This is a genomic window from Streptomyces sp. S186 (assembly GCF_051603415.1).
GTDB lineage: Bacteria > Actinomycetota > Actinomycetes > Streptomycetales > Streptomycetaceae > Streptomyces.
This window is the reverse complement of sequence record NZ_CP193932.1, coordinates 341385-566384: the sequence shown is the minus strand read 5'-3', so window position 1 is coordinate 566384 and position 225000 is coordinate 341385. Positions and strand designations below refer to the sequence as shown.

General features: G+C 72.3%; 204 protein-coding genes, 1 tRNA gene and 3 pseudogenes (1 of these 208 cut by a window edge). 100 read left to right on the top strand and 108 right to left on the bottom strand.

Annotation, left to right across the window (positions count from 1 at the left end; genetic code table 11):
- Positions 1 to 107 precede the first annotated feature (107 nt).
- The gene (gene efeB, locus ACRAS8_RS02510; protein ID WP_438484085.1) at positions 108 to 1382 is read left to right on the top strand and encodes an iron uptake transporter deferrochelatase/peroxidase subunit; all 1275 of its coding nucleotides are present in this window, start codon (positions 108 to 110) and stop codon (positions 1380 to 1382) included.
- Positions 1383 to 1425: 43 nt separating this feature from the next.
- On the opposite strand, the gene ACRAS8_RS02505 is transcribed toward efeB, so the two are convergent.
- On the bottom strand, positions 1426 to 2706 hold the full coding sequence (locus tag ACRAS8_RS02505; RefSeq protein WP_438484084.1) for an acyl-CoA dehydrogenase: 1281 nt from the start codon (positions 2704 to 2706) through the stop codon (positions 1426 to 1428).
- A 260-nt stretch (positions 2707 to 2966) separates the two neighbouring features.
- Positions 2967 to 3425, bottom strand: a complete 459-nt coding sequence (locus ACRAS8_RS02500; protein ID WP_438484083.1) for an RrF2 family transcriptional regulator — start codon at positions 3423 to 3425, stop codon at positions 2967 to 2969.
- A gap of 155 nt (positions 3426 to 3580) precedes the next feature.
- Here ACRAS8_RS02500 and ACRAS8_RS02495 point away from each other — a divergent pair, with 155 nt between their 5' ends.
- Together ACRAS8_RS02495 and ACRAS8_RS02490 are read left to right on the top strand one after the other, a co-directional pair.
- Entirely contained in the window at positions 3581 to 3691 is a 111-nt protein-coding gene (locus ACRAS8_RS02495) for a putative leader peptide (protein ID WP_438484082.1), read from the top strand.
- 237 nt (positions 3692 to 3928) lie between these two features.
- Complete coding sequence (locus ACRAS8_RS02490) at positions 3929 to 4828, top strand: glutathione S-transferase C-terminal domain-containing protein (protein ID WP_438484081.1); 900 nt, start codon at positions 3929 to 3931, stop codon at positions 4826 to 4828.
- Positions 4829 to 4861: 33 nt separating this feature from the next.
- Here the strand turns inward: ACRAS8_RS02490 and ACRAS8_RS02485 are convergent, their stop codons facing one another.
- Genes ACRAS8_RS02485 through ACRAS8_RS02475 form a run of 3 tightly spaced genes read right to left on the bottom strand, consistent with a single transcriptional unit; the run spans position 4862 to position 8189 of the window.
- The gene (locus tag ACRAS8_RS02485) at positions 4862 to 6148 is read right to left on the bottom strand and encodes a cytochrome P450 (protein WP_438484080.1); all 1287 of its coding nucleotides are present in this window, start codon (positions 6146 to 6148) and stop codon (positions 4862 to 4864) included.
- 23 nt (positions 6149 to 6171) lie between these two features.
- Positions 6172 to 6912 (bottom strand): response regulator, encoded by a 741-nt coding sequence (locus ACRAS8_RS02480; RefSeq protein ID WP_438484079.1) that lies wholly within the window; start codon positions 6910 to 6912, stop codon positions 6172 to 6174.
- Positions 6909 to 8189 carry a sensor histidine kinase gene (locus ACRAS8_RS02475; RefSeq protein WP_438484078.1) on the bottom strand — a complete coding sequence of 427 codons (1281 nt, stop codon included), beginning with the start codon at positions 8187 to 8189 and terminating at the stop codon, positions 6909 to 6911. The genes ACRAS8_RS02480 and ACRAS8_RS02475 overlap by 4 nt, the downstream gene beginning before the upstream one ends.
- Before the next feature lie 205 nt (positions 8190 to 8394).
- Between ACRAS8_RS02475 and ACRAS8_RS02470 the strand changes: the two genes are divergently transcribed.
- On the top strand, positions 8395 to 9954 hold the full coding sequence (locus ACRAS8_RS02470; protein ID WP_438484077.1) for a nitrilase-related carbon-nitrogen hydrolase: 1560 nt from the start codon (positions 8395 to 8397) through the stop codon (positions 9952 to 9954).
- Between the two features lie 31 nt (positions 9955 to 9985).
- Here the strand turns inward: ACRAS8_RS02470 and grpE are convergent, their stop codons facing one another.
- Together grpE and dnaK are read right to left on the bottom strand one after the other, a co-directional pair.
- Complete coding sequence (gene grpE / locus ACRAS8_RS02465) at positions 9986 to 10675, bottom strand: nucleotide exchange factor GrpE (RefSeq protein ID WP_438484076.1); 690 nt, start codon at positions 10673 to 10675, stop codon at positions 9986 to 9988.
- Positions 10672 to 12564, bottom strand: coding sequence for a molecular chaperone DnaK (gene dnaK / locus ACRAS8_RS02460; protein ID WP_438484075.1), 1893 nt, complete (start codon positions 12562 to 12564; stop codon positions 10672 to 10674). Before dnaK ends, grpE begins: the two co-directional genes overlap by 4 nt.
- A 310-nt stretch (positions 12565 to 12874) precedes the next feature.
- Between dnaK and ACRAS8_RS02455 the strand changes: the two genes are divergently transcribed.
- Positions 12875 to 13645: a DUF72 domain-containing protein gene (locus tag ACRAS8_RS02455; RefSeq protein ID WP_438484074.1), complete on the top strand. Its 771-nt coding sequence runs from the start codon at positions 12875 to 12877 to the stop codon at positions 13643 to 13645.
- Between the two features lie 72 nt (positions 13646 to 13717).
- On the opposite strand, the gene ACRAS8_RS02450 is transcribed toward ACRAS8_RS02455, so the two are convergent.
- Positions 13718 to 14041 carry a putative quinol monooxygenase gene (locus tag ACRAS8_RS02450; RefSeq protein ID WP_438484073.1) on the bottom strand — a complete coding sequence of 108 codons (324 nt, stop codon included), beginning with the start codon at positions 14039 to 14041 and terminating at the stop codon, positions 13718 to 13720.
- 201 nt (positions 14042 to 14242) lie between these two features.
- Between ACRAS8_RS02450 and ACRAS8_RS02445 the strand changes: the two genes are divergently transcribed.
- The 9 genes from ACRAS8_RS02445 (at position 14243) to ACRAS8_RS02405 (ending at position 22291) form a co-directional block, all read left to right on the top strand.
- A complete protein-coding gene (locus tag ACRAS8_RS02445; protein WP_438484072.1) occupies positions 14243 to 15928 on the top strand; it encodes a CocE/NonD family hydrolase in 1686 nt (561 codons plus the stop codon).
- Between the two features lie 151 nt (positions 15929 to 16079).
- Complete coding sequence (locus ACRAS8_RS02440) at positions 16080 to 17012, top strand: universal stress protein (protein WP_438484071.1); 933 nt, start codon at positions 16080 to 16082, stop codon at positions 17010 to 17012.
- Positions 17013 to 17237: 225 nt separating this feature from the next.
- Positions 17238 to 17894, top strand: a complete 657-nt coding sequence (locus tag ACRAS8_RS02435; protein ID WP_438484070.1) for a CBS domain-containing protein — start codon at positions 17238 to 17240, stop codon at positions 17892 to 17894.
- Between the two features lie 149 nt (positions 17895 to 18043).
- Complete coding sequence (locus tag ACRAS8_RS02430; RefSeq protein WP_438484069.1) at positions 18044 to 19534, top strand: AAA family ATPase; 1491 nt, start codon at positions 18044 to 18046, stop codon at positions 19532 to 19534.
- 122 nt (positions 19535 to 19656) lie between these two features.
- Positions 19657 to 20130 (top strand): Hsp20/alpha crystallin family protein, encoded by a 474-nt coding sequence (locus tag ACRAS8_RS02425; RefSeq protein WP_438484068.1) that lies wholly within the window; start codon positions 19657 to 19659, stop codon positions 20128 to 20130.
- A gap of 150 nt (positions 20131 to 20280) precedes the next feature.
- Entirely contained in the window at positions 20281 to 20508 is a 228-nt protein-coding gene (locus tag ACRAS8_RS02420; RefSeq protein WP_438484067.1) for a DUF1918 domain-containing protein, read from the top strand.
- Positions 20509 to 20513: 5 nt separating this feature from the next.
- Positions 20514 to 20732: a hypothetical protein gene (locus ACRAS8_RS02415; protein WP_438484066.1), complete on the top strand. Its 219-nt coding sequence runs from the start codon at positions 20514 to 20516 to the stop codon at positions 20730 to 20732.
- Positions 20733 to 20873: 141 nt separating this feature from the next.
- Positions 20874 to 21350, top strand: a complete 477-nt coding sequence (locus tag ACRAS8_RS02410; RefSeq protein ID WP_438484065.1) for an Hsp20/alpha crystallin family protein — start codon at positions 20874 to 20876, stop codon at positions 21348 to 21350.
- 101 nt (positions 21351 to 21451) lie between these two features.
- Complete coding sequence (locus ACRAS8_RS02405; RefSeq protein WP_438484064.1) at positions 21452 to 22291, top strand: ArsR/SmtB family transcription factor; 840 nt, start codon at positions 21452 to 21454, stop codon at positions 22289 to 22291.
- Here ACRAS8_RS02405 and thiI read toward each other — a convergent pair.
- The 4 genes from thiI to ACRAS8_RS02385 all read right to left on the bottom strand — a co-directional run bounded on the left by thiI (position 22266) and on the right by ACRAS8_RS02385 (position 27808).
- Positions 22266 to 23561: a tRNA uracil 4-sulfurtransferase ThiI gene (thiI, locus tag ACRAS8_RS02400; protein WP_438484063.1), complete on the bottom strand. Its 1296-nt coding sequence runs from the start codon at positions 23559 to 23561 to the stop codon at positions 22266 to 22268. The two genes, ACRAS8_RS02405 and thiI, sit on opposite strands and share 26 nt — an antisense overlap.
- A 112-nt stretch (positions 23562 to 23673) precedes the next feature.
- Positions 23674 to 24576, bottom strand: a complete 903-nt coding sequence (locus tag ACRAS8_RS02395; RefSeq protein WP_438484062.1) for a glycosyltransferase family 2 protein — start codon at positions 24574 to 24576, stop codon at positions 23674 to 23676.
- Between the two features lie 377 nt (positions 24577 to 24953).
- The gene (locus ACRAS8_RS02390; RefSeq protein ID WP_438484061.1) at positions 24954 to 26573 is read right to left on the bottom strand and encodes an ABC-F family ATP-binding cassette domain-containing protein; all 1620 of its coding nucleotides are present in this window, start codon (positions 26571 to 26573) and stop codon (positions 24954 to 24956) included.
- A 212-nt stretch (positions 26574 to 26785) separates the two neighbouring features.
- A complete protein-coding gene (locus tag ACRAS8_RS02385) occupies positions 26786 to 27808 on the bottom strand; it encodes a DUF1259 domain-containing protein (protein ID WP_438484060.1) in 1023 nt (340 codons plus the stop codon).
- A gap of 272 nt (positions 27809 to 28080) precedes the next feature.
- On the opposite strand from ACRAS8_RS02385, the gene ACRAS8_RS02380 reads away from it, so the two are divergent.
- From ACRAS8_RS02380 to fdh, 3 genes are all read left to right on the top strand, one after another.
- Positions 28081 to 28995 carry a 4Fe-4S dicluster domain-containing protein gene (locus tag ACRAS8_RS02380; RefSeq protein ID WP_438484059.1) on the top strand — a complete coding sequence of 305 codons (915 nt, stop codon included), beginning with the start codon at positions 28081 to 28083 and terminating at the stop codon, positions 28993 to 28995.
- Positions 28992 to 29951, top strand: a complete 960-nt coding sequence (nrfD, locus tag ACRAS8_RS02375; protein WP_438484058.1) for an NrfD/PsrC family molybdoenzyme membrane anchor subunit — start codon at positions 28992 to 28994, stop codon at positions 29949 to 29951. The genes ACRAS8_RS02380 and nrfD overlap by 4 nt, the downstream gene beginning before the upstream one ends.
- A gap of 160 nt (positions 29952 to 30111) precedes the next feature.
- Complete coding sequence (fdh, locus tag ACRAS8_RS02370) at positions 30112 to 33309, top strand: formate dehydrogenase (protein WP_438490328.1); 3198 nt, start codon at positions 30112 to 30114, stop codon at positions 33307 to 33309.
- A gap of 24 nt (positions 33310 to 33333) precedes the next feature.
- Here the strand turns inward: fdh and selD are convergent, their stop codons facing one another.
- Positions 33334 to 34419, bottom strand: coding sequence for a selenide, water dikinase SelD (selD, locus tag ACRAS8_RS02365; protein WP_438484057.1), 1086 nt, complete (start codon positions 34417 to 34419; stop codon positions 33334 to 33336).
- Between the two features lie 101 nt (positions 34420 to 34520).
- On the opposite strand from selD, the gene ACRAS8_RS02360 reads away from it, so the two are divergent.
- A tRNA-Sec gene (locus ACRAS8_RS02360) sits at positions 34521 to 34613 on the top strand.
- A gap of 186 nt (positions 34614 to 34799) precedes the next feature.
- Entirely contained in the window at positions 34800 to 35021 is a 222-nt protein-coding gene (locus tag ACRAS8_RS02355; RefSeq protein WP_438484056.1) for a hypothetical protein, read from the top strand.
- A gap of 180 nt (positions 35022 to 35201) precedes the next feature.
- On the opposite strand, the pseudogene ACRAS8_RS02350 reads toward ACRAS8_RS02355, so the two are convergent.
- From ACRAS8_RS02350 to ACRAS8_RS02315, 8 genes and pseudogenes are all read right to left on the bottom strand, one after another.
- A pseudogene (locus tag ACRAS8_RS02350) lies at positions 35202 to 35337 on the bottom strand (GNAT family N-acetyltransferase); the annotation flags it as partial.
- 343 nt (positions 35338 to 35680) lie between these two features.
- Positions 35681 to 37504, bottom strand: coding sequence for a SelB domain-containing protein (locus ACRAS8_RS02345; protein ID WP_438490327.1), 1824 nt, complete (start codon positions 37502 to 37504; stop codon positions 35681 to 35683).
- A 55-nt stretch (positions 37505 to 37559) separates the two neighbouring features.
- The gene (gene selA / locus ACRAS8_RS02340) at positions 37560 to 38966 is read right to left on the bottom strand and encodes an L-seryl-tRNA(Sec) selenium transferase (protein ID WP_438484055.1); all 1407 of its coding nucleotides are present in this window, start codon (positions 38964 to 38966) and stop codon (positions 37560 to 37562) included.
- 203 nt (positions 38967 to 39169) lie between these two features.
- Positions 39170 to 39598 (bottom strand): MarR family winged helix-turn-helix transcriptional regulator, encoded by a 429-nt coding sequence (locus ACRAS8_RS02335; RefSeq protein WP_438484054.1) that lies wholly within the window; start codon positions 39596 to 39598, stop codon positions 39170 to 39172.
- Between the two features lie 65 nt (positions 39599 to 39663).
- Complete coding sequence (gene asnB, locus ACRAS8_RS02330) at positions 39664 to 41508, bottom strand: asparagine synthase (glutamine-hydrolyzing) (RefSeq protein WP_438484053.1); 1845 nt, start codon at positions 41506 to 41508, stop codon at positions 39664 to 39666.
- Between the two features lie 295 nt (positions 41509 to 41803).
- Positions 41804 to 43981 (bottom strand): FUSC family protein, encoded by a 2178-nt coding sequence (locus tag ACRAS8_RS02325; protein ID WP_438490326.1) that lies wholly within the window; start codon positions 43979 to 43981, stop codon positions 41804 to 41806.
- Between the two features lie 181 nt (positions 43982 to 44162).
- The gene (locus tag ACRAS8_RS02320; protein ID WP_438484052.1) at positions 44163 to 45110 is read right to left on the bottom strand and encodes an ornithine cyclodeaminase family protein; all 948 of its coding nucleotides are present in this window, start codon (positions 45108 to 45110) and stop codon (positions 44163 to 44165) included.
- A gap of 111 nt (positions 45111 to 45221) precedes the next feature.
- Entirely contained in the window at positions 45222 to 46481 is a 1260-nt protein-coding gene (locus ACRAS8_RS02315; protein ID WP_438484051.1) for a chitinase, read from the bottom strand.
- A gap of 219 nt (positions 46482 to 46700) precedes the next feature.
- Between ACRAS8_RS02315 and ACRAS8_RS02310 the strand changes: the two genes are divergently transcribed.
- The 3 genes from ACRAS8_RS02310 to ACRAS8_RS02300 all read left to right on the top strand — a co-directional run bounded on the left by ACRAS8_RS02310 (position 46701) and on the right by ACRAS8_RS02300 (position 49972).
- The gene (locus ACRAS8_RS02310; protein ID WP_018537611.1) at positions 46701 to 47321 is read left to right on the top strand and encodes an L-threonylcarbamoyladenylate synthase; all 621 of its coding nucleotides are present in this window, start codon (positions 46701 to 46703) and stop codon (positions 47319 to 47321) included.
- A gap of 14 nt (positions 47322 to 47335) precedes the next feature.
- Positions 47336 to 47905, top strand: coding sequence for a hypothetical protein (locus tag ACRAS8_RS02305; RefSeq protein WP_438484050.1), 570 nt, complete (start codon positions 47336 to 47338; stop codon positions 47903 to 47905).
- Between the two features lie 237 nt (positions 47906 to 48142).
- The gene (locus ACRAS8_RS02300; RefSeq protein WP_438484049.1) at positions 48143 to 49972 is read left to right on the top strand and encodes a coagulation factor 5/8 type domain-containing protein; all 1830 of its coding nucleotides are present in this window, start codon (positions 48143 to 48145) and stop codon (positions 49970 to 49972) included.
- 28 nt (positions 49973 to 50000) lie between these two features.
- Here the strand turns inward: ACRAS8_RS02300 and ACRAS8_RS02295 are convergent, their stop codons facing one another.
- The 7 genes from ACRAS8_RS02295 to ACRAS8_RS02265 form a co-directional block, all read right to left on the bottom strand.
- Positions 50001 to 51812, bottom strand: a complete 1812-nt coding sequence (locus ACRAS8_RS02295; RefSeq protein WP_438484048.1) for a complex I subunit 5 family protein — start codon at positions 51810 to 51812, stop codon at positions 50001 to 50003.
- Complete coding sequence (locus tag ACRAS8_RS02290; protein WP_438484047.1) at positions 51809 to 52165, bottom strand: sodium:proton antiporter; 357 nt, start codon at positions 52163 to 52165, stop codon at positions 51809 to 51811. The genes ACRAS8_RS02295 and ACRAS8_RS02290 overlap by 4 nt, the downstream gene beginning before the upstream one ends.
- Positions 52166 to 52178: 13 nt before the next feature.
- Complete coding sequence (locus ACRAS8_RS02285) at positions 52179 to 52961, bottom strand: MnhB domain-containing protein (RefSeq protein WP_438484046.1); 783 nt, start codon at positions 52959 to 52961, stop codon at positions 52179 to 52181.
- Entirely contained in the window at positions 52958 to 53248 is a 291-nt protein-coding gene (locus ACRAS8_RS02280) for a hydrogenase subunit MbhD domain-containing protein (protein ID WP_438484045.1), read from the bottom strand. Before ACRAS8_RS02280 ends, ACRAS8_RS02285 begins: the two co-directional genes overlap by 4 nt.
- A 7-nt stretch (positions 53249 to 53255) precedes the next feature.
- The gene (locus ACRAS8_RS02275) at positions 53256 to 53744 is read right to left on the bottom strand and encodes a monovalent cation/H+ antiporter complex subunit F (protein WP_438484044.1); all 489 of its coding nucleotides are present in this window, start codon (positions 53742 to 53744) and stop codon (positions 53256 to 53258) included.
- The gene (locus tag ACRAS8_RS02270; protein ID WP_438484043.1) at positions 53741 to 53932 is read right to left on the bottom strand and encodes a hypothetical protein; all 192 of its coding nucleotides are present in this window, start codon (positions 53930 to 53932) and stop codon (positions 53741 to 53743) included. The genes ACRAS8_RS02275 and ACRAS8_RS02270 overlap by 4 nt, the downstream gene beginning before the upstream one ends.
- A gap of 136 nt (positions 53933 to 54068) precedes the next feature.
- Entirely contained in the window at positions 54069 to 54482 is a 414-nt protein-coding gene (locus ACRAS8_RS02265; protein ID WP_438484042.1) for a DUF3224 domain-containing protein, read from the bottom strand.
- 106 nt (positions 54483 to 54588) lie between these two features.
- On the opposite strand from ACRAS8_RS02265, the gene ACRAS8_RS02260 reads away from it, so the two are divergent.
- Positions 54589 to 55572 carry a helix-turn-helix transcriptional regulator gene (locus tag ACRAS8_RS02260; RefSeq protein ID WP_438484041.1) on the top strand — a complete coding sequence of 328 codons (984 nt, stop codon included), beginning with the start codon at positions 54589 to 54591 and terminating at the stop codon, positions 55570 to 55572.
- 5 nt (positions 55573 to 55577) lie between these two features.
- Here the strand turns inward: ACRAS8_RS02260 and xylB are convergent, their stop codons facing one another.
- From xylB to ACRAS8_RS02245, 3 genes are all read right to left on the bottom strand, one after another.
- The gene (gene xylB / locus ACRAS8_RS02255) at positions 55578 to 56978 is read right to left on the bottom strand and encodes a xylulokinase (RefSeq protein WP_438484040.1); all 1401 of its coding nucleotides are present in this window, start codon (positions 56976 to 56978) and stop codon (positions 55578 to 55580) included.
- 43 nt (positions 56979 to 57021) lie between these two features.
- Complete coding sequence (locus ACRAS8_RS02250) at positions 57022 to 58020, bottom strand: zinc-dependent alcohol dehydrogenase family protein (protein WP_438484039.1); 999 nt, start codon at positions 58018 to 58020, stop codon at positions 57022 to 57024.
- A gap of 66 nt (positions 58021 to 58086) precedes the next feature.
- A complete protein-coding gene (locus ACRAS8_RS02245) occupies positions 58087 to 58881 on the bottom strand; it encodes a DeoR/GlpR family DNA-binding transcription regulator (RefSeq protein WP_438484038.1) in 795 nt (264 codons plus the stop codon).
- A gap of 158 nt (positions 58882 to 59039) precedes the next feature.
- Between ACRAS8_RS02245 and ACRAS8_RS02240 the strand changes: the two genes are divergently transcribed.
- Complete coding sequence (locus ACRAS8_RS02240) at positions 59040 to 60356, top strand: MFS transporter (RefSeq protein WP_438484037.1); 1317 nt, start codon at positions 59040 to 59042, stop codon at positions 60354 to 60356.
- A 48-nt stretch (positions 60357 to 60404) separates the two neighbouring features.
- On the opposite strand, the gene ACRAS8_RS02235 is transcribed toward ACRAS8_RS02240, so the two are convergent.
- Positions 60405 to 61274, bottom strand: a complete 870-nt coding sequence (locus ACRAS8_RS02235; protein ID WP_438490325.1) for an RNA polymerase sigma factor SigF — start codon at positions 61272 to 61274, stop codon at positions 60405 to 60407.
- Positions 61275 to 61595: 321 nt separating this feature from the next.
- On the opposite strand from ACRAS8_RS02235, the gene ACRAS8_RS02230 reads away from it, so the two are divergent.
- On the top strand, positions 61596 to 63680 hold the full coding sequence (locus ACRAS8_RS02230) for an ArnT family glycosyltransferase (RefSeq protein WP_438484036.1): 2085 nt from the start codon (positions 61596 to 61598) through the stop codon (positions 63678 to 63680).
- A gap of 213 nt (positions 63681 to 63893) precedes the next feature.
- Positions 63894 to 66446 (top strand): ATP-binding protein, encoded by a 2553-nt coding sequence (locus ACRAS8_RS02225; RefSeq protein WP_438484035.1) that lies wholly within the window; start codon positions 63894 to 63896, stop codon positions 66444 to 66446.
- 42 nt (positions 66447 to 66488) lie between these two features.
- Here the strand turns inward: ACRAS8_RS02225 and ACRAS8_RS02220 are convergent, their stop codons facing one another.
- From ACRAS8_RS02220 to ACRAS8_RS02210, 3 genes and pseudogenes are all read right to left on the bottom strand, one after another.
- Complete coding sequence (locus tag ACRAS8_RS02220; protein WP_438484034.1) at positions 66489 to 67535, bottom strand: methyltransferase; 1047 nt, start codon at positions 67533 to 67535, stop codon at positions 66489 to 66491.
- Positions 67536 to 67839: 304 nt separating this feature from the next.
- A complete protein-coding gene (locus tag ACRAS8_RS02215; RefSeq protein ID WP_438490324.1) occupies positions 67840 to 68463 on the bottom strand; it encodes an RraA family protein in 624 nt (207 codons plus the stop codon).
- A 303-nt stretch (positions 68464 to 68766) separates the two neighbouring features.
- Positions 68767 to 68946, bottom strand: a pseudogene (locus ACRAS8_RS02210) (MerR family transcriptional regulator); the annotation flags it as partial.
- Positions 68947 to 69074: 128 nt separating this feature from the next.
- Between ACRAS8_RS02210 and ACRAS8_RS02205 the strand changes: the two are divergent.
- Positions 69075 to 70667: an FAD-dependent monooxygenase gene (locus ACRAS8_RS02205; protein WP_438484033.1), complete on the top strand. Its 1593-nt coding sequence runs from the start codon at positions 69075 to 69077 to the stop codon at positions 70665 to 70667.
- A gap of 16 nt (positions 70668 to 70683) precedes the next feature.
- Here ACRAS8_RS02205 and ACRAS8_RS02200 read toward each other — a convergent pair whose 3' ends face one another.
- The 3 genes from ACRAS8_RS02200 to ACRAS8_RS02190 all read right to left on the bottom strand — a co-directional run bounded on the left by ACRAS8_RS02200 (position 70684) and on the right by ACRAS8_RS02190 (position 73589).
- On the bottom strand, positions 70684 to 72351 hold the full coding sequence (locus ACRAS8_RS02200) for a multicopper oxidase family protein (RefSeq protein WP_438484032.1): 1668 nt from the start codon (positions 72349 to 72351) through the stop codon (positions 70684 to 70686).
- A gap of 78 nt (positions 72352 to 72429) precedes the next feature.
- Entirely contained in the window at positions 72430 to 72918 is a 489-nt protein-coding gene (locus ACRAS8_RS02195; RefSeq protein WP_438484031.1) for a hypothetical protein, read from the bottom strand.
- Positions 72919 to 73037: 119 nt separating this feature from the next.
- On the bottom strand, positions 73038 to 73589 hold the full coding sequence (locus tag ACRAS8_RS02190) for a HEAT repeat domain-containing protein (protein WP_438484030.1): 552 nt from the start codon (positions 73587 to 73589) through the stop codon (positions 73038 to 73040).
- Between the two features lie 118 nt (positions 73590 to 73707).
- Between ACRAS8_RS02190 and ACRAS8_RS02185 the strand changes: the two genes are divergently transcribed.
- Both ACRAS8_RS02185 and ACRAS8_RS02180 read left to right on the top strand, forming a co-directional pair.
- Positions 73708 to 74376 carry a maleylpyruvate isomerase N-terminal domain-containing protein gene (locus tag ACRAS8_RS02185; protein ID WP_438484029.1) on the top strand — a complete coding sequence of 223 codons (669 nt, stop codon included), beginning with the start codon at positions 73708 to 73710 and terminating at the stop codon, positions 74374 to 74376.
- Positions 74377 to 74503: 127 nt separating this feature from the next.
- The gene (locus tag ACRAS8_RS02180) at positions 74504 to 75634 is read left to right on the top strand and encodes a hypothetical protein (protein WP_438484028.1); all 1131 of its coding nucleotides are present in this window, start codon (positions 74504 to 74506) and stop codon (positions 75632 to 75634) included.
- An 18-nt stretch (positions 75635 to 75652) separates the two neighbouring features.
- On the opposite strand, the gene ACRAS8_RS02175 is transcribed toward ACRAS8_RS02180, so the two are convergent.
- A complete protein-coding gene (locus ACRAS8_RS02175; RefSeq protein WP_438484027.1) occupies positions 75653 to 76408 on the bottom strand; it encodes a GNAT family N-acetyltransferase in 756 nt (251 codons plus the stop codon).
- Positions 76405 to 77277 carry a class I SAM-dependent methyltransferase gene (locus tag ACRAS8_RS02170; RefSeq protein WP_438484026.1) on the bottom strand — a complete coding sequence of 291 codons (873 nt, stop codon included), beginning with the start codon at positions 77275 to 77277 and terminating at the stop codon, positions 76405 to 76407. The genes ACRAS8_RS02175 and ACRAS8_RS02170 overlap by 4 nt, the downstream gene beginning before the upstream one ends.
- An 82-nt stretch (positions 77278 to 77359) precedes the next feature.
- On the opposite strand from ACRAS8_RS02170, the gene ACRAS8_RS02165 reads away from it, so the two are divergent.
- Positions 77360 to 78838 carry a N,N-dimethylformamidase beta subunit family domain-containing protein gene (locus ACRAS8_RS02165; RefSeq protein ID WP_438490323.1) on the top strand — a complete coding sequence of 493 codons (1479 nt, stop codon included), beginning with the start codon at positions 77360 to 77362 and terminating at the stop codon, positions 78836 to 78838.
- On the opposite strand, the gene ACRAS8_RS02160 is transcribed toward ACRAS8_RS02165, so the two are convergent.
- Positions 78822 to 79556: an HAD family hydrolase gene (locus tag ACRAS8_RS02160; RefSeq protein WP_438484025.1), complete on the bottom strand. Its 735-nt coding sequence runs from the start codon at positions 79554 to 79556 to the stop codon at positions 78822 to 78824. The genes ACRAS8_RS02165 and ACRAS8_RS02160 overlap by 17 nt on opposite strands.
- A 5-nt stretch (positions 79557 to 79561) precedes the next feature.
- Complete coding sequence (locus tag ACRAS8_RS02155) at positions 79562 to 80725, bottom strand: serine/threonine protein kinase (RefSeq protein ID WP_438484024.1); 1164 nt, start codon at positions 80723 to 80725, stop codon at positions 79562 to 79564.
- A gap of 296 nt (positions 80726 to 81021) precedes the next feature.
- Between ACRAS8_RS02155 and ACRAS8_RS02150 the strand changes: the two genes are divergently transcribed.
- From ACRAS8_RS02150 to ACRAS8_RS02135, 4 genes are all read left to right on the top strand, one after another.
- The gene (locus ACRAS8_RS02150; RefSeq protein WP_438484023.1) at positions 81022 to 82317 is read left to right on the top strand and encodes an extracellular solute-binding protein; all 1296 of its coding nucleotides are present in this window, start codon (positions 81022 to 81024) and stop codon (positions 82315 to 82317) included.
- Positions 82318 to 82322: 5 nt separating this feature from the next.
- A complete protein-coding gene (locus ACRAS8_RS02145) occupies positions 82323 to 83303 on the top strand; it encodes a carbohydrate ABC transporter permease (protein ID WP_438484022.1) in 981 nt (326 codons plus the stop codon).
- On the top strand, positions 83300 to 84157 hold the full coding sequence (locus ACRAS8_RS02140; protein ID WP_438484021.1) for a carbohydrate ABC transporter permease: 858 nt from the start codon (positions 83300 to 83302) through the stop codon (positions 84155 to 84157). Before ACRAS8_RS02145 ends, ACRAS8_RS02140 begins: the two co-directional genes overlap by 4 nt.
- Before the next feature lie 64 nt (positions 84158 to 84221).
- Positions 84222 to 85334, top strand: a complete 1113-nt coding sequence (locus ACRAS8_RS02135) for a radical SAM protein (RefSeq protein WP_438484020.1) — start codon at positions 84222 to 84224, stop codon at positions 85332 to 85334.
- Positions 85335 to 85399: 65 nt separating this feature from the next.
- Here ACRAS8_RS02135 and ACRAS8_RS02130 read toward each other — a convergent pair whose 3' ends face one another.
- Genes ACRAS8_RS02130 through ACRAS8_RS02120 form a run of 3 tightly spaced genes read right to left on the bottom strand, consistent with a single transcriptional unit; the run spans position 85400 to position 88031 of the window.
- Positions 85400 to 86458: a mevalonate kinase family protein gene (locus ACRAS8_RS02130; RefSeq protein ID WP_438484019.1), complete on the bottom strand. Its 1059-nt coding sequence runs from the start codon at positions 86456 to 86458 to the stop codon at positions 85400 to 85402.
- Positions 86455 to 86949, bottom strand: coding sequence for an NUDIX domain-containing protein (locus tag ACRAS8_RS02125; RefSeq protein ID WP_438484018.1), 495 nt, complete (start codon positions 86947 to 86949; stop codon positions 86455 to 86457). Before ACRAS8_RS02125 ends, ACRAS8_RS02130 begins: the two co-directional genes overlap by 4 nt.
- Positions 86950 to 86999: 50 nt before the next feature.
- The gene (locus tag ACRAS8_RS02120) at positions 87000 to 88031 is read right to left on the bottom strand and encodes an NAD-dependent epimerase/dehydratase family protein (RefSeq protein ID WP_438484017.1); all 1032 of its coding nucleotides are present in this window, start codon (positions 88029 to 88031) and stop codon (positions 87000 to 87002) included.
- 383 nt (positions 88032 to 88414) lie between these two features.
- Here ACRAS8_RS02120 and ACRAS8_RS02115 point away from each other — a divergent pair, with 383 nt between their 5' ends.
- Positions 88415 to 90241, top strand: a complete 1827-nt coding sequence (locus tag ACRAS8_RS02115; RefSeq protein ID WP_438484016.1) for a hypothetical protein — start codon at positions 88415 to 88417, stop codon at positions 90239 to 90241.
- Between the two features lie 75 nt (positions 90242 to 90316).
- Here the strand turns inward: ACRAS8_RS02115 and ACRAS8_RS02110 are convergent, their stop codons facing one another.
- From ACRAS8_RS02110 to ACRAS8_RS02090, 5 genes are all read right to left on the bottom strand, one after another.
- Positions 90317 to 91597 (bottom strand): MFS transporter, encoded by a 1281-nt coding sequence (locus ACRAS8_RS02110; RefSeq protein WP_438484015.1) that lies wholly within the window; start codon positions 91595 to 91597, stop codon positions 90317 to 90319.
- A 5-nt stretch (positions 91598 to 91602) separates the two neighbouring features.
- The gene (locus ACRAS8_RS02105; protein ID WP_438484014.1) at positions 91603 to 92031 is read right to left on the bottom strand and encodes a MarR family winged helix-turn-helix transcriptional regulator; all 429 of its coding nucleotides are present in this window, start codon (positions 92029 to 92031) and stop codon (positions 91603 to 91605) included.
- A 216-nt stretch (positions 92032 to 92247) separates the two neighbouring features.
- Positions 92248 to 92598 (bottom strand): Ig domain-containing protein, encoded by a 351-nt coding sequence (locus ACRAS8_RS02100; RefSeq protein ID WP_438484013.1) that lies wholly within the window; start codon positions 92596 to 92598, stop codon positions 92248 to 92250.
- Between the two features lie 56 nt (positions 92599 to 92654).
- Positions 92655 to 92810, bottom strand: a complete 156-nt coding sequence (locus tag ACRAS8_RS02095) for a DUF6131 family protein (RefSeq protein ID WP_438484012.1) — start codon at positions 92808 to 92810, stop codon at positions 92655 to 92657.
- Positions 92811 to 92956: 146 nt separating this feature from the next.
- Positions 92957 to 94267, bottom strand: coding sequence for an NAD(P)/FAD-dependent oxidoreductase (locus ACRAS8_RS02090; RefSeq protein ID WP_438490322.1), 1311 nt, complete (start codon positions 94265 to 94267; stop codon positions 92957 to 92959).
- Between the two features lie 356 nt (positions 94268 to 94623).
- On the opposite strand from ACRAS8_RS02090, the gene ACRAS8_RS02085 reads away from it, so the two are divergent.
- From ACRAS8_RS02085 to ACRAS8_RS02075, 3 genes are all read left to right on the top strand, one after another.
- Positions 94624 to 95352, top strand: coding sequence for a DNA polymerase ligase N-terminal domain-containing protein (locus tag ACRAS8_RS02085; protein WP_438484011.1), 729 nt, complete (start codon positions 94624 to 94626; stop codon positions 95350 to 95352).
- A 19-nt stretch (positions 95353 to 95371) separates the two neighbouring features.
- Positions 95372 to 96403 (top strand): non-homologous end-joining DNA ligase, encoded by a 1032-nt coding sequence (gene ligD / locus ACRAS8_RS02080; protein WP_438484010.1) that lies wholly within the window; start codon positions 95372 to 95374, stop codon positions 96401 to 96403.
- A gap of 280 nt (positions 96404 to 96683) precedes the next feature.
- Complete coding sequence (locus tag ACRAS8_RS02075) at positions 96684 to 97703, top strand: AI-2E family transporter (protein ID WP_438484009.1); 1020 nt, start codon at positions 96684 to 96686, stop codon at positions 97701 to 97703.
- 140 nt (positions 97704 to 97843) lie between these two features.
- Here ACRAS8_RS02075 and ACRAS8_RS02070 read toward each other — a convergent pair whose 3' ends face one another.
- The 4 genes from ACRAS8_RS02070 to ACRAS8_RS02055 form a co-directional block, all read right to left on the bottom strand.
- On the bottom strand, positions 97844 to 98698 hold the full coding sequence (locus ACRAS8_RS02070) for a hypothetical protein (protein ID WP_438484008.1): 855 nt from the start codon (positions 98696 to 98698) through the stop codon (positions 97844 to 97846).
- 77 nt (positions 98699 to 98775) lie between these two features.
- On the bottom strand, positions 98776 to 100014 hold the full coding sequence (locus ACRAS8_RS02065; protein ID WP_438484007.1) for a DUF2306 domain-containing protein: 1239 nt from the start codon (positions 100012 to 100014) through the stop codon (positions 98776 to 98778).
- A gap of 188 nt (positions 100015 to 100202) precedes the next feature.
- Positions 100203 to 100751: a helix-turn-helix transcriptional regulator gene (locus ACRAS8_RS02060; RefSeq protein ID WP_438484006.1), complete on the bottom strand. Its 549-nt coding sequence runs from the start codon at positions 100749 to 100751 to the stop codon at positions 100203 to 100205.
- A 110-nt stretch (positions 100752 to 100861) separates the two neighbouring features.
- Complete coding sequence (locus ACRAS8_RS02055; RefSeq protein WP_438484005.1) at positions 100862 to 101890, bottom strand: DMT family transporter; 1029 nt, start codon at positions 101888 to 101890, stop codon at positions 100862 to 100864.
- A 74-nt stretch (positions 101891 to 101964) separates the two neighbouring features.
- Between ACRAS8_RS02055 and ACRAS8_RS02050 the strand changes: the two genes are divergently transcribed.
- A complete protein-coding gene (locus tag ACRAS8_RS02050) occupies positions 101965 to 102921 on the top strand; it encodes a LysR family transcriptional regulator (protein ID WP_438484004.1) in 957 nt (318 codons plus the stop codon).
- Between the two features lie 40 nt (positions 102922 to 102961).
- Here ACRAS8_RS02050 and ACRAS8_RS02045 read toward each other — a convergent pair whose 3' ends face one another.
- Entirely contained in the window at positions 102962 to 104191 is a 1230-nt protein-coding gene (locus ACRAS8_RS02045) for an FAD-dependent monooxygenase (protein ID WP_438484003.1), read from the bottom strand.
- 147 nt (positions 104192 to 104338) lie between these two features.
- On the opposite strand from ACRAS8_RS02045, the gene ACRAS8_RS02040 reads away from it, so the two are divergent.
- Both ACRAS8_RS02040 and ACRAS8_RS02035 read left to right on the top strand, forming a co-directional pair.
- Positions 104339 to 104947, top strand: a complete 609-nt coding sequence (locus tag ACRAS8_RS02040; protein WP_438484002.1) for a PadR family transcriptional regulator — start codon at positions 104339 to 104341, stop codon at positions 104945 to 104947.
- A gap of 111 nt (positions 104948 to 105058) precedes the next feature.
- The gene (locus ACRAS8_RS02035) at positions 105059 to 105568 is read left to right on the top strand and encodes a hypothetical protein (RefSeq protein WP_438484001.1); all 510 of its coding nucleotides are present in this window, start codon (positions 105059 to 105061) and stop codon (positions 105566 to 105568) included.
- Positions 105569 to 105592: 24 nt separating this feature from the next.
- Here the strand turns inward: ACRAS8_RS02035 and ACRAS8_RS02030 are convergent, their stop codons facing one another.
- Positions 105593 to 106156, bottom strand: a complete 564-nt coding sequence (locus ACRAS8_RS02030; protein WP_438490321.1) for an N-acetylmuramoyl-L-alanine amidase — start codon at positions 106154 to 106156, stop codon at positions 105593 to 105595.
- Positions 106157 to 106462: 306 nt separating this feature from the next.
- On the opposite strand from ACRAS8_RS02030, the gene ACRAS8_RS02025 reads away from it, so the two are divergent.
- Positions 106463 to 107059: a dihydrofolate reductase family protein gene (locus ACRAS8_RS02025; protein WP_438484000.1), complete on the top strand. Its 597-nt coding sequence runs from the start codon at positions 106463 to 106465 to the stop codon at positions 107057 to 107059.
- A gap of 68 nt (positions 107060 to 107127) precedes the next feature.
- On the opposite strand, the gene ACRAS8_RS02020 is transcribed toward ACRAS8_RS02025, so the two are convergent.
- Positions 107128 to 108357: a sensor histidine kinase gene (locus ACRAS8_RS02020; RefSeq protein WP_438490320.1), complete on the bottom strand. Its 1230-nt coding sequence runs from the start codon at positions 108355 to 108357 to the stop codon at positions 107128 to 107130.
- A gap of 330 nt (positions 108358 to 108687) precedes the next feature.
- On the opposite strand from ACRAS8_RS02020, the gene ACRAS8_RS02015 reads away from it, so the two are divergent.
- The gene (locus ACRAS8_RS02015) at positions 108688 to 109599 is read left to right on the top strand and encodes a hypothetical protein (RefSeq protein ID WP_438483999.1); all 912 of its coding nucleotides are present in this window, start codon (positions 108688 to 108690) and stop codon (positions 109597 to 109599) included.
- A gap of 152 nt (positions 109600 to 109751) precedes the next feature.
- Positions 109752 to 111110: an alkaline phosphatase gene (locus tag ACRAS8_RS02010; protein WP_438483998.1), complete on the top strand. Its 1359-nt coding sequence runs from the start codon at positions 109752 to 109754 to the stop codon at positions 111108 to 111110.
- Positions 111111 to 111123: 13 nt separating this feature from the next.
- Here ACRAS8_RS02010 and ACRAS8_RS02005 read toward each other — a convergent pair whose 3' ends face one another.
- Positions 111124 to 111981 (bottom strand): DUF2127 domain-containing protein, encoded by an 858-nt coding sequence (locus ACRAS8_RS02005; protein WP_438483997.1) that lies wholly within the window; start codon positions 111979 to 111981, stop codon positions 111124 to 111126.
- Between the two features lie 185 nt (positions 111982 to 112166).
- On the opposite strand from ACRAS8_RS02005, the gene ACRAS8_RS02000 reads away from it, so the two are divergent.
- Positions 112167 to 112352 (top strand): hypothetical protein, encoded by a 186-nt coding sequence (locus tag ACRAS8_RS02000; RefSeq protein ID WP_438483996.1) that lies wholly within the window; start codon positions 112167 to 112169, stop codon positions 112350 to 112352.
- Positions 112353 to 112474: 122 nt separating this feature from the next.
- Here ACRAS8_RS02000 and ACRAS8_RS01995 read toward each other — a convergent pair whose 3' ends face one another.
- Together ACRAS8_RS01995 and ACRAS8_RS01990 are read right to left on the bottom strand one after the other, a co-directional pair.
- Positions 112475 to 113173, bottom strand: coding sequence for a hypothetical protein (locus tag ACRAS8_RS01995; protein ID WP_438483995.1), 699 nt, complete (start codon positions 113171 to 113173; stop codon positions 112475 to 112477).
- 9 nt (positions 113174 to 113182) lie between these two features.
- Complete coding sequence (locus ACRAS8_RS01990; RefSeq protein ID WP_438483994.1) at positions 113183 to 113593, bottom strand: hypothetical protein; 411 nt, start codon at positions 113591 to 113593, stop codon at positions 113183 to 113185.
- Between the two features lie 162 nt (positions 113594 to 113755).
- Here ACRAS8_RS01990 and ACRAS8_RS01985 point away from each other — a divergent pair, with 162 nt between their 5' ends.
- Positions 113756 to 114739: an LAETG motif-containing sortase-dependent surface protein gene (locus ACRAS8_RS01985; RefSeq protein WP_438483993.1), complete on the top strand. Its 984-nt coding sequence runs from the start codon at positions 113756 to 113758 to the stop codon at positions 114737 to 114739.
- Positions 114740 to 114829: 90 nt separating this feature from the next.
- Here ACRAS8_RS01985 and ACRAS8_RS01980 read toward each other — a convergent pair whose 3' ends face one another.
- The 3 genes from ACRAS8_RS01980 to ACRAS8_RS01970 all read right to left on the bottom strand — a co-directional run bounded on the left by ACRAS8_RS01980 (position 114830) and on the right by ACRAS8_RS01970 (position 119776).
- Entirely contained in the window at positions 114830 to 117052 is a 2223-nt protein-coding gene (locus ACRAS8_RS01980) for a HelD family protein (protein WP_438490319.1), read from the bottom strand.
- Positions 117053 to 117280: 228 nt separating this feature from the next.
- Complete coding sequence (locus ACRAS8_RS01975; RefSeq protein WP_438483992.1) at positions 117281 to 119260, bottom strand: GTP-binding protein; 1980 nt, start codon at positions 119258 to 119260, stop codon at positions 117281 to 117283.
- A 246-nt stretch (positions 119261 to 119506) separates the two neighbouring features.
- The gene (locus tag ACRAS8_RS01970) at positions 119507 to 119776 is read right to left on the bottom strand and encodes a GlsB/YeaQ/YmgE family stress response membrane protein (RefSeq protein WP_438483991.1); all 270 of its coding nucleotides are present in this window, start codon (positions 119774 to 119776) and stop codon (positions 119507 to 119509) included.
- 208 nt (positions 119777 to 119984) lie between these two features.
- Between ACRAS8_RS01970 and ACRAS8_RS01965 the strand changes: the two genes are divergently transcribed.
- Positions 119985 to 120422: a MarR family winged helix-turn-helix transcriptional regulator gene (locus ACRAS8_RS01965; protein WP_438483990.1), complete on the top strand. Its 438-nt coding sequence runs from the start codon at positions 119985 to 119987 to the stop codon at positions 120420 to 120422.
- Positions 120423 to 120509: 87 nt separating this feature from the next.
- On the opposite strand, the gene ACRAS8_RS01960 is transcribed toward ACRAS8_RS01965, so the two are convergent.
- Positions 120510 to 121109, bottom strand: a complete 600-nt coding sequence (locus tag ACRAS8_RS01960; RefSeq protein WP_438483989.1) for a TetR/AcrR family transcriptional regulator — start codon at positions 121107 to 121109, stop codon at positions 120510 to 120512.
- A 134-nt stretch (positions 121110 to 121243) separates the two neighbouring features.
- On the opposite strand from ACRAS8_RS01960, the gene ACRAS8_RS01955 reads away from it, so the two are divergent.
- From ACRAS8_RS01955 to ACRAS8_RS01945, 3 genes are all read left to right on the top strand, one after another.
- Positions 121244 to 122164 carry an NAD(P)-dependent oxidoreductase gene (locus ACRAS8_RS01955; protein WP_438490318.1) on the top strand — a complete coding sequence of 307 codons (921 nt, stop codon included), beginning with the start codon at positions 121244 to 121246 and terminating at the stop codon, positions 122162 to 122164.
- A gap of 177 nt (positions 122165 to 122341) precedes the next feature.
- Positions 122342 to 123046 (top strand): VC0807 family protein, encoded by a 705-nt coding sequence (locus ACRAS8_RS01950; protein ID WP_438483988.1) that lies wholly within the window; start codon positions 122342 to 122344, stop codon positions 123044 to 123046.
- 214 nt (positions 123047 to 123260) lie between these two features.
- Entirely contained in the window at positions 123261 to 123608 is a 348-nt protein-coding gene (locus tag ACRAS8_RS01945; protein ID WP_438483987.1) for a hypothetical protein, read from the top strand.
- A gap of 152 nt (positions 123609 to 123760) precedes the next feature.
- Here ACRAS8_RS01945 and ACRAS8_RS01940 read toward each other — a convergent pair whose 3' ends face one another.
- Together ACRAS8_RS01940 and ACRAS8_RS01935 are read right to left on the bottom strand one after the other, a co-directional pair.
- Entirely contained in the window at positions 123761 to 124612 is an 852-nt protein-coding gene (locus tag ACRAS8_RS01940) for a DUF6424 family protein (protein WP_438483986.1), read from the bottom strand.
- A 369-nt stretch (positions 124613 to 124981) separates the two neighbouring features.
- Positions 124982 to 125536, bottom strand: a complete 555-nt coding sequence (locus ACRAS8_RS01935) for a PadR family transcriptional regulator (RefSeq protein WP_438483985.1) — start codon at positions 125534 to 125536, stop codon at positions 124982 to 124984.
- 208 nt (positions 125537 to 125744) lie between these two features.
- On the opposite strand from ACRAS8_RS01935, the gene ACRAS8_RS01930 reads away from it, so the two are divergent.
- From ACRAS8_RS01930 to ACRAS8_RS01920, 3 genes are all read left to right on the top strand, one after another.
- On the top strand, positions 125745 to 126800 hold the full coding sequence (locus ACRAS8_RS01930; RefSeq protein ID WP_438483984.1) for an alpha/beta hydrolase: 1056 nt from the start codon (positions 125745 to 125747) through the stop codon (positions 126798 to 126800).
- Positions 126801 to 126996: 196 nt separating this feature from the next.
- Entirely contained in the window at positions 126997 to 128289 is a 1293-nt protein-coding gene (locus tag ACRAS8_RS01925) for an aminotransferase class I/II-fold pyridoxal phosphate-dependent enzyme (RefSeq protein ID WP_438483983.1), read from the top strand.
- Between the two features lie 331 nt (positions 128290 to 128620).
- Positions 128621 to 129067: a hypothetical protein gene (locus tag ACRAS8_RS01920; protein WP_438483982.1), complete on the top strand. Its 447-nt coding sequence runs from the start codon at positions 128621 to 128623 to the stop codon at positions 129065 to 129067.
- Positions 129068 to 129200: 133 nt separating this feature from the next.
- On the opposite strand, the gene ACRAS8_RS01915 is transcribed toward ACRAS8_RS01920, so the two are convergent.
- The 5 genes from ACRAS8_RS01915 to ACRAS8_RS01895 all read right to left on the bottom strand — a co-directional run bounded on the left by ACRAS8_RS01915 (position 129201) and on the right by ACRAS8_RS01895 (position 134980).
- A complete protein-coding gene (locus tag ACRAS8_RS01915; RefSeq protein WP_438483981.1) occupies positions 129201 to 129971 on the bottom strand; it encodes a dienelactone hydrolase family protein in 771 nt (256 codons plus the stop codon).
- A 455-nt stretch (positions 129972 to 130426) separates the two neighbouring features.
- Positions 130427 to 131191: an NUDIX hydrolase gene (locus tag ACRAS8_RS01910; protein ID WP_438483980.1), complete on the bottom strand. Its 765-nt coding sequence runs from the start codon at positions 131189 to 131191 to the stop codon at positions 130427 to 130429.
- Between the two features lie 474 nt (positions 131192 to 131665).
- Entirely contained in the window at positions 131666 to 132361 is a 696-nt protein-coding gene (locus ACRAS8_RS01905; protein ID WP_438483979.1) for a hypothetical protein, read from the bottom strand.
- A gap of 353 nt (positions 132362 to 132714) precedes the next feature.
- Positions 132715 to 133965 carry a TrmH family RNA methyltransferase gene (locus tag ACRAS8_RS01900; RefSeq protein WP_438483978.1) on the bottom strand — a complete coding sequence of 417 codons (1251 nt, stop codon included), beginning with the start codon at positions 133963 to 133965 and terminating at the stop codon, positions 132715 to 132717.
- Positions 133966 to 134080: 115 nt separating this feature from the next.
- Positions 134081 to 134980 (bottom strand): LysR family transcriptional regulator, encoded by a 900-nt coding sequence (locus ACRAS8_RS01895; RefSeq protein WP_438483977.1) that lies wholly within the window; start codon positions 134978 to 134980, stop codon positions 134081 to 134083.
- Between the two features lie 94 nt (positions 134981 to 135074).
- On the opposite strand from ACRAS8_RS01895, the gene ACRAS8_RS01890 reads away from it, so the two are divergent.
- Both ACRAS8_RS01890 and ACRAS8_RS01885 read left to right on the top strand, forming a co-directional pair.
- Positions 135075 to 135818: a CTP synthase C-terminal region-related (seleno)protein gene (locus ACRAS8_RS01890; RefSeq protein WP_438483976.1), complete on the top strand. Its 744-nt coding sequence runs from the start codon at positions 135075 to 135077 to the stop codon at positions 135816 to 135818.
- Positions 135815 to 136009 carry a hypothetical protein gene (locus ACRAS8_RS01885; RefSeq protein ID WP_438483975.1) on the top strand — a complete coding sequence of 65 codons (195 nt, stop codon included), beginning with the start codon at positions 135815 to 135817 and terminating at the stop codon, positions 136007 to 136009. The genes ACRAS8_RS01890 and ACRAS8_RS01885 overlap by 4 nt, the downstream gene beginning before the upstream one ends.
- Before the next feature lie 123 nt (positions 136010 to 136132).
- Here the strand turns inward: ACRAS8_RS01885 and ACRAS8_RS01880 are convergent, their stop codons facing one another.
- Positions 136133 to 136495: a 5-carboxymethyl-2-hydroxymuconate Delta-isomerase gene (locus tag ACRAS8_RS01880; protein WP_438483974.1), complete on the bottom strand. Its 363-nt coding sequence runs from the start codon at positions 136493 to 136495 to the stop codon at positions 136133 to 136135.
- 97 nt (positions 136496 to 136592) lie between these two features.
- Positions 136593 to 137300 carry an alpha/beta fold hydrolase gene (locus tag ACRAS8_RS01875; protein ID WP_438483973.1) on the bottom strand — a complete coding sequence of 236 codons (708 nt, stop codon included), beginning with the start codon at positions 137298 to 137300 and terminating at the stop codon, positions 136593 to 136595.
- A gap of 180 nt (positions 137301 to 137480) precedes the next feature.
- Here ACRAS8_RS01875 and ACRAS8_RS01870 point away from each other — a divergent pair, with 180 nt between their 5' ends.
- From ACRAS8_RS01870 to ACRAS8_RS01850, 5 genes and pseudogenes are all read left to right on the top strand, one after another.
- Positions 137481 to 138095 (top strand): short chain dehydrogenase, encoded by a 615-nt coding sequence (locus tag ACRAS8_RS01870; RefSeq protein WP_438483972.1) that lies wholly within the window; start codon positions 137481 to 137483, stop codon positions 138093 to 138095.
- A 96-nt stretch (positions 138096 to 138191) separates the two neighbouring features.
- Positions 138192 to 139787: a hypothetical protein gene (locus ACRAS8_RS01865; RefSeq protein WP_438483971.1), complete on the top strand. Its 1596-nt coding sequence runs from the start codon at positions 138192 to 138194 to the stop codon at positions 139785 to 139787.
- Between the two features lie 226 nt (positions 139788 to 140013).
- Positions 140014 to 140862, top strand: a pseudogene (locus ACRAS8_RS01860) (alpha/beta hydrolase fold domain-containing protein); the annotation flags it as partial.
- Positions 140863 to 140895: 33 nt separating this feature from the next.
- On the top strand, positions 140896 to 141795 hold the full coding sequence (locus ACRAS8_RS01855) for a Vgb family protein (protein ID WP_438490317.1): 900 nt from the start codon (positions 140896 to 140898) through the stop codon (positions 141793 to 141795).
- Between the two features lie 293 nt (positions 141796 to 142088).
- Entirely contained in the window at positions 142089 to 142460 is a 372-nt protein-coding gene (locus tag ACRAS8_RS01850; protein WP_438490316.1) for a peptidase inhibitor family I36 protein, read from the top strand.
- A 261-nt stretch (positions 142461 to 142721) separates the two neighbouring features.
- Here ACRAS8_RS01850 and ACRAS8_RS01845 read toward each other — a convergent pair whose 3' ends face one another.
- Complete coding sequence (locus tag ACRAS8_RS01845) at positions 142722 to 144893, bottom strand: TerD family protein (protein ID WP_438483970.1); 2172 nt, start codon at positions 144891 to 144893, stop codon at positions 142722 to 142724.
- A 215-nt stretch (positions 144894 to 145108) separates the two neighbouring features.
- Between ACRAS8_RS01845 and lspA the strand changes: the two genes are divergently transcribed.
- Both lspA and ACRAS8_RS01835 read left to right on the top strand, forming a co-directional pair.
- A complete protein-coding gene (gene lspA, locus ACRAS8_RS01840) occupies positions 145109 to 145672 on the top strand; it encodes a signal peptidase II (protein WP_438483969.1) in 564 nt (187 codons plus the stop codon).
- A gap of 121 nt (positions 145673 to 145793) precedes the next feature.
- A complete protein-coding gene (locus ACRAS8_RS01835) occupies positions 145794 to 146651 on the top strand; it encodes a dienelactone hydrolase family protein (protein ID WP_438483968.1) in 858 nt (285 codons plus the stop codon).
- 28 nt (positions 146652 to 146679) lie between these two features.
- On the opposite strand, the gene ACRAS8_RS01830 is transcribed toward ACRAS8_RS01835, so the two are convergent.
- The 3 genes from ACRAS8_RS01830 to ACRAS8_RS01820 all read right to left on the bottom strand — a co-directional run bounded on the left by ACRAS8_RS01830 (position 146680) and on the right by ACRAS8_RS01820 (position 150250).
- Entirely contained in the window at positions 146680 to 148368 is a 1689-nt protein-coding gene (locus ACRAS8_RS01830; RefSeq protein WP_438483967.1) for a purple acid phosphatase family protein, read from the bottom strand.
- Between the two features lie 394 nt (positions 148369 to 148762).
- Positions 148763 to 149029, bottom strand: coding sequence for a DUF6207 family protein (locus ACRAS8_RS01825; protein ID WP_438483966.1), 267 nt, complete (start codon positions 149027 to 149029; stop codon positions 148763 to 148765).
- A 156-nt stretch (positions 149030 to 149185) separates the two neighbouring features.
- Complete coding sequence (locus ACRAS8_RS01820) at positions 149186 to 150250, bottom strand: Lrp/AsnC family transcriptional regulator (protein ID WP_438483965.1); 1065 nt, start codon at positions 150248 to 150250, stop codon at positions 149186 to 149188.
- A gap of 123 nt (positions 150251 to 150373) precedes the next feature.
- On the opposite strand from ACRAS8_RS01820, the gene ACRAS8_RS01815 reads away from it, so the two are divergent.
- Together ACRAS8_RS01815 and ACRAS8_RS01810 are read left to right on the top strand one after the other, a co-directional pair.
- The gene (locus ACRAS8_RS01815) at positions 150374 to 151600 is read left to right on the top strand and encodes a M20 metallopeptidase family protein (protein WP_438483964.1); all 1227 of its coding nucleotides are present in this window, start codon (positions 150374 to 150376) and stop codon (positions 151598 to 151600) included.
- Between the two features lie 163 nt (positions 151601 to 151763).
- Positions 151764 to 152765 (top strand): aminoglycoside phosphotransferase family protein, encoded by a 1002-nt coding sequence (locus ACRAS8_RS01810; RefSeq protein ID WP_438490315.1) that lies wholly within the window; start codon positions 151764 to 151766, stop codon positions 152763 to 152765.
- Between the two features lie 81 nt (positions 152766 to 152846).
- Here the strand turns inward: ACRAS8_RS01810 and ACRAS8_RS01805 are convergent, their stop codons facing one another.
- The 3 genes from ACRAS8_RS01805 to def form a co-directional block, all read right to left on the bottom strand.
- Positions 152847 to 153500, bottom strand: coding sequence for a DUF4360 domain-containing protein (locus tag ACRAS8_RS01805; RefSeq protein WP_438483963.1), 654 nt, complete (start codon positions 153498 to 153500; stop codon positions 152847 to 152849).
- Between the two features lie 176 nt (positions 153501 to 153676).
- Entirely contained in the window at positions 153677 to 154543 is an 867-nt protein-coding gene (locus ACRAS8_RS01800; protein WP_438483962.1) for an NAD(P)H-binding protein, read from the bottom strand.
- 129 nt (positions 154544 to 154672) lie between these two features.
- Positions 154673 to 155374, bottom strand: a complete 702-nt coding sequence (gene def / locus ACRAS8_RS01795; protein WP_438490314.1) for a peptide deformylase — start codon at positions 155372 to 155374, stop codon at positions 154673 to 154675.
- 71 nt (positions 155375 to 155445) lie between these two features.
- Here def and ACRAS8_RS01790 point away from each other — a divergent pair, with 71 nt between their 5' ends.
- Both ACRAS8_RS01790 and ACRAS8_RS01785 read left to right on the top strand, forming a co-directional pair.
- Positions 155446 to 156000, top strand: coding sequence for an ArsR/SmtB family transcription factor (locus ACRAS8_RS01790; protein ID WP_438483961.1), 555 nt, complete (start codon positions 155446 to 155448; stop codon positions 155998 to 156000).
- 169 nt (positions 156001 to 156169) lie between these two features.
- Positions 156170 to 157798, top strand: coding sequence for a peptide-N4-asparagine amidase (locus tag ACRAS8_RS01785; RefSeq protein ID WP_438483960.1), 1629 nt, complete (start codon positions 156170 to 156172; stop codon positions 157796 to 157798).
- Here ACRAS8_RS01785 and ACRAS8_RS01780 read toward each other — a convergent pair.
- Positions 157782 to 158525 carry a TioE family transcriptional regulator gene (locus ACRAS8_RS01780; RefSeq protein WP_438483959.1) on the bottom strand — a complete coding sequence of 248 codons (744 nt, stop codon included), beginning with the start codon at positions 158523 to 158525 and terminating at the stop codon, positions 157782 to 157784. The two genes, ACRAS8_RS01785 and ACRAS8_RS01780, sit on opposite strands and share 17 nt — an antisense overlap.
- A gap of 68 nt (positions 158526 to 158593) precedes the next feature.
- Here ACRAS8_RS01780 and ACRAS8_RS01775 point away from each other — a divergent pair, with 68 nt between their 5' ends.
- From ACRAS8_RS01775 to ACRAS8_RS01765, 3 genes are all read left to right on the top strand, one after another.
- Positions 158594 to 162151: a right-handed parallel beta-helix repeat-containing protein gene (locus ACRAS8_RS01775; protein ID WP_438483958.1), complete on the top strand. Its 3558-nt coding sequence runs from the start codon at positions 158594 to 158596 to the stop codon at positions 162149 to 162151.
- Positions 162148 to 166992, top strand: a complete 4845-nt coding sequence (locus tag ACRAS8_RS01770) for a CHAT domain-containing protein (RefSeq protein WP_438483957.1) — start codon at positions 162148 to 162150, stop codon at positions 166990 to 166992. The genes ACRAS8_RS01775 and ACRAS8_RS01770 overlap by 4 nt, the downstream gene beginning before the upstream one ends.
- A 94-nt stretch (positions 166993 to 167086) precedes the next feature.
- Positions 167087 to 167707, top strand: coding sequence for a GNAT family N-acetyltransferase (locus ACRAS8_RS01765; protein WP_438483956.1), 621 nt, complete (start codon positions 167087 to 167089; stop codon positions 167705 to 167707).
- Between the two features lie 64 nt (positions 167708 to 167771).
- On the opposite strand, the gene ACRAS8_RS01760 is transcribed toward ACRAS8_RS01765, so the two are convergent.
- Complete coding sequence (locus ACRAS8_RS01760; protein WP_438483955.1) at positions 167772 to 168560, bottom strand: DUF6338 family protein; 789 nt, start codon at positions 168558 to 168560, stop codon at positions 167772 to 167774.
- 155 nt (positions 168561 to 168715) lie between these two features.
- Here ACRAS8_RS01760 and ACRAS8_RS01755 point away from each other — a divergent pair, with 155 nt between their 5' ends.
- Positions 168716 to 168898 (top strand): hypothetical protein, encoded by a 183-nt coding sequence (locus ACRAS8_RS01755; RefSeq protein ID WP_438483954.1) that lies wholly within the window; start codon positions 168716 to 168718, stop codon positions 168896 to 168898.
- 263 nt (positions 168899 to 169161) lie between these two features.
- Here the strand turns inward: ACRAS8_RS01755 and ACRAS8_RS01750 are convergent, their stop codons facing one another.
- Both ACRAS8_RS01750 and ACRAS8_RS01745 read right to left on the bottom strand, forming a co-directional pair.
- On the bottom strand, positions 169162 to 170352 hold the full coding sequence (locus ACRAS8_RS01750) for an acyltransferase family protein (RefSeq protein WP_438483953.1): 1191 nt from the start codon (positions 170350 to 170352) through the stop codon (positions 169162 to 169164).
- A gap of 36 nt (positions 170353 to 170388) precedes the next feature.
- Positions 170389 to 171057, bottom strand: a complete 669-nt coding sequence (locus tag ACRAS8_RS01745) for a TetR/AcrR family transcriptional regulator (RefSeq protein WP_438483952.1) — start codon at positions 171055 to 171057, stop codon at positions 170389 to 170391.
- A 262-nt stretch (positions 171058 to 171319) separates the two neighbouring features.
- On the opposite strand from ACRAS8_RS01745, the gene ACRAS8_RS01740 reads away from it, so the two are divergent.
- The gene (locus tag ACRAS8_RS01740; RefSeq protein ID WP_438483951.1) at positions 171320 to 171862 is read left to right on the top strand and encodes a GNAT family N-acetyltransferase; all 543 of its coding nucleotides are present in this window, start codon (positions 171320 to 171322) and stop codon (positions 171860 to 171862) included.
- 46 nt (positions 171863 to 171908) lie between these two features.
- Here the strand turns inward: ACRAS8_RS01740 and ACRAS8_RS01735 are convergent, their stop codons facing one another.
- Positions 171909 to 173009, bottom strand: a complete 1101-nt coding sequence (locus ACRAS8_RS01735) for a M20 family metallopeptidase (RefSeq protein WP_438483950.1) — start codon at positions 173007 to 173009, stop codon at positions 171909 to 171911.
- Between the two features lie 450 nt (positions 173010 to 173459).
- On the opposite strand from ACRAS8_RS01735, the gene ACRAS8_RS01730 reads away from it, so the two are divergent.
- Genes ACRAS8_RS01730 through ACRAS8_RS01710 form a run of 5 tightly spaced genes read left to right on the top strand, consistent with a single transcriptional unit; the run spans position 173460 to position 181177 of the window.
- The gene (locus ACRAS8_RS01730; RefSeq protein ID WP_438483949.1) at positions 173460 to 174785 is read left to right on the top strand and encodes a phenylacetate--CoA ligase family protein; all 1326 of its coding nucleotides are present in this window, start codon (positions 173460 to 173462) and stop codon (positions 174783 to 174785) included.
- Positions 174782 to 176128 carry an MFS transporter gene (locus ACRAS8_RS01725; protein WP_438483948.1) on the top strand — a complete coding sequence of 449 codons (1347 nt, stop codon included), beginning with the start codon at positions 174782 to 174784 and terminating at the stop codon, positions 176126 to 176128. The genes ACRAS8_RS01730 and ACRAS8_RS01725 overlap by 4 nt, the downstream gene beginning before the upstream one ends.
- Positions 176125 to 177387 carry a GNAT family N-acetyltransferase gene (locus ACRAS8_RS01720; RefSeq protein WP_438483947.1) on the top strand — a complete coding sequence of 421 codons (1263 nt, stop codon included), beginning with the start codon at positions 176125 to 176127 and terminating at the stop codon, positions 177385 to 177387. The genes ACRAS8_RS01725 and ACRAS8_RS01720 overlap by 4 nt, the downstream gene beginning before the upstream one ends.
- On the top strand, positions 177384 to 178550 hold the full coding sequence (locus ACRAS8_RS01715; RefSeq protein WP_438483946.1) for an acyl-protein synthase: 1167 nt from the start codon (positions 177384 to 177386) through the stop codon (positions 178548 to 178550). The genes ACRAS8_RS01720 and ACRAS8_RS01715 overlap by 4 nt, the downstream gene beginning before the upstream one ends.
- Entirely contained in the window at positions 178547 to 181177 is a 2631-nt protein-coding gene (locus ACRAS8_RS01710; RefSeq protein WP_438483945.1) for an acyl-CoA reductase, read from the top strand. The genes ACRAS8_RS01715 and ACRAS8_RS01710 overlap by 4 nt, the downstream gene beginning before the upstream one ends.
- Positions 181178 to 181261: 84 nt before the next feature.
- On the opposite strand, the gene ACRAS8_RS01705 is transcribed toward ACRAS8_RS01710, so the two are convergent.
- Positions 181262 to 182170: a S1 family peptidase gene (locus ACRAS8_RS01705; protein ID WP_438483944.1), complete on the bottom strand. Its 909-nt coding sequence runs from the start codon at positions 182168 to 182170 to the stop codon at positions 181262 to 181264.
- Between the two features lie 229 nt (positions 182171 to 182399).
- Between ACRAS8_RS01705 and ACRAS8_RS01700 the strand changes: the two genes are divergently transcribed.
- Positions 182400 to 183011, top strand: a complete 612-nt coding sequence (locus tag ACRAS8_RS01700) for a TetR/AcrR family transcriptional regulator (protein WP_438483943.1) — start codon at positions 182400 to 182402, stop codon at positions 183009 to 183011.
- A gap of 4 nt (positions 183012 to 183015) precedes the next feature.
- On the top strand, positions 183016 to 184209 hold the full coding sequence (locus ACRAS8_RS01695; RefSeq protein ID WP_438483942.1) for a GDSL-type esterase/lipase family protein: 1194 nt from the start codon (positions 183016 to 183018) through the stop codon (positions 184207 to 184209).
- Positions 184210 to 184256: 47 nt separating this feature from the next.
- Here the strand turns inward: ACRAS8_RS01695 and ACRAS8_RS01690 are convergent, their stop codons facing one another.
- Positions 184257 to 185165, bottom strand: coding sequence for an aminoglycoside phosphotransferase family protein (locus tag ACRAS8_RS01690; RefSeq protein WP_438483941.1), 909 nt, complete (start codon positions 185163 to 185165; stop codon positions 184257 to 184259).
- Positions 185166 to 185328: 163 nt separating this feature from the next.
- Between ACRAS8_RS01690 and ACRAS8_RS01685 the strand changes: the two genes are divergently transcribed.
- Positions 185329 to 185676, top strand: a complete 348-nt coding sequence (locus ACRAS8_RS01685) for a DUF1330 domain-containing protein (protein WP_438483940.1) — start codon at positions 185329 to 185331, stop codon at positions 185674 to 185676.
- A gap of 133 nt (positions 185677 to 185809) precedes the next feature.
- Here the strand turns inward: ACRAS8_RS01685 and ACRAS8_RS01680 are convergent, their stop codons facing one another.
- Entirely contained in the window at positions 185810 to 186130 is a 321-nt protein-coding gene (locus tag ACRAS8_RS01680; RefSeq protein WP_438483939.1) for a hypothetical protein, read from the bottom strand.
- A 151-nt stretch (positions 186131 to 186281) separates the two neighbouring features.
- Positions 186282 to 187238 carry a GlxA family transcriptional regulator gene (locus ACRAS8_RS01675; RefSeq protein WP_438483938.1) on the bottom strand — a complete coding sequence of 319 codons (957 nt, stop codon included), beginning with the start codon at positions 187236 to 187238 and terminating at the stop codon, positions 186282 to 186284.
- 69 nt (positions 187239 to 187307) lie between these two features.
- Here ACRAS8_RS01675 and ACRAS8_RS01670 point away from each other — a divergent pair, with 69 nt between their 5' ends.
- Entirely contained in the window at positions 187308 to 188303 is a 996-nt protein-coding gene (locus tag ACRAS8_RS01670) for an NADP-dependent oxidoreductase (protein WP_438483937.1), read from the top strand.
- A gap of 52 nt (positions 188304 to 188355) precedes the next feature.
- On the opposite strand, the gene ACRAS8_RS01665 is transcribed toward ACRAS8_RS01670, so the two are convergent.
- Positions 188356 to 189864 (bottom strand): cellulase family glycosylhydrolase, encoded by a 1509-nt coding sequence (locus ACRAS8_RS01665; protein ID WP_438483936.1) that lies wholly within the window; start codon positions 189862 to 189864, stop codon positions 188356 to 188358.
- 285 nt (positions 189865 to 190149) lie between these two features.
- Here ACRAS8_RS01665 and ACRAS8_RS01660 point away from each other — a divergent pair, with 285 nt between their 5' ends.
- Together ACRAS8_RS01660 and ACRAS8_RS01655 are read left to right on the top strand one after the other, a co-directional pair.
- The gene (locus tag ACRAS8_RS01660) at positions 190150 to 190338 is read left to right on the top strand and encodes a hypothetical protein (protein ID WP_438483935.1); all 189 of its coding nucleotides are present in this window, start codon (positions 190150 to 190152) and stop codon (positions 190336 to 190338) included.
- A 19-nt stretch (positions 190339 to 190357) separates the two neighbouring features.
- The gene (locus ACRAS8_RS01655) at positions 190358 to 190669 is read left to right on the top strand and encodes a MoaD/ThiS family protein (protein ID WP_438483934.1); all 312 of its coding nucleotides are present in this window, start codon (positions 190358 to 190360) and stop codon (positions 190667 to 190669) included.
- Between the two features lie 70 nt (positions 190670 to 190739).
- On the opposite strand, the gene ACRAS8_RS01650 is transcribed toward ACRAS8_RS01655, so the two are convergent.
- Both ACRAS8_RS01650 and ACRAS8_RS01645 read right to left on the bottom strand, forming a co-directional pair.
- On the bottom strand, positions 190740 to 191531 hold the full coding sequence (locus ACRAS8_RS01650) for an IclR family transcriptional regulator (RefSeq protein ID WP_438483933.1): 792 nt from the start codon (positions 191529 to 191531) through the stop codon (positions 190740 to 190742).
- Positions 191532 to 192260: 729 nt separating this feature from the next.
- Positions 192261 to 192677, bottom strand: a complete 417-nt coding sequence (locus ACRAS8_RS01645; RefSeq protein WP_438483932.1) for a TetR/AcrR family transcriptional regulator C-terminal domain-containing protein — start codon at positions 192675 to 192677, stop codon at positions 192261 to 192263.
- Here ACRAS8_RS01645 and ACRAS8_RS01640 point away from each other — a divergent pair.
- On the top strand, positions 192663 to 192842 hold the full coding sequence (locus ACRAS8_RS01640; protein ID WP_438483931.1) for a hypothetical protein: 180 nt from the start codon (positions 192663 to 192665) through the stop codon (positions 192840 to 192842). The two genes, ACRAS8_RS01645 and ACRAS8_RS01640, sit on opposite strands and share 15 nt — an antisense overlap.
- An 84-nt stretch (positions 192843 to 192926) precedes the next feature.
- Here the strand turns inward: ACRAS8_RS01640 and ACRAS8_RS01635 are convergent, their stop codons facing one another.
- Positions 192927 to 193325 (bottom strand): alpha/beta fold hydrolase, encoded by a 399-nt coding sequence (locus tag ACRAS8_RS01635; protein WP_438483930.1) that lies wholly within the window; start codon positions 193323 to 193325, stop codon positions 192927 to 192929.
- 471 nt (positions 193326 to 193796) lie between these two features.
- On the opposite strand from ACRAS8_RS01635, the gene ACRAS8_RS01630 reads away from it, so the two are divergent.
- Complete coding sequence (locus ACRAS8_RS01630) at positions 193797 to 194555, top strand: class I SAM-dependent methyltransferase (RefSeq protein ID WP_438483929.1); 759 nt, start codon at positions 193797 to 193799, stop codon at positions 194553 to 194555.
- A gap of 137 nt (positions 194556 to 194692) precedes the next feature.
- Positions 194693 to 195160: a hypothetical protein gene (locus ACRAS8_RS01625; RefSeq protein WP_438483928.1), complete on the top strand. Its 468-nt coding sequence runs from the start codon at positions 194693 to 194695 to the stop codon at positions 195158 to 195160.
- 7 nt (positions 195161 to 195167) lie between these two features.
- On the opposite strand, the gene ACRAS8_RS01620 is transcribed toward ACRAS8_RS01625, so the two are convergent.
- Positions 195168 to 196343, bottom strand: a complete 1176-nt coding sequence (locus tag ACRAS8_RS01620) for an FAD-dependent oxidoreductase (protein WP_438483927.1) — start codon at positions 196341 to 196343, stop codon at positions 195168 to 195170.
- Positions 196344 to 196516: 173 nt separating this feature from the next.
- On the opposite strand from ACRAS8_RS01620, the gene ACRAS8_RS01615 reads away from it, so the two are divergent.
- Positions 196517 to 196738: a superinfection immunity protein gene (locus ACRAS8_RS01615; protein ID WP_438483926.1), complete on the top strand. Its 222-nt coding sequence runs from the start codon at positions 196517 to 196519 to the stop codon at positions 196736 to 196738.
- 15 nt (positions 196739 to 196753) lie between these two features.
- Here ACRAS8_RS01615 and ACRAS8_RS01610 read toward each other — a convergent pair whose 3' ends face one another.
- Positions 196754 to 198601 (bottom strand): sugar-binding protein, encoded by a 1848-nt coding sequence (locus ACRAS8_RS01610; protein WP_438483925.1) that lies wholly within the window; start codon positions 198599 to 198601, stop codon positions 196754 to 196756.
- A 266-nt stretch (positions 198602 to 198867) separates the two neighbouring features.
- Positions 198868 to 200004 carry a DUF4185 domain-containing protein gene (locus ACRAS8_RS01605; protein WP_438483924.1) on the bottom strand — a complete coding sequence of 379 codons (1137 nt, stop codon included), beginning with the start codon at positions 200002 to 200004 and terminating at the stop codon, positions 198868 to 198870.
- A gap of 271 nt (positions 200005 to 200275) precedes the next feature.
- Here ACRAS8_RS01605 and ACRAS8_RS01600 point away from each other — a divergent pair, with 271 nt between their 5' ends.
- The 3 genes from ACRAS8_RS01600 (at position 200276) to ACRAS8_RS01590 (ending at position 203185) form a co-directional block, all read left to right on the top strand.
- Complete coding sequence (locus tag ACRAS8_RS01600; protein ID WP_438483923.1) at positions 200276 to 200701, top strand: pyridoxamine 5'-phosphate oxidase family protein; 426 nt, start codon at positions 200276 to 200278, stop codon at positions 200699 to 200701.
- Positions 200702 to 200922: 221 nt separating this feature from the next.
- Positions 200923 to 202143, top strand: coding sequence for a hypothetical protein (locus tag ACRAS8_RS01595; protein ID WP_438483922.1), 1221 nt, complete (start codon positions 200923 to 200925; stop codon positions 202141 to 202143).
- 172 nt (positions 202144 to 202315) lie between these two features.
- Complete coding sequence (locus tag ACRAS8_RS01590) at positions 202316 to 203185, top strand: alpha/beta hydrolase (protein ID WP_438490313.1); 870 nt, start codon at positions 202316 to 202318, stop codon at positions 203183 to 203185.
- Between the two features lie 249 nt (positions 203186 to 203434).
- Here the strand turns inward: ACRAS8_RS01590 and ACRAS8_RS01585 are convergent, their stop codons facing one another.
- Positions 203435 to 203959: a type 1 glutamine amidotransferase gene (locus ACRAS8_RS01585; protein WP_438490312.1), complete on the bottom strand. Its 525-nt coding sequence runs from the start codon at positions 203957 to 203959 to the stop codon at positions 203435 to 203437.
- Here ACRAS8_RS01585 and ACRAS8_RS01580 point away from each other — a divergent pair.
- Entirely contained in the window at positions 203958 to 204125 is a 168-nt protein-coding gene (locus ACRAS8_RS01580; protein WP_438483921.1) for a hypothetical protein, read from the top strand. The two genes, ACRAS8_RS01585 and ACRAS8_RS01580, sit on opposite strands and share 2 nt — an antisense overlap.
- 113 nt (positions 204126 to 204238) lie before the next feature.
- On the opposite strand, the gene ACRAS8_RS01575 is transcribed toward ACRAS8_RS01580, so the two are convergent.
- Positions 204239 to 205687, bottom strand: coding sequence for an MFS transporter (locus ACRAS8_RS01575; protein ID WP_438483920.1), 1449 nt, complete (start codon positions 205685 to 205687; stop codon positions 204239 to 204241).
- A gap of 243 nt (positions 205688 to 205930) precedes the next feature.
- On the opposite strand from ACRAS8_RS01575, the gene ACRAS8_RS01570 reads away from it, so the two are divergent.
- The gene (locus ACRAS8_RS01570) at positions 205931 to 206881 is read left to right on the top strand and encodes a LysR family transcriptional regulator (RefSeq protein ID WP_438490311.1); all 951 of its coding nucleotides are present in this window, start codon (positions 205931 to 205933) and stop codon (positions 206879 to 206881) included.
- 177 nt (positions 206882 to 207058) lie between these two features.
- The gene (locus ACRAS8_RS01565) at positions 207059 to 207364 is read left to right on the top strand and encodes a hypothetical protein (RefSeq protein WP_438483919.1); all 306 of its coding nucleotides are present in this window, start codon (positions 207059 to 207061) and stop codon (positions 207362 to 207364) included.
- 127 nt (positions 207365 to 207491) lie between these two features.
- Here the strand turns inward: ACRAS8_RS01565 and ACRAS8_RS01560 are convergent, their stop codons facing one another.
- Positions 207492 to 208958 carry an MFS transporter gene (locus ACRAS8_RS01560; protein WP_438483918.1) on the bottom strand — a complete coding sequence of 489 codons (1467 nt, stop codon included), beginning with the start codon at positions 208956 to 208958 and terminating at the stop codon, positions 207492 to 207494.
- A 259-nt stretch (positions 208959 to 209217) separates the two neighbouring features.
- Here ACRAS8_RS01560 and ACRAS8_RS01555 point away from each other — a divergent pair, with 259 nt between their 5' ends.
- Positions 209218 to 210441: an NAD(P)/FAD-dependent oxidoreductase gene (locus tag ACRAS8_RS01555; protein ID WP_438483917.1), complete on the top strand. Its 1224-nt coding sequence runs from the start codon at positions 209218 to 209220 to the stop codon at positions 210439 to 210441.
- A 38-nt stretch (positions 210442 to 210479) separates the two neighbouring features.
- Entirely contained in the window at positions 210480 to 210953 is a 474-nt protein-coding gene (locus ACRAS8_RS01550) for a flavodoxin family protein (protein WP_438483916.1), read from the top strand.
- Positions 210954 to 211006: 53 nt separating this feature from the next.
- Here ACRAS8_RS01550 and ACRAS8_RS01545 read toward each other — a convergent pair whose 3' ends face one another.
- Positions 211007 to 211351 (bottom strand): helix-turn-helix domain-containing protein, encoded by a 345-nt coding sequence (locus tag ACRAS8_RS01545; protein ID WP_438483915.1) that lies wholly within the window; start codon positions 211349 to 211351, stop codon positions 211007 to 211009.
- 58 nt (positions 211352 to 211409) lie between these two features.
- Here ACRAS8_RS01545 and ACRAS8_RS01540 point away from each other — a divergent pair, with 58 nt between their 5' ends.
- Positions 211410 to 212174, top strand: a complete 765-nt coding sequence (locus ACRAS8_RS01540; RefSeq protein ID WP_438483914.1) for an SGNH/GDSL hydrolase family protein — start codon at positions 211410 to 211412, stop codon at positions 212172 to 212174.
- 80 nt (positions 212175 to 212254) lie between these two features.
- Here the strand turns inward: ACRAS8_RS01540 and ACRAS8_RS01535 are convergent, their stop codons facing one another.
- Together ACRAS8_RS01535 and ACRAS8_RS01530 are read right to left on the bottom strand one after the other, a co-directional pair.
- Positions 212255 to 213298 (bottom strand): alpha/beta hydrolase, encoded by a 1044-nt coding sequence (locus tag ACRAS8_RS01535; protein ID WP_438483913.1) that lies wholly within the window; start codon positions 213296 to 213298, stop codon positions 212255 to 212257.
- 149 nt (positions 213299 to 213447) lie between these two features.
- A complete protein-coding gene (locus tag ACRAS8_RS01530) occupies positions 213448 to 213834 on the bottom strand; it encodes a winged helix-turn-helix transcriptional regulator (RefSeq protein WP_438483912.1) in 387 nt (128 codons plus the stop codon).
- 163 nt (positions 213835 to 213997) lie between these two features.
- Between ACRAS8_RS01530 and ACRAS8_RS01525 the strand changes: the two genes are divergently transcribed.
- A complete protein-coding gene (locus ACRAS8_RS01525; RefSeq protein ID WP_438483911.1) occupies positions 213998 to 214813 on the top strand; it encodes an SDR family NAD(P)-dependent oxidoreductase in 816 nt (271 codons plus the stop codon).
- A gap of 27 nt (positions 214814 to 214840) precedes the next feature.
- On the opposite strand, the gene ACRAS8_RS01520 is transcribed toward ACRAS8_RS01525, so the two are convergent.
- A complete protein-coding gene (locus ACRAS8_RS01520) occupies positions 214841 to 215968 on the bottom strand; it encodes a PP2C family protein-serine/threonine phosphatase (protein WP_438483910.1) in 1128 nt (375 codons plus the stop codon).
- A 488-nt stretch (positions 215969 to 216456) separates the two neighbouring features.
- Between ACRAS8_RS01520 and ACRAS8_RS01515 the strand changes: the two genes are divergently transcribed.
- From ACRAS8_RS01515 to ACRAS8_RS01505, 3 genes are all read left to right on the top strand, one after another.
- Positions 216457 to 216636 carry a hypothetical protein gene (locus ACRAS8_RS01515; RefSeq protein WP_438483909.1) on the top strand — a complete coding sequence of 60 codons (180 nt, stop codon included), beginning with the start codon at positions 216457 to 216459 and terminating at the stop codon, positions 216634 to 216636.
- Positions 216629 to 217729 carry a response regulator gene (locus tag ACRAS8_RS01510; RefSeq protein ID WP_438483908.1) on the top strand — a complete coding sequence of 367 codons (1101 nt, stop codon included), beginning with the start codon at positions 216629 to 216631 and terminating at the stop codon, positions 217727 to 217729. Before ACRAS8_RS01515 ends, ACRAS8_RS01510 begins: the two co-directional genes overlap by 8 nt.
- Positions 217730 to 217884: 155 nt before the next feature.
- On the top strand, positions 217885 to 218352 hold the full coding sequence (locus tag ACRAS8_RS01505; RefSeq protein WP_438483907.1) for a hypothetical protein: 468 nt from the start codon (positions 217885 to 217887) through the stop codon (positions 218350 to 218352).
- 101 nt (positions 218353 to 218453) lie between these two features.
- Here ACRAS8_RS01505 and ACRAS8_RS01500 read toward each other — a convergent pair whose 3' ends face one another.
- Positions 218454 to 218681: a DUF6458 family protein gene (locus ACRAS8_RS01500; protein ID WP_438483906.1), complete on the bottom strand. Its 228-nt coding sequence runs from the start codon at positions 218679 to 218681 to the stop codon at positions 218454 to 218456.
- 322 nt (positions 218682 to 219003) lie between these two features.
- On the opposite strand from ACRAS8_RS01500, the gene ACRAS8_RS01495 reads away from it, so the two are divergent.
- Positions 219004 to 220761 (top strand): protein kinase domain-containing protein, encoded by a 1758-nt coding sequence (locus ACRAS8_RS01495; protein ID WP_438483905.1) that lies wholly within the window; start codon positions 219004 to 219006, stop codon positions 220759 to 220761.
- 24 nt (positions 220762 to 220785) lie between these two features.
- Here ACRAS8_RS01495 and ACRAS8_RS01490 read toward each other — a convergent pair whose 3' ends face one another.
- From ACRAS8_RS01490 to ACRAS8_RS01475, 4 genes are all read right to left on the bottom strand, one after another.
- The gene (locus ACRAS8_RS01490) at positions 220786 to 222399 is read right to left on the bottom strand and encodes a DEAD/DEAH box helicase (protein WP_438483904.1); all 1614 of its coding nucleotides are present in this window, start codon (positions 222397 to 222399) and stop codon (positions 220786 to 220788) included.
- A gap of 129 nt (positions 222400 to 222528) precedes the next feature.
- Positions 222529 to 222732 (bottom strand): cold-shock protein, encoded by a 204-nt coding sequence (locus ACRAS8_RS01485; RefSeq protein ID WP_438483903.1) that lies wholly within the window; start codon positions 222730 to 222732, stop codon positions 222529 to 222531.
- 592 nt (positions 222733 to 223324) lie between these two features.
- Complete coding sequence (locus ACRAS8_RS01480) at positions 223325 to 224086, bottom strand: SOS response-associated peptidase (protein ID WP_438483902.1); 762 nt, start codon at positions 224084 to 224086, stop codon at positions 223325 to 223327.
- A 126-nt stretch (positions 224087 to 224212) separates the two neighbouring features.
- Positions 224213 to 225000: the 3' portion of a haloacid dehalogenase-like hydrolase gene (locus ACRAS8_RS01475; protein WP_438483901.1), read on the bottom strand. The gene runs 340 nt beyond the window's last position; only the last 788 of its 1128 coding nucleotides appear in the window; the start codon falls outside the window, past its right edge; its stop codon occupies positions 224213 to 224215.

The window sequence follows — 225000 nt, the reverse complement described above, 5'->3', positions numbered from 1 at the left end:
CACACACCGCCGGACGCACCGGGCGCCCGCCCGACGGCCCCGTACCACCCGCCCCGTCCACGTCGACCACGCGCACCACCCACGCACGCTCCGAAGGGAACCACGAGATGTCCGCCGAAACGCCCGGTCCGCAGGGCCGCTGTCCCGCCGACCGGCGCTCGTTCGTGAAGACCGCGCTGGGCGCCGGCGCGGCCGGTGCGGTGCTGGCCGGCGGCGGCTTCGCGCTGAGCCAGGGCACCGCCGACCCGGCCCGGGCCGACGACACCGCCGACGCCGGGAAGGTGCCGTTCCACGGCGCGCACCAGGCGGGCATCCTCACCCCGCAGCCCACCGCCGCCGCCTTCGTCTCGCTCAACGTCATAGCGGAGAACCGCAGGGAACTCACCGACCTGCTGCGGACGATCACCGAGCGCGCCCGCTTCCTGACCGCCGGCGGCGCCCCGCAGGACCTCGGCGTCGGCGCCCTGCCGTCCGACAACGGCATCCTCGGGCCGGTGGTCCCGGCCGACGCGCTGACCGTCACCGTCGGCGTGGGCGCCTCGCTCTTCGACGACCGCTACGGGCTCGCCAAGGCCAAGCCGCGCAAGCTCGGCCCGATGCGGACCTTCCCCAACGACAACCTCCAGGCCGCCGAGTGCCATGGCGACCTCTCGCTGCAGATCTGCGCCGAGCGCCAGGACACCGTGCTGCACGCGCTGCGCGACATCGCCCGGCACACCCGCGGCGGGATGCAGATCAAGTGGCGCGTCGACGGTTTCCAGAACGCGCCCCGGCCCAGCGGCACCCAGCGCAACCTGCTCGGCTTCAAGGACGGGATAGCCAACCCCGACGTGAAGTCCGGGCGGGAGATGGACCGGCTGGTGTGGATCGGCGACGGCCACGGCGAGCCCGCCTGGGCCACCGGCGGCAGCTACCAGGTCATCCGGATCATCCGGATGCTGGTGGAGTTCTGGGACCGGGTGTCGCTGGCCGAGCAGGAGAAGATGTTCGGCCGTCGCAAGGACACCGGCGCCCCGCTGGACGGCGCGGGCGAGTTCGACGCGCCCGCCTACCACAAGGACCCGCACGGCACCGCGATCCCGCTCGACTCCCACATCCGGCTCGCCAACCCGCGGACCGCCAAGACCGACGACAGTCGCATCCTGCGCCGCGGCTACAACTACGACCGGGGCGTCGACAACGTCGGCAACCTGGACATGGGGCTGGTCTTCTGCTGCTACCAGCAGGACGTCCTGCGCCAGTTCGAGGCCACCCAGGAGCGGCTGATCGACGAGCCGCTGGTGGACTACATATCGCCGACCGGCGGCGGGTACTTCTTCGCGCTGCCGGGTGTGCGGGACGCCTCGGACTGGCTCGGCCGGAGCATGCTGGCCGCCGCCTGAGACCGCTCCCCGCCCGGTATCCGCCGCTGTCCCCGCCCGCGCCTCAGATCCGCAGGGTCAGCGGCGGATGCGCACCGTTGAGGTAGTGGTCGCCGATGGCCCGGAGGCTGTGCGCGGACGAGCGCTGCGCGGTCAGGACGCGGGCGTTGCGCCAGAACCGGTCGAAGCCCGGGTCGCCGCCGGTGGTCTCGGCGCCGGCCGTCAGCTCCAGGATGCGGGTGGTGATCTGCAGCGCGGACTGGCCGGTGACCGCCTCGGCCGCGGCCACCAGCACCGCGATGTCGGCACACGCGTCGACGCCCAGCCCCTGGCCCATCAGCAGGCCCCGGGCCAGCGCCTCGGTGGCCGGCTCCACGACGGCCGCGGCGGTGTGCGCGGCGGCGACCAGTTCGCCGTACGCCAGCAGCAGATAGGGATCGCCGCCCGGCAGCTCCGGGTACGGGGCGGCGGCGGTGTCCGCGGGCTCCCAGGTGCGCGAGGCGGCGCGGTTGAGGTCGCGGGCCTCGGCGAGCGCGCCCTCGGCGATGCCCAGCGCCACCTGGACGAGCGCCAGCCGCAGCGTCAGCGGGTCCAGGGTGGCGTACGGGGTGAGGTGCTGCTCGTCGTGGGAGACGGTGCCGAGGATCTGCTCGGACGGCACCGGCACGGCGTCGAAGGCGACCGTGCCGGCGCCGGTCAGGCGCTGGCCCAGGCGGTCGTGGGCCGGGTCGGTGGTGACACCGGGGTGCGCCGGATCGACCAGCGCGATCAGCCGGTCGCCGGTCGCGGTGCAGGCGGCACCGACGATCAGGCGGTCGGCGACGGTCACCCCGGCCGCGAAGGACCGGCGGCCGTGCAGGAGATACCCGGAACCGTCCGGGGTGAGGGTGAGGTCGCGGCCGGCGCCCGGGGCGGCCGGTTCGGTGCCGGCCGTCGGATGCCCGGTGTCGCCGGCCAGCAGCCACTGCTCCTCGGCCACGTGGCGTTCCAGCGCGTCCGCCTGCTGCGGGGTGCCGAAGAACCGGGTGCTCCAGGACAGCGCGTAGTGGCGGGCGAGGAGTTCGCCGATGGAGCCGTCGGCCGCCGCTATCTCGCGGATGACGGCGCCGGCGGTGCGGCAGTCGCTGCCGCCGCGGAGCGGTCCCGGCGGGGTCAGCAGCGCCGGCAGACCGGCCTCGCGCAGCCGTGCCAGTTCGTCGAAGGGCGGTTTGCCGGCCCGGTCGCGGCTGAGCGCGTCGACGGCGAGATCGTCGGCGAGTTCACGGGTGACGCGGTGCCAGATCTCGTGGTCCGCCGGGGGCTCGGCCTGCGGGGCGGCGGGGCGTGCTGCGGACCTCTTCGGCATGGCGCCGTTCACCGTCCTCGTCGGCTGGAACCGGGCTGCGGAGCCTGGCGGGGGAACCGGGGAGCGAGGGCTGCCCGGGCTGCTTCCCTACTTTTCCCACTGGATTGGTAGGGAAAGCGATGAGGGCATGATGATGCGTTCCGAACTCGGCTCCGGGCAAGGGGTGTTCGAGGGGTGGACGGATCGGGGTCGGATTCCGGACGCCGGGTCGTCCACCGCAGGTCGGGCGGGTGTCCGAGGGATGGACGGGAGGGTGCCCGCTACGGATTCGTCCAGGAGGCCGGGTCCTCGGTCAGCGCGGACACCCGGCGGGGGAGCGCGGCCGAGGCCACATCGGCCAGCGAGACACCGTCGAGGATCTGGCGGACGTTGGCCCGCAGCGCCACCCACAGCGGCAGCAGGGACTCCGCGGGGCCGGTGTACGACAACTCCGGCGGCCGCACGCCCCGTACGGACACCAGCGGACCGTCCACCACCCGGATCACATCGGCGATGCTGATCTCCTCGGCGGCCTTGGCCAGGCGGTAACCGCCGTTCCCGCCGCGCTGGCTGAGCACCAGACCGCCCCGCCGCATATCGCCCAGGATGCCTTCGAGGAACTTGTGCGGAATGTCCTGGGCGTCGGCGATCGCCTCGGCCTTGAGCGGACCCCCGCCCGGGGCGTACGCGAGTTGCAGCGCGGCGCGCACCGCGTAATCCGCTCTGGCTGAAATCCGCATACCGGCATTATCCCCGAGCAGTTGGCGCGGGCCGCGCCGCACCGGGTACGCGCCATGCGTTCACCACCGGAACCGCGCCGGCGCACCACCCTTGACGCCGCCCGGTGCCGCCCCGACACTCAAGGACGGGAACCCTAGCGAACAGGTGGGCATCGATGGGGCACACGGAGCGGGACGGCGACCGCGCGGGACGCGCGGACCGGCCGCTGCCCCTCCTCACCTCCCGCCGCCACATCGATCTGCTGCGCGTCTGCAGCGCCGCGTAGTCCGCCGGCCCGCCGCGGCTCTCGTGCGGCGCGGCGGACGGTTCTCCTGACGCCGTGCCCCGTTCGCGGCCCCGGGCCGCCCCACGCGCCGCCGCGCTGACGGCCGTTCACCTCTGTTCACGCCCGTTCACCTCCATTCCGTTCACATCCATCCGCGTCCCGTGCACACCCGTAGGCGACCGCCGCCAGGCGCCCGCCCGTACGCCCGGACACCGGACCTCGCACCCAGGGACTCCTATGACCTCCGCATCCATGACCTCCCCGTCCGCCGCACCCGCCGCGCCGGCCTTCCGGGGCCGCATCGGCTCCGACATGCGCAGCGGCCACTACCCCGTCCCGCACCGCTACCGCCTCTTCCTGTCCCCGTCCTGTCCGCACTGTCTGGGCCTCGCCATCACCCACAGCCTGCTCGACCTCGGCGACACCCTCCCCGTGACCCTGCTGCCCGCCGTCCCCGACACCCCCGACGGCGGCTACGCGGCGCTGCGCCCCCGCTACGAGGCCGGCGCGCACCAGTACCGAGGCCCGGCCGCCGCCCCGGTGCTCGCCGACGACTGGACCGGACGGATCGTCAGCAACCATGCCCCGGACATCCTGCGCGACCTGGCCGAGCGCTTCGGCGCCCGCGGCCCCGCCCTCTACCCGGCCCACGCCAGGGACGCGATCGATGCACTGGACCGCCGCTGCGAAGGGGACCTCACCGAGGCCGCCCAGCGCGCCGGCGGCCTCGGCAGCGACCATCCCGGCTACGAGGCCGCCCTCGACACCCTGCTCGGCACGCTCGCCGAACTGGAACGCCGGCTGGCCGGCCACCCTTATCTGCTCGGCGACGAACTCACCCTCGCCGACGTCCAGTTGTGGGTGAACCTGGTCCAGCTCGACACCGTCCACCGCTGGCACCTCGACGCCGCGGCCGTGCAGCGCATCGCCGGCCACCGATGCCTGTGGGCCTACGCCCGCCGCCTGGCCGCCCGGCCCGCCTTCGGCCGCCACCTCGACCTGGACGCCATCGCCCGCCGCCACCACGCCCGCTGCCGGGGCCGGGAGGCCGCCGGCGCGGCCGTGCAGATCGTCGACTGGACGACGGCCCACGCCCCGGACACCCCGGACCGCACCATCACACAGACCAGGTGCTGACCGGCCGCACCGCCCGGCCTCCCTGCCCCTGCCTCACGCCGCCACCCGCAACGGCAGCGCCTTCAGCCCGTGGATGAAGTTCGACACCAGCCGCCGCGGTGGTCCGGCGACCGCCACGGTGGGCAGCAGCGCGCAGAACTCCTCGTAGAACACCCGTAGTTGGAGCCGGGCCAGGTGCGCGCCCAGGCAGACGTGCGGACCGTCGCCGAACGAGACATGGGGGTTCGGGGCGCGGGCGAGATCCAGCCGGCCGGGCCGGTCGAAGACCCGCTCGTCGTAGTTGGCCGAGCCGTGGAAGACCACGACCTTGTCGCCGGCGCGGATCCGGCGGCCGGCCAGCTCGGTGTCGACCGCGGCGGTCCGGCGGAAGCTCAGCACCGGCGGATGCCAGCGCAGCAGTTCCTCCACGGCCGGACCCACCGCGATCGCGCCGGTGCGGAGCGCGGCGTAGGCGCCGGGGTGCCGGGCCAGTGCCAGCAGCCCGCCGGGAGCGGCGCTGCGGACGGTGTCGTTGCCCGCGACGGTCAGCAGGAAGAAGAACATCTCCAGCTCGGGCACGGCCAGTTCGGGGTCGGCGGCGAGCACCGTCAGTACGTCGTCGCCCGGGTGCCGCCGCTTGTGCGCGGCCAGTTCGCGGGCGTACGCGAACATGTCCTGGAGCAGCGCGGGGGAGCGGGGATCGACGGCCCGGCCGTCCGCCCCGGTCGCCGCCGGGCCGGCCTCGTCCGGGTCCTGGTAGCCGATGACCCGTCGGGTCCAGTGCAGCATCAGCCCGCGGTCGCCGGGCGGCACGCCCAGCAGATCGGCGAGGTTGAGCAGCGCGTAGTCGTCGGTGACCGTGCCGACCACGTCGCACACCCCGTCGCCGGACCGGGCGGCGCGCACTGCCGCGGTCAGCAGCGCGCGGGCCCGCTCCCGTACGGCGGTCTCGAAGCGGTCCACCCGGCGCGGGGTGAAGGCGCGGCTGACCAGGCGGCGCAGCCGGCCGTGGTCCGGGGGGTCCTGATTGAGCATCATCCGCCGGATGAACGGCAGGTCGGCGGGGTCGGGATCGCGGATCTGGGTGGCGCCCAGATGGGAGGAGAAGGTCCGGGCGTCCTTCAGCACCCGTACGACGTCCTGGTGCCGGGTCACCGCCCAGAAGCCGGGACCGGCCGGCCAGCCGAGCACCTCCGGTTCGTCCTGCCAGGCCACCGGGTGGTGGTCGCGCAGCAGCCGGTAGGCGTCGTGCGGCAGCCCGTCGGCGTAGCGGCGGGGGTCGAAGACGTCGGGGATACCGGGCACACCGGGCACGTCGGGGGCGCCGCGGAAGGAAGCCACGCGCTCTCCACCTCCTGTTCGGGTCAGTGCGGTCGGGCCGGGCCGGAGGGGCCGGGGCCGCCGGCCGGGTCCGGGCCGGGCCCAAGGAGCCCCGCCTCGTGGGCGAGGAGGGCGGCCTGGACGCGGTTGTCCAGACAGAGCCGGTTCAGGATGCGGTTGACGCGGCTCTTCACGGTGGGCTGGGACAGTCCGAGGTCCTCGCCGATCTGGAGGTTGGAGCGGCCCCGGGCGACGAGGACGAGCACCTCCAGTTCGCGGGCGGTGAGCGTGTCGAGCAGCCGGGCGGCCGTGTCGCGCCGGGGCGGGGCGCCGGGCAGCAGGCCCGCGGGCAGTGCCGTGAAGGCGCCGATCAGCCGGTGGGTGACGCTGGGGGCCAGCATCGCCTCGCCCTCGGCCACCACCCGCAGGGCGTGCGCGAGTTGGTCCGGCGGGCTGTTCTTGAGCAGGAATCCACCGGCCCCGGCGCGCAGCGCGGCGTGCACGTACTCGTCCAGGTCGAAGGTGGTCAGGACCAGGACGCGGGGCGGCGGGCCGGGGTGCGGCCAGTCGGCGCGCAGCCGGCGGGTGGCCTCGACGCCGTTCATACCGGGCATCCGGACGTCCATCACCACCACGTCCGGGCGCAGTTCGGTGGCGAGCGCGACCGCCTCCGCGCCGTCGGCGGCGGCTCCGACGACCTCGAAGTCCGGGCGGCGGTCGATGACCGCCCGCAGCGCGTCCCGGACCATCTCCTGATCGTCGGCGAGCAGCACACGGATCGTCATGCCGGGGTCTCCAGGTGAAGGGTGGCGGACAGCTGCCAGCCGGCGCCGTGCGGGAGCGGGCCGGTGTGCACCGTGCCGCCGAACGCCGTGACGCGTTCCCGGATTCCGAGCAGTCCCCGGCCGGAGCCGGGCGGCGGCCGGTGCCCGGTGGCGGGCGGCCCGTTCTCGACGGCGACGGTCAGCGTCGTCCCGTCGCGGTGCAACGCGACCCGTACGTCCGTGGGGCCGGCGTGCTTGAGGACGTTGGTGAGCGCTTCCTGGACGATGCGGTAGGCCGAGATCTGGAGCGCGGGCGGCAGCTCGCCGAGGGCCTCGTGCAGCTTCGCGGTGACCCGGCAGCCGGCCGCCTCGGCGGCGGCTATGAGCCGGTCGAGGTGGCGCAGGGACGGTTCCGGTGCCGGCCCGGCGTCGCCGTCCCGTTCGTCGCCCACCGTCAGCAGGCCCAGGATGCGGCGCATCTCGACCAGGGCGGTGTCGGCGGTGTCCGCGATCCGGGTCAGGCCCCGCCGGGCGCCCGGCGGGTCGTCCGCCACCACCTCCTCGGTGGCGCGTGCCTGGAGAGCGATGGCGCTCACATGGTGGGCGACCACGTCATGGAGGTCGCGGGCGATCCGGGCCCGCTCGGCGACCACGGCCTGGCGGGCGTTGATCTCCCGCTCCGCACGCAGCCGCTCGTTGGCCTCCCGCAGCCGGGCGTTGACGTCCCGCAACTGCCCGTTGGCGTCCCCGAGCCGCAGGTTGAGGTCGCGCAGCCGGTCCGCCTGGCGCACGATCCGCCGCCGCCCGTACCCCACGAGCCAGGCGGCGCCGTAGAAGACGACGAAGGTGGTGGCGGTGATCGGCTCCAGTGAGCCGGGCTGCGGGGGCCCGGTCCGGCCGGTCAGCAGATCGGTCGTCACCGCCGTCAGCAGCGACAGCACCGTCCAGGGCAGACCGGCCGCCGGCGGGGTGTGCCGGGCCACCGCGTAGACGGCGAAGACCAACAGGAACGGGCCGGGGAGCTTGCCCGGCACCGGATCGATCACCTCGAAGGCGACGAAGGCGGCGGTCATGGCGCAGAGCACGGCGCGCGGCCGGCGGCGGCGCCACGGCAGCGGGACCGTCTGGAGGCCCCAGAGCAGCACACCGCCCGGCCGCGGCGCCGGCTCGCGGCCCAGCAGCGTCAGCACGTCGAACGCGGTCAGCCCGCCGCCGAGCGCGAGATCGGTGAGCCAGGGCCGCCGGTCGGCGAGCCGGCGCCAGGCGCCGCGCGGGGCGGCGAGGGGAGGTGTGTCCATGACGGTGGCAAGGCTAACCACCCGCCTCCGCCGAGGCGATCGTGCCCGGGGAGGGCATCGGCGGGGCGTCGGCGCAACCCTGGTTGCGCGGGCCCGCGACGGATCGGCATCCAGGACGACGCCGTGCCCGCCCCTGCCTTCCTAGCGTCGTGACCTGACCGGACTGCGCCGCCCGTGGCGCCTCCCGAAGGGACCGACGAACCACGTGATCACCACGAGCACCCCGAGCACCGCCGGGCCGACGGCCCGCGCCGGCACCCGTGCCCCGGCGGCCCGCGCCCGCTGGGCCTGGCTGGCGCTGGGCACCGCGGCCCATCTCCTCGCCGTCGGCGGCCGCTGGGACATCGCCGCCGCTGCCTGGCTCTTCCCCGTCCTGCTGCTGCGCTTCGCCCGCACCGGCCGGGCCTGGTCCGGCGCCCTGTGGCTGTGGGCGGCCAACACCGCCGCGGCGGTCTGCTGGCTCGTCGAGTCGGCGATGCTCAGCCCGTTCGCCCTGGCCGGGGCGGCCGCGCTCGCCGCGCTGCTGACCCTGCCGTTCCTCCTCGACCGGCTGCTGAGGGGCCGGCTGCGGCCCTGGGCGGCGCTGCTGGTGTTCCCCGCGGCGGTGGCCGGGACGGAGTTCCTGATCACCCTGCTCTCCCCGTTCGGCACCGCCTACGGCTCGCTGGCGGTCACCCAGGACGGCCTGCTGCCGCTCCTCCAGGTCGTCTCGGTCACCGGCTCCTACGGGATCGGCTTCCTCATCGCCTGGTGCGCCGCGGTCGCCAACCTCGCCTGGGAGACGGCCTCCTGGCGCTCCGCCCGGCGCGCCGTGCTCACCTGCGCCGCGGTACTGCTGGCCGTCGTCCTCGCCGGCGGCGCCCGCCTCGCCTTCCTCCCGCCGGACGGGCCGACGGTACGGATCGCCGGGGTCACCGCCGACGCGGCCGCGCTGCGCGCCCAGAAGGCGGCCTACGCCCAGGCCGACGGCGGCCGCGCGGCGCTCGCCACCGCCCCGCCGGCGAGCCTCCGCCCGGCGCAGCGCGGGGTGCTCGACAGCCTGCTGGCCGCCACCCGCCGCGAGGCCGCGGCCGGCGCCAGGATCGTGGTCTGGCCCGAGCAGGGGGCGCGGGTGCCGGCCTCCGACGAGCCCGCGGCCATCGCGGCGGCCCGGGAGGAGGCCCGCCGCTCCCGGATCTACCTGGAGATCGGCATCGGCGTCCACATCGACCGGGCACCGGCCTACGGGCGCAACGAGACGCTGCTCATCGACCCCCGCGGCACCGTGCTTTGGACCTACCAGAAGGCCCACCCCATCCCCGGCTCGGAGACCTTCACCCCCGGCGACGGCCAGGTCCCGGTCGTCGCCACCCCGTACGGCCGACTGGCCAACGTCATCTGCTACGACGCCGACTTCCCCGACATGATGCGAGTCCCCGCCGACCTCATGCTCGTGCCCTCCCACGACTGGCGGGAATACGGGAGCGCGCACACCCGCAAGGCAGCCCTCCGGGCCGTCGAGGCCGGCTACGCGCTGTTCCGCCAGGACGCCGAGGGCGTGACGACCGCCTACGACAACCAGGGCCATGTCCTGGCCACCACGGACTACTTCGGCACCGGCCGGCAGGCCACCGTGGCCTATGTCCCGGTGCACGGCACCACCACGGTCTACGACCGGATCGGCGACACCTTCGCCTGGCTGTGCCTGGCGGCCGTCGGGACCCTGGTGGTGGCCGGCGCGGTGACCGGACGACGGACGGCGACGCGCGGCAAGGCGGCCCGGTGAGCAGCGGTGGGCCGCGCAACTACCGCTGACGTCACGCCAGTTGGCCGCCCTCCGGACCCGGCGGCCGGCCGGTCACGGTCACCTCGGCCGGGCGCAGCAGCCGGTCGCCGACCCGGAAGCCCCGGCGGACGATCTCGGCGCACACCGCACGTTCGCCCGCGGCGCCGCGGCCGGCCGGGCCGGTGCGCTCGGGCGGGGTATAGGCCACCGCCTCATGAACGTTCGGGTCGAACGGCTCGCCCGCGGTGCCGAAGGAGATGAGGCCCAGGGACGCCAGCTCCGTCTCCAGGAGGTCGGCGACGCGCCGGAAGCCGCCGGTCAGCTCGCCCTGCGCGCCGGCCTCGGCGAGCGCGTCGAGTACCGGAAGCAGCCGTTCCAGCACATTGCCCACGGCGATCTGGCCGACCGCCAGCCGGTCGCGGTGCACCCGGCGCCGGTAATTATCGAACTCGGCCTTGAGCCGCTGGAGATCGGCCGTGCGCTCCCGCAGCTGCGCGGCGAGCCGTCCGGCGTCGGACTCCCCGGCGGACGTACGGGCGGCACCGGAGGACGCGCCGCGGCGCCGCGCCGGGTGCGACGACGCGCGGGCGGACTCCCGGTCCGGCCGCACCGGGTCCGGCTCCGGCCGTGGCGGCGGGGCCGGCCCCCGCTCCGGCCCGGTGCGGCCGACGAGCGCCAGCGGCGGGCGGGACAGCCGACCGGCATCGGTCGGACGGTTCATCGTCCGCCTCCTTCCCGCTTGTCGTCGTCGACGATCTCGGCGTCGACGACGTCGTCCTCGGCCTTGGCCTGCTGGCCGCCGGCGGCACCCGCGGCACCGGCGGCACCGGCCGTGCCCTGGGCGGCCTGGGCGTCGGCGTACATGGCCTGGCCGAGCTTCTGTGAGACGGCCGCGACCTTCTCCGACGCGGTGCGGATCTCGGCGGTGTTGTCGCCGTCGGCGGACTCGCCCTTGAGCTTCTCCTTCAGCTCGCCGACGGCGGTCTCGACCTCGGTCTTCACCTCGGCGGGCACCTTGTCCTCGTTGTCCTTGAGGAACTTCTCGGTCTGGTAGACCAGTTGCTCGCCCTGGTTGCGGGTCTCGGCGGCCTCCCGCTTGCGGCGGTCCTCCTCGGCGTACTGCTCGGCGTCCCGCACCATCCGGTCGATGTCGTCCTTCGGCAGCGAGGAGCCGCCGGTGACGGTCATCTTCTGCTCCTTGCCCGTGCCCAGGTCCTTGGCGGTCACGTGCATGATGCCGTTGGCGTCGATGTCGAAGGAGACCTCGATCTGCGGGACGCCGCGCGGGGCCGGCGGCAGACCGGTCAACTGGAACATCCCGAGCTTCTTGTTGTACGCCGCGATCTCCCGTTCGCCCTGGAAGACCTGGATCTGCACGGACGGCTGGTTGTCCTCGGCCGTGGTGAAGATCTCCGAGCGCCTGGTCGGGATCGTGGTGTTGCGCTCGATCAGCTTGGTCATGATGCCGCCCTTGGTCTCGATGCCGAGGGACAGCGGCGTGACGTCCAGCAGCAGGATGTCCTTGACCTCGCCCTTGAGGACACCGGCCTGGAGAGCGGCCCCGATGGCGACGACCTCGTCAGGGTTGACGCCCTTGTGCGGGTCCTTGCCGGTCAGCTGCTTGACCAGCTCGGTCACCGCGGGCATCCGCGTCGAACCGCCCACCAGGATCACGTGGTTGATGTCGGCGACCTTGATGCCGGCGTCGTCGATCGCGTTGTGGAACGGTGCCTTGCAGCGGTCGAGGAGATCCGCGGTCATCTGCTCGAACTGGGCGCGGGTGAGCTTCTCGTCCAGGTGCAGCGGCCCCTCGGGCGAGGCGCTCAGATACGGCAGGTTGACCGTGGTCTCGCTGGCCGCCGACAGCTCGATCTTGGCCTTCTCCGCGGCCTCGCGCAGCCGCTGGGTGGCCATCTTGTCCTGCGCCAGATCGATGCCGTACGCGTTCTTGAACTGCTTGGTCAGATGGTCGACGATCCGCTGGTCCCAGTCGTCGCCGCCCAGGTGCGTGTCGCCGTTGGTGGCCTTCACCTCGACGACGCCCTCGCCGATCTCCAGCAGGGAGACGTCGAAGGTGCCGCCGCCGAGGTCGAAGACCAGGATCGTCTGGTCGTTCTCCTTGTCCAGGCCGTAGGCCAGCGCGGCGGCGGTCGGCTCGTTGACGATCCGCAGCACCTTCAGGCCCGCGATCTCCCCGGCCTCCTTCGTGGCGGTGCGCTGTGAGTCGTTGAAGTACGCGGGCACGGTGACGACCGCGTCGGTGACCTCCTCGCCCAGGTAGTTCTCGGCGTCCCGCTTCAGCTTCTGGAGTACCCGCGCGGAGATCTCCTGGGCCGTGTAGCGCTTGCCGTCGATGTCGCCGCTCTCGGGGAAGTGCCACTGGGCGTCGCCCATGTGCCGCTTGACCGAGCGGCAGGTGCGCTCGACGTTGGTCACGGCCTGGCGCTTGGCGATCTCGCCGACCAGGACGTCCCCTCCCTTGGCGAAGGCGACCACCGAGGGGGTGGTCCGCGCGCCCTCGGCGTTGGCGATGACCGTCGGCTCACCGCCCTCCAGCACGCTGACCACCGAATTCGTCGTCCCGAGGTCGATACCGACTGCTCGTGCCATGTTTCCTCCTGGTCTCGCGGCGATCCGGGGGCGACGGCGCGCACCAGGGCCGCCCCGGCCGGGACGGTGCCCGGCCGCGCCTTTCGCAACGCCTCTCACCTGCTGATATGGCGCCCGAGTCGGCTACACCCTCTGCATAGAACGTGCCCCGACAGCTGTCAAGATGCACCTTTTGTCGCCAATGTTCCCCGTCCTGGCTGCGGACCACGGCCGGACCTGCGGAAACCGGGGCGCCCGCCGGCCGGGGCCACACCCTCCCGGCTTCCCTCCGCCTGATACGCCACACGCCCCGCCGGGGACCCATCCCCCCATGACCATCCACCTCGGCACCTCCGGCTGGCAGTACCGGGACTGGCGCGGCGTCCTCTACCCGCCCGACGTCCCGCAGCGGCGCTGGCTGGAGGAGTACGCCCGGCACTTCGCCACCGTCGAGAGCAACGCCGCCTTCTACCGCCTGCCCGAGGCCAGGACGTTCGCCGACTGGCGGGACCGGACGCCGGACGGCTTCGTCATGGCCGTCAAGGCCAGCCGCTACCTCACCCACATCAAACGCCTCCGCGACCCCGAGGAGCCGGTCCGCCGGCTGATGGACCGCGCCGCGCACCTCCGCCCCCGGCTCGGTCCCGTGCTGCTCCAACTGCCGCCCACCCTGCGCGCCGACGCCGGGCTCCTGGACGCCTGCCTGGGCTGCTTCCCCGCCGGCATCCGGGTCGCCGTCGAACCCCGCCACGACTCCTGGTGGACCGATGCCGTCCGCGCCGTACTGGAGCGCCGCGGCGCCGCACTGTGCTGGGCCGACCGCGGGTCCCGCCCCGTGACGCCGCTGTGGCGGACCGCCGGCTGGGGATACCTCCGCTTCCACGAGGGCCGCGCCGAGCCCTGGCCGCGCTACGGGCGGCAGGCCCTGCACGCCTGGCTGCGACGGATCGCCGACACCTGGCCCGACCGCGCCGACGTCTACGCCTACTTCAACAACGACCCCGGCGGAGCCGCCGTCCGCGACGCCGCCCACTTCGCCCACGCGGCGATCGCCGCGGGCCGCACGGTGACCCGTGCACCGGCCCGTACGGCGTCCCTGTAGGGGTAGCAGCGAGGCGGCGGGCCGCCCCAGGGGTGGCCCGCCGCCTCGTCGTCCCGCGGTCTCGCGTGGGTGTCAGCCGATCTGGAGCTCGCCCATCGCGCTCCAGCCGTCCGCGTCCTTGATCGTCGTGCTGACGATGTCGGGGGTGCGGCGCAGCAGCGGGCGCATGGCCTCCAGGCCGGCGCGGAAGTGGTCGGAGTTCACATGGGCCTCGCCCGCGTCGTCCTGGAACGCCTCGACCAGGACGTAGGTGTTCGGGTCCTCCAGGCTGCGCGACCACTCGAACCAGAGGTTGCCCGGCTCCTCGCGGGTGGCGCGGGTGAACGCGGCGACCTTCTCGGGCCACTCCTCGGCGCATTCGGGCTTCACGGGAAACTTCACAACGATAAAGATCATCCATGCACCCTAAATCATTTGCCCGATCTCTCGCATTTCGTCCCTCGGGTGCGGTCAAGTAGCTGCTGCGGGCGGCGTGTTACCAGTGGGTAATTTGGCTGATCATGATCTCGTCCGGGCTGGTCGCGCCGTTTTACGCTCCCGATCACCGCACCGGACGGACGCCACCGAGGCGCCGCGGTCAGACCCCCTGGAGCAGCGATGGCGCGATCCCGCCGTACCTCAGGCCACCTCGTCGGGCGACGACGAAGGGCCTCAGTTTCCTTGAGTGCGGGGGTGGTTGCCGCCGCGCTGGCAGTGGCCGTGCCCGGCGGTACCGCGGTGGCCGCCGCTCCGGCCGCCGCCCATGCGTCCGCCGCCCCCTCGTTCCGGCTGGTCGAGATCCCGTTGAAGGACGGCACCGTCCTCAAGGCCGATGTGTTCACCCCGGCCGCCGGGACCCCGGGCGCCGACCGGAACGGCCACCACCCGCTGGTCGTCCAGCCGGCCAGCTGGGGCCAGAACGACCTGGAGTACGCGGCCCAGGGCCGGCAGCTCGCCGCCGCCGGCTATGTCGCGGTGACGTACACGGTGCGCGGCTTCTGGGGCTCGGGCGGACAGGTCGATGTCGCGGGGCCCAAGGACGTGGGCGACATCTCCGCGGTCATCGACTGGGCCCTGGCCCACACGCCGGCCGACCGCAGTCGCGTCGGCATGGTGGGACTCTCCCTGGGCGGCGGCCTGACGCTGATGGGCGCGGCCTTCGACCCGCGGGTCAAGGCGGTGGCCTCGCTCAGCGGCTGGGCGGACCTGACCGACGCGCTCTACAGCGGGCAGACCCGGCACCTCCAGGCCGCCAGGCTGCTGGCCGCCGTCCAGACGCCGACCGGCCGCCGCAGCCCCGAGTTCGCCCGGACGCTGTCGGACCTCTACGCCGACCGCGAGATGCCCCGCGTCATCCAGTGGGCGCACACCCGGTCCCCGGCCGCCTACGTGGACCGCATCAACGCCCACGGCACCGCCGTCTTCCTCGCCAACGCCTGGGGCGACAGCATCTTCAACCCCGGCCAGATGACGTCCTTCTACCAGCGGCTGACCGTGCCCAAGCGGCTGGAACTGCGGCCCGGGGACCACGCCACCCAGGAGCTGACCAGTCTGCTCGGGCTGCCGAACGCCACCTGGACGAGCGCCCGGCAGTGGCTCGACCGCTATCTGAAGGGCGCCGGCGCCGGCTCCGGCGGGGCGCGCCAGGGGGTGGAACTGGAGGTCCGCTCGGGCGGCGAGCACGAGAACTACCAGAACTGGCGGACCGTCAGTTCCCGGGCCGAGCGGCTGCGGCTGGGCCGTCCCGACTCCGGTGGCGTCGGAACGCTTGCCGCGGCGGGTGGCGCGGCGGGCCACGCGGGCTGGTGGCGGCGGGTGGCCGGCGGCACCGACTCCGGCGCCGACGGCGGCATCGCCGAACTGTCCGGAACCCTCGACCAGGTGATCGGCCTGCCGCCCACGGTCTTCGTCCCGCTGCTCTCGCGCAGCTCCGCCGCGATCTGGCAGTCGGCGCCGTACGCGAAGGGTCTCCAACTCCGCGGTGCCGCGCGGCTGCACACGGCCGTCACCGCGTCCACGCCGAAGGGCAGCGCCTTCGCCTATCTCTACGACGTGAACGCGCTGGGCGTGGGCAAGCTGATCTCGCACGCCCCGCAGAGCTGGTCCGGGCGGCAGCCGGGGCACGCCTTCCCGCTCGACGTCACGCTCTTCCCCACCGCGTACGACCTGCCGGCCGGGCACCGGCTCGCGCTGGTGCTGGACACCGCGGACCCGCTGTACGGCGGCAGCACCCCGCGGGGGAGCAGTGTGTCGTTCGGCTCGCCGGCGGACGGCCCGGCCGAGCTGGCGCTGCCGGTGCGGTGAGCGCCGCGGCCCGGGCCGTTCGTCCGCGGCGGTCCGGGCCGTCCGGCCCCCGTGCGGTGCCCGCCGGCCCACTGGCCGCGCGCCGCGCGGGCGCGCAGGCTCGATAGCGCGGGGCGAGCGTCCCGCGGATCGCCTGCGTTGAGGAAGAGTCATGGAGCCGGAGATCGTCACCGTCGGGCTCGACGGCTCGGCGGAGGCCCTGGCGGCGGCACACTGGGCCGCCGACGAGGCGCACCGGCGGGGCGCCGTGCTGCGGCTGCTGCACGCCTGGATCATGCTGGCCGCCCAGGCACCGGACACCGCGCCCGACCGGGACCAGAACGTCTGCGCCCGGCAGGTCGTCCGCGCGGCCACGGAGGCGGTGCGGGCCCGCCATCCGCAGCTGCGGATCATCGAGGACCTGGTGGGCGACGAGCCGGAGCCGGCGCTGCTGCGGGCCTCGGCGGAGTCCCGGCTGCTCGTGCTGGGGTCGCGGGCCCTGTCGGCGTGGCAGAGCTTCGTCCTCGGTGACGTCAGTCTGAGCGTGGTCGCCCGGGCCGCGGGCCCGGTGGTGCTGGTGCGGGCCGGTGAGCCGGGGCGGGCGGCGGCCGGTGGCCCGGGGCGGGCGGAACACGCCGGGGGTGCCGAGCCGGCGGAGCCGGCCGCGCCGGGGGCCGCCGGGCCGCGGGTCGTGGTCGGCGTCGGGCTCGGTGGGCCGGCCGAGCGGCTGCTGGAGTTCGCCTTCGACGCGGCGGCCACCCGCGGGGTCCTGCTCCAGGTGGTGCACGGCCGCCCGTTCCCCGTCCAGGTCTACACGCCGTGGGGCGTGGACCTGGACGCGGCGGGTGAGGTGACCGCGGTGGCCGAGCGCGAGCTGGCCGAGGCGCTGCGCCCGTGGTGCGCGCGGTTCCCCGGGGTCCTGGTGCAGCGGACCGTGCTGTCGGACAGCCCGGCCCGGGCGGTCGTCGAGGCCGCCTCGGGGGCCGGCCTCCTGGTGGTCGGCCGCCGCCACCCCCGCCGGCTGCCGGCGCCCCGGATCGGCGCGGTCGCCCATGCCGCCATCCACCATGTGACCTGCCCCGTTGCCGTGGTGCCGGCCGACTAGATGAGTGAGTCCGAAGTCCCGTCGTCCGCCCGAAGGGCGGGCCCCGCGGCGTCTGGCACGGCACCTAGCGACGTTCCGGGGCGGGGCCGCGGCGGCACCGCGTCGTCGTGCTCCGCCGCGGGCGTACGCCGTTCGGGGGCGCGACGCGGGATCATGAAGTCGGGACTCCGGCCGAAAACCGGCCGGGGCCGGCACAACGAGCACATCCGGAGGTAGTGGCCCATCATGAGGCACCGCAGAGTGGCCGATCTGATGACCCCCAACGCCGTCACCGTCCAGCGGGGCACCCAGTTCCGGGAGATCGCGCGGCTGCTCGACGAGTACGACATCACCGCCGTTCCGGTCGTCGACGACGACGGGCGGCCGGTGGGGGTGGTGTCCGAAGCCGATCTGCTGCGCCGGCAGCTCTCCAAGGCCGGCGCGGCCAACGCCGAGGCGATCATGAGCAGTCCGGCCGTGGTGGCGCGGCCGGAGTGGAGCGTGGTCGAGGCGGCCCGGACGATGGAACAGCGCCGGGTCAAGCGGCTGCCGGTGGTCGACGAAGGCGGCCGGCTCATCGGGGTGATCAGCCGCAGCGACCTGGTCCAGCTGTTCCTGCGGCGCGACCGGGCGATCCAGGAGGAGATCCTGGAGGAGGTGCTGACCCGCACGCTCGGGGTCGCGCCGTCCGCGGTCACCGTCGCCGTCGCCGATGGCACCGTGACGCTCACCGGCACGCTGGAGCGCCGGAGCCTGGTGCCGATCGCGGTCCGGCTCTGCGAGAGCGTGGACGGGGTGATCGAGGTGATCGACCGGCTCACCTACGAGCGGGACGACGCCGGCGGCGACGCGCCGGGCGGTGCCGCCGCCTTCCGCGGGCAGCCCGCGCCCGGACCGGGCTGACGGAGGCGGCCGCCGCGGTGCCCCGGACGGCCCACCGGACCGGGCGCCCACCGGATGCCGGAGGTGTACTTGACACACAGCGCACCGTACGGACAGCGAGGTCGGCCGCCGGTCGCCGCCGGCGGCCCGTGAACGAGGGGAGCGGGCCCGTGTCGTCATCGGATGCCACTGCCCTTCCGGCCCGGCCCGACCGGATCTTCGACCGTGTCGACGAGTGGGCGGACCTCGTGGGCTTCGCCCGCGATCCCCGTCCGGGCGCCACCCTCGCGCTGGTCTCCGGGCAGCGCCGCCAGGGCAAGACGTTTCTGCTGGAGGCGGTGAGCCAGGCCACCGACGGGTTCTACTTCGACGGGCAGGCGGCGGCCGAGGCGGAGTCCCTGCGGCGGCTGGCCGAACGGCTGGCCGCCCACACCGGGGCGGAGCGGCCGCCGCACTGGCACCGCTGGGACGACGCGGTGGAGGCGCTGCTCGCGCTGGGCGACGAGCGGCCGGCGCCGGTGATCGTCGACGACTTCCCCGAGCTGGTCGGGCACAGCCCCGCCCTGCCCTCCGTGCTGCACTGCGCGTTCCTGCGCATGCACGAGCAGCGCCCGCACAACCGCACCCGGCTGATCCTCAGCGGCGCCAGCCCCGCCGTCATCCGCCGGCTCTTCGCCGGCCCGTCGTCGCTGCACGGCCTGGCCTCCCTGGAGCTGGTCGTGCGGCCGTTCGGCTTCCGGAAGGCGGCCCGCTTCTGGGGCATCCGCTCGCCCCGGCTCGCGGTGCAGGTGCACGCCGTCGTCGGCGGCACCCCCGCCTACCGCGGCGACCTGGTCTGCGACGACGTGCCGGCCGGCCCGGACGACTTCGACGCCTGGGTGTGCCGGACGGTGCTCAACCCGCGGGTGCCGCTGTTCTGGGAGGCCCGCCATCTGCTGGAGCAGGAGGGCGACTGCGCCGACCGCGCGCTGTGCCACTCGGTGCTGGTCGCGATCGCCGGCGGCCGCTCCACCCCCGGCGGGATCGCCGACCGCCTGGGGGCCTCGCTGCACGACGTCTCGCACGTCCTGGCCGTGATGCGCAACCACGGGCTGCTGCACGGCGAAGCCGACGCGTTCCGGCCGGGCCTGACCCGCTACCGCATCGCCGAACCGCTACTGGCCTTCGAGCACGCCGTCGCCTGGCCGCAGCGGGCCGCCCTGGAGCAGGAGGACGCGGCCGCCGTCTGGCGCCGGGTCCGCCCGGACTTCGACGCCTCGGTGGCCGCGCCGCACTTCGCCCAGCTCTGCCGGGACTGGGCCACCCGGTACGCCGCCTGGGACACCTTCGGCGGGGAGGCCGCGACGGCGGTCCGCGGCACCGTCCTCGACCCCGAGGAGAACGGCCGGCTCGACGCGGAAGTGGTCGTCCGCGGCACGGCCGACGGGCGCCCGGGAGTGCTGCTGTCGGTCGGGGTGGCCTGCTGGAACGAGGTCATGGACGCCCCGCACCTGGCCCGGCTGCGCCGTATCCTCGCCCTCCTCGCCGGGGCCGGCGAGGACACCGGCCAGATCGTGCCGGCCTGCTACAGCGGTGTCGGCTTCGGCCCGGAGCTGCGGGCCGCGGAGGCCAAGGGCGAGGTGCTGCTGATCGGCATCGACCGGCTCTACCACGGCGAATGACCGGCCCTGTCTGACGCCCCGTCAGCAGGATGCGGCCCGTCCGACTCGCGCCGCCGCGCCGGGCGTGGCCAGCATGGAGGGAGCGGAGGCGTTCCGCTGCCCGTACGGGGAGGTGACCCGTGATGAATCTGCCGATGCGCCACCGGTCCGGCGGCCCGTGGGAGCACGGGATGGGCCGGCCGATGGCCGAGGTCCAGGAACTCTTCGACCGGATGAGCCACCTGCTGGAGTCCGCCGCGTTCCCCGCCTTCCCCTCGTCGCTGGCCGAGACGATGCCCTTCACCCCGCCCGCCGATCTGCACGAGACCGACGACGCGTATGTGGTCGAGTGCGAACTGCCCGGAATCACCCGCCAGGACATCGACGTCGAGGTCGGCGAGCACGAGGTGAGCATCTCCGGCGAGTTCCGGGCGTCCGGGCGGGAGGGCGCGCTGCACCACGGCGGGCGTCCCACCGGGGCGTTCGAGTACCGGGCGCTGCTGCCGGTGGACGTCAAGGCCGACGAGGTGACCGCCGGGCTCTCGGACGGTGTCCTCACGGTGACGATCCCCAAGGCGCAGGCCGCCAGGCCGCGCCACATCGAGATCCAGGGCTGAACGGCCAGGACGGCACGGGGCCTTGCGGCGGTCGGCACCGGCTCCTCGTGCGGACGGCGGCCGCGCACGCACACTGGAAGCAGGCGGGGCGCGCGGCCTCCGGAGGGTGTGCGCGCAGAGTCACGGCAGTGCAGGGAAGGGTGAGCGGCGATGAAAGCGCACAAGGGAGACGTACTGCGCTTCACCGGGCGCACGGTGGGCAGCCCGGAGCACCGGGCCACGGTCGTCAAGGTGCTCGGACGCGACGGCGAACCCCCGTACCGGGTGCGCTACGAGGACGGCCACGAGACGGAGATCTTCCCCGGACCGGGCTGTGTCACCGAAGCCGCCGCCGGGGCGCGCCCGGCGCGGACCGACGCACCCCGGCACAGGGCGTAGTCCTCATGGGACGCAAAGCGGCGGCTCGCCGGCGCCGCGCGACGCCCGCCGGAACGGGACAGGGCGGCCGCGCCGGCCAGGCGGGCCGCGCCCAGAAGCCCCGGGGTCCGGCCGACGGCCCGCCGCGGGCCGACGAACTCCCCGGCGGCCGGCTGCCGCCGCACCAGGAGCCGAAGCCGAAGCGCCCGGTCCGGACGATCCGGGTGCCCCGCCTGTTCGGCTGACTCCCGCCGCCCGGCCGCGAAGTCGCCGGGCCGGAGCGCGACGCGCAGCATGGAACCGGGCCCCGGAAGCAGACCCTACGGGGCCGGAAACGCATCGGCCGAACGCCATGCGCACACCATCGAGGCGCGGAGGTGACCGCGATGAACATGCCCGTACGACACCGGCCCGGCAGCTTCCTGGAACAGGTCCTGCCGGCCTGGGGTGAGCCGATCGCCTCGGAGTTCGACGACCTCTACGAGCGGATGGGCCGCCTGCTCGAAGCCGCCGGCGGCGGCACCGCGCTCGCCGGGCGGACCCAGTGGGCGCCGCTGACGGACCTGCACGAGACCGACGACGCCTACATCGTCGAAGCCGAACTGCCCGGCGTGAAACGCGACGACGTCGACGTCGAGCTCGGCAACCGGGAACTGCGCATCACCGGCGAGTACAAGGAGTGCGGGCACGAGGGCGTACTGCGCCGCACCACCCGCCGCACCGGCCGCTTCACGTTCCGTTCGGCGCTGCCCGTCGACGTCCGGACCGACGAGGTCAAGGCGAACCTGACCGACGGCGTGCTGACCGTGACCATCCCCAAGGCGGAGCCCACCACGCCCCGGCACATCGAGATCACCGACTGACCCACGACGGCCCGCGGCGATTGACATGCAGCTGAGTGGCTGCCTATCGTTTTCATGCAGCCACACGGCTGCATGACGGCGGCGGAAAGGGCAAGGCGGGCGTGGACGAGGTCTTCAAGGCACTGGCCGACCCGGGGCGCCGGCGGCTGCTGGACAGTCTCAACGCCCGCAACGGACAGACCCTGCGGGAGCTGTGCGCGGAGCTGGACATGGCGCGGCAGTCGGTCAGCAAGCACCTGGCCGTCCTGGAGGCAGCCAACCTGATCACCACTCTCCGCCGGGGGCGGGAGAAGCTGCACTACCTCAACGCCGAGCCCATCAACGCCCTCGCCGACCGCTGGATCAGCCACTACGACCGCGACCGGGCACGGGCCCTCGCCGACCTCAAACACGCACTGGAGACACCCCCCATGGACAGCGACGCGTTCGTCTACACCACCTACATCCGGACCACACCGGAGCGGCTCTGGCAGGCCCTCACCGACCCGTCGTTCACCCGCCGCTACTGGGGTGCGGAGTTCACCACGGACTGGCGGACCGGCTCGACCATGGTCTGGACCGAGCGCGGGGCCACCGTCACCGACCCCGGACAGGTCGTCCTGGAGTCCACCCCGCACCGGCGGCTGTCGTACACCTGGCACACCTTCACCCCCGAGTGGGCCGAGAGCGTCGGCATCGCCGAGGACGTGCGGGCCAGGCTCGCGGCCGAGCCGCGCTCGAAGGTGACGTTCGAGATCGAGCCGCTCGGCGAGATGGTGAAGCTCACCGTCGTGCACGACGGCTTCGCGCCCGGCTCCACCGCCCGCGGCATGATCCAGCACGGCTGGCCCGCGCTGCTGTCCAACCTCAAGACTCTGCTGGAGACGGGCGAACTGCTTCCGGAGCCGGAGCCGGAGCCGGAGCCGGCGTCCCGGATCACGTCCGGGACGGGGCGGGCGTAGCCGCCGCGGCCCCGGCTTCCTCCGTGTCCTCTTCCGTGTCCCCCGCCGCCTCGTCCCCGCCCGGCCACAGGACCTGCGCGCCGGCCAGCAGCTCCGCGATCACCTCGTCGAGGTCCAACCGCCGCTCCACCGCGTGCAGTTGGGGCAGCGCGGCCCGGGTGCTCACCCGGGGCGGGGCGAGCAGCCGGCAGCAGTCCTCGTCCGGCAGTACGGAGACGTCCGCCGTGCCGATGGCCCGCGCCTCGTCGATGATCTCCTGCTTCTCCCAGCCGACCAGCGGCCGGACGACGGGCAGCGCGGCGGCCTCGTCCACCGCGGCGAGGTTCGCCAGCGTCTGGCTGGCCACCTGCCCCAGGCTGTCCCCGGTCACCAGCGCCTGTGCCCGGATCCGGCCGGCCAGCACCGAGGCGGCCCGGACCATCAGCCGCCGCTGGGCCACCACCTGCAGCCGGCCCGCCCCGGCCACCGCCAGCTGCCGCTGCGCCCGCCCCAGAGCGATGACGTACAGCCGGCCCGGCGGCTGGTAGCGGTTGAGCTCCCGGGCGAGCGCGTATGCCTTGTACGCCGAGGACGCGTTGGTGTACGGGGCACCCGTGAAGTGGACGAAGTCGCAGGCCAGGCCGCGGCGCATGGCACGGTAGGCGGCCACCGGCGAGTCGAAGCCGCCGGACAGCAGCACCAGGGCGCGGCCGCTCGCCCCGACCGGCAGCCCGCCCTGCCCCGGATAGCGGGCCCAGGACAGATACGTCTCCCGGTGGTCGATCTCGATCGCCAGCCGGACACCCGGGTGCGAGAGATCGACCGGCAGCCCGTCCAGTGCCTCCTGGACCCGTGCCCCGACATACGCCTCCAGCTGCGTCGACGTCTTCGGGAACGTCTTGTCCCGGCGCCGGACCCGGACCGCGAAACTCGCCGCCGGCCGCTCCGACACCACCGCGCCCAGCGTCCGCACCGCCGCCGCGGTGATCGCGTCCACGGTGCTGGGCACCCGGATCGCCGGCTCGACGGAGTTGAAACCGATGACCCGGCGGGCCCGTTCGACCAGGATCTCCTGCGGCACCTGCCCGCCCAGCACGGTGACGTTCTGCGCGGTCTTGATCCACGTCGAGCCGCCGACGCCGCGCAGCGCGAGCCGGAGGTTGTCGTGCAGCCGCTCGGTGAACAGCCGGCGGTTGCGCCCCTTGAGGAAGATCTCGCCGTGCTTGAGCAGCACGCAGGAGCGGTACGGGCCGGGCGTCCCGGTGGGGGGATTGCGTGGTGCGCCGGACACAACTCTCCTTCGTGCGTCGTGGTGCGGCCCGGGGCCCGGCCCACCGGCTCCCCACCCGGCGGACCTGCCGCATCTCCAGGGTAGACACGCGGGCTTCCCGGGCGTCGCCGGCTCAGCCCACCGGAGCGGCACGGTGGCGGCCGGCGAGCACCCGGGCGGCGAGCTCGAAGCGGAGGGCGCACTCGTGCCGCCCCGGACCCGGCCCGGCCGGGGCGATGGCCGGCTCGAACGCCCGCTGCAGGGCGACCACCAGATCGTCGTGCTTGCCGGCGAAGTAGGCGAGATTGCGCCGCCACTCGCGGTGCCGCACCGTGGAGACCGGCTCCCGGTGCAGGTGATAGGCGCCCGCCTCGGGCGCGTAGCGCGGCCGCAGACCGCGCCGGGTGAGCCGGTAGCCCAGCTCGGAGTCCTCCAACCCCCAGCCGACGAACGCCTCGTCGAAGCCGCCGGCGGCCACCAGATGGCGCCGCCGCACCGACGCGTTGCACGCCCACAGGTAGTGCCAGGCGGTCTCCAGGTCGGCCAGCTCGCAGCCGAACGCCTCCAGCACCGGCTCCCGTTCGTCGCCCCGTACCACCGGCGGCAGCGCCTCGAAGCTGAACTCGTAGCGCAGCCGCTCCCGGTCCACCGGCCCGTCCGCCAACTGGAACCGCCGGCCGACGACCACCGCCCCGTCGTCCCCGGCATGGGCCCGGGCGTGCTCGGCGAGGAACGTCGGCGCCACCACCTGGTCCGCGTCGAGCAGCACCACAAGGTCGCCGGCCGCCCGCGCCAGCCCGAGGTTGCGGGCCCGGGCGCGACCGGACGCGGGGGAGCGCGGCGCGTACACATAGCTCAGGTCCAGGCCGGACGGGAGGCCCGCGACCATCCGGTCCGTGCCGTCGGCCGAGCCGTCGTCGACCACTATCACCTCGGACGAGTGCGGCGCTTCGAGCGACTGACGGGCCAGGGACAGCAGACACAGCTCCAGCACGTCCCGGGCGCGGTACGCGGGGATGACGACACTGATCCTCATGCTCCGACGGGCCTCCCGGGACGGCGTGCTGCGGGGTGAGGGGCGGTGGGGTGACGCGGGACGGCCCGGAAGTCAACCACCGCGTCAAGGAAAGGGTCAACGGCACCCTTTCGTACCGGAATTGACCACCTTGACGCGTCCCGCTCGCTGCGGTAGCCGCCGTTTGCCGGCACCAGTGGGGGCGCTGGGGCGGGGACGGAGTACTGAGGCGGGCGCGCGCGGCGCCGGCCGCCCGGCGCGGACGTCCCTCCGGACCCGGCATCGTGCGGCCCCGGCCGTCCGCAGCCCGAACGGCCCAGCGGAATCCGGCCCGAACACGGCCGAGATGATGCCGCCCACGGGTGGGACGGACCGCGACACCGGTGCCGCCGCCCGGGCTACCGGCGGCGCTCCACCCTCCGCTCGTCCCACACCGCTTCCGGCGTCTCCCGGACCCTGCCGTCCTGCCCGAAGACCAGATACCGGTCGAAGGAGCGGGCGAACCAGCGGTCGTGGGTGACCACCAGCGCCGTGCCCTCGTACGCCTCCAGGCCCTTCTGCAGCGCCTCGGCCGACTCCAGGTCGAGGTTGTCCGTCGGCTCGTCCAGCAGCAGCGCGGTCGCCCCGCCGATCTCCAACAGCAGGATCTGGAACCGCGCCTGCTGCCCGCCGGACAGCTTCTCGAAGGGCTGGTCCCCCTGCCGGTCGAGCTCGTACCGGCGCAGCGCGCTCATCGCCGGCCCCCGGCTGTGCGCATGCTCGGTCCACAGGATCTCGACGAGCGTGCGCCGCATCAGCTCCGGCCGGGCGTGGGTCTGCGCGAAGTGCCCCGGCACCACCCGGGCGCCCAGTTTCCACTGCCCGCCGTGCGCGACGTCCTCCCCCGCCAGCAGCCGCAGGAAGTGCGACTTCCCCGAGCCGTTGGACCCCAGGACCGCGACCCGCTCGCCGTAGAAGACCTCCAGGTCGAACGGTTTCATCAGCCCCGTCAGCTCCAACTGCCGGCAGGTCACCGCCCGGACGCCGGTGCGGCCGCCCGTCAGCCGCATGGTGATCCGCTGCGGGCGCGGCGGCTCGGGCGGCGGGCCGATCTCCTCGAACTTCCGCAGCCGGGTCTGCGCCGCGTGGTACCGCGAGGCCATCTCGTCGCTGCGCGAGGCGTACTGCCGCAGGTCGGCCACCAGCCGCTTGAGCTGGGCGTGCTTCTCGTCCCAGCGCCGCCGCAGCTCCTCGAACCGCTCGAACCGCTCGGCCCGCGCCGCGTGATACGTCGCGAAGCCGCCGCCGTGCACCCACACCTCGCTGCCCGCCGCACCGGGCTCCACGCTCACGATCCGCTGCGCCGCCCGCGCCAGCAGTTCCCGGTCGTGGGAGACGAACAGCACCGTCTTACGGGTCTCCCGCAGCTGCTCCTCCAGCCACTGCTTGCCGGGCACGTCGAGGTAGTTGTCCGGCTCGTCGAGCAGCAGCACCTCGTCCGGGCCGCGCAGCAGCGCCTCCAGCACCAGCCGCTTCTGCTCGCCGCCGGAGAGCGTGCGCACCGCCCGCCACTGCGCCTTCTCGTACGGGACCCCCAGCGCGGACATCGTGCACATGTCCCACACCGTCTCGGCCTCGTACCCGCGGGCCTCCGCCCAGTCGCTCAGGGCCTGGGCGTACTGCATCTGCGCGGCCTCGTCATCCCGCTCCATGATGGCCGTCTCGGCGTCGTCGACGGCGTGCGCCGCGTGCCGGATCCGCTCCGGCGCCACCGCCACCAGCAGATCCCGGACCGTCCGCTCGTCCCGCACCGAGCCGACGAACTGGGGCATCAGTCCCAGCCCGCCGCTGATCGTCACCGACCCGCCGTGCGGTCTCAACTCGCCCGAGATCAGCCGCAACAGCGTGGTCTTGCCCGCGCCGTTGGCCCCGACGAGCGCGGCCACCGCCCCCTCGCCCACCCGGAAGGAGGCGTCGTCGAGCAGCACCCGCCCGTCCGGAAGGTAGTACTCCACGTGCGCGACTTCTACATGCCCCATAAAGCGACCCAAACCGACATCGAGAAAACGGAGAAAACCGAGAACATTCGATGCCGTGGACCGGCACACCGTGGCGCGCCGGCGGCAGCGCGATCCGCCCCGTCCCGCTGCCCGGAGTACCCGTCCGCACCGACATCGACCATGCCCGGACCGTACTGCGCGGGGCCCCCGGCCCGCCCGGCATTTTCGCGCGGGCCGTCCGGGCCGCGGGGTCAGCTGCCGGCCGCGACGACGTCGGTGGCGTCCACCGCGCGGCGCAGGGCGCGGGCGAGCCGGACGGCGTCGCCGACCGCCCACAGATGGACGAAGAACAGCCGGGGTTCGTCCGTCAGACCGTGGTTGTGCAGCTCGACGAGCTTGGCGTCGGCCTTCCGCAGCGCCCGCAGGACGTCCTGGACCTCGTCGGCGACCATGCAGCAGTCCGCGCTGACCGCGGCCCGGCCGTCGCCCAGCGGCTGGAAGTTGAAGGCGCTGGTCGAGCCCAGGCCCGGCGGCAGCACCAGCCTGCCGTCGGTGATCTTCTCCCGGCGGACGAAGATGCACTTGTAGATGCCGTCGTCCACGGACCCCTTGGCGCGCATCGCGTCGTCGATCCCGTCGGTGTCCAGATCGACGTCGTCGTCCTCGTCGGACTCCTTCGCGAGCGGGGTGCCGGTGCCGTCGAACGCCTTGCGGATACCGCGCGCCAGGACCACCGGGTCGTCGCCGTGCCCGTGCACATGGACCCACCAGATGTCGGGCCGCTGGGAGAGCAGGTGCTTGTGCAGGGCGGTCACGGCGAGGTCGTGCTTCTGCAACGTGTCGACGAAACCCTGGAGTTCGTCCTCGGTCACCACCACGTCGCCCATCAGCAGCGTGCTGTCGTCGGCGTAGCGGACGAAGGAGACGTGCGAGCCCAGTGCGAGGGCCGGTTTGACGTGGACGCGATGGGAGGCCACCTTGAGGTCCCGGCGGGGGAGGCCGGTGTGGTACATCACCTTGCGTTTCATGTCGCCGGTCCGGCCCATCGTGCCGGCCACCGACTTCCAGTGGGAGAGGGCGGTCTGGACCGGTTCGATCAGCTTCCGCGGCGCCGGCGCGAGCGCCCCGGCCGACCCGCCCGGCAGGGCGGCCGGACGGGCCCGCGCCGGGGTGGGCGCCGCGGCCAGCAGCGGGGCGAAGGCCGCCGCGGCCAGTACGCGCCGCCGAGGAGAACCCGCGCGCGGGTCGGGGGTCTGCTGTCGGTCTCCAGCCATGACGTGAATACCTCCACCGTGACCTCCCTCAGGAGGAGTTGCATGCATCCCCGAACTGATGGCGGGTCTCCCCGTGGTTGCGGGCCAGCTGGGCTAAGCGGTCATCGTGATGGGTGAGGGAGCGCGGCCGGACGGCCGGTCCCGCTGACGGCTCCGGCGTCCCGGGCCCCTCCGGGCGCCCGCGCGGCCGGCTCCCCCGATTGCCCGGCGGCCGGTGCCGGGGCCGGCGGCAGCGCCGAGACTGAGCGGAGCGCAGGGAGGAGGAACCGCCCATGACCGACCACGACCGGGCCGCCGGCCACGGCGACTCGCCGCCGCGCATGGGCTTCTTCACCGACACCTCGGTCTGCATCGGCTGCAAGGCATGCGAGGTGGCCTGCAAGGAATGGAACGCCCTCCCCGAGGACGGCCTGGAACTGACCGGCATGTCCTACGACAACTCCCAGCGGCTGAGCGCCGACACCTGGCGCCATGTGGCCTTCGTCGAGCAGCGCCGCACCCCCGCGGACGACCACGCGGACGTCGATGTCTTCCGGGCCGCCGCACGGCTGGGCACGGCCCCGGACGGCCCGCCACCCGGGCCCGGGCCCGCCGGTCCGCCCGCCCCCGACGGCCGCACCGAACTGCGCTGGCTGATGTCCTCCGACGTGTGCAAGCACTGCACCCGCGCCGCCTGCCTCGACGTCTGCCCCACCGGATCGCTGTTCCGCACCGAGTTCGGGACCGTGGTGGTCCAGGAGGACATCTGCAACGGATGCGGCTACTGCGTGCCCGCCTGCCCCTACGGCGTCATCGACCAGCGGCCCGGCGACGGCCGGGCGTGGAAGTGCACCCTGTGCTACGACCGGCTGGACGCCGGCGCCGAACCGGCCTGCGCCAAGGCGTGCCCCACCGACTCCATCCAGTTCGGACCGCTGGAGGAACTGCGGGAGCGGGCCGCGGTCCGGGTCGCCCGGCTGCACGCCGCCGGCGTCGCCGAGGCCCGCCTCTACGGGGAGAGCCCGCACGACGGCGTCGGCGGGGACGGCGCGTTCTTCCTGCTGCTGGACGAGCCGGAGGTCTACGGGCTGCCGCCGGACCCCGTCGTCACCACCCGGGACCTGCCGGCCATGTGGCGCTACGCGGCCGCGGCCGCCGCGACCCTGGCCGCCGGAGTCGCCGTCAGTTTCCTCAGGAGGGACCGTTGACGCAGTCCAGGACCAGCGGCCGGCGCGACCGCGGCGGGAAGGGCGAGCGGCCCGTCGTCCCCCGGGCGGACTTCGCCTCCTACTACGGCCGCCCGGTGCTCAACAAGCCGACCTGGCAGCCCCTCGACATCGCCGGCTACGTCTTCCTCGGCGGACTGGCGGGCAGCTCCTCCCTGCTCGCCGCCGGCGCCCACCGCACCGGCCGCCTCCGGCTCGCCCGCGCCGCCAAGACGGGGGCGTCGACGGCGATCACCCTCTCGCTGGGCGCCCTCGTACACGACCTCGGCCGGCCGGCCCGCTTCCTGCACATGCTGCGGGTCCTGAAGCCCACCTCGCCGATGAACCTCGGCTCCTGGCTGCTCGCGGGCTATGCGCCGCTGGCGGTCGGCGCCGCCCTGAGCGAGCTGACCGGCCGCGGCCGGCGGGCCGGCGCGGCCGCGACCGCCGCCGCGGCGGCCCTGGGACCGGCCGTCACCACCTACACCGCCGTCCTCCTCAGTGACACCGCCGTACCGTCCTGGCACGAGGGGTACCGGCAGCTGCCGTTCGCCTTCGCCGGCTCGGGAGCCGCCGCCGCGGCCGGCCTCGGCCTGCTGGCCGCTCCGGTGCGAGAGGCCGGCCCGGCGCGCCGGCTCGCGGTCCTCGGCGCCGCCCTGGAGGCGGGTGCGACCCACCTGCTGACCCGGCGGACCGGGCTCGCCGCGGAGCCGTACCGCACCGGCCGTGCCGGGGTCCTGATGCGAGCCGCGCAGGCGCTGACCGCGGGCGGCGCGCTGCTGGCCGCCGGCCCCGGACGGCGCGGCCGCCGGACCGCCGCGCTGGCCGGCGCCGCCCTGCTCGCCGGCTCCGCCGCGCTCCGCTTCGGGGTCTTCCACGCCGGCGTCGCCTCCGCCGAGGACCCCCGGTACACCGTTGTGCCGCAACGGGAGCGGCTGCGCGCCCGCGGGCTGAGGTGAGCCGCCGACGCCCCGCCGGGCCCGGACGCGCTCCGGTTGCGGGGCGTCCGGTCACCGTCGGATCGTGGCAGGAACCATCGGATCGTGGCAGGACATGGCCGGCCCGGGCGGGCGCGGCCCCGAGGGCCGCCGGACCGGAGCGGGAGAGGAGCCGATCGCCATGGGCGTGCGCACGTGGATCGAGGGCTGGCCGGTCTACCGGCAGCTGACCGGCGACGACCCGACCGGACGGGGAGCCGCGGCCAAGAGCGCCGCCACCGCGCGCCGCACCGCACGCACCCGCACCGCCGACAAGGTCGTCCCCTCCGTCTGCCCGTACTGCGCGGTGGGCTGCGGCCAGAGCGTCTACGTCCAGGACGGCCGGGTCACCCAGATCGAGGGCGACCCCGACTCGCCCGTCTCACGCGGCCGGCTGTGCCCCAAGGGCGCGGCCAGCCTCCAGCTGACCACCGGCCCGGCCCGGGAGCACCACGCGCTCTACCGCCGCCCGTACGGCAGCCGCTGGGAGCGGATCGACCTGGTCACGGCGATGGACATGATCGCCGACCGGGTCGTCGAGGCCCGCCGCAAGGGCTGGCAGTGGGAGGCCGGCGGGCTCCGCACCCGCCGCACGCTGGGCATCGCCAGTCTGGGCGGCGCCACCTTGGACAACGAGGAGAACTACCTCATCAAGAAGCTGTTCACGGCCCTGGGCGCGGTGCAGATCGAGAACCAGGCACGTATTTGACACTCCGCCACCGTTCCCGGTCTGGGAACCTCGTTCGGCCGCGGCGGCGCGACCACCTTCCAGCAGGACCTGCAGAACTCCGACTGCGTCGTCATCCAGGGCTCGAACATGGCCGAGTGCCATCCGGTCGGGTTCCAGTGGGTGATGGAGGCCAAGGCCCGCGGCGCGAAGATCGTCCACGTCGACCCGCGCTTCACCCGCACCAGCGCCCTGGCGGACCTGCACGTCCCGCTGCGCGCCGGCAGCGACATCGCCTTCCTCGGCGGCCTGATCAACCATGTCCTGCGCACCGAGGCGTACTTCCGTGAGTACGTGGTCGCGTACACCAACGCACCGGTCGTCCTCGGCGCGGACTTCCGCGACACCGAGGACCTGGCCGGCGTCTTCTCCGGCCTGGACCGGGACGGCCGCGTCTACGACACCACCAGCTGGCAGTACGAGGACGCCGAGATGCGGGCGGCCGCCGGCGAACGGGACCCGCAGCACCCCCTGCGCACCGACGGCCACGGCGAGCCCCGCCGCGACGAGACCCTCACTCACCCCCGGTGCGTCTTCCAGGTGCTGCGGCGGCACTACGCCCGGTACACCCCCGAGCTGGTCGAGGAGGTCTGCGGGGTACCGCGTGAGCTGTTCCGGCAGGTGTGCGACCTGCTCACGGAGAACTCCGGCCGGGACCGCACCACCGCGTTCGCCTACTCGGTCGGCTGGACCCAGCACACCGTCGGCGTCCAGTACATCCGGGCCGCCGCCATCCTGCAGACCCTCCTGGGCAACGTCGGCCGCCCCGGCGGCGGCATCCTGGCACTGCGCGGCCACGCCTCCATCCAGGGCTCCACCGACATCCCCACCCTCTTCGACCTGCTGCCCGGCTACCTCCCCATGCGCCACGCCCACCAGGGACAGGATCTGGCCGCGTTCGTGGCCGCCGGAGCGCCGCGCAAGGGCTACTGGGGCGACCTGCGCGCGTACCTGGTCAGCCTGCTCAAGGCGTACTGGGGCGACGCGGCCACCGAGGAGAACGACTTCTGCTTCGACTACCTGCCCCGCCTGACCGGCACGCACAGCACCTACGAGACCGTCCACGCCCAGCTCGACGGCGTCTGCAAGGGCTACTTCCTGATGGGCGAGAACCCGGCCGTCGGCTCCGCCAACGCCAAGCTGCAACGGCTCGGCATGGCCGCCCTGGACTGGCTGGTGGTCCGCGACTTCTCGCTGATCGAATCGGCCACCTGGTGGCAGGACGGCCCCGAGATCGCCACCGGAGAACTGCGCACCGAGGACATCGGCACCGAGGTCTTCTTCCTGCCCGCCGCCGCACACACCGAGAAGGACGGCAGCTTCACCAACACCCAGCGGATGCTGCAATGGCACCACCAGGCGGTGGAACCGCCCGGCGACGCCCGCAGCGACCTGTGGTTCACCTACCACCTCGGCCGCCTCATCAAGGCGAGACTGGCCGCCTCGAACGACCCGATGGACCACCCCGTCCGCGACCTGACCTGGGACTACCCGACCCACGGCGCGCACGCCGAACCGGACGCCGAGGCGGTGCTCGCCGAGATCAACGGCCGCGACGCCGACGGCCGTCCGCTGTCCTCCTACACACAGCTCGCCGCGGACGGCTCGACCGCCTGCGGCTGCTGGATCTACTGCGGCGTCCGCGCCGACGGGGTCAACCAGGCGGCCCGCCGCAAGCCCGGCCGGGACCAGAACTGGGTGGCAGCCGACTGGGGTTGGGCCTGGCCCGCCAACCGGCGCATCCTCTACAACCGGGCCTCCGCCGACCCCGACGGCAGACCCTGGAGCGCCCGCAAGGCCCTGGTGTGGTGGGACCCGGACCGGGCCGCCTGGACCGGCCACGACGTCCCCGACTTCCGCGCCACCACCCCGCCCGACCACCGCCCGCCGCCCGACGCCACCGGCGCCGACGCGCTCTCCGGCACCGACGCCTTCGTCATGCAGGCCGACGGCAAGGCATGGCTGTACGCCCCGGCCGGCCTCGTCGACGGCCCCCTGCCCACCCACTACGAACCGCAGGAGTCGCCGTTCACCAACCCGCTCCACCCCCAACAGCACAACCCCGTACGGCATTTGCTGCGGCCACACCCCGCCGACCGCTTCCACCCCGCCGGCGCCGCACCCGGCGCGGACGTCTTCCCGTACGTCGTGACCACCTACCGCCTCACCGAGCACCACACCGCCGGCGGCATGTCCCGCTGGCTGCCCTACCTGGCCGAGCTCCAGCCGGAGTTCTTCTGCGAGGTGTCACCGGAACTGGCCGCCGAACGGGGACTGGCCCACACCGGCTGGGCCACGATCGTCACCGCCCGCGGCGTCATCGAGGCCCGGGTGCTGGTCACCGACCGGATGCTGCCACTGACCGTCCAGGGCCGCCGGGTCCACCAGATCGGCCTGCCCTACCACTGGGGACCCAACGGCTACAGCACCGGCGACGCCGCCAACGAACTCCTCCACCTGTCCCTCGACCCCAACACCCACATCCAGGAAGCCAAGGCGCTGACCTGCGACATCCGCCCGGGACGGCGGCCGCGCGGCCCGGCGGCCGCGACCCTGGTCGCGGCCTACCGCCGGCGCGCCGGCATCACCGAGGACACCGGCCGGGAACCCTGACGGCGGCGGCCCCGCCGCGCCCGCTCAGCGGACGACCAGCGTGCGCTCCGCCCGCGCCACCAGCTCGCCGACGACCGGGGCGCCCGGCACCTCGCCGGCCACCAGCAGCCCACCGGAGGTCTGCGCGTCCGCCAGCAGCAGCCGCGTCGCCTCGTCCGCGGAGCCGAAGTCGGTGTGCGGCGCGACCCACTCCAGATTCCGCCGGGTGCCGCCGCTGACGTATCCGTCCCGCACCGCCTCCCGGGCGCCGTCCAGCAACGGCACCGCCGCCGCGTCCAGCACCGCGGTCACCCCGGAGGCCCGCGCCAGCTTGAACAGATGGCCCAGCAGCCCGAACCCGGTGACGTCGGTCGCACACCGGGCACCCGCCGCCACCGCGGCCCGTGCCGCGTCCCGATTGAGCGCCGCCATCGTCGCCACCGCCTCCTCGAACCGCTCCCCGGTCACCTTGTGACGGTTGTTCAACACCCCGACGCCGAGCGGTTTGGTCAGCGACAGCGGCGTCCCCGGCACCCCGGCGTCGTTGCGCAGCAACCGCTCCGGATCGGCGATCCCGGTCACCGCCATCCCGTACTTCGGCTCCGGATCGTCGATGCTGTGACCGCCGCCCACATGGCAGCCCGCCGCCGACGCGACGTCCAGCCCGCCGCGCAGCACCTCCCGCGCGAGATCGGCCGGCAACACCTCCCGCGGCCAGGCCAGCAGATTCACCGCCAGCACCGGCTCCCCGCCCATCGCATACACATCCGACAGCGCGTTCGCCGCCGCGATCCGGCCCCAGTCGTACGCATCGTCCACCACCGGCGTGAAGAAGTCCGCCGTCGAAACCACCGCCACCCCGCCGCCCGTCCCCTCTCCGGGCCTGCCCCCGCCCGCGCCCAACCGCACCACCGCCGCGTCATCACCGGTTTCGAGCCCCACCACCAACTCCAGCCCCCCGGCGACACCCCCACCCCCACCCCGGCCCAACCCGGCCACCACCGCCTCCAGCTCCCCCGGCGGAATCTTGCAGGCACAACCCCCACCCCGCGCATACTGCGTCAGCCGCACGGCCGCCACACCCGACACCTCCTCCACAACCACCACCGTCCCGTCTCCGCTGTCCGCCATGCCGTGCCGTCCCGGTTCCGCGGCACCTCCCGGCCGGCCCGGTACCTTGGGCCGGGTCCGTCGACGCGCTGCGGCCGCGGCCGCCCGCCGGCGCCGGACGGGGAGGTGTGAGGGTGCCTGGTGGCCCTCCCGGTCTTCAAAACCGAGGTGTCCGAGGATCTCGGACAGGCGGGTTCGATTCCCGTCCGCCTCCGTCCCGGTGATTGCAGCGCGCCCGAGCCGGCACAGGGGCGCGCGCACATCTCAGCGCCGCGCTGACGCACGTGGTCGCCATGGTCCGAATTCTACGGCCGCCCCCGGCCGCAGATGGCCTGTAGTGCCGGCGCACGTTGGAGTGACATGGCCGTTTGCCGGAGGGGGTTCGGGTGGTGGCGGGAAAGATGGCGATGATCCTGCCGATAAGTCGCCTTGACGAATGGAGGTCCCTGATGAAGCGCCTGACTGTTCTCGCCACAGCAGTAACGGCCTCAGTACTGATCGTCCTTGGAGCCGGTACCGCCCATGCGGACGGGCCCAATAACGGAACTGCCCGGATCGGAACCGCGCCGATCACCGAAGGTCTGCAAAGAGTGGTGAGCGGCGCTTTTCTTCTGAACGACTGAACTCCCCTCAGGGGCAGATCCTTGAATACGGTGCGACGCCTCCGTTCATGCTCATTCGAGGGTGAGAGCGGGGGCGCTGCTGTGTGCGGTGCCGCGGCGATTCGAGATATCGGCAGGCGGTTTTCCAGCGTTGCCGGCGGGGTTCGCGCCACATGGTCCACAGCGTTGGGCTGTGGCCCTGGGTGGCCCGGTCGCCGATGATGCTTTCGAGTTCCTGGAGGGTCTCCGCGTCGGGAACGGCCTTGTCCTGTGCCTCCGATGGCACCCAGAACGCGGCGGCCGACCCGGTGCGTTCGCACACGCCGTGGCGGACGTACGGCGGTGGTTTCGGGGCGTGGGGCGGGGGTCGGTTGGTGCGGCGGGCGAACGGACAGCGCCTCGGCCCCGCGTGGGCGGGTCGAGGCGCTGTGGTGGTCAGTTCGTGGGCCGGCGGGTGTGTATCGCGTCGGTCCAAGCGGCGAGCAGTTGCTCGTACTCGGCTTGCTCTTCGGGCCATAGTGGCCGACCGACACGGGCGGCCATGAACGCGCGTATACGTTCGTTGGCCTCGGCGGTGGCGTCTGGGACGCATGTGGGCGCCATGCCGAAGATGATATTCCGCTGGATGGTCTGAGGCTATTACCGCGTTTGGGTGACGCTGGCAAGCTCTGCCCTTGATGTCACGGAGGCGGCAGCGGCGGGCCGCCCGCGGTGGCGGTGCGGCAGCGGCGGTGGGTGGTGTTGAGGCGTTGGGTGTGGCCCTGTCGGTCCAGGTGTTCCAGGAGGGGGACGGTGACCCGGCGGGTGGTGTCGAGGGCGCGGCGGGCCTCGCTGAGGGTGAAGGGCTGGGGGAGGGCGGCGAGGAGGGCGGCGGCCCGGGTGTCGGCGCCGGGGCGCAGAACGATGCCGTCGGTGAGGCGCCACAGCATGCCCGCGGCCTCGGCCGCCGCCAACTCGCGGGCGGTGAGGCCGAGTTCGGCGAGGCGGGCGGCGTCCGGGGCGCGGAACGGTGCGGTGGCGAGGTCGCGGAGGACCGTGTCGACCGCTGTGCGTACGCGGGGTGGGAGGGACGGGTGTGCGGTGGTGTCGTGGATCCGGCCGTCGCGGTGGTGGAGGGGTGGGGTGCCGGGTGTCGTCAGGAGCGCGTGGACGAGGGCGCGGTCCGGGAGGCCGAGCAGCCGGCGGGCGGCCTCGGTGGGGAGGCCGGGGGCGAGGGGGTGGTCCGTGGCGTGTGCGGTGACGGCGGCGGCGAGGCGGGCGCGGAGCCGGGTCCAGTGGGACGGGTCGGCCAGCCATCCGGGGGCGACCTCCGTCCCGGTGGCCGGTACGCCCATCGCGAGCAGGTCCTGACGCCGGATCAGGCCGCGGCGGCGGAGTTCGGCGGTGGCGTCCGGGGTGCCGGTCAGCGTGGCGAGCACCGCCGCGCGGGAGGCCGCGTCGCCGCGCCGGGCCAGCCGGGGCGGTCGGACGTCGAGCACCGTGATGCCGCCCGGGACCCGGTGCCGGCCCGGGTCGCGGAGCAGGGCGCGGTCGCCGACCCGTAGGGGGAGCGGGCGGCGGAGGGTGAGCCGGGCGGTGTCCGGGCCGAGGGGGCGGACCGTGACCGGGACCGCGGCCGTGCCGGCGTGCAGCATCAGGTGGCGGGGGAGCGCGGTGGTGTCGTCCCCGCGCAGCCGTACGTCGATCAGGCCGGTGCCGGTCCATCGGCCGGGGGTGAGCAGGGCGCCGCCTCGCCGGACGCGCGCCTCGCCCGGGCCGTGCACGTTGACCGCCACCCGCGCCACCGCCGTCACCTCCGTACGCTCCTGCCGGAGGCACTGCAGGCCCCGCACCCGGACCTCCGCGCCCGCGCCCGGGACCCCGTCGCCGTCCGCGACGACGAGCCGGTCGCCGGTGCGCAGGGTGCCGCCGCCGAGCGTGCCGGTGACCACCGTGCCCCGGCCGCGGACGGAGAAGACCCGGTCCGCCCACAGCCGGACGTCGGCGTCGTGGTCCGGGGCGGGGAGGCTGCCCGTCAACCGGGCGAGAGCCACCCGGAGTTCGGCGAGGCCGGTGCCGGTGGTGGCGCTGACCGGTACGGATGCGACGCGGCCCAGGGAGGTGGCGGCGATCCGCGTCAGCGCGTCCCGGCGCACCGGCTCCGGGTCGGCGAGGTCGCTGCGGGTGACCGCCAGCAGTCCGTACCGCACCCCGAGCGCGTCCAGGACGGCGAGGTGTTCTGCCGATTGCGGCTGCCAGCCCTGGTCGGCGGCGACCACCAGAAGGACCGCCGGGACCGGGCCGACCCCGGCGAGCATGGTGCCCACCAGCCGTTCGTGGCCCGGGACGTCGACGAAGGCGAGGGACGGGCCGGTGGGGCCGAGCCGCGTCCAGACGAACCCCAGATCGAGGGTGAGGCCACGGCGGCGCTCCTCCTCCCAGCGGTCGGGCTCCATCCCTGTCAGCGCCTTGACCAGCGTGGACTTGCCGTGATCGACATGACCGGCGGTGGCCAGCACATGCATCCGGTCGGGCGCCCGCGCATCTCCGTCGTCGTTGCCCGCCACGCGGTTCACCGGGTCACCGGTGCGCGGCGGCGCGGACCGCCTCCGCCAGCTCGGTGTCCTCCTCCGCGGGCACCGCCCGCAGATCCAGCAGACACCGCCCGCCCGCGACGCGTCCCAGTACGGCGGGCGTACCGGTGCGCAGCCGCGCCGCGAACGGCTCCGGCAGCGACAGTGCCGCGCTGGGGAGGACGACGCCCGGGGCACCGCCGCCGCCCACCGTCGCCTCGGAGGCCACCGCGTACGCGTCCACGCCGGCGGCGCGCAGGCGTTCGGCCAGTCGCTTGGCGCGCGACCGGAGTTGCCGGACATCGGTGTGCAGGGCCCGGTGGGTGGGGGTGGCCGGTCCGCGGACGGTCGCGGTCAGCGCGGCGAGCGTCAGCTTGTCGGTGCGCAGGGCGCGTGCCAACGGGTGCCGTGCCATCCGGCGTACCGGCTCGGCGCGTCCCAGTACCAGTCCGCACTGCGGGCCGCCGAGCAGCTTGTCGCCGCTGGCCGTGACGACGGACGCGCCGGCCCGCAGCCAGCTCTCCGCGTCCGGCTCGTCCGGCAGCAGCGGGTCGGGCGCCAGCAGTCCGGAGCCGATGTCGGCGACGACAGGGACGCCGAGGCGGGACAGCTCCGCGACGGTCGCGGCCCGGGTGAAGCCGGTGATCCGGAAGTTGGCGGGGTGGATCTTGAGGACACAGCCGGTGTCCGGGCCCAGCGCGGCCCGGTAGTCGTCGGCGGTGGTGCGGTTGGTGGTGCCCACCTCCCGCAGGCGGGCGCCGGTGGACACCAGCAGCTCAGGCAACCGGAAGCCGTCGCCGATCTCCACCAACTCGCCGCGGCTGACGACGATCTCGCGGCCGGCGGCCAGCGCGGTCGCGGCCAGGACGAGGGCGGCGGCGCCGTTGTTGACCACGTGCGCCGCCTCGGCTGCCGGGACGGCGCGCAGCAGGGCATCGAGGGCGGCGGCGCCGCGCCGGGCACGCCGGCCGGTGCCCAGGTCCAGCTCCACATCGGTGCAGCCGCAGGCGTCGGCCACCGCCGCGCGGGCCGCCGCCGACAGCGCGGCCCGCCCGAGGTTGGTGTGCAGCAGTACCCCGGTCGCGTTCAGTACCGGGCGCAGCCCGCCGGCGTTCCGGGGCAGGGCTCGCAGGACCGTCTCGGTGATCTCGGAGGCGGACAACTCGCCGTTGCGCGCCTGCTGTTGGGCCGCCGTCACCAGTGGTTTGACGACGCCGGGGCCGAGTCGGCACAGGGCCGCGGCCAGCCGTGGGTCGGCCAGTACGGCGTCGGTGCGGGGCACCTGCCGCCTGGGGTCATCATCCGTCCCGGGCGCCGCGCGCACCGCGTCCTCGGCCCGCACCGCTTCGTCGGCCCGCACCGCTTCGTCGGCCCGCACCGCTTCCGCGACCCGCACCGCTGTCTCGTCCCGCATCGTCCGCCCTTCCTCGCGTGGGCCGCCCTGCCGCACCGTCCGGTCGCCAGCCAGCCAGCCAGTCGGCCGGCGGTGCGCCATGGGCAGCCCTTCCCGGCCGAGTGGGGCGGTAGCGCCGTTACGGACGCAATTGATCCGGATGCCGGTGCCGGGGGCGGGCGAGGGAAAGTGGAGGCCGAGGGCAGGGCCGGAGCGGCCGCCGGTCAGTCGCCCGCCTCGGCGAGGCGGCGGAGCAGCGGCTCGACCTCGGTCAGCTTGCGGATCTCCTCCGGACGGAGCGCGGCGAGGCGACGGGTGAGCACCTGTGCCTCACCGCGGGCGAGGTCCGCCAGCGCCGCGGCGCCGCGTTCGGTGAGCAGGATCCGGCTGGCGCGCCGGTCCTTGGGGTCGGCCTCGCGGCGCACCAGGCCGGCCGACTCCAGGCCGAGGACCGCCGCGGTGGCGGTCGGCTGGGAGCAGGGCACCCACTGCGCGATCTCCCCGATCCGGGACGGGCCGCGCTGGTTGAGCAGCGCCAGCACGGCGACATGGGTCAGCTGGATGCTGCCCGCCGTGGCGGACCTGCGCAGGCTCCGGGTGAGCCGGTGCAGGGAGACCACCAGTTGGAGCGCCGCGTCGTCGCCGATTGTCATCGCTCACCCATCCCTACGTACCGCACCGGGCCGCCGTGGACCCCCTGCTCAGGGCTCGCCGTGGATCAAGTGAGCGTAAGGGCGGGGGAGTACATCTCCAACCACAGGGCCAGATCCAGTGTCCGCTCCAGGCCGCGTCGTGCCGCCCGGGTGATCCGCGGTGCCTCACGGTGCGCCGTGCGGCGCAGCCGGTCGCGGTCGACGAGGTCGAAGACCTGGTGCGAGGGGCGCGCCAGCAGGTCCTTGGCGTGCTGCTGGAGCGCGACGACGTACTGCGGGTCCTGGGTGGTCGGGTACGGGCTCTTCACCCGGTCGTACACCGACCTGGGCAGCAGATCGGCGGTGGCCTCGCGCAGGATGCTCTTCTCCCGGCCGTCGAAGGACTTCAGGGACCAGGGGGCGTTGTAGACGTACTCGACCAGGCGGTGGTCGCAGAACGGGACCCGGACCTCCAGTCCGACGGCCATGCTCGCCCGGTCCTTGCGGTCCAGCAGGATCCGGACGAACCGCGTCAGGTGCAGATAGCAGATCTCCCGCATCCGGAACTCGAAGTCGCTCTCCCCGTCGAGCCGTTCGACGTCCTTGACGGCGCGGTCGTAGCCGTCCTGGACGTAGGAGCGCAGGTCGAGGGCGCCGGCGACATCGGAGGTCAGGATGGTCCCGTCGTCGCCGATGTGCTGGGTCTGGCGGACGAGCCAGGGGAAGGTGGCGGCCTTGCGGGCGTCCTCGTCGAAGAACTGCTTGTACCCGCCGAAGACCTCGTCGGCCGACTCGCCGGACAGCGCCACCGTCGAGTGCTCGCGGATCGCCTTGAACAGCAGGTAGAGGGAGGCGTCCAGGTCGCCCAGGCCCATCGGCAGGTCGCGGGCCCGCAGCATCCTGGCGCGGATGTCGAGGTCGGCCAGGGCGGCGGAGTCCAGCACGATGTCCTGGTGGTCGGTGCCGGCGACCCGGGCCACGTCGTGCACGAAGGGGGTGTCGGGGGTGGCGCGCAGGTCGTCGGCGACGAAGTTCTCGGTCTGGCCGACGAAGTCGACGGCGAAGCTGCGCACCGTCTCGCCCGTCTCGGCCAGTTGACGGGCCGCCAGGGCGGTCATCGCCGAGGAGTCCAGGCCGCCGGAGAGCAGGGTGCAGCGCGGGACGTCGGAGACCAGCTGGCGGCGGACGATGTCGTCGAGCAGGGTCCGGACGTGACCGATCGTGGTCTCCCGGTCGTCGTGGTGCGCGCGGGTGCGCAGCGACCAGTAGACGTGCCGGCGCACTCCGTCGGCGTCGACGGCGACGACGCTGCCCGGCTCGACCTCGTACATGCCGTCCCACACGGCGTGTCCGGGCGTCCTGACGAAGGAGAACAGCTCGCGCAGGCCGTCCAGTCCCACCCGCCGCCCGGCGAGCGGGTTGGCGAGGATCGCCTTGGGCTCGGAGCCGAACAGCACGCCGTCGGCGGTGGGGTAGTAGTAGAGCGGCTTGATGCCCATCCGGTCGCGGACCATCACCAGCCGCCGGCGCTGCTCGTCCCAGACGGCGAACGCGAACATCCCGTTGAGGTGTTCGGCGACCGCTTCGCCCCACTCCAGGTAGCCGTGCAGGACGACCTCGGTGTCGGAGTCGGTGGTGAAGTGGTGGCCGCGGTCCGCCAGTTCGCGGCGCAGCTCGCCGAAGTTGTAGGTCTCGCCGGAGTAGACGAGGACGACCTCGGTGCCGTCGGGCCGCTGGGCGGTCATGGGCTGGCGTCCGCCGGGCAGGTCGATGATGGCGAGCCGGCGATGGCCGAGCGCGGCCGGGCCGCGTACCCAGGTGCCGCGGTCGTCGGGGCCGCGGCAGGACATCGTCGCGGTCATCGCGTCCACGGTCTTCTGCTCGGAAGGCAGATCGCGGTCGAAGGAAATCCAGCCGGTGATGCCGCACATGCCGTGTCCTCCCGCTCCGAACCACCAGAGGTGGTTGTATCGAGCACCTATGTAATGAGGGTGTGCCGGGATGCCGGTCGCGTCAACCGGGCGCAGCGCGCGGGAGGGGCGCGCGGGGATGCGCCGCGGTGGTCGGCGCTCACGACGGCGGCCGGCCTGAGCTGCGGATTCTCCGCGGGGGAGGGGAGTGGGCGGCCGGGGCGGGGGCCGGGCCGCGCCATGCGAACGAGGGAAAGGTTTTACCCGGCGGTGACGGGGGCGGGCCGTGCGCCGCACCCCCGTCCGTCCACCCGGGTCAAACGTTCTTCCGCCCGGCCCGGCCGGTCACCGGCACGTCCAGGGCACGGGCGATACCCACCACACCCTCGTCGAGCCGCTGCAGATGCCGCAGCACACGGAAGGTGACGGTGTGCGAGGGCGGCACCGGGGAGTCGCCGGCGTCCAGCAGCGAGGCGATGCTGGCGCCCGCCTCCACCTCGCCGTCCGCGGGCTGGTCCTGCACCCGTGCGGAGATCAGCTCGATGTTGCTCGCGATGCGCCGGCCGACGCGGCCCAGCCGCGGATCGGCCGCCACCGAGCGGCTGGCGGGCAGCAGCTCGGCGGTCGCCGCCAGCGACCGGGCGTGGTAGGCGCAGGTCTCCAGCAGCGCCACCAGATAGCGCGCGGTCTGCCGGCGGACCCGCAGCGGGGTGATCGGGTGCACCAGCGGCTGGGTGGAGTCGCGCAGGTCGTTCAGCGCGGTGTCCAGGTCGCGGGCGAGGGTCAGCAGGTCCACCGCGGGACCGCCGGACAGCTGGGCCACCGCCGCCGAGACCGCCTCGCGCAGCCGGTCCAGCACCGCGGCCAGGTGCTCGTCGGTGCGCCGGTCGGTGTGCACCGGCAGGACCACCGCCGCGGCGATGATCCCGCACGCCGCGCCCAGCGCCGTCTCCTCGATCCGCAGCACCAGCGTCGCGACGCTGTAGGTGTTGAGGAGGGTGTAGAGCAGGCCCAGCATCGCGGTGACGAAGAAGGACATCAGCGCGTACGACAGCGGCGCGGTGAAGAAACCCCCGAAGACGCAGAGCAGCACCAGGACGAACGCCGTCCAGGTGTGGTTGCCCACCAGCCCGGCCAGCGCCACACCGGCGGCCACGCCGAGCACCGTGCCCACCAGCCGGCGGTAGCCCTTGACCAGGACCTCGCCGGTGGACGCGGTGTTGAGGAACACCACCCAGCAGGTCAGCACCGCCCAGTACCAGCGCTGGGTGGACAGGAACTCGCCGCCGACGATGGCCAGCGCGGAACCGACCGCGACCTGGAACGCCGCGCGCGTGGTGGGCCGTTGGAGCCCGGTGCGCTCGTCCTCCTCGTCCTCCTCCGCGCCGAAGATCGCCAGGTCCTCGGCGTCGAACTCCTCCCGCGAGCGGGTGGTGGCCGAGGTGTCGTCGGACTCGTCCTGCGGCCCGTCCAGCGCCAGCCGCAGACCGAGCACCGCGCGGGCGGCCTCACCGAGCGCACGGAAGGCGTCCTGGACGGCGCCCGAGCCGCGCGGCAGGTTGTCCTCGTCGCGGTAGCCCAGCAGGCGGTTGCGGACGTGCGCCACGGCGGTGCCGCGGTCGCCGGGTGCCCGGGCCACCAGCAGGGCCAGCGCGTCCAGGTCCCGGCGGAGGGTCGCCACCGCGTCGCCCTCCGACCGCATGCGGTTGGCGGTGGCCGGGACCGGGGCGTGCGGCAGGTGCAGGGTGAGGGTGTCGGTGCGCTCCGCGCTGCGCGCGTTGAGCAGCGTCATACCCAGGCGTTCGGCGGCGATCTCGGCGTCCGCGACGCGGCGTTGGAGCAGCGCCGCGGTGGCCGCGTCGCGGGTGCCCTCCTCCAGCCGGCCCTGGATCATCAGCGCCGTCTCGTGCAGCCGCGCGGTGTGCCGCCGCAGGTCGTCGAGGACGCCGTCGATCTCCTCGGGCCCGGCGTCCACCACCTCCCGGTGGGTCGCCACCAGCTGCGCCATCCGGGCCCGGAACGCCTCCCGCAGCCGGGCCAGGGTGCGTTCGGGAGTGTCGGGGAAGACGGCGAACCGCACCACCGCGCTGCAGCCGAACGCGACCGCCAGGGTCAGGAACAGCTCCGGCAGCGTCGCCACGGTGGCGTGCACGAACAGCGAGACGAAGTAGACCTGGAAGCCGATCAGCCCCAGCGCCGTCCCGCGGTCGCCGAACCGGCGGGCGTAGGCCGCACCGAAGATCAGGGCGATGAAGAACAGGTCACCGGCGATGATCCGGCTGTTCAGCAGCGACCCCAGCGCCACCGCGGCCAGCGCGACCGGCAGGCCCAGGGCGAGGGTGACCGCCTGGCCGCGCACTTCCTTCTCGCGGATGGCGAAGGTCGCGACCATCGCCGTCATGGCGCCCGCGACCAGCAGCGTCACGCCCGTGCCGAGCAGCGCCAGGACGACGAGCGTCAGCACGATCGCCCCCACCGTCCGCAGCCCGGCCATCAGTCGCAGCAGTCCCGGGTCGGAGGCCGCGAAGCGGTTCCAGGTGCCCGTAACGGTCCGTCGTATAGCTGCCTTCACCGTGCCGTACGCTCCCCAATCTCGGCATCGGCCGAGGTCACGCGCCTCGGCCGGGCGCTTTAGCATCGCACGGCGGCCGCCGGGACGGCCGGTGAGTGTGCCGTCAGGCGGCGCCTTCGTATGCGGCGCCCGCGACCGCGAGGTCCTCCCAGGCCATCCCGACGCTCTTGAAGAGGCGGGGACGTTCCGGGTCCGCGGCGGCCGCGCCGGTGGCCAGGCCGGCGAGCGTCACCAGTGCCTCCCGGTCGAGCCGGCCGCTCTCCAGCTCCGGGATGAGGTCGCCGGCCTCGCGGGCCGCGGCGGACCGGGACTCGACCACGACGGTGCTGCGCAGGACGGTGGTGGTGTCCACCTCGCGGCTGCCGCGTTCATGGGAGCCGACCGCGGTCACCGTGGCGTGCGGCGGGAGCAGGGCGCCGTCGAACAGCGGGGTGCGGGCGGTGGTGCAGCAGGCGACGAGGTCGGCGCCGGCGACGGCGGACGGCCCGCCGGACTCCACGGTGAGCCCGGTGTCGCGGCGGGCCTCGGCGACGAAGCGTGCGACGTTCGCCGGCGTGCGTCCCACCACCGTGACATGGGTGAGCGGCCGCACCGCGCGCAGCGCGTCCAGGTGGCCGCGGGCCTGCGGCCCGGTGCCGAACACCACCAGCCGGCCGGCCTCGGGGACGGCGAGCAGGTCGGCGGCGAGCGCGGAGAGGGCGGAGGTGCGCACGGTGGTCAGCGCGATGCCGTCCAGCAGCGCGAGCGGGGAGAGGGTGGCGGCGTCGAAGAGGAGGTACTGCCCCTGGACGCGGGGGAGTCCGGCGTCGGGGTTGCCCGGGGCGACGGTGGCGACCTTGACGCCCGCGTACCGGCTGCGGTGTGCGGGCATCAGCAGCAGCTGGCCGTGCTCGACGGGCACGATGGTGCGCGGTGGGTCGGCTTCGGGGTCGGGGCCGTCGCGCAGCGCGGCGCGGAGGGCGTCGACGGCGGCGGCCATCGGGAGGGCGCGCAGCAGGGCGGTCTCGTCGATGGTCCGGGGCAGGTGGGGGACCGGGGGCGGGGCGCTCATACCGCCGAGTCTGCCCCGGCCGGCCGCCGGGATGTGTGATCTTGGGCGCATCGGACGTGCGGGGCGGGCGGGGGAGGAACGATCCGCCGGAGCGCCCCTCCCCACGGGGGGTCAGCAGGCGCCCACGTCCTGCCAGACACCCGAGCCGCCGGTGGACGGCGCCTCGCCCTGGGTCCACCAGCGGGCCTTCCAGGTGTGGCCCTGGTAGGAGACGGTGTCGCCGCCCACGTAGACCGTCCCGGCCGCGTAGGGACTGGCCGCACAACTGCCGCCCGGGGGCGTGGTGGGCGGCGTCGTCGGAGGTGTGGTGGGCGGTGTGGCACCGGCGAACCGCACCGAGAACTTGGTGAAGTCCCAGGCACCCTGCGGGACGCTGCTGCAGGTCCCGGAGGTGCGGCCGTTGTTGTCGGGCGGAGTGCACTGGCGGTCGCGGTTGACGGACCAGTTGGTGAGGCGGGCCATGTGGTGGGAGGTGGCGAAGTCCAGGACGGTCTGGAAGTCGGCCTGGGTGAAGAACTCCCCGGAGTCGCTGCGGCCGTTCATCTGCGAGATGCCCTCGTGGGCGTAGGCGGTGGCCTCGTCCCAGCCGAAGGTGGACCGCAGGACGGCGTTGAAGTGGGTCAGTGCGGAGGTCTGGGCGGCGGCGCCGTTGAAGCCGCCGTCGAACGGCATGATGGAGAAGTTGTCCGGAGTGAAGGACTGGGACTTGGCCTCGTTGAGCATCTGCTTGCCGAACCAGCCGGTGCCGTCGGCCGTCCCGGCGGTGGTGACGGAGAGATAGAGACCGGGGTTCTTCTGCTGGAGGATCTTGGCGGCACCGATCTCGTTGTGGATCGCCGCGGAGTTCTCGTACTCCGGCTCCTCCAGGTCGAAGTCGAGTGCCTTCAGGCCGTACTTGTCGATGACCTGCTGGTAGGCGGCGGCGGTCGCCTCCGGGGTGCCGCACGCCTGCCCGAGCTTGGTGCCGTTGTAGCCGCCGACGGACGCGGAGACGTCGCCGCCCTTCGCGCGGATCGCGGAGATCACCCCGGCCACCGCGGTGTCCGACGCCACCGGGTGGAGACCGTCCCAGGCCGGCGAGCAGCCGCCGCCGTCGGTCGCGAGGATGAAGGCGAGTTGGAACGCTTTGAGGCCGGTGGCGTCCATGACCGCGCCGGCGTCCGGCGGGTCGTTGTCGAGCGGCATGAGGTAGGGCGCCGCCGCGTACCAGTTGCTGGCCAGGGCCTTCGGGGCCGGGGCCGGGGCCGGGGCAGCGGTGGCGGACCGCGGGGCGGCGCGGTCGCCGGTGGCGAGCGCCGTGCCGGCGACGCCGAGCGCGAGAGCGGCCGCCGCGACACCGGCGGCGAGGGTTCTGAGGTGACGGGGTGGCACTTGACGAGGTGGCACTTGACCTCCACGAGCCGACGAGAAAGAGGGGGTGGTCCAGACCAATCGATCGACCACAGCGTGAACCTTCGCCGTGGGCACGTCAACACTTTGGACTGGGCCGGCGCACGAAGTACCGCCGCCGCGCCTGCCGGGAGACCACCGGGCCACAGCCTCGCCCGCGCCGAAGGGCTGTCGGCCGGACGATCACCTAGACTCGCGAAAATGGCCAAGTACTTCGACGTCCACCCGGACAACCCCCAGCGCCGCACCGTCACCACCGTCGCCGACGCCGTCCGCTCCGGCGCGCTCATCGCCTACCCGACCGACTCCTGCTTCGCCCTGGGCTGCCAGCTGGGCAGCCGCGACGGCATCGACCGCATCCGGTCGATCCGCAACCTCGACGACCGCCACCACTTCACCCTGGTGTGCCAGAACTTCGCGCAGCTGGGCCAGTTCGTGCACATCGACAACGACGTCTTCCGTGCGATCAAGGCCGCGACGCCCGGCCGCTACACCTTCATCCTCCCGGCGACGAAGGAGGTCCCGCGCCAGCTCCTCCACCCGAAGAAGAAGACCGTCGGCGTCCGGATCCCGGACCACACCGTCGCCCAGGCACTCCTCGCCGAGCTGGGCGAACCGCTGCTCTCCAGCACCCTGCTGCTGCCCGACGAGGACGAGCCGCTGACCCAGGGCTGGGAGATCAAGGAGCGCCTCGACCACGTCGTGGACGCGGTGGTCGACTCCGGTGACTGCGGCACCGAGCCCACCACCGTCGTCGACTTCTCGGGCGACGGCATGGAGATCGTACGGCGGGGCGCCGGCGACCCGGCGCGGTTCGAGTGACGGGCGGCGGAACGATGACGACCGGAACACGGAACGGCGTGATAGCCACGCTCGCCGCCGCGCTGGCCCTTCAGGCAGGCGTGGCCGCGGCGGCCCCGGCCCAGGCAGCTCCGATCCAGGCGGCCCCGGCGGTGGCGAGCGCCCCCGCCGCGGCCCAGGCCGCCACGCTCAGGATCACCGAGGGCCAGGTCGGCGAGGTCGGGCCCGGCGGCACGCTGGTCTACCCCGCGGTGACCAGCTGTCTGACGATCACCGTCCGCCTGGCCGACGGTGGAAAGATCGGCGCGCACGCCAGTCTGTTCCAGGTGCCCGGTGAATACCGGTCCGACCGGATCCTCGGCGCCGTCCGGCAGCGGATCGGGACGCGGGCGGTCCGCGCGGTGGAGGTCCGGGGCGCGGTCGGTGCCTGGTATCCCGGCTACTTCACCAAGGCGATCGAGAGCTACCCGGCGGGCGCGCAGATCCCGGTGCCCACCGCGCCCGACTCCGACGGCCTGGCTCGCGCGGTGGCGGACGGGCTCGGCCGGCCGCACACCAAGGTCACCGTCCAGGACCTCCCCGACGGGGACCAGACGGTGGAGTGAAGCGCCGAAGCGAACACTTCTTGAATACGGCAGGAAACGAGACGTCCTGCTGGGGCGGCGGCGCGCAACGGGCATCAACTGGCCCTATACATACGTAACTTGACGGCGACTCAGTCGGTGGCGGGGCGCACTCCGGTCCGGCCTCTTGACGCACCCTTCAGGAAGCTGAAGCATGCGACGGCGGGAGCGCGCTCCCCACCCCCCACGTCTTCACTTCCTGAATCAGGAGGGTCACCCATGAACCCTGCCTCCAAGGAACCCGCCGGCCCCGAACGCCCCGCCTCCGGACGCCCCACCTCCCCACGCCCCGCCGTCGGCCGCCGGGCCGTTCTCGGGGCCGCGGCCGCCTCGGCATCCGCCGTGCTCGGCCTGTCCCGTACCGCCTGTGCCGCTCCGCCGCGCCGGGCCCCGCGTGGTGACGTGCGCGGCGGCGGCGACCTCGGCCCCAACGTCCTGATCTTCGACCCGTCCACCCCGGACATCCAGGCCAGACTGGACGAGGTGTTCAAGCGCCAGGAGAAGGCCCAGTTCGGCACCGGGCGCTACGCCCTGCTGTTCAAACCGGGCACCTACCACGGCCTCAACGCCCAGCTCGGCTTCTACACCTCCATCGCCGGCCTGGGGCTGTCGCCCGACGACACCACCATCAACGGCGATGTCACCGTCGACGCCGGCTGGTTCAACGGCAACGCCACGCAGAACTTCTGGCGCTCCGCCGAGAACCTCGCCCTCGTCCCGGTCAGCGGCACCAACCGCTGGGCCGTCGCCCAGGCCGCGCCGTTCCGCCGGATGCACGTCCGCGGCGGCCTCGATCTCGCGCCCGCCGGCGACGGCTGGGCCAGCGGCGGCTACCTCGCCGACTGCCGGATCGACGGGACGGTGGAGCCGCGCTCCCAACAGCAGTGGTACGCCCGGGACAGCGCGGTCGGCGGCTGGTCCAACGGCGTGTGGAACATGGTCTTCTCGGGTGTCGAGGGCGCCCCCGGGCAGACCTTCCCCCACCCGCCCTACACCGTCCTCGACACCACCCCCGTCTCCCGCGAGAAGCCCTTCCTCTACCTCGAAGGCAGCGAACTCCGGGTATTCCTGCCGGAGTTGAGAACCGGGGCCCGTGGCGTCACCTGGGGCAACGGCACCCCGCGCGGCACCTCGCTGCCGCTGTCGAGCTGCTACGTCGCCCAGCCCGGCGTCTCCGCCGCCACCCTCAACCAGGCACTTGCCCAGGGCCTCCACCTGCTGCTCACGCCCGGCGTCTACCACCTCGACCAGCCGATCCGGGTGACCGCGCCGCACACCGTCGTCCTCGGCCTCGGCTACGCCACCCTCGTCCCCGACCACGGTGTCACCGCCCTGAAGACCGCCGACGTCGACGGCATCCGACTGGCCGGCCTGCTCATCGACGCCGGACCGGTCAACTCCGCCACCCTCCTCGAAATCGGCCCGGCCGGCGCCTCCGCGGACCACTCCGCCGATCCGACCACCGTCCAGGACGTCTTCCTGCGCATCGGCGGCGCGGGCCCCGGCAAGGCCACCACCGGCATCGTCGTCAACAGCCGGCACACCCTCGTCGACCACACCTGGGTCTGGCGCGCCGACCACGGCGACGGCGTCGGCTGGGAGACCAACCGCGCCGACTACGGCATCCGCGTCAACGGCGACGACGTGCTGGCCACCGGCCTGTTCGTGGAGCACTTCAACAAGTACGACGTGCAGTGGTACGGGCAGCGCGGCCGCACCGTCTTCCTGCAGAACGAGAAGGCGTACGACGCCCCGAACCAGGCAGCCGTCCAGGACGGCGACACCAAGGGCTACGCCGCCTACAAGGTCGCCGACTCGGTCACCACCCACGAGGCATGGGGCCTGGGCAGCTACTGTTACTACAACGTGGATCCCGGCATCGTCCAGCACCACGGCTTCGCCGCCCCGGACGCGCCCGGGGTGAAGTTCCACGACCTGCTGGTCGTCTCGCTCGGCGGCAAGGGCCGGTTCGAACATGTCATCAACGAGACCGGCGCCCCGACCTCCGGCAGCGCGACCGTCCCCTCCACCGTCGTGTCGTATCCCTGAGCCCCTCCGGGGCCCCGCGTGGACCAGTTCAGAGCACCAGCGCCGCCAGCACCGTCAGCCCGGCCAGGAACCACGCGACATAGTCGCCGGGGTGGCCGGAGTGCAGGCGGCGCAGCGGCACCGTCCAGCGGGCCGGTTCCCGGCGGACCGGCCGCCGCACGGCCAGCGCGGCACCGGCGGCGGCCAGTGCGGTGGCCACGAGGCTCCACAGCACCCCGGCCGCCGACCAGTGCGGCACACCGTCCGCCGCGGGCGGCGGGGCCGGGGCGCCGCGCAGCACCGAAGCGGTGTAGCCCGCGTGGTCGGTGAAGGCGCCGGCGGCCCGGCCGACCGCCGCGTGCAGCCCGGGGGCCAGGCCGGCCGCCAGTGCGCCGGCCAGCAGCACCGCGGGCACCACGAGCATGGTGTCGGGGATCCGGGACAGCAGCCCGCCCCGGGTCTCCGGCTCCTCGCCCGCACCGGTCGTCTCCTCGGACGCGTCGGTCGGGTGCCGCTGCCCCAGGCCCAGGAACACCCGGGCGGCGGCCCGCAGCACCGCGCCGCCGGTCGCCGCCGAGACCAGTACGCCCAGCGCCGTCGCCCAGCCGCCGGCCGCCTCCTCGACGGCCGCCTTGCCGAGCGCGGTGCCGAACGGCGGCAGCCCCGCCAGCGCCAGACCGCCCACCGCGAACAGCACACCCACCCGCGGCAACTCCCGCCCCTGACCGTGCAGTTCGTGTTCGTCGACGCTGCCGTAACGGTCCAGCAGGATGCCCACGCAGGCGAACAGGGCGGCCTTGACGCCCGCGTGCGCCAGGACGTACAGCGCGACCCCGCCGGTGCTCCGCGGGGTGAGCACCGCCAGACCGACCAGGAACAGCCCGATGTGCGCGATCGTGGAATAGGCCAGCAGCCGCTTCAGATGGCGCTGCAGCCAGCACATCACCGCCCCCAGCAGCGCCGTCACGACGCCCGGCGCCAGCAGCGCCCGGTGCACTCCGGCGGCCGGCAGCCCGCCCGGGCCGGCGAACACGGTCCAGTACACCCGGAGGGCGCCGTACAGGCCCAGCTCCACCATGACCCCGGACAGCAGCATGCACACCGGCGTCGGGGCCACCGCATGCGCGTCCGCCAGCCAGAAGTGGAACGGCACCGCCGCCGCCTTGACCAGCAGCCCGGCGACGATCAGGACGAACGCCGCCAGGACCAGGGCGCCGGCCCGGCCGGGATGGGCGTCCAGCCGGCTGCCGATCTGCGCCATGCCCAGCTCGCCGGTGCGCCCGTACAGCAGCCCGACGCCGAGCAGCGCGGCATATCCGCCCAGGGAGTTGACCAGCGCGAAGACCAGGGCACCCTGGACCGGGCGGGCCTCCTCGACGCGGTAGCCGGTCAGCGCGTACGCGACCGCGCCCATCAGCTCGAAGAAGACGAAGGCGTTGAACAGGTCGCCGGTGAGCGCGAATCCGCACATGCCCGCCTGGAAGAGCAGCATCAGGCCCGGGAAGGAGCCGGCGTGCCGGCGCGGCGGCTCGTCGAAGTACCGCCAGGCGTACGCCAGGGAGCCCAGGACCAGCACGGACACCAGCGCCGCGAGACCGAGGCCGACCGGGTCGCCGACCAGCACGATGCCCACTCCCGCACCGTGGTGCGGCCGCCACCCGCCCACCCACTCGGCCGGCCGGGGCGCGGCCGCGGGGGTGGCGGCCAGCGCCCCCAGCGCCAACGCTGCTGTCCCGGCCGAGAACAGACACCCCATCAGCTCCGCTGCGAAACGGGGCAGCCGCCGGCCCGCCCCCACCAGCAGCGCCGCGCCCAGCAGCGGTACGGCCACGAGCAGCGGAAGAAGCCGTGCGACGCTCACCCGCGCAACTCCCGGAGCTCGTCCGGGTCCACCGTGCGGTGCCGCTTGGCGATCTGGACGATCAGGCAGAGCAGCAGCGCGGTGACCGTGGCGCCGATGACGACGTCGGTGAGCACCAGTGCCTGGACCACCGGGTCGACCACCGGCCGGGAACCGGGCGTCACGTCCGAGAAGACCGGGGCGGTGGCGCCCTTCCGGTAGCCGACGGCGAGCAGCAGCACATACGTCGCCGACTGGCAGACCGCCAGGCAGCCCACCGCCTGGATCAGGTTGCGGCTGGTCGCCAGCCCATAGCACCCCGCCAGGAACAGCCATCCGGCCACCGCGTACGGCAGCACGTCCAGCCCGCTCATCCGCTCACCCCGCTCATGGTCGTTCCGGCCCGCCTCGTGCCGCGCCCCCGCCCCCGTTCCCGTCCCCGCCCGGGTCCTCGATCTCCACCGCCTGGTCCAGGAAACGGGCCAGCAGCACCACCACCCCGCAGGCCACCTCCACCCCGATCGCGGCGTTCAGCAGCGGGACGGTGCCGCCGGAGGAGAGCGTGTCGAACGTGCCGTAGGGCAGGACGTTGGTCAGGAAGGCGGCGCCCGCCACCAGCGCACCCGCGCCCACCAGCAGGTACGCGGCCTCGCCCGCGGCGTCCGCGACCTCGTACAGCCCCACCGGCCGGATGCGCTCCAGCGCCCGGTAGTCGACGGCGATGTAGAGCAGGTGCAGCGCCGTGGCGACGACCACCCCGCCCTGGAAGCCGCCGCCGGGGCTGAGTTGGCCGTGTGCCACGACGTAGACGCCGATCAGCAGCGTGACGGGCAGGGCGAGCAGCGCGTAGCGGCGGACCGGCGGGGAGACGGGCGCCGGCGCGGGCGGCCGGCGGTGCTCGTCCCGGGTCTGGCGGAGCAGTACCACGGCGCCCAGCACGGCGCCGAAGAGGATGGACTCCTCGCCGAGGGTGTCGAACGCCCGCTGGTCGAAGTTGACCGCCGAGACGACGTTGGCGGTGTGCCTGGCCAGCGCGGCCCGCACCGCCCGGTCGCCGTACGGGTGCCAGGAGCCGCCGAACTCCGGCAGCCCGGTGACCGCCGCGGCGAAGAGCAGCGCGAAGCCCAGACCGCCGAGGGCGAGCACCCACGCCCGCAGGCGCCGGCTCACTCCCGTTCCTCCCGCAGCTCGTCGCGGGCCCGGCGGCGGACCTTGCGGACGGCCAGCAGCACCATCAGCGGCGTCAGTGCCGAGCCGACCGCCAGCTGGGACAGGGCCACGTCCGGTGCCTGGAGCAGCAGGAACAGCAGCGCGAGGGCCAGGCCGAGCAGGGAGAGCAGAAACGACTGCCGGACGGGGTCGCGGACCAGCACCGTGGCGGTCCCGCTGAGCGCCACGAGGAGCAGTCCCAGCACCAGCGGCAGTTCGGACACGGGAGGTCTCCTCTCGTCACTCATGGGCTCGTCACTCATGGGCGGTGGTCCGGTGGGCCGCCGGCCCGTGCCCCGCTTCCCCGGCGGCCGCCACCGCCCGGCCCGCCACCGCGCTCCCCAGCGCCAACAGCCCACCGATGACCAGCAGTTTCACCATGGCCCGCCCGGGTCCGGCGGTCACGGCAAGCGGCACCACCACGGCCACCACTGCGACGTAGTTGAGGCCGGTCACCGCGCGCAGCGCATGCGACGGCGGCGGGCCGGCCGCCAGCCGTTCCGCGAGCAGTCGCGCGTACAGCAGCGTCCCGGCCGGGCCCAGCACCGCGAGCACCAGCGCCGGGTCCTGGTACGCGGGCCGGGCGAACCCCTGGGCCAGCAGCAGGACGACCAGGGCGAGCGCGGTGGTGGTGGCGTTCTGGGCGATCACCCGCCGCCCCACCGGACCGGTGGCGGTGCCCCAGCCCGCCGGAGCGACCCCGCACAGCAGCAGGGCCGTGGCCGCGGTGGTCCAGGCGTTCACCGGCCGCCGGACGCCCGTCGCGCGGCACCGGCGGCGACCGCGGCGAGCAGCGCGGCCGGCCCGCCCACCACCCACTCCAGGGCGTGGACCGTCGAGATCAACACCATCCACAACCCGGTCAACGCCGCCCACCAGGCGAGGAGTTCGCCGCCCTGCGCGAGCATCGACACCGCTCTCCGGCGCACCATCCGTACACCTCCCGCCGGCCTGTCCGGCTCCGCCGCCGGCCCCAGGCTCACACGGGTACCGGAGGCCGCCCGGTCACCGCGCCGGACGTTACTCCGACGGGGTGCGGCACGCCACGCCTGCCCGCCCGGTGGCCCTTCAGCCCACCTGGTACCCGAAGTCGTACGGGAAGGACGGCTCGCCGGCACGGCAGCGGTAGCCGCCCGACCCGCTCAGCCCGGCCAGCTCGCCGGTCGCCGATCCGGGCACCACCTCGAAGGTGCCGTGCACCGTGCCGTCGGCCTCGAAGCCGCCGCGTTCCTCGACGACGAAGGTGCCCTCCCGCCCGTCCAGCCGCCCGGTCAGCAGCTGCAGGCCGGCGAACGTCCCGGTCTTGTCCGAGGTGTAGACGATGGTGTACTCGCAGCTCGTACGGGCGGCCTCGATGCCGCCGGAGAAGGTGTTGACGACGGAGGCGCGGGCCAGGCGCGGGCCGGCAGCGTCCGAACCGACCGGGTGCTCCTCCCAATTGGCGTAGCTGATCCGGCCGGTGGTCCGCGTGGGCGTGGGCATGGGGGTGTCCTCTCGGTCCGCCGCACGGCTGGTGCGGCTGCGATGTGACCCCATCCTGATCGCCGTACCTGACATCTTCTGTCAGGTACGGCGGGACAATCGCGCCATGCGTGCCGACCGTCTTCTCGCCCTGCTCCTGCTGCTCCAGAACCGCGGCCGGATGACCGCCGCCGAACTCGCCGCGGAACTGGAGGTGTCAATCCGCACGGTCTACCGCGACATCGAGGCGCTCGGCGCGTCCGGCGTCCCGGTCCGCACCGACCGCGGGCCCGACGGCGGCTACCGCCTGATGGACGGGTACCGCACCCGGCTGACCGGGCTCACCGACGCCGAGGCCGGCGCGCTCTTCCTCGCCGGAGCCCCCGGCCCGGCCCGCGACCTGGGGCTGGGCGCGGTGCTGACGACCGCGCAGCTGAAGGTGCAGGCGGCGCTGCCGGCCGAACTGGCCGAGCGGACCCGGCGGATCCAGGACCGCTTCCACCTCGACGCCCCGGCCTGGTTCCGGGACGCCGACCCGGTCGCCCACCTGGCGCCGGTCGCCCGGGCGGTGTGGGAGCAGCGGGTGCTGCGCACCCACTACCTGCGCTGGCGCGGCGAGGTCCACCGTGAGCTGCGTCCGCTCGGCATCGTCCTCAAGGGCGGCATCTGGTACCTGGTGGCGCAGGTCGACGAGGCGGTGCGGACGTACCGGATCGCACGGTTCCTGGCCGTGGACCTCACGGACGAGACGTTCGCCCGCCCGGCCGGCTTCGATCTGGCGGCCTACTGGGCGGAGTCCGCCCGGCGGCTGGAGGCCACGCTGCACCAGGACACGGCGCGGCTGCGGATCTCCCCGCGGGCCCGCAAACTCCTGCCGATGTTCTACGGCGCCGCGGGCCGGCGGGCCTTGGCGGAGGCCGGGGAGCCGGACGCCGACGGCTGGACGGAGGTCGAGCTGCCGGTCGAGGGCCCGGCCGTGGCCGTCGGCGATCTGCTCCGGCTGGGCGCGGAGGCGGAGGTGCTCGGACCGCCGCCGCTGCGCCGGGCCGTCGAGGAGGCGGTGGCCGCCCTCGCCGGCCGGTACGGGGCGACGGCCGTTGGAGGGGAGTGACCGGTTCAGTGCACCGTGGCGCGGGCCGCGGCGTACGCCGCGCGGACCCGCCGGCCGGGCGCGGGGTCGGCCGGGGCGGGGATCTCGCGGGCCGCGGGGTGCGGCCAGGGCGGCGGTTCGGGAGTGCCGGACAGCGCCCAGGCGGCCTGGCGGGCGGCGCCGAGGGCCACATACTCCTCGGGTGCGGGCACGGTGACCGGTACGCCGAAGATCTCGGCGGCGATCTCGCCGACCACCGGCGCCCGGGCCGCCCCGCCGATGACCAGCACCCGGCGGGCCTCGACGTCCTGGTCGCGCAGCCGGTCCAGGGCGTCGGCCATGTTGCACAGCATGCCCTCGACGGCCGCGCGGGCGAGGTGCGGCGGGTGCATGTTGGTGTGGCGCATGCCCAGCAGACTGCCGGCGGCGTCGGGGAGGTTGGGAGTGCGCTCGCCGCCGAGGTAGGGGAGGAGCACCAGCCCGCCGGCTCCGGACGGGGCCGTACGGGCCAGGCGGTCGAGGTCGTCGAGGCCGACGCCGAGCATCCGGGCGGTGGAGCTGAGGACCCGGGCGGCGTTGAGGGTGCACACCAGGGGCAGGAAGCGGCCGGTGGCGTCGGCGAATCCGGCGACGGCGCCGGTGGGATCGCCGATCGGGTGTGCGGCGACGGCGAAGGCGGTGCCGCTGGTGCCGAGAGAGATCACCACATCGCCCGGCTCGATGCCCAGCCCCAGCGCGGCCCCCATGTTGTCGCCGGTCCCCGCCGCCACCAGGACGCCCTCCGGTGTGTGCCCTGCCGCTTCCAACGGGCCCAGCACGCGGGGGAGTTGGGGCGTACGGCCGCCGAAGGCGAGGGACAGCAGGTCATGGCGGTAGGTGCCGTGCGCCGGGGACCAGTAGCCGGTGCCCGAGGCGTCGCCGCGGTCGGTGACCGGTTCGGCGCGCGTCCCCGGCCCGCCGCACAGCCGCCAGGTCAGCCAGTCGTGCGGCAGCAGCACCCGCGCGGTGCGGTCCGCGTGCTCCGGCTCGTGCTCGGCCAGCCAGCGCAGTTTGGCGACGGTGAGGGCGGCGACCGGCACCGTGCCGACCGCCTCGGCCCACTTCTCCGGCCCGCCCACCTCCTCGACGAGGTCCGCGGCCGCGCGCGCCGAACGGGTGTCGTTCCACAGCAGGGCGTCGCGCACCGGCCGGCCGGCCGCGTCCAGCGCCACCAGCCCGTGCTGCTGTCCCGCCACGGCGACGGCGTCCACGTCCGCCAGCAGCCCGTCGCCGGCTTCGCGCAGCGCCCGCCACCAGGCCGCGGGCGCGACCTCGGTGCCGTCGGGGTGGGCGGCGCGGCCCCGGCGGAGGATCTCCCCGGTGTCGGCGTCGCAGACGACGACCTTGCAGGACTGGGTGGAGGAGTCCACCCCGGCAACGGTGGGCATGACGGTGTCGCTTCCGGTCAACTGGACGAAAAGAGAAGGGAGTTCAGCTCTGCGGGTGGATCTGGATCTTGCGGCCGGAGCCCTCCCGGAAGGTCTGCAGGGCGGCGCCGAAGTCGTCCAGCGGATAGCGGTGGGTGATCATGGTGTCGGCGTCGATGACGCCCTTCGCCATCAGGTCCACCGCGCGCCCGAAGCTGTGCAGCACGGCCATCGACCCGACGATGGTGATCTCGTCGTTGTAGACCCGGAACGGCGAGAAGGACGCCGTGGCGGCGGACGGCGCGACGCCGAACTGCTGGAAGGTGCCCCCGCGGCGGACCCGGCCGAGGCCGTCCTCGATGACCGGGATCACACCGGTGCAGTCGATGACGGTCTCCCAGCCCTGCGGGCGGTCCAGCTCCGCGGCGCTCACCGCGGTGGCGTCCGCGCCGAGCCGTTCGGCGATCCGCAGCCGGTCGGTGTTGAGGTCGACGACGGACACGGAGGCCGCGCCCGCGGTCCGGGCGAGCTGAAGCATCATCAGGCCCATGGTGCCGGCGCCGTAGATGAGGTAGTGGTCGCCGAGGCGGCGCGGCAGCACGTCGAAGCCGTGCACCGCACACGACAGCGGCTCTATCAGCGTGCCCTGAGCCACGTCGACGCTCTCCGGCAGCCGGTAACAGTTGGCGGCCGGCACCTTGACGTACTCGGCCATCGCACCGTCCACGGTGTCACCGATCGCGCCCCAGTTCTCGCACAGGTTGCCCCGGCCGTTCGCGCAGTAGTGGCAGGCCCCGCAGAACAGCGACGGATCGACGGCGACCTGTTCGCCGGTGCGCAGCCCGGTCACCCCGGCCCCCAGCGCGACGATCTCGCCGGTGAACTCGTGGCCGGGGATGATCGGATACGGGGTGGGCGCGAACTCCCCCTCGACGATGTGCACATCGGTGCCGCAGATGCCCACCGCGGCGGGGGCGACGACGACCTCGCCCGGGCCCGGAGTCGGGTCGCCGACGGTGGTGACCTCGTACTGACCGGGGGTGTGGATGACGACGGCGCGCATGGCAAGGGCCTTTCTCGGAGGGGGAGGGGAGGGAGCGGGGGGCGTGGAGCCGGGGTGGGGTGCGGCTCAGGCGTGGGGGTGGTCGACGGTGCGGACCTCGACGCCGAGGTCCCGCACGGCCCGGAGTTCGTCCTCCGGCGCCGCGGTGTCGGTGACCAGCAGGTCGTAGCCGCCCACGTCGCCGTACGAGTGGGTCGCGGTGCGGCCGAACTTGCTGTGGTCGACGGCGAGGACGGCGCGGTCGGCGGCCTGGAGGTAGGCGTGCTTGGACTCGGCGTAGGCGCGGACCGGGTGGAACAGCCGGCCGTTGCGGATCGAGGTCGCGGTGACGAAGGCGACGGTGGCGTGGAGGTCCTGGAGCTGACGCCGGGCCTGCGGGCCGGCGCAGGACTCGAAGTCCTCGTAGTAGCGGTCGCCGAGCAGCGTCACCTCGGCCGGGGAGCCGGCCAGGAGGGCGGTTATCCGCAGGGAGTTGGTGATCACGCGGAGTCCGTCGACGGCGGTGAGCCGGCGGGCCAGCGGGAAGAGCGTGGAGCCGCAGTCGATCAGCACCGTGTCGCCCGGCGAGACCTCCGCCACCAGGGCGTCCGCGAGCGCCTCCTTCAACTCGGCGTTGGCCTGCTCCCGGAAGCGCAGCGCGCTCTCCATGGTGACGTCGGGGAAGGCCGTCGCCACGCCGCGGCCCTTGCGCAGCAGCTGCCGCTGGTGGAGGTTGTCGAGGTCGCGGTGCATGGTCATCACGCTGACCCGCATCCGCTCGGCCAGCGTCGCGATACGGATCTCACCGCGCCGCGCGACCAGGCGCAGTACCGCCTGCCGGCGCTCCTCCACCTCGGCCTCGGAGCCACGACTCGGTCTCATCGCGGGCATTCCCCTTCGTCTCGCGCCCGGCGGCGGTCGCCGAGCGCGCTCACTCTAGAACATCACACATTTTGTGTGAAGCTCTTGAAATTCTCTGTTTCATTGTTCAACCTGAGGGCCACATCCGGCCGTATGCCCGGCCCTCAGGAGGTCCCGCCGTGTTGCGCACATCACAACGCGCCCTGTCGTCGTCCCGTACCACCGTCCTTGGGCTCCCCAAAGTCCTCATATGGGGATATATCGGACTTCTGCTCTTCATGATCGGCGACGGTGTGGAGACCAGTTACCTGCCCGCCTACTTCAAGGGCGAGCTCGGCTTCGCCGAGTCGAGCGTCGGCATCATCTTCACCGCGTACGGCGTCACCGCCGCGGTGGGCGCCTTCCTGGCCGGCGGGCTCTCCGACCTGTGGGGGCCGCGCCGCGTGATGATGCTGGGCGCCATGTGCTGGGCGGTCTGCCACGCACTCCTGCTCGCGGTCGCCATCCCGCTCCACTCCTACTGGCTGATCCTCGGCACCTACGGCCTGCGCGGATTCGGCTATCCGCTCTTCGCCTACGGATTCATGGTCTGGATCATGGCCAGCGCCCCGGAGCGCCAACTCGGCAAGGCCCTCGGCTGGTTCTGGTTCTGCTTCACCATGGGCTACCCGGTTCTCGGTTCCACACTGGTCTCGCTTCTCAAGCCCTCGATCGGCTTCTACCACTCCCTGTGGATCTCCCTCGCGATGATCACCGCGGGCGCCCTCGTGGTGCTCTTCCTGGTACGCGACCGCACCGGATTCCAGGGGCTGGCCAGGGGCGCCGAACGGGTCGGCCTGGCGCGTACGTTCCTGGGCTGTTTCACCGTCATGTTCGCCGAGCCGCGCGTCGGCATGGGAGCCGTGGTCCGGCTCGTCAACACCACCTCGCAGTTCGGCGTGTGGGTCTTCGTCCCGCTCTTCCTCGTCGACCGGGTCGGCTTCAGCGGGCAGGAGTGGGCCTCGCTGCTCATCGTCATGATGGTCAGCAACCTCGCCTGCGTCGTGCTGTTCGGGGCGCTCGGCGACAAGTGGAGCCGACGCAAGACCGTCGCCTGGCTCGGCGGTGTGGTCTCGGCGCTCGCCTGCCTGGCGCTGTACTACGTGCCCACCGCCGCGGGCCACGACTACCCGCTCGTCGCGGTCGCCGTCGGCGCGCTGGGTGTCGGCATGGCCGGCTACGTCCCCCTGCCGCCCCTCATGACCGCGCAGGCTCCGGAACGCAAGGGGCAGGTCATGTCGGCGTACACGCTGGGCGCCGGCGCCAGCATGGCGTTCGGCCCGCTGATCGGCACGGTCTTCATCGGATCGCTCGGCATCGGTGGGGTTCTGGGGATCTACGCCGCCCTGCACCTGCTCAGCGCGGTCCTCGTGCTCTGCATGAAGGCTCCCGAGCGGTCCGGGGAGGTTGCCGTCGTGCGCGACGGTGAGGCCGTCGCCGCGGCGCGGGCGCAGTGACCGATCCGGCGGCCCGGCCCCGCGAAGAGCGCCGTGAAGTCCGTCAGTTCAGGAGTGGCCGAGCAGTCCCGTCCGCAGCCGGCCCAGGATGCGGGTGAGCAGCCGCGAGACGTGCATCTGCGAGACGCCGAGCTCCTCGCCGATCTCGGACTGCGTCTTCTCGTGGACGAACCGCAGGGTGAGGATCCGGCGGTCGCGCCGGTCCAGCTTCCGTACCAGGGGCGTCAACGCGTGGAGGTCCTCGGCGAGCTGGAGCCGGGGGTCCTCGTCGCCGAGGGCGTCGGCGAGGCTGCGGGCCGCATCGTCCTCGGCCGGATCGGTGGGCTGGTCCAGCGAACCGGCGGTGTAGCCGTTGCCGGCGATCAGGCCGTCGATCACCTCGTGCTCGCCCAGTCCGAGGTGTTCGGCGAGCTCGGCCACGGTCGGCTCCCGGTCGAGGCGGGCGAACAGGCGCTCCTTGGCCTGGGCGATCTCGATTCGCAACTCCTGTAACCGGCGCGGCACATGCACCGCCCAGGTGGCGTCCCGGAAGAAGCGCTTGATCTCGCCCACGATGTACGGCACCGCGAAGGTCGTGAACTCGACCTCCCGAGCCAGGTCGAACCGGTCGATCGCCTTGATCAGCCCGATGGTGCCGACCTGGACGATGTCCTCCATCTCCGTCGGGTCGCCGCCGCGGTTGCGGAACCGGGCGGCGGCGTAGCGGACGAGGGAGAGGTTCATCTCGACCAGGGTGTTGCGCACGTACTGGTACGCGTGGGTGCCTTCCTCCAGCTCCGCGAGTCGCTCGAAGAACGGCCGGGACAGGACCTTGGCGTCCTTCGGCGCGACCCTGGACGCGTTCGCGAGGTACGGCAGCCCGCCGGTGGCGGAGCTCACGGTCCGGTGGTTCCGGCCGTGCCGCGTCCCGGTGTGCATGGATGCTGCCGTCGTCATGACTGCCCTCCCATTTTGGATCATGGTCCGGTAAGGCGCGTCTGCCCTTGCTTCCGGTGGCGAAACATCCACCCCACCTTTTTTGCCATACCGGATCTTGACGGACGGTCAGGGCCTGTGATGCGGCGGCGCGGCGCGCTCCCGGAGGGCCGCCGGCTGCCGGGCGGGGCCCCGATGCAGTGGTCGAGCCGCCCCGGCCGCGGCAGCTGAACGTTGGCTGAACAATCGGCGGCCCGCGGATCCCCGTCGCGCGTCCGGCCATCTGGCACACCGACCGGTGAGTTCCACCAGGGAGGATCGTCCATGGCCAGCACCACCTCAGCGGGGAACGCGCCCTCGGCGGAGGAGGCGTTCCCCGCGGGGAACGCGTCCCCGGTGGCGGACGGGTCCGCGGCGTCGAGCCGGGCACCGGAGGGGCGCACGGGCGGCGGGCGGCGGTTCGGCCGGATCGTTGCGGCGCGGCGGGGCCCGTCGGCACGGCCGGCGTACGCCGGACCCGTGCTGTGGGCGATCCTCGTCGTGGCGGCCGTGCTGTTCGCCTGGGACATCCAGCACAGCGCGTTCCACGCGTTCTACGCGGAGACCGCGCGCAGCATGGCGGAGAGCTGGCACGGCTTCCTCTTCGGCGCCTTCGACCCCGGCGGTTCGATCACCATCGACAAGCTGCCGGGCTTCCTCTGGCCACAGGCGCTCTCCGCGCGGATCTTCGGCTTCCACCCGTGGGCGCTGACCCTGCCCCAGGTCATCGAGGGCGTGCTCAGCGTCGCCGTCCTGTACCGCGCGGTGCGTCGCTGGGCGGGAGAGAGCGCGGCGCTGCTGGCGGCGGGCGCGTTCGCCCTCACGCCGGCGATCGCCGGGCTGTTCCGCACCTCGGTCGAGGACCCGGCGTTCACCCTGTGCGTCCTGCTGGCCGCCGACGCCACGCTGCGCGCGGCCCGCGGGGCGCGGCTGCGTCCACTGCTGGCCGCCGGTGCCTGGGTGGGACTGGGCTTCCAGGCCAAGATGCTGGAGTCCTGGGCGGTCCTCCCGGCGCTCGGCCTGCTGTATCTGCTCGCCGCGCCGACGGGGCTCCGGCGGCGGCTGGCGCAGCTGTCGGCGGCGGGCGCGATATGCCTGGCGGTGTCGGCGTCCTGGGTGCTGCTGGTGACGTTCACTCCCGCCGCGGACCGGCCCTACATCGACGGGACGACCGACAACTCGGCGGTCAGCCAGGTCGTCGGCTACAACTTCCTCAACCGCTTCTCCGACCTCCGCATCGACGCCAAGGACACCGGAAGCGTCGCCGTGTCGACCATGGCCGGTACCGCGGCGGCGCCGCCGACCGGACACTCCCGGCCCGGCCTCACCCAGTGGGCCAAGATGTTCGCCCCGTCACTGGTCTCGCAGATCGGCTGGCTGTACCCGGCCGCGGCGCTGTCGGCGGTGTGCGGGGTGGTGTGGCGGCGCGGCCGGCCGCGCACGGATCCGCTGCGGGCCGGCTTCGTGTTGTGGGGCGTATGGCTGGCCACGTACTTCCTGGTGTTCAGCGGCGGGGCGATCGGCGGCCACACGTACTACATGGGGGTGGTGGCCATCCCGTTGGCGGCGCTGTTCGGTGGCGGGACGGTGCAGTTCTGGCGGGCCTGGCTGGGCGGCGGCCGGGCCCGGGCGTGGGCGTTGCCGACGGTCGTGGGCGGCACGGTCGCCTGGTCGGCGGCGGTCGCGGAGCTGTTCCCCGACTACCTGCCGTGGCTGGCGCCGGCCGCGGTCGCCCTGGGCGCGGGCGCGCTGGCGCTGCTGGCCCGCGCCCGCCGGGGAGCGCCGGCCCGCCGGGGCGGCACCGACCGTCCGACCCGCACCGACGCCCCACCCGCCCGGCGGCGGACGGCCGTGCTGGGCCTTGCCACCGCCCTGGCGGCGATGCTCCTGCCGTCCGCCGCCTGGGCCTCATCGGTCCTCGACCCGACGTACGGGCACTCCGGCATGGGCTCGACCGGCCCGGTGGCCATCCGGCGCCACAGCGCGCCCCACGGACACGCCCCCCACCCGGCCGACGACACCTCGCTGACCCCCGCCCAGCGCCAACTCCTCGCCTACACCCGGGCCCACCGGGACGGCGCCGCCTATCTCTTCGCCACCACCAGCTGGCGCACCGCCTCCCCCTACATCCTGTACACCGGTGCCGCGGTGCTCCCGATGGGCGGCTTCACCGGTACCGCGCCCACACCGACGACGGCCGGATTCCGCCACCTCGTCGCCACCGGGCAGCTGCGCTACGTCGTACTCGGCGGCCCACGGACCGGCCCCGGCCGCGCCCTCGCCCCCTGGGTACGCGCCCACTGCGACCGGGTGCCGGGCCAGGCACACCGGCTCTACCACTGCGCACCGCGATCCGCCGCGGACCACTGACCCGAGGGCGGGCACCGGTAGCGCCCGGCCACGGGTCAGGGTTGCGTCAACGTCGGCGCACGGCCGCACAGTTTGCGGTGGTGTGCGGTGACGATGCTCGCAGGACCAGGGCGCTTCGGACGGAGAAGAGCGCGCGCCGGCCGGTGACAGACCGCGGGAGAGGTTCCGTGCGGTGCCGGCCGGCGTGGTCGTGTTGCAGAAGGGAAGTACGTGATGGGGTGGGGGAGCGAGGGGCCCGCGGTGGGCAGGCCGCCGCGGGCCGGCAGCCTCAAGGTCTTTCTCGGGGCCGCACCCGGTGTGGGCAAGACCTACCGGATGCTCGACGAGGCCCGCCGCCGCACCGCGCGCGGCACGGACGTGGTGGTGGCGTTCGCCGAGTGCCACGGCCGCCCGGCCACCGAGGCGATGCTCGACGGGCTGACCGTGCTGCCGAGCGCCGTCCGCAGCCCGCACGGCACGGAGTTCGCCGAACTCGACCTGGACCAGGTGCTGGAACGCCGCCCCGAGGTGGTGCTCGTCGACGAACTCGCCCACACCAACGCCCCGGGCTGTCGGCACACCAAGCGCTGGCAGGACGTCGAGGAGCTGCTCGGCGCCGGCATCGACGTGGTCGCCACGCTCAACATCCAGCACCTGGAGTCCCTCACCGACGTCGTCGAGAAGATCACCGGGGTGCCGCAGGACGAGACCGTGCCCGACGAAGTGGTCCGCCGTGCCGACCAGATCGAGCTGGTCGACCTGCCGGCCGAGGGCCTGCGGCGCCGCCTGGCGCACGGCAACATCCACCCGCCGGAGAAGGTCGACGCCGCGCTCTCGCACTACTTCCGGCCCGGCAACCTCAGCGCACTGCGCGAGCTGGCGCTGCTGTGGGTCGCCGGCCGGGTGGACGAGGCGCTGCGCAAGTACCGGCACGAGCACCACATCGGCCCGGTGTGGGAGACCCGCGAGCGAGTGGTGGTGGCCCTCACCGGCGGCCCGGAGGGCACCACGCTGATCCGCCGCGCCGCCCGGATCGTCCGCTCCTCGGCCGGCGACCTCCTGGCCGTGCACATCACCCGCAGCGACGGCCTGGCCGGCTCCTCGCCCGCCGCCCTGGCCGACCAGCGGCGGCTCACCGAGAGCCTCGGCGGCACCTACCACGCGGTGGTCGGCGACGACGTCCCCGCCGCCCTGCTGGACTTCGCCCGCGCCCAGAACGCCACCCAGCTCGTCGTCGGCGCCAGCCGCCGCGGCCGACTGCGGCGGCTGCTGACCCCGCGCGGCGTGGGAGAGACCGTCGTCGAACTCTCCGGAGACATCGACGTCCACACGGTCGGCCACGAATACGCCGGCCAGGGCCGCACCTGGGTCGCCCCCGGCAGCGGCCTGCCGCGCACCCGCCGGGCCGCCGGGCCGATCGCCGGCCTGGTGCTGCCCCTGCTGCTCACCCTCGTCCTGCGCGGCGTCTCCGCCCCGCTGTCGCTCAACCTCACCAGCGAGACGCTGCTCCTCCTGCTGACCGTACTGGGCGTGGCCTGCCTCGGCGGCGTGGTCTCCGCACTGCTCGCCTCGATCACCACGTCGCTGCTGCTCAACTACTACTTCATCCCGCCCGTCGGCCAGTTCACCTTCGCCGAGGCCAACATCGTCGTCGCCCAGGCCGCGTTCACCACCGTCGCGGTCACCGTCGCCGCCATCGTGGACCGCTCGCTGCGCCTGGGCCGGCGCGCCGCCCGGGCCACCGCGGAGGCCGAGACGCTGTCCTCACTGGCCGCCGGCATCCTGCGCGGGGACCGGGCGGTGCCGGACCTGCTGGAACGCACCCGTGAGACCTTCGGCATGGACCACATCGAGCTGCGGGCGCGCGGGGACGCGCCGGAGCCGTGGCCGGGCGCCGACCACCGGACCGAGGTCGCGATAGGGGACGACAGCGTGCTGGTGCTGACCGGGCGGCGCCTGCCCGCCTCCGAGCACCGGGTGCTCACCGCCTTCGCCGCGCATCTGACCGCGGCCGTCGAACGCGCCCGGCTCGCCGAGGCCGCCGCCGAGGTCGAACCGGTCAAGGCCGCCAACCGGATGCGGACCGCACTCCTGGCCGCGGTGGGCCACGACCTGCGCACCCCGCTGGCCGGCAGCTGGGCCGCCATCAGCTCCCTGCGCAGCCGCGAGGTGGACTTCTCGCCCGAGGACCGCGAGGAACTCCTCGCCACCGCGGAGGAATCCCTGGCCAAGCTCAGCCGCCTGGTCGACAACCTCCTGGACATGAGCAGGCTCCAGGCCGGCGCGCTGACCCTGCACCTGGAGCCCGTCGCCCTCACCGACGTGCTCCCCGCCGCCCTGGACACCCTCCCCGGCTCGCCCCCGCAGACACCCGGACGCGTCCTCGCCCAGGGGCTGGACGCCGCCCCCGACGTACTCGCCGACCCGCCGCTGCTGGAACGCGTCCTCGCCAACCTGGTGTCCAACGCGGTACGCCACTCGCCCGCCGCCCACCCGGTCACGATCGGCGCCAGCGCTCTCGCCGGCCGCGTCGAAGTGCGGATCACCGACCGCGGCCCGGGAATCCAACTCCCCGACCGGGAGCGGGCGTTCGAGCCGTTCCAGCGACTCGGCGACACCGACAACACCACCGGCCTCGGCCTCGGCCTGGCACTGTCCCGCGGCCTGACGGAGGCGATGGGCGGCACGCTCACCCCGGAGGAGACCCCCGGCGGCGGCCTCACCATGGTCGTCTCCCTGCCCGCCGCCCCGTCCGCCCCGCACGCCCTCGCCGGCGTGCGGGGGTGAGGCCCTGCCTTTCTGCGCGGCCATCGTCTCTGGGGCTGCCGTCTACGCCTCCACCGCTTCGACGATGGAGGCGAAGGTGGGCGTGGGCAGGATCCGGGTGCGGCGCAGACCAGCCTGGGAGAACAGCTCGTCCAGTTCCCTCGGGCCGCGTTCCTTGCCGGTCACCAGCGTCATCATCGCCACGTCCAGCGCCTTGCCCGGGTGGGCGCCGTTGCCCGGCTCGGGCACGGAGTCGACGACCAGGACCCTGCCGCCCGGGGCCAGACCGCGCCGGCAGGCACTCAGGATGCGGACGGCGGCCTCGTCCTCCCAGTCGTGCAGGACGTGCTTGAGCACATAGACGTCGCCGCCGTCCGGTACGGAGGCGAAGAAGTCGCCCGGTTCGGCGCGCCACCGGCCGGCCAGCCCGGGCGCGTCCAGGACATGGTCTTCCAGGGCGGGCGCCTGGTCGAACAGCACCCCTGACAGGCCCGGATGACGCAGCAGGACCTGGCGCAGCAACCCGCCCCGCCCGCCGCCGACATCGACTACCGTGCCCTGCTCCGGGAACGGGTAGGCACCGGCCACCAGGTCGTCCATCGGCTCGGAGAACGCCGCCATGCCCGCGTCGAAGAGCTCCCGGCTTCTGCGGTCGCCCTTGAGGTACTCGAAGAACGGTGCGCCGAAGACCTGGGGGAAGCCCGGTGTGCCGGTGCGTATCGTGTCGTCCAGCGCCCCCGAGGAGCGTACGAAGAGGTCGTCGGTGAGCAGCAGCACCGCGTCGCGCAGCGAACCTGGCACCTTGGTGCGCAGGAACTGCGCGGCCGGCGTCAGGTGGAAGGCGCCGTGGTCGTCCTCTCTGAAGACCTCGCGGGAGGCGAGATAGCGCAGGCAGCGCCGCAGGAAGACGGGGTCGGTGCCGGTGAGCCGGGCGAGTTCGGCGGCGGTGCGGGGGCCGCCGGCCAGGTGGTCGGCGATGTGGTGCAGGGCGGCGGTCCGTAACGCCGCGGAATACAGATGACCCAGCGACTGCTCGATCAGATGCGCCGCCCCCGCGTGCGCCGCGGCGTCGGTCAGGTCCGGGTGGTCGGTCGGATTGGGGGTGTTCACCGTCAGCCTCCGGGCAGATGGTCGGCGAGTCGGGCGGATGCCCCTCACTCTTGCCGCGTCCTCCCGTTCCCGGCACCGCCCAAGTGTGGATCTCCGTCTCGGCCTTCCGGCCTAGGGCTTCCCGACGTGCCGGCCCGGGAGGGAAGTCGAGGCACACCGGTGGTCACTCGGCGGCGTCAGGAACGGCAGAACCGCCCCCGTCAGCAACGGGGATTCGAGAATGGCGCAGCGCGGGGCACCCGGCAAGACGGCCGGTCGCGCCGCGGCTGACGGGACCGCCCCACGCCCCGTCAGCCCGGTCGCCTCAGCCGGTGAAGCCCCCGTCCCGCAGGATCGTGTCGATACGGGTGCGGTGTGCCCGCTCCCAGGCGTCGAGGGTCTCGCCGTCCTCCTCGGCCTCCATGGCCGGCTTGGCCCGGGCGGCCCGGAGGACCTCCTCCTGCCGGTCGCCGGGCACGACCACGACACCCTCCTCGTCCGCGACGACGATGTCCCCGGCGGAGACGTCCACACCGCCGCACCGCACCACGACGTTGAGCGGTTCCACGGCCTGCTTGCTCCCCGCAATCGGGATCACCCCGCGGGCGAAGACGGGGAAACCCAGTGCCCGCACCTCGGCGAGGTCGCGGATCAGCCCGTCGGCCACGAACGCCGCGACGCCCCGGCGTTGGGCCACGGCACAGACCCTGCCGCCGGCGAGCGCGTGGTCCGGATCGCCGGACTCGACGACGATGACCGCGCCCGGTTCCGCGCGGTGGATGGCCGCATGCAGCATGAGGTTGTCGCCGGGCCGGCAACGCACGGTGAACGCCGGCCCGGCGACCCGCGGCACCGCGGGCCACAGCGGCCGGATGCCGAAGTCCATGACCTGCCCGCGGCCCAGCACGTCCGCGAGGGTGGTCGGCGAGATCTCCCGGAAAGGCGATATTTCCCGGGAGGCGGACGTCGCGGGGGTGAGGGTGCCGGGGGCCAGCCCGCTCGCGGCCTTGGCCAACGCTTCCTCGACCGCCGCGTCGAGTTCCGCGCGCAGCGGTGTGCACTCGCGGACCGGATCGGGCTTCGGGCAGGTCAGCAGGTGTTCGAGGAGGCGCCGGGCGGCCTGCAGATGGGCGGTCCGGTTCCTGATCGCCGCGATGCAGGCGGTCAGCACCTCGCGGCCGGAGCGGCGGTCGTCGGCCGGACCGGCACCGAGCAGCGTGGCGGTGTCGGCCAGGCTGACCAGGCCGCGGTGGTGCAGCCGTTGGATGAGGGCGAGCCGGCGCAGCTCGGCGTGACCGTAATACCGCACGTTCCCACGGCGCCCGGCCGCCGGGAGCAGCCCCAGGTCGTCGTAGTAACGCAGCGTCGACACCGGCAGATTGAAGCCGCGGGCGGCCTGACTGATCGAGTAACGCGCGTCGTCGTCTCCCATGTCTGCATCTCCCATGCCTTCATCTTGCGCTCAAGTCGACTTGAGCGGGGAGGGTGGAGAGCACCGATCACCGATTGCTGATGAGCGAGACGCGTCGCGCTGCGACGGCGTCGTGAAAGGAGCGTGCCATGAGTGCGAGGCGGGATGTGGGGCCGGTGGACGTGCCGGTGCTGGTGGTGGGGGCCGGGCCCGTGGGGCTCTCGACGGGGATGTTCCTCGCGCACTGGGGCGTCCGCCCGCTGGTCGTCGACAAGCGGCCGGACGCGATGGCGGCGGTGCCACGGGCGAGTACCAGTCTGCGCACCCTGGAGCTGTTCCGGTCGGTGGGCCTGGAGTCCGCACTGGAACGGGAGGGCTGGGAGGGCGGTATGCCGATGCGCACCGTGTTCAAGGAGAGCGGACTGGGCGCGACGCTGCACCGCGGGGGCCTGCCGCCGCGGTACGCCGCGCTGCTGGAGAACGGCAGTCCGGTGCCTCCGCGACGCGTCCTGACGCATGATCAGGTACAGCGGGTGGCCTGGGCGGAGCTGCGCCGGCTGGGTGGTGAAGTCCGGTTCGGCACAAGGCTGGTGGGGCTCACGGTCGGCGACGACCACGTGCGCGCACGCCTCGTCGACGTCGACACCGGCGAGGAGCGGGGGATCACGGCCCGATGTCTCATCGGAGCGGACGGGGCGAACAGCGAGGTCCGCAGCCGACTGGGCATCACCATGCCCGACCGCACCGCCATCGGACATCTCCACACCGCCTTCTACCGGGCCGATCTCGGCCCCGTGCAGCAGGACTGGGGGACGCATGTCTGTTTCGTCCGCAACGACGCGGTGTACGCCACTCTGATGTCGAAGAACGGCCGCGACCAGTGGGCCTCGCACATCCTGGACCATCCGGGCAAGCCGCAGGACGGCCCGTCCGAGCTGTCCGAGGACGCGACGCTGGCACTGCTGCGAGCCGCCATCGGCGACGCCACGATCCCGATCGAGCTCCAAGCCGTCAACGCCTGGGAGGCCGCCATCGGCATGGCCTCCGCCTTCCGCCGCGGCCGGGTCTTCCTGGCCGGTGACGCCGCCCATGTGCAGACTTCGGCCGGCGGCCTCGGCATGAACACCGGCATCCAGGACGGCCACAACCTCGCCTGGAAACTCGCCGCCGTGCTGTCCGCCCGATGCGCGCCAACCCTCCTGGACACCTACGAACCCGAACGCCGGGCCGCCGCCCGGGCATCCCTGGCCCTCTCCCGCAATCTGCTCCAGGGCTACCAGTCACTGGACGGCGACCCCAACGCCCTCTACGAGAAGCTCGCCGTCGACTACCTGCGGGGCATGATGTGCTACGGCTATCCGCAGTGCGGTGCCGAAGGCACCGGCGGCGGCGAGGCGGTCGGCGTCGACGCGGCCTGGCCCGACCCGCTGGCCGATGTCGTCCACCTCGGCCACCGATTCCCCCACCGCTGGCTCAACTCCCGTTCGGGCAACCGGATTTCGACCCTGGACCTGATCGGCTCGCACTGGACGCTGTTCGTGGCCGGGGACCTCCCGCGCTGGCGGGCGGCGGCCGCCGCCTCCCTCCGCACGACCCGCCACGCCGTCCACGAACTCGACGCACCACAGGCGGCCGAACTCGCCATGGGCGACGACGCCGTACTCGTACGACCCGACGGGTTCGTGGCCTGGCGCGGCACCACGGAGGAGTCCCTCCGGGCCGTGCTGCGGGGGTGGAGGTAGCCGCCGCCCCCGCACGTCACGCGCGGTAGCCGAGCAGCCCCATCATGCCGCTCTCGCCGTGGTAGGCGTTGTGACAGTGCATCAGCCACTGACCCGGGTTGTCCGCGTCGAAGTCGCAGGCGACCGTCGCGCCCGGCAGGACGATCACGGTGTCCTTGCGGGGGCCGCTCCTGCCGAGTTGGAAGGTGTGCCCGTGGAGATGCATGGGGTGCCACATCTCGGTGGTGTTGCGGAACTCCAGGCGCACCCGCTGGCCACTGCGCACGGTGTAGGGATGGGCGTCCGCGTCGTTCATGTCGAACCGCCTGCCGTCGAGCCCCCAGTCGTACTTGGCCATACCGCCGGTCAGCGCGATGCGGTGGGTGACGTCGGGCTGACGGGACTTCAGCCGGACGTCGTCGGCGGGCCGCAGGGCGGTCGCGGTCGGAATCCGGCCGTTGAGTTCCCCGGGACGGACGGTCTCGGACGGGGCGCTGCCGGAGCCGGTGCGCACCAGTGCCAGGCCGGCCGCCCCCTTGCCCTCGGCCAGGGCGACCAGCGGGAAGACGCCGTCGCCCAGCGTGACCAGGGCGTCGTACCGCTCGCCGGGGCCGATCAGCAGGGCGTCGGCCGGCTCATGGGCGATGGGGTAGCCGTCGGTGTGGGTGACGGTCATCCGGTGGCCGCCGAGGGCGACCCGGAAGGCGGTGTCCCCGCCGGCGTTGATGATCCGTAGCCGCAGTCGCCGGCCGGGCTTGCCCCGGTAGGTGTCCGGCGCGTCCGGGACACGGCCGTTGACGAGGAAGTGCGGGTACTCCACATCACCGGCGTCACCGCCCAGGAGACGACTGGACGCCCCCATCAACATGAACGGGTCGTCCATGCCCGTGCCCGTGCCTGGCGTTCCTTCCGTCCCCGGTGTCCCCGCGGTCCCGTCCATGCCCGGCATGGTCTCCATGCCCTGCATGCCGCCCATGCCCTGCATACCGTCCTGGCCGCCGTGTGCGTTTCCCTTCCCACCGTGGGACGGGGAGTCGTGATCCATGCCCTGTTGCAGGGCGGCGAATGCCTGGTCCGGGGTGCCGGTGACGCCGTCGAGCCAGTCGTCGAGCACGACGACCCACTCGTCGTCGTACCGCAGCGGCTCATGCGGGTCCTCGACGATCAGCGGGCCGTACAGGCCGCGGTCCAGCTGGACGCCGACGTGCGGATGGAACCAGTAGGTCCCGGGATTCTCGGCGACGAAGCGGTATGCGAAGGAGCCGCCGGCCGCCACCGCACGCTGGGTGACGGGCGGTACGCCGTCCATGTCGTTGCGCAGGGCCATTCCGTGCCAGTGGACGGAGGTGCTCTGGGGCAGGTGGTTGGCGAGGTCGGCGACGAGCGTGTCGCCCGCGGTGAGGCGGATCTCCTTGCCCGGCAGCCGTCCGTCGAAGCTCCAGGTCCGCACCGTCTTGCCGGCTCCCAGGTCGAGGGGGCCGGCGGTCGCGGTGAGCTTGACCCGGTGCTCCCGGCCGGAGCGGTGCCGCTGCTGCTCGGCGGCTGCCACGGCCGGGTCGGACGGGCTGAGCAGGCCGGACCCGGTGGTCTGGTGGGGCTTGCTGCCCGGGGAGCCCGCGGTGTCGCCGGAACAGGCCGAGAGCAGGCCGGCGCCGGCCGCGCCCAGACCCGCCAGCAGGACGGAGCGTCGGTGGATCGTGTTCATGGAGTTGTGTCCTTACGCAGGGGGGATCGGCGCTCTTGCGCCGTGGGGAAAGGCCGAGGGAGGGGTCGGGTGGTCGGCCTAAATGCGAAGGACGGACAGGGATGCCGGATCGGGTGGGGAGGGCCCGGGCGCCGGGACGTGGCCAGGCACGGGCGGGGCCGTGTGGTGGGGCGCGCGGGTATGTCCCAGCAGTGCCGGCGGCGGGACCAGCTGCTCGGACCGCACGTCGTACGACGAGCAGCAAGCGGCCCCGCCGTCGTGAGCGTGCCCGGACTGGGCGTGGCCGGACTGGGGGTGGCCGGACTGGATGTGGCTGGTGTGAGCCGCATCGGGCCGGGCGCTGGACTGGTCCGCAGCCTCATGGACGGTCATCGTCCGTGGCATCGAGGCCATCGACATGGACATCGACATAGGCATGGACATCGACATGGACATCGATGGTGATGTCGATGTCCGCACGGCGTCACCGGCCAGGCTGCTGTGATGGCCGACCACCGAAATGATCAGCCAGAGGAAGGCGAGCAGCGCCACCGGCCGTCGGACGCCCCGTACAGCAGGGTGCGGCACTGTCGTTCCCTCCCTTCGCCACAGACAGCGGGGTCACCTCACGCGCGGGCCACCGCACGCGTGGCCCTGCCGCCCGACGATACCCCCTGGGGCTATGGGTGGAACGACCGCGTCCCCCGTCAGACCCTCGGTGCCGTCCGTTCGTAGATGGCTCCGCCCGGAGCGAACCACCCCGCCTTCTTCCGTACGGCCGGGCTCGGGTCGCCGGCCTGGGACGTCTGCAAGGCGGCCGTCGCGCGGGCGTCGGTGTGGGTGAACTTGCCGACGAGCTCGGCGGCCATGGCCCGCACATGCGGGTCCGGATCCGAGGTCAGGTGGTCCAGCGCGGGGGCGAGAACCCGGTCGGCGCCCGGTGCGCAGCTGTCGCCCTTGCACCGGTCGCACGCCAGGGCGTGGAAGGCGGCGATCCGGACCCGGGCGTCGGGGTCGTCGGCCATGGCGATGAGCTCACCCATGGACTCGGTGTCGACCAGGTGGTCGAGGAGGCGGCAGCAGCCCTCACGGACGGCCGGATCGGCGTCCCGGAGTCCGGCGCGGATCGCGCTCAGCGCGGGCCGCCCGCGTCGTAGCAGCGCACGGTAGGCCGCGACGGTGCGCTGCGGGTCGCCCAGGCATGAGACGAGGGCCGCGTCGTCGGCCCCGGCGAATCCAAGCATGACGTCTGCAAGCATGCCGCCAGTCTCCGCTCGCGCGCCGCGCTCCGGCAACGCGTTTTCCAGTGGGGAAAACGGTCGGATCCAAGGGCGGAAATCGGCTGAACGGCCGGGCCCCCGCTGTTAGTTTGCGTCCGTGGATCTCTTCTCGCGCTCATGGACGGCGCTGCGCATGGCGGTCGCCGAGCTTCCGGACGAGGACTTCGCGCGGCCGTCGGGTTGCGCCGGCTGGCTGGTGCGGGACCTGGTGTGCCACCTGATCATCGACGCCCAGGACGTCCTGATCACCCTCGTGACGCCCACCGAAGGCGAACCGACGCGCAACGCGGTCACGTACTGGAACCTCGCCGAAGCGCCGCCGACCGGCGAGGACCCGCTCGACGCGCTGGTCGTCCGGCTGGCCGCCGCGTACGAGGACCCGCGGCTGCTGAAGTTCCACCTCGACGATGTCGGCTCCGCCGCCGGCCGCGCCGCCGAACTCGCCGACCCCGGCCTCAGGGTCAGCACCCAGGACATGGTCCTCACCGCGGGCGACTACCTCTCCGCGTACGTCCTGGAGTGGACGCTGCACCACCTCGACCTGATCGCGTATCTCCCGGGCGCGGCGGAACCACCCGCCGAGTGCCTGGCCCGGTCACGCGCGATGCTGGAGAAGATCGCCGAGGCGACGTTCCCCGCGTCGTGGTCCGACCAGGACGCCCTGCTGGTCGGCACCGGACGCCGCGCCCCGACCGGCGTGGAGCAGACCGAGCTGGCCGAAGCGGACGGACGACTGGCCGCCCGACTCCCCCTCATCCTCGGTTGAACGACGGCCTGTTGGTGGCCCCAGCACACAAATCCGGATCCGGCCACTCTCCCTCGGGGCGGCCGACGGCGCGCCGGGATCTGCCACCATGAGGCCGCCCGATCGCGATGGTGAGAGGAGTGGCCCGGTGAGCACAGCTTTTCTCAGTTCGGCCGTGATGACCCACCCGGTGCGCGAGGAGCAGGCCGCGGCGCTTGCCGCTCGACTGGGGCTCGGGGGACTGGCGCTCGATCCGGACCCGGACGGGCCGCCGTCCGCGCTGCGGACCGCGCTGGTGGCCTGGGCGGCGCGGGCGGAGGGCGCCAGTCACCACCTCGTCGTCCAGGACGACGTGGCCGCGCCGTCGGAGCTGCTGGAGTTGGTGGCCGGATCGGTGGCGCGGTTTCCGGACGAGGCGTTGATCTTCTACACCAACTGGCACGCCCGCAACGGTGCCGCGGCACGGCTGGCGGCGCTGGCGGGGGCGGGGTGGGTGCGCGCGGTGCCGGAGGAGTTCGCGCCGACCCTGGCCATCTGTCTGCCGGTGCGCACGGCGGACGCGTTCCGGTCGTTCGCCGCGGAGACCGCCGAGCGGCATGACGACGAGGTGATGGCGGCGTTCCTGCGTGCCGAGGGCAGGCCGGGGCTGCTGGCGGTGCCGAGCGTGGTCGAGCACATCGGGACCAGCAGCATCAACGGGCATGCCGCACAGGGGATCCGGCTGGCGGTGTGCCCCGTGGGGGCGGTGGAGGCGCGTCCGCTGCTGGAGCGCGGCTGGGTGCTGGAGGAGCTGGACTGGCTGCCGTACATGCGGTACGGCGAGGGGTATCTGCGGCCGGTGGGGCACGAGCACGACGCCGATCCCCGGCGGCATCTTCGGTGGGCCGAGGCGCTGCCGGCCACCGGGCTGACGGAGGGTCAGGTGTGGGATGTGGTGCGGCGGCACCGGCCCGAAGAGGCCGCGGCGGCGGTGGGGCGGTTGTTCGGTGCGGCGTTCGCGGACGAACTGTGGGTCCACTGCCTGCTGTTGGGGCGGCAGGCCGAGGACGCCGCGCGCCGGCACGCGGCACAGCGGGCGGCGGCCGGGCCGACGGGGCCGGTGGGGGCCCGGGTCCGGGCCGCCGCGCTGTCGACGGTCGGCCCGGCCGGGTTGCCGCCCGAGCGGCGGCCCGAGGTGATCCCGGACCACGCCGCGCTGCTGGCGGCGTACGCGGCGGGCGCGGTGGCGTGCGGCGGGCTGCTGCTGGATCCGGTGGCGGGGGCCGGGCGGAACCGCTGACGGCCCACTGGCCGAACGCTATGCGGTGCCGCGTACGTCGTGGGTGATCCAGACGCAGGGTTCCCAGTAGGCGCCGCGGTCGTGGGTGTGGTCGATGTCGAGGAGGGCGAGGCCGCCGGGGAAGACATAGCGGCCGTCGTCGGGGAAAGCCATCCTGGTCCAGGCTTCCCATTCGGCGACGGTCCCGGTGATCCGGGACGACTCCGCCACCGCCGCGGCGATGGTGCCGCCCTGGCGGACCTGGGTGCGGATCCAGGGGTCGAACGGGGCGCCGTCGGCGCGGGTCCAGGCCGCGTAGCGGTCGATGGGGACGAGGGGGTAGCGGTCCTTCCAGGTGGGGCGGACCGGGACGACGACATGGGAGAGGCCGGCGGCGCGGGCCATCGCGGCCATGTGTGCCAGGAGGCGGGCGGAGTGTCCCCTGCCCTGGTGGGCGGGGGCGATCTCGATGCCCAGGGCGCACAGGGCGTTCGGTGCGGCCCCGGTGTCGTGGTCGTGGAAGGCCGCCTCGATGGAGGCGTCGAGACCGGTGCCGAGGCCCTCGGGGGTGCCGTCCCAGGTGCGGGGGAGGGTGCGGCCGGCACCGAGGACGGTGTCCGTTGCGGTGTCGTACAGGAGGAACTGGTGGTCCGGGAAGTCGCTGAACAGGCGGTTCCAGAAACCGGCGTTGATGTCACCGTGGAGGTTGTATTCCGGGACCACTCCGGCGAATTCCGCGGTGAGCCGGTCCCACAGTTCCGGACGTCGGGTGTGGTGGATGAACTGGAGGGTCATACGGACTTCCCCCGGGAGTGTGCGGCGGGCTTCTCCGCGGTCCAGACGATGACCAGCGGGATTCCGTCCCAGGCGGCCCGGGCGGCGTCCGCGATCGCCTCCTCGTATCCTCCGGGTGCCAGCCGGCCGTTGAAGACCGGTTCGTGGCATTCCCGTACGGTCAGTCCGGCGGCGTGGAACGCGGCGAGATAGCGGCCGGGCAGATGGACGTGGTTGCGGACGAAGGCGAGTTGGTCCGTTTCGCGCACGAAGACGCACTGGCCCTGGAGGGAGATGACGAACGGGTGCAGGTCGGAGAGGATGATCCGGCCACCGGGGCGGAGCACCCGGGCCAGTTCCGCGATTCCGGTGGACACGTCCGGGAGATGGGTCATGGCCAGGGAGCAGACGGCGAGATCGACGCTCTCGTTGTCGAGCGGCAGGTTTTCCAGGCGCCCCTGCCGGAATTCCGCGTCGGGCACTTTGCGGCGGGCCTGCGCCAGCATTTCCGGTGACTGGTCGACGCCGATGGTGCGGTATCCGCGGGCGGCCAGCGCGGCCGTCTGACGGCCGGTGCCACAGGCCGCGTCCAGCGCGGTGCCCACCGGGCCGCGATCCATCAGCGCATGCACCACTGGCTCCTCGACCTCGATGAACGAGCTGGGCAACGAGTCGTAGCGAGCCGCCCAGGAGGCGTAGCCGGCCGCCGCGTCCAGCTCGTCGATCGCCGCCCCGCCGTCCGGCAGCGGGCGGCCCGAGTCCGTCACGAAGGTGCGGATCTCCTCCAACCGGGCCTTGAGGAAATCCTCGTCGGCGTCCATGGCGTGGCGCAGCAGCGCCAGCCCTTCGATGCCCAGCATGAGTTCGCGGACCCGGAATTCCCTGTCCATGGCTTGTGGCCTCCGTTGGCTGGAAGTTCTGTTGTCGGTCTGTCGGCCGCGCTTCTATCGTGGCGCGGTGATCGAGGGATATATGGAACGTGAGAGCGTGACGGTCGGCCGGCGTCTCGGATTTCATGTCTCGACCGATGCCGGGGAATTCCGGGTCCGTTTCTACCGCTTGGGGAAGGAGCTTTCCTTTGTAGCGGAAACCGGGCCCTATCCGGGCGTGTTGGCCGCCCCGCCACCGCACCCGGACGGCGTCCCGGAGCATGCCTCGCCGGCCGTGGACTGGCATTGGCCGCCGTATGAGCACACGATTCCCGAGGACTGGCAGCCGGGAATCTACCTCGCCCACTTCCTTGAAGAACAGAGGGACGGCGAGGGGCCGGAGAGCCGGTCCCGGAGTGTGCCGCTGCTCGACGACGCGCACATCGAGGGTTTCGAGCGGGAGTTCTTCGTCGTGCGGCCCCGCCGGGCCGGTGCGACCGGGGCCCGCATCCTGTACAAGAAATCGACCTACACCCGGCACGCGTACAACCGCGCCGACCGGCCGGACGTCCAGCGGGCCGCCAGCCTCTACGACAATCCGGTCCACCGGCCGGCCGGTCCGGACGGGCCGCGCGGCCACCGGCTCAGCCTGCACCGCCCCGGCGGGGTCATCGATCTCGCCTACTGGGACGCGCCGTTCATCGCCTGGCTGGAGCGCAGCGGCTATCTCGTCGAGTACTGCACCGACCTCGACCTGCACGAGGATCCCGGGCTGCTGTCCTCCTACCGGCTGCTGCTCAGCGTCGGCCACGACGAGTACTGGAGCGCGGCGATGCGCGACCATGTCGCGGACTTCGTCCGGGGCGGCGGCAACGTGGCGTTCCTGAGCGCCAACACCTGCTGGTGGCGGGTCCATCCCGTGGACGGCAACAGCGCGTTCGTCTCCGACACCGACCACCACGTCGGCGCGGAGTACCCGCACCTCCCGGCGACCGACCAGTGGTGGCCGGCCCCGCCGGACGGCGTCGGCCGGCCGGAGAACGCCCTGACCGGCGTCAGCTTCCGCAACGGCGGGATGTGGCCGGGCGACTGGCCCGGCGACCGGCCGCGCGAGGGCTACCGCGTCCAGCACGCGGACCACTGGGTGTACGAGGGCACCGGGCTGCGGGACGGCTCCGACGGCGGGCCGGCCGACGCCCTGGGCGCCGGTACGCCGCTGATCGGCTACGAGTGCGATGGCGCGGCCTTCGCCCGGGACGCGGACGGCGTGGCGTACGCCACCGGGGTGGACGGCACGCCGGAGTCCTTCCTCATCTTGGGGATCTACCTCCTGGATCCGGTGCACGACGACTTCCACCACCTGAAATGGGGGCACTGGAACTGCCCGGCGCGCGAAGCGGAGATCACCGGTCCGCGCGCCGCCACCATGGGGCTCTACACCGCCGGCGGCACGGTGTTCACGGCCGGCACCACCGACTGGCCGGTGGTCTGCGGCCGGGAACTCGACGCCGGCGTGGTACGGGCGACCCGCAACGTCCTGGACCGGCTCTCCGGTGCCGGCCCGGTCACACCAGAGCGCTGAGCGCGGCCAGCGAGGCGATGCGCGCGGCCCCGTCCGGCAGTGGCGGGGCCGCGCCCGCCACCGCCCGGTCCGGCCGCCACAGATGCACCGCCCGCATCCCGTACGCCAGTGGTCCCGCGACATCCGTCTCCCACATGTCGCCGACGAACAGCGCCTGTTCGGGTCGCAGTCCGCACTCCGACAGCACCGTCCGGTAGATGAGGGGGTGTGGTTTGCGGGCGCCGGCGCGGGCCGAGCTGACCGCCACGTCGACCAGCCCGGCCAGTCCGGCGTCCTCGACGGCGCGGTCCAGGTCCCAGAACCAGTTGGAGCAGACCGCCACCGTCAGCCCCCGGGCGCGCAGCGCGGCGAGCGCGGCCGGGACGTCGTCGAAGAGCGCCAGGCGCAGGTTCTTCATCGCCCGGTCGAGGTCGGCGGCCAGGGGGCCGGCCGCCGGCTCGGGGACGCCGCAGGCCAGCGCCCGCCGCCGCAGCCGGTCCAACTCCCAGGCATGGTAGGCCCGTTCGCTGACCGAGTGGGCGGCGTGCTCCTCGCCGTCCCGCGGTCCGACGGCCCACTGGTCGCCCCACTTGTCGGCGGCCCCGGCCAGGCCACGACGGAGGAAGAGCGAGCGGTGACTGGGCGGCAGCGGGTCGACCAGCCGCACCAGCGTGCCGTAGAAGTCGAGGATCACGCCCCGGACGGCGGCGGCCCGGCGGGGTGCGGACTGGCCCGGCACCGGGCTCAGTACCGTCCGTAGCGGTGCGGGAAGTAGTCCTCCAGGCCCCCGTCCCGTTCGATGTCGAAGGTGGCGCAGTGCAGTCCGCCGCCGAACGGCCCCACCGCGCGGAACGGCACCGGCACAATCTCGAAGCCGTAGCCGGACAGCTGGTCGGCGAGCGCCACTTCCTTCTCCTCGATGCACAGGGTGTTCGGATCGAGGTTGAGCATGTTCCCGGCCAGCCACGGGCTGCAGTAGGAGAGCTTGGGCGGGTGCTCCCAACTGGCGGGCTGCACCGCCTCGATGATCTCCCAGTCGTTGCGCCGGAAGAACTCCATCAGCTCGGCGTCGGCCAGTCGCTCACCGCAGTGCAGCACCAGTCCGGGCCGCAGCGGCACCCAGGTGGCGTCGATGTGCAGCGGGTGGGTGTTGGTGGAGGTCACCGCGTGCACCCGGTGGTCGGGGAAGTGGCGCCTGAGCCACTGGTGGCCGCTGCGGTTGGTGACGAACGACAGCTGGACGAAGAGGTCCTTGCCGAAGCGGGCGATGTCGGCCGCGTCGAACAGCGGCTCCTCCTCGGTCAGTACGAGGTCGTAGTCCCGTACCCGCGCCAACTGCACTTCGGTGGGAAGGGAGTTGTAGGTGTCCCAGAACCCCGGCTTGTAGGAGGCGTCGGTCAGCCGGGGCTTGGGGGCCGCCTCCCAGCGCATCTGCGGATCGGCCCGGAAGAGCTCCTGGAGCAGCGGCCGGTAGCAGAGGTACTCGAACCAGCGGCTGCGGTACGACATGGTCGCTTCAAGGATCTCGTTGCCGACGGTCAGCAGCAGATCCCGCGGCGGCATACAGCCGGACATGGTCTCCTGCGTCCAGTCCGGGGTGCCGACCCGCTGGTCGAAGTCGACGGGGGTGGGGCGGTCGACGCGGATACCGCGGCGGCGCAGCAGCTCGGCGAAGTTGTCCAGCTGCTCGTTGGCCTCGGCGGTCATGTCGGCCGGCATCGGGCCGTAGATGCCCAGCGGGAACCCGTCGTCGGGGAAGTCGCGCCGGATCGCGGGCTCCGGCGCCTGCACCACCGCGTTGTCGGCGCGTCCGACGACGACGTGCCGCAGGGGATCCCAGCCGTTCCAGGAGTTGACCTTCACCGGGCGGGTGGCCGGATCTGCGGCCGTCGTGCCGTACTCAGTCACGTGCAAACCCTTCGATAGGGGACGTGGGAGACACCCGAGCAAAGCTGAGGCAGCGGGGGCGGCACCGTCAAGAGCCGATCATTCGGGCAGCGCGCCTTTTGCGTCAAAAGGACCTCGGCTTTGCTGTGGCGAAGCCAAGATCGGAATACCTCCCGGCCTGCCTGACGACTCTTCACGGATTCTCCCGGAGCACACTTCCGGCCGCCGGAATTTCTGGCCGGAACACTTCCCCGAGGTGGAGGGATCGGATGCCCGGGGTAGGTACAGCCGGTTCCGACAACCCGACGGAGGAGATCATGGCCGAGCGCATCTCCCGTTTGGCGGCGGGCCTGGGAGCGATGGTCCTGCTGGGCGCGGTGGCCGGCTGCGGCGCCGGCAGACCGGCCGACGCCGCGCACCGTACGGGGGAGCTCACGGTCTGGCTGACCGTGGACGCCCAGGAGAACTGGCCGGATCTGGTGGCCGAGGTCAACAAGCGCTTCCGGCAGACCTATCCCAGGATGAAGGTCACCGTGCAGTACCAGCAGTGGACCACGAAGAACCAGAAGATCGACGCCGCACTCGCCGGGCAGAAAGTCCCCGACGTGGTCGAAATGGGCAACAGCGAGACCACCAACTACCTTGTCAACGGCGCCTTCGCCACCGTCGATCCCAAGAAATTCGACCACTCCACGGAATGGCTGCCGGCCCTCCGCGACGCCTGCCAAAACGGCGGAAAGACCTACTGCGTGCCGTATTACGTGGGCGCCCGGGTCGGAATCTACCGCACCGATCTCCTCGCCAAGGTCGGTGTCGGACAGGCCCCGCGCAGCTATCCCGAACTCCGCGCCGACCTCGACAAACTCAAGGCCCGGTTCGGCGCCGCCGACAAGAATTTCTCCGCGTTCTACATGCCCGGCCGCTACTGGTACGCGGCCATGGCGTTCGTCAAGGACGCCGGCGGCGAGATAGCCGTGCAGGGCAAGGACGGCCGCTGGCACGGCGCGCTCTCCGCCGCCCGCTCCGTCGCCGGGCTCACCGCCTGGAAGGAGTTCCTCGACGCCTACTACACCGGCGACCGCTCCAAGGACAACGGCGACGAACCCGCGGTCGTCGGCCAGGGCAAGGTCGGCATGTTCTACGGCAACACCTGGGAGGCCAAGGCCGCCACCGACAGCCGCTCCGGCGGGGACCCGGCGCTGCGCGGCAAGTTCGCCACCTTCGCCTTCCCCGGCCCCTCCGGCCGACTCCTGCCGCCGTTCCTGGGCGGCTCCACCCTCGCCGTCCCCGCCAAGTCCGCGCACCAGGACCTGGCCCAGGGCTGGATCCGGCTGTTCACCGACCGCACCTCGCAGCGCCGCCTGATCGCCGCGGACACCCTGCCCAACAACACCGTCCAGCTGAAGGAGGTCGCCGCCGGCGGCGTCAACGGCCCCGCCGCCCGGGCCGCCGCACGCGGCTGGGTCACCCCGCTCGCCCCCGGCTGGGGCGCCGTCGAGAAGTCCAACGTCCTCCAGGAGACGCTCCAGGACATCGCGACCGGAAAGCAGTCCGTCCGGGACGCCGCGCGGGCCGCGGACCGCCGCATCGACGCCGTGATCAACGAGCGCTGACGCCGATGGGGACCGTGGACCTGCCCGGGCCGGCGCGTACCGCCCGCCCGCCGCACCGGCCGCGCCCGGCCCGGCCGGCCCGCCCGAGGCGCGGCCTCCGCCGACGGGCGCTGCCGTACCTGCTGATCGCCCCGACGGTGCTCGCCCTGGCCGCGGTCCTCGGCTACCCGCTCGTCGATCTGGTGGTGCTGTCCTTCCAGGACATGACCCGGCGCGAACTGTTCTCCGGGGCCGCGCCGCCCTACGCCGGGCTCGCCCACTACCGCTCGATCCTCTCCGACGGCTTCTTCTGGACCGTCGTCGGCCGCACCGCCCTGTTCACCGCGGCCTGCGTCGCGGCCACCATGGTCCTCTCGCTCCTGGTGGCGCTGCTGATGCGGCGGGTGGCGCCCTGGGTGCGGACGACGATGACCGGTGTCCTGGTCGCCGTGTGGGCGATGCCCGTCATGGTGGCGGCGTCCATCTTCCGCTGGCTCTCGGACGCCGACTACGGCGTCGTCAACTGGCTCCTGGGGCTGCTGCCGGGACTCGACTTCAGCAAGCACAACTGGTTCGAGAACCCCTGGCAGGGCTTCGCCGTCCTCACCGGCGTGGTGGTCTGGGGCGCCGTCCCGTTCGCCGCGCTCACCCTCCAGGCCGCGCTCGGCCAGGTCCCCGCCGAACTGGCGGAGGCGGCGCTGGTCGACGGCGCCCGCCCCCGCCAGCTGTTCCGCCACGTCACCTGGCCGGTGATCAAACCGACCGCCGTCCTGGTCACCTCGCTGTGCGCCATATGGGACTTCGGGGTGTTCAACCAGATCTGGCTGATGCGCGGCGGCCAGCCGGAGAAGGAGTACTACCTGCTCGGCGTCTACTCGTTCACCGAGTCCTTCGCCGTCAACCGCTACAGCGCCGGCGCCGCCATCGCCGTCCTCACCGTCCTGATGCTGCTGGCCGGCGCGGTCGTCTACGTCCGCCAGCTCGTCCACCTGGGAGCGGCCGAGTGACCACCGCCCGCACCACCGGGACCGCGCCCGGCCGCCACCGGCGCCGCGCCGCGGCGAACACCCTCGGCCTCGCCTTCGCCGCGCTGATGGCCTTCCCGCTCTACTGGATGCTCCTCACGGCCTTCCGTCCGGCCACGGAGATCCACGCCGACCCGCCGCACCTCTGGCCCGACCACCTGACGCTGGAACACTTCCGGCGAGCCCTGAGCACCCCGACCTTCTGGGCCAACGCCCGCTCCAGCGTCCTGATCGGCGTCGGCACCGTGCTGGTCTCCCTGCTGATCGGGACCCTGGCGGCCTTCGCGCTGGCCCGCTTCTCCTTCGCCGGGCGGCGGGCCCTCGTCCTGACCGTCCTCGGCGTCCAGATGATCCCGCTGGCCGGCCTGATCATCCCCATCTACCTGCTGCTCAGCGACGCCGGACTGACCGACAGCCTGCCCGGCGTGATCCTCACCTACCTCGTCTTCATGCTGCCGTTCACGGTCTGGCTGCTGCGCGGCTTCATCGCCGCCGTCCCGGTCGAACTGGAGGAGGCCGCGATGACCGACGGCTGCACCCGCCTCGGCGCCTTCCGCCGGGTCGTGCTGCCGCTGCTCGCCCCGGGCCTCGTCGCCACCTCCATCTACGCCCTGGTGCAGGCGTGGAACGAGTACGTCCTCGCCTACGTCCTGCTGTCCAGCAACGACAAGCAGACCCTCAGCATCTGGCTGCTGTCCTTCCAGACCAGCTTCGGCACCGACTACGGCGGACTGATGGCCGGAGCCACCCTCACCGCGCTCCCGGTCGCGGTCTTCTTCGCCCTCGTCCAGCGCCGGATCGGCGCGGGCCTGGCCGCCGGAGCGGTCAAGGGGTGAGCCGCCGAAGACCGGCGGACCGACTTCCGCCGGATACGGAACCTCCGACCCTGCAGGAGAACACGTGACGTTCGACCGTCTCGACCTGGTGTCCAAGCTGTACCAGCCGTCCGGCTGGCCGCGGATCCTCGAAGCCGCCACCGGGACCCGCTCCAGCGGCCCCCTGGTCGTGGACCTGGACCCGACGACCTTCTGCGACCTGGCCTGCCCCGAATGCATCAGCGGCAAGCTGCTCAACCAGGGGCGCTTCACCCCCGAACGGCTCGCCGAACTGGCCGCCGAACTCGTGGAGATGGAGGTCCGCGCGGTCGTCCTGATAGGCGGCGGGGAACCCCTCGCCCACCGGGGCACCCGCCAGGTCTTACGCGTCCTCGGGGAGGCCGGCATCGCGATCGGCGTGGTCACCAACGGCACCCTGATCAAACAGAACCTGGCCGAACTCGCCGCCTACGCCTCCTGGGTGCGGGTCTCCGTCGACGCCGGCACCAGCGAGACCTACCGGCTCTTCCGCCCCGACCGCAGGGGCCGCAGCGTCTTCGACAAGGTCATCGCCAACATGCGGCTGCTGGCCGAGGCCAAACAGGGCGCCCTGGGCTACTCGTTCCTCGTCATGACCCGGCAGGAGTCCGACGGCAGCGTCGTGAGCAACCACCACGAGGTCCTGCGAGCCGCCGAACTCGCCCACGACATCGGCTGCGACTACTTCGAGACCAAGGCCATGTTCGACGACGGCCACCACGTCATCCAGGTGCCCGACGCGATCGTGGCCTCCGTGGAGGAGCAGCTCGACAAGGCCGCCGTCCTGGCGGGCGACGGCTTCGAGATCGTCGACTCCTCGACCCTGACCTCGCTGCGCAACCGGGTCGGGCCCGTCCAGGAGAAGGACTACCACCGCTGCCGGATCGCCGAACTGCGGACCCTGGTCACCCCGTCAGGCGTCTACGTCTGCTCGTACCACCGGGGCAACGCCGGGGCCCGGATCGGGGACGCGGTGACCGAGCCCCTCCCCGAGATCTGGCGGAACTCGGACCGCGGCATCGTGGACCCCAGCCGGGACTGCCGCTTCCACTGCGCCCGCCACCGCTCCAACCTCGAACTCGACCGGATCGCGGCCGGAACGGCGGCGGGCACGCTGCCCGCCCCCGAACCCGGCACGGACCACGACCCGTTCATCTAGGGACGGGCGCGGGTACCCCGCCTACGGGCGCGAGGCACCCCGCCCACGGGGCCGGGGCACCCCGCCTATGAGGCCGGCGCCGCGGCGATCTCCGGTGCCAGGCCCGCCGCGGCCCGGGCCGGGATCACCCGTGCCCGGGGGTGCGCGGCGCCCAGCGCCCGTCGCAGCCGCGCCACCACCTCGGCCTGGTCTGCGGCCGGACAGACGCCGACCAGCGCCCCGCCGCCACCGGCCCCGCTCAGCTTCAGCGGCAGGCCGGTGGCGCGCAGGGCCAGCGACCGCAGCTCCTCCAGCAGCGGCGTGGACATGCCCTGGCAGTCCCGCATCGCGCGGTGCGCCTCGCTCATCGCCGCGCCGAGGGCACCCAGGTCCCGGCCGCGCACGGCCTCCCACGCCGCGGCCGAGGCGTCGTCGGCCCGCTCCCGGTACGCGGCCAGCCGGGCGTCCCCGGCGGCCAGTTGGGCACGCACCGAGCGGATGTGGTCGCTGGTGTCCTTCCTGGTCGCCGAGTCCAGCACGACCACGGCCCACTCCTCGGGGAAGTCGGTACGGTGCCGGATCTCCGGCAGACCGGTGGTCCGCCCGTCGAGCAGCAGCAGCCCGCCCGCGATGACCGCGAGATGGTCCATGCCCCCGCCGTTGAAGATCGCGAACTCGAACTCGTACGCCCACTGCGCCAGCGTCCGCGCCGGAACCGGCCAGTTCCCGACCGCACCGGCCGCCGGCGCCGCGGCCTCGGTGAAGGCCCGGAACAGCCCCACGATCAGCGCGGTCGAGGACGACAGGCCGCTGGCCGCCGGTGCGTCGCTGCGCGCGGTCACGGCCGGCGGCCGGGGGCCGAGCCCGGGCAGCCGCCGGCGCAGGAACGCCCACACCTCGCCGGCCCAGGCGCCGGCACCGCCGTCCGGCACCGCACCGGCGGGCGGCCGGGCACCCGGCGGCCGCACGGTGACCGAGGTCGTCAGATCCAGCGCCAGGCTGACCGAACTGCCGCCCAGCCAGTCCAGATCCTCCCCGGACAGGCAGGCCCGGCACGGCACCACCGCCTGCCCGGCCGCCGGCCCCGCGCCACGCGGCGCGGCCGTCCCGCCCTCCGCTCCGGACACCGTCGTCGCTCCGCTCATCGGGCCTGGAACCTTCCGGTCGCGCCGAACTCCCGGAACATCTCCAGGACCACGGCGGTGGGCGGGTGCAACGGCCGTGGCGGGTCGGTGAGTTCGCGGAAGCGGACCCGGGTCACCTCGTCGAGGCCGGGGGAGAGCTCGCCGGACCAGCGGCGGGCCACGAAACACAGCGCGAAGCAGTGGGTGATGTCACCGTTGGGATAGGTCAGGGTGTGGACCGCGGGGTCGGACAGCGTGCCGAACGCCTCCAGATCCTCTCGCGCGACGTACAGCCCGGTCTCCTCCGCCAGCTCCCGCCGGGCCGTCTCCGCGAAGTCGCTGCCCTCCTCGCAGGCCCCGGCCGGCAGTTCCCAGACCCCGGTGTCCGCGCGCTGCTGGAACAGCCCCCGGCCGGCCGCGTCCAGCAGCAGGACCTGCGCACCGGGCAGCAGCAGCGGCCGGCTGCCCACCTTCTGCCGCAGCTCCCAGACGTACGAGCCGACATAACTCACCTGAATGTCACCTTTCGTGCCGCCATATCCATATGTGTGGAGGCAGGCTGTCATGCCGCGGGCTCGCCGGCCAGCCAGCCCGGCACCGCGTGCGGGGTGGCGGCCAGCCAGCGCACATACCGCTCCACGCCCGCCCGGACGTCGATCCGCGGCCGCCAGCGCAGCAGTTCACGGCACTGCTCGGTGGCCGCATAGCCGCCCAGCGGGTCGCCCTCCGGCAGGGGAGTGGTCACGAAATGCGCCCGGGGGAAGTGCGGGGCGATCAGCTGACCGACCTCGCGGACCGAAGTGGGCACGCCCGTACCGACGTTGACGGTCGCCCCGGCCATGCCCTCCTCCACCAGCGCCAGCGCGGTGGCCGCCGCGACGTCCTCCACGTGGACGAGGTCGCGCACCTGCACCCCGCCTCCATTGAGCCGCATCGGGCGGCCCAGCCGGGCCTGCATGGACAGCCAGGCGACCATCCACGAGTGGCTGCCGGGCTTGGGGACCTGCGGATCGCCGTACACCGAGAAGTACCGCAGCACCGCGTACTCGGGGGTCTGCGGGCCGCTCAGCAGCAGCCGGGTCTGGTGCTCCGCCCACAGTTTGGAGTTGGCGTACACCGACACCGGCAGCAGCCGCTGGTCCTCGCGGAAGACCTGCGGCCCCCGTACGGACGGATCGCCGTTCCCGTACACCGCCGCCGACGACACCAGCACCAGCCGGCGCACCTCGGAAGCCGCGACCTCCTCCAGCACCACCTGGGTGCCCTGGACGTTCGCCCGGAAGGCGATGTCCGGCCGCCGGGTGCACGCGGCGACATCGGCATAGGCCGCGGCGTGCACCACATAGTCGGCCCCGGCGAGCACCTTGCGCACCGCTTCGCGGTCGCAGACGTCCCCGACCACCAGGTCCGCCCCGAGGCTGTCGACCCCGAACAGCGCCGAGGGCACCGCCTCCGGATAGGCGTCCAGCCGGTCCAGCATCGTCACCTCGGCGCCCGCCCGGCGTAACAGCCGGACCAGCCGGCTGCCCACCAGGCCGGCCCCGCCGGTCACCACCACCCGCGCCTCCCGGAGTTTCTCCAGCCGCGCCGCCACCGATTCCCCGAAGACGCCGGGCCCCGCGCTCTCCGTCCCGTTGCCGTCATTACCGGGCGTATTGCCGCTCCTCCCGGCGCTCCCGTTTCGTTCGTTTCGTTTGTTTCCGTTCACCGTTCCCGGCATGGGGTCCCTCTCTGTTCCGGGCATGGGGTCCCTCTCTTCCGCAAAACCGCACAGGCCGACCCGGCATGGGCCGGCGGTCAGCATGTCCGCCGCCGAATCGCGGCGGCCAGAGCGCCATTTCGGCAGTCTTGCGGCCCGTGTACGGACCGCCGTACTGTCCGGATTCACGTGCCGGGACGCCCCGGTGCGGTACGGCGCAAAAGACCGGCGGGTCGGCCTCCTTGCCCTTGCCCAAAAGCGGAGAACCGGAGGAATTGATGACGCGATATCGGCTGAGCGGGGCCGTGATGACCCACCCCAGACGCCGTGCCGCCGCGGAACGGCTGGCCCGCGCCGCTCCGCCCGGAGCCCTGCGCGTCGTCATGGACCCGGACCCGGCCGGCAGACCGTCCGTATTGCGGACCGCGCTGTGCGCCTGGGAGGCGATCGAGGACGGCGCCACCCATCAACTCGTCGTCCAGGACGACATGATCCTCTCCGATACCTTCTTCGCCCGCGCCCGGACGGCGATTGCCGAGATGCCCGACGCCGCACTCGCGCTTTTCGCGCTCTGGGACTCCCGGAACGGCGCCGCGGTGCGTTTCGGCGCCATGACCGGCGCCCGCTGGGTCGGTGCGGTCAACGAGTACTTTCCCTGTGTCGCCATCATTCTGCCCAGGGAAGTGGCCGCCGGATTCGCGGCCTTCGGCCGGCGCCATCTCGACAGCTGGCCCGACGACATCCTGATGAACCGCTACTTACGTGCGCACGGAATCCCGGCATACGTTTCGGTGCCCAGCCTCGCCGAACACGAGGACCACGGCAGCATCTCCGGCAACGCGTTCCGCGGACCGCGCCGTTCGGTGTGCTTTCTCCCGCAGGACGTTCCCCGAAGCGAAGGCACCCGACTGACCGGACTGCGGGTGCTGCCGTTCTTCAAACAGGGCGTCGCACAGTGCGCGGTACGCGTCGACGATCCCCGGGCCGGACACGACCCGCGCCTACCCCACGGCCCCGGCTCCCGCCCCGGCCGCTGGCTGCACCTCGACTGCGAGCAATACCTGGAGGGCGCCGGCGTCCGCATCGGTAGGCACCAACCGGCCATCGTGCGAATGGCCGAAGCCACCACCCCCGAGGCGGCCAGGGGCGCCTGGCTGACCGCCTTCACGATGGGATTCGTCCAGCAGACGGACGGCCTCCGCTGCGACCCGCCGACGGACGGCCCAGGCCGCGACCACAGCCCGGCCACCGCACCGGACCCCGCCGTGCTCGCCGAAGCCCTCGCCACCATCGGCCCCGGCGGGATCAGTTACGCCCAGTCGGAACGGCGGATCGCCGAACAGCGCGACGCACTGGCCCGCATCGCCCGGGCCGGCCTGGAAGCCGGCCGCGAAGCCGCCACCCCCACGCGCCCGTCCCGCCGGCCCCGCACCGCACCCACCCCCAACCACCCGCCCGCCCCCCGCCCCGTCGACATCCTCGGCGCCGACACCCCCCTCGCCGAACACCTCGTCCGCGGCCTGGCGGACGCCGGCCACCAGGTCACCCCCCTCACCAGACGGCCCACCACCCGCCCCACCCGCGCCGTCCTGGACCTCACGCCCCTCACCCAACCGCCACTCACCTCTCCCACCCTCATCACCCTCCAACTCACCACCGAACCAACCCCGTTCACCCTCCAACTGGGCGACCTCTACGGCCCCGGCTGCCCCCACGACTCACGCATCGGCCGCCTGGTCTGGGACGCCCTGCGCAGCTACCCCCTCACCCTCGACGACCCCGCCGAGATCCTGCGCCCGCTGCACACCCGCGACCTCGTCGCCGCCCTGTCGGCGCTGCTCCGCACACCGCCCGCCGAGCCGGTGTCGGGACTGGCGGAAGCCCCCGTCACCGCCACCGACCTGGCGGAGGCCATCCGCACCGCCGTCCGCCCCGTCCCCCTCGCCCCATCCCCACCGGGAAACGCTTCCCGCCGCACTCCACAGACCGCTGCCTGGCCCCCACCCCCACCCGGCTGGAAACCCGTCACGGACCTCCACTACGGACTCCACACCCACGCCCAATGGCTCGCCTACGAAGGCATCCATCTCGCCTTGGAGGTATGAACTCCCTTACAAAATAAGGTAGTTGAAGGGAATGGGTGGCGGGGGCTCCCGCCCCGCTCCGTCCCCGCCCCCGGCCTACCCCGAAGCCGCCAGGCCGCCCACGTCGTCCGGGTCGACGGCGCGGGCGACCTCCGCGCCACGCCGCAGCCCCGGCGTGGCGACCCCCACCACCACAACGGCCAGCACACACAACACCCCGCCGCTCACCAGCGCCACCACCCCCGACGTCGCATCCGCCACCACCCCGCCGCGCATGTTGCCGACGTCCGGGCCGGCCTGGCCGACGATCTGCTCGGCCGCGCCGACGCGTCCCAGCAGCTCGTCGGGGGTGTGCGACTGGACGAGGGTGTTGCGGGACACCACGGAGACGGTGTCGGCCGCGCCCGCCACGACCAGACAGGCCATCCCCAGCCACCGGTCGGGCGCGAGCCCGCAGAGCGCCAACGCCAGTCCCCAGGCGGCCGATCCGCCGAGCATCACCAGGCCGGGCCGCGGGAGCCGGGTGAACGTCCCGGAGAAGAGGGACGCCCCGACCCCGCCGACCGCGATCGCGGACAGAAACAGGCCGAGCGTGCCTGGACTGCCCCCGAACCGCTCGGCGTTGAGCAGCGGAAACAGGCTGATCGGCATCGATAGCACGGTGGTCGCCAGGTCCGTCAGCAGCGCCCCGCGAACGACCGGCGTGCGGACGAGGAAGACCAACCCGTCCCGGACACCGCGCAGCCCGGAACGAGCCGCCACCGCCCCCTTCGCGGCCATCGGCGGCAGCCCGAGCGCCCCGTACAACGCCGCACCGAAGCTCACCGCGTCGATCGCGTAACAGGCACCCAACCCCAGCCCGCCCAGCACCGCACCGGCCAGCGCCGGCCCCACCAACATCGCGCCCTGGAAGGAGATCCGCCGCAGCGCCAGCCCGGCCGCCAACTGCTCCCGGGGCAGCAGCGCCGAAAGGAACGTCTTCGACGCCGGCCCACCACCCGCCCCACAGCAGGACTGCAGGGCCACCAGCAGCACCACCCCCACCACCGGTCCGCCGCCGAGGAACCCCTGCACCGCGAGCAACCCCGCACACCCGGCCTGCCCGGCCGTCATCGCCACATAGAACCTCCGCCGCTCCACCCGGTCGACGACCGCCCCCGCGAACAACCCCAGCCCGATCAGCGGTACGGCCTGGGCCAGCGCGACCGCCCCGGTCCAGGTAGTGCTGTGCGTCGTCCGCCACACCTGGAACATCACGGCGACGACCGTCATCTGACTGCCGAACGCGGACAGCGTCTGCCCGCCCCACAACCGCCGGAAGGCCGGCGAGGAACGCAGCGGGCCGACGTCGATCAGCGCACGCCTCATTCCCGTCATTCCGCTCATTCCCATGCGGGATCCTCCGCGAGCCGCTCCGCGATCCGGTCGTGGAAGCTCTTGCGCTCCAGCGCCCGCTCGATGTCGGCCACGACCCGGCTGAGCGGATACGGCACTTCGGCCTCGATCTCGGCGAGTGCGGCCTCGGTGGCCCGCCACTCCGCCGCCAGTCGCCCGATGACCTTCCGGGCCTGCTCCGTCAGCGTCACCTGCTTGCTGCGCGCGTCCGCACCGGCCACGGTCTCCACCCAGCCGGCCGCCCGCATCGCCGCCACCTTCTGACTGAGCGCGGAATGCGTACGGCCGACCGACTCGGCCAGCGCCTTGATCGTCATCGGCCCGCAGGCGTGCAGCCGCAGCAGCTCCCGCACAAAGCTTGGCTTGAGCCCCTCGATCCGCCGCTCCGCGTAGAGACGCGCGATATCGGCGTCCATACCCTCCTGAAGCACCCGCAACGGCCGCCACAGACTCTCCCGACTGGGATCGGCCCCGCCCCCGGCCTTCTTCTCTTCACCCATCCTCACAACATAACAGAACTTACATAAGCACTGTTACGTTATCGACGCTGTCGCCGTCAGGTCATGCCGCCGGTTGCCAGGCAAGCGCTGCCGCAAGCCCGTTGAGTATGTGGCCTATTGCCGCGTCGCCGTTCAGGCGTCGACCATGATCTCGAAATGGGCCGGGGGAGCGCCCGCCGCCGTGACCGTGAAGGTTGCCGTGCCGGCCGCGTCGCCTGCCGTGAGCGGAGGGCTCTCCGCGTAACCCTGGGGGTCGGTGAGGACGGTGACGGCCTGCCGGCTGCCTTCGAACAGCGCCTGCTGGCTCATCGAGTCCCAGGCGAAGGTCACCGGGAGGGCCGGCACCGGCTTGTGGTCCTGGTCGTCCACGACCCGGGCCTTCAGCCGGTGGGAGAAGGTCTTGTGATGTCCGGCGTGCTGTCCCGTTCCGCCGGCGGGCTCGATGGTGTAGTGCGTCCGGCCATAGCCCGCTTCCGCGCTCATTCCGCCTCCTGCTCCTGACTGGCTGCCTGCCTGACTGGCGCTACCAGTAGTGGCCGCTACCAGTAGTGGCGCCGTCCACCGACCGCGTGCCCCAGCGAGCCGAGCAGCCACAGGACCGCTCCGACGACGAGGAGGATGATGCCGATCGTCCACAGGAAGCCGATGCCGGTGAGAAACCCGATGATGAGCAAGATGATGCCGAGAACGACCACGACGTGCTCCGATCTCGTTCGAGTGTTCTCTTTTACTGTGTGCCCCGGTCGGAGCAACGGCAACTCTTGCCGGAAGGGGGCCGGCAAGGGACAAAAGACCAGGTCACCGGCTGGGGTGTGAGGGGCGGGCGGGTGCGGCCGTCCGGTCACCGGGGGGCTCCGTGGGGGCCGCGTGGTATGCGGGCGACCTCGGGCGAGGCGGTGTCCAGCGGCACCGACCAGGAGCGGACCAGGCCCAGCTGCACGCCCTGACGGGGCAGGACGGCGTCCAGCAGCCAGTCGGCCGCCACCCGGGTCCGGTTCCCCGGCATCGCCATCAGGTGGTAGCCGCGGGTGACCGCACCGGCGAGCGGGCCGGAGAGCGGCACATGGAACGGGTTCGCGGCTGCCTGGACACCGCCCAGGTCCACCATGAAGCCGAGGTCGTGATGCTCGTACGCCTGCGCAGTGCCGCGTCCGAACGACGCCGCCACGTTGTGCGCCGCGACCCTGCCCTGCCGCTGGGCGTGCTGCGCGGTCATCGGCGTCAGCGCACCGGGCCGGGTCAGGTCCGGTACCGCGGCGGCGTCCCCGCAGGCGAAGACCTCCGGCCGACCGGGCACCCGGAGCGACGCGTCGACGCACAGCCGCCCCTTCTCCGTGGGCAGCCCCAGCGAGGCGACGAACGGATCGGGCCGTACGCCCACGCACCAGATGAGCGACCGGCCGGCGACGAACTCGCCGTCGTCGAGCAGGACGCCGTCCGGGCTCGCCTCCTTGACGGAGGTACCGGTGCGCACCTCCACACCGCGGCCGCGCAGCACCCGCTCCGCGGTGCGCGACAGCCGCCGGTCCAGCTCCGGCAGCAGCCGGTCGGCGATGTCCAGCAGCAGCCAGCGCGGCCGCGGGCCGTCCCGCAGCCCGGCGTTCCGGCGGGCCAGCGCCTGGGTGTACCGGACGCCCTGGGCGGTCACCTCGGTACCGGTGTAGCCGGCGCCCACCACGACGAACGTGGTCCGCGCGGCCCGCTCGGCCGGGTCGTCGGTGGCCCCGGCCAGCTCGATCTGACGGGTCATGTGATCCCGCAGGTACAGCGCCTCGGGCATGCCCCGGAAGCCGTGGGCGTGCTCGGCGACGCCGGGGACCGGCAGCAGCTTGTTGACACTGCCGACGGTCAGCACCAGCCGGTCGTAGGCCAGCGAGCCCTCTCGGTCCTCGGGGTCGGTGTAGTCCAGCCGGCGCGCGTCGAGGTCCACGTCATGGGCCTGGCCGAGGACCAGCCGGACGCCCGGCAGGGTGCCGGTGAGCGAGACGGAGATACGGCGCGGCTCCAGTACCCCTGCGGCCACTTCCGGGAGCAGGGGCACATACAGAAAGTAGTCGTGCGGATTGACCAGGACGATCTCGGCGGCACCCCTGGCCCGTTTGGCGAGGGTGCGGGCACAGGTGTATCCGGCGAAGCCGGCTCCGACGATCACGATCCTGGGACGACGAGGACGACGGCGGTTCACGTGCACTCCTACGGTCGCGGACGCGTCGAGGACGTGTCCAGGACGTTCAGACGCGTCGAGGACGTTCAGGTGCGGGCGCTCGGTTCGAGCACGCCCGGGCTCTCCAACCTCGCGCCCGTGCTCTTCGGGTGCCCCTCGGCACGCCCGGTACACGCCCAGTACACGTCCGACCGGGCACACGGTGCACTTCCGCGACCGCACATGCGGCCGTGGTTGGGGCGCGCCACAGTGGAGAGGCGGCCAGAAGACACAGGGTTGACGACCGCGGAAGGTTGCTGACGACCGCGGAAGGTTGCTGACGACCGCGGAAGGTGGCGGTTGACGTGGGTGACGGCGGACGTAACAAGGAGAAGGCCGGCGGGCGCAGCAAGAACAACGACGGCAGCCTGGGCACCTACCGCGGCAAACGGCACTTCGACCGGACCCGGGAGCCGGCGGGCAGGCCACCGGAAGGCCGACCGGCGGAGGGCCGGCGCTCGCGGGGCGGGCTCGGGGAAGTCGCCGACGCACCGCCGGAGCCGCACTTCGTCGTCCAGATCCATGACGCCGGCACCCTGCACTTCGACTTCCGGCTGGAGGTCGACGGCGTGCTGAAGTCCTGGTCCGTGCCGAAGGGCCCGTCCGCCGACCCGCACGACAAGCGGCTGGCCATGCCCACCGAGGACCACCCGCTGGAGTACCGCGAGTTCGAAGGCGTCATCCCGGAAGGGGAGTACGGCGCGGGCACCGTGATCGTCTGGGACGAGGGCAGCTACCACCCGTTGGCCCGCAAGCGGAAGGGGCGCACCCGGTCTTTCGGGGAGTCCCTGGAGGAGGGCCATGTCGCGTTCTGGCTCGATGGGAGCAAACTGCACGGCGGCTATGCCCTCACCCGGTTCCGTGGCGGCGGGGACTCCGGTGAACGGGAGTCCTGGCTGCTGGTGAAGGAGAACGACGACCGGGCCGAGCACCGCGGCACCCCCGACGCCCGGCGGGCCCGCTCCGTGGTCAGCGGCCGCACCCTGCGCCAGGTGGCCGCCGAGGAGACCGACGGGCCACGGAAGAGGGGCTGATGGGGAAAGTGGGCCCGTGATGTCCGACCCGAGGTCCCTCCTAGACGCGCTACCGTCCGCCCAGCGGGAACTGCTCCGCCCCGCGGCCGACGACCAGGCCGTGCACCCGATGCTCGCCGTGCTCAGCGACCGCCGCGACTTCCCCGCCGACCGGCAGGAGTGGATCTTCGAGCGGAAACTCGACGGCATCCGGGCACTGGGCGTGCGCGCACCCGACCGCACCCCCCAGGTGCTCTCCCGCACCGGCCGCCCCATGGACCGCACCTCCCCCGAACTCGTAGAGGCGCTCGACGCCCAGCACTGCCCGGACTTCACCGTGGACGGCGAGATCGTCGCCTTCGCCCGCGGCCGCACCGACTTCGCCCGCCTCCAGCAGCGGATGCAGCTCAGCAGCCCCGAACAGGCCCGGGCCAGCGGCGTCGCGGTCACCTACTACCTCTTCGACCTGCTGCGCCTCGACGGCCGTGACCTCACCCGGCTGCCGCTGCGCACCCGCAAGTCCCTGCTGCGCCGCGCCCTCGACTTCACCGCGCCGCTGCGCTTCACCCCGCACCGCAACCACGGCGGCCGCCGCGAACTGGAGCAGGCGTGCGCCCACGGCTGGGAGGGGCTGATCGCCAAACGCGCCAACGGCCGCTATACCCAGCGCCGCTCCTCCGACTGGCTCAAGCTCAAGTGCGCCCAGGGCCAGGAACTCGTCATCGGCGGCTTCACCGAACCGGCCGGCAGCCGGATCGGCTTCGGTGCCCTCCTCCTCGGCTACCACGACGACCGCGGACTGCGGTACGCCGGGAAGGTGGGCACCGGCTTCGACCAGGCCACCCTCCGCCGTCTGCGCCGGACTCTGGACGAACACCGCCGTGAGCGGTCACCGTTCGCCGACCCGGTCCGCGAACGCGGCGCCCACTGGGCCCGGCCCGACCTCGTCGCCGAGATCGCCTTCACCGAGTGGACCCGGGACGGCATGCTGCGCCATCCGCGCTTCCTCGGCCTGCGCGACGACAAGCCGGCGGCCGAGGTGATCCGGGAACGGCCCGCCGGCCGCGGGTGACCGCCGGGTGCCTTCGGGGGAATACCGGCCGGTCGCGTTCGGTGCCCGTCCGGCGGTGATACCGGTCTTTGCAGGGCCCTTGGCAGGAGGGCCCAGGGAGGCCCGCGGCGGGAGGAGGTGGCGGCGCAAGGTGCCGAACCGAGCCCGCCGGGACCGTCCCGTCCGCCGACCGCGGAACAGCGGTTCCGCGGCGCCGTGGGCCGTCCCGCGTCGGAGGCGGTGGCCCGCCGGGCGGTCACCCGGCGGGCCACCGCGCCCACGGCCGCGCGAGGCCGTCGCCGTGCCCCGGCCCCTGCGGCTGGCCGCCGCGTACGGGTGGCGGCTGCTGGTCGTGGGCACCGCCGTGTACGTGGTGTTCATCGCGCTCGGGCGGTTCCACCTGGTCACCCTGGCGGTGTTCCTGGCCCTGGTGCTCACCGCCCTCCTGGAACCGCTGACGAACCTGCTGGACCGGTGGCTGCCGCGCTCCGCCGCGGTCACCACCGGCCTGCTGCTCGGGACCGTGCTCCTGTTGGGCGTACTGAGCCTCATCGGGGCCAACGTGGCCAGCGAGTGGCCCGGTCTGCGCGAGGTGTTCACCGGCGGCATCGCGAGGATCGAGCGATGGCTCGAAGGCCCGCCGTTCCACCTTCAACACGGCTCCCTCGCCCGCCTCCAGACCTGGATCTCCCACTTCGTCTCCAGCAACCGCGCCAACCTCATCAACACCGCGGTGAGCGGTGTCGGCCGGCTCGCGGAGGTCCTGACGGTGGCGGCGCTGGCCATGTTCTGCTCGGTCTTCTTTCTGCACTCCGGCGGCGGGATGTGGCTCTGGTTCGGCGGCCAGCTCCCCGAGCGCGGACGCCGCTGGGCGGGCACCGCCGGACGCGCGGCATGGGCGACGTTCACCGGCTACACCCGCGGCATCGTGGTGATCGCCGCGACCAACGCCGTCCTGGTGGGCCTGGCCCTCTTCGGGCTGGGCGTCCCGCTGGTGCTGCCCCTCGCGGTACTGGAGTTCTTCGCCGCCTTCGTCCCGCTCGTCGGCTCACCGGTGGCCCTGGCGGTGGCCGCGGTGGTGGCCCTGGCCGCCAAGGGCCCCTTGGTGGCGCTGCTCGTCGTCCTGCTCATCGTGGTCATCGGCCAGCTCGAAGGGCACGTACTGCACCCCCTGGTGATGAGCCGCGCGGTGCGCCTGCACCCGATGGTGGTGGCGCTGGCGGTGGTCTGCGGCGGCGTCACGGCCGGAGTACTCGGCGCGGTGGTCGCGGTACCGCTGGTGTCAGTGGTGTGGTCGGTGTACGGGGCGCTGCGCAGATAGCGACCGCGCCCTGGGGCGAACCCGCAACGGTGCCTACGCATGCTGCGCGTGCCGCTATGCCGAACGCCTCGGAGCGCCAGGAACTCGCCGATGACATCGACCGCGAACGGGCCGTCCGGGACCGCGAGTTCGGCACCTGATCAGGGATTCCGTTGCGGTTCCGGACTCCGTTCCGGTTCCGGTTGTGGCGCTGATGCGGCAACCGGCGTCGTGCGGCGTGCCAGCAGCCACCGGCCCGTCACGCCGGCCACCAGCAGTCCGCCAATCATGGTGAGCAGGGACAGGCCGGGACCGGAGGCCCAGTGCACATGGGCGGCACGGGCGGCGAGTTCGACGGCGAATGCGAGGGCGACGCCGGGAAGGGCGAGCAGCGCCGGCCGGGTGCGGCCGAGGTCGTCCTCGGCCAGGGAACCGAGCACGCCGACGCCCAGGGCCAGGGCCCAGACACCGAGTGCCTGGGCATCGGCCCGGCTGACCTCCCATGGAACGAAGTCACCCCAGAAGCGGGGAACGGCGAGCAGACCGGCCCCGATGCCGAACCACGCCGAACCCAGTACGGCCAGGAACGGCTTCGACCAGCCCGGAAGCGGTACGGCCGGCATGGCCCGCTGCTCCGGCGGTCGGGCCGGCTTGAGGTACTGCCGGCTCAGGCACAGCAGCGCACAGAGCCCGAGCAGTCCCAGCACGGCGATCCAGCCCAGGCTGAACAGGACGAGGAAGAGCGATCCGCCGCGGACCGCCTGGAGTTCTCCGCCGTTGAGGATGCTGACGGTGAAGAGCCCGACGAGGACGATGACGAGCGGCAGGACGAGCGTCCGGACCTCCTCCCAGGCACGCGCCCGACCGACGGCGAAGAGCCCCGGTGTCACGCCGAGCATGGCCGCGCCGATGAGGCCCGGGCTGAGAGACTCGGGTGACTGCCAGGCGCCGAAGGTGTGCCCGGTGAGGTTGACGAGGGCGAGCGCGCCACCGGTGAGGAGGCTGACCACTGCCACGGTGGATGACAACATCGTTGTCCCGACGGCGAGTTCGCGTCCGTGCGGTGCCGGGGCTGTGGCTTCCGTCGACCTGTTCATCTGCGCTCCGTCCTTGTCCGAACCACTGTTGCCGTGGTGGCCGCGACTGATCGTTCGTCCGCCAGGCGACTGGCCGGCTCAGGTCGTGGGGCGGCGATAGTCAGCCGCTCCCGTTTGCGTAGCTCGCGCCCGAACATCACCCGCAGACTGACCACCGTGGTCGCCGCGAAGGCCAACATCCCGCAGCCGATGGCGACGCCCGCGGTCAGTGCCGTCGGACGGTCGAGTCCCGTGAAGCGCTCGAAGAGCAGCGCCGCGGCGGCGGAGAACAGCGGAGCCAGACACAGCGCGGCCAGGTGCAGCCGCCACTCCTCGCGCGCCCAGCTCCTGCCGTCCCGCCCGGCCCGTCGCTGGCAGACGAACATGGTGACGTAGGCGGCGGCGAACGGGATCAGGTAGGCGGCCAGCAGGCGGAAGCCCGTGGCGCCCCATCCCAGAGAGGACGTGACGATCCACGCGAGCCCCGCCGCACCGGCCACGTGCGCCACGGCGAGCACAGGCATCGGCACCCACGTGCCACGTACCCCCGGAGCCGTATCCCGTTTGTCCATCGCGCGGGAGGCGATCAGCGCGCCGAGCGTGACGACCGCACCGAGGTGCATGATCGCGATCCGGTTGACGTCCGCCAGGGAGAGGCCGGGCAGGAGCACCGGCAGCGCGCTCCATTCCAGGCGCAGCAGCGGCGCGGACATCAGGTACGCGTAGGACAGCAGCATCCACCGTTGGTGCAGGTCGGGGAAGGTGCCGACGGCGGCGAGGATGCCGAACGTGACACTCAGAACGGTGCCGACGAGGAGGGTGGCGAGCACGATCCAGAAGGCCGGCCCACTGAACGCGTCGCGCGGCGCGGTCCGCGCCAGGTAGATCGCGGCGCCCGCCATCGAGGCGTACACCGTCAGCGCGTACACCACGCCGAGTACGCGGTGCAGCCGGATGCGCCGGCGGATCGCCGAAAACAACTGCGCCGGCCCGAGCAGCATCAGCAGGCCGCCCAGCACCGAATGGAAGATCATCGCGGCCAGGCTGCGGCCGTACGGTCCGATGCGGGTGGCGAAGGCGTCGGCGACATAGCGCGGCGACACCGCCCGGCTCAGCAGCCATTCGCCGAGGGCGGGCGCGCCCCGGTGCGCGTACGGCCACAGTTCGGTCATCGCGATCGGCGCGTACCCCACGCAGACGACGACCACGGCGATGGTGGCCGTGCGGCGCCAGGTGGCCCCCCTTGGACGGTTCATGGCGACTCCCCTGGATCGCGGCGCCGGCTCGACTGACTGGCACGGTGTCCAGGCCCGCGATAGTCCTAAGTGGATGGTCCTAACTGGACTGTCGAGAAGGTAGGGGCGATCCGGGCCGCGGGTCAATGGTCCGTGCGCCGTCTCCGGCATGAATCGGCGCCCCACAAGGGGAGTTGACCGGAAAAGGGCTACTTTCCCCGCTGTTCCACCCACTGCCAGAAATCGATCATCATGCGCTCGTACCGGATGCCGAACTCCAGCGCCTCGCGCTGTCCCCGTGTCAGCAACACTCCTACACTCTCGGCAAGTTGCTCGTACTCGGTGAGCGTGCGGCGATGTTCGTCGAGCTGCACAGGGGAGTGGACCTCCGGTCGCCCGCCGAACCACAGCTTGAGGATGTTGCGCTCCCGCGCCTCGACGGGGAGAAAGGTCGAGTCGGCGAGCCACTCCTCCAAGGCCGCCTTGCCCGCGGCGGTGAGTTTCAGCAGTCGCCGGTTGCGCCCGCCTGCCTGGCGGGATTCCGACAACAGGCCCGCCGCGACGAGCCGGTCGCACTGCGCGTAGACCTGCGCATGCGGCATCGACCAGAACGGCGCCACCGTGCGACCGGCCTCCACCTTGACGTCATACGGACTGGCCTCGCCCAACTGGTCGATGAAGCCGAGCACGAGGAAGGACGACGTGGTCAGGCGGGACGACGTGGTCAGGCGGTGGTTGGTCCCACGGGAATCAGCCATGCCGTGACCGTATCGCGACGAGGGTCCGGTGGAGGACGGCCCCAGGGAGGACGATCACGGGGCGACCCGGCGGCCCGGGGCGCGGCCCAAGGCGGCCGCGCCGCGCCGCCTCAGGCGGACACCCGCCGGCGCCCCCGCGGCGTCCGGCCGGTGTACCAGACCGCCGCGACCACCACGGCGCAGCCCACGGCCTGGGTCAGGGTCGGGCGTTCACCGATCGCCACCCCCAGCCCGAAGGCCATCACCGGCTGGAGCAGCAGCAGTGCGGCCCCGACGTTCGGTGCCAGGCGCGGCAGCGCGGCGGTGATCAGGAGCCAGGCGAGCACCTGCCCGACGAAGGCGAGGGCGATCAGCCAACCCCAGGCCGGCCAGCCCGGATTCAGATCGATGCCGGTCCACAGGCCGCCCATCACCGCGGCCGCCGCCGCGGCCGCCGCGGTCGAGACGCACACCGGAGTGATGGTGTGCTCCCGTCCGCCTCCCAGTCTCATCAGGAACAGGTATCCCGCGTACGCCACCCCCGACGCCGTTCCGAACGTCGCCCCGGCGACCGGATCGCTGCCGGACTGCGGATGCCCGAGCGCTCCGCTCGCCAGCGCCACCCCCGCCAGCATCAGCGGCGCCATCAACAGGAACCGTCCCGTCAGCCGCGTCCCCGAGATCAGTCGGGCGAGTAACGGGAAGACCACCACCTGGACGTTGAGCAGCACTGTGGTCACCGACGCGCCGACGTTGAGGACGGCGGCCGCCCAGAACACCATGTCCACGCCGAGCAGCACCCCGGCCCCGATGTCCATCAGCCCGTAGCGCAACGGTCGCGGACCGACCCGCCGCAACTCCCGCCAGGCAAGCGGTACCAGCAGGAACAGCGCCAACGCGCAGCGCAGGAAGGCTCCCGTCCCGGCGTTCGTCCCGGAGAACTTCATGAAGATGGCCGAGGCGGAGATGCACGCCGATCCCGCGAGGGCCAGTACGACCGGACGCCCCGCCTGGGCGGGGAGCGTGGGGAGCGGGCCGGGACGCCGGCGCGGACCCGGCACCGTCTCCACTGCCCGCGCACCCGCCTCCGCCCCCGCACCCGCGCCCGTCGCTCTCTCTCCCGATGCCATCGACTTGCTTCCGCGCGTCACAAAACTCATGCACGTCACTGTGCCTGGCCGGACCATAAACAAAAAGCAATGATTCAAGCCGGGTAATCGGTAGCATCCCTAAGGTGTTCAGTATCGACCGGCTCCGCGCGCTCGCCGCCGTCGCTGCCCACGGAACGATCGCCCGAGCCGCCCGCACCCTGCACATGACTCCGTCCGCGGTCTCCCAGCAACTGGCCAAACTGGAACGCGAAGCCGGCCACCCCCTCCTCCAACCGCACGGCCGCAGCGTCCGCCTGACCCACGCCGGCCGGGTCCTGGCCGCGCACGCCGACCTCCTGATCGCCCAACTCGCTGCAGCGCAGGCCGACTTGGCGGATCTCGGGAACGATGTGCTGGGCCCCCTCCGGATCGGCGGCGTCGGCAGCGCGGTACGCACCCTGCTGCCCGACGCGCTCGCCGCCCTCACCGTCGAGCACCCCCGGCTCACCCCCACCGTCGTCGACGGCGAGGCGATCCACCTCCTGCCCCGCCTCGTCCACGGCGAACTGGACCTCCTCTTCGTCGAGAGCTGGACCACCCGCCCCCTCGCCGTCCCCGAAGGCATCACCCTCCGCACCGTCATCAGCGAAGAGGTCTACATCGCCCTCGCCGCGGACCATCCACTCGCCGACCGCGCCGTCATCGACCTCACCTCCCATGCCGGTCTCGCCGCCCTCACCGGAACCGCCTGGGCCTGCTGCCCACCCGGCACGGAGGCATACGAAGCTCTCGTCCAAACGCTCCGCGCCCATGGCATCGAGCCCGAAATCCGCTACCTTCTCGCCGACCACCTCACCCAACTCGCCCTGGTATCACGCGGCTTGACGGCCTGCCTCACCCCCGCCATGTCCCGTCACCCCACCCCGCCCGGCGTGCGGTTCCTCCCCGCCCGCCCGGCCCTCCGCCGCGACATCCGCGCCGCCTGGACCACCCGAGCGCAGAGCCCACCGGTCCGCGCGTGCCTGAGCGCCGTCGCCGCCGTCGTGTCCGGGACGTTGGAGGACGGCGACAGCAACGATGGCAACGACAGCAGCGGGTGACTGGCCCCCCGGCCACCAACCACCTGGCCCCGCTCACCCGTTACCCCTCCCAGACCACCTTCTCCTCCCACGGAATCCGGTGGAAGTGCAGCGCCCGGAACATCTCCTCGGGCGCCGGGAACGCCGCCGTGGGCGCATCGCTCTTGCCCGCCTTGACCTTGTTGACGGCCGCCGCGTTCAGTCCGATCGCTTCCACGCGCGGGCGCCGCAGTGCCTCGTAGGCGGCGAACGCCTCGCCGTGCGTGGGGAGATCGCGCAGACAGCGGGCCAGTTCGACCGCGCTCTCCATGGCGAGTGAGGCGCCCTGTCCGGAGCTGGACGAAGGCGCGTGCACGGCGTCGCCCACCAGCACCATCCGTCCGCGGTACCAGCGCGGTACGGACGGCATCCGCTCCATCTGGCCGACCACCATCAGCGAGTCCGGGTCGGTGTGCCGGAGTATCCGCTCGCCCGGGACATGGCCGGCGTACAGGCCGTGCAGCTGGTCCAGCCACTCGGTGCCGGACACCCGCGCCAGTTCCCGCTGGCTCGGCGGGGTGTCCACGGGGAGTCCGCCGAACCAGATCAGCCGCCCGTCCGGACCCCGCCAGTAGCCCATGAAGGCCCGGCCGAACGCGAAGTACATCGTGCCTGGTTCACACTCGACCTCGGCTTCGCCGTCGCCGTCGCCATCGACAACGACCGCGGCCCCGGTGTCGCCGTCCGCGAACGCGTAGCCGCCGAAGCTCAGCACTCCGCCGTACTCGGGCGCGGGTGCCTGGGGATCGATCACCGTGCGGACGGTGGAGCGGATGCCGTCGGCGCCGATCAGGAGGTCGGCGGTGGCGGAGGTCCCGTCCGCGAAGTGGGCGGTGACGCCGTCGGCGGTCTCCTCGGCGCCGACCAGCCGTTTTCCGTACGCGAACGGGATGCCCTCCGCCAGCGCGTGATCGGTCAGCGCCCGGAACAGGCGGTCGCGCGGCATCGTCATCGTGGCCGGGAGTTCGGGAAAGCCGTCGAAGCGGGTGAGGTGGTTCCCCGCGCCGTCAGCCATCACCACACCGGGGACCGGCTGTCCCACCGCCCGCACCGCTGCGTCGGCGCCGACCGTCGCCAGCGCCGCCAGTCCGTTGGGCGCCAGGCCCAGCCAGGCGCCGACCCCGTCCGCGGCGGTCGGGTACGCCTCGTAGACCGTCGCCGCGATACCCGCCTTGCGCAGCGCGAGCGCCGCGACCGGCCCCGCCACCCCGCCCCCGATGACGAGCGCCGTCCGCGGCCCGTTGCCGTCCATAACCCCTCCAGGGAGAACACGAGAACACACGAGTTGCCTGAACACATGAGTTGCCTGAATCAGCCGAGTCACCGGCCTGGCTGGGCAATAGTTTCAAGGAAACTAGTATCAGTGCAACTAGATACCTCGCTGACTACGATGACCTGCATGAACGCCCCCGTGAAGAGCTCGCCGCTCGGCCTGACCGTTCTGGTGCTGCTGCACCACCGGCCGCTGCACCCGTACGGCATCCAGCAGCTGCTCAGGCAGTGGGGAAAGGAGCAGGTCGTCAACGTCGGCCAGCGGGCCGGGCTTTACCGCACCATCGAGCGGCTCCAGGCCGGTGGGCTGATCGCCGTCCGGCACACCGAGCGCGACCAGCAGTACCCGGAGCGGACCGTCTACGAAGTCACCGACGAGGGGCGGGCGGTCACGCGGGAGTGGCTGGAGCAGATGCTGGCGGTGCCCAAGGCGGAGTTCCCGGTCTTCCCGGCGGCGCTGTCGAACATGCTGATGCTCACCCCGGACGAGGTGGCGCCGATCCTGGAGCGGCGACTGGAACGGATCTCGGCGCAGCGCGCCGGACTGGAGCGCCAGAACGCCGAAGTCCCGCCCGGACTCCCGCGCATCGCGCTGATCGAGAACGAGTATCTGCTCGCCGTCCTCGGCGCCGAGGAACGCTGGCTCCGCGGGGTGCTCGGCGACCTGCGGGACGGCAGCCTGACCTGGTCGCCGGAGATGCTGGCGGCGTTCGAGGACGCGTCCGGGAGCGCATGAGCGGTGGATGGCGCGTCCGGTGCCGTCGTGCGCCCCTGGACGCGCCGTTGGAGTCGCCGTCGGCATGGGGCAGGGTGCAGAGGTCCGAGATCGGCTCCGAAAGGATGCAGCATGACCTTGCGCAAGCTCACCGTGGGCGCGTCCCTGCTGGCGGCGGCCGGACTGCTCGTCGGTGCCGCGCCCACCGTGACGGCCGCGCCGGCGAAGTACACGCAGGCCGCCGCGGCGCAGCAGTTCCGGAAGGCCGGGGTCGCCTGGACCTCGTCCGGCCGGTGCAGCGACCGCAACAACCGCACCTGTACGTCCTTCGACCAGATCAACAGGTCCACCGTCTCGGGCGTGATCGCGTTCAAGCGGGCGAGCGGCTGCGCGGTGACCGTCACCGCCGGCACGGAGACGGGCCACCAGTCCGGCAGGTACAGCCACTGGAACGGCTACAAGGTCGACGTGCATGTGACCCCGTGCGTGGACAGGTACATCGCCGGCTACTTCCGTTACGCGGGCCGGCGGCCGGGCGATCAGGCGAAGACGTACAAGTCGCCGGCGGGCAACGTCTACGCGCGCGAAGTCAGCCCGCGCGGCACCCACTGGGACATCGTCTACTTCAACGGCAACCGCTGACGGGGGCGGGTCGGGCGACCCCGATCAGAACGCCGCGGCCACCAGGCGCAGATAGCGGGGCCAGTCCCAGAGCGGGCCGGGGTCGATGTGGTCGGCGCCGGGGACCTCGTTGTGGCCGATGATGTGGCGGCGGTCGACCGGGATGCCGTAGCGGTGGCAGATCGCGGCGGTCAGGGCCGCCGACCGCTCGTAGAGCGCGGCGGTGAACCACCGCGGTTCGTCGACCCGTCCCTCGTGCTCCACCCCGATGCTGCCCCAGTTGTAGCTGACGTTCCCGGCGTGCCAGGCAACGTCGTGCTCCCGGACGCTCTGGGCGAGGTAACCGTCCTCGGAGCGTACGGTGTAGTGGGCGGAGGCACGGTAGCCGGGGCGGCCGAAGAGCATCAGGGTGTCGGGGAACGTCTCCTGGGTGACGTGCACGATCACCATCCGGACGGGATGACTGGTCGGCCGGTCCGCGGGGGTGTAGTTGGTGATGTCGGCGGGGACCCACTGTGCCTGGGGATAGCCCGGTGGCGTGCGACTGGTGCCGGGGTTGGGCGCGGTGCCGGGGCCGGCACAGGCATTGGTGGCGGCGAGCGCGGCCACGCCCGTCACCAGGTGCCGTCGGCTGAGCGCCGGCCGCGCACCGTTCACCGTTGCCCCCGCAGTCCGGGGGAGAAGCGCGGACGCATCGTGGGACGCTCCTTCCGGCCTCGACGCCTGACGCATGGGGAACGTGTGACCGCCGCCCCGAAAACTACCCGCGACCTGCCGGGTGCCCGTGCTCCGACACGGAGCACGGGGCGAGGGAGGGTGGTGCCTGGCGTCGGCGCGAGGGCGGGGGTTCCTTCCGTGCCGTAACCTCCAACCGTCGTGTTGCCGAGACCTGACGGTGAACAGGAGCGAGTTGCCATGCGCATCGCGGTCAGTGAGTTCATGAGCCTGGACGGCGTGGTGCAGGCGCCCGGTGGGCCGGAGGAGGACCGTGACGGGGGCTTCGCCCACGGCGGTTGGTCGCACCGGTTCTTCGACCCGGAGGTGGTGGGCGGGGCCTTTGCCGAGGGGTTGGAGAAGGCCGAGGCGCTGCTGTTCGGGCGCCGCACGTGGCAGACGATGGCCGCGGCCTGGCCCGAGCGGGCCGGCGACCCGTTCGCCGACCGGATGAACGCCCTCCCCAAGTACGTCGTGTCCACGACGCTGGACGACGCCCAGCTGACGTGGGACAACACCACGCGCATCCCCGGCGACCAGGCCGTCGCCCGGATCCGCGAGCTTCGCGCGGCCGACGGCGGCGACCTGCTGGTCATGGGCAGCCCCACGCTCGTCCGCACCCTGCTGTGCGAGGGCCTGGTGGACGAACTGCGGCTGATCCTCATGCCGGTGCTCCTCGGCGGCGGCAAGCGGATCTTCCCGGACGACGGGGCCCTGCGTGCCTGGGAACTGGTATCCACGGCCAGGGGTGATACAGGCGTCCAGGTGTGCACCTACCGGCCGGCCGCCGAGGGGTGAGGGCGGCCGCGTACGACGCCTCCAGCGGCCGCACGGGGCCGTCGTCGCCGGTGTCAGAGTCGTCGGTGTCAGAGGGGCAGGACGACGCGCATGTCGAGGCCGCCGCCTTCGCGGGGTTCGGCGGTGATGGTGCCGTCGTGGGCGCGGACCACCGAGCGGACGATGGACAGCCCCAGGCCCACCCCCTTGTCGCTGCCGGTCCGCTCCGTACGCAACCGACGGAACGGCTCGAAGAGGTTCTCCACCTCATACGCCGGCACCACCGGCCCCGTATTGGACACCACCAACACCGCACACCCCGGCTGCGGCTCGGTGCTCACCTCCACCCAACCCCCCTCCGGGACGTTGTAACGCACCGCGTTCTGCACCAGATTCAACGCGATCCGCTCCAGCAACACCCCATTGCCCTGCACGAACACCTGCTGCCGCACCCCCCGCAACGCAACCCCCTTCGCCTGCGCCTCCTCCCGCGTCTGATCCACCGCCTGCGACGCCACCTCCGACAGATCCACCGGACGCCGATCCACGATCTTGTTCTCACTGCGCGCCAGCAGCAGCAACCCCTCCACCAACTGCTCACTGCGCTCATTGGTCGCCAGCAACGTCCGCCCCAGCTGCTGCACCTCCGGCGACGCCTGCGGATCGGCCAGCTGCACCTCCAACAACGTCCGATTGATCGCCAACGGCGTCCGCAACTCATGCGAAGCGTTCGAGACGAACCGCCGCTGCGACTCAAACGCCCGGTCCAACCGGTCCAACATCTCGTCGAAGGTGTCCGCCAACTCCTTCAGCTCATCATCCGGACCCCCCAACTCGATCCGCCGATGCAGATCCGAACCCGCCACCCGCTGCGCGGTCCGCGTGATCCGCCCCAACGGCGACAACACCCGCCCCGCCATCGCATAACCGAACGCGAACGCCACAATCGTCAAACCCAGCAACGCCAGCAACGAACGGTTGAGGAACTGGCTCAGCGCCAGCGAGCGCTGGTCCTGGACGCAGCTGCTGATCGCCGCGTTGACCTCGCCGACCGTGCCGGAGGTCGGCAGGATGGGGCAGTTGACGTTGCTGACCCGGAGGTTGGTGCCGAAGACCCGGAAGTCCGGGGTGCCTTCCTTGAGGGTCTCGGCCGCCAGGAAGTAGATGATCGCGAGCAGGACGACACCCGCCATCAGGAACATGCCGCCGTAGAGCAGCGTGAGCCGTATCCGGATGGTGGGCCGCAGCCACGGCGTGGGGCGGCGCGGATCGGGCGCCGGGACGCGGGGGGACTTCGCGAGGACGGGACGCGATGTCACGGTGGTGTGCGGGGAGTTCGCCACGGTGGTCAGCCCCGATGCCCCTGCGGCGTGGCTACGGGGGCGGGCGACGGGATGACGGGTGGGCGCACGGTGGTCCTCTGGTTCTTCCTCAGGTGTCCTGAGGCACACGAAAGTTGCCAAGACGCACCCATAGTGCTCAAAGGGCCGGTAAATCGGCAGTAAGCAAGGGGGAGTGTGGTGCCCATGAGGCGACGACTTCAGGCCAGGGCGGGGCCCGGCCGTCCCTTTCAATAAATGTCAGGCCAATGCGTTACCGTACGTGTTGTACTTGCCGTAAGCGGACATACGGACATACAGGGGTGGGGCATGCAGAAGGGGATCGCGCGGCGCACCGGTGTCTCGCTCGCGGCCGTCGCCGTACTGGCGGGCGTGACGAGCTGCCAGCAGGCTGCCGGGAAGGCCGACGGGCAGGGCGGCGGGCAGGGCCGCAGCGCCCAGCGCACTCCGGTGCAGGCGCTCAACGCCGCGTACCACAAGACCGCCGCGGCGAAGTCGGCCAAGGTCACGATGACCATGTCCATACCGGCGGGCCTCCCGGACGGCGGTGAGACGAAACTGTCCGGCGTCATGGGGTGGGACCCGTTGGTCATGGACGTGACCATGAGCGACAGTCCGCTCGGGGGCCGGTCGGACGGTGCCGAGAAGTCGCACATGGTGTGGCTGGACGACACCGTCTACGTCGACCTGGGCAAGCCCTCCGAGGCGTTCGGCGGCAAGCGCTGGGGCAAGTTCGATCTCCGGGGCGCCGCCGCCCGGACCGGCGACAACGCCCTCATGCGGCAGGTCACCGCGGGCCTGGACGACATGAACCAGGACCCGGCGCAGCAGCTCGCGATGCTGCTCGGCTCGCCGGACGTCAAGCACCTGGGGGCGGGCGAGGTCAACGGCGAACGCGCCGAGCACTACCGGGGCTCGCTGGCCGTGGAGGAGGGCCTCGGCTCGCTCAAGTCCGTCAAGCACCTCACCGACGAGCAACGGCAGAAGCTGGTCGCGAACATCAAGAAGGCCGGCATCAAGAGCTACGACTACGACGTGTGGGTCAACGGCCAGGACTACCCCGTGAAGATGGCCGTGGACGTCAAGACCCCGCAGGGCACCGTCAAGTCCACGGCGGACTACTCCGACTACGGGGCCAAGGCAGCCGTGCAGGCCCCGCCCGCCGCCGACACCGCCGATGTGATGGAGGTCCTGCGGGACCTGATGGCGCAGAAGGGCTGATGGCACAGGAGAGCTGACTGGCGGCGGAACCGGTTACGTCCCGGCTGCGGGGATGCCGGTGCCTGGTCACCTCCGGTTCATGAACGGCTGGTGGGCTGGGGTGCGTTGGACGAAACGTCCGCGTACATCCCGGATCCGCAAGGAGACGTTCCATGCACAGCCCCTCCCGCCGTCACCTCGTGGCCGCCACCGCCCTGGCCGCCGCCACGGCGGCCGCCGTGGCCGTGACCACCACGGCCGGCGCCTCCGACACCAGGCAGCAGGCCCGGCACGCCGTCAAGGGCGGCAAGGCGAAGAACGTCATCCTGCTGATCGGTGACGGTATGGGGGACTCCGAGATCACGCTCGCCCGCGACTACGTGGTCGGCGCCAACGGCCGTCTGAACATGGACGCCTTCCCGCTCACCGGCTCCTACACGACCTACGCGGTCCACGCCGACGGCACACCGGACTACGTGACCGACTCCGCCGCCAGCGGATCGGGCTGGGCGACCGGGGTGAAGACCGTGAACGGCCGGATATCCAAGACCCCGGACACCAACCGGGCCCTCCCCACCATCCTCGAACTGGCCCAGAAGAACGGCTACGCCACCGGCAGCGTCACCACCGCCGAACTCACCGACGCCACCCCCGCGGTCCTCGCCTCGCACGCCACCGACCGCTCCTGCCAGGGACCCGGCGACATGGCCAAGTGCCCCGCCGACACCCTCGCCAAGGGCGGTCCGGGCTCGATCGCCGAGCAGTCCGTCAACCACAGGGTGGACGTCCTCTTCGGCGGCGGCAGGCAGCGCTTCGACCAGAAGATCACTGAGGGGCCGTACCGCGGGCTGACCGTCACCGAGCAGGCCCGGAAGCTGGGCTACCAGGTCGTCACCGACGACGCCGGCATGAAGGGCGTCAAGGCGGGCAAGCCGGTGCTGGGCCTGTTCGCGCCGGGCAACGTACCGACCGAGTGGACCGGCAAGCCGGCAGCGGTCGGCGGCACCGCCCCGCAGCGCTGTGTGACCTCCAACTCCGGCCGTCCGTCGGCCACTCCGAGCCTGGCCGACTCGGCCGCCAAGGCGATCCAGCTGCTGGAGGCCAAGCAGAAGCACGCCAGGAAGGGCTTCTTCCTCCAGATCGAGGGCGCGTCGATCGACAAGCAGGACCACGCGGCCGACCCCTGCGGCCAGATCGGCGAGACGGCCGCCTTCGACCGTGCGGTGAAGGTCGCCCGCGACTACGCCGCCAAGCACCCCGACACGCTCGTGGTGACCACCGCCGACCACGGCCACACCAGTCAGATCGTGCCCCTGGAGGCCACCCCGCCCGGCCTGTCCTCCACGCTGGTCACCAACGAGGGCCAGCAGCTGAAGGTCAACTACTCGACCAACACCCCGGGCAGGTCGCAGGAGCACACCGGCACCCAGGTGCGGATCGCCGCCCAGGGCCCGCAGGCGTACCGGGTCCTCGGCGTGACCAACCAGACCGACCTGTTCACCACCCTCCGCGCGGCACTGGGCCTGAGGTGAGGGCAGTCGTCGCTCAGTCCGCCGTCCGGGCCGGTGGCACCCGCTCCAGCGCCTCCCAACTCACGTCCCGGGCCCGTACGGCGGCCTCCGCGCGGCCGCCGCCGCGCACGCCGAACAGCCGCTTGGCGAAGAGCAGATAGACCACCACCGCGAGGTTGATCAGCAGGGTGAGGACCTTGGTCACCGTCACCCGGGACAGCAACTCGTAGACCTCCGGGGCCAGCAGCACGGTGGTGGCGACGAATGTGAGGTACTCCGCCCACCGCCTGGCGAACCACAACCCGACCGCCTCGACGCCTTCCAGCAGCGCATAGCCGGCGATCACCAGTCCGATCAGCCACAACGTGGCGGAACGCACCGCGAACGCCTTGGCCACCTCGCCGAGCAGACCGCCCTGGGAGACGCCGCCGGCCCCGCCCACGCCGTTCTGCAACAGATCCATGAACCGGTAGAAAGGTGCCTGGAGGCTGGCGCGCTTGTCCGCGAAGACGAAGATGCCGGCGGCCAGCGTCCCGAGCACCACGAAGTGCAGCAGCCGGTCGAGCGCGATCAGCCGCAGCACATAGCGGTCGCGCAGCGGCTTGCCGCGCAGCGGGAGAGCGATCTCGTGCCGGTCCGGCGGGTACGGACGGACGGTCGGCGGCCGCCCTGTCACCGGTACCCAGGCATCGCACCGCAGGCAGCGGTGCCAGCGCAGTCCGTCCCGGTCCTCGCGGACCAGCAGACTGTCGGCGGGTCGCACCCGTTGCGCCCCCACGCCTTCGAGGTGGTGACCGTGCAGCGCGCAGCTCAGCAGCTCGTAGCGCAACCGCCGCTGGTCGCCGCCCGTCCCGGGCACCGGGGCCGGCGCGTTGCGGTCCTCCTCCGCCATGCGTTCCTCCGTCGTGACCGGGGGACTGGTTCTGCCGGTGCCCGCGGTGGGTACCGCGTGGCCCGCGCCAGGCCAGTTTCGGCCAAGGTGACCGGCGATCCCGGGAATGCCGCGGCGGCGGCGCGTACGGCCGCCTCGGCATCGCCTACGCTGGAATGATCGAACTGCGAACGGAGGATGACCACATGAAAGCTGAACTCGGCCGCATGATGTCCCGCATCGCTGGGTTCGTCCTGCACGGACGACGTCCCCGGCTGGATCACCCCGACGCCCACCGCGCCGCCCGGGCCGGCCGGCACGCGGGCCTCATCAACCACTACCGCCCTTCCGGTCCCACGGCCGGAAGCATGAATGGCAGCAACGGATTCTAGGAGACCGCCGGGCCAACGAGCCGACCGGGCAGCCAACCATCCAACCGACGCCTCGGCGAGCCGACGAGTCAACTGGGCGCCGTATGCGGGTAGTTGAGGCGTCGGCCAGCCGGTCTGCCTCGTCAGGTGCCCAGCGCCAGGCGGTATTCGACGGCGCGCCGGGTCGTCGGGGCGAAGCCGAGTGAGAGGAGGGCCGCCTCGAAGACGTTGTCCCCGGGCGCCACACAGATCTCCGCCGCCCGGATTCCGGGGGACTCCGTCGTCACCCGGCGCAACGCCAACGACACGAGCGCCGCCAGCGCGTCGGCCGACCCTTCCTCCTGCCGGTCGAGGACCAGCATCGCCCGGTCGTCGTCCACCTCCACATCGCACCAGGCATCACCCATGCCCACCCGGAACGGGGCGCCGCCGGCGGTCGGCGACTCGCGATCCCGGCCGCCGGGTGCGGCCGCCGGCCCCGCCGGCAACTCCCTTCGCCACCAGCGCTGGACCTCGTCCCCGGCGATCGCCCCCAGCCGCTCCAAGGCGGCAGCGGCGGCCAGGGGCATCTCGCCGGTCTCCTCGATCCAGCGCAGCGTACGGCCGCCGGCGTCCCGCGCGAGCGGTGCCGCCGCCTCCACCAACGGCACCCGGGCCTGGGCGGACCCCTCGACCACTCCCACGAACCGGAGATCGGGATCGTCCGCTCCCAAGTCCAGTACCGCGAGCGAGCCGACGACCGACCCGGCCTCCCGCGCCACCACGACCGCGCACGTCCGGTCGTCGGACCAGAACTCGCGAGCCGCGCCGGGTTCCCGGAAAACCTGTACAGAAACCGACATAGCGGCCCCTCAGTGGACCGTGATGGTCACCGGGCGGGAGACCGAGCGCGTCCTGGGGTGCTTGTCCTGGGGGGAGCGGCCCTCCAGGAGCACCGCGCGCAGCTGGATACGGCCGCGTGCCTTGGCGCGCAGGGTGGCGTTGACGGCGCCTCCGGCGTGGCGGGCGGGCTTGGAGCATGCGACGTTGCGCCAGGCGACGGCCGTCCAACGCTGCTGTACGCAGACCCTGTTGAATGTGGCGTTGTCGTCGCTCGCCCTGGCGGTGGCACGGACGAGTCCGCCCTGGCCGACCGAGCGGGGGCCGGCGGCGAAGGAGAGCGAGGACTTGGCCGAGGCCGGTGCGGTGGCGGCGCCCCATGAGGTGACCGCCAGGGCGCCGATGAGGGCGGAGTGAAGGGTGCGGCGGGGGTGACGGGTCATCCTTTTCTCCTCCATGGCTGTCCGACGGTGTGGGCATTCGATGCGGCGGGATGGCTGCCGCGCCGTGCGCCTACCCGGCTGATCACGTCACCTTACGTCTGCTTTACGCTGTCGATGACAGTTTTTGGGTATTTCTTGGACAAGTAGGTGGACTGAGTGAAGATGGCGCGTGTTTCGGCCGTGGTGGCTGCCGCTGCGATAGCACCGGCCGTTCTGTTCTCCTCGCCGGCGGCCGCCGCCGACCGCGGCGCATCGCCCGTCAACTCGGCCGGGCAGGAGGACACGGCCGGGCAGAGTGATGCGGCCGCCGAGCAGGACCGGATGACGATCCTGGGGATGCTCGCGGACAAGAACATCGGCAAGGGGCTGTACCGAGAGGCCCAGCGGGCGCTCGACGGCGGCCCGGCGGCCATGCGTCACTTCCTTGAGGTCGGCCAGTACGCGGCACGTGACGAGGACAACCGCTTCACGCTGTTCCGGATCCTCGAGAACAAGGACACGGGCCGGGTGGTCCGCGAAGCGGTGGAGGCGGCGCTCGGTGGCACGCCCGAGGACCGCGTGCGCTTCCTGGAATCCGGCTGGCGCTCCGCCCAGGAAACGGACGACCGGATCCGGGCCATGCAGATCTACAGCATCGGCGGGCCCCGGGTGCAGGCGGCCGCCTATAAGGCACTGCGGGGCACGGCGGAGGACGTCCGGCGCTTCCTGGAGGTCGGCCAGTACGAGGCCCGCGCCCAGGACGAGGCGGATGCGGAGGCCAAGCGGAAGGACGAGGCCGAACGCAAGGACGAAGCCAAGCGGAAGGCCGAGGAGGAAGCGGCCAGGAAGAAGCCGGTTCCGGATGCCCATGGCGGGCACACCGGGAGCGGCAAGGAAGCGAAGGCGGAGGACGGCGCCGAACCCGCGAAGTCGGGCCGCGGTGCCGGTGACGGCAGTGGCAGTGGCAGCGGCAGTGCGAGTGGCGCGCGGCCCGCGTCGGCCTCCTCGTCGAGTGCCGTGTCCGCGTCCGCGGGCGGTGACCGGCAACTGGCCGCCACCGGCGTCGGCCCGGCCACCCCGTGGGCGATCGGCGGTTCGGCCGTCGCCCTCACCGCCGGCGCCGGGCTGGTGGTCGCCGCCCGCCGCCGCACCTCGGACGGCCGCTGACGCACCGTCCGGGCCCTCGTCGTACTGCCGACCGTACGGCGAGGGCCCGCACTGTACGCGCCGCGTCGCCGGCGGGGTGCCGGCGCCGGGTCAGTCCGCCGGCGCGGTCAGACCTCGCGGCAGTGTCTCCGTATAGAGCATGCCCAGTCGCTGCGTCGCCCGCGTGAGCGCGACATACAGATCGCTCGTCCCGAACTCCGCCGGTTCGGCCACCAGCACCGTGTCGAACTCCAGCCCCTTGGCCTGGCGCGGGTCCAGTATCACCACCGGGTTGGTGAGGTCGGGGGCGGGACCGGCGGAGGCCGTCGGGAGGGCGGCCGCCAGGGCGGCACAGCGCCCGCGCGGGGCGATCACGGCGAGCCGGCCGTGATGGTCGCGTTCCGTTTCGCGGGCCACGGCTTGCGCGACGGCCGCGGGCAGGTCGTCGGCGCGCCGGGCCCACGGGTGGACGCCGGTCGAGCGGATCGACTTCGGCGGCACGAACGACGGGTCGAGAGCCCGGGGGATCTCCGCCGCGGCCGCCATGATCTCCGTCGGCGTACGGTAGTTGACGCCCAGCCGGACATGCTCCCAGCGGTCGCCGACGTGCGGCGCCAGGATGGCCTCCCAGGCACCGCAGCCGCCCGGTTCCGAGGTCTGCGCGGGATCGCCGACCAGGGTCATGGAACGCGTCGGGCAACGGCGCATCAGCAGCCGCCACAGCATCGGCGAGAGTTCCTGGGCCTCGTCGACGATGATGTGGCCGAAGGCCCAGGTGCGGTCCGCCGCGGCGCGTTCGGCGGCGGTGCGGTGGTCGGCCTCCTCCTGGCGTTCGGCGAGCCGGTCGGCGTCGATCAGGTCGTGCGCGGCCAGCACCTCGGAGTCCTCGTCGTCCCGGTCCTCGAACTCCTGGGTGCGCGAACCGTAGGAGAGGTCCAGCACGCCCTGCGCGTACGCGACGAGTTCCTGGCGTTCGGCCTCGGCGGCGGCCCGCGCGGCCGAGTCGTCCTCGCCGAGGAGCTCGGCGGCCTCGTCCAGCAGAGCGACGTCCGCCGGGGTCCAGGCACCGCCGGAGCGGCGGATCGCGGCCGCGTCGGCGTCGGGCAGATGGACCGGCTCGGCGAGGAAGTCGGCGACCAGCTGATGCGGCGTGAGGGACGGCCACAGCTCCTCGATGGCACCATGCACCGCACCGCTCGTGGCGATGGCCTTGCCCAACTGGGCGATGTCGTCCGGGCCGAGGAGGTTGGGACCGCCGTAGGGGTCGGCGCCGATCCGCTCGGTGAGTTGTGCGGTGAGCGCGTCGATCACGTGGAAGGCGAAGTGCGGGCGCGCGAGGTTGTGCGGCAGCAGGGTGGCCCGGGCCTGTCGGCGGGCCTCCTCCGCGATCGTGGCGTCCAGGTGCAGTTCGCCGTCCTCGTGGTCGATGACGAGGACCGGGTCGGGGAGGGTCTGCCGGTCGGCCACGAACCGCGCGAGGGCGTCCGCCATCGCCGCGTCGCCCTTGACCTCGGCCGCGCGGGGCGTGTCGGTGCCGGTCGCGGTCACGCCGGGGAACAGCTCGCCGGGCGTCGCCAGCAGCACACCGGTCTCGCCGAGCGAGGGCAGCACCTGCCCGATGTAGCCGAGGAACGCCGGGTTGGGGCCGACGATCAGCACCGCGCGCCGGGCCAGCTGCGCGCGGTGCGCGTACAGCAGATACGCGGCCCGGTGCAGCGCCACGACGGTCTTGCCGGTGCCCGGGCCGCCCTCCACGACGAGGACGCCGTCGTGCGGGGCGCGGATGATGCGGTCCTGGTCGGCCTGGATGGTCTGCACGATGTCGTGCATGCGGCCGGTGCGGGCCGCGTCCAGCGACGCCAGCAGAACGGCGTCCGCGTCGGTGCCTTCGTGGCCGGTGCGCTCGGAGTCGGCGAGGTCGAGGATCTCGTCGTGCAGCGCGGTCACCCGGCGGCCCTTGGTGGTCAGGTGGCGCCGGCGCCGCAGTCCCATGGGGGTGTGCCCGGTGGCGAGGTAGAAGGGGCGGGCGACGTCGGCCCGCCAGTCGATGACCAGCGGAGTGCGGTCGGCGTCGTCGCGCCGGATGCCGATCCGGCCGATGTGGTGGTCGCGGCCGTCCCGGAAGGCCAGTCGGCCGAAGCACAGTCCGTGCTCCCCGGCCTCGAAGCCGGCCAGCAGTTCGGCCTGTTCGGCGACGAGCACATCACGTTCCAGGCGTGCCTGGAACGTGCCCCCGGTCTGCGGGAGGGCTTCGTCCATGGCCGTCCGCGCCCCGGATCGCAGGGTGTCGAGGCGTTCGTGGAGCAGGTCCACGAATTCCTGCTCCTTACGCAATTCCTCGTTTGACAATTCAACTCCGCTCGAATATGCTGTGCAGCAGTGAGAGTTTGGGTTGCACTTTTGAATGGCGCCTTTGAGTCGCTTTCTCGTCACATGCAAACGCTCAATATACGCGGAGAAATCCCCCGGTTGTCAAACCTCGATCGCATCGCAATGCGACGGGGTTTTTCTTTTCCCTGATTCCCGGCTCCCCGACGTTGTGCGGTGTGCTCGGGCCGCGGGTCAGCGGCCCGGTGTCTCCGCGGCCGGGCGGCCGACCGGCCGGTCCCCGTCGGGCCGGGACCACCACAGCGCCTCGCCGCGGGTCAGCCCCGGCAGCCGCTGCTCGGCGGCGCGCACCCGGCTGGCCGGGATCACGCCCTTGACCAGCCACGATGTCGTACCGCCCGCGGTCTCCACGAGGTCCGCGCCAAGCGCGGCGAGGCACGAGGTGACGGCCGGCAGGGTGTCCAGGGGGATGTCCACGTCGAAGGTGTGGCAGGGCTCGTAGAGCTGTGTCCCGGCGTCGTCCAGGGCACGCCGGAGCACCAGCGGAGTCAGGCCCCGGAAGTCGCCCGCCGTGCTGAGCGGGCCGACGAAGCCCGAGCGGGTCAGGGTGACGGTGCAGTCGGTGACGGCCCAGCCGCGCGGGCCGCTGCGGAGCGCGGAATGCACCGTTTCCTCGATGGCGGTGTGGAAGGCGTGGGGGAGGGCGCCCAGCTCGGTCTCGTACCGGAAGGCGACGCCGGAACCGCGCTGCCCGGGTGCGACGCGCAGTCCGACCGTGGCCCAGAAGCCGCTCGGGCCGGGGACCCGCCGCCCGATCTCCTCGGACGCCTCGCCGACGCCCACCGGCCGTTCCAGAAAGACGGTCCTGGTCGGCTCGAAGACGGCCTCGATCCCGAAGTCGTGGGCGAGGGTCGCCGTCAGGATCTCCTTCTGGATCTCGCCGTAGAGCAGGACCGTCGTGGCGCCGTCCGGGCTGGCGTCGGCGTGGATGAGGGGGTCCTGTTCGCAGAGGCGCTGGAGGGCCGCGTGCAGCCGGGACGCCGCGCCGGGCGCCGCGTCCCGGGGGCGGACCAGCGTCCGGAGGGTGGGCGCGGGGAAGCGTGGTGGGCGGGGGCCGTCGTCCCGGCCCGCGGGATCGGTGAGCCGGTCGCCGACCCGCACCTCCGCCAGACCGCCGAGCTTCGCGATGTTGCCCGGCGTCAACTGCCGCGCGCCGTCGCCGCCGTGGCGCCGCCCGACGACGTGGAGGGCGGTGATCTGGCCGTGGTGCGTCAGGCGAGCGCCGTCCGGGCCGGTGCGGTGCAGGGCCACCCGCTGGCGCGCGGCCAGCGTGCCGGTGAACAGGCGCAGATAGGCGGTCTTCTTGCCGGACGGTTCGCGCTCGACGGCGAAGACCGTGCCGCGCGGCGGCGCCGCACCGTCCGGAGCCGCGGCGCCGCCGGAGGGCGCCGGCCGGAGCAGGCCGGTGATCCCGTCGATGAGCGCACCGATGCCCGCTCCGCTGCGCGCCGAGCCGAAGTGGACGGGATGGGTGGCGCCGCTCCGCGTGTGCTCGACGAGTGCGGCGCGCAGCTCGTCGGCCGACGGATACGGGCCGTCCACGACGCGGGCCAGCAGCGCCTCGTCGATCTCGGCCAGGGCCTCGGCGACCCGGGTGCGGAACTCCGGGTCGTCGTCGAGCGCCGGCGAGAGCGCACGGGCGGACGGCGTGCCGAGGTCGCGCACCGGCGTCATCGGGACCAGGTGCGGGGCCAGCTTGCGCCGGATGTCGGCGAGCAGAGCGTCGTCGCGGGCGCCCACCCGGTCGATCTTGTTGACGAAGAGCAGCACCGGCAGCCGCATGTCCCGCAGCGTCCGCATCAGGACACGGGTGTGCGCCTGGACCCCCTCGACGGCGGAGAGCACCAGCACGGCGCCGTCCAGCACGCCGAGAACGCGTTCCACCTCGGCGACGAAGTCCGAGTGCCCGGGGGTGTCGATCAGATTGACCTGCGTGGCGCCGGCCGTGAAGGAGGCCACCGCCGAGCGCACGGTGATGCCGCGCTGCCGCTCGATGAGGCCCGTGTCGGTCTGGGTGTCGCCGGCGTCGACGCTGCCGAGCCGGTCGATGGCGCCGGTGTCGAACAGCAGGCGCTCGGTCAGGCTGGTCTTACCCGCGTCGACGTGGGCCAGGATGCCGATGTTCAGAGTGTGCTGGATGTGCTGGATATGCATGGGTGCCGAAGTCCTCGAAAGTCACCGTCCGGTAGGGGCGCTGGGGGTTTTCGAGGAATCGGCGCATGGTGGTGCTCCCGCTCTGTCGCTCTGTGGACGATCGGCCGGCGCACAGCCTGGCGGCCGTATGGCGGCATCGGCAACTGATTTTCCCGGTCCGCTTTGCCCGGTGCGCGCACGGGGGCCGGTCGGCGTCGTGCTCTTCCGGCCCCTGCGGTGGCGGTCTGCGCCCGGTCGGACGCGCGGTCAGCGCACGCGATGGCGGCCCAGGGTGAGGCGGTAGAGGAGCAGGACGATCAGGGAGCCGACGATGGCGGCGATCCACGTCGACAGATGGAAGAAGCCGTTGATCGAGCGGACCCCGAAGATCACCTTCCCCAGCCAGCCGCCCAGCAGACCGCCCGCGATGCCGATCAGCATGGTGATCAGGCAGCCGCCGGGGTCCTTGCCGGGCATCAGGGCCTTGGCGATGGCGCCGGCGATCAGGCCGATCAGAGCCCAGGCGAGAATTCCCATGTCCGCAGCCTCTCCGCAACGATTCGTCAGTGCGTGATGTTCGTCAATGCGTAAAGACTGGTTCCCGTCGCGAGGGCTTTCACGCCGGCGTGCGGCAAACGCGTGACGGAACGATCGGAACGCGGGGCGGGTGGCGCTATGTGCACGGCCCGGGTACGTCCGTCAACCTCGATTGATTGCCCGACCTGCTCAACCTAGCCTTCTGATCATGACTCAGGGCTCGGACGTCGAGGACTTGGCCGGCGCGCTCTACGCAAGCATCGGTCTGCTGGCCAGGCGCCTGCGCCAGTTCCAGGCACCGGGCGATCTCTCGTTGCCCGAGCGTGCCGCGTTGGCGCGGCTGGACCGGGGCGGCCCGGCCACGGCGGCCGAGCTGGCCCGTGCCGAGCAGATCACGTCCCAGGCAATGGGCACCACCCTGGGTGTGTTGGAGGAGCGCGGCTTCGTCGAGCGCCGGCGCGATCCGCATGACGGCCGGCGGATCATCATGTCGCTGACCGAGGCCGGCGTCGAGGTGCTGCGGCACAAGCGGGACGCCCGGGCCAGGCAGCTGGCGCAGGTTCTGGGAGAGCGGTTCACGGGCGCCGAGCTGGCGACGTTGAAGGCGGCCGCCCCGCTGATCGAGCGACTGGGCGACAGCCTCTGACGCCACCGCCCTGCCGGCTCCCCGGACCGGCCCTGGCCTGGGCCCGGGCCGGACCTTTCGCGCACGCCGTCGCGGTCCCGCCCGGGTTCAGTCCCGCTCGCCCGCAGGCCGAGCGGACCGCTCGTACGTGCCCACCAGGCGTGCCAGTTGGCGGCCGACCGTGCGCAGGGGCTCCTCGCTGCGGGTGACCTGGGCGGTGACCTCGGCGCCTTCCAGGGCGCCGATGATGGTGGTGGCCAGTTCCCCGGCGTCCTGCGCGTGCAGTCCGCTGCGCAGCAGCTTGTCGCGGACGAGCTGTTCCCAGTCGCGCAGGGCCGTCGCGCACGCGTGTTGGATCGGTGAGTCGGTACCGAGCGTTTCCAGGGCCGCCGCGGTGACCGGGCATCCTTCGATCCAGCCCGACTCCCGTAGTTCCTCGGCGAGTTGACCGGCGCAGGCGTTCACCGCCGCCGCCGGATCGGGCTCCGCGTCCAGCGCCCTCTTCAGCAGCGCGGCGAATTCCCGGCTGCTGTGCTCGATCGCGGCGACCGCGACGGTCTCCTTGCCGCCGGGGAAGAAGTGGTAGACGGAGCCCAGGGTGGCCTGCGCCTCCTGGGCGATCTGCTTGATGCCGGTGCCGACATAGCCCTGCCGTTGGAGAAGGCGGGCTGCGGTGATGACGATCCGGTCCCGGGTGCTGGTCTGCATGGTGCCACCGTACCGGTCGTTGAGTAGAGCGCTCGTTCTAGTGGTGTGGTACGTTCTCGGCGTGCGCTGAATAGAGCGTTCGTTTTAGCGATTCGTTTTAGTGAGGGGCGGAAGGATTTCCCATGAGCATCAACATGAGCACCGGCACCGGCGTGCACAACGCGACGGGCGCGGCCGTCGACCATCGGTCGGTCACCGTCATCGGGCTCGGGCCGATGGGCCAGGCGATGGCCGACGCCTATCTGGACCAGGGCTACGAGGTCACCGTCTGGAACCGCACGGCCGCCCGCGCCGACGCCCTGGTGGCCCGCGGCGCGACCCTGGCACCGGGTGTGGCCGACGCCCTCGCCGCCAACGAGCTGGTGATCCTCAGCCTCACGGACTACGAGGCGATGTACGCCGTACTGGAACCGGCCGCCGCCGCGTTGGCGGGCCGGGTGCTGGTCAACCTCAGCTCGGACACCCCCGAGAAGGCCCGGGCCGCCGCCCGCTGGGCCGCCGGCCACGGAGCCGTCCAGCTCACCGGCGGCGTCACCGTCCCGCCGTCCGGGATCGGCCGCCCGGAGTCCGCCACCTTCTACAGCGGACCGCGCGCGGTGTTCGACGCCCACCGCCCCGTGCTCGAAGTGGTGACCGGCCGGACCGACTACCGGGGCGAGGACCCCGGACTCGCGGCGCTGTACTACCAGATCGGCATGGTGATGTTCTGGACCTCCATGCTCGGCTACTGGCAGGCCCTCGCCCTCGCCGACGCCAACGGCCTCCGCGCGTCCGAGATCCTCCAGCACGCCACCGAGACCGCGCAGTCCCTGCCGGGCTTCTTCGCCTTCTACGCCGAGCGCATCGACGCGGGCCGGCACCAGGGCGACGTGGACCGCCTGGCCATGGGCCTGGCCAGCGTCGAACACGTCCTGCACACCAACGCCGACGCGGGCGTCGACACCGCACTGCCCACCGCCGTCGTCGAACTCTTCCGGCGCGGCGTCCAGGCCGGACACGGCGCGGACAGCTTCTCCAGCCTGCTGGAACTGATGAAGAAGGGCGGTGAGGGCTGACCGGCACCCGCCGCCCGGGCCCGGGCGGTTCTCCACCCGGCGGTGGAGCGGGCGGGTGGAGGCCCGGTGCGACGGGTCCGGCCCGCGGGCCGATGCTGCTCCACCCGCCCGGCTTCTAGCGTCGGTACAGGTCACCGAAGCGCCGGACCGCCCGGCGCCGGGCCGTTGGAGGCCGTCGTGGAAACCGAGGACAGGCGTGGTGCGCGGCGGGGGCGCGCCTTGGGCGTACCGCTGACCGTCAACATCGCGCTGCCGCTGGTGCTGTACTACGTGCTGCGGGCGCAGGACGTCGCCCAGTGGCAGGCGCTGTTGCTGAGCGGTGTGCTTCCGGCCGCGCATGCGCTGGGCACCGCCCTGGTACGCCGTCGCGTCGACTTCTTCGACCTTCTCGTGGTGGCGCTGCTGGCAGTCTCCGCGGGGCTGTCGGCGGTCGGTGGCAGCCCCCGGCTCCTGCTGCTGAAGGACGCGGCCCTCCCCTCCGCTCTGGGGCTGTGGATCCTGAGCAGCCTGTTCGCGGCCCGGCCCTTCGCGTACCACTTCGGGCGCCGAATGGCAGGCTCCGCGGGCCGGCCGGCAGTCGAGCGTGCCTGGCGCGAACTCCCGGATTTCCGGGCCGCGTTGCGGGGGATGACCATGCTGTGGGGCGGTTCCCAACTCCTCGATGCCACGTTCAGCACGGTGGCCGCACTGGCGCTGCCGGTGGACGTGGTGCCGGTGCTCGGCAAGGTCCAGTCCCTGGCGATTCTCGGTGCGATGGTGGCACTGACGGTGCGCCGCAGCCGCGCCTTCCGCGACCGGCACGGCATCCCGCTGTTCGGCCTGCGGGAGCCGGTCGCCTCCGAGACGCCGGTCCGCGTGGCGCACGACGCGGTGCGGACGTGACCCGGACGGGACCCGGGCGTGACTCGGGCATGGCCCGGGCGTGAAGCCTTCGACGCAGGTCGGCGGCGCGGGGCGGTGGGGGAGTGCGGAGCGGGTGAGTTGACGTGGGCGCCGTCACGGTGCGGGTGAGTTGACGTGGGCCGCCGTCACGGTGCGGCCGGTCCGTCGTTGGACTCGTCGACAACCCGCTCCCCCCTCTCAACTGGAGCCCCTGATGAACTCAGTCGTACGTGGTGGTCGACGTCTGCGCGGACGTGTGCGCGCGGCGCTCTCGCTCGCGGTCGGCGCGGTCATGATGTCGGCGGCGGCCGCCGGTGCGGCCGACCTCGGCATGATCACCTACACCACCCCGAAGGGGAAGGCGCAGGTCCTCAAGCAGCCCGAGCCCGGCCAGTGCTACACCATCGCCGGCGAGGGACTGACCTCCAACCTCTCGCTGGTCCGCAAGACCGCCCACTTCTACGCCGGGCGGCACTGCGCCGGAAAGCCGGTGGCCGAACTCGGCCCCGGCAAGCACAAGAAGCTGAAGCGCTTCGGCTCCCTCCGCGTCGACGCCGACTGAGCCGCAGACCCCACGATCGATGATCCGCCGGCGTGGCCCACTGGGCCCGCCGGCGGTTGGCTGCCCGCGCCGCGTGGGAACGGTTCCTCCTCAGGCTAGTCCTACCGGCCCCTGAACGGGGCTACGCGGGCAGGCGTTATGCAGCTATGCGGCTATGCGGGCATGGGCTGCTGAAGGCGGAATGCCTGTTGGGCCAATGCGTCGCCGGCGGGGAGGACCGTTGCGTCCGCCTCGACGGCCGGGCCCTCGGTTTCGACGGTCATCTCAGGGCGCTGCCCGCCGCTGGGAGTGACCAGGTGCTTGGCGTACGGTGAGCTCGGGTGGGCGGCCAGCACCCGCACCCGGCCGTCGCCGGAACCGCGCGGGGCGACCGGGACGACCGCCACCGACAGGCCGTTGCTGTCCTCGACGAAGAGGTTGAAGTCGTCGAAGCGGAAGTAGTCGATGTCCACGATCGGCTTCGGGTAGTGGTGGTAGCCGGCCGCCGTCGGGAGCACTCCGGAGTGGGTCCCGGCGGGCAGCGGCACCGAGGCGTTGAATATCGAATCCGTCCAGTTGGCGACCTGCTCGGCGGACTGGATCGGCGTGTTCAGGAGTTCCTCGCCGTCGTGGTAGCCGAACGCCTCATAGCCGGGCAGCGTGTCCGGGAAAGCGGCGACCACACGGGCCGCGTACTGACGGACCTGGTCGACCTTCGCCGGGTCCGCGCAGAACTGCGCCGACCACTCGATGCCCAGCGGCAGGAACAGGCACATCCACCCGTTGTGGTCCTTGACCCAGATACCGCCGCCGTGGTGGTCCTGATACGGGCCAGGGGAGAAAGTCCAGTCACCGGTGGTGTCGACGAGCTTGAGCATCAACGCGCGACTGGCTTTGTAGCCAGGGCTGTCGGTGCGCTGGGGGTGGTCCGCCACGGATATCGTCCATGGGTGGTTTTCGTGCTCGGTGTGGGTTCCCGCTGTGGTCTGGTTCCCTGCCGCGGATTGGTTCCCTGTGGTCTTCATGGTGCTCTCCATCCGAGGGCCGGGAGGCGCGCGGAGAGAACGGGAAAGCGGATCGTCGGGCCGCTTGACCTGCGTCAACTCCCGGAATGCGGCGACGGAATGAGTCGCCCTCTACAGGAGATGCTACCGCTGTTCGCCCCGCTCGGACCGGGCTCTTCCGCCCCTCTCTGGCGGCGACTGCGGTGTCACGTGGGGTAGTTGTCGCCTGGCGGAGGAAGGAAATGGCGACCCGTCGGCGGCGAATTCGTGAGGAGAGTTGCGTGAGGAGGGCCGAATGAGGAGAGCTGATATCGCGACTCGATTTTCCGTAACTCGATTTCCGGTAAGTGGTGGTACGGGCCGGCCCGAGGGATTTCGCGCGGTGGGGGTTCAGGAAATGGGGTCGTCCAGTCGGCCCGGATCGGCGGCGATCGATTCCCAGAACTCCGCATGGGCGCGTTCGTGCAGTACGCCGAGGCGTAGCAATCGGGCCCGGGACCGCTCTCGCGAATCCTTTGCGGGGTCGAGTTCGGCGCGCAGCGAGGTGTAGTGCGCGAGCCATTTCCGGTGCCGTTCGGCCTGGCGCGCGGCGAGCGCGACGATGTCCGACGGGTCGCCGAGGTCGGCGAAGAAGAGCTTGAGCTGGGCCGGGTCGCGGGTCTCCGCCTCGGGAGTGTCGGGGTCGGCCAGCCAGCGGGCCAGCGCGGCGCGGCCGGCGGGGGTGAGGTGGAAGATCCGGCGCCGCCGCCCGGTGGTCTCGGCCTCCTCCCGCAGCAGGCCGGCCTGTGCCAGTTCGGGTGGGATGCGGTAGAGCTGCGCGTGCAGGATGGGCCAGAAGGGCTGGATGTCGTCCTCGACGCGCGCCTTGAGCTCGTACGGCGTCATCGGGCCGTGCCGGGCGATCAGGCCCAGTACGACGTACCTTGCCGGGCTGTACTCCGCCATCGTTTCCTCTGCCTGTTCGGTGTGCCTGTGGCTGTGCCTGCGCCTGCGCCCTGTGTTCGCCCCGTGTCGGTTGCCTGTGCCGCGTGCCTGTTCTGTGCGGCTGTTCCACTCCCTTGATACGGTCTCATTGAGACCATACCGTCTCTTCTGTTGAGACCGTATCAATGAGATGGTTGCGCGGGTCGGGGGTGCTTCGCGTTGTGTTGCGTTGTCGGAGCCGCAGTGCGGCCGCCTGCTCGCCTGCCTGCCGGAGAACGGGGACGAATACCGCATGCACGCCCACGCCCACTCGACGCACCTCGCCGTACACCCCGAACTGGCCGATGTGCTCGCCGCGTTGCCCGAGCGGCCGGAGAATCCCTACACCGACGTCGCGGCGCTCCGGGCCGGCTTCCGGAGGCTGATGGCGCCGTCGATGCCCGCGCACGACCCCCGCGTCACCATCCGGCACACGACCGTGCCCGGCCCGGACGGCAACACCCTGGACGTCCAGGTGCTCCGCCCCGCCGGCGCGACGGGCGTACTGCCCGGCGTGCTCTACCTCCACGGCGGCGGATTCGTCTATGGGGAGCTGGACGGGCCCAGTCCCATGGCGCGTGAGGCATGCGTCGCGGCCGGTGCGGTCGTGGTCAACGTCCACTACCGCCTGGCCCCCGAACACCGTTACCCCGCGGGCGTCGAGGACTGCTACGCCACCTTGGAATGGATGGCCGCACGCGCCGCGGAACTGGGCCTGGACGCCGACCGGATCGCCGTCACCGGGGCCTCCGCGGGCGGCAATCTCGCCGCCGCCGTGTGCCTCATGGCCCGCGACCGCCGAGGTCCCGGCATCGCCTGGCAGGGGCTCCTCATCCCGTGCCTGGACGACCGTCTCCGCACCGCCTCCGCGCGGCGCATCACCGACCGCAGGATCGCCAACGCCGTGAGCCTGGGACACACCTGGGACGCCTACCTCGGCCTCGACCGCGCTCCGCACACCCCTGTCTACGCCGCGCCCGCCCGGGCCACCGACCTCTCGGGCCTGCCGCCCGCCTACGTCCTCACCTGCGGACTCGACCCCCTGCGCGACGAGGGACTGGACTACGCCCGTCGGCTGACCGAGGCCGATGTGCCCGTCGAGACCAAGGACGTCCCCGGTGCCTGGCATTTCTTCGAGGGCTACGCACCGCACACCGAACTGGCCCGCCGCACCACCGCACACTGGCTGGCCGCGCTGCGTGCCGCCCTCACGTCCGTACCACGGACTCCGGCCGTGCGGGCCTGACCGCCGCGAGCCGGGTTTCCGTCCCGTCCGATGCGCGCCAGGCATCCGGCCCGCATCGGACGTGCGGAAATGGGCAGGTGGTCAGGATCCGCTCGGCTACGGTGGGCCCTGCCCGCGCGCCCGCCGCGCCGACGGCGGACCGGGGGAGGGCGAAGAGAGACGAGTAAGAACGAGGAAGAACAAGGAAGGACGAGCAATGGAACTGACCGCACTCACGCACGCCGAGCTGTCCGAGCGGCGCACCACGCTCCGTGACGAGTACCGGCGCCTCAAGGACCGGGGCCTGCGCCTGGACCTGACCCGCGGCAAGCCGTCCGCCGAGCAACTGGCGCTGGCGAAGCCCCTGTTGGGGTTGCCCGGCGCCGACGGCGACCACACCGCACAGGACGGTACGGACTGCCGCAACTACGGCGGTCTGCACGGCCTGCCGGAACTGCGGGCCACGTTCTCCGGGCCGCTCCAGGTGCCGGCCGAGCAGCTGGTGGCCTTCGGCAACTCCAGCCTTGAGCTGATGTACGAGTGCATGGTGGACGCCGTGCTGTTCGGCGTACCGGGTTCCACCGCGCCCTGGCCGCGGGAGGGCCGCACGGCCGTACTGTGCCCCGTGCCCGGCTACGACCGGCACTTCGCGCTCTGCGAGAAGCTCGGCATCGACATGATCCCGGTGCCGATGACCGGGACCGGCCCGGACATGGACGAGGTCGAACGCCTCGTCGCCGACGAGCGGGTCAAGGGCATCTGGTGTGTGCCGAAGTTCAGCAACCCCACGGCCGTCACCTACTCCGCCGAGACGGTGCGGCGCCTGGCCGCGATGGAGACCGCCGCCCCCGACTTCCGCATATTCTGGGACAACGCCTACGCCGTGCACCGCGTGACGGGCGAGGACGAGCCCCTCGCGGACATCCTCGGCCTGTGTGCCGAACACGGCCACCCCGACCGGGCGTTCGTCTTCGGCTCGACCTCGAAGATCACCATGGCCGGCAGCGGCGTCGCCTTCTTCGGTTCCTCGCCCGCCAACGTCTCCTGGCTGCTCGGCCACCTCTCGAAGCGGACCATCGGACCCGACAAGGTCAACCAGCTGCGGCACGCCCGCTTCCTGCCCGACGCATCCGCCGTGGACGCCCATATGGACCGGCACGCCGCCGTGCTGCGGCCCAAGTTCGAGCTGGTCGACACCGTGCTGGAGAAGCGGCTCGGCGGCACCGGGATCGCCTCCTGGACCCGGCCCCGGGGCGGCTACTTCGTGAGCCTGGACGTCCCGGACGGCTGCGCGGCCCGCGTGGTGGAGCTGGCCGGCGACGCGGGCATCGCCCTGACGCCCGCCGGAGCCACCTTCCCGCTCGGCAAGGACCCCCGGGACCGCAACATCCGCCTCGCGCCCAGCTACCCCGGCCTCGACGAGCTGCTCGACGCGCTGGAGGGCCTGGCCCTGTGCGTCGAACTCGCCGCGGTGGAGCGGCTGTTGACGTCCTCCGACGTCCCGGCCTGAGCGGTGGGGCGGCGCGGCCGGCTCCCGTGGTGGAGTGTCGATCCGCGAGGATCGGGAGGGAGTCGGCCGTGCCCGGGAAGGGGGTGGCCGCGCCCATGGAGGGGGACGGTGGGCGCGATATCCGGCCGAGCACGCTGGGTGGTTGGCGGCGCACGCTGCGGAACGGCGGCAGGTCCGGCCGGTCCGGGTGGCGCCGCCAGGCCCGGCGGTCGTAGCCTGCTCCGCAGAGAGAGGCAGCGACAGCCCCGCGGGGACGTGTCCGGGCCGTGACGGCGACCGCACCCTGCGTCGCAGCCGGTGTCCACCCGTGCGAAGCGGCTGAGGAGCGGTTATGCGAGTTCACAGGGCAACGGCAGCACTCATGGTCTGTGCCGGGGCGGCGCTGGCGGCGGCCACCGCACCGGCCTCCGTCTCCGTGGCCGCCACGCCGCCCACCACCGGCCACGTAGCGGTCATCGACTGCGCCGGGCAGGCCCAGGAGCGCCCCGGCACCTTCATCCTCGCCTGCGGCGACGGCAACAACGTCCTGAAGTCCCTGCGCTGGTCGCACTGGACGTCCCGGTCCGCGGCGGCGGTCGGCACGGACATGGTCAATGACTGCGTGCCGTACTGCGCGGCGGGCCACTTCCACGGCTATCCGGTCCGGGTGCGCCTCGACAGTCCGCAGCTCCGGTCCGGGCACTCCGGGCAGTGGCACTACACCCGGGTGACGTTGACCTATCCCGCCGACCGGCCGGCCGGCACGCCCCGCGTCGTCACCACGCAGCTCTGGAGCTGACGGCGGCGACACCGGTAGCCGTGCCAGGGGAGTTGGTGCGGTTCGCCCCCGTCAACGGCGATCCCGAGAAGGACGGCGTTGTTTGGTACCGCGTCACCTCCGTCACGGCCGCCGCCTGCCTCGTCCCGGGGCCTCAGCCGTGAGTACCGCGGAGCGTCCGGCCGAAGAGCTCCAGTAGCGCCCGCCAGTGCCGCTCGGCCGCCTCGGCGTGGTACGCGGCGGTGTCCACCTGGGTGTACCCGTGGTGGGCGCCCTCGTACAGCTCGCTGCGGTACCGCACCCCGGCGGCGTCCAGTGTCTGCTCCAGCGTCTTGATCTGCTCGGCCGTCATCGACGCGTCCTCATCGGCATGACCGAAGTACAGCTCCGCCGTGATGCGGTCCGCGAGCCGGTGTGGACTGTCCTCGGTATCGGTGACCACCCGGCCGGCATGGAAGGCGGCCGCGGCCGCGATCCGGTCCGGGTACGCCGCGGCGGTACGGATGGCGAGCACACCGCCCATGCAGTAACCGGTGGTGCCCACCGGACCGTCCGTCACCAGGGGCGACGCGGCCAGCCAGGCGAGGTACGCACCGGCGTCCCGCATGGCCACGTCCGGGGTGAGGGCCTGCAGGATCGGGCTGAGCTTGGCGAAGATCTCGGGCCGCTCGGCCGGATCGATGTGTTCCGGCAACTCCACCACCGGCGCGCGCCCGGCACGGTGGAGGACATTGGGCACCAGCACCGTGTAACCGTGTCCGGCCAGGCGCCGGGCCATCTCCTGCAACGCGGGGCGCACTCCGAACGCGTCCATGTACAGCAGGACTCCGGGGTGCGGAGCGCCGTCGTCGGGATGGGCGAGATAGGCGTCGGCGGTCCCGTCCGGTGTGGGGAGGTCGATCGATTCACCATGCACGTTGGTCATCTTCACACCTTTCCTCAGGCATCCGGGCGACGCACCACGAGCGGCCGCCCCACCCGCCGACCGCGTTCACGGCCGACGGATCTCCACACGGTAACCCCTAGGGCGCTTCTGATGGATCTCCGCGGCGTCGCGGTGCCTGGCACGCACTCTCGCGGCGTTGCCGAAATGTCTCCATAGCTCCGCTATGAAGCCATCCCGGCGCCTTGCGAGAGCACGCACCAGGCACCGCTCCTTCCTCCACGGAGATCCATCAGAAGCGCCCTAGCCGCAGACAACTTCCGCCCAGGGAGCCCGGATAGGGAATCCGGGACCGTATGCGGTGAGGGACGAGCGGGCCTATGCGGCGGGAACAGGCGGCGGGCGGCGCCTCGTTCTCGTTCTCGGCGCCTTGCTCGGGCGAGACAGGGCTGATGCAGCGTCAGGTAGGTTCGGGACAGTACAACCATCGAGACCCATCAGGCACCCTCTCCACCCGCCGTCCCCGCGTACCGGCGGACCACCGGCGCCAGATAGTCCACGCACGGCCCGCCCAGGCCCGCCAGCTCCTCCGGCGCGCGCACCAGGCGGATCCGGTCCAGTTCCGGGGCGCGGCCCTGCGCCGTCTCCGACGAGGTCAGTGCCGCATACCGTTCGAGCAGCCATGACGCCGGCCGGGCGGGCGCGCGGAACAGCACCCCGACACTTCTGCGCACCCCGCGCGTGACCAGCCACAGGCTCAGTTCGTCGGGCGGCGCCTCGTGTCCGGTCTCCTCGGCCAGTTCCCGGGCGGCGTACCAGCGGAGCGTGGCGATATCGAGCGCGACGTGGGGCGCGGGTGGCTCCAGGGACCCGCCGGGCAGCTGCCAGCGCCCCGGCGCGGCCGTCCACGAGGACTGCCGGCCCACCAGCATCCGTCCGTCGTCCGTGGGCTGCACCACGGCGACGAACAGGGCCGGCAGCCATGCCGTGGCGCCCGGGACCCGGCGCAGGGCGTAGTGCCGGTACGTCGTCCGCACCCAGGAGACGACCACTGCGTCGGCTCCCTCCCGTGCCAGGCCCGCGCATGCCACCACCGGTCCGTCGAACAGGCTCGGATTGGCCCGCACCGCCGCGTCCCAGGCACGGTCCATGACCAGCCGTTCGTCGGACGACAACCCCGGCACGGGGACTTCGACCAGGCGTACCCGCCGCACCTCCAGCACCTCCGCGCCGGAATCGGCACCCAAGGACGACGCAGTCACGGCCGCCCCTCTGTACGGTGCTGTCGGGCCGCATCCGCCGCTCGCCCGGGATCGAGGGCACCAGCGCCTCGGAACCGACGGAGAAGTTCCAGGCCGGCACCGTGACGGCGGAAACCGAAGGCAATCTCGAAGAGGGGCAGCAGCATTCCCACAGGATCGCGCACCGCGCCCTCGTGACGGCGCTCTCCAGGCCGGGGCGTGCCGTCGGAACGCCCGCCGTCCGGGTGAGGACAGGCGGGCGGGGAGGTGGCGTGGGCGTGCCGGCCGGTGCGGGAACTCAAACCTCGGTGGGTATCCAGCTGGTGGGTAGCCAACTGGGCTGTCCCGCTTGGGAGTTAGTAGTACGGGCCGGCACTTTGGTGGCGCGCCGGCCGGCGCGCCGCGGGTTGGGTCGGGGAGTGGCTGCTGGGCGTGCGGGCCCGCCGGTGGGGTGATCCACGCGGCAGGCCCGCACCCACGCCGTGTCCGGCGGTGTCAGGCCGCCGCGTAGGTGCCCCGACCCGGGCGCGTGACCAGGTCGGTCTTCTTCACGGCCCGGTCGAGGGTGTTGCGCACGGACTCGATCTGGCCCGGGGTGGCCTCGCGGCCCAGTGCGGTGTTGATGTCCCGCGGACGCATCGGCTCACCGGCCTTCTTCAGCACCTCCAGCGCGGCGTCCAACAGGCTGCCGGACTCCTGCTCCGCCGCGGCCGGCTGCTTGGTCGCGACGGCCCGCTTGGCGGCCGCCTTCTTCGCCCTGGGCTTGGCCGCCGCGGGCTTCTTGCCGGCCGCCTTCTTCGCCGGGCGGCGCTTGGTGCTGGGCGACGTCGCGGTGCGCGGTTGCGGAACGACGGACGCCTCGACGGCAGGCTCCGCACCGGCCGCCGCCTCGGGCCCGGCCGCAACCTGCGCCGGAGCCGCCCCGGCCTGGCCGTCGCCGGACTCCACCGACGCCTCGGCGACAGTCGTGTCGACCGACGCTTCGGCGAAGGCCGAACCGGCGGTCACCGGCTGCCTGTCGGAGTTGTCGGCGCCGGTCAGCACACGAAGGTGTTCCAGGGCGCTGCGGGCGGAAGTCGCCTGCTGCACCACGGCGTCGAGTTGGTTGCGCAGGTGCCGCTCCTGCTCTTCGAGCTCGGGCAGCACGCCTTCGAGATTCTGGATGGTCTGATGGAGAACGGACTCAGTCATGTGTTTCCTAACCTCACGGGGGAATGAGATTCCAGTCACCATACGCCCAACGACCGTGAGGCGGGAGAGGGGACGGCCTTGCCGTGACGAACTGACCGACTCGTGACCTGGTATCGAAGGCCGATCCCTGACTGTGGGAGATGCTTCGGGCATAGGACCATCGGCTGACTGGAAGTGCCCGAACCAGCGCGGATGCCCGCGGGAGCCGTGCGGCGGCTGGTGTCTTGGCGGGAGTCAGGGTCAACGCACCACCGATTCCCCGCCGGTTGCTCGGGCAGACATCAGGCGGCCTGAGCTCCCAGGCGTTCAGGCGTGCGACGCGTACGCCCCGCGGGTGCGGAGCCGGTGCCGCTTCAGTTGTCCGAGGTCCGCGCCAAGCGGAGCGCGTTGCCCTGAACCCGGCGCAACAGGCTCTGCAACTGGTCCCGTTCGGCTGCGCTGAAGCCCGCGTAGAGGGCCTCTTCGGCCCGTTCCTGGACGGCCCACAGGGCGGCGACGGCCTGCTTGCCCTCGGTGGTGAGGATGAGGTCGGCGGGGTCGTCCGCGGCGGGCTCCAGATACCCGCGGTCGAGCAACGGCGCGACCACGTCCCGCACTTCCGCCGATCCGACACCGATATCGCGGCGCAGCTGTTCCAGCGGCGTGCGCCGTTCGCAGGCGAGCACCATCAACAGCACCGCCTGGGAGCTGTCCAGGTCGCCGATCCGGCGCAGTTCGGCGTCGAAAACCTGTCGGACGAGGGTTGCGGCCACCCCCAGGTTCCGGCCGAGGGTGTCGCGGATGCGGTCGGTCAACATGGTCAGGATCATCCTCATCCGTAGTTCGTAGATGCTGATGCCGGTGGCCACTCCGACGTTGAGGGACTCCACGGCGCCGGCCATCGGGATCTGTACGACCAGGTCAGCCTGTGCCTGGACGGCCTCGCTCACACCCTCGGTCTCGTTGCCGACCACGAGTGCGAGGCGCTGCCCGCGCAGCGGCGCCATCGCCTGCAGATGCGTCCCGCGGGGACTGGTCACCACGATCTGGAAGCCCGCCGCGCGCAGCGCCGCCACCGCGGTCGCCGGGTCGGCGAACCGGCGGGCACGGCAGTCGAGCACGGTGCCGCGAGAGGCGTCGACGACCCGGCGGGAGGACAGATCGGTGGCCTCGTCCGTGAGCACGACGTCCCGTACGCCGAGGGCGCGTGCGGTCCGCACGATGGTGCCCAGGTTCCCCGGGTCGGCGATCCGCTCGCACACCACGGCGAAGTCGCCGTAGGCATCGGAAGCCTGGGCCGGCGCCGGCAGACGGGCGACCGCCAGCCAGTCCACCGGCTTCGCGCCTCCGGTGATCTTGCGCAACAGCCCCTCGCGCACGGGGTGGACGGGCACCTGGGCGCGGTTGAGCTCCTCGTACAGGCACGGGTCGCCGGTCGCGGCGTCCACCGTCGTCAACACATACGCCAGGCGTGCGCCGGCGGCCCGGGCCTGGCGGATCAGGCCCGCTCCCTCGACCAGGCAGAGACCGGCGGCATCCCGGCCGGCACGGGTGGCCAGCGACCGCGCCGTGACGATCAGCGGATCCTTGATCGCATCGATGGGTTCCCTATCGATGGGTTCCATGGTGGGTTCCATGAGCGGTCAGGCTAATGGGACGACCGTGAGGGGTCGCCGCATTTCCCGACCGGCGGTGAGGGACCGGTGAGGGGTTGGGGACCCATCGGACACGCCCTGGACGTCAGGCATCGGCCCCCGCCCGTACGGTGATCAGTTCGGTCAACTTCCGTGCGGTAGCGGTGGGGTTGACGGGGTGGACGAGTTCCGTGCGGTGGACCAGGCGGGGTGCGGAAACGGGGACGGCGGCGACGCCCGGGAGGGTGGTCGCCACCGACAGCGGTAGCGCGGCCAGACCGTGCCCGGCGGCGGCCAGAGCCGCCAGGCCGTACAGATCGGTGCCGCGGTGACGCAGCCGCGGCCCGAACCCCTCGGTGCGGCAGACGGCCCGCAGCTGGTCCAGGGGGACGGCGGTGTCGGGGGCGTCGATCCACTGTGCCTGGGACAGATCGGTCAGCCGCACCGCACGGCGCCGCGCCAGGGGATGGCCGTGCGGGAACAGCACCGCCAGGGCGTCCTCGGCCGCCGCGAAGGTGGCGGTGGGACCGAGGTCGGGCATCGGAAGCGGATCGCTGGGGGCGGCGGCACCGTCGACGAACCCGGCGTCGGCGCGTCCGGTGACCACCTCCGCCAGCACCGCTTCCCGGCCCAGGACCCGTACCTCCAGCTCCAACGCGTCGGTGGCGGCACGCAGTTCGGCGAGGGTATGCGCCACGGTGGGGGCGAGGGCCGCAGGCGAGCAGGCCAGGGTCAGCCGGGTGGGCCGGGCTTCGTGCAGCCGGGCGATATCCGCACGGGCGGCGTCCAGTCGCAGCAGCAGCGCCGGGGCGTGCTCCATCAAGCGCGCTCCGGACGGTGTGGGCGCCACCGGCCGGCGCTCGACCAGCCGGGTGCCCAAGTCGGTTTCCAGGGCGGCGATGTGCTGGGAGACCGCGGACTGGGTGTAGCCGAGCGCCGCCGCGGCACCGGAGAACGAACGCTGCTCGACAACCGTGACAAAGGTGCGCAGCAGATGCGGATCCATGCGCCGCAGTATCGCATCTGCATCAGAAACACTTATCCGTAGTGCACGAATCATCGTTGGACCTGATGCCGCGGTGCGCCGCAGGATGACTGCCATGAACGACAGCACATCCACCGCACGCCCCGCGGCCGCGCCCGCGGCCCGCCTCGCCCTCGTCGGCGACCGCTCCGAAGCCGTCCGCTCGCACAGCCGCATCCCCGGCCTCCTCGACGCGCTCCGCGTACGCGATGGACTCGACCTGGACGCCTACTGGATCCCTTCCGACGACGCGGACGAGGACCTGACGGGCTTCGACGCGATCTGGGTCCTGCCGGGCAGCCCCTACCGCAGCGAGGCCGGCGTCCTGGCCGCGATCCGCACGGCCCGCGAATCCGTTATCCCCTTCCTGGGCACCTGCGGTGGCTTCCAGCACGCGCTGCTGGAGTTCGCCCGCAACGTCTGCGGCCTGACCCGCGCCGGTCACGCCGAGAACGACCCGCACCTCGCCGAGGAGGACGCGGTGCTCATCCCGCTCGCCTGTTCACTGGCCGGCCACGAGGGAACCGTCGACGTCACCCCCGGCTCCCGCGCGGCCGGTCTGCTCGGCACCGAGCGCACCCGGGCCCGCTACCACTGCAGCTACGCCCCCAACCCCCGCCACCTGGACGTGCTGCGCACCCACGGACTGGCCTTCACCGGGACCGACGCCGTCGGCGACGTCCGCATCGCCGAACTGCCCGGCCACCCGTTCTTCCTCGCCACCCTCTTCCAGCCCGAACTCGACGGTGACGGCACCCGCGCCCACCCGCTGATCACCGGCCTGGCCACCGCCGCCGTCCACCACGCCCGAACCCGGTGAACCCGAACCCCGGATCCGCCTGGCCGGGCGCCCTCCTGCGTGCCTGGCTCCGCGCGTGCACCGTGTCGCACGCCCACGCCGGCAGTCCGCTGGCCTCCGTCCCGGACGCCGCACTCGCCGCCCTGCGGGTGGATGACGCTCACCGCACCAGCGCACCGGTGGAAGCGACCGCAGGGACGGACGGCGCCTGAGGCCGGTCGGGCCGGTCAGTCAAGCCGGCCAGGCCCGTTCAGGCAGGCCCAGGGTGCTGTTGTGTGAGCGGCGGGGAGGGGCAGTCATGGGAGGGTGCTCCTCACGGTGAGGGGCGGTGCTCCTCACCGTGAGGGATGGTGCAGCCGGTAGGACCCGGCCAGGTCCCGTACCTCCGCCGAGGACACCACCTCATGCGCCTCGTCCCCGGACAGATGCTTGCCGAGCAGGGCCAGTACATCCTCCGACAGCCGGCCCTTCAGCTCGTCCGGGCGCCCCGGCAGCAGCCCGACGGTCACATGCACAAAGGCCACCCGCTCGTCCTCCCGGTCGCCGACGTAGGTGTCCGCCGCCGGACGGAAGAAGGTCTTGCACACACCCGTCGAGCCGCTCCCTTCGAGCACCATGGGGTGCAGCTCCCGCACAAATGCCTGCCGGTCGAAGACGCCGGCCAGCTGTGCGGAGTAGTCGACGGTGATGTGTGGCATGGGGACCTCTCGGATGCGTCTGCGCTATGCAACCATTTTCCGCCATGCACCGGACAGGATGCGCCGAGCCCCCTGCTCGCCGTCGTGCGGCAGGGTGCTATGCGCCCGGGCGCTCGGCCGCGTCGAGGAGGACGCGGGCCAGTTCGTGCGGCTGGGAGAACATGGGCCAGTGGCCGGTTTCCATCTCGACCAGCTGCCACCGCTCACCGCTCAGCAGCGCGGCCACGTCAGGCGTCGGCTCGGGGCCGTCGAGCAGGCACTTGACGTACGTCGCCGGCAACTCGCCGAGCGGACGCGACAGAACGGCGGGCTCGGTGAGCGTGGCACCGGGATGCGGAGTGGAGCCGGCCACGAGCCGGGCCACCTGCTCGCCGGTGAGCCCCTGGCCCTCGAAGTCACCAGGGCCCAGCGGCGGCCAGAACCCTCCGTTCGCGGCTATCGACGCCTCCACCATGGCCCGCCCTTCGGGCCAGCCGGACACGAACGACTCCCCGTCGTGCGGAACGTTGGCATCGACGAACACCACCCGCGCCAGCCGGTCGCCGATTCGCTCGGCGGCCTGCCCGGCGGGTATGCCGGAGTAGCTGTGCCCCACCAGGACGACATCCCGCAGCGCGCGGCGTTCCACCGTGTCCACAATGTCCTGCACATGAGTCTGCTGGCCGGCCGGCACGCCCCGCTTCTCCGCCAGACCGGACAGCGTCACCGGGTGCACGCCGTGCCCGGCCGCCCACAGCCGCGGCACCACCTCCTCCCACGCCGAGGACCCCAGCCACGCACCGGCAATCAGCACGAATTCCGTCATGAAGCCAACGTAACGGAGGCCACTGACAACGGGCGCGCAACGGCCGCCACCACCCGGGGAATTGGGGCTGACAAACCGCCTGACGAACCGCTTGACTTCCTCGCGACCGCTCAACTAACCGCTCAACTCACCACTCGATTCACCGCTCAACTCACCACTCGACTGATCGCGAGACCGTGCATGAAGATCGTCATCATCGGCGCCACCGGCACCATCGGTTCGGCCCTCGCCGACGTCCTGGAAGCGCATCCGGGATACGAGGTGATCCGTGCCTCCCGGAGCGGCCCCGTCAAGGTCGATCTGGCGGACCCCGCCTCCATCGACGCCCTGTTCGCCACGCTCGGCCCCGTCGACGCCGTGGTCGCGGTTGCGGCGAGCGGCACGATCTGCCGGATAGACGCCCCGTCCGACGCCGACTACCTCACCGGCCTCGACGGCAAGCTCGTCGGCCAGGTCCAACTGGCCCGCCGGGCCGCCCGGTACCTCACCGACGGCGGATCCCTCATCCTCACCAGCGGCATCTTCGAGTTCGATGAGCCCGGTATGTCGTTCACCGCCCTGGTCAATGCGGGTCTCGCCGGATTCGTCCCGGCCGCGGCGCAAGAAATGCCGCGCGGCATCCGCCTCAACGCCGTGAGCCCCGGCTGGATTTCGGAGACCCTGCGGGCCATCGGGCGCGATGCGACGGTGGGCACGCCCGTTGCCGAGGTCGTCCGCGCCTATGTCGAGCTGCTGCAGGGCGCCGACCGTGGCCGCGTCGTCGAGCCGGGGACGCCGGAGGCCCGTAAGGGCTGAACGCCGTTACAGGATCCGGCGGTGCACCCGGCCCGGACCGGCAAATAAGCGACAGCCGGGCCGTCGTCCGGGCCGCCGCATGAGTAGGGTGCATTCATGCAGACCAGCGGGGAGGAACAGCGCGGCCATGTGCTGCTGATCGCGGGGGCCGGGGCCACGCACCGACGTACCGTCCAGGTGATACCCAGCGCCAATCTGGCCGCGCTGACCGCCGTTCCCGTCCCCGTGCTGCTCGGCAGCACCCTGCCGGCCGACCTCGTCCATCTCGATGGCGCACGTGACCAGAACACCATGCTCATCAGGTTGCGCACGGCCGCCGCGGCCTCCGGGCCGCTGCTCGTCTACCTCGCCGGACTGCTGACCGTGGACCGCAAGAACCACCGGCTCCACCTCGCCTCCCCAGGCTCGACCGCCGGCACCACCCGCTACACCGCACTGCCCTGGGAATGGGTGCAGAACGAGCTGCGCCGGCGGCACGGACTCACCACCGTGCTGGTCGACATGGCCGCCGACAAGGGTGCCTGGTCCGAACTTTACGAACGTGGCGGCCTGCCGGAAGTGAACGCCGAGGTGTACGGGGTCATCACACCGCCCGGTCTCTCCGGGACGGCCGACGGCATCAGCGTTTACACCCAGCACCTGATCGACGTGTTGCGTTCCCAGCCGGAGCGGCCTGAGAACGCCCGACTGCACACGCTGACGATGGCTGCCGCCGCCATACCGCCCGGCACGCTCGTCCTGCCGAACGCACCACGGGGTGACGGAACTTACCCGGCCGACACCGCCGAAACCCAGCCAAAAGCACCGATCAAGCGACTGCTGTCCGGCGACCGCACCTTCCTGCCCACCCTCCGCCGCCGGGAACCCGCGTCCGCGCCCGCACCGGTCCCGCAGCAGCCGGCGGCCCTCCCGCCCGCTTCCGCGCCCGCGCACGTCCCTGCCCCCGCGCACGTCCCTGCCCCCGCGCCCACCCCTGCCCCCGCGCCGCTTCCGGCCGCCGCGTGGTTCGCCGGCGATCCCGATTCCTCGGGTTCTGCCGCCCCTCCGGCCCAACGGAACGCGCCCCAGGCAGCATCCCCACTCCCATCCCCATCCCCACTCCCGTCCCCGCTCCCGGAAACACCGGCCGCACAGCCCACTCCGCCACCCCAACCCTCACTCCCGCAACAGTCTCCATCGACTCCGACGTCAGTCCCCACGTCCCCACCCCCACCCGCTTCCCCTCCCACTCCTGCACCCTCGTCGCCAGCCCCCACACCGGACCCCAAGCCCCTCATCTGGCAGGCGGCGCAGGCCGGTCGGCACGACCAGGCCGCGGAGATGGCGGCGGCCTGGGAACAGCAGGCATTGCAGCGCTATGGGCACGCTTCACCGCAAGCCACCGAATGGGCCGAAATCCGGGCCGATCTGGCCCGTATCGCCGGTCGTTGGCCGCTCGCCACGCAGCTGTGGGTGGCGGCCGCCCGCACGCGGCTGGCCCATCAGCCACCCGACTCCGCCGAAGTCCTCAACGCGGCGCGCGGTGCCCACTATTGCTGGAACCAGATCACCGACCCGGACCAGGCCATCGAGAACGGCCCCGAGCTGATCAATCTGCTGCGTCAGCTGCCCGCGCTCGACCCCCGCCATGTGTCCACGGCACAGAGCCGTCTCCAGTACCTGCACCAGCCTCCGGCCGGGGGCGCCCAGTAGCTTGTCGCCGCCGATGTTCTTGCCGCCGAGGTGCCAGGCCGTGCGGAAGTCATGGGCGTGGTGACGGTCGGGCGTCAACGCGCGATAATTGATGTTGACGCCTGGTTTGTGCGGCGAATAAATTCTCGCCCGTCATAACTTCTATGGGATGGGGCGGCTCGCGACGCCGGACAGTACGTGAACTCCTGAGCTCCCGTAAACGAAGGGGAGTTAGGAATCGGCGGCCGTGCCTTTCTCGCCTCCCGCCTCCCGCGTTCCCACCTCCGGCCTTCAGGGGACACCCCGGCCGTCACCCACCACCGACCACCCCCACCCTCACCCTGCACACGGAGGATCGTTGCTGAACGTCACTGCTGTACCCCCGGCTCCCGGCCAGGCACAGGCCGTCCGCGACCACGCCGACGCGCTGATCGCCGCCCCGCTCCCGGCCGATGCCGAGGTGCGTGGCGACTGGGTGTGCGCGCCGGGCGTCGGGGGCGGCGCGGTGCTCTATGTGCACGGCGGTGGGTTCACCCACACCATGCCCGAGGCCGAGCGAGTCATGTCCTACCGCCTGTCCCAGGCAACCGGACGACCGGCCCTGCGCGTGGGCTACCGCCTGTTGCCTGCCGACCCCTACCCCGCGGCGCTGGAGGACGTCCTCGCCGCCTGGCAGACCGTGTTGGACGAGGGCATCGCCGCCTCGGACGTGGTCTTCGTCGGTGAGTCGGCCGGCGCCACCCTGGTGCTCTCCGCCCTCTTGGAGCTCAAGCGCACCGGCGGCCCGCAGCCCGGCGCCGTGGTCGTGATCTCCCCGATCACCGACTTCGCCCTGACCGGTGCGTCGCTGGCCGCCAACGACGGCAAGGACGTGCTCAGCCAGGGCGTCCTCACCGCCGTCGCTCGCGCGTACCTGGCCGGCGCCGATCCGGCCGAGGCGCCCCAGTCACCGCTGTACGGCGATCTGCGCGGACTGCCGCCGTTGCTCGTCGCCGTCGGCACCGACGAGGTCCTGCGGGACGACGCGCGCCGCTTCGCGGAGGCTGCGGACGCCGCCGGAGTGAGCGTGTGCCTGGACGAGTACACGGACCTGCCGCACGCCTTCCATCTCTCCGAGGCGGGGGAGGGGCTGCTCGACCGGCTCGGCCGATGGCTCGCCGATCCGGTACGCGAGGTCACCGTCAGCGGCCCGGAGGCGGGCCCCTACGCCCTGGCGGAGGGGCCCGACGGGGCCTTGTGGTTCACCCTGGTCCAGCAGGGGGCGATCGGCCGCCGGGACGAGGACGGCCAGGTCACCGTCCATCCGGTCGGTGCACGCCCCACCGTGATCGCCCAAGGGCCCGACGGCGCCCTGTGGTTCAGCGAGTACGGCACCCATCGCATCGGCCGGATCACCGTCGACGGCCGGGCCACCTCCTTCGCGCCGCCGACCGCGGACGGCGGGCCGTTCGGGATCGCCGCGGGACCGGACGGCGCGATGTGGTTCACGCTGTCCGCAGCCGACCGCATCGGCCGGATCACCATGGACGGCGAGATCACCGAGTACCCGTCACCCGGTGCCTTCCCGTCCGCCCTCACCGCCGGACCCGACGGCGCCCTGTGGTTCACCCTCAACCAGGGCAACGCCATCGGCCGGATCACCGTCGACGGCGAAGCCATCGCATACCCGCTGCCGACGCCGTCCGCCGCCCCGGTGGGCATTACGGCGGGGCCGGACGGCGCGTTGTGGTTCACCGAGATCGGTGCGGGGCAGATCGGCCGCATCACGGTGGACGGCACCATCACCGAGTATCCGCTGCCCGATCGCCAGGCACGTCCGCACGCCCTCACCACCGGGCCCGACGGCGCCGTGTGGTTCACCGAATGGGGCGGCAACCGCGTCGGGCGGATCGGCACCGACGGCCGGATCACCGGATACGACCTGCCCCGCCCTGCCTGTGAACCGCACGGCATCGTCCGGCATCGCGGTGCGGTCTGGTGCGCCCTGGAGACAGGCTCCCTGGCCAGGGTCGCGGTACCCGCGGAATAGGTCACGTGCCGTGCCTGGGACGACTGCAATGTGTGTTGCCCAGGCACGGGCGGCGGTCGCGGACGCCGTCGCGGACGCCATACAAGGGCATGCGGGAGCGCATCGGGGCGCAGGCGCCGGGGTGCGCCCCGCGCGCACGCCGCCGTGCCCCAACGACGGGCGACGAGTCCGGAATTCCGCCCCATCGCGGCCTGGGCGTCGGCTGATACTGGCGGCGGTTCCACGACTGGCCGTTGGCTTCGCCGGCGGCAGTGGTTTTTCCGCCTACATCGAGGAGCATTGCCTTGCGTCGTATGCGTTCGTTCGCCGTCGCTTCGGCCGCCCTGGCGGTCGTGTTCGGCCTCGCGCCCACCGCAACCGCCGCCTCCGCGGCGCCCGCCCATCGGGCGTCCTACCGTTGTACTCCCGGCTACTTCTGCATCTACAGCAACTGGAACGGCGGGGGAACCCGCTGCCAGTGGTCGCAGCGAAGCAAGGCGAACACCGCTGACGACTGTTCCTTCATCCGGCGGGGCATGAAAGTCCGCTCCCTGTGGAACGGAACCGGTCACCGGGTGCAGTACTACACCCAGACCAACTACCACGGCCGGGTCGGCTCCACCCCCGCCGGAGCCGGCGGCAACCTCCAGGGCAGCTACCAGATCCGTTCCTTCCGCCCGCAGTGACGTGCTGCCGGTGACGTACTGCCGGTGATGTACTGCCTGGGCTGACGGCTTGACGGCCTGCCGATGGGCGCGAAGCCAAGTGAGATGAGAGGCCGGGCCGGCCTGCGCAGCGGGGATTCCCCCTGCCTGGCCGGCCCGTGCGCGGCTCGTACGCGGTTCGTACGAAGTCGAAGTCGAGGGCGAGGAAAGCGAGGGGACTAGATTCAGACAGTGAAGGAGAAGGAAGTCCCCTCATGGCCTCGCCATGGCCAACGATAACAGTCAGGCGGGGATCAGGTCGCGGAGATTTCCCGGGGTGATGATCCGGGAGTCCGGGTGCAGACCGTCGGGGCGTTCCAGGCCGAGATAGGTGACCGGTCCGTCGGGAAGTGCCTGGGCCTCCCACAGGGTGACGCAGGTGGCGGAGTCGGCCATCAGGTCGGCGAGGTATCGGACGGTGAGGTAGTCGCGTTCGACGATGCCGCGTAGCAGGGTGGCGACGGAGACGCGGTTCCCCTCGACCTGGTTTGACGTCGGTGTGCCCCTCAGGCAGAGGTGCAGCCACTTGGCGCGCCAGCGGCCGTCGGCGCCGCGCTGGAAGGCCAGCGGCAGGGCGACCCGGCCGGGGCCGCGGAGTTCGGACTTCATGCGCACGGTGCGTGGTTCGAAGGGGCGGCCCCGCTGTTCGGCGTCGCGCAGCATGAAGCCGAAGAACGACTCCTCGACCTCGTCGAAGCCCTCGCCGGAGTAGATGTTGACCTGCGGGACGATGAAGGTGCCGGGCACCGCGTCCAGGCGCAGGTCGATGAACTCCGAGGCGCCGTCGGGTGCTTGGGTGATGTCGCCGGAGTGCTTGCCGCCGACGGCCGTCAGGGCGGTGTAGGACAGCCAGGAGTGGGTGGAGTAGTCGGCGTTGAGCATCAGTGCCGACAGGTCGTAGTCGGTGGTGCGGGAGGTCTCCTTCCAGTAGACGAAGAAGCGCAGCAACTCGCCCTCGACGGGGGAGACCGAGCCGCGCGGGAGCACACCGAGGCCGGAGGTGGTCGCCTTGCCGCTGAGCGGAAGCGCGACATCCAGCATGGCGGGGTCGATGAGCAGATGGCCCGGGGCCGGCAGGCGGCGGCGGATCTCGGCGTCCACGATGGCCGTCAACCGCTTGCGTTCCGCCGGCGGTACGGGCAGGCGGGTGTCGGAGGCGACCCAGGCACGGCCCCGGCGGTTGACGAAGACCCGGCGTTCACCGGTCTCCTCGGCGCGATTGTGGAGGTGTTCGCGGACCGAGAGCAGGACGCGACCGGAGACCTGGGGCGCGACCCGTTCGGCGGCGGCCGCGACGGCGTCTCGCTCCTCCTGGGTGGGCGCACCGCGCAGCAGCCGGTCCAGGGCGCGGAACAGCTTGCCCGGCGCGGCGGTCAGGAGCTCCAGTGCGCCGGTGAGGTCCTGCCTGGCCAGACACGCTTCGACGCGGCCGTCCAGGGAGGGAGCCGGCGTTTCGCCCCGGGCCACGGTGAACACCGAGGCGGCGTGCGGCCAGCGTGGGTACTCGTGCGGATGGAGGCGCTCGCCCAGGCGCTTCCACGGCTCGCGGTGGGCCGCTACGTCCGCGAGCTTGGCCGGGGAGGCGGCGATCACGCGGTCGAGCCCCGCGAGAAGGGCGCGCCGGACCGGCCGGGACAGGGCACGGAAACGGGTCGGCTCCTGGAGCGTCACATCACCGTCCGACAGCGCACAGGCCAGGCGGAGCACGTCCGTGACGGTGTCCAGGAGGAGCTCGGCGCCGACGGCCAGGCGGGCCTCGTTGACCAGCGCGCGGTTCTCGCGGACCGGGATGGTCTCGGGCTGGGGGCCGGTGGCACAGTGCTCGGCGAGCAGCCGCAGATCGTCGCGGACGTCGTCGCCGAGAGGGGTGCTGCTGCCGGCCAGGGCGAGGTAGGCGGCGGTGGTCTCGTCCGCCAGGCTGCCGCCCAGGTGCAGCACCGTCAGACGGTCGCCGGCCGCCGCGATCAGCTCGTCGTGGGCGGCGAGCATCTCGGTGTAGGTGTGTTGGTAGGCGCCGTACGTCGGCAGGGTGAGCAGGTCCAGAACACCGCTGCGGAGCTGTTCGAGAGTGCGGTCGCGGGCGGTGCCGTCGGCCAGTGCCTGGCCGATGCAGTGCATCCAGAAATCGAAGGTGGCCGGCACACGGGACGGGAAGTCGCGGAAGTAGACGTTGTGCTGGACATGGTCGCCGACCATCGTGCGGACGGTGCGCAGGGTGTGTACGGCGGTGTCGACGACCGTGTCCGTGGACAGCCCCGACAGGTGCGCCAGCAGCTCCCCGGAGAGTTTGAAGCCCACCGACATCAGCGCGGCGTCGAACTGCCGCGCCGCGACGTCACCGTCCCCGGCCGGCCCCGCGGGGGCGGGAAGGCGGTGGGTGTGGCGGATGACCAGTGAAGCGAGGCCGTTTCCCATTCCCACATGATTCCAGACACGCGTTCGCCGGTGCACCCGGGTTTCGCATCGCCCGGCGGCTTCGCCCGGCCTGGCCTGGGCGCGCACCGAAATCCCAGTCGCTCCGACGCCGCAGGACGCCGCAGTACGCGACAGCCAAGCGCGCCGCGGGAGTTCGCCGGGATTAAGGTGGGCCGCACAACGGATGTCGAGAACGGATGTCGAGGGGGCGGAACGTGGCGAATCCAGGGCAGGGCACCGAGGCGGACACCACGGGTGGGGGAGCGGTGGAGCGCGGTGGACGGCGGCGCGTCGCCCTGCTGCTGGCCGTGGCGGGCTGCGCCTATCTGATCGATCTGGGCAGCAAACTGGCGGTGGTGGAGAAGCTGGAGTACCGCCCGCCGGTCCCGGTGCTCGGCACCTGGCTGGAACTCCGGGTGACGCGCAACTCCGGTGCGGCCTTCGGCATGGGCGGGGCGATGACCATCCTGTTCACGCTCATCGCGGTGGCCGTCGTCGTGGCGATCGTCCGCCTGGCGCGCAAGCTCTACAGCGTCCCGTGGGCGATAGCACTGGGCCTTCTGCTGGGTGGTGCCCTCGGCAACCTCACGGACCGTCTCTTCCGCGCCCCCGGCGGCCTCCAAGGCGCGGTCGTCGACTTCATCGCCGTCCGCGGCTTCAGCGTGATGAACCTCGCCGACTGGGCGATCGTCTGCGGCGGTGTCCTGACGGTGTTCTGCTCCTTCCGAGGCTGGGAACTGGGCGACACCGGGCGGACGACGAGCGAGGCGACCGTCTGAAGCGTCCAGTCCGACCCGGCAGGCGCCACACCAGGCGCCACCCCAAGCACCATCCGACCGACTATCCCGACCGCCCCTCGACCAGTCTCCGACCGCCCCTCGATCACAACGGTGGTATTCCATGGCAGACCATGACCTGACCGGATTCGACCGCGACACCTTCAGCCACGGCGGCGTCACCCACCGCATACTCCGGCGCGGCACCGGGCCCGCGGTGATCGTGATCGCGGAGATCCCAGGCATCACGCCGAAGGTGCTGCGGTTCGCGGAACGCGTCGCCGCCATCGGCTGCACCGCCGTGCTCCCGGTCCTCTTCGGCACCCCCGGCCGTGAAGTGGACCCGAACGAGGTCGGTTGGCTCAAGTCCACCCGCTACACGGCCTCGACGATGCGAAAGGTCTGCGTCAGCCGGGAGTTCACCGTTCTGGCCACCGGAAAGTCCTCTCCCGTGGTGACCTGGCTGCGGGCCCTGGCCGCCCACGAGCACGAGCGCGGCGGAGGGCCCGGCGTCGGGGCCGTCGGCATGTGCCTGACCGGCGGGTTCGCCCTGGCCATGGCCGTCGACGACCGGCTGCTCGCCCCCGTGCTGTCCCAGCCGTCGCTGCCGCTGGCCGTAACCCGGAGCCGTCGCGCCCGCATCGACATCTCCGCCGAGGACCTCGCCACCGTACGCGGCCGCTGCGAACGCGAGGGCCTTCAGGTGATGGGACTGCGGTTCCACGGCGACCGGCTGGTGCCCCCCGACCGCTTCGCGTTCCTGCGCCGCGAACTGGGCGATGCGTTCACCGCCGTCGAACTCCCGGCGTCCGCCGCGAACCCGCGGTCCGCGCTGGCGCCGCACGCCGTGCTCACCGAGCACCTCGTCGACGAGCCCGGCCAGCCGACCCGCGAGGCGCTGGACGACGTACTCGACCTCTTCCGCCAACGCCTGCTCGAACAGCCCGGTGCCGCGAACGACGGGGCACCGGCCGGAGGTTGACGGCCGCCGCTCCGCTCAGTCACCGGACTCAACGTCGACCGGCCTTGCGCGGCCTTTCCAGGGTGAAGGCGTCCACGGGAGTCAGCTCGCCGTAGGGGCCGTCGAAGGTGTAGTAGGTGACGTGGATGCGGGTGCGGCCGGTACGGGGGTCGCCCGGATCGACGTCGAACGCGGCGAAGCCGTGCGTGTGGACCCGGTCCTGGACGGCGCGCCACGGGGCGTCCTCGGTGACGAAGACGGCCTTGCGGTGGCGGCCCTCGGTCTCCTTGCTCAGATCGACGACGACGCGCCCCTTGGGCTCGTCGAACAGATCGTCCTGAGTGGTCGCGAAGTTGCCCCCGCCACCGATGATCATGTGGACGGTGCCCTTGCTGGTGTCTGCGACATCGGTCCTGGTCGAGACCGGGATCGGGGTACGCGCCTCGTTCGGCAGGGCGCCGCGGACCGGCAGCGACCGCTCGTAGTAGTGCTCGTGCCCGCACAGCACCAAGTCCACCCCGTACGCGTCGAACAGCGGGCCCCACGCCGTCCGGATGCCGAGGTCGCTGCCGCTGCCACTGCGGCTGCTGGAGATCATCGGGTGGTGCATGAAGACCACGATCCAGTCGATGTCGGCATGCGCCCGAGCCGCCTTCAACTCCCGCTCCAGCCAACGGCGTTGCGCCCCGTGGGAGAAGCCGTGCACATAGGTGTCGCCGGTGTCCTGGATCGCCACGTCGTCGTTGGCCAGGCTGATGAAGCGGACCGCGCCGACGGTGAACGCGTACCACAGCCCCCGCGTCCCGGGATCGGCGTCGGCCGTCGAGCCGGGCAGTGTGTAGTACGCCTGGTAGCCGCTCACCCCCAACGGCCCGTTGCCCTTCTCGTTCTCGCCGTTTCCCAGGCAGGGCATCCATGGCCGCAACCGCGTCGAACGGCTGTTGCTGATGAACCAGTCGGCCCAGGTCGCGACGCGGTTCTGCCCGAAGACGCCGGCCGCGGAGGCATAGCACAGGTCGCCGTTGACCAGGTTGAACAGCGGCCCGACCCGCTCCACCGCGGCCACAATGTCGGCGGAGGCCGGCGTGCCCGCCTGGCTGCTGGTGTGGAGCGGAAACCGTCCCGAGGGCGAAGGCACGCTGTCCGTAGGCCACTTGACGACCCGTCGGAGATTGGGCGCGCCCTGGTCGCCGAAGCTGGTGAAGGTGAACGCGGTACGCCCGCGCGGCGCCGTGGTGAACGAACCGCTCTCCGCCGCCGCACCGTCATGCCCGGCCGCGTAGAGATAGGTGGTGTCGGGCCGCAGCCCGCTGAGCCGGGCATGGTGCACATACACCTCCTCGCCGGACAGCCCGTCCCGATACGTGCGGGTCTCGGCCTCGACGACCTGCCCGGTGCCGCCGTCCGGCGATCCCAGGCGCACCTGCGCACGGCGGACGGACCGGGGACTGATCCAGGACACGGTCATCTCGGTGGCGGGGTCGGCGCCGAACTGGAGGTGCAGCCCGGTCACTCCGGGCACCCCGAGACGGCTGGGCGTGCGCTGAAGCAGTGGGTTGGCGGCGGCCCCGGCGCTCCCCGCGGCACCGAGTGCGGTGGCGGCCGCGACCGCCGTCGAACCGGTCAGGAGCGATCTGCGCGCGATCGGGACAGCCTGTCGGTGGAGGTCCGGCCCGGCCCGCCGTCGGCCGGGGCGCGGTTGCCGGCGGTCGGGAGTGCCGTGGTCTTCTGTTGTCATGGCCACCATGGTGCCTGGGGCCCGAGACCGGGACGGCATATTTCCAGAAAATGTGGGGACGGCCGGGCCGCCTTCCGCTGACGGGGCGCCGTCGGGCCGCGGTCGTCCGCGGGGTGACGATCCGGTTGCGATGGTCGACGGCGGCGGTGTCCTCCGGGGCGCGTCCTCGTTGGCCGGGCATGGAGTCTTCCGTCTCCGAGCCGGAAAGCGCCGGCACGCCACGGCTGCGCGGGGCCTACTGGCTGGAGCAGCGGCGCGTCAGAGCGGATCGCTGTTGTTCGTGGTGCGTGCCACGGGAGGTGCCGGCGGTGCCGTGCGTGAACCGCGGGGTGATCGCCGCCGCCGTCGCGGTGGTGGTGGCCCTGCTCGTCCTGACCGTCGTGGTGGGAGTGGCCTACTTGCCGTGAGTTCGGTTTTTCCGCCGCCGCCCGGGCAGCGGGTGCACCTCTTCGGGCGCCGGCGAGGGCCGATGCCGCAGGTCCAGATAGGCGCGGACGGAGACGCCGGGACGGCCGGGGGTGTGCCAGGGCGCGGAGGGGCCGCTGGAACGCCACAGGCGCCCCAACTCGGCCGCGGCAAGGGTGGCGGTGGCTTCGTCGGCCGCGGTGACGTCGATGACGACCATGCCGGGCTCGCTGACATGTTCCTCGTGGATATGCACAGTTCTGTATGACCTATTTCGCCCTGTGGCGTAAGGAGAAGCGGGCAGGGTTCATCCGAACGTGGTCCGTGGGGGTGGAGAGTTGACCGTAGGCGGATGTGGTTCGACCTTGGTCAGCCGGCACGGCTCGCAAGGGAGTTGTCCTGGGCCCGTGCGTCAGGTGCGGCGTGCCGCAGCCGGTTCCTGCCAGAGGGCGAGTGGTGTCGCGCCCACCCGGTAGCCCTTCTCGTCGAGGAGATGGCCGCCGTGCTTCATGTGCCAGAGGGCGACCGCGCGTTCGGCGACCGTCAGATCCGGTGCGCGCTCGGCGAGGCGGACCTCGAACCGCTGGGCGTCGTCGAGGGAGCGCACCCAGGCGACGAGATGCAGGTTGTGCCGGCTGATGACGCTCGCGCACAGGCGGACCTCGCGCATCCCGGTGACCCGGCGGGCCACCTCGCGCAGTCGGGCCGCCGGGACCTGGCCCCAGAACGTCACGGTCACCGGCCACTCGGACAGGGGACGGGCGACCTCGCACCGGGCGTGCAGCATGTCCGCGGCGAACAGGCGCTGGACGTGCCGGCGCACGGTGTCGGGGCTCGCGTCGCACTGTTCGGCCAGCGCGCGGTAGGTGGCCCGGCCGTCCACGGACAGCGCGGTGACCAGCCGTTGGTCGAGGTCGTCGAGGACGAAGGCCGGGGCGGCCGGCCCGCGGCGGGGCGCGTCGGCGGCGAGCCGGGCGACCTGCTGCCGGCCGAGAGCCCGCAGGCGCCACCGGCTGCCCTCGGTGTGCACCGGACCGGCCAGATGCGTACGGGCGGCCACCACGCCGTCCAGCGCGGCGAGGTCATGGGTCACCCAGCGGGAGAGCATCGCCGGATCGCGGGCCATGACGTTGAGTTGGAGGTCGCGGTCCCCGGTGACGTGCGAGAGCGCCACGACATGCGGCGCGTCGGCCAGGGCGCGCGCCACGGCCGGCAGCCGGCCGGGAGCGCAGTCGAGCTCCACGAACGCCAGGCACCCCTGGCCCGACGTGGCCAGTACCGGGGCCGGGTGGCAGCTGATCCACGCGGCGCCGGTCCCGGTCAGCCGGTTCCAGCGCCTGGCGACCGTCACGGCGTCCAGTCCGAGGACGGCGCCGATCCGGGTCCAGCTGGCCCGCGGCGCGATCTGCAAGGCATGCACCAGGGCCTGGTCCACATGGTCCAGAGACCCGGGGGCGCGTCCGGAATCCTGCGTCATCGGCGCCTCCTTGCGTTTTTCCGGCGGAATCGCGCCGCCGGTCGGCTCAACCTTCACCCTGGACTCGGTACGGACGGACCGTACCAGTCACAGTCACCCCAGAGCGACAGGAACGGGACCGAGATGTCGGCAGTGGAACGCGCCAAGGAACTGCAACCCGAACTGGAGCGGCTGCGCCGGTCGTTGCACCGGGAGCCGGAGCTGGGCCTGGCACTGCCGCGCACTCAGGAGAAGGTGCTCACGGCGCTCGACGGGCTGCCGTTGGAGATCACCCTCGGCACCGGGCTCACCTCGGTGACCGCCGTACTGCGCGGCGGCAGGCCCGGCGGCGCGGTGCTGTTGCGCGGCGACATGGACGCCCTGCCCGTCACCGAGGAGACCGGTGTGGCCTACGCCTCCCGGATCCCCGGCCGGATGCATGCCTGTGGACACGATCTGCACACCGCCGGACTCGTCGGCGCGGCCAGGCTGCTGGCCGAACGCCGGGAACACCTGCACGGCGACGTGGTGTTCATGTTCCAGCCCGGCGAGGAGGGCCACAACGGGGCCGGCGCGATGATCGAGGAGGGCGTGCTGGACGCGGCCGGCAAACCGCTCGACGCGGCGTACGCCCTGCATGTGTCCTCCAACCAGGTGCCCGGCGGCGTGGTCATCACTCGCGCCGGCACCATCACCTCCGCCTCCGACCTGCTGACCGTGACGGTGCACGGCGAGGGCGGCCACGGCTCGACGCCGGCCGCGGCCAAGGACCCCGTCCCGGTGGCCTGTGAGATGGTCACCGCCGTGCAGAACTGGGTGACCCGCACCTTCGACATCTTCGACCCGGTCGTCGTCACCGTCGGCACCTTCCACGCGGGCACCAAGGCCAGCGTCATCCCCGAAACCGCCGAGTTCCAGGCCACCGTGCGCAGTTACTCCGAGGCCGCCCGGGAACGGCTCGCCGAGGGGCTGCCGCGCCTGGTGCGTTCCATCGCGGCCGCGCACGGTCTGGACGCGGCGGCCGACTACGGCAGGCACTACCCGGTGACCGTCAACAACGCGGACGAGACGGCCTTCGCGGTGGCCACCGCCCGCGACCTCTTCGACCCGAGAGAGGTGTGGGAGTCCCCGATACCCACCAACGGCTCCGAGGACTTCGCCTACGTCCTCAACCGGGTCCCCGGTGCGATGCTGCTGGTGGGCGCGGCCCCGGAGGGGAGTGACTGGCAGCACGCCCCGATGATCCACTCGCCGCGCGCCGTCTTCGACGACCGGGTGCTGTACCGTCAGGCGGCACTGTTGGCCGAACTGGCGGAGCGGCGCCTGGCGGACACGGCGGGGGCCGTGGCGGGGGATCAGCCGGCACGGTGATGAGGGGCCGGCAGCGGCCCGGCCCCTCCGCGAGGGCGAAATGCGGTGGTGACGGGCGGGGCGGGCGTGCTGCCATGGTGGTGTGCAGGATGACAGGGCAGCCGGGAAGGCAGCAGGCAGGGCAGCCGACGAGTCAGCTGACGGGGCAGCGGCGGCCGGGGCGATGGTGGTGGATCGTGGTCGCTACCCGACGGCGGTTACGCCGTGGGAGAGCGTGGAGTGGCGGGATGCCGCCCTGGGATGGGTGCGGCAGGAGCTCGCCGTGCATGGCTTGCGGATTGCGGCTGAGAGGGCTGTGCGGGTTCGGCTGCGGCCGTGGTCGGTTCTGATGCGGTTGCCGGTTGCGGGTCGGGGCGATGTCTGGTTCAAGGCCAACCCGCCGGCCAGCGCCTTCGAGGCGGCGCTGACCGCGGCACTGGCCCGCTGGGTGCCTGGACAGGTGCTGGGGCCCCTCGCCGTCGACGCCGGGCGGGGCTGGTCGCTGCTGCCCGATGGCGGGGAGCTGTTCCGGGTCGCCCTCGACCGCGGCCCCGCCGACCCGCATGCCTGGGAGCAGCCGCTCGCCCAGTACGCCGACCTGCAACGCGCACTCGTCCCGCACACCACGCATCTGGAACGCCTGGGCGTCCCCAGTGCCCGTACGGCCCAACTGCCGGACATCTTCGACCAGATCGTGGCGGAGAACGCTGCACTGTCCCCGGACGACCGCAGGAGGCTGGGTGCGCTGCGGCCGTGCCTGGCGGACTGGTGCACGGAGCTGGTCGGCCTCGGGATCGCGGACTCCCTCGACCATGCCGACCTGCACGACGGCCAGCTGTTCGCCCCGCGGGCGGGCCGCTTCACCTTCTTCGACTGGGGCGACGCCACCGTCTCCCACCCCTTCTGCAGCTTCCGGGTCCCGGCCGCGGCGGTCCGCGAGCGCTATGGCGCGGACGCCCTCCCGCGGCTGCGCGACGCGTACCTCGAACCCTGGACGGGCGACGGCCGGACGACGGTGGAGCTGCGGCGTGCGATGCGCCTGGCCTGGCGGCTCGGCGCGCTCGGCCGCGCCCATTCCTGGGGCCGTCTGTTTCCCCCGCCCTCCGGCGTGCCCGACGCCATGGACACGGGAGCGGCCGAGAGCGCCGCCTGGCTGCGGGAACTCTTCACCGAGCCCGCTGTGTGACCGGCTGGGGGCGACGATGTGCGCAGAGCCCGTACGCCGCCGCGTACGGGCCCGGGCCGGTCGGCTGGTTCTCGCTGACCGCTACCTACGCGCGGGGCACTGCTTCCACGCGAAGTGGTACAGGGTGTTGATGCTGCCGTCGGTGGAGTCCATGGCCATGTAGCTGGTGGTCTTGGGGTCCGCCGCGGAGCCGTCCACCCTCAGTTCGGTGTTGATGTTGAAGTAGCGCTCCTCTCCGCAGGGCGCGTAGACCAGCTGGTCGATGTCGGTCTCGTCCGAGCTCTGCCAGTTGTTCTCGTAGGGCCCGGCGAAGGGGTGGCTGATACGGGCCGTCTGCGGCTGGCCCTGGAAGTAGTAGTTCGCCTGCTCCAGGCCCTTGGCGCCCGACGCCAGGGAGGCGTAACCGCGGTAGTCGGCCCGCGCGATGGCGTAGGTGAAGCCCTGTGGCACGTGCACGTTGAGCGCGATCTGGCAGTTCTTGCGGGCGTCGGTGGGCTTGCTGGCGCCGCCTGTCTGGGCGAGGTATTCGCTGTAGGTGACGGTGAAGGCGGTGTTGTCGGGGGCGACGGCCACGGCGGCGCTGCCGGGTCTGCAGCCCGAACCGTTGACCGTGGCGACATCTATGGTGATGCGTCCGGACGGCGGGTCGTCGCCGAACCGGGCCGGCGTGGCGGGGGATGCCGATCCGAGGAGCAAGGATGCCACTGCGGCACCAGCACTGAGCGCGCTGAGCATGGGCTCGTCCTTCCGGTCGTCCTGGACCCGCGGGAGCGGGCACACCAGGGGGGTGGGTGACGAGCGCATGCCAGCACGGGGATCTCGGCTTGAACAGCTGTGCACCCGAGGATTGGGGCGAATCTACGCCTTGATTCGGACGCCTGGGCCGCGTCGCCGAGCCGCGTCGCCGGCCGTCAGCGGAAGTCAGCGGCGTGGTCGGCCACCCAGTCCCGGTAGGTGCGCGCCGGTGTGCCCGTTACGGCCTCGACGGTGTCGGTGACCACGGGGCGCGGCGCCGTCAGCATCTGCGCGTAGCCGTCGAGCAGCGGGTCCACGAACGCGTCCGGGAAGCTGTCGTCGGCGAGCAGATGTCGGCGCGCGGCATCCCGGGACAACTCCTCCCAGTGGAGAGGACGGCCCAACACCTCACCGATGGTGCGCACCTGCTCGGCCTGGGTCAGCACCTCCGGCCCGGTCAGCGTATAGGCGGCCTTGGCGTGGCCTTCCTCGGTCAGCGCCCGTGCGGCGACGGCCGCGATGTCCGCCTCGTGCAGCAGGACCATCGGCAGCGCACCGTAGGCTCCGCGCACGGTGTCACCGGCCCGGATCTGGTCGGCCCACCACAGGGTGTTGGCGGCGAAGGTGCTGGGCCGTACATGGGTCCACTCCAGTCCGGACTGCTCGATCCGCTGCTCGACGGCCCGGTGCCACCGGCCGACGGGAGTGGACTGGGCATCGGGATCGGCGCCGTCCCGCACGGAGCCGGACGAGAGGAGGACCACCCGGCCGGCGTGCCGGCCGAGGGCGTCCACGACCGCGGCGGCCGGTTCGGAACCGTGGAACGGCCACATCAGGAAGACTGCGTCCACTCCTTCCGACGCTGCCTCCAGACCGGCCGCGTCGGACAGGTCGCCGCGCACCACCTCAACTCCCCGCGGCAGATCGGCCGTTTCCGGACGACGGGTCATGGCGCGGACCTCGTACGCCTCCGCCGCCACCAGCTCCGCCGTCACCCACCGCCCTACGTTGCCCGTCGCCCCCGTGACGAGAATCCTGCGCACGGCACCCATCGAAGACCTCGGTTCCCGCGTCCCGTGCCACCGGACCTTCCGGGGTGCCGGACGCGTCCCCCACTCTCCGCGCCGAGCCCCGCGGCGGAACAGCCACGGCGGCGCGAGTGACGAATACCGTCAAGCAAGCTCCCTTTCCTTGCTTTCCCGTCGCGCGAAGACGTCCTCGCGGCGGTCGTCCATCTGCCGGAGTGCCTCCTTGCGGTCGCGCTTGGCGAGCCGGTCGAGATAGAGCTGACCGTTGAGGTGGTCGGTCTCGTGCTGCAGACACCGGGCGAAGTAGCCCGTCCCCTCAATCACCAGGGGCTTGCCGTCCTTGTCGAAGCCGTGCACGACGGCCCGATCGGTGCGCGGGACCTCCATGGCCGCACCGGGGACCGACAGACATCCCTCGAAGTCGTCGATCAACCGGCGGTGCCCCGGATCGGGGAGCGTGAGCACGGGATTGGCGATGTGGCCGACATGCCTGATTCCGTCGTCGTCCGGGCAGTCGTAGACGAACAGCCGGAGGTCGATGCCGACCTGGTTCGCGGCGAGACCGGCGCCGTCGGCGATGTGCATGGTGCGGAACAAGTCGTTGACGAGCGCGGACAGTTCGGGCGTACCGAACTCGGTCACCGCGCGGCACGGACGGCTCAAAACCTCCTCTCCCACCTCGGTGATGCGGCGCACCGACCCGCGTCGGGCCTCCGGTGGCAGAGCGGGAAAGGAGTCGACCGGCTCGCCCTGGACGCGGACTCGGCGGTCTACGGGACCGGGCTGCGGCCGGACACGGCCGCGTGGCAGTTCGTTGTTATGTGGCGGCTCGTTGCGACGTGACAGACGCGACATTGGTGTTTCCCCCCGGGGCATGGGACTTGCAGGTCACTTTGCAAATTAGCAGACTTTGCAAAGTGACCGAAGAAGAGCTCAACACCCCAACCGGCCAGTCCTCCCGCACCGGTGAGGAACTGCGCGAGCACGAGGTCCGTACGGCCCTGCTGGAACTGCTCGCCGACGTCGGCACCCTGACGGCGACCGAAGCCGCCGCCCGGCTCGGCTACAGTTCCGGGCTCTGCTCGTTCCATCTGCGGCAGCTCGCCCGCCACGGCCATATCGAAGAAGCCCCGCGCCATGGCGGTGGCCGGGCGCGTCCCTGGCGCCTGCGGCCGTCGGCCCCGGTCGCCGGTCCGCCGACGGAGGACTTCGGCGACCTCGCTCGCGGTCTGGAGGACGAGAGTTGGCAGCGCTGGCTGGAACAGCGGGACCAGGCACCCGCCGGCTGGCGCCGCGACGAAGCCTTCAGTGCCGTCGCCTATCTGACACCGGACGAAATGAGCCGGGTCGCCGCCGCGATCCGCAAGGCACTGGAGCCCTACCGCGACCGCGAGCAGCGGCCGTTGGCCCGTCCCGACGGCGCCCGGCCGGTGGCGCTGATCAGCCGCCTGTTCCCGCTGCTCCCGCGGTGACGACAGGACTTACTCATCTGGGCAGGGCCGTTGAGCAAGACGCTGATCTCGTCGTGCAGGCGCATTCGAGCGGCTCTTCGTGGTGCTTGGCGAATCGGCTCGTGGTGCGTGGCGGATCGGCCAACGGGGCACTGGCGCACGGCGGTGCGAGGCGCTTCACTCCTGTCCCATGAGACGACTGCTTGTTGCGCTGTGCGCCGCCGTCACCGGTCTGGTGCTGGGTGTGAGCCCGGCGGCGGCCGCGGAGCCGCCCGGTGAGTTCGGCACCCACTGGCACGACCCGGTCACCGCGGGACCGCCGGTGTCCGTGCCGGACACCCCCTCCTGCCAAGTCACGGTCGCCGACACCGAGTTCCGGAACTACACGCCGTACAAGGGCACCTACCTGCCACCCGCCAAGTGCGGCCACCGCTGGAACAAGGTCGTCCTGCGGCTCGAAGGGGCCGTGGCCGGGCGGCAGTTCGACCGGCTCGGCTATCTGCACATCGGGGGTGTGGAGGTGCTGCGTACCTCGACGCCCGAGCCTTCGCCCCAGGGCATCACCTGGAAGGTGGAGAAGGACGTCACACGGTACGCGTCCACACTGCGCTCACGGCAGCCCGTCGAGATGCTGATCGGCAACACCGTGGACAGCACCTACACCGGCGTCATCAAGGTCAGGGCGACGCTGACCTTCTACACGGCGCGCGGCCCGGTGAAGGAGGCCGCCACCCCCGACAAGGTCCTCACCCTGGAGGGCGCCCGCACCGAGGGCGGGGTGTACGCGGGGCGGCTGACGACTCCGCGCAACAGCGAACGCATCGTCGCCGAGGTGTACGCCACCGGCTCCGGCGGCGGCTGCGAGGAGTTCTGGTATCTGACGGTGCCGGACGCTGCGCCGTACTCCTGCAAGGCCAAGTCCGGTCCGTACCGTGAGGTGCAGGTGACGGTGGACGGCAAGCTCGCCGGTATCGCGGCTCCCTACCCCACCGTGTGGACGGGTGGCTGGTCCAACCCCTACCTCTGGTACGTCATCCCCGGTCCGCGGGCCTTCGACGTCCGTCCGGTGGAGTACGACCTCACGCCCTTCGCCGGACTGCTGAACGACGGGCGCCCGCACCGGGTCGCGGTGTCGGTCGCCGGGCTGCCGGCGGGGCAGGACGGCTGGAGCACCCCCACCAACATCCTGGTCTGGCAGGACGCCAAGGCGGCCCGGGTGACTGGCGGGCTGCTCACGAGCCGGGCGAGCGACCCGGCCGACCGGACCACGTACGAGCCGGGCGACGAGCGGCGTCTGACGGCCGAGGGCAGGCACGCGCTGACGACCGCCGGCTACCTCGACACCTCGCACGGCCGGGTCACCACGACCGTCAGCCGCACGCTCGCCGCGGACTTCGCGCACCGTTGGAACGCGGACGAGTCGACGGACGCCCTTCAGGCACGGTGGTACGACGACGAGACGGTGGCCGTGCACGGCCGGGGGCCGGCGACCCTCACCCGTGCCCACCGGGCCTACACCATGGACGGTGCGACGACCGTGGGCGCGGGCAACCGCCTGCGTACGACGATGACCATGGGCGACCGCGCGGACAGCGCCACCCTGCGGGGCGGCCGGCGCGTCGACTGGGCGCGGCTGGACGACACCTACACCGGCGACGCCGCCTACAACCAGAACGTGCCCCGCGAGGAGCGGCACGCCACCGGTACCTCCCGCGAGCGCTACCGCCTCGCCGGGCCGGGCGTCCGCTACGACCGGACGTTGGCCACGGCCCAGGGGGAGTTGACCGAGGACCGGACGATTCCTAGACCGGCCGTGTGATGCGGTTCTCGCGCACGGCCAGGTACGCGCTGAGACGACTGGCGGCGTCGAGCATGGCCACGCCCCGCGCGGTGAGCTTGTGCTGCCAGTCGTCCAGTGCGTCGGAGAGGGTGTCGGTGCCGCCCGCCGAGCGGACCTGGCGGACCACGGTGGCGATGTGGGCCAGCGGGTAGCCTCCGCGCCGGAGGAGGTGGGCGAGCTCGGCGTCGCGGACGTCGCTCGGGCGGAAGACCCGGTATCCGGTGACCGGTTCGCGTTCCGGGGCCAGGATGCCGGCGCCTTCCCACTTGCGCAGGGTCGCCGGGGTGAGGCGGAGCCTGCGCGCGACATCGCCGATCGTGCGGGTCCCGGTGCCTGAGGAGGGCTCGGAAGGTGTTGCGGGCTCGGTGGTGCGGACGGCCGTCAGGTGGTCGACGGCCGTCCGCACCGCGTCGAGGGTGTCGCGGTCGCGGAGCAGCTGGTGGTGGCCGCGATCGATGAGCACCAGGGCGTCGTCGAGGGCGTCCCGGTGCAGTGCCTGCATGATCTGGCCGGCGGCCGCGTGCCCGTGAGCCGGGACGAGCGAAAGGAAGGCGCGGAGCGCGGCCGCGTGTGCCTCGGTGTAGATCCGATAGCCGCTGGGCGTACGCTCGGCGGGTGGGAGGAACCCGTCCCGCTCGTAGTTGCGGACCGCCTGGGTGGAGATGCCGTGTTCGCGGGCGAGATCAGCAGGGCGCAAGGTGATCACCGGTTGGGGACTCTACCGTACGACCCGGCAGCGGAAGTCGCCGGCAGGTTCGATTCGACGGGGGCGTGATGGCACGGACGGCGGATGCGGGGAGCGGGGGAGCGGTCGGCACGGAGGCCGGGCGGGTGCGGGTGGGGAGGGCGAGCGCCGAGCGTGTCCTTGAGGGGGTGATGCTGCTGCTCTCGGTGGGGGCGGGGGTGGCCTGCAGTCAACTGGTCTTTGGTACCGAGGAGTTGGCGTGGCGGGTGTACGGCCTGGGTGCCGTGGTGGTCTGGGCGGTGGTCGTCCTGCGGTTGGGGTGGCGACTGTGCGAGCCGGTGGCCTTGACGGTGTCGGGGGAGGGGCTCGAACTCCGGGGTGGCGCACGGCGGTTGTCCCTTCCCTGGCAGGGGATCGAGGGGCTGTGCCTGGTGCCTGTCCCGCGCACACCGCCCGGGGAGGTGGCGACCGGCTTCCAGGGGCTGCTGCTCGTGCGGACGCCTGAGGGGTGTCCGCGGGGCATGACGGGGTGGGGCTCGCTCCGGTGGTCGGCGCCCTGGCGGGGTGTCGTGCTCGACGTGCGGCGGCTGGGCGTCACACGTGAGCGTCTCGACGAGCTGATCGCGCCGTATGCGCGGGAGCGGTGGCACGGCGCGGCCCGGCTGCCCCTCGACCCCGAGGGCGGGGTGACGGTACCGGGCGATCTGCTGACGTGGCCCGGGTTCGTCCTGCTGCGCCTGCGGCCGGCGCTCGCCATGGCGGGGGCCGCCGTCCTCGTGGCACAGACGGCCGCTCATGGGCTGGGCTTTCTGCCGGTCGTGGGCACCTTGGGCGGGTGGGTCGTGCTCGCCGTGGCGGGCGGGTCGCGACTGGCCGGGCTGCTGTCGTGGGACTGCCGGCTCCTGGTGGAACGGCGTGGGCTGCGGCTGGGCGTGGCCGGTGCCGAGCGGGTGCTGCCGCGGGGCGCGGTGCGGACCGCGGAGGTCGGCAAGGGGGCGGGTGCGAGCGGCGGGAAGGGGGACGTGGTGCTCTTACGGCTCGCGGCCGGTGTCGAGCCGCCCGTGCCGTTGCCGCGCCGGCCCGTCCCGTACCGGGCGGCGGAGCGCACCGCCGAGCTGGTGCCGGTCCGTTCGGCGCAGCGCGGATACCGCCACGGACTCGCCGTCTTTCCCGAGCAGTTGACCGATGCGCTGGACCGCCTCGGATACGCCGAGCCGCCTCCCGAGGCGGCGGTGCCGACGGCGGGGGAGGCCGTGACGCTGCGCGTCTCCGCGGAGGACGGGGCGGAGTACCGTACCGTCGCCTCGGCGTTGGAAGCGGCACCGCAGGGGCGGCCGTTACGGGTGCTGATCGAGCCCGGCCGCTACGACGAGACGCTCACGCTGTCCGGGACGGTCGAGCTGTGCGCGGCGCAGGGCCCGGACACGGTGGTGATCGAGGGCCCGGGCGAGGTGACCGCCGAGTGCACCGGCCACGTCACGCTCGTCGGCCTGCGGCTGGTCAACCGCTCCTCGGCCGCAGTGCGGACCACCGGCCACGGCCACGTCACCCTGCGGCGGTGCGCAGTCGAGGGCCTGGGGGAGTTCGCTGTCCGGGCGGTGCGGGACACCGAGGTGCGGGTGGACGACTGCGAGGTGCGGGTGGGGCGCACCGAGCTGGCCGGCGCGCGCGGCACGCTGCGCGCCAGCCGGTTCGTCGCCGCCAAGGGCGACGCGATCGTGGTCACGGACGGCGCCGAGGCCGACATCACCGGCTGCACGGTCTCCGAGAGCCGCGGCCACGGCATCCGGGTCTCCGGCGCCACGGCCCGTATCGAGGACTGCGAACTGCGCCGGATCGGCAGCGCCTCCCTCGCCGCCGGCGACCACGCCGAGGTCCACATCGTCCGCTGCCGGGTGCACGAGGCCCACCGGACCGGCATCTCGTACCACGACCAGGCCCGCGGCACCGTACGCGACAGCTCCGTCCACGGCGCCCGGGACGGCCTCTACATCGCGCGCGGCGCCGACCCCGTCGTCCGCGGCTGCCGCTTCGAGCACTGCCGCAACACCGGCGTCAACATCCAGGAACAAGGGCTCGGCCGGCTGGAGGACTGCCAGGTCGAGGCCGCGGAGGACGCCGGTGTCAGCATCCTGACCGGCGGGGCACCCCACCTGCACGCCTGCCGGATCACCCAGGGCCGCAACGGCGTCGTGGTGAACGACTCCCGCGGCACCTTCACCGACCTGACGGTCAGCGGCCAGACCTCCAACGCCATGGTGGTGCGGGACGGGGCGTCCGTGCAGCTGCGCGGGGCGCGCCTGGAGCACTGCGACAGCGGACTGTTCGCCCGGGGCAACGGCGTCACCGTCGAAGTCGCCGACGCCACGGTGACCGACCTGTCCAGCTCCGGCATCGCCCTCCAGGACAGCGCCCGGGTCACCGTCGAGCGGGCCACCGTCGAGCGGACCCGCCTCTTCGGCTTCAACTGCCGCGACGACAGCCACCTCGTGGCCCGCGAGTGCACGGTCACCGAGCCCGGTGAGGCCGGCGTCCTCGCCGTCGGCGGCGCCACCGTCGTCGCCGACCTGCTCACCGTCGTCCGCTCGGCCGGCTGCGGCATCCTCGCCCGCGACAACAGCCGGCTGACCGTCACCCACGCCCGGGTGCGGGACGGCGAGAGCGACGGCATCCGCCTGGACCCGCAGGTGGTCGGGCGCTTCGAGGACTGCGAGATCACCGGGTACAAGGGCGAGGCCGTCGCCGGCAACGACCGCGTGGTGCTGGTCGACGTCCGCACCGGCGCCACCGCCGAGGACGCCCGGCAGCCCGAGGCCGGGCCGCTCGCCGAACTCCAGAGCATGATCGGCCTCGGCGCCGTCAAACAGCAGGTCACCGTGCAGACCAACCTGATCCGACTGGCACGCTGGCGCGCGGAGGCCGCACTGCCCGCCCCGCCCATGGCCCACCACCTGGTCTTCTCCGGCCCGCCCGGCACCGGCAAGACCAGCGTCGCCCGGCTCTACGGGCAGATCCTCGCCGCCCTGGGCGCCCTGAAGAAGGGGCATCTGATCGAGGTCGCCCGCGGTGACCTCGTCGGCGAGTACCTCGGACACACCGCTCAGAAGACCCAGCGGGTCTTCGACCGGGCCCGCGGCGGTGTGCTCTTCATCGACGAGGCATACAGCCTGGCCCGCCGGTTCGGCGCCGGGACCGACCTCGGCCAGGAGGCCATCGACGTCCTCACCAAGCTGATGGAGGACCACCGCGACGACGTCGTGGTGATCGCCGCCGGCTACACCGACGAGATGCGCACCTTCCTGGAATCCAACCCCGGTCTGCGCTCCCGCTTCTCGCGGGTGCTGGAGTTCGGCGCCTACGAGCCCGCCGAACTCACCGAGATCGTCCAGCTGCAGGCCGCCCGGCACGCCTACCTGCTGGCCTCCGACGTCGGCCCGCTGCTCACCGAGCGCTTCGAACGCCGGCGCCTGCGGGGCGACGCCGCCAACGCCCGGGACGCCCGCACGCTCCTGGAAGGCATGGTCGAGCGGCAGGCCGCCCGCCTCGCCGACCGCACGGCACCCACCCGGGACGAACTCCGCCTGCTGCTGCCGCAGGACGTGCCCGACGCCGGAGCGGCCGGCCCCGGGGGAAGGACGACGCCATGACGGACGCCACGACCGCGGAAGAGGCGGCTCGCCGCGTCCTGGCGCAGGTCGAGCGGGTGGACACCGACCCCGGCACCCTGCGGTGGTTCCTCGGCCCGGAGGCCGCCGAGGCCGTCGACGCGGTCCGCGCCGAGGCCGTACTGCCCGACGGCCGCGTCCGCATCCTGGCGCTGCACACCCTCGCCTTCGCCGACTGGTGCCGCTACCTCGCCGACGACTGCCAGGACCGGGCGGCGCTGGGCTCCGCCGTGCTGTCCTTCGCCGCACTGGGCGACCCCGGCCATACACCACCCGTCCTGCGCCCGGTGCTCGACACCCTCGCCGGCCGGCCCGCCGGAGCCGCCACCGAGCCCGTCCTGGCCTACGAGGCCGGCGTCGGCGCGTCGATGGTGTACCAACAGGGGCGGCACCCCGCCGCACTGAGCGCCGCCGAGCACCTGCTGCGGCACGCCGTCGACGGCTTCCCCGCCGGCGGCGTCGAACAGGGCACCTGCCTGTCCGACCTCGGACTGGTCCTCGTCAACGCCTTCCGCGACGGCGCGGGGCCGGCGGCGCTGGCCGAAGGCATCGAGACCAACCGCGCCGCCGTCGCCGCGACCCCCGCCGACCAGAGCGAACAGGCCCGCAGACACGGCAACTTGGGCTTCGCCCTGCGCATCAGGGCCGCCGTGGAGAAGGACCCGGACGCCGCCCGGGAAAGCGTGACGGTGCTGCGGACGGCCGTGCGGCTCTGCTCCCCGGACGACCCGAACCGCCCGCTGTTCAGCGCCTCGCTCGGCTCCGCACTGGCCATCGCCGCCGCCGCCCTCGACGACCCCGCCCTGCTGCCCGAGGCGATCGGCCTGCTGCGCCAGGCCGTCTCCGGGCCGAACCCGGCACCGCAGCCCGCCGCCGTCCAGTCCGACCTGGGCATGGCGCTGGTCATGCGCGCCATGGAGGACGGCGACGACCCCGCGCTCTACGACGAGGGCATCGCGCTCTGCCGCCGCGCCGCCGACACCGCACCCAACCCCGTCGAGCGCACCGTCTACCTCACCAACCTCGGCCTGTTCCTCCAAGGCCGCGCGGTGCGCACCGACCGCACCGACGCCCTGGCCGACGCTCATGCCGCCGCCCGCGACGCCGTCGAGAGCGCACCGCCCGGCCACCCTGCGCACGCCCAGGCGTGCCTGGTCCTCGCCGGTGTGCTGCGCTCCCGCAACGTGACCACCGGCCGGCTCGCCGACCTGGACGAAGCCGTCGCCCTCGCCCGGCAGGCGTTCGAGGCCACGCCCGCCGAGAACCGCCGCCAACGCACCTCCCGCGGCGTGGAGTTCGCCGATCTGCTGCGGCTGCGCGCGCTCGCGGCCGGCGACGCCGACGCCCTCGCCGAGCCGATCGCACTGCTGCGCGGCCTCGCCGGGGACGTCCCGGAGCGCTCCGCGGAGCGAGCCGAGGTACTGCTCAAACTCGGCCGCTGTCTGACGGCCGCCGGCGGCGGGGGCGGCGTCATCAAGGCCGCGGCCCCCGCGGCAGCCGGCGGCGCCGCCTCCGCCGACGCGGACGAGGCGATCGACTGCTTCCGCGCCTGCCTGACGCTGCCGCCCCCCACCGCGACCTTCGAGGCCACCGTGCGGTTCGCCCTCGGCGCCGCCCTCGCCGGCCGCGCCGCCCCGGACGATGCGGCCGCCTGGCAGGAGGCGGCCGAGGAGATGCGCCGCGGCATCGCCCTGCTCCCACCGCGCGACCTGCGCCGCTCCGAGTACCTGTCCGACTTCGGCAGCTTCCACCTCCAACGAGCCGTCGTCACCGGCACCACCCGCCTCTACGAGGAAGGGCTGCGCCTGCTGCGCGAGGCCCTGAGCTGCGCGCCGCGCACCGACAGCTCCGCAAAGGCGGTCCGCCACTCCAACCTCGGCGCCGCCCTGGCGACGTACGGCCGGCGCACCGGCGACCTCGACCTGCTGAACGAGGCGGTCCGGGCCCACCGCACCGCCGTCGCCCTCACCCCGCCGGACGACCACTTCCGCGTCCACCGCCTCGGCAACCTCGGCGACGCCCTGCAGCACCTCGCGGAAGTCCGCTCGGACCGGACCCTGCTGGCGGAGGCCGTCGACGTGCTGCGCGACGCGGTGACCGACGCCGGTCCGGACACGCCCAGCAGGGCCGACGCGCTCACCCGCCTCGGCCACGCCCTCCGCTCCCTCACCCGCTTCACCGGCGACCCCGAACCGCTCCAGGAAGCCGTGCGGCGGCACCGCGAAGCATGCGCCGCAGCGCCCGGACCGCTCGCCCTCCTCGGCCTCGCCAACGGCCTGATGGAGCAGTACAACCACAGCCGCGACGAGCACATTCGCGAGGAGGCACTGGAGCACTACGCCGCCGCCCTCGACGCCACCCCGGCCTCGTCCGACGAACGCTTCGAGATCCTCTCCAGCTTCGGCTACGCCGCCGGGGGCCGCGCCGGCGACACCGGCGACGAGACGCTCATGGACACCGCCGTCGACCTGCTCCGCGAAGCCGCCGCCACCGTGCCCGCCGGTCACGACCACCACGGCAACGTCCTGACCAACCTCGGCGTCGCCCTGATCCAACGCGCCGACATCACCGGCGACCGCACCTGGCACGCCGAGGGCGTGGCCGTGCTGCGCCGCGCCGTCGACGAGGGCCCGCCGGACGCCTTCGACCGGGCCAGGCTCCTGAACAACCTCGCCGAGGCCCTGCGCGGCTGGTACGACATCACCGGCGACCCGGCCGCCGCCGACGAGGCCGCCGCTCTGCTGCGCACCGCGCTGGCACACGAGCACGGCGAACGGATCGGCCCCCAGTTCGCCGCGCTCAACCTCGGACTGCTGCTCCAGAGCCGCTCCTTCGCCGAGGAGGAGACCAGCGGCCCGCTGGCAGCCGAGGCCCGGCGCGCCCTCGAAGACGCGGTGGCCGGCCTCGGTGAGAACCACCCCTGGCGCCCCTTCGCCCTGACCAACCTGGCCGGCGCCCACCTGACCGCCGCCCAACTCGCCGATGACGCCACCGGCCCCGCGGTGGCCCACGCTCTCCACCGCGCGGTCACCGCCGCCCGGGAAGCCCTCGCCGGCACCACCGACGGCCACCCCGACCAGGCCCGCGCCGAGTGGATCCTGGCCGCCGCCCAGGTACGCCGTGCCCTCCTCGGCGAACGCGTCGACCTGGTGGCGGCGGCCCGCCTGGCACGCCGTTCCGCCCAGAACCCGGCCTCCCCCCTCCCCACCCGCCTGCTGGCCGCCCGCGCCTGGGGCGAGGCCGCCGCATACGCCGGATGGGACGCCGGCGCCCTGGAGGGCTACGCCTACGCCGTCGAACTGCTGCCGCACCTCGCCCCGCGCAGCCTCGCCCGCACCGACCAGGAGGAGCGCCTGCGCGCGAGCAACGGCCTGGCCGGCGACGCCGCGGCGTTCGCCCTGCGCGCCGGCGACCCAGGCCGGGCCCTGACGCTGCTGGAACAGGGACGCGGTGTGCTGCTCGCCCAGGGCCTGGAGAACCGTGCCGACGCCTCACGGCTGCGCGCCGTCGCCCCCGCCCTGGCGGCCGAGTTCGAAGAACTCCGCGAGCGGCTGAGCGCCGCGCCCGCCCGCCCTCCGGCGATGCTCGACTCCGCCGGCACCGCCCTTTCCCCCACTGGCCAGCGCGCCGGACTCGACGCCCAGGCCCGGCATGCCCTGGCCCGCCGCTGGGACGAACTCCTCGCTGAGATACGGGAGTTGCCGGGCTTCGCGGACTTCCTCCGCCCGCCCGCGCTGCCGCACCTGCTCACCGCCGCCGCCGACGGACCCGTCGTCGTCCTCAACGTCAGCGTCTACCGCTCCGACGCCCTGCTGCTGACCGACGCGGGCATCGAGGTGCTCCCGCTGCCCGGCCTCACCCCGGCCGCCGTGCTGGCGCGGGCGGCCGCGTTCGTCGAGAGCGTCGACGAGGCATACGGCGAGCACGGCGTACCGCGCGCCCTCGCCGCCATGCGCACCCTCGGCGACATCCTGCGCTGGCTGTGGGACACCGTCGCCGCACCCGTCCTCGACCGCCTCGGCCTGCGGACCGTCCCGTACGACGACGAACCCTGGCCCCGGGTGTGGTGGTGCCCCACCGGCTGGCTGTCCTTCCTGCCGCTGCACGCCGCCGGGCGCGGCGACCCGGGCTCAGGCACCTGGGTCCTCGACCGCGCCGTCTCCTCCTACACGCCCACCGTGCGGGCCCTGCTCCAGGCACGCGCCCGCCTGGACCGCGCCCCCGGGCCGCACCCGGCCCCGCTGGTCGTCGCACTCCCCGAAACCCCCGGCGGCCCGCCCTTGCCCGGCGCCTCCGACGAGGCGGCGCTGCTGGCCCGACTCTTCCCCGGCGGACGGTTCCTGACCGGCGACGCCGCCACCGTCGCGGCCGTGGGCCGGGCCCTGGCCGAACACCCCTGGGTGCACTTCAGCTGCCACGGCGTCAGCGACCTGCTCAACCCCTCGGACAGCGGACTGATCCTCCACGACGGCCGGCTCACCGCCTTCCAGACCGCCGCCCAGCGCCCCGTCGGCCCGGAGCTGGCCGTGCTGTCCGCCTGCTCCACCTCCCAGGGCGGCATCACCCTGCCCGACGAGGCGGTGCAACTGGCGTCCTCCTTCCAACTCGCCGGCTACCCACACGTGATCGGCACCCTGTGGACCGTCTCCGACAAGCTGGCGACCCGCCTCACGGGGGAGTTCTACACCGCCCTCGCCGACGACCTCGCCCACCACCGCCCCCTGGACCCGGCCCTGGCCCTGCACCACCCCCTGCGCGCGCTCCGCGACCGCTACGCCCGGGCACCCCACCTGTGGGCGGCCCACATCCACACGGGTGCCTGAACAACAACCGGCGCCTGAACAACAGACGGCCGAGAGCGAGCGGCCGGGCGAAACCCTGTTGCCGACGAAGGCCGCCGCCGACCATCCTCCGGACATGCACCCGAAGACACCCCTTCCTTCACCCGTTCCTTCACCCGTGATCGACCTGGGCGGCGACCTGACGCTGCGGCGCTTCGACGCCGAGGCGGACCTCCCGGAGTTCCTCCGGGTCATCGAGGAGTCGCGGGACCACCTGCGCCCCTGGGCGCCCTGGGCCTCGGACCGCAGCCCGTCCAGAACCATCGAGTTCCTCGGGAGCCGCGCCCAACTCTGGGACGACGGCAAGGTCTTCAGTTACGCGATCGTGCTGAACGGGGCGATCGTCGGCTCCTGCGGGTTGTTCCGGAGCGACGACACCCCGTCCGACGGCCGTGAGATCGGCTACTGGCTGCACCCCGCCGCCACCGGCCGCGGGGTGGCGACGCGGACGGCCCGCGCCCTGGCCACGGAGGCGTTCCGGCTGCCCGGTGTCGAGTGGGTCGAGATCGTCCACGACCCGGCCAACCACGCCAGCGGCGCCATCCCGGCCCGCCTCGGTTTCACCGTCCGCTGCCGCCGCCCCGCCGAGCGCCTCGCCCCGGCCGAAACCGGCGAGGAGCAGGTCTGGCGCCTCACCCGAAGCGGGGCATCCCAGACCCACACCCGCCCGTCGGACGGGCCCCACGGCACCCCATAGGACGCCTCCGGGTCCGCGCCGCCCGGGCCCGGACCCGACGCGGTCTCACCCCTCGCCGTCGGCCTCATCCCCCGCCGTCCCCGACGGTCCCTGCGGCATCTCGTCGGGCTCCGTCAGGTCGTCCGTGGGCCGGTAGGTCCTGCGGTTCGAGAACTCCCCGACCAGGTCCTCCAGTTCCTCCTCCGCCCCGCTCCGGTCCGTCATCGCCCTCTCCTTCCGTCGCGCCCGCTGCCGCCGGTGGCAGCAGGACTTCCAGGACGTCCACCTCGGCCGCCCGCACATACACCCCCGCCGTGCCGCGAACGCGCCCCAGGAACCTGCCGTCCGGCCCCATGCGGTACTGCGCCTGCAGATAGAGGTCGGCCGGCTGCGGATATGCCGAGACCGCCGACCGCGAGCCGAGCCAACCACCCACCCACAGCCCGCTCTTGAGCCGCACCCGCACGAAACAGGATCCGCGGTCGCGGAAGAGGGCGTCCCAGGCCGTCGGCGTGGGCTCGTACCGCGCGGACGCGCGCCGCCGGCGCCAGGCGTGCTCCGCCCAGGCGGCGGCAGACGGCACCGCGACAACCAGCAACAGCGCTGCCGCGCCCGCCCGTTGGGGATGCCGCAGCACCCCGGCGAGCGGCCCGTGCCCGCCCCCGGCCAGCAGGTCGACGAGCCACGGCCCGGCCACCACGGCATACCCGGCGTCCAGCAGCGCACCCGCGGCGATGGCACGCACCAGGCGGTTCTGCGGTTCCTGTTCGGCGGCCAGGCTGCCCCGCAGCCGCTCCCGCACGGCCTGGTAGAACACACCGGGCAGGACGAGCACCAGCAGGATCGTCAGCTGCGCCACCGTTCCCGGAACCATCGAACCCCCGCTCTGGAGCCTTCACCCCATGCCTGGACCTGACGCGCCCAGCATGACGTACCCCGGCCCGCCGACGCCACGGCGGCCCGACGAGCGCTCCGCGCGAGCCGAACGCCGCCTACGTCGTACTGGCCGCGGCAGTCCTGGCCGAGTCGGTGCTGCTCATCGGCGCTTTCGTCCCCACCCTCACGCTGCTTCTCAGCGCCGGTGCACTGGCTCGCGCCGGCCAGTTGAGCCTCCCGCTCGTCATCGCGACCGCCGCCGGCGCCGTGGTGGCGGGCGACTTCCTGGCCCACCGCACCGGATGGCCCGCTTCGTCCCCGTGGTCCGCACCCTGATGCCGTATCTCGTCGGTGCCACCGGCCTGCCCTATCGCCTCATCGCTCCCTACAGTGCCCTGGCCGCTCCGCTGTGGGCCGCCGCCGAGGCCGGCACCGGATACGCCGCCGCGCCGGTGCTCCGGCGCGCGGTCGCCACCGGCGGCCCCGTGCTCGCGGCGGTCGTGCCGGTCTGTGTCGGAGTCGCGGTGGCATGTCGCATGTCCGGTGCGGCGGCGCGAGTTGGGCCAAGGCCCTCCCGCAGCCGCCTCCCGTCGTTGTCCCTACAGCACCCGGTCGGCGCGCGGCAGGCGGCGTACGGCGTAGGCCACGGCCCAGCACAGTGGCAGGGCCAGCGCGCCGACGAGGGTGAACTTGACGACGGCCGGGGCGTGCAGCCAACGGAAGGCCAGGCCCAGCCCGACCAGCACCGGCGCGTGCAGGAGGTAGACCGCGAAGGCGTGCCGGGAGAGGAACGCGGCCTTCCTGCCCTGGTGGTTGAAGCGCTCGCGGAAGAGCACGGTCAGGCCCACGACGATGCTCATCGCGAACGTCGACTCCCAGACGGCCGCGGCCAGGGACTGCCAGGTGCCGTTTCCGTCGATCGTCCCGCTCGCCGCCGTGGTCAGGATCGGCAGGTAGGCCAGCGTCACGACGCCCGCGACCACGAAGCCCATCCGCCCCGTCCGGCGGGAGAGGGACTGTGCCCAGCCGCGGCGGTGTGCGAGGACGCCCAGCACGAAGAAGCTCGCGTACTGCGGCAGGAAGCTGGCGGTGGGCAGCCCGAGCACCGGAACGTACACATCGCTCGGGACGAAGACGCGCCATACGTAGGTGGCGAGGGCCAGGCAGCCGGTGAAGACGACGATGGTGCGCGGTCGCAGCGGCCGCGGTGTCGGCAGGACAGGAGCCGCCTCGCCGGCTGCGGCCGTCGCGCGGCGCGCGGCCCGACGCCGGACGAGGGCGTAGACCAGGGCGAACGCCAGCAGCACTTCCACGAACCACAGCGGTCCAGGGTCCCAACTCACCAGGTAGTAGAACCAGTAGGGGAGTGCCTGGCCGCGGTCCGCCAGGGTCGACTTGAGCTGGAGGTAGGTGTCGATGCCGGCGAGGGGCCGGAGGAAGAGCAGGAAGGCGAGCAGGGGGATGCCCAGTCGCTTCAGGCGGTCCCGGAGGAACGGTCCCGGGCCCTTGCGGTCGTAGGACGGCGGCGTGAAGTAGCCGGCGATCATGAAGAAGAAGCCCATGAAGAACGCCTGGTTGATCATGACGAAGGCGTCCAGGAGCAGGCCGCTGCCGCCCTTGGCGGGCTCGGTGTAGTACCAGAGCGGGATGTCGCCGTAGGTGACGGCCGTGTGGTGCAGCACCACCAGTACCGTCAGGGTGATGCGCAGGTTGTCGACGTAGTACAGGCGTGGGCGCCTGGATCCGGCGGTGCCGGCGGGCGCGGTCGTGCGCCCGGGGTCGTGTGCCATGGAAGTTCCGCCGTTTTCAGTTGATTTCGGTGTGGTTCAGGAATCGGTGCGCTGGTCGGCCCGGGTGGCCTGCCAGAAGAGATCGGTGATCTCACGGGCGTGTGCCATGAGGTCGTGCTCGGGGTGGATGCTCCAGTACGCGAACATGCCGTCGATCGCGGCCTGGAGGCTGACGGCCATCACCCGCACGTCGAACGGACGGAGTTCGCCGCTCTCCTGGCCCGCGCGGAAGACGCCCTCGGCGTGGGTGTAGATCGGCTCGCTGGAGGCGACGCCGTAGCGGAGGACGCCGTCCTCGGTGCGGACGTGTGTGAAGATCTCGCCGAGCGCGGTGAGTTGGGTTCGGTGGTCGGCCATGTACTCCGCGAGCGACCCGATGTAGACACGCAACCAGACGTCCGTGCCGGTCTGTCCCGCGAGGCGGGACGCGATGAAGGTGCCGAGCGCGTCATAGACCTGCTCGACGGCCCGCTCGATCAACTCGTTCTTGCCGGCGAAGTGATACGAGATCACGCCCTTGCTGATGCCCGCCCGCTCGGCGATCTGGGCCATCGAAGCCTTCGCGAACCCCCGTTCCGCGATGACCTCGATGGCGGCTTCGATGATCTGGGCCCGACGGGCCTTCTCGATGAGCGAGCGCTCGGGCTCCGATGTCTGCTGTGCGCCGCCGCCGTGCCGGCCGCCTGGCGCAATTTCTGACCGCATGGCCAAAAATTTAGCCGGTCGGCCAGATGGTGTCCAGGCGAGGCTGCGGGCCGGTGACGGTTCACGCCAACTCGAACGCCAACTTGATGCCCCTGAAGGGGAGATGACGCGGTGCCGTCGAAGCGGGCTGTGGCAGGATGCCGCGATGACTTCCAGGATGACTTCCAGCTCGTCCCAACAAGCCGCCGTGCCGGTCACTGCGTCAGTCACCGCGCCGGTCACCGTGCCAGGCGCCGTACCGGCCGTCGTGCCCGCAGGCCGCATGGCACGGAACGCCCAGCCGGTGCTCGACCTGCCCGGCGGAGGGGAACTGCGCCCCTGGCGCCGCTCTGACGCCGATGTCCTGCTGACTGCCGCCCAGGACCCGGCGATTCGCCACTGGAACCGCCTGCTGGTGGCGACGATCGAAGAGGCTCACCAGCGCATCGAGGGCATGCACCGCCGGTGGCAGGCCGAACGGAGCGCGATCTGGGCGATCGCCCGGTCTGGCGGCGAGGCCGTGGGACTCATCGGCTGGGGCGACATCGATCTCGCGGGCGGCAGCGCCGAGATCCTCTACTGGATCCTGCCCGCGGCCCGCGGTGGCGGGGTCGTCGTCGAGGCCACCCGGCGCGTGAGCCGATGGGCACTCGACGACCTGGGGCTGCATCGGCTGCGCCTGTGCCACTCGGTGGCCAATCCGGCGTCCTGCCGGGTCGCGGCCAAGGTCGGCTTCTCCCTCGAAGGCACCATGCGCAGCGCCCTGTTGCACGCCGACGGCTGGCACGACGAGCATCTGCACGCGCTCGTACAGGGTGACATCTGACCACCCCGACCCGCCCCGCCCTGGCCGGCCCGGCCCCTGGTGCGTTTTACGCGTTGCGGATCGCGTCCACCAGTCCGGCGACCAGGCCCGCCCGCTCGGCCATGGTGTCGACGAGCAGGTACTCGTGGTCGGCGTGGGCGCCGCCGCCGACCACCCCCAGGCCGTCGAGCGTGGGCACGCCCAGTGCGGCCGTGAAGTTGCCGTCGCTGCCACCGCCGACCGCCTTGCCCTCGACGCCGGGCAGCAGTCGCCGCGCCATGGCGAACAGCTCGGTCGACGCCGACTCGGGCATCGGCGGGCGGCCGACGGCTCCCTCCACCGTGATCCGCGCCCCGTCGAGATGCGGAGTCAGTGCCGCGAAGGCGGCCTCGATGCGTTCCTTCTCGTCGGCCGACTCGACCCGGACGTCGACGACGACGGTGGCCTCGGCGGGCACGACATTGTCCAGGGTGCCCGCGGACGCGACGGTCGGCGTGACCGTCGTGCCGATCTCCGGCCGCCCCAGTGCGGCGATGTCCAGCACCTGGTGTGCCGCCTCGACCAGCGCGTTGATGCCGGCCGCGGGCTCCAGGCCGGCGTGCGAGGCCCGACCCGCGACGGAGACCACGAACGTGCCGCAGCCCTTGCGGCCGGTCTTGAGCCCTCCGCCGTCCGCGGCGCCCTCGAACACCAGCACCGCGCCGCACGCACGGGCGCGTTCCTCGATGAGGGCCCGGGAGGAGCGGGAGCCCACCTCCTCGTCGGCGGTCACCAGGATCTCGACGCCCGACCGGTCCTGGAGTGACGCCAGACCGTGAATGGCCTGAACCAGTCCGCCGAGCATGTCGAAGACCCCGGGGCCGGTCGCCCGGCCGTCGGCCACCCTGAACGGACGGCGGGCAAGGGTGCCGAGCGGGAACACCGTGTCGTGGTGACCGAGGATCAGCACCCGGGGAGCGCCGCCGCCCGACCAGCGGACGTGCGGCCCGGCCTCGCTGTCGATCAATTCGGCCCGCCCGCCGAGGCGGTTCTCGATGACACCGGCGACGGCCTTGGCGGATGCCGTCAGGGCGTCCACATCGCGCGAGGGGGACTCGACTTCCACGAGCGTCCTGAGGTCGTCGAGCATCGCTTCGACGCTCGCGCCGGGGGTCTTGTGCATCGTCATGGGGCGAGGATATCCGGCCAGGGGAGCGCCGCCCGGCCCGCCGATTTCGGCGCTGCGCGAAGACTTCGAAGCGGGCGGAGCGAAGACGGAGAGAAGGGCGGAGAGAAGGCGGAGCGAGGAGGCCGGAGAAGTCGCGTAAACGTGTCTCGTTCCGTGCGGGAAATCCGAGTGGTGAGGTACGTCACCACAAGTAAAAGGAACCCGTTGGGTGTGCAGGCCATCGAGTGTGTCGGCGATGGCCAAAAATGGTCTTTGCGGACGCTAGGCTGGTAACCCGGCGCTTCGTTCATGACATACCATCACCGATCGAAGTGCCCAGCGCGATGACGTCCTCGGGAACGGCCCTGACCGGGTTTTCCCCGAGTCCACCGCTGTTGACCCCTACACCGAGAACTGGTGCCGCACACCCCGCGGTACCGGTCCTTCAGAGTGCCGAAAAACAGGAAAACAATGCCCGTTCAACAATTGACGGACCTCATACGCTTCGTGCGTCACAACTCACCCTTCTATCGGGACCTCTACGCCGGTCTTCCCGATCACGTGGACGAGCTGACGGCCTTGCCGGTCGTCCCGCACGACGCATTCTGGCGAGCCAACACTCCGCGCCAGAACAGCCTTTTGACCGGGCCGCTCGACGAGGCGGTGGTTTTCAAGAGCGGCGGCACGACCGGCGCACCGAAGTTCTCCGTCTATACCCGCGAGGAATGGCGGGAATTCACCTCGGCTTTCGGCAGCGGACTCGTCGCCGCCGGGCTCCGCCCCGGACACCGGGTCGCGGACCTCTTCTACGCCGGCGAACTCTATGCCAGCTTCACCTTCGTCCTGGACTCCCTCCACCGGGCACCCGTCGGCAACGTCCGGCTGCCCATCGGCGGCGGCGCGCCGCTCGCCTCGACCGTGCACACCCTGGAGGAGTTCGACGTCGACGTGGTCGCCGGCACCACCACGACGCTCTGCGGTCTCGCGGACCATCTCGTGCGCGAGGGTCGTCAACTCCCCGGCGTGCAGATCCTGTTCTTCGGCGGCGAGGGGCTCTTCGAGGACCAGCGGCCTCTGTTGCGCAAGGCGTTCCCGCAGGCACAGGCCCGCTCCATCGGCTACGCCGGTGTCGACTCCGGGCTCCTCGGCCAGGCCGTACCGGGCGCCGACCCTCGCGTCCACCGCGCGTTCACCCCCTACACCGTCGTCGAGATCCTCGACGAGCACACCGGTGAGCCGCTGACCCGCGAGGGCGTCGCGGGCCGGGTCGTCGTCACGGACCTGCGCCGCCGGCTGATGCCGATCATCCGCTACCCCGTCGGCGACCGGGCCGAGTGGACCGATGTGACACAGGGGCACTTCCGCATCCTCGGCCGCGCCGAAGAAGGCGTGCGGATAGGCCCGGTGTCGCTCTACACCCAGGACGTGCACGACCTGGTGCGGGCCGCCGACCCGACCGGCCGGGTGATCGGTGTGCAGCTCGTCGTCCGCCGCTGGGACGGCCGGGACGGGCTGGTACTGCGACTGGCCGTGGCCGGGGACCCGGCGGACGGGCAGCCGCCCACCGGCTGGGAGCCGGTCGCCGCCGACGTCGACGACGTGGATACGAGCGGGCTCGGGCACCTCGCGTCCGCCATCGCCAAGGAGATCGACGCGGCCCGGCCGATGTACGCCGCGGAGGTCGAGGCCGGACGCATCCACCCGCTCCGCGTGGAGTGGGTCCGGCACGACGAACTGACCGTCAACCCGCGCACCGGCAAGCTGCTGCGCGTCATCGACGAACGGCCGCACTCATGACCGTGACCTCGGCCCCGCGCCGTCTCCCCGTCGTCCTGCGCAACCCGGCCTTCGGCGCCGTCTGGGCCGCCCAGGTGCTCACCCAGGCGGCGGGCCGGATGTTCCAGGTGGGCGTGGTGTGGTGGCTGGTCGCCCACGCCCTCGGCGGCGAGGACGACGGCGGCCGCGGCCTCGCCTCGGGGATCTTCCTCGCGGTCAGCACCCTGCCCGCCGTGGCGCTCGCCCCGCTGGTGGCCACCGTCATCACCCGCTGCTCGCACCGCACGGTGTTGGCGTCCACGGCCGCCGCGGCGGGTCTGGTCGCCGCCGTCACCGCCGGATGGACCTCGCTGGCCTCGCCGCCCGCCGTCGTGGCCTACGCGGCCGCGCTGCTGCTCGCCGGCTGCCAGGCACTCTTCGACCCCTGCCTGACCACCTCCGTCCCCGAACTCGTCGACGACGCCGACATCGAGGCCGCGACCGGCTTCGAACTCGCCACCCAGTCCCTCGCCGGCCTGGCCGGCGGACTGCTCGGACCGCTGGTGGTGGATGCCTGGGACCTGACGGGCATCGTCGCCGGATGCGCCGGCGCGTACCTCGTCGCCGCCCTGCTGGTGTCCGTCACCCGCTTCCCCCGTGGCGCCGCGGCGGCGGGCGACGACGCCGCGGCAGCGTCCGGTGCCGCCCCGCCCCGGCGGACGCTGCGTCAGATCCTCGCCGACCACCCCTTCATCCGGCGGGTACTGCTCTGCTTCGCCACGGTGAACCTCTTCAGCACCGCCCTCTACGTCGTCATGCCCCTCTACACGCGGTCGGTGCTGCACGCGGACGGCTCCACGGCCGCCGCGCTGGAGACGGCCCTGGGCATCGGCACGCTCCTCGGGTCCTTCACCGGCGCCCGGGTACCGGGCTCGCCCACGGCCGTCGGCGGCTCCTGCCTGGCACTGATGGCCGCGGCCCTCGCGACGCCGGGCCTGCTCACGGACCGGGCCGCGATCGTCGGCGCGCTGATCGTCGCGGGCTGGTGCGTGGGGACCATCGGTGTGCGGTTCGTCGCGCTCTTCCAGCGACTGGTCCCGGCCGCGGACAAGCCGGGCTTCTTCGCCATGATGCAGGCGCTGCTCGGCGCCACCTTCCCGCTGTCCTCGCTGCTCTTCGGCGCCCTCGGCGACCACCTCTCGCCGCGCGTCCTGTGCGTCCTCCAGGCCGTCGGGCTGGTACCGCTCGCCGTGGCGCTGTGGTGGACCGGACGCCACCCGGACGCACCGGCCGGCGCCGCCGACGAGACCGGCCCGGCCGCCTCCGACGCCGCCCCGGCCATGGCGCCGGCCGCCGGCAACCCGCCCCTGGAGAAGGCCCGATGACCACCACCCTCCGCCCCGCCGCGCCCCAGGACATCGCCGAACTCCGGCAGTTGTACTTCGAGGTGTACGGCCACGGCTATCCGGTCGCCCTGGGCAGCGACCCCACCGAGATGCACCGGCTGATCACCGACCCGCACAGTCACTGGCTCGTCGCGCGCCGCGCGGACACCGGTGAACTGGCCGGTTCCGTGGTCGTACAGACCGATCCGGGCAACCGCCTGGGCAAGCTCGTCGGCCTGGCCGTCCACCCGGACCACCGGGGCGGCGGACTGGCCGGCCGACTGACCGGCGCGGTCACCGCCGACGCCCTCGCCACCGGCGCCCTGGACTCCATCCACACCACCGTCCGCCTGGTCACCCAGGCCCCGCAACGCGTCGTCGCCCGCAACGGCTACCGGCCGCTGGGCCTGCTGCCCAACGCCGCCGACGTGTCCGGCTGCGAGACCCTGGCCCTGTTCGCCTGCTACGCCGAGGGCGTCCTCGAACGCCGTGAACAGGTCACCGCCGTGCCCCAGGCACTGCTGCCGCTGCTGGGAGCGACCGAGGAGAGCATCGGCATCCCGTACACCGGGACGCTCGCCCTTCCCGCGCCCGTACCCGACACCGACCACCCGCTGCCCCACCTGGGCGGCACCGGCGGTACCGGCGGCACCGCGGTGGCCGAGGCGCCCCCGGGCACGCTGCTGACCGCACCCGCGGTCCCCCGTGCCGAGGGTTGCACCCGCCCCCGACCCCGTACGCGGACCCCCATGGAAGTCATCACCGCCCCCGGCTTCGTCCGCCGCCGGTTCCGTGAACTCTTCCCCGACCCCGCGGGCGCCTACTCGCCGCTGCGCACCCCGAACACGGTGCTGGCGTCGCCGGACGGCGAGTTCGAGATCTACGCGGACCTCGACCCCGCGGCCGGCAGCTGTGCCCTGGTCGCGGTGCACCCGCACCCGTGGGCCGCCACCGGTGCCCTCGACTCGCTGATGACCGTGCTCGGCCGGGCCGGCGCCGACTACGTCGAGACGCTGTTGCCGCTCTCCGACACCGCCGGGCTGTACGCCTTCCTGTCCTCCGGCTTCGTCCCCAGCGCCGGCTACCCGGCCATGCGCCGGGTCGGCGACCGCTTCCACGACTACGTCGTCCTCTCCCGCACCGACCGCCAGATCGACTTCCGCAGCACGGCCGTCGGCCCGCTGGTCCGGCCGTACCTGAGCGCCTACCTGACCGCCTGGACGTCGATCTACCTGCCCCCGCACGAGGTTGTCCGATGAACCCGCATCTCGCCCCCGTCGAGGTCCCCGACCCGACCGCCCTGGCCCACGTCCAACGCCTCTGCGACCTCCCGTCGCCCTACACCACAGGCCCCGACGCCGACGCCCTGTTCGAGGCCGCGATGGCCGAGGCCAACGCCTGGCACGCCGAGCGCTCCCCGCTCTTCCGCGCCCTCCTCGCCGACCCCCCGGAGGCCCCGGCCCCCACCGTCGGCCCCCACACCCGCACCCCGCTCCTCCACGCCAACTTCTTCAAGCGCCACGAGGTGCTCTCCATCCCCCGCGACGAGGTCTTCCTGCACCTGACCTCTTCCGGCACCACCGGCCAGAAGTCGCAGATGTTCTACGACCGGTGGACCATCCGCTCCGCACAGCGCATGGTCGCCCGGATCTTCGACCACTACGGCTGGATCACCCCCGACCAGCCCGTCAACTACCTCCTCTACAGCTACGAGCCCGCCCCGCAGCTCCGCCTGGGCACCTCGTTCACCGACAACTACCTGTGCGACTTCGCACCGGCCCACCACACCACCCACGCCCTGCGGCACACCGGAAACGGCCACGCCTTCGACGTGCACGGCTGTATCGACGCCCTGCGCCGCTACGCCGAGGACGACCGCCCGGTCCGCATCCTCGGCTTCCCGGCGTTCCTCCACTTCACCCTGGAGCGCATGCGCGCCACCGGCGTCCCGCCCCTCCAGCTCCCGCCGGGCTCCCTGGTCGTCCTCGGCGGCGGCTGGAAGGGCCACGCCGACCGGCAGATCGCCAAGGAGGACTTCTACGACGAGGTCACCCAGCAGCTCGGTATCCCCTCGGACCGCATCCGGGACACCTACGGCTCCGTCGAACACTGTGTGCCGTACGTCGAGTGCACCCACCACCGGCTGCACCTCCCGGTCTGGTCCCGCGCCGCCGTACGGGACACCCGCACCCTGCGGCCCCTGCCGTACGGCCGGCCCGGCTACCTCCACCTCGTCTCCCCGTACATCACCTCCGTCCCGGCCCACAGCGTCGTCATGGGCGACCTGGCCTCCCTGCATCCCGGGGACGCCTGTGCCTGCGCGCTGTCCACTCCGTGGTTCACCATCCACGGCCGCGCCGGGGTGAGCCGCAACCGCAGCTGTGCGGTGGCCGCCGCCGAACTCCTGAAGGGAATGTCATGACCACCCAACTTCACTTCTGGCAGGGCGAGTTCATCGACGACGCCGAAGCGGCCGAACGCCTCGCCCGGCTGGCTGCCCTCGTCGAACGCACCCTGGCCGAGCCGCTCTCCACCGAAACGGTCCTGGCCGCCTGCGACACCCTCAGCCGTGCCCTGCGCCAGCCGCACGGCGAGGTCCACGCCCGCCTCATGGACCACCTGACCGGCGGCGCGGACGGCCCCGACCGCGCCGAAGCCACCGCCCTCCTCGCCGAACTCGCCGACGCCCTCGCCCGGCCGGCCCTGGAACGCAAACTCCGCCGCGAACTCGGCGGACTGCGCCCGGAACGGTTCACCCGCCCCGACGCACGCGAGACGATCTACGAGGCATGGGCCCCGGTCGGCCTGCTCGTCCACATCGCCCCCGGCAACGCCGCCGGGGTCGCCCCCCTGAGCGTGGTCGAGGGCCTGCTCGCGGGCAACGTCAACGTGCTCAAGACCAGCAGCGGCGACACCGCACTGCCCCAGCACCTGCTCGCCGAACTCGCCGCCGCCGACCCGACGGGCGCCATCGGCCGCCGGATCGTTGCCCTGCGCTTCCCCTCCGGCCGCCAGGACCTCATGCAGGCGATGTGCGCACCCGCCGACGCCGTGGCCGTATGGGGCGGCGAGGCCGCGGTGGAAGGAGTCGCCGCCCTCATCCCGCCGGGGTGCCGGCTCGTCGAATGGGGTCACAAGATCTCGTTCGGCTATCTGACCCGCGAGACCTGGACGGACCGCACCGCCCTCACCGCGCTCGCCACCGATGTCTGCCGAGCCGAGCAACAGGCATGCTCCAGCCCGCAGGTGGTCTACCTGGACCTCGACGTCGACAACGACACCGGCCACACCGGCATCGATGCCGACGCCCGGGGCGAACTCTTCGCCTTCGCCGAGCAGTTCGCCGCTGTCCTGGCCGAGGTCTCCGCGAAGAACCCCGGCCCGCGGAGCGCGACCGACGACGGGACGGAGGAGAGTGACGGGCCCGGCGGAACCGACCTGACCGCCGCGGCCGAACAGGCCGAACTCACCACCACCGAACTGGTCGCCCGAGCCGAGCAGCACCTCGGCCTGACCAAGGTCATCACCGCGGACGACGGCAGCTGGCGGGTCCTCGCCGACACCCGCCCCGCCCTCACCGCCTCCCCCCTCCACCGCACCATCTGGATCAAGCCGCTGCCCCGCCGGGAGATCATCGCGACCCTGCGGCCCATGCGCCGCTACCTCCAGACCGCGGCGGTGGGCGGCAACCACGCCGACCTCGCCCACCTCTCCCGTACGCTGATCACCGCGGGCGTCCAGCGGATCACCCCGCTCGGCGCCATGCTCGACAGCTACCACGGCGAGCCGCACGACGGCGTCTACGCCCTCCAGCGCTACAGCCGGCGCGTCGACGTCCAGACCACCGGCACCGCGTTCACCACCGTCCCGTGCCTGGACGACCTGATCGCCCCGGCCGCAGCACCCGCCACCCCGGCCGGCCCGCTGATGGACAAGGCGGCGGCCCAGGCCCAACTGCGCTCCCTCGCCCCCGAACACGCCCAGCTGTACTTCCGCAGCGGAGGAACCACCGGCACGCCCGCCCTGTCCGTCTTCACCTGCGAGGACTACGACACCCAGATGCGCGCCGCGGCACACGGCCTGCTGGCGGCCGGCTTCGACCCGGCCCACGACCGCGCCGCCAACCTCTTCTTCTGCGGAGAGATGTACGGCAGCTTCATCAGTTTCTTCTCCATCCTCGAACGCCTGGGGGCCACCCAGATCCCGATGGCAGCCAGGCCCGACCACGAGGCCATAGCCGAGGCCCTGGTCACCTACCGCGTGGACACCCTCTTCGGGATGCCGTCCTACCTGTGGCAACTGCTCCACAGCCAGTCCGAGCGGCTGCGCGCCTACGGCGGCATCCGCAAGATCTACTACGGCGGCGAGCACTTCACCACGGAACAGCGCCGCATCCTCACCGACACCTTCGGCGTGGAGGTCATCCGCTCCGCCACCTACGGCAGCACCGACCTCGGCCCGCTGGGCTACCAGTGCGCCCAGGCCCAGGGCACGGTGCACCACGTCCTGACCGACCTGCACACCCTGGAGATCCTCGACCCCCGGGAAGACCGACCGGTACCCGTGGGACAGCCCGGCAGGCTGGTCTTCACCACCCGCACCAGGACAGGTCAGCACCTGGAGCGCTACGAGATCGGCGACCTGGGCCGGGCCGTGGACGGGGTGTGCCCCTGCGGCAGCCACACCCCGCGCATCGAACTCCTCGGACGCTACGGCGACGTGTTCCGCATGGGCACCTACCACTTCAACTACCGCCGCTTCACGCAGGTCGCCGAGGAACACCTCGGCTACCGCGGCGAGTTGCAACTCGTCCTGACCAGCACCGCCGACCGTGAACACCTCACCGTCCGCCTCGACGACCACTACGCACCCGACCCGGACACGGCCCGCACGGCGCTGCTGGCCCACATCCCCGAACTCGGCTCGGCCGTGGGCCTGGAAGCCCTCCTGACCTGCACCGTCGAAACCCTCCCCGGTGCCACCTTCGAACGCACCCCGACCAGCGGCAAACTCCGCACGGTCATCGACCGCCGCATGTCAACGTCCTGACGTACGACTGCACCACCGCAGGAGGGCGGGGGCCGCGACGCATCGTCGCGGCCCCCGCCCTTCGCTGTGCCCGGCCGGTCTCTGCTACGTCAACGCCCCCACAAGGGCCGGGACATCGGCGAACGCGGCATCGGCCGGCTGCCCGCAGACCTTGCCCGCCGTCTCGCCGGCGAAGCTGAACACGCCGGCCAGCTCCGGGCCGCGGCGCCCCCGGACGACCAGCGGGCTGCCGCTGTCCCCGAAGCACATGGTGGTGCGGCCGCTGGGCACGTCGCGGGCGCAGAAGACCGACGCGTCGTCCACGACGGCGGGTGTCTGGGCCGCGCACCGGTCGTGGGTCCGGACGGTGAGGTCACCGCGGCGCAGCACATCGCCGCGGATGTCCCGCTCCGGGTGGGACGGGTCCGGAGCGGCCGTGGTGCCGTGACTGAAGAGGGACACCCGGGTCCCGGGGGCCGGCCGGTGGTGGGCGAGGGGCAGTGGCCGGACGCCGCGCACGGGCTCGGCGAGGCGGATCTCGGCGAGGTCGTAGGCCGCCGAGGACAGCTCGGGGGCGTGCGGATCCACGGGGGAGGGCAGCAGCTTGTACCGCGGGTGCAGGGTGACCGCACGGATCTCGCGCACGGTGCCCGGGTCCTTCGAGAGCACCGAGGAACCGATGTGCACCTCGGCCTTGTGGAAGTCCGCGCCGTCCAGGCAGTGGGCGGCCGTGAGCACCCGGTCCGGGGCGATGAGCGCCCCGCCGCACGAGGCACGGTTCGGCAACGGGCCGTCCCCCTTGACGGCCAGCGTGGCCAGCCACGGTGCCGCGCCGCGCTGCGGCAGCTGCGTCCCACCCGACATCGCCTGGGCCGGACCGGCCGTGCCCAGGGCCGTCGCCACGCTCACCACCGCCGCTCCGACCGCCACCCCCGCACGCGCCCGACGGCCGTGCCAGGCCCTCCGCCGCTGCCGTCCCACCGCGCCCAGCGCATGCGCTGCTCCGCCGCTCATACCGCTCCCGAACCTCTCGTATGCCGGATCGATCGCCTCCGGCCATCGATCTCTTCTCAACCGCCGAACGTAGTGCGGGAGTTGAAGGCCGTCGTCAGACCACGGTCGCTTCCGAAGTCATCCTGTGGGCTCATCCGGCCCGGTTCGTTACGCCTGATTGCGGAGGAGAGGGATTGCCTAAAGCTTTTAGGCACATGCATAATCGCTTCAGGTAAATGAAGGGGAGGATATGGCAGCGCGTGTAGGACTGACCCTGGAGCGTCTGACCCGGGCGGCGGCGGAGCTGGCCGACGAGGTGGGCTTCGATCAGGTCACCGTCTCGGCGCTGGCCAGGCGGTTCGACGTCAAGGTCGCGAGCCTCTACTCGCACCTGAAGAACTCCCATGACCTCAAGACCCGGATCGCGCTGCTGGCCCTGGAGGAGCTGGCCGACCGGGCGGCGGACGCCCTGGCCGGCCGGGCCGGCAAGGATGCCCTCGCCGCCTTCGCGGACGTCTACCGCGACTACGCACGGGAGCACCCGGGCCGCTATGCCGCCGCGCAGTTCCGGCTCGATCCGGAGACCGCGGCCGCCAGCGCCGGCGGTCGGCACGCCCAGATGACCCGGGCGATCCTGCGCGGCTACGACCTGACCGAACCGGACCAGACCCATGCGGTCCGGCTGCTGGGCAGCGTCTTCCACGGCTACGTCAGCCTGGAGATGGGCGGAGGGTTCAGCCACAGCGCCCCCGACAGCCAGGAAACGTGGTCACGCGTCCTGGACGCCCTGGACGCCCTCCTGCGGAACTGGCCGACGGCTCCCGCGCCTCCCGCACCTCCCACCCCTCGATCAACAGGCTGAGGCGATGAACACCGACCACCGGCACCATTGGACCACCACCCCCATCAGCACCCCCCTCACCGCCGACATCCTGCGCGGCGCCCTCGAATTGGAGCGCACCGAGCACGGGCTGCTGCCGCACCGGCTGCCCGCATGGGCCCGCGCCCAGTGCCCGGACGTGCAGCTCGCCATGGCCGAGTCCCAACCCTCCGGCGTACGACTGGTGTTCCGCACCCGCGCCACCGCCGTCGAACTGGAGACCCGCCCCACCAAGCGCGTCTACCTCGGCGTCCCACCCCGCCCGGACGGCCGCTACGACCTGCTCGTCGACGGACGGCCGGCCGGCCAGGCAAGCGTGCCCGGCGGCAACACCCTGACTCTCGACATGACCACCGGCGCCGCCCGGCACCAGCCCGGGCCGACCGGCATCCTCCGCTTCACCGGCCTGCCCGACCGCGTCAAGCACATCGAGATCTGGCTGCCGCACGACGAGACCACCGAACTCGTCGCCCTGCGCACCGACGCCCCCGTCGAGCCCGTACCGTACGAGGGCCGCAAGGTCTGGCTGCACCACGGGAGTTCGATCAGCCACGGCACCGACGCGGCCGGTCCCACCACCACCTGGCCCGCGCTCGCCGCCTCCCTCGGCGGCGTGGAACTGATCAACCTGGGCCTGGGCGGCAGCGCCCTGCTGGACCCGTTCACCGCCCGCGTCCTGCGCGACACCCCGGCCGACCTGATCAGTGTCAAAATCGGCATCAACCTGGTCAATGCCGACCTGATGCGCCTGCGCGCCTTCACCCCCGCCGTCCATGGCTTCCTCGACACCATCCGCGAAGGCCACCCCACCACACCGCTGTTGGTCATCTCGCCGATCCTGTGCCCCATCCACGAAGACACCCCCGGCCCCAGCGCCCCGGACCTCACCGCCCTCGGCGCCGGCCTGCTGCGGTTCCGGGCCACGGGCGATCCGGCGGAGCGCGCGAGCGGCAAACTGACCCTCAAGGGCATTCGGGACGAACTCCACCGGATCGTCCGGCAGCGGGCGGCCGACGACCCCCATCTGCACCATCTCGACGGCCGCGACCTCTACGGTGCCGCCGACGCCGCCGAACTCCCCCTGCCCGACGAGCTCCACCCCGACGCCGCCACCCACCGCCGCATCGGCGAACGCTTCGCCCAGGCGGCCTTCACCGCCAACGGCCCCTTCGCCGGATAACCACCGGCCGCCTGCCAGTCACCGGTCACCGGCCATCTGCCGGTCACTCAGTCGTCCGCCAGCACCGCTCGGATCACATGCCGGGCGTTGTCGGCCATCGCCGGGTTCGTCGTCCGGTAGTACGGCAGCGCGATCAGCGCCTGTGAGAGCGCCCGCGCCCGGCCGCGCCGCCACGTCGCATCGTCCACGCCGAGCGCCCTGCGGAAGACCTCCCTGGCATCGCCCGGCAGCAGATTCCACGCCGGGAACAGATCGCAGGCCGGATCGCCCACTCCCAGGCACCCGAAGTCGATCACCGAGGTCAGCCTGCCGCCGGCCACCAGCAGATTGCCCGGCATCAGATCGGCATGCAGCCACACCGCCGGCCCGTCCCAGCCCGGAACCCGCAGCGCGTCCTCCCACACCGCGGCCGCGGCGGCACAGTCCACACCTTCCTCCGGGATACCGCGCAGCACCTCGATCGCCGCCCGAGTCGACGCATCAAGCGTGCCGAGCGCCCCACCACGGTGCGCCACCGGCGCGCCGGGCAGGGTGACGCCCCGCATCGCGGCCACGAAGCCGGCCAGATCCCGGGCCAGCGCCACCGGCTCGTCCAGCGCCCCGGCCCGGGGATTCTCCCCGGGCAACCACCGGCACACCGACCACGGCCACGGATACCCCTCCGCGGGCTCCCCGGCCCCCAGCACCTCGGGAACCGCCTGGGGAAGCAGGGGCGCCAGACGCGGCAGCCACTCCCGCTCCTTCACCACATCCCCGGCGCCGCCCGCCACCACCGGCAGCCGCACCACCATCTCGTCGCCCAACCGGTACACGGCGTTGACGGTGCCGCCGGAGGCGAGCCGTACCACCGGCAGCCCGGCCCACTGCGGAAACCGGGCGCCGACCAGTCGCCGTACGAGCCCGGTGTCGACGGGGTGCCTGTCCGGATGCCTCTGCCCGCTGCTCACGCACGCCATCCGATCGCCCAACACCACGCGCGTCAAACGCTTTTACGGACCCGCATATCTCTCAAGTCATCGCCACCACCCGCCTCCGCATGTCAGGATCATCGCCGTACAAGCGAGGTCGAGACACAGCCGACACGCAGTCGATACGCAGCAGAACCCGGAGGACGACGCCATGCCCGCCTACGCCATCGCCCATCTCCAGGAGGCCGCCCCGCACCCGGAGATCGCCGAGTACATCGAGCGCGTCACCGGTACCTTCGAGCCGTTCGGCGGCCGTTTCCTGGTGCACGCCACCGAGCACGAGGTGAAGGAGGGTTCCTGGCCCGGACATGTCGTGGTGATCGGCTTCCCCGGGATCACCGAGGCACGGGCCTGGTGGGACTCACCCGCGTACCAGGAGATCGCCCCGCTGCGCTCGCGGCACATCGACGGCGACATCATCCTGGTCGACGGCGTCCCCGCCGACTACGACCCGGCTACCACCGCCCGAACGATCCGCGAGGCCGCCGACGCTGACTAGCCTTCATCGTCACAACGCAGAACGCCCCGTCCAGATCTCCTCGGTGGCAGGCCGGTCCCGTGCCGGGCGATCTGAACGGGGCGTTCGGTGAGGTGCGGGCGATCCCTCGGGGGCGCCGCGGGTGGTGGGTCTCCTAGCGCGGGTTGAAGATGACGCTGGCGAAGCGGGTGGCGGACGGCGCGGCCTGCCCCGGGGCCAGGCGCGTCGCCTTTCCCGTGCAGCGCTTGCCGGCGTAGACGGTCAGGGGCTGCTTGGTGTTGTTGCGCGGGCCGCGTGCCTGCTGGCTCATGTTGAGGCACTTGCTGTCCGGCGGGTTCTGGAGGAAGTACGACTGGCCCTTGGGCCCCATCCATGTGAACTTCCCGGTCGAGGCGAGCGCCGTGCCGGCGGGCAGCGCCAAGGCCAGCGCAATACTGCTGAGACCGATCGTCATCGGGCGGAACAGACGCATCATGTGCCTTTCATGAGCAGAGGTGACGAATGACACCAGGACCAACGGCCGAGCCGACGGGAGGAAACGGCCTGGGCCACGGCCGAAGCCATGGGAAGGCGAGGTGAGGCGATGCCTCGCTCGGGGCTGTGATCTCGCCTGACGTGGTACGTCGTCAGGCGTACGTCCGGGCGTCCGTGCTCATGCGGAAGGTGCGCCGATAGGCCAACGGGGCGACGCCGAGGGCGGCATGGAAATGCTGCCGAAGAGACGTCCCCGTCGCGAAGCCGACCCGGCCCGCGATGTGGTCGACGGACAGCTCACTGGACTCCAGCAGCTGCCTGGCGCGCTCCACCCGCTGGGCGATCAGCCATCGGCCGGGGCTCATACCCACCTCGTTGCCGAACCTGCGGGCGAAGGTGCGACGGCTCATCCGGGCGTGCTCGGCAAGGGTGTCCAGGGTCAGCGGCAGATGGAGGTTCTCCAGCGCCCAGTGCCTGGTGGGCGCGGTGCCTGTCGTCGTCGGGTCGGGGACCGGCTGTTCGATGTACTGTGCCTGGCCGCCGTCGCGCCACGGCGGCACCACACAGAGCCGGGCCACTCGGTTCGCCACCGCGCTGCCGTGATCCGCCCGGACCACGTGCAGACAGACGTCCACCCCCGATGCGGCCCCGGCCGAGGTCAGAATGTCCCCGTCGTCGACGAACAGCACCTCCGGATCGAGCTGCACCCGGGGAAACAGCGCACGGAACTGTTCGGCCAGCTGCCAGTGGGTGGTTGCCGGGCGGCCGTCCAGCAGACCGGCCGCGGCCAGCACGAACGCCCCTGTGCAGATCGACACGATGCGGGTGCCCGGCCGGATCAGCGCCAGTGCGTCGGCGACCGGCCGGGGGAGTGCCGGCGTGGTCAGCGCCCAGTCGTACGGCGGGATCACCACCGTGTCCGCGGTACGCAACACCTCGGGGCCGTGCTCGACCAGGATCGTGAAGTCGGCGCACGTCCGCACGGGCCGGCCGTCCGCCGAGCACGTCAACACCTCATAACGGCCCCCGGCGTTGCCGAAGATCCGCTTGGGGATGCCGAGTTCGAACGGATACACGCCGTCCAGCGCCAGAACCACCACACGATGCATGGCACGATCCTATCGGATATTGGCTATCAGGCCATTTCGCTCACGGGCCGCCGGCGGCAGCCTGGAAGCATGACGACAGACACCACAGACATCACAGCCACTACAACCACCGCAGCTCCCACCATGCGTGCGATCCGCCAGGACGTCCTGGGCGGGCCGGAGGTCCTGCGGGAGGTCGAACTACCCCGCCCGGAGCCCGCTGCGGGCCACCTGCTCATCCGCGTCCACGCGGCCGGTATCAATCCCACCGACTGGATCCACCGCGCCACCCCCGGCCTGCACCTGCCCGAGCCGCCGTTCGTCCTGGGCTGGGACGTCTCCGGAGTGGTCGAGGAAGTCGGCCCGGGCGTCACGCTGTTCAAGCCCGGCGACGAGGTCTTCGGCATGTTGCCCTACCCGCACGGCCATGGTGCCCTCGCCACCTACGTCACCGGGCCCGCGAGGTCCTTCACCCACAAGCCGGCCGGCATCGACCACATCCAGGCAGGGGCCCTCCCGCTGGCCGCGCTCACCGCGTGGCAGGCGCTGGTCGACACCGCCAACATCCAGGCCGGACAGCGGGTTCTCATCCACGCCGCCGCGGGCGGGGTCGGCCATCTCGCCGTCCAGATCGCGAAGGCCCGGGGCGCGTATGTCATCGGCACCGCCAGCGCGGCCAAGCACGACTTCCTGCGCGGCCTGGGCGCCGACGAACTGATCGACTACCGCTCGGTGGACTTCGCCGAGGCCGTGCGCGACGTCGACGTCGTACTCGACGCCCTGGCCGGCGACTACGGCCCCCGCTCCATGGCCACCCTCCGTCCAGGCGGCCTGTTGGTCTCCATCAAGTCCCGGGGGAAGGAAGCCGACGACCTGCGTGCCGAGGGGGCGCGGCGCGGGGTGCGGGTCGAGGTGCTCATGGTCGAGGCCGACCACGCGGGCATGCAGGCGATCGCCGATCTCGCCGCGTCGGGCAGGCTGGTGGCGCACATCGCCGGCACGTTCCCGCTCGCCGAGGCGGCCAAGGCACACGAAGCCGGTGAAACCGGCCGCACCACCGGCAAGTTGGTGATCACGGTGCCGTGACCACGCGCAGGCGGTGAGAGGTCCATGCCCTGTGCCGCGCCACCCCGGCGCTTCAGCTGCCGTCGGTCACCGTTACGTGTACCGAAGCCCCGGGCCGCGCGGACGGGAGGAGCAATGCGGCCCGGCCGGGGTGGACCGCCAGCGAGGCCGGGCCGCCGCCGGTGACGGACAGCCGGGCGCCGTGGGGGAAGGCGCTGGCGGGGAGGGAGATGACCGTCCAGGCACGGCGGGTGGTGTGGTCGGCGGTCAGGGTGAGGGCGTAGGTGCGGGTGGCCGGGTGGTAGGACTCGGTGCCGGGGAGGCCGGCGACCGCCGGCGCGTAGGGGGCGAAGGCCGGCTCCTTGCCGGGGGCGGGGTTGCCGTCGCGGTCGTAGACGCAGTAGCCGCCACCCTTGTCCGCACGGCAGTCGTACCACGCCGTCCAGCCGGCGGCGAAGCGCTCCATGGACGGTACTTGACGTCGCATCAGCTCGGCGTTTCCGGGGGTGGTGGCCTGGGGTGGGCCCCATTCGCCGACCAGCACCGGCAGCCGGTGGGCGGTGGGATAGCGTCCGATGGCGGCTTCGTAGCGCTCGATGAAGCGGTCCGACGGGTTCCAGTCGGCGCCCGACTCGACGGCGGTGTCGTAGTAGTGCGGGGCGTAGCCGATGCGGTCGGTACCGGGCCGGGGGTCGGCGAAACCGGGCAGGCTGGTGGGGACGCCCTGGCCGACCAGGACGGTGGGTTCGACGAAGAGCCAGGCATCGGGGTCGGCGGAGCGGACGGCGCCGATCAGCCGCCGGTACATGGCCGCCAGCCGGCCGCGTTCCAGCGCCGCCGCAGCGTCGATCTGGTCCTGGGGGTTGCTCGGGTCGCCCGGTACCGGCCCGAACGGCTCGTTGAACAGGTCGTAGCCGAGCAGGGAGCGGTGGCCGCGCAGCACGGACGCGACCTTGACGTACGCGGCCCGCTGGGCGGCCCGCAGATCGGGGTCGTCGTAGAGGTGCGTGAAGGCGGCCTGTACGGCCGGCTGGAAGTAGTCCGCGAACCAGTCGTCCGGGTTGGGTTCGAACGGCAGGCCGTCGGTCCGGGTGGCCCAGGCGGGCATGCCGTTGTGGCCGAACGCCGGGCCGAAGACGTCCTGGTGCCAGTCGATCAGGACCAGGATCCGGTAGCGGTCGGCCCAGTCCAGGACCCGGTCGAGGTAGCGCAGATAGCCGGTGTCGTAGCGTCCGCGGTGCGGTTCGACCTTCTCCCACTGGATGTTGAGCCGCACCAGATCGAAGCCGTCGCGCGCCAGCTGGGCGAGGTGCTCCTCGGTCACCGTGTCGGTCTTGCCGATGTTGAGCCCGCGCGGCCGCAGGACACGACCGTACCGGTCGGTGAAGAGCGTTCGGCCGTCGGGCGCGGTGACGGTGCCGGTGGGAAAGGGCCGGGCCGCGGCCTGTCCGGGCCGGGCGGGCGGTGGTTGGGATCGGGCGGCCGCCGGTGTGCGCGGGTCGGCCTGCGCGGCGGGGCTCGTGGCCGGGACGGCGCAGAGCAGGGCCGCGCCGAGGGTGAGGGCAGCGAGGCGTGGTCGCATGGTGGCCTCCCGTGGCCGCGGCGGTCGGTGTCGGTGGGTGTGCGCCGCCGGGATTTTGTGCCACGGAAGGCGTGGAAGGAAGACGTGTGCAGGAAGACTTGTGAAGGAAGAGGCGATAGGAGAGGCGACGGGCCGGGATGGGGGTCGCTGTCCGGTACGCGCTGGGCCGATCTCTGGCCAACACCCGCGCGTGCGGGGGAATTTAACTGATTTCCTGGTCACCGTACTGCCGCGGGCTGCACCATGTCGCTGACGACAACGGGTCGTCAGAAAGGTCGAGAGCTCATGGCGGAACGCGACACGTCACCAGAGGACCACGACGCCGACGGAGCGTCCGGGGAGGAACGGGCGGGCGCGGCGCCGTTTCATGCGACCCGGGCCGCCCGGCTCACCGCCGCCGTGGCGGCCGCCCACCTCGCGCCCGTCAAGCGCACTCCCAGGCGAGCCACCAGCGCCAACCCTTGGATCCGGTGAGGGCGTTCGGTCCGACGCGGTGCCCGGGCGGGTGGCGCGGCGCCGGCGGGGCGCCCGCGATCTCCTCGGGAGTGCCCCACCGGCGCATCGGCACGGCGTGCATCAGCCCCGTCGACACCTGTTCGTTCGCGCGGACCGCCGCGGGCCTTCCCCGTCGCGACCCTCGGCGAGGCGCTCCGCGGCGCCGAGGACCGGTATCCGCAGCTGCGGAAGGCTGGGCGGCACCCACCGGGTGCTGATCAACGGCGAGTTGGTGTCCCCGGCGGAAGACCACCTCCCCCTTCAGGACGGAGACACGGTGGAGATCCTCACCGCAATCGCCGGCGGCTGAACCGGGGCCGACCAGGCAGCGGGCCAGGCACCCCAGCCAGGCAGCCGGCCGGGGCGGGACGGGAGCGCGGTCAGTTCAGGCAGCGGGCGGCGGCCGTCAGGGCGTGCGCGGTGCGGCGGACCTGTTCGACCAGCGTCGTCACGCCCACACCCGGGCACCCCCCGCCACCGATCTCCACCGCCGCCACGACCCGGCCGGCACGGTCGGACACCGGGGCGGCGGCACGGAACACACCGGCTCCCCAGGCGTCGGTGTGCACGGCGATCCGGCGGCGCCGGATGTCGGCCAGACACCGTTCCCACCCCGCGACCGCAACCGCCCGCCCCACCCCACATGGCCGCTCCGCCTGCGCGAAGGCCAGCAGTACGCGGCCCGCGGCCGTCTTCCCGGCCGGCAGCCGGTCGGTGTCCTCCCCACCGTCGTCGAGCCGGTCGTGCCCGTAGATCCGCTCGACGAATGCCACGTCGTCGCCCACCAGCACGCACAGGCCCACCATCTGGTGTGTCCGCTCGTAGAGTTCGACCAGGTGGGGCAGGTACCAGCGCCGTGGCAGGGTGAGGGACGGCCGGGCGGGCGCGGGCGTCCCGGCCCGGGGCGCGGCCAGGCCGAGCAGGTATCCGGCGGCGCCGCGCCGCGCCAGTCCCGCGTCGCACATCGATGCCAGCAGCCGGTGGACCGTGGTCTTGGGCAGCCCCGTCCGGCCGGTGAGTTCGGTCAGGGACAGGGGGGTCGTCGCCTGTGCCAGCTCGGCCAGGAGCGCGCCGACCCGGTGCACGACATTGGTCGCCTGGGGCGCACCGCCGGGCAACTCCGAACGGTAGGCAGCACGGTCCGGCGCGCCGGACGCCACTTTGAACACCACATGTATACCTCTGATATGGGCCCTGCCGGTCCGCCGCGACCAGAAGGCGGTTCGGACACCTGCAGCGACCGGGTTGGTCCGACTTCTCGCCGGTTCCCATGGACCTGGAGCGCACCTCGGCGCACCTCGGCAAACCTCGGCGAAGGCGCGCGGTCAGGCCATCCGCCCGGCAACTCGCGCTTCCCCGGCCAGGCAAGCGGCCGACTCTCTGTCCAGTCGACCCCGGCCCGTAAGCGAAGGCAACCCCTTGGGGAGAGCGCATGGATGCATGCCCCGCGCCCGGCCCGCGACCGCATGCGCCAACGGCCAGTCCGCATGACGCACGCCCCCCGCCGCGAAACACGCGCCGGTGCGAAAGCCCCAGCCGGGCGGGGCGCATGGCGGCCCCCGGGCGGCTGGGCATGCCACGCCCGGTCGACCGTGTCGGCGATCGCGTCGGCGACCACTTCGCCCCGGCGCAGCCGCAGGAGTTCGTTCTTGCGCCCGATCGCCACCGCCACCGCCATCGCCACCGCCATCGCCCCAGTCTGTCGTCGTCACAACGAGGCCGACAGACACCTTCGGCCGCCGCGCAGACACCTCGCACACCGAAGGGAACCGGGCGCTGCCCGCCTACGGATCTCCATTGAGCGACACCCGTCCGCGAACAGCAACTCCCCTTCTCCGGCAAAATGTTGAAAGCAGTGCAAGGCCGACCAGCCGAGGCACCCACCCGGGAGCCGGCATCGTCTATGCGTGACGACCGCCGTGACTGTCGCCGTGGCCGTGGCCACGGCCGTCGTCATGACTGGCACCGAGGTGCGCCTGGAAGCCGTCCAGAATGGCCCGGAGGCCGAACTCGAAGGTGTGGTCGGGCGCCGCGGAGTAGTCGGTGGCGGCGGGCGTGCCCAGGCGCTCCCGCAGCCGCGGGTACGGCTGGGCGAACTCGGCGGCACGGGCCATGGTGTCGGCCAGTTGCTGCTCGGCGTCGTCCTTGCCGTTCTTGCTCAGTCGCCGGGTCAGCGACACCTGCGCGGCGGGCCCGAGGGCGCTGCCGAGCACGAAGAGCAGCACGGTCCCGGCGGCGCGGTCCGCGTCGGCGGGTGCGCGGTCGGGATCAAGCCGGAGATCCGCGCGGCAGCGGAGGCGGACATGCCCCCGGACCACCCGGCCGCCACCATGGGTCTGCTGCCCGGCGACGGCGACGCGTACATCGTCACCGAGGGCGGCCTGAAGGGCCAGCGCGGGTTCTTCACCCGTGACGACACCGGGAACGTCACGGGCATCGACCTCGCCGGCCGGCTCTTCGGCCGCGCACCGAAAGCACCCTGATCAAGCCGGTCGAAGGGAGCGGCAGCACCCGCACCGGCCGCTCCCTTCCCCTGCCTTCCCCTTCTCCCTGCCTGTCCCTTTCCATCAGTCGCCCTCATCGCCCTCATCGCCCTCATCGCCCTCATCGCCCTCAAGGAAGTCCAGGATCGCCGCGGTGAGTTCCGGGGCGAGGGCCGCCGTCCAATGGTCCCCGGGCACCACGGCCCGGGTGGCGTGTGGCAGTGCTGCGGCCAACTCGTCGGCCGACGCGGTGCGTTCGTCGTCCTCGCCGACCACCACAAGCGTCGGCACCCGGATCTGCCCCACCGCCTCCTCCGGCGTGGCGACCAGCGAATCCAGCACATGCAGGATCGCGACCGGGTCCGCGCCGTTCGCCCGGAGCCACTGCTCGGTCTGCTGCTCCGGCGACCCCGGTTCGAACGTCCCCAGCCCGGTGAAGACCCGCCGCAGAAACGAGTCCGCCCCGCCCGCGCCACCCAGCACCTGCCGTAGGCCGGATCACGCGGTATCCGCGGGCGGCGATCGTTTCGGCCTGGCCGTTGTGCGACCACAGCGTCGCGTCACCGGTGATGCCGTGCAGGAGTACCAGCGGTCTCCCCGCACCCATTTCCCGGTAGGCGAGACGCACACCGTCACGGCCGGTGAAGAAGGAGACATCAGTATGTGGCTCAGTAGGCGGCATGAACCGGAACGTACCACCGCACGCCAACACGGCAACCAACCCACCAATGTCGCCCGGCCAACCGATCAGACCAGACCAGGCCAGACAGATCAGGCCGGCACAGGGTCGAAATTCGCTGAACACGCCATTCCCGTGTCGGAATTCGGCGCCTCCGGCACGTCGAGTGTGGTGTCGATGCCTGGCCGTGCCACAGTCATTGTGATAGCCACGAAAGACATGACGGTAACCACGCACGGCATCGCGGTAACCGTCGCGAACAGGGGGAGATCACCTTGACTGACCGCATAGCACCGCGCCCGACCGCCCGGCGGCAAGGCACGTACGGAGTGGACGCACCCTATATCCCGGCGCTGTACGGTGCCATGGGCATCGGGCTGCTGGCGTGGGGCATCGTATGGCTGACCGGGCACGGCCTCACCTCCGCCCTCGGGGCGCTCGTCTTCGGCTGTCTGATGCTGGTGTCCGCGGGCCTGTATCTGTACGTCACCCGCCGCGGCAAGTTCGTCGTCTGGGAGGGACTTCTCGACGGACTGGCGCTACGCGGTGACGAGCACGTACTCGACCTGGGCTGCGGGCGCGGCGCGGTGCTGCTGGCGGCGGCCCGGCGCCTCCCCGAAGGACGGGTGCACGGCGTCGACCTCTGGCGTGGCCAGGACCAGAGCGGGAACGACCCGGCCGTCACCAGAAGCAACGCACAGGCAGAGGGCGTGGCCGACCGTGTCGAACTCCACACCGCCGACATGACCCAACTGCCCTTCCAGGATGGCGAGTTCGACGTCATCATCAGCAGCCTGGCGATCCACAACATCCCCGACGCCGCCGGGCGCACCTCGGCCATCGAGGAGGCGGTACGCGTGCTCAGGCCGGGCGGCCGCCTGGTGGTCGCCGATATCCGTCACACCCGTCAGTACGGCGCCGACCTGCAACGGCTCGGAATGCGCGACATCACCCGCCGTGGTGTGGGGGCCCGCATGTGGTGGAGCGGCCCCTGGATGCCGACCACGGTCGTCTCCGCCGTCAAGCCGAGCTGACTCGCGTTCGGGGCGCCCGGGCGGGCGGATCGTCGGGGCATCCGGTCTGCGGGACGGGTGCGTCAACCAAACGGTCGTCGCTGGCGTCCTATCAACGGCAGCAGTTCGCCGTCCGCACGACAGAAAGCCCGGCAGTCATGTCCTTGCAGACTCGTCGCCGTTCCCGTGGCACCCTCTATCTCGCCCTGGGCGGGCTCGCCGTGGCCTGCCTCGGGTTCGGTGGCGCGCTGTGGGCCAAGGACCACACCGTCTGGTTCAAGCGGTTGCGCGGCGGGAACGCCTGGTACCTGACCTATCAGGGCGGTGCCGTCGGCGGCCGGGGCCATGCCACCGCCGTCCGCTACCGCTTCAATCCGGACAGCTTCCAGCCGGTCCACCGCATCGCCCGGCTCGGCCGCACACAGCTCCCGTGGAGCGCGCATGCGCTCGTCAACATCGGCGAGTTGGCCCGGGTCGAGGTGGAGCCGGCGGAGCACACGGTCGCGACCTGCCGGATCCTTCTCGACGACGTCCGTGTCGTCGCCGAGGGCAGGTCTCCGGCTCCCGGCCGTCCCGCCGTCTGTCAGGTCACCACCAGCAGCACACCGGAAAAGTGGCCTCGGTGAGGTCAGGTCAGTCCGTGCTGCTGGAGGCGGTACGCAGATCGACGTTCCAGTCCAGTTGGCCGAGCAGCTTGTCGTCGCCGGGGCGCGCGGCGGAGGGGGCCCGGCCGGTACGTGCCGGTGGGGTGCGGGTGCCGCGGGACATCTGTCCGCTGACGGTGATGTTGTGCTCCACGCGTGGCCGGCGGCAGGACTCGTAGAGAGCGAGCGCGCTCTCCGGATCGGGCGTGTCCCGGAGCGACTTGGCGAGGATGACGGCGTCTTCCAAGGCCATCGAGGCCCCTTGGCCGGTCGCCGGGGAGGCCGCGTGGGCGGCGTCGCCGACGAGTAGCATCCGGCCGGAGCGCCAGGGCGTGCCCGGAGGTATCTCGGTGGCGTTGGTGGCCATGATGCCGTCGGTGGAGGCCGCGACGATGGCCGCGGCAGGTGTGGTGTCCTGGCGCAGCGACGCGACGAGTCGTTCACGCCAGTGGGCGGGGGCCGGGTCGGCGAGTTCCGCGGCGGTGAGCGCCTGACCCGCGACGCGGGCGAACCAGTACGTTTCCCGGTCCGGCGAGACCGCGTAACCGAAGGCGACGCGGCTGCCCCGCACCATGGTGATGTGGCCCGTGTCCTCCGTCACCGGGGCGCTGCGTGTGTAGCCGTAGAAGACGGACTGTCCCGCGTAGACGGGCTCGGTGCCTGGCGCGACCGACCGCCGGACGGTCGAGTTCAGGCCGTCCGCGCCGACGAGGAGATCAGCGGTCGCGACGCTGCCGTCGGCGAACCGCGCGGCCACCTGATCCGGGCCGTCCTCGATGGACAGCAGTCGCGATCCGTGCGTCATCCGGATGCCGCGGCGGATCGCCTCGGCCTGGAGCGCCGCGTTCAACTCACCGCGGCGGATGCACCGGTACCGCAACCGTGCGTCGTCGGCCTCGCCGAGCGGCACATGGGCCACCTCGCCGCCCTGGTCGTCGAGAACCCGCATCGAGGGCAGCGGAAAGCCGAGCGCGGTGACCGTATCCGAGGCGTCGAGCTGCACCAGGGCACGCATACCGTTGCTCGCCAGGGTCAGGAACGCCCCGATGTCCTCGGCGGTGTCGGGATGCGCCTCGTGCACGGCGACGTCCAGTCCTGCCTTGTGCAGGGCCAACGCGGTCGCCGTACCGGCGATCCCGCCACCGATGACCAGTATGCGTGTCACGTTCCACTCCCCTTCATCCCACTCGCCTTCATCCTGCTGCACGGGCCGCTCGGGCGTCCAAGTCAATGATGGACCCTGGGGGCCGGGCAGTCGCGCAGGGCCGGATCAGGAGAACGTGTGCGTTTGCGTAACCTGGTCCGGTAGCTGATGTCGAGTTGAGGGAGTGAGCGCCGGTGTCTGTGGACGTGGGGCCCTTGGAGGCGGTAGTCCTGCTGGTCGGTGGGCTCCTGGTGTACTTCCTGCCCTCCTTCATCGCCTTCCGGCAAGGCATCGACACGCGACGTGCGGTACTCGTCATCAATGTGCTGTTCGGGGCGACGTTGGTGGGCTGGCTGGTGGCGCTGTACCTGGCGACACGGAAACGGCAGACGCAGCCGCGACAGCGGGCTGCATAAAGCTGCATGAAGCGGTCAGTGCCGGTGCCGGTGGTGGGGCCGATGGCGGGGCCCGACTGCCAGGGGAACGCCGGTGCGGCGCGCCTGGGCGACGGAGGCGGGCGAGTCCTTGCTACGGGCGGCCTCCAACGGGATGTCGGCCGGACGCGTCGGACGTCCCACAGGCGAGTGGTAACCGGGCAGGCGCAAGGGGCCCCAGACATAGGGATCGGCCTGGGCGCTGCCGAACGGGGACCACGCGAGCCGGCTCTTGCCGGTCTTGTCCTTGGTGTCGGAGTCGTAGACGAGGACGTTGGCGGTGAGGCGGTTCGGGTCGACGGCGGCCGGCAGCACGCTGAAGGGGATCTTCGCCTCGACGGTGTAGCCGGTGTACGGCTCGGTCACCGTGGCCGCGACGGCCATGCCGGGCGCGGTGGTTGCCGCCGGCCCCTGGTGGTTGTCGCCGTCGCGTCCGGCGCACGGGCCGCCGTGGTCCGCGGTGAAGGGCAGGATGCCGGTCTTGAAGGTGGTCGAGGTGTCGTGGGAGTCACCGCGTGGATCGAGGTCGATCTCCACGGAGTCGGTGCGCCAGTGCCGCTTGCAGTCGGTCCGGGCGTTCAGGGCCGCGCCCTTGATGTCGTCGCGGACCTGCACCAGGACGTAGAGGGCCGCACCGTGGCGGGAGATCCGGGCGGTCGCCGAGCAGTCCGCCGGCGTGCACCGTTTTCCCTCCCAGTGACGCAACGTCAGCTCCGGGCCGGGGTACTCGCCGGGGCCTGCCTTGCCGTCCACGACGGGGGCGTTGGCGACGGCGGGGGCGGTGCTGCGGGGGTTGGCGGGATAGTCGGGTTGGGCGTCGTTGGCCAGCCAGGGCAGCCCTGTACGTTCCGCCCACTCCCGGAACTCGGCGTGAAGAGGCCGCAGACCGGACTGGTTCCGCACCTTCGCCCGCACGATCTCGCCGTTCCTGGCCAGGACGGTGAACCACTCGCACGGAAGCCTGCGGCGTGGGGTGGTGACCTTGCGCGGCAGTGAGCCGAAGCCCTGGGTGACATAGGTCCGTGCGGCGCCCCGTTCGACCTGGGCCCAGGTCCTGCCGTCGGGCGCCCGCCCCCCGGTCCAGTAGCCGACGACGGGGAGGCCGGTCGGCGGGTCGACGGCCGGGTGTCCGGCGCAGCCCGGACCCACCGGGCCCTTGAACCCCCAACTCTGGGTGAGCAGTTCGGATGGCTTCCAGGGGCGGTACTTCTCCTTGCGGATCTGTTCCGGGAAGGCCGTGGGGTCGGCGGCCAGCCGGAACGCCTCGACGGCCAGCCGTGCGGCCTGCTGGTGTGCGCCGTGTTGGTTGAACGGCCGCGGATCCATCGTGACCACCGTCTTCGGCGTGGTCGCGCGGATCAGCCGGACGATGCGTTCCAGGGTGTCGGTGCGCCGTTGCGGCGCCCGGTTCCAGACCTTGCCGGTGAGCGGTGCCGACAGCGTGTACCAGAAGTCCGGCTTGTCGAGGTAGTAGACGTTGCGGATGCCCACCAGGCCGACCGCCTTGCGTTCCTCTCGCTCCCGGATGAGGCCGAGCTTGGCCCCCTCCTCCGGGCCGACGGCGTTCCCGCCGCCCTCGCCGCGGGTGATGGTGGCCACGCCGGTCGACAGTCCGCGGCGCTGCCGCCACTGTCCGAAGGTCGCCAGTGACTGGAATTCGTCGTCCGGGTGCGCCCCGATGAACAGTACGTCCGTGTGCGCGCGGTCGTGGGACGGGGCGACCGCGGGATGCACGTCGGGCGCGGCCCGGGCGCCCGATGAGGGAACGGCGGCGCTGGACAGCAGGGCGACCGCGGCGACCAGGGCCGAAGCGGAGTGCAACGGCAGGCGTGGCATCAGGGGCATCAACAGATCACTCGTCCTCGGTCGTGGACTCTGCATGCGGGGGCGGGGGGTCGCCGAGAGGGAACCCTGTCAGGCTTTCCGGGCCACCGGAAAGTAGGCGATAAACCACCTTTCGGGGTGATGCGGACAGGGATGGGCCTCCCTGCGCCCTCGCGCACCCGCGTGTCCTTTCTCGGCCGAGGCGACAGACGGCTCCACGACGCCGAACGCACCGTGCGGGCGCCGGTCCTCGGACCGCGCCCGCACGTGCCGCACCGGCTCCCGGCTCAGGACAGCATATGGACCTTGTACTGCATGAACCGGTAGTTCCACGGGTCGTACCACTGGCTGACGACGATGTGGAAGTCGCCGAACGTCGAACCGGGGACGACGAACCCGCCGTACGGACTGGCGACGAGGTTGCCCACCTCCTGCCCGGGCGCGCCAGGCACGATCATGGTCTGCTCCAGCGTCCTGGTCAGGTCGGACGTCGGCAGCGGGAAGACCATCGCCCGGATCGACAACGGGTTCATGTTCAGCCAGGTGAGGACGTACTTGCCGTCCATGGCGCGGAAGCAGATCTCGCCCCACTTGCGGGTGCCGAAGACGGTCGTCGGCGGCGCCCCCCACCGCCAGCCACCGTCGGCATAGCCCCACGGCTCGTAGGCGTCCGGGTTGCCGAGGCTCTCCTTCCGCACCCGGTGCAGCAACATCCCCGATTCCACCTCGCGGTTGAAGACCGAGGACAGGACGTAGCAGTAGCCGTCGTCGGCCACCGCGTAGGTCTTCTGCTGGAACTGGCCGCCGTGCAGGTCCCCCGGCCACTGGCACAGGTATTCCCAGCTCTCGCCGTTGTCGGTGGAGCGCCAGAAGTCCGTGTGATGGGTGTCGTAGATGACACCGCGCATGAGGTGCATGTACATCACGCCGTCGACGACGAACACATCGGACGGGATCGCCGTGGTGGCCTTGTCGCCGACCGGGTTGTGCGGTTCGTCGACCAGGCTGTTGGCGTGGCCGCCGCCGACGCTGCCGTCGATGCGCAGGTTGTTCAGGTCCGCACTGCTGGAGCGCAGTCCGACCGGGGCGCGCCAGTCATCGGCGGGCTCGCCGGGCCGCGGTACGTGGTCGCCGTTGAAGGTGTCGCCACCGACGAACAGCATGGTGCCGTTGGGGCACCGCACGGGGATGCCGAGGTCGGTCCAGGGTGAGGCGAACGAGCCGGTCTCGGCCGGACCGCTCAGGTTCTTCACCTTGTACGCGATCGTCGGACTGGACGGGTCGTTCGGCCCGCCGGCCCTCGCGATCCCCGCAGTCGAACCGATGACTCCCGCCCCCACGGCGGCGCCGATGCCCAGCTTGAGGACCTTGCGGCGGGAGTGCCCGCCGGCCGTCGCGTCCTTCTCGTCCGATGGACGTGTCATTGTGTCGATGCCTTTCCGAGCCGACCCAGTCGTACAAGGAGACGCCCACGGTGCCACTGGCCATGGCGAGGGCCACCCGAGCGCTCACCTCGTCGGGAGTGCTCGACCGTAGCCACGACCGATGAAATGTCGATGACCCGACGATGACTTCCCAGGCGGGACCGGGACCGAAGTCCCCTGGCGCCGAAGTCCCTCCCACGCCGCAGTCCCCTCCGACGCGCCTTCGGGCGCCGCATGGCTGACGCCGTCGGTCGCCGTTAGGGTCGACCGTATGAGCCTGTCGAAGCGAGAACGAGAGCTGTTTCTGGCCGAACCTCATGTCGGTGCGCTGTCGGTGGTCGAGCGACCGGACCGTGCGCCGCTGACCGTCCCCATCTGGTATCACTACACGCCGGGCGGCGAACTCTGGGTGCGTACGGGGCCCGACTCCCGTAAGGCGCGGGCCATTCGGCAGGCGGGGCGCTTCAGCCTGATGGTGCAGCGGACCGAGCCGACCGTGCGCTACGTGTCCGTGGAAGGGCCGGTGATCAGGACGGAACCCGACAGTCACGAGCGGTCCTGGGAGATGGCCGCACGGTACCTCCCCGAGGACAAGGTCGCCGGCTTCGTCGAGTACGACAAGGCGCACCTCGGTGCGCACATCGCCATCCATATGCAGCCGGAACACTGGGTCTCCGCCGACATGGGGGCCTTCTGAGCGGTCGACCGCCGCCACGCCAGGCACTCGGTCGACGGCCAACCCACCGCCGGCCGCGTCTACTTCACCGCCCAGGGCCTGGGCCGGCTGCATGATGCGTTATGGCGTGATCCTGACGCCTAGTCAAGTCGGCATGCGCCTGTGATCCTTATGTGATCAAGCTTCCGTAATGTCCAACTGGTCATGAAGTTCATTGGATACGCGACAAGTCGGGGGAGTAGATGACATACCGGCGCGCAGCGATACCAGCACTGGCCGGGGGACTGCTGCTCTTGGCACTTGTGTGGTGGGCGGGGGCGAGCGCACCCGCGCTGGACCTCCCGGGGGCCACCAACATCATCGGCATTCCGGGCACCGGCGAGCTCAAAGGATGGCTGACCCCCTGGTCGTACGACCCACCGGCCTCCGCTCGGCTCGGCAACGAAGCGTTCGGCGGAGCCGGGTCCACGGCCGCCATCGACGGTTTGGATTACGTCGAACTGCACACCACCGCGCAGCAGATTCGATACGTCGCGCTCTTCGTCTTTTTTGTGGTGGGGGCGCTGCTGCTGATCCGTCGGTTGCCGCCGGTCAAGGGCCGGACGACGGCCGCCCTGCTCGCGGTGTGGACCTGGGGTCTGGTGGCCGGGACGCTGGCGGTGACCGTCTCCGCGCCGTGGATGATCGCCTCGGGTGGACACGGCAGTTTCCGCTTTCTGCCCCAGTTGTCGAACATCATCGCCACCGGGCGGGAGGTCGTGCTGGCGGCCGCGCTGGTTGCGGCGGTGGCGACCGTGCTGCTGGCTCGGATCACCGGCGCGGAGCCGGGGCGTGGGCGTAGGCGTGGTCAGGAGCAGGAGCAGGAGCAGGAGCAGGAGCAGGACCAGAGGCGGGGGCAGCAGGGGCAGATGCCGCAGCAGGCTGTTTTGGTGCGTGCTGCCCGCCTGGCCGCCACCGTTGGGACCGCGGTGATCGCACTGTCGCTGTTCGTCCTCTCGTACACCCCGGTCGCCGCTGCCATCCAGAGCATCTCCCCGCGCATCGGGATGGTCTCCGAACCAGGCGACCTGCTGCGCCAGTGGCTGCTGCTCGGCGGCTGGGACTGGCCGGGGAGCGGACCGCTCGGCGAATGGTTCCTCTACCGCGCCATCGATGTGGTGCTGCTCGCCGTGGTGTGGTGGTCGCTGCGGCGACTGCCTGGCCTGCTCACCCGCGCCACCGTCCCCGCAATGGCCGTGACCACGGTCTGCGCGACCGTCCTCGGGCTGTTGGTCAGCCAGTTGCTGCGGATGGTGATCAACGGAGCGAGCCTGGGCGGAGATCCGCTGCGCCTGGTCGCGGGCTTTGGCGTCGGTACCCCAGCCGCCCTGACCTGCGGACTGGTGGCAGGCGTCGCGGCCGCCTTGACGCTGCGGATAGCGGGCGGCCGCACGGCCGTTGCCGACGCCACGCCTCCCGCCTAGGAAGCTGCCCGTTCCTCATTTCAGGGTGGTGCGGGTGATCTTTCGTTGAGTAATGTGAGCCTTCGGGCACCGGCAACTGTCTGCACGACGCCCTGGAGATCGGCAACGCGCATGCTGCCGACGCCGCGAAGGCTGAGAAAGAGTGGGTAGACAGATGCAACCGATCCAACCGATGCAACCAACATTCGTTCTGGTTCACGGAGCCTTCGCGAACTCCTTCTCCTTCGCGCCGCTCCAGGCCGAACTCGGCCTGCTCGGACACCGTTCGGTCGCCGTCGACCTGCCTGGCCACGGATTCGGGGCGACCTTCCCGCGCGCCTACCAGGCACCGCAGGATCTCGAAGGGCTTGCCACCGAGCCAGGCTCGATCAAGGGCGTCACGCTCTCCGACAACGCCGCGCATCTGATCGGGATCCTGGAGCGGGCCAAGCGGAACGGCCCGGTGATCCTCGTCTCGCACAGTCGCGGCGGTATGACGGCCACCGCCGCGGCCAACGCGCGACCGGACCTGATCGACCGCATCGTGTACGTCTCTGCCTGGTGCCCGGTCGAGCTCGACGCCAACGACTACTACGCCGAGCCTGAGATGGCCACGGTCGACGTCGCTTCCCTGGCTCCCGCGATGGCCGGAAACCCGGCCGAACTCGGCCTGCTCCGCACGAACTTCCGCACCGCGGATCCGGACATGCTGGCCGCGTTCAAGGCAGCCTTCCTCGCCGACGGCACGGACGAGGAGTTCCTGACGTTCCTGAACACCTTCCAGCCCGACGAGAACCTGGACGTAGGCACCTCCGCCGACCGGGCGCAAGCCGCGACCTGGGGCCGGATTCCGAAGACCTTCGTCCGCCTGGCCGACGACGCGAGCCTGCCCCTCGCCCTTCAGGACCGATTGATCCGCGAGGGCAACGCACTGACGCCGGACAACCCCTACGACGTGCGCACTTTGCCGGGCAGTCACCTGAAGTGGCTGCTCGACCCGGCACCGGCGGCCCGACTTCTGGGCGAACTCGTCGAGCTCCTGGACTTGCCTGCCGGGTCGTGATCGGGGCCCGGGGCATGATCGGAGCGAAGAGACCCTGTCCGGGGAAGTGATCGGCATCACCGGCCCGTGATATGCGGCGCCATGCCGACGACTTCGCGGAGCGGGCAGGTTTCACGTACGCGGTTCTCGATGCCGTGGCTGCCTGGCTGTCGTCGGACTGGCCGTGCGAGGAGCCGCGTGACTGGGTCCAGCGATCGGCGTGTGGCTGGAAGCCCTGCCTAGCGATCGGCGTGTGACTGGAAGCCCGGCCTAGCCATCGGCGTGTGGCTGGAAGAGGGTCCGGAGGTGGGACAGGCTCTGCTGGGCCAGCGGGCGCAGGGCCGGGGCTGCCGCGCGGGCGTCGGCTCGTAGTGCGTCGATCGCCTGGGAGCCGAGAGCTTCCTCTGCCTCGGCGGTGAAGGCGGGTTCGGCGAGCCAGTCGTCGAGGAGGTCCGGGGTGACCTCCAGGTGGAACTGGAGGCCCCAGGCGACCGGCCCGGCCCGGAACGCCTGGCACTCGGTGGTGTCGGTACGGGCCAGGACGCGGGTGCCGGGAGTGGGCACGATGCGGTCGCCGTGCCAGTGGAGTACCGCGGGGGCGGCTGCCAGCGGCCCGACGACGGGATCATCGCGGTCCACGTCGCGCAACGGCACCCAGCCGATCTCGCTCGGCCGACCGAGTTCACTGCCGGTCCGTACCGCCAAGCCCTGGGCACGGGCGAGAAGTTGGGCTCCCAGGCACACACCCAGCGTCGGGACCCCATGCCGAAGCGCGTCGGCCCGAAACCGGGGGATGGACGTCGGCCGAGGCGTCCGGGCGGTCGATCAGGTTGCGGATTTCGATATCGAGCCCGCTGCCGTCCAGGGCATCGAGGATCAGGCCGGGCTTCTCGACCTCGACGTGTTGCAGGATCAGGACGGTTCGTGCGGGCATGTGGCGGTCTCCGGGAGCAGCCAGTGAGTGGGGTCAGGACCCGTACACCGTAACGTGGCAGGTCAGAAGGGTGACTGGCGGGTGAGGGGGCAGCGCCCCGCGTCGAGCGGGAGCCTGACAGCCGCCAGTGCCGGCAGAGATCACGACGCGGTCTGTGGGTGGGCGGTCTCGCCGCGGTCGGCGCGGCGATGCCAGACGAGTACGGTCACGGCGGCGAGGGCGACCAGGACGGCGATGGTGCGGTAGCCGGTGGCCATGGCGTCGGTGAAAGCCCTTATCGCAGCGGCATGTTGAGTGTGGGGGAGATGGCTTGCGGCGGTCATGGCGTCCGAGGCCGAGTGCGCGCCGCCGGCGAGGGCCGGCGGCAGGCCGGCGAGGAACCGGGTGGTCATGACGGTGGCGACGACAGCGATACCGATGGCGCTGCCGATCTCACGGGCGGTGCTGTTGAGCGCGGACCCCAGACCGCTCTGGTGCCTGGGCAGGGAGGCGACGATGCCGCCGGAGAGGGGTGGGGTGGCCAGCCCCATGCCGGTGGCCATGATCAGCAGGTCGAGCGCGTACAGCCAGTACGGCGTCGCGGCGGTCGCCAGGGAGAGCAGTGCCAACCCGGCCACGATCAGCGCCATGCCGGTGGCCACCACCCGGCGCGTGCCCCACCGGCCGGCGAGGCGGGCGGCGCGGGGCGAGACCAGTTTCATGCACAGGCCCTGCGGCAGGATGGCCAGGCCGGTCTCCACGGCGCTGAAACCCTTGGCGTAGTGCAGATACTGGGCGTTGAGGAAGAAGAGGCTGAACATCCCGAGGAAGGCGGCCGCGACTCCCAGGGTGCCGGAGCCGACCGCGGGCTTGGTCAGCAGGCGCAGATCGATCAGGGGGTGGTCGCTGGACAGGGAGTGCAGGACGAACAGCACGCCGAAGACGACGGCCGCGGCGGACGCCGCCAGGACGGACGTCGATCCCCAGCCCAGCTCCCGCCCTTCGATCAGGCCGAAGAGCAGGGCGGTGAGGGTCGCCACCAGCAGAACGGTGCCTGGCACATCGGAGGGGGCCGAGTGACGTTCGGTGTGCGGGGCCCAGCGGCCGGCCAGCGCCGCGAGCACGGCGGCGGCCGGGACGAAGAGCGCGAAGAACACCGGCCAGGAGAAGAACTGCAGGGTGGTGCCGGCGAGGAGGTTGCCGAGCATGCCGCCCAGCCCGGTCGCACCGGACCAGGCTCCCACCGCTTTGCCGCGCTCGCTGGGCGGCGTCACCGCCAACGAGAGGGCGAGCGTGGCGGGCATGACCAGCGCCGCGCCCAGTCCCGCAACGGCCCGTCCGACGAGCAGCACGGTGACGTTCGGGGAGACCGCGCAGCCCAGACAGCCGACGGCGAAGACGGTGAGACCGGCTATGAGGACCGGCTTTCGGCCCAGGCGGTCGCCCAACGCCCCTGCCGGGATGAGGAGTCCGGCGAAGACCAGCAGATAGATGTCGACGATCCACACCAGCTGGGTCGCCGACGGGTGCAGGCCGCTCCCGGACAGCTGAGGAATGGCCAGATTGACGCCGGAGACCATTGCCTGGATCGCGATGACGGCGGCGTTCATGAGACGTGGAACCGTGTGCCTGCGTGTCATGGGACGGGGACGCTCCACCGGGTGGGGAGACTGGCCGGGCCGATGATGCGGACTGCTCACGCCCGCATGGTTGTTGTTGGCGACGGCTCTCGCTGCTGCGTGGTTGGCGGTCATGATCCTTCCCTTCTCGAAAGGTGCACCTTCTCGAAAGGCGCGCCAACGACCGTAGAAGCGGGCCCAGTTAACTTCAAATGCATGAGAGCGATACATAAAATGCGTTCCGTGCATACGAAGCTGGATTTCAATCTGCTCATCGCCCTCGACGTACTGCTGGAGGAGTGTTCGGTCACCGCGGCCGCCGACCGACTGGCGGTGTCGGAGCCGGCGATGAGCCGCACCCTGGGGCGCATACGCAAGGTCATCGAGGACCCGGTCCTGGTCCGCGCGGGTCACACCATGCAGCCCACGCCCCGTGCGGTGGCCATGCGCAGCGAAGTGCGCGCCCTGGTACAGCGCACCCGCGCGGTGCTCGCCCCGGCCGGCGAACCGGACCCAGGCTCGCTCACCCGCACTTTCACGATCTCCGCCAACGACGCCATGGTCACCTCCGTCGGCGACCACCTGCTCACCTGCGTCGAACAACAGGCACCCAAGGTGACGCTGCGGTTCCTGGCCGAACCGCCCGGCGACCACGCCGGACTACGGGACGGCAGCATCGATCTGCAGATGGGAGTCCTGGGCCCGCTCGCCCCCGAGGTCCACACCGAACTCCTCGCCACCGACCACACCGTCATGGTCATGCGCCCCGACCACCCCCTGGCCGAGGGCGAACTCACCGCCGAGCGGGTGGCCGCCGCCAGGCACATCGTCACCTCCCGCCGTGGCCGGCTGAGCGGCCCGGTGGACGACGCCCTGGCCGCACGGGGACTCGGCCGCCGCGCCGTCGTCGTCGCCCCGACGTTCGCCGCCACGCTGCTGATGCTGGCCAACCGGCACGATGTGGTCGGCCTCTTCCCCTGGCGCCAGTACCGCACCAATGTGCGCACCCTCGGCCTGGTCACCAGAGAGCTGCCCATCCCCCTGCCGCCACTACAGCTGTCCATGGCCTGGCACCCGCGCGACGACGCGGACCCGGCGCACCGGTGGCTGCGCTCCCGCATCCGCCACTCCGCCAAGGCAGTGCTGGAGCCCGACGACACTCCTGACGACATTCCTGCCAGGTGAGACGCGCCCCCGACCGGGATCTCGTCCAGGCCGTCGCCCGCCACGAGACGACACCGCCGGAGCCTGGGGCAGCGGTGGGGTGACGGCTCATCAGGTGATTTGGCGCCTGGCACCGAAAACCATGGTCACAGGTGGACAGGCTTCCACTGTCACCGCTGACGACGAAGGGAAAACCACGTGTTCAACTTCCATCCGTCTCGTATCGCCGCGGCCGCGGTGCTCGCCGCGCTCCCCGCCGTGGGACTCGCCGTAACGGCCGCTCCCGCCCATGCCGACGCGCCGCCGCCCGCGCACCACCAGCAGAAGGACGGCCCCGATGACGACTCCATGGGCGGGGGCCTCTCCGGCTCGAACGGGCTGGACTCAGGGTTCCTCGGCCACGACCACGGCGGCCCCGGCGGCGACGAGGGTGGCGAGGGTGGCGAGGGCGGCCACGGATCGATGGGCGGCGGCCTGGGCGGCGGTCTGGGCGGCCTTCGCTGACGTGCTCGCCGGCTGATGTGCCGGTGCGGGCACGCGAGGAACGCATGGAGCGGGACCGGGCCGGCCGACGGGTGTTGTCGGCCGGCCCAGTCTTGCCTTGCCGCCGTTCCTTTCCGCTGTTCCTTCTCTACGGCTCGGGCTTGTGTCGTAGCTCGGTCTGTCGGGCGAGGTGGTTGGCGCGGAATGCGGTGAGCGTTCCGAGGGCGGAGATGGCGGCGAAGCCGAGAAGAAGGTAGCGCGCGGAGACGACCATCGATGCGCCGCCGAGGTTGACGAGGAGGCCGGCGACTGCCGCACCGCATGCGGTCGACAGCGTGAGCACCGTCGCGATTGCCGCGGCAGCCTTCTCGCCTTCCTCCTTGTCCGGTGCGCCGGCCATCGCGGCAACGGACAGATGGGGCATGGCCAGTCCGATCCCCGCGCCGGCGAGGAAAAGAACGGGCAGCCATGCGAGGACCAGAGGTTGTGGTGCGTCGCGGCGCTGCATCAGGGCGAGCACGGCCAACCCGGTCGCCAGGAGACCGGGGCCGGCCACTCGCAACCATCGGGTCGTCCGTTCCCTGCGAGCCGAGGAGCTTGGGATCTGACTTGCCGACCAGCCGAGCGACAGTGCCGCTCCGAAGAATCCGGCGGCGATCGGCGGCAGCCCGCCCAGGCGCTGGCCGAACAAGGGCAGGAACGTCTCCACCGCGACACCCGCCGCGAGGAACACGATGGTCAGGTAGATCCATCGCAGAGCGGAGCCGGGCTGGTAGGTCGGGCGCGGCAGGACTCGGACGCGGCTGCGCTTCTCCGTCACCACAAAGACCAGGATCGAAGCCAGCGCCAGGTCGATGAGCACCATCCTCATGAGCACGTCGGAGAGGATGCCCGCGATGCTCACGGCACCTGCGGCGCCGATGATCGGCAGTAAGGAACCCAGCGGGGTGCCTGCTTCTGATTCCGTTGATTCCGTTTCGCTCCGGTCGTCGCCGGTCGGAAGTACTCGGGGGACGAAGGCCGCCATCAGTGCCGAGGCGAGGGCCAGCACGACGAAAGCCAGGCGCCAGGAGCCGAATTGGGCGAAGAGGCCGCCCAGCGTCGGGCCGACGAAGTTGCCGAGACCGAACATGGCGGAGATCAACGCGCTGCCCCGTACCCACAGATGGCGTGGCAGTGCCGAATAGATCAGGGTGAACCCCAGTCCGGTCAACAACCCCGCTCCCAGCCCCTGCCCGGCGCGGCCGACCAGCAGCACCGGCATGGCCGGACTGGCTGCGCAGACCACCGAGCCGACCGCGAAGACACCGAAGCCGAGCAGGTAGGAGCCGATGTTGCCGCGACGGGAAAGGGTTCGGTTCACGAGCATGGTCGCCACGACCTGGGCGGTCAGGAAGACCGTCATGTTCCAGGCGTAGAGGCGTTCACCGCCGATGTCGGCGACCGCCGTCGGCAGCAGACTTGCGGTCAGGTAGATATTGACCGCCCCGATGAGCACGCCCCCGGCCAACACCACTGCCGTGCCGACATGGCTCCCGAGCTCCCGCCATGACCCGACGTTCGGCCTGTTGTCGTGCTGCCTGTCGTCTTGCGTTGTGGATTGCCTGTCGTCCACTTGTGTACTCACTCCTGTCCCTGAGTTGCTGTCGTGCAGGCAGGCATCATGGCGGGGCGAGGAGCCCCGGTAATCCGGCAAATCGGGCGTGATGTGTGTCGCTTTTCGTTCGGGGTGAGGGCGCCGGGGCCAGGGTAGGAACAAAACCCCGCCATGTCCGCCGCACCCACCGGCCCCGCCGAACCCGCCGACGTCGCGATGTGACTGGCATCACTCCGCCGCGCTGTCACAGTCGGGGCCGCTGCGGTGTCCTCAGGGCGTGAAGTCGTCGATCGGTCGGGAGGCGGTCGTGTTGGCGCGGGTAGTGGTGGTCGGGGCGGGATATGCGGGGGTGCTGGCCGCGAATCGGCTGGCGGCTGCGGGGCGGTCGCAGGTGCGCGTGACGGTGGTCAATCCCCGGCCGGACTTTGTGGAACGCGTCCGGTTGCACGAGCACGCGGCGGGGGTGTCGAGTGCGGTACGGCCGTTGAGTGGGCTGCTCCACCGTGACGTGGGGTTGCGGGTGGCCACGGTGGGCTCGATCGCCGAGCGGTCGGTGCAGCTTGATGACGGTGGTGCGCTGGAATTCGACTATCTGGTGTATGCGGTGGGCAGTACGGCCGGCCGCGGCCTGCCCGGAGCCGAGCATGCGTGGAGCGTTGCCGACCTTGAGGGCGCCGAGTCGTTGCGTACGCGGCTGCGGTGTCTGTCCGCGGGGGCGCGCGTGGTGGTGATCGGCGGCGGTCTCACCGGGATCGAAACGTCCGCCGAGATCGCCCACCGGTACCCCGCGTTGCGGATCGAGTTGGTTGCGCCGTCGGTTGCCGCGTGGCTGCCCGCGTCCAGCCGGGCGACCGTGGAGCGCAAGCTCGTGGACGCCGGGGTGGTGCTGCGCACCGGACTGCGGGCCGTGGCGGTCTGCCCGGACGGGGTCGAGACGGATGCGGGCCGACTGGCCAGTGACTGCACGGTGTGGGCCGGCTCGTTCGAGGTGCCGGAACTGGCGCGGCACAGTGGTCTTCCGGTGGCCTCCGACGGGCGCCTGTACACCGATGAGTCCCTGGTGTGCGTGCGGAACCGGCGGATCGTGGGTGTCGGTGACGCCGTTGCGCCGCCTGAGGAGGTCGGGGCTCACCTGCGGATGAGCTGCCAGGCAGCGCTGCCCATGGGAGCCCACGGTGCCGACACGGTGCTCGCGTTGATACAGGGCGAGCGACCGGCGCCGCTGTCGATCGGCATGGTGGGGCAGGGCATCAGCCTGGGGCGGCGCGACGGGTTCGTCCAGGCAACGGATCGGGACGACACCCCTCGGGGCTTCGTATTGTCCGGGCGGGTGGCGGCGGTGGTGAAGGAGCGGGTGTGCCGTCTCACCGTCGGCTCGATGCGGTTCCCGCGCGCCTACCGGTGGCTTCCGGGGCCGACCTTGAAGGAGCCGAAGGAGCTGAAGGGGCCGAAGGAGCCGAAGGGGTCCGAGCCGGCTCCGGCCGTGGTCGTATCACGTTGAGCGAAGCGCGTTCTGTTGGAAGTGAAGGGAGCATCATCATGAAGGCCATCATTGTCTGCACGTCCGTGTCCCATGGCAACACCAAGAGGATCGCCGACGCCATGGGCCAGGTACTGGAGGCCCCGGTCGTCGCGCCGGAAGAGGTCGATATGGCGGAGCTGGCCGCCTGCGACCTGGTGGGATTCGGCTCGGGAATCTTCCTGCAGAAGGTCCATCCGCGTCTGAGCGAGTTCGTCCAGTCGCTCCCGAAGGGCGACGGGCGCAGGGCGTTCGTCTTCGCCACCAGTGGGCTGCCCGAGCTGCCGTTCCGGCCCTTCACCCGTCCCCTGGTACGGGATCTCAGGCAGAAGGGCTTCGAGGTGGACGACGTCTTCTCGTGCCGGGCGAGGGACACCTGGCTTCCGTTCAAGCTCGTCGGCGGGATCAACAACGGGCGGCCCAACGGCACCGACCTGGCGGCGGCGCGCACCTTCGCCGAAGGGCTGCGGGCGCGGATCGGTACGGCGTCCTGACCTTCCCGGTTGTCTGTCCGCTTGTCTGTCCGTCTGGCTGTGCGCTGTTCCGGCTACTCCCCGGGCGTCAACCGCAAGGCATGCAGCGCCACGGACAGGTCGGCCACCGCACGGGGATCGCGCAGCGAACGCCCCGTCAGGTCCTCCAGTCTGCACAGCCGGTAGCGGACGGTGTTGCGGTGGCAGTACAGGCGTTCCGCCGCTTCGGCCGTCGAGCCGGCCGCCGCGAACCAGCACGTCAGGGTCTCCAGCAGGCGGTCCCGCTCGTCGGCCGGCAGCCGCAGCACGCCATCGAGAGTGGCCCGGGCGATCCGCCCGGCCTCGTCCGGAGCCGCGGCCACCAGCAGGGCGGCCGGACTGTTGTCGAAGCGTGCGATGCCCGTGGGCAGACCGCGCATCCCGGTACACGCCGCAGCCCCGGCGCCAACCCCGGCCCTCACAGGTACCGGCACCTATGTGGCCCTCGGGGACTCCTACGCCGCCGGGGCCGGCGTCCCGGGCCAGTCGGCGGGACTGTGTCTGCGCTCCGACCACAACTACGGTCACCTCGTCGCCGCGGCTCTCTCCGCGTCCTCGTACGTGGACAAGACCTGCGCCGGTGCCAAGGTGAGCGCGCTCACCGCGCCCCAGACCGACGCCGGGACCGTCGTCGACGGCCCTCAGCTCGACGCCGTCGCACCCGGCACCTCCCTGGTCACCCTCACCCTCGGCGGCAATGACCTCGGCACCTCCGACCTCGGCTTCGTCGACGTCGTGGTCGCCTGCTCGGGCCTCGCCCTCACCAACCCCCTCGGCTCGCCCTGCCACGACTTCTACGGCAACACCCTCGGCAAGCGACTCGACTCGGCGGCGGCCCGCCTCACCGACGGCCTGCGCAAGCTCTCCGCCAAGGCTCCCCAGGCCAAGGTGGTGGTCGTCGGCTACCCGTCCGTGCTTCCCGGCGACCCGACGAAGTGCCTGGGCAAGATGCCCGTCACGACCGGCGACATCGGCTTTCTGCGCTCCGTCCTCGGTGAACTCAACGACAAGATGGCCGGGGCCGCCACTGCGGCGGGCGCCACCTACGTCGACACCTTCGGCCCGACCAAGGGCCACGACAGCTGCTCCGCATCCCCCTGGATCGAAGGTCTCCTGCCGACCTCACCCGCCGTCCCACTGCACCCCAACGCCACCGGCGAACGCGTCATGTCCCAGGCGGTGTTGAGGACGCTGGGCCACTGAGCCACCGAGTCACCGAACGGCACGCCGCCCCCGACGGGTCCGCTCCGGCGGGGCGGCGTGCCCGTGCTCCTGCCCCGGCCCTACCTGGCGTCCGACTGGGCGAGCAGCCGCCGGAGCCAGCGCGTACGGGCGTCCCGTGCGTCCTGGCTGACGGCCGCTTTCGGAGCCAGTCCGTCGAAGCCGTGATAGGCACCGGGCCAGACATGCAGCTCGGCTTGGCCGCCGGCCTGCCAGATCGCGTTCGCGTACGCCACGTCCTCGTCGCGGAACATCTCGGCCGATCCGACGTCGATAAAGGTTGGGGGCAGCCCGGACAGGTCGGTGGCACGGGCCGGGGCCGCGTAGGGCGGCAGGTCCTCGGCGCCGTAGCGGTCGCCCAGCAACGCCTGCCACACCGTGGCGTGGGAGGTGAGGTCCCACACGCCGAGCCCCGTCATCTGATGGCTGGAGAAGGTGCTGCCGCGGTCGTCGAGCATCGGACACAGCAGCAGTTGCCCCAGCGCCCCCGGCCCGCCGCGGTCACGGGCCAGCAGGGTCAGGGCTGCCGCGAGCCCACCCCCGGCGCTCTTTCCCCCGATGACGATACGGTCGGGGTCGACGCCTAGTTCGGCCGCATGCCCGGCCGCCCAGACGAGCCCGGCGTAGCAGTCCTCCAGCGGCTCCGGATACCGTGCCTGGGGCGCCAACCGGTACTCGACCGAGATGACGGCCAGTCCCAGCGGCAGGGCCCACTCGCGAAGAATCCGCGGCAGCACGGACCAGGCATTGCCCATGACCATGGCGCCTCCGTGCATGTAGTACAGCAGAGGCAGCGGCCCGACGAGCCCGGCAGGCCGCGCGCTGACAAGCGTGACCTCCGGCCCACCACTGCCCGGCGGCCCCGGCACGCGGTACTCCGTCACCTCGAAACGGCCCTCGGCACGCAACTCCTCGGTCGTCGGCCTGGGCCGGCTCACCGCATCCCGCTCCTGCCGGGCCGCCAGATTCTCCGGCGTGATCGGCGCCCTGGCTTCCTGACCCAACGCCGCCAGCACCACACCCAGTTCGGGGTCGAAGGGCGGCACCGCCTTCGGCGTCGGCGCCGAGATCCGCCCGTCCTCCGACGACCCGCGACCGCCCCTCATGCCCCACCCCACAGCGCTACGGCGGCACACCGCCCGCCACTCGCCCCGACATGCCTCGACCCCACGGAAACCCACCCGGAGCACACTCGTCTGCATCCCATGAATCCCATAGGCCGTAGCCAACCACAACACCAGGCGCCACGACACGGTCAACGGGTGGCGTCATAGCGGAGCCGATTGTCGTTGATCTCTTGTCGGTGGGTGGCGGCCCATTCGGCCAGGCCCGTCACGGAGTCCAGCAGTGTTGTCCCCAGTGGGGTGAGCGCGTAGTCGACGCGCGGCGGGACGCTGGGGTGCACGGTCCGGGTGAGGAGACCGTCGCGTTCGAGTTGGCGCAGGGTCAGGGTGAGCATGCGCTGGGAGATGCCCCGGATCGCGCGGTGCAGTTCGCTGAAGCGCAGGGTGCGGTGGTGGAGTTGCCCGATGACCAGGATGCTCCACTTGTCGCCGATCAAGGAGAGGATCTGCAGCACTTGCCGGCACTCCTCTTCCTCCGGCGTGCACTCCTCTTCCTCCGCGTTCCGGCGGGGCGTCATGGGTTACCTCCATGTGCGTCACTGACAGGAATGTGCCGTCTTGTCGCCGATAGGCAAGTGACAAATGATGCTGCTGCGAACAAAGAGTAACCAGCCGGTGGGCAGGCTGGTGGCGGTATCTGACCTTGCCTGACATGACTGCTGTTGCCTCGGAAGGGACGTTGTGGTGGCGAAGACGCTCGTTGTTGTCGGTGCCGGCCCGGGACTGGGGAGGGGAGTTGCCCGGGCGTTCGGCCGCCGTGGATTCCAGGTGGGTCTGATCGCCCGGAGCAAGGACAACCTCGCTGCTCTGGTAGGCGAGTTGACCAGTCAGGGGATCACTGCTGCGGCGTTCCCCGCAGACATCCGGGATCGTGCCGCGCTGGCCGATGCCGTCAGGAGGGCCGAGGAGACGTTGGGGCCGGTCGATGTCCTGGAGTACAGCCCCAGCCCGACCGGGGAGATCACCCAGGCAGCCCGGACCACGGTCGCCTCCGCCGCCGCGCAGTTCGAACTGCATGTGCTGGGCGCGGTGACTGCCGTGGGCCAGGTGCTGCCGCAGATGCGCGCCCGGGGCGAGGGGGCCCTGCTGTTGACCACTGGCGTGTCTGCCACGATCGCCGCACCGTTCCTGGGCAATGTGGGCCTGGCCATGGCCGGTCTGCGCAACTGGGCGCACGCCCTGCACGCCGAACTCCGGCCCCAGGGCGTCCATGTGGCCACGGTGACGATCGCCTCCGCCATCGTCCCCGGCGATGAGGTGACCGACCCTGATGTCATCGGCGACCGCTACTACGAGCTGTACCGGCAGCCGAACCGCAGGGAGGAGGTCATCGGCGACCCGGAGGCGTTCCGTGCACTGGTCGCCGAGCACACCGAGCACACCGAGCACACCGAGCACACCGAGCACACCGAGCACACCGAGCACACCGAGCACACCGAGCACACCGAGCACGACGAGCACACCGAGCACGACGAGCGCGCCGGCAGGCAAGGCTGACCAGGCTCTCGGCTTGACGCTGATGCTTCACCCGATGCCAGGCTCGTCCGTCGACACGGACCGTGTTCGGGTGACTGCGAGCAGCGCCGTGTCGTCGGCGATCCGGCCGCCGGTGTGATGGTTCACCTTGGCGAGGAGGACGTCCAGCAGCGCGTCCGGTTCGGTGAAGACCACGCCAATCAAGTCTGCTGCCGGGTCGTAGAAGTCGCCGGCGCGGTTTCGTGCCTCGTACAGACCGTCGGTGTAGAGCAGCAGTGTGGCCCCCATGGGAAAGGGTGCCGTGTCGATCCGGTCCGGCGCGGCGCCCAGTTCTGCCAGTCCCAGGGGAAGAGCCGGCTCGGCGGGTTCCAGGCTGTGGACCTGGCCGGCGTGCAGCAGCAGCGGCGCCGGGTGCCCGCGATTGATCAGCCGCACCACGTCATCGCCGTACGGGATCTCCACGAGAACGCCGGTGACGAACCCCTCGGTCCGCTCGGGCCCTGTGCGCCGCGCCCTCTCTCGTAGCAGCGCCCGTTCCAGCCTGGCTGCCACCCCGACGAGCGAGGGTTCCTCTTCTGCCGCCTCCCGGAACGCCCCCATGGCCACGGCCACCACCTTGACCGCGTTCAGGCCCTTGCCGCGTACATCGGCGACCAGGCAGCGCACGCCGTACGGAGTGTCCTGCGCGCCGTACAAGTCGCCCCCGATCTGCGCCTCTTTCGCCGCAGCCTGGTAGCGCACCGCGATCCGCAGGGCCCCTATCGAGCCCGGGGGTTGTGGTAGTACCGCACGCTGCGCGGCCAGCGCGACTCGGCGAGCGGACTGCAGGCGCACCTGGCTGTAGTACATGAGGCGGTTGACGACGATGGCGAGGGCGGAGACGGTCGCCACCGCCGCCAGCTCGCTCCACCCGCCGGAGTCCCCGATCAAGCCGAAGTGGGTGAGCAGGGCGATGTCGGTGGCGCAGGCGCCGATGCCCGCCAGGATCGTCGCGCGCAGCGACAGCAGTGCGGCCGCCGTCATCGGCGCGGCCGTGTAGAAGGCTTCCGCACTGAAATGTGGAGGGGTGCAGTAGTCGAGGACGGCGCCTCCGACGAGGAGGATGACGGGGACGAGCTGGAGGTGGCGCAGACACCATCGGCCGACGCTGGTGCATACGGCACTCCGCGTCCTCACGTCCCCGCTCCCGCTCTGTCGCGCAGTAACACACCTCAAGCATCCTCGGGCCGGATGACGACTGCCAGTCGTGGAAATGCCGGTGCGTGTGTGCCTGATTACGCGCTGCGTCCCCGCGTCACTCCACCCACGCCTCCACCGTTGCTCCCGTCCCGAACGTCAACATCGCGCCGCGGGCAGGTGAAGGTGTTGGCGCAACACCCTCACCGGCAGCACGGCTCTGAGCTGCGCTTCTGGAACGTTGCGGGAGGGCGAGCAATACCGCAACAGCCGCCGGGTGTTGCCGGTTTGCCGGTTGTCTGGCGCAACGGGTTCGCCTGCCGCCATTGTGTGGCGCATGGCAGGGCGGGCTCAACCGGGGCGTGCCGTCCCGACCGGTCTGCGGCGGGATGAAGGAGGCGGCTGCGATGGATGATCGTTCGATGGTGGATCGTTCGCTGGTGTCGGTGCGGGCGGCGCTGGTGCTGTGACTGGCGGCGCTGACCGGTGTGGGAGCCGGGCTGCTGTCGACGGCGGCCGGCAACGGCCTGGCGGCCGCCGTCCTCTCCGGGCTTGCCGCCGCCGGCGCGGCCGTGCCGGCGTTCAACCAGGTCATCGCCCCGGAAGCCGCCGCCGAAAGGCCGGTCGCGCGCAAGGCGCGGGTGAAGGGCGGCAGCATCCGTGGGTGAGCTGCGCCCCCTGGGGCAGAACCTGACATCGGAGTCCCGGGCGCTGGCCACGGCGCTGCGGGAGTTGTTCGAGGGCCTGGGAGTGTCGGTGCGCCGCTACGCGGCCCGGCGCGTACGGGACGCCGGCACCTTTTCCCGTTACCTCAACGGTACCCGCGTCCCACCGTGGGAAGTGGTGATGGATCTCTTCACCGACGTCGCCGAACACCGTGGCATGGCGGCCACCCCGGAGGCCATCGAGCTGGTACGGCGACTGCACCGGGCGGCGGTGGAAACCAGCGCCTCGCCACGCCACGCGGTCGAAGTGCTCGAACAGCAACTCGCCGAAGCCGACCGGGTTTCACGCCGCTCCACCGCCCGCGGGGACGCACTGGGGGACGCCTTGCTGGATCGCAAGCACCGCATCGCGGACCTGGAAGTGCGCCTCAACCAGCTGGAAGCCGAATGGGGCGCGGAACGCGAACGAGCCGAACGACTGGCAGCCACGGCCGGCCCCGACGTCACGGAGCTGTTGTACGAACGCGATCGGTTGCGGGCCGAAGTCGCCCGGCTTTCCGCCCAGTTGCATGAAGCGCAAGTGCGGCGCGACGAGGCCGAGGCGCGCTGTGCCCTGCTGGAACGGCAGTTGGAGGCGGTCGAGCAGGTGCAGCAGACGGCCGTGGCCGTGACCCCCGCGGCGCCCCGGGCCATGCCCAGGATCCTCATCGTCGACGATCAGCCGGACAACCTGCTGGCCATGACCGCCGTCCTGTCCACCCTCGACCAGGAGCTGGTCGCGGTCTCCTCAGGCCGCGACGCCCTCAAGGCGCTTCTCGACCACGACGACTTCGCCGTGATCATCATGGACGTCCAGATGCCTGACATGGACGGCTACGAAACCGCCGCCCACATCAAGCGGCGCCCGCGCACCCGCGATGTGCCCATCGTCTTCCTCACCGCCATGGGCACCGACCCTGAACACTCCGCACGCGGCTATGCCGCCGGCGCGGTCGACTACATCGGAAAGCCCTTCGACCCATGGGTCCTGCGAGCCAAGGTCGCCGTCTTCACAGGCATCTACCTCGAACAACGGCGCCTCGCCGGAGAGCAGTGACCCGAGGTGTGAAACCGGCGTTCAGGGCCGCTCTCCCGGTTCTGAGATGCACTTGACGTAGTTGACATAGTCACGCCAAAAATCATGGGGCATCTGCCTTGTCCTCTTCAGGGGCGCGTGCCTCAATTGGCACCCCCTCACAAAGGCGGTCTCCCATGAGACACAGCAAGCTCGGCACAGGTGCGTTAGTCGGCGTCGGCGTCGCGCTCGCGGGCACCCTCGCGATGGCGCCGTCCTCGGTCGCGGTGACACCGGACACCGCGACCCTCTCGTTCGACTGCGGGAGCTACGGCTCGGGAACGGCCACGCTCACCGCCACCCAGAGCGGCACGCAAGCGACCATCGACCTGTCCACATCGGCGATCACTTCGCCCATCAACATCGGGGCGAACTCGGTCTCGTCGACGCTCACACTGACCAAGAACGACTCGGATACGACGGTGTTCAGCGGCAGCTCCAACCCGGCGATCCCGGCCGGTGGCGCGGTCTCCACCGGACCGCTCACCGGCACCGTCGCCACGGGCGACAAGCTGTCGGCCTCCTCGCTCCAGGTGGTGGTGCTGGGCATCACCGCGACCTGCAAGGCCACGTCGCCGCAGTCACCTGGTCCCTTCGTCTTCTGACGTAAGACGTAAGACGTAACGAACGGTACGAGGGGTCGGCGGGCGGCCGCCGCCGGCCCCGGGTCTCAGCAAGGCCGTCCTCGGTGCGCCAGGCGCCCTCACTAGCGGTAGCGCCGGGTCTCCTCCACGTCGACCACCGGGGCGCCCGGCCACGGCGGTTGAGTGCGCCGACGCTTCAGGATGCTCACGTAGGTGGCGATGCCGATGAAGCCGACGATCATCAGGATGACACCCACCAGGTGGACGTCGATTCCGGGCATGTGCCAGTCCACGGCGAAGGTGAGGACGGCCCCCACAGCGAGCAGGATGATGCACCCACCGACACCCATGCCATCTGCCTCTCTCTCCGTTGACGGCAAAGTGTGCTGACACTGCGCGTACCCGGGCGTTCGGGGGGCATGTCCGGGCCGACGGGGGTGAGGCGCAGCAGGCGGCCCGGCTGACCCAGCCCGGGTTCTGGCCGGTTGCACAGCTCGGGGGGACGCCGGCCTTTCCCTGGTACGCCACGCCCTACCGGCCCGCGCTGCCGCTGCCGGCCGTCCTCGCCGCGCACGGTGGCCCGCTGCCGGAGGCGTTGGTCCGCACGCTCGGCGGCACGCTGGCCGAAGCGCTGGCCTCGGCTCACGTCCTGGGCATCGTGCATGGTGGGGTATGCCCGGCGGGCGGGAGCTGGCCCGGTCCCTGGCCCGCACGCTCCAGGACGTGCACACCACCGGCCTCGTCCACCGGGACGTGAAGCCGCCCAACGTCGTCCTCACCTCGCGCGGCCCCCGCCTGATCGACTTCGGCATCGCCCGTCCCGAACACGGCCTGACCCTCACCCGCACCGGACAGATCCCGGTCACCCCCGGATACGGCGCGCCGGAACAGGTCCTCGGCCGGCGCGTCGGACCGGCGGCCGACATCTTCTCCCTCGGCGCCGTCCTCGCCTTCGCCGCGAGCGGCCGGCCGGCGTACACCGGCGCCGAGATCACGGCCGTCCTCTACGAGGTCGTGCACGGCGAGCCGGACCTGGGAGCCGTGCCCGAGGCCCTGCGCCACCTCCTCATACCCTGCTTGGCCAAGGACCCGGCGGCCCGCCCGCTGCCCGGCCAGGTCGCCGAGGCCGAGGCGGCACCGCGCCGGCCCGGAAAGCCGTGGAAGTCCGGCCCGTTGGGGGACGAGATCCGGCAACGCGAAGCCGCTGCACGCCGCCTGACGGCCCGTCCGGCCGGACCCACGCCCACCACCGGGGCGGGAGTCGCCGGCGGCCCCGGACTGACCCGGCGGCGGCTGCTGGTCGCGGCCTCCGGCGGTGGGGCACTGGTGGCAGCGGCGGGCGGCGGTACCGCCTGGTTGCTCGGCCGCGGTGACGCCCCGGCAGACCCCTTCGACATCCCGCCGGCCGCCCAGGTGCGTAGCGCACCGCTCGGCTCCGCCGACGGCACCCCGAAGCCGCTGTGGGGACCCGTCCAGGATGTCGCCGACGCCGGGTCACCGGCTCCGCTGCCGGTGCGCGACGTGGTGGTGTTCGCGGCCTCCGGCGGCGGTATCGCGGCCCGCGAGGTCACCGACGGCCGGGAACGGCGGCGGGTCGGCGACGCGAAGGCGGACGCCGGCTACCTCTCGATCGGGGACCGCCTGGTGGCCACCGCCGACGGCGAGGGCACGCTGCGCACCTGGGTCGCCGCCACCGGATCGCCCCGATGGACGGTGGACGCGCAGGTGGGCGCCCTACTGGCCGCCGACGCCCACGCCGTCTACCTGCTGACGACCGACGGCCGGCTGCGCTGCGTGGGGACCGACGGGAAGGTGCGGTGGACCCGGCAGCCACCGCTTCCGCTGTCCGGCGGCCACCCCGTCGCGGCCCTCGGCGCCGGCCACCTGGTGTTCTGCACCGAGACCGGCGACGTGGCCGCGGTCCGCGCCCAGGACGGCGCCCGCGCCTGGGTCCGCAAGGGCCAGGCCGCCGGGGCGCTCCGGCCCGCCGTCGACGGCGGAACCGTCTATCTCGGCGGCCGCACCCTGGCGGCCGTGGAGGTCGACAGCGGCCGCCAGCGGTGGGCCCTGGACCCGATGCGACCGCCCAAGCGGGGCACCGCCGGCTGGGGCCCGCCCGCCGTGGCCGGCGGGGTCGTCTACGCACTGGACTGCGAGGCACTGCGGCCGGTGCGCACCGACGGCAGCCAGGCCGTCGCCCCGATGATGATCGCCGGCGTCGCACCGCCGTGGCAGCCGCCGGTCGTCCAGGGCAACGGCGTCTGGATCGTGGAGAGCGAGGACACCGGGGTCAGCGGCCTGCCCCGCTCCGGAGAGGGCCGGCCCCAGACCTACGCCCTCTCCGGCGGCCAACCCCGCTTCCTCGCCGCCAACGGCAACCGCCTGTTCGTCCTCAATCACGCGACGCTGCTGGCCTTGCCGGTGTACTAGGGCCGGGGTGCCGGCGCCGGTGTACTAGGCCGCGGGGCTGCGGCGGCCGCCTCGGCGGTCGGCGTTGCGGCCGCCGCCCGCGCGGCCGGCCCCACCTGCGGCCTTGCCGCCCCTCGCCCGGCGGGCGGCACCGCGCCCGCCCGTCGCCGCGCCGCCGCCGGTGCCGGTCCCGGCCGTCGCCCGGCGGTCCGAGCGCTGGCTTCCCTGCCCGGTGGCAGTGGTCGTCGTCGCCGCGGCGGCCCCGCCGCCCTTGCGGCGCCGGCGAGCCGGCCGCCTACCGGGCTCGCCGTCGCTTTTCCGCTGTGGACGGGACGCTGCCGGTGCCGCCTGCTGGGGGACCTCGATCGTGACGGCCACACCGGACGGCTCGCGCGCACCGGTGAGCGTGGCCAGCTCCGCGTCGCCCGACCTGATGCGGGCCGTCCGCGGACGGATGCCCGCGTGGGACATGAGCCGGGTGACGTCCCTCTTCTGGTCGGGCAGCACCAGCGTGATCACGCTGCCGGAACCGCCGGCCCGGGCCGTGCGGCCGCCGCGGTGGAGGTAGTCCTTGTGATCGGTGGGGGGATCGACGTTCACGACGAGGTCGAGATCGTCGATGTGGATGCCCCGGGCCGCGACGTTCGTTGCCACCAGCGCGGTGACCTGGCCGTTCTTGAACTGTTCCAGGGTGCGGGTGCGCTGCGGCTGGGAACGGCCGCCGTGCAGCGCGGCCGCCCGGACGCCGACGGCCAGCAGCCGCTTGGCGAGCCGGTCCGCGGACCTCTTGGTGTCGAGGAAGAGGATGACCCGGCCGTCACGGGCCGCGATGCGCGTGACGACGGCCTTCTTGTCGGTGTCGTCCAGGACGTGGAACACATGGTGCTCCATGGTGCTCACCGCTCCCGCCGACGGGTCCACGGAGTGCACCACAGGGTCGGTCAGGAACCGCTGCACGAGGCGGTCGATGTTGCCGTCCAGCGTGGCGGAGAACAGCATGCGCTGCCCGTCGGCCCGTACCTGCTCGATCAGCTTGGTGATCTGCGGCAGGAAGCCCATGTCGGTCATCTGGTCGGCTTCGTCCAGCACCGTGATGCGGACGTCGTCGAGCACACAGTCCCCGCGTTCCACCAGGTCGTTGAGCCTGCCGGGCGTCGCCACGAGTACCTCGGCGCCGCGGCGGAGCGCGGTGGCCTGCTTGGTGAGGGACAGCCCGCCGACCACGGTGGTCAGCCGGAGGTTCACCGCCGTCGCGTAGGGGGTCAGCGCGTCCGTCACCTGCTGGGCGAGCTCACGGGTGGGCACCAGAACGAGGGCCAGGGGCGCCCTGGACTCCGCGCGCAGTCCGGCCGTGCGGGCCAGCAGCGCCAGCCCGAACGCCAGCGTCTTGCCGGAACCGGTGCGGCCCCGTCCCAGCAGGTCACGGCCGGCGAGCGAGTTGGGCAGCGTGGCGGCCTGGATGGGGAACGGAGTGGTCACACCCTGTGCGGTGAGGGTCTTGAGCAGCGCCGGAGGCATGTCCAGACCGGCGAAGTCCTCGACGGCGGGAAGCGCGGGCGTCGTGCTTTCCGGCAGCCGGAATTCCCTCGGAGACGATGCGGCGGACGGTGCGGACGCGGTGCGTCGGTTCGACTTCTGGTTCTGGGACCTACGGGCCATGCAGTGATCTGCCTTCCTGGCTTCCTGGAACAGCGCAAACCGGGGTCCGCACCATGACAGTGCGGACCCCGGTGAGCGGATACGCGACCGGTTTTCGGGCCGGATATCAGGCCGGTTTTCGGGCCGTTATCAGGCGAGGACGATGTTCTCCGCCTGCGGGCCCTTCTGGCCCTGCGTCACGTCGAAGGAGACCCGCTGGCCTTCCTGGAGCTCACGGAAGCCCTGGGCCTGGATGTTCGAGTAGTGGGCGAAGACGTCGGGGCCGCCGCCGTCCTGCTCAATGAAGCCGAAGCCCTTTTCGGCGTTGAACCACTTCACAGTTCCCTGTGCCATAACTTTCTCCTTCTGTAGGCAGAGGCCCCATCCGGAGATGCCGGAAACAAATAGCGCGCCTGATGGAGAAACATTCCCGTCAGGCGCACATAGGTTCATGGGTACCACAACTGCAACATCGAAACGGTAGCACAACCCGGCGCCCGGCAACGGTGCCTCGGTCGGCAGATTCGCCCGCTCCCTCCGGTGCCGCCGTCCGTTCATGATCAACTCGCCATGGCCCCGTACCACTTGGGTGGCCCGCCGAGCAGCTCCGGCTGATCTTCGCCGCCCCGGCCGCCGGCCGGCTCGGCCGTCACCCCGTCCCCGGCGCTCCGGGCGGTCGCCGGCGATCTCGCGGCGCGCTTCGTGCCGGAGCCCGCGGCGGTGCCCGGCGGCATGCTGCTGATCGACTTCGGTGAGGACGTGCCGCCGGGCGCGCCGCTGGTCGCCGACCGGCCCGCACCCGCCCTGGTCGACCTCGCCCTGCCCTGGCTGCGCGCGGAGCACCGCGACGGACACGAACTGCCGGGCGGCCAGGTGGAGTTGACGACAGGCGGCCCGGAGGAATGGCTCCCGGGGCACCGGGGCGGCTGGGGCACGCACCAGGCTTTCAGCCCTGGGGGAGGTCTTGGGGGAGGGCCGGGTCCAGCAGGTGCGGGCCGTTGTTGCGGACGCTGTTGACCGCGGTGCTGACGGCCAGGGCGTCGAGGTTCCCGTCGGCGGGCGTGGTCAGCAGGCCCCGCAGCTCGTCGCTGTCGTGGTGTGCCGGGTCCAGCCACTCGTCGTAGTGGTCCGGTGCGATGGCCAACGGCATGCGCGGGTGGATGCGGCCGGCGGCGTCGGTGGCCTCGGTGGTGATGATGGTGCAGGTGGCCCGCCACGCCGCCGGGTCGTCGTCCGCTGCCACGCCGGGGTCGCGCCAGAACTCGTACAGGCCGGCCAGCGCCATGACCTGCCCGTCCTCGGGGCTGATGAAGTACGGCTGCTTCCGGGGCTTCGCCTTGGAACCCTCGGCGGGCGGCAGTGCCTGCCACTCGTAGAAGCCGTCCGCCGGCAGCAGGCAGCGTCGCTTGGCGAACGCGCGGCGGTAGGCCGGCTTCTCATGCACCGTCTCCACCCGCGCATTGATCATCTTCGCGCCGACGCTCAGGCTCTTCGCCCACGACGGCACCAGCCCCCACCGCAGCGCCCGCAACTGCCTTTCCACGGCCCCGGTGTCGCGGTCGAGACGTTCCAACACCGTCCATACGTCGTCGGTGGGCGCCACGTTCCAACTCGGCGGGACGAGATCCGCCGCCGGATCCCACTGTGTGACGTGGAAGAGACCAGCCAGGTCCTGCGGGCTGCGGGTAGCCACGAATCGACCGCACATGGTGCTTACGATGCCATGGCCAGGCGGCCGGCCACGGCCGGACACCGGAAACAGGCAAGGCGGTCCGCCTGGTCCGGGTGCGCCGACCGCGCCGACCGCATCAGGGCAGCGGTCCAGTAGATCCGCTCAGCTGATCTGCTCCGGCGTCACCGTCAGCCACCGCTTGTCCGCGGTGACCGGCTGCCCCAGTTCCTTCTGCCGCTGGGCGTTGGAACGCTTCATCTCGTCGAGCTCCTTCATGGAGCTCGCCTTGCGGTTCACCCAGACACGGACCCCGCCGTGCTCCACATCGGTGGAGTGGAAGAGCATCGGGCCGTCGCTCTTGGGGGTGTCGCCCGCTGCCAGGATCGGCTTCTTCCACTGGTCGATGTAGGTGCTGATCGCCGCAGGCTTGCCTTCGTACCAGGTCAGCGGGGCCCACAGGGTCGGCGTCAGCTCACGCCCGGCGAGCTTCGCCGGGTCGAAGCGGCCGGCCGCGATCTCCTTGCGGGAACTGGTCACCTCGCCCGTCTTGCGGTCCTTGAGCAGCATGGAGACGCCGAGGACGTTCTGCGGCTTCACGTCGTAGCCGTACTTGGGATCGCTCAGGACCATCCGCACCAGGTCCTCGGAGGCCGCGCTCACCACATACACCTCGATGCCGTGCCTGCGCAGCGCCTTGTAGAGCTCCTGCATGCCCGGGGTGGGGCGCGGAGGCTGCACCTCGGTCCTGGTCAGCTTCCCGCCCTGGTAGTACTCGGCGGGTATCGGCTTGCGGTACGCCATGAGCTCGTCGACGTACCCCTTGAGCTGCTTCAGGGTGAAGCCCGAGAAGATCTGCGCCGCCCACGGGTAGCAGACCTGGTCGTCCACCTCGCACAGGCGGTTGTAGTAGCTGTAGAGGCTCTCCTTGTGGGCCGCGGTGTCCTTGAAGG

Bases quoted from the DNA above. Each gene is read 5' to 3' on its own strand.
- efeB (WP_438484085.1), top strand. From the start codon at position 108: ATGTCCGCCGAAACGCCCGGTCCGCAGGGCCGCTGTCCCGCCGACCGG.
- ACRAS8_RS02505 (WP_438484084.1), bottom strand. From the start codon at position 2,706: ATGCCGAAGAGGTCCGCAGCACGCCCCGCCGCCCCGCAGGCCGAGCCC.
- ACRAS8_RS02500 (WP_438484083.1), bottom strand. From the start codon at position 3,425: ATGCGGATTTCAGCCAGAGCGGATTACGCGGTGCGCGCCGCGCTGCAA.
- ACRAS8_RS02495 (WP_438484082.1), top strand. From the start codon at position 3,581: ATGGGGCACACGGAGCGGGACGGCGACCGCGCGGGACGCGCGGACCGG.
- ACRAS8_RS02490 (WP_438484081.1), top strand. From the start codon at position 3,929: ATGACCTCCGCATCCATGACCTCCCCGTCCGCCGCACCCGCCGCGCCG.
- ACRAS8_RS02480 (WP_438484079.1), bottom strand. From the start codon at position 6,912: ATGACGATCCGTGTGCTGCTCGCCGACGATCAGGAGATGGTCCGGGAC.
- ACRAS8_RS02475 (WP_438484078.1), bottom strand. From the start codon at position 8,189: ATGGACACACCTCCCCTCGCCGCCCCGCGCGGCGCCTGGCGCCGGCTC.
- grpE (WP_438484076.1), bottom strand. From the start codon at position 10,675: ATGAACCGTCCGACCGATGCCGGTCGGCTGTCCCGCCCGCCGCTGGCG.
- dnaK (WP_438484075.1), bottom strand. From the start codon at position 12,564: ATGGCACGAGCAGTCGGTATCGACCTCGGGACGACGAATTCGGTGGTC.
- ACRAS8_RS02455 (WP_438484074.1), top strand. From the start codon at position 12,875: ATGACCATCCACCTCGGCACCTCCGGCTGGCAGTACCGGGACTGGCGC.
- ACRAS8_RS02450 (WP_438484073.1), bottom strand. From the start codon at position 14,041: ATGATCTTTATCGTTGTGAAGTTTCCCGTGAAGCCCGAATGCGCCGAG.
- ACRAS8_RS02445 (WP_438484072.1), top strand. From the start codon at position 14,243: ATGGCGCGATCCCGCCGTACCTCAGGCCACCTCGTCGGGCGACGACGA.
- ACRAS8_RS02440 (WP_438484071.1), top strand. From the start codon at position 16,080: ATGGAGCCGGAGATCGTCACCGTCGGGCTCGACGGCTCGGCGGAGGCC.
- ACRAS8_RS02435 (WP_438484070.1), top strand. From the start codon at position 17,238: ATGAGGCACCGCAGAGTGGCCGATCTGATGACCCCCAACGCCGTCACC.
- ACRAS8_RS02425 (WP_438484068.1), top strand. From the start codon at position 19,657: ATGAATCTGCCGATGCGCCACCGGTCCGGCGGCCCGTGGGAGCACGGG.
- ACRAS8_RS02420 (WP_438484067.1), top strand. From the start codon at position 20,281: ATGAAAGCGCACAAGGGAGACGTACTGCGCTTCACCGGGCGCACGGTG.
- ACRAS8_RS02415 (WP_438484066.1), top strand. From the start codon at position 20,514: ATGGGACGCAAAGCGGCGGCTCGCCGGCGCCGCGCGACGCCCGCCGGA.
- ACRAS8_RS02410 (WP_438484065.1), top strand. From the start codon at position 20,874: ATGAACATGCCCGTACGACACCGGCCCGGCAGCTTCCTGGAACAGGTC.
- ACRAS8_RS02395 (WP_438484062.1), bottom strand. From the start codon at position 24,576: ATGAGGATCAGTGTCGTCATCCCCGCGTACCGCGCCCGGGACGTGCTG.
- ACRAS8_RS02390 (WP_438484061.1), bottom strand. From the start codon at position 26,573: ATGGGGCATGTAGAAGTCGCGCACGTGGAGTACTACCTTCCGGACGGG.
- ACRAS8_RS02385 (WP_438484060.1), bottom strand. From the start codon at position 27,808: ATGGCTGGAGACCGACAGCAGACCCCCGACCCGCGCGCGGGTTCTCCT.
- ACRAS8_RS02380 (WP_438484059.1), top strand. From the start codon at position 28,081: ATGACCGACCACGACCGGGCCGCCGGCCACGGCGACTCGCCGCCGCGC.
- selD (WP_438484057.1), bottom strand. From the start codon at position 34,419: ATGGCGGACAGCGGAGACGGGACGGTGGTGGTTGTGGAGGAGGTGTCG.
- ACRAS8_RS02355 (WP_438484056.1), top strand. From the start codon at position 34,800: ATGGCGATGATCCTGCCGATAAGTCGCCTTGACGAATGGAGGTCCCTG.
- ACRAS8_RS02345 (WP_438490327.1), bottom strand. From the start codon at position 37,504: ATGCATGTGCTGGCCACCGCCGGTCATGTCGATCACGGCAAGTCCACG.
- selA (WP_438484055.1), bottom strand. From the start codon at position 38,966: ATGCGGGACGAGACAGCGGTGCGGGTCGCGGAAGCGGTGCGGGCCGAC.
- ACRAS8_RS02335 (WP_438484054.1), bottom strand. From the start codon at position 39,598: ATGACAATCGGCGACGACGCGGCGCTCCAACTGGTGGTCTCCCTGCAC.
- asnB (WP_438484053.1), bottom strand. From the start codon at position 41,508: ATGTGCGGCATCACCGGCTGGATTTCCTTCGACCGCGATCTGCCTTCC.
- ACRAS8_RS02325 (WP_438490326.1), bottom strand. From the start codon at position 43,981: ATGGCCGGGCTGCGGACGGTGGGGGCGATCGTGCTGACGCTCGTCGTC.
- ACRAS8_RS02320 (WP_438484052.1), bottom strand. From the start codon at position 45,110: ATGAGCGCCCCGCCCCCGGTCCCCCACCTGCCCCGGACCATCGACGAG.
- ACRAS8_RS02310 (WP_018537611.1), top strand. From the start codon at position 46,701: ATGGCCAAGTACTTCGACGTCCACCCGGACAACCCCCAGCGCCGCACC.
- ACRAS8_RS02305 (WP_438484050.1), top strand. From the start codon at position 47,336: ATGACGACCGGAACACGGAACGGCGTGATAGCCACGCTCGCCGCCGCG.
- ACRAS8_RS02300 (WP_438484049.1), top strand. From the start codon at position 48,143: ATGAACCCTGCCTCCAAGGAACCCGCCGGCCCCGAACGCCCCGCCTCC.
- ACRAS8_RS02290 (WP_438484047.1), bottom strand. From the start codon at position 52,165: ATGAGCGGGCTGGACGTGCTGCCGTACGCGGTGGCCGGATGGCTGTTC.
- ACRAS8_RS02280 (WP_438484045.1), bottom strand. From the start codon at position 53,248: ATGAGTGACGAGAGGAGACCTCCCGTGTCCGAACTGCCGCTGGTGCTG.
- ACRAS8_RS02270 (WP_438484043.1), bottom strand. From the start codon at position 53,932: ATGGTGCGCCGGAGAGCGGTGTCGATGCTCGCGCAGGGCGGCGAACTC.
- ACRAS8_RS02265 (WP_438484042.1), bottom strand. From the start codon at position 54,482: ATGCCCACGCCCACGCGGACCACCGGCCGGATCAGCTACGCCAATTGG.
- ACRAS8_RS02260 (WP_438484041.1), top strand. From the start codon at position 54,589: ATGCGTGCCGACCGTCTTCTCGCCCTGCTCCTGCTGCTCCAGAACCGC.
- xylB (WP_438484040.1), bottom strand. From the start codon at position 56,978: ATGCCCACCGTTGCCGGGGTGGACTCCTCCACCCAGTCCTGCAAGGTC.
- ACRAS8_RS02250 (WP_438484039.1), bottom strand. From the start codon at position 58,020: ATGCGCGCCGTCGTCATCCACACCCCCGGTCAGTACGAGGTCACCACC.
- ACRAS8_RS02245 (WP_438484038.1), bottom strand. From the start codon at position 58,881: ATGAGACCGAGTCGTGGCTCCGAGGCCGAGGTGGAGGAGCGCCGGCAG.
- ACRAS8_RS02235 (WP_438490325.1), bottom strand. From the start codon at position 61,274: ATGCACACCGGGACGCGGCACGGCCGGAACCACCGGACCGTGAGCTCC.
- ACRAS8_RS02230 (WP_438484036.1), top strand. From the start codon at position 61,596: ATGGCCAGCACCACCTCAGCGGGGAACGCGCCCTCGGCGGAGGAGGCG.
- ACRAS8_RS02225 (WP_438484035.1), top strand. From the start codon at position 63,894: ATGGGGTGGGGGAGCGAGGGGCCCGCGGTGGGCAGGCCGCCGCGGGCC.
- ACRAS8_RS02205 (WP_438484033.1), top strand. From the start codon at position 69,075: ATGAGTGCGAGGCGGGATGTGGGGCCGGTGGACGTGCCGGTGCTGGTG.
- ACRAS8_RS02200 (WP_438484032.1), bottom strand. From the start codon at position 72,351: ATGAACACGATCCACCGACGCTCCGTCCTGCTGGCGGGTCTGGGCGCG.
- ACRAS8_RS02190 (WP_438484030.1), bottom strand. From the start codon at position 73,589: ATGCTTGCAGACGTCATGCTTGGATTCGCCGGGGCCGACGACGCGGCC.
- ACRAS8_RS02175 (WP_438484027.1), bottom strand. From the start codon at position 76,408: ATGACCCTCCAGTTCATCCACCACACCCGACGTCCGGAACTGTGGGAC.
- ACRAS8_RS02170 (WP_438484026.1), bottom strand. From the start codon at position 77,277: ATGGACAGGGAATTCCGGGTCCGCGAACTCATGCTGGGCATCGAAGGG.
- ACRAS8_RS02165 (WP_438490323.1), top strand. From the start codon at position 77,360: ATGGAACGTGAGAGCGTGACGGTCGGCCGGCGTCTCGGATTTCATGTC.
- ACRAS8_RS02150 (WP_438484023.1), top strand. From the start codon at position 81,022: ATGGCCGAGCGCATCTCCCGTTTGGCGGCGGGCCTGGGAGCGATGGTC.
- ACRAS8_RS02145 (WP_438484022.1), top strand. From the start codon at position 82,323: ATGGGGACCGTGGACCTGCCCGGGCCGGCGCGTACCGCCCGCCCGCCG.
- ACRAS8_RS02130 (WP_438484019.1), bottom strand. From the start codon at position 86,458: ATGAGCGGAGCGACGACGGTGTCCGGAGCGGAGGGCGGGACGGCCGCG.
- ACRAS8_RS02115 (WP_438484016.1), top strand. From the start codon at position 88,415: ATGACGCGATATCGGCTGAGCGGGGCCGTGATGACCCACCCCAGACGC.
- ACRAS8_RS02110 (WP_438484015.1), bottom strand. From the start codon at position 91,597: ATGACGGGAATGAGGCGTGCGCTGATCGACGTCGGCCCGCTGCGTTCC.
- ACRAS8_RS02105 (WP_438484014.1), bottom strand. From the start codon at position 92,031: ATGGACGCCGATATCGCGCGTCTCTACGCGGAGCGGCGGATCGAGGGG.
- ACRAS8_RS02100 (WP_438484013.1), bottom strand. From the start codon at position 92,598: ATGAGCGCGGAAGCGGGCTATGGCCGGACGCACTACACCATCGAGCCC.
- ligD (WP_438484010.1), top strand. From the start codon at position 95,372: ATGTCCGACCCGAGGTCCCTCCTAGACGCGCTACCGTCCGCCCAGCGG.
- ACRAS8_RS02065 (WP_438484007.1), bottom strand. From the start codon at position 100,014: ATGAACCGTCCAAGGGGGGCCACCTGGCGCCGCACGGCCACCATCGCC.
- ACRAS8_RS02060 (WP_438484006.1), bottom strand. From the start codon at position 100,751: ATGGCTGATTCCCGTGGGACCAACCACCGCCTGACCACGTCGTCCCGC.
- ACRAS8_RS02055 (WP_438484005.1), bottom strand. From the start codon at position 101,890: ATGAGTTTTGTGACGCGCGGAAGCAAGTCGATGGCATCGGGAGAGAGA.
- ACRAS8_RS02045 (WP_438484003.1), bottom strand. From the start codon at position 104,191: ATGGACGGCAACGGGCCGCGGACGGCGCTCGTCATCGGGGGCGGGGTG.
- ACRAS8_RS02040 (WP_438484002.1), top strand. From the start codon at position 104,339: ATGAACGCCCCCGTGAAGAGCTCGCCGCTCGGCCTGACCGTTCTGGTG.
- ACRAS8_RS02035 (WP_438484001.1), top strand. From the start codon at position 105,059: ATGACCTTGCGCAAGCTCACCGTGGGCGCGTCCCTGCTGGCGGCGGCC.
- ACRAS8_RS02025 (WP_438484000.1), top strand. From the start codon at position 106,463: ATGCGCATCGCGGTCAGTGAGTTCATGAGCCTGGACGGCGTGGTGCAG.
- ACRAS8_RS02015 (WP_438483999.1), top strand. From the start codon at position 108,688: ATGCAGAAGGGGATCGCGCGGCGCACCGGTGTCTCGCTCGCGGCCGTC.
- ACRAS8_RS02010 (WP_438483998.1), top strand. From the start codon at position 109,752: ATGCACAGCCCCTCCCGCCGTCACCTCGTGGCCGCCACCGCCCTGGCC.
- ACRAS8_RS02005 (WP_438483997.1), bottom strand. From the start codon at position 111,981: ATGGCGGAGGAGGACCGCAACGCGCCGGCCCCGGTGCCCGGGACGGGC.
- ACRAS8_RS02000 (WP_438483996.1), top strand. From the start codon at position 112,167: ATGAAAGCTGAACTCGGCCGCATGATGTCCCGCATCGCTGGGTTCGTC.
- ACRAS8_RS01995 (WP_438483995.1), bottom strand. From the start codon at position 113,173: ATGTCGGTTTCTGTACAGGTTTTCCGGGAACCCGGCGCGGCTCGCGAG.
- ACRAS8_RS01990 (WP_438483994.1), bottom strand. From the start codon at position 113,593: ATGACCCGTCACCCCCGCCGCACCCTTCACTCCGCCCTCATCGGCGCC.
- ACRAS8_RS01985 (WP_438483993.1), top strand. From the start codon at position 113,756: ATGGCGCGTGTTTCGGCCGTGGTGGCTGCCGCTGCGATAGCACCGGCC.
- ACRAS8_RS01975 (WP_438483992.1), bottom strand. From the start codon at position 119,260: ATGCATATCCAGCACATCCAGCACACTCTGAACATCGGCATCCTGGCC.
- ACRAS8_RS01970 (WP_438483991.1), bottom strand. From the start codon at position 119,776: ATGGGAATTCTCGCCTGGGCTCTGATCGGCCTGATCGCCGGCGCCATC.
- ACRAS8_RS01965 (WP_438483990.1), top strand. From the start codon at position 119,985: ATGACTCAGGGCTCGGACGTCGAGGACTTGGCCGGCGCGCTCTACGCA.
- ACRAS8_RS01960 (WP_438483989.1), bottom strand. From the start codon at position 121,109: ATGCAGACCAGCACCCGGGACCGGATCGTCATCACCGCAGCCCGCCTT.
- ACRAS8_RS01955 (WP_438490318.1), top strand. From the start codon at position 121,244: ATGAGCACCGGCACCGGCGTGCACAACGCGACGGGCGCGGCCGTCGAC.
- ACRAS8_RS01945 (WP_438483987.1), top strand. From the start codon at position 123,261: ATGAACTCAGTCGTACGTGGTGGTCGACGTCTGCGCGGACGTGTGCGC.
- ACRAS8_RS01940 (WP_438483986.1), bottom strand. From the start codon at position 124,612: ATGAAGACCACAGGGAACCAATCCGCGGCAGGGAACCAGACCACAGCG.
- ACRAS8_RS01935 (WP_438483985.1), bottom strand. From the start codon at position 125,536: ATGGCGGAGTACAGCCCGGCAAGGTACGTCGTACTGGGCCTGATCGCC.
- ACRAS8_RS01925 (WP_438483983.1), top strand. From the start codon at position 126,997: ATGGAACTGACCGCACTCACGCACGCCGAGCTGTCCGAGCGGCGCACC.
- ACRAS8_RS01920 (WP_438483982.1), top strand. From the start codon at position 128,621: ATGCGAGTTCACAGGGCAACGGCAGCACTCATGGTCTGTGCCGGGGCG.
- ACRAS8_RS01915 (WP_438483981.1), bottom strand. From the start codon at position 129,971: ATGACCAACGTGCATGGTGAATCGATCGACCTCCCCACACCGGACGGG.
- ACRAS8_RS01905 (WP_438483979.1), bottom strand. From the start codon at position 132,361: ATGACTGAGTCCGTTCTCCATCAGACCATCCAGAATCTCGAAGGCGTG.
- ACRAS8_RS01900 (WP_438483978.1), bottom strand. From the start codon at position 133,965: ATGGAACCCATCGATAGGGAACCCATCGATGCGATCAAGGATCCGCTG.
- ACRAS8_RS01895 (WP_438483977.1), bottom strand. From the start codon at position 134,980: ATGGATCCGCATCTGCTGCGCACCTTTGTCACGGTTGTCGAGCAGCGT.
- ACRAS8_RS01890 (WP_438483976.1), top strand. From the start codon at position 135,075: ATGAACGACAGCACATCCACCGCACGCCCCGCGGCCGCGCCCGCGGCC.
- ACRAS8_RS01880 (WP_438483974.1), bottom strand. From the start codon at position 136,495: ATGCCACACATCACCGTCGACTACTCCGCACAGCTGGCCGGCGTCTTC.
- ACRAS8_RS01875 (WP_438483973.1), bottom strand. From the start codon at position 137,300: ATGACGGAATTCGTGCTGATTGCCGGTGCGTGGCTGGGGTCCTCGGCG.
- ACRAS8_RS01870 (WP_438483972.1), top strand. From the start codon at position 137,481: ATGAAGATCGTCATCATCGGCGCCACCGGCACCATCGGTTCGGCCCTC.
- ACRAS8_RS01865 (WP_438483971.1), top strand. From the start codon at position 138,192: ATGCAGACCAGCGGGGAGGAACAGCGCGGCCATGTGCTGCTGATCGCG.
- ACRAS8_RS01850 (WP_438490316.1), top strand. From the start codon at position 142,089: ATGCGTTCGTTCGCCGTCGCTTCGGCCGCCCTGGCGGTCGTGTTCGGC.
- ACRAS8_RS01845 (WP_438483970.1), bottom strand. From the start codon at position 144,893: ATGGGAAACGGCCTCGCTTCACTGGTCATCCGCCACACCCACCGCCTT.
- ACRAS8_RS01835 (WP_438483968.1), top strand. From the start codon at position 145,794: ATGGCAGACCATGACCTGACCGGATTCGACCGCGACACCTTCAGCCAC.
- ACRAS8_RS01830 (WP_438483967.1), bottom strand. From the start codon at position 148,368: ATGACAACAGAAGACCACGGCACTCCCGACCGCCGGCAACCGCGCCCC.
- ACRAS8_RS01820 (WP_438483965.1), bottom strand. From the start codon at position 150,250: ATGACGCAGGATTCCGGACGCGCCCCCGGGTCTCTGGACCATGTGGAC.
- ACRAS8_RS01815 (WP_438483964.1), top strand. From the start codon at position 150,374: ATGTCGGCAGTGGAACGCGCCAAGGAACTGCAACCCGAACTGGAGCGG.
- ACRAS8_RS01810 (WP_438490315.1), top strand. From the start codon at position 151,764: ATGGTGGTGGATCGTGGTCGCTACCCGACGGCGGTTACGCCGTGGGAG.
- ACRAS8_RS01805 (WP_438483963.1), bottom strand. From the start codon at position 153,500: ATGCTCAGCGCGCTCAGTGCTGGTGCCGCAGTGGCATCCTTGCTCCTC.
- ACRAS8_RS01785 (WP_438483960.1), top strand. From the start codon at position 156,170: ATGAGACGACTGCTTGTTGCGCTGTGCGCCGCCGTCACCGGTCTGGTG.
- ACRAS8_RS01775 (WP_438483958.1), top strand. From the start codon at position 158,594: ATGGCACGGACGGCGGATGCGGGGAGCGGGGGAGCGGTCGGCACGGAG.
- ACRAS8_RS01770 (WP_438483957.1), top strand. From the start codon at position 162,148: ATGACGGACGCCACGACCGCGGAAGAGGCGGCTCGCCGCGTCCTGGCG.
- ACRAS8_RS01765 (WP_438483956.1), top strand. From the start codon at position 167,087: ATGCACCCGAAGACACCCCTTCCTTCACCCGTTCCTTCACCCGTGATC.
- ACRAS8_RS01760 (WP_438483955.1), bottom strand. From the start codon at position 168,560: ATGGTTCCGGGAACGGTGGCGCAGCTGACGATCCTGCTGGTGCTCGTC.
- ACRAS8_RS01750 (WP_438483953.1), bottom strand. From the start codon at position 170,352: ATGGCACACGACCCCGGGCGCACGACCGCGCCCGCCGGCACCGCCGGA.
- ACRAS8_RS01745 (WP_438483952.1), bottom strand. From the start codon at position 171,057: ATGCGGTCAGAAATTGCGCCAGGCGGCCGGCACGGCGGCGGCGCACAG.
- ACRAS8_RS01740 (WP_438483951.1), top strand. From the start codon at position 171,320: ATGGCACGGAACGCCCAGCCGGTGCTCGACCTGCCCGGCGGAGGGGAA.
- ACRAS8_RS01735 (WP_438483950.1), bottom strand. From the start codon at position 173,009: ATGACGATGCACAAGACCCCCGGCGCGAGCGTCGAAGCGATGCTCGAC.
- ACRAS8_RS01730 (WP_438483949.1), top strand. From the start codon at position 173,460: ATGCCCGTTCAACAATTGACGGACCTCATACGCTTCGTGCGTCACAAC.
- ACRAS8_RS01725 (WP_438483948.1), top strand. From the start codon at position 174,782: ATGACCGTGACCTCGGCCCCGCGCCGTCTCCCCGTCGTCCTGCGCAAC.
- ACRAS8_RS01720 (WP_438483947.1), top strand. From the start codon at position 176,125: ATGACCACCACCCTCCGCCCCGCCGCGCCCCAGGACATCGCCGAACTC.
- ACRAS8_RS01715 (WP_438483946.1), top strand. From the start codon at position 177,384: ATGAACCCGCATCTCGCCCCCGTCGAGGTCCCCGACCCGACCGCCCTG.
- ACRAS8_RS01710 (WP_438483945.1), top strand. From the start codon at position 178,547: ATGACCACCCAACTTCACTTCTGGCAGGGCGAGTTCATCGACGACGCC.
- ACRAS8_RS01705 (WP_438483944.1), bottom strand. From the start codon at position 182,170: ATGAGCGGCGGAGCAGCGCATGCGCTGGGCGCGGTGGGACGGCAGCGG.
- ACRAS8_RS01700 (WP_438483943.1), top strand. From the start codon at position 182,400: ATGGCAGCGCGTGTAGGACTGACCCTGGAGCGTCTGACCCGGGCGGCG.
- ACRAS8_RS01695 (WP_438483942.1), top strand. From the start codon at position 183,016: ATGAACACCGACCACCGGCACCATTGGACCACCACCCCCATCAGCACC.
- ACRAS8_RS01690 (WP_438483941.1), bottom strand. From the start codon at position 185,165: ATGGCGTGCGTGAGCAGCGGGCAGAGGCATCCGGACAGGCACCCCGTC.
- ACRAS8_RS01685 (WP_438483940.1), top strand. From the start codon at position 185,329: ATGCCCGCCTACGCCATCGCCCATCTCCAGGAGGCCGCCCCGCACCCG.
- ACRAS8_RS01680 (WP_438483939.1), bottom strand. From the start codon at position 186,130: ATGATGCGTCTGTTCCGCCCGATGACGATCGGTCTCAGCAGTATTGCG.
- ACRAS8_RS01675 (WP_438483938.1), bottom strand. From the start codon at position 187,238: ATGCATCGTGTGGTGGTTCTGGCGCTGGACGGCGTGTATCCGTTCGAA.
- ACRAS8_RS01670 (WP_438483937.1), top strand. From the start codon at position 187,308: ATGACGACAGACACCACAGACATCACAGCCACTACAACCACCGCAGCT.
- ACRAS8_RS01665 (WP_438483936.1), bottom strand. From the start codon at position 189,864: ATGCGACCACGCCTCGCTGCCCTCACCCTCGGCGCGGCCCTGCTCTGC.
- ACRAS8_RS01660 (WP_438483935.1), top strand. From the start codon at position 190,150: ATGGCGGAACGCGACACGTCACCAGAGGACCACGACGCCGACGGAGCG.
- ACRAS8_RS01640 (WP_438483931.1), top strand. From the start codon at position 192,663: ATGCCCCCGGACCACCCGGCCGCCACCATGGGTCTGCTGCCCGGCGAC.
- ACRAS8_RS01625 (WP_438483928.1), top strand. From the start codon at position 194,693: ATGTCCTTGCAGACTCGTCGCCGTTCCCGTGGCACCCTCTATCTCGCC.
- ACRAS8_RS01610 (WP_438483925.1), bottom strand. From the start codon at position 198,601: ATGCCCCTGATGCCACGCCTGCCGTTGCACTCCGCTTCGGCCCTGGTC.
- ACRAS8_RS01605 (WP_438483924.1), bottom strand. From the start codon at position 200,004: ATGACACGTCCATCGGACGAGAAGGACGCGACGGCCGGCGGGCACTCC.
- ACRAS8_RS01600 (WP_438483923.1), top strand. From the start codon at position 200,276: ATGAGCCTGTCGAAGCGAGAACGAGAGCTGTTTCTGGCCGAACCTCAT.
- ACRAS8_RS01595 (WP_438483922.1), top strand. From the start codon at position 200,923: ATGACATACCGGCGCGCAGCGATACCAGCACTGGCCGGGGGACTGCTG.
- ACRAS8_RS01590 (WP_438490313.1), top strand. From the start codon at position 202,316: ATGCAACCAACATTCGTTCTGGTTCACGGAGCCTTCGCGAACTCCTTC.
- ACRAS8_RS01580 (WP_438483921.1), top strand. From the start codon at position 203,958: ATGGACGTCGGCCGAGGCGTCCGGGCGGTCGATCAGGTTGCGGATTTC.
- ACRAS8_RS01575 (WP_438483920.1), bottom strand. From the start codon at position 205,687: ATGAACGCCGCCGTCATCGCGATCCAGGCAATGGTCTCCGGCGTCAAT.
- ACRAS8_RS01570 (WP_438490311.1), top strand. From the start codon at position 205,931: ATGCGTTCCGTGCATACGAAGCTGGATTTCAATCTGCTCATCGCCCTC.
- ACRAS8_RS01550 (WP_438483916.1), top strand. From the start codon at position 210,480: ATGAAGGCCATCATTGTCTGCACGTCCGTGTCCCATGGCAACACCAAG.
- ACRAS8_RS01545 (WP_438483915.1), bottom strand. From the start codon at position 211,351: ATGCGCGGTCTGCCCACGGGCATCGCACGCTTCGACAACAGTCCGGCC.
- ACRAS8_RS01535 (WP_438483913.1), bottom strand. From the start codon at position 213,298: ATGAGGGGCGGTCGCGGGTCGTCGGAGGACGGGCGGATCTCGGCGCCG.
- ACRAS8_RS01530 (WP_438483912.1), bottom strand. From the start codon at position 213,834: ATGACGCCCCGCCGGAACGCGGAGGAAGAGGAGTGCACGCCGGAGGAA.
- ACRAS8_RS01505 (WP_438483907.1), top strand. From the start codon at position 217,885: ATGAGACACAGCAAGCTCGGCACAGGTGCGTTAGTCGGCGTCGGCGTC.
- ACRAS8_RS01500 (WP_438483906.1), bottom strand. From the start codon at position 218,681: ATGGGTGTCGGTGGGTGCATCATCCTGCTCGCTGTGGGGGCCGTCCTC.
- ACRAS8_RS01495 (WP_438483905.1), top strand. From the start codon at position 219,004: ATGCCCGGCGGGCGGGAGCTGGCCCGGTCCCTGGCCCGCACGCTCCAG.
- ACRAS8_RS01490 (WP_438483904.1), bottom strand. From the start codon at position 222,399: ATGGCCCGTAGGTCCCAGAACCAGAAGTCGAACCGACGCACCGCGTCC.
- ACRAS8_RS01485 (WP_438483903.1), bottom strand. From the start codon at position 222,732: ATGGCACAGGGAACTGTGAAGTGGTTCAACGCCGAAAAGGGCTTCGGC.
- ACRAS8_RS01480 (WP_438483902.1), bottom strand. From the start codon at position 224,086: ATGTGCGGTCGATTCGTGGCTACCCGCAGCCCGCAGGACCTGGCTGGT.